This window comes from Spirosoma fluviale (assembly GCF_900230225.1).
Taxonomy (GTDB): domain Bacteria; phylum Bacteroidota; class Bacteroidia; order Cytophagales; family Spirosomataceae; genus Spirosoma; species Spirosoma fluviale.
In genome coordinates, this window is record NZ_OCNH01000002.1 from 1150793 (window position 1) to 1381478 (window position 230686).

159 protein-coding genes and 1 pseudogene (1 of these 160 only partly in view) are annotated in these 230686 nt (G+C 51.5%); 69 read left to right on the forward strand and 91 right to left on the reverse strand.

The genetic code is table 11. The features are described 5' to 3' along the window. Both CRO74_RS15300 and CRO74_RS15305 read left to right on the forward strand, forming a co-directional pair. Nucleotides 1-732, forward strand: a pseudogene (locus CRO74_RS15300) (SdrD B-like domain-containing protein); the annotation flags it as partial. Between the two features lie 120 nt (nt 733-852). Continuing rightward, complete coding sequence (locus CRO74_RS15305; RefSeq protein ID WP_097126895.1) at nt 853-1857, forward strand: YpdA family putative bacillithiol disulfide reductase; 1005 nt, start codon at nt 853-855, stop codon at nt 1855-1857. Between the two features lie 88 nt (nt 1858-1945). Here CRO74_RS15305 and CRO74_RS15310 read toward each other — a convergent pair whose 3' ends face one another. From CRO74_RS15310 to CRO74_RS15325, 4 genes are all read right to left on the reverse strand, one after another. Beyond that, entirely contained in the window at nt 1946-2281 is a 336-nt protein-coding gene (locus CRO74_RS15310) for a LytR/AlgR family response regulator transcription factor (RefSeq protein ID WP_245877855.1), read from the reverse strand. A 275-nt stretch (nt 2282-2556) separates the two neighbouring features. After that, nucleotides 2557-3924, reverse strand: a complete 1368-nt coding sequence (locus CRO74_RS15315; RefSeq protein ID WP_097126897.1) for a HAMP domain-containing sensor histidine kinase — start codon at nt 3922-3924, stop codon at nt 2557-2559. 133 nt (nt 3925-4057) lie between these two features. Then, entirely contained in the window at nt 4058-4237 is a 180-nt protein-coding gene (locus CRO74_RS15320; protein ID WP_097126898.1) for a hypothetical protein, read from the reverse strand. Nucleotides 4238-4358: 121 nt separating this feature from the next. Further along, complete coding sequence (locus CRO74_RS15325) at nt 4359-4805, reverse strand: cold-shock protein (protein WP_097127120.1); 447 nt, start codon at nt 4803-4805, stop codon at nt 4359-4361. Between the two features lie 688 nt (nt 4806-5493). Between CRO74_RS15325 and CRO74_RS15330 the strand changes: the two genes are divergently transcribed. Both CRO74_RS15330 and CRO74_RS15335 read left to right on the forward strand, forming a co-directional pair. After that, a complete protein-coding gene (locus tag CRO74_RS15330; RefSeq protein ID WP_097126899.1) occupies nt 5494-5886 on the forward strand; it encodes a hypothetical protein in 393 nt (130 codons plus the stop codon). A 316-nt stretch (nt 5887-6202) separates the two neighbouring features. Further along, nucleotides 6203-7744 carry a YifB family Mg chelatase-like AAA ATPase gene (locus tag CRO74_RS15335; RefSeq protein WP_097126900.1) on the forward strand — a complete coding sequence of 514 codons (1542 nt, stop codon included), beginning with the start codon at nt 6203-6205 and terminating at the stop codon, nt 7742-7744. A 17-nt stretch (nt 7745-7761) separates the two neighbouring features. Here CRO74_RS15335 and CRO74_RS15340 read toward each other — a convergent pair whose 3' ends face one another. After that, nucleotides 7762-8646, reverse strand: coding sequence for an AraC family transcriptional regulator (locus tag CRO74_RS15340; protein ID WP_097126901.1), 885 nt, complete (start codon nt 8644-8646; stop codon nt 7762-7764). A 248-nt stretch (nt 8647-8894) separates the two neighbouring features. Here CRO74_RS15340 and CRO74_RS15345 point away from each other — a divergent pair, with 248 nt between their 5' ends. The 4 genes from CRO74_RS15345 (at nt 8895) to CRO74_RS15360 (ending at nt 17077) form a co-directional block, all read left to right on the forward strand. Continuing rightward, entirely contained in the window at nt 8895-11975 is a 3081-nt protein-coding gene (locus CRO74_RS15345; protein WP_097126902.1) for a SusC/RagA family TonB-linked outer membrane protein, read from the forward strand. 24 nt (nt 11976-11999) lie between these two features. Beyond that, entirely contained in the window at nt 12000-13433 is a 1434-nt protein-coding gene (locus CRO74_RS15350) for a RagB/SusD family nutrient uptake outer membrane protein (protein WP_097126903.1), read from the forward strand. A gap of 104 nt (nt 13434-13537) precedes the next feature. Further along, on the forward strand, nt 13538-15973 hold the full coding sequence (locus CRO74_RS15355; protein WP_179830205.1) for a glycoside hydrolase family 2 TIM barrel-domain containing protein: 2436 nt from the start codon (nt 13538-13540) through the stop codon (nt 15971-15973). Between the two features lie 96 nt (nt 15974-16069). After that, a complete protein-coding gene (locus CRO74_RS15360) occupies nt 16070-17077 on the forward strand; it encodes an SDR family oxidoreductase (RefSeq protein ID WP_097126905.1) in 1008 nt (335 codons plus the stop codon). A gap of 207 nt (nt 17078-17284) precedes the next feature. Here CRO74_RS15360 and CRO74_RS15365 read toward each other — a convergent pair whose 3' ends face one another. Together CRO74_RS15365 and CRO74_RS15370 are read right to left on the reverse strand one after the other, a co-directional pair. Then, complete coding sequence (locus CRO74_RS15365) at nt 17285-20626, reverse strand: patatin-like phospholipase family protein (RefSeq protein WP_218840219.1); 3342 nt, start codon at nt 20624-20626, stop codon at nt 17285-17287. Between the two features lie 508 nt (nt 20627-21134). Further along, nucleotides 21135-24665, reverse strand: a complete 3531-nt coding sequence (locus CRO74_RS15370; protein ID WP_097126907.1) for a ThuA domain-containing protein — start codon at nt 24663-24665, stop codon at nt 21135-21137. Between the two features lie 226 nt (nt 24666-24891). Between CRO74_RS15370 and CRO74_RS15375 the strand changes: the two genes are divergently transcribed. The 4 genes from CRO74_RS15375 (at nt 24892) to CRO74_RS15390 (ending at nt 27863) form a co-directional block, all read left to right on the forward strand. Further along, entirely contained in the window at nt 24892-26334 is a 1443-nt protein-coding gene (locus CRO74_RS15375; protein ID WP_097127121.1) for a glycoside hydrolase family 125 protein, read from the forward strand. 101 nt (nt 26335-26435) lie between these two features. Continuing rightward, on the forward strand, nt 26436-26723 hold the full coding sequence (locus tag CRO74_RS15380; protein WP_245877875.1) for a type II toxin-antitoxin system HigB family toxin: 288 nt from the start codon (nt 26436-26438) through the stop codon (nt 26721-26723). Beyond that, complete coding sequence (locus CRO74_RS15385) at nt 26720-27076, forward strand: helix-turn-helix domain-containing protein (RefSeq protein WP_097126909.1); 357 nt, start codon at nt 26720-26722, stop codon at nt 27074-27076. Before CRO74_RS15380 ends, CRO74_RS15385 begins: the two co-directional genes overlap by 4 nt. A gap of 259 nt (nt 27077-27335) precedes the next feature. Next, entirely contained in the window at nt 27336-27863 is a 528-nt protein-coding gene (locus CRO74_RS15390; protein WP_097126910.1) for an ABC transporter permease, read from the forward strand. 7 nt (nt 27864-27870) lie between these two features. Here the strand turns inward: CRO74_RS15390 and CRO74_RS15395 are convergent, their stop codons facing one another. From CRO74_RS15395 to CRO74_RS15430, 8 genes are all read right to left on the reverse strand, one after another. Then, a complete protein-coding gene (locus CRO74_RS15395) occupies nt 27871-28272 on the reverse strand; it encodes a hypothetical protein (protein WP_097126911.1) in 402 nt (133 codons plus the stop codon). A 105-nt stretch (nt 28273-28377) separates the two neighbouring features. After that, nucleotides 28378-29313 carry a sugar phosphate isomerase/epimerase family protein gene (locus tag CRO74_RS15400; protein ID WP_097126912.1) on the reverse strand — a complete coding sequence of 312 codons (936 nt, stop codon included), beginning with the start codon at nt 29311-29313 and terminating at the stop codon, nt 28378-28380. An 83-nt stretch (nt 29314-29396) separates the two neighbouring features. Further along, complete coding sequence (locus CRO74_RS15405) at nt 29397-30500, reverse strand: 4-oxalomesaconate tautomerase (protein ID WP_097126913.1); 1104 nt, start codon at nt 30498-30500, stop codon at nt 29397-29399. A 3-nt stretch (nt 30501-30503) separates the two neighbouring features. Then, complete coding sequence (locus CRO74_RS15410; protein WP_097126914.1) at nt 30504-31277, reverse strand: NAD(P)-dependent oxidoreductase; 774 nt, start codon at nt 31275-31277, stop codon at nt 30504-30506. 4 nt (nt 31278-31281) lie between these two features. Further along, nucleotides 31282-31881, reverse strand: coding sequence for a 4-carboxy-4-hydroxy-2-oxoadipate aldolase/oxaloacetate decarboxylase (locus tag CRO74_RS15415; RefSeq protein WP_097126915.1), 600 nt, complete (start codon nt 31879-31881; stop codon nt 31282-31284). A 126-nt stretch (nt 31882-32007) separates the two neighbouring features. Continuing rightward, nucleotides 32008-32724, reverse strand: a complete 717-nt coding sequence (locus CRO74_RS15420; RefSeq protein WP_097126916.1) for a PIG-L deacetylase family protein — start codon at nt 32722-32724, stop codon at nt 32008-32010. 149 nt (nt 32725-32873) lie between these two features. Next, nucleotides 32874-33833 carry a VOC family protein gene (locus CRO74_RS15425; RefSeq protein WP_097126917.1) on the reverse strand — a complete coding sequence of 320 codons (960 nt, stop codon included), beginning with the start codon at nt 33831-33833 and terminating at the stop codon, nt 32874-32876. A gap of 16 nt (nt 33834-33849) precedes the next feature. Then, nucleotides 33850-34173, reverse strand: a complete 324-nt coding sequence (locus CRO74_RS15430; protein WP_097126918.1) for a hypothetical protein — start codon at nt 34171-34173, stop codon at nt 33850-33852. A 305-nt stretch (nt 34174-34478) separates the two neighbouring features. Here CRO74_RS15430 and CRO74_RS15435 point away from each other — a divergent pair, with 305 nt between their 5' ends. The 3 genes from CRO74_RS15435 to CRO74_RS31590 all read left to right on the forward strand — a co-directional run bounded on the left by CRO74_RS15435 (nt 34479) and on the right by CRO74_RS31590 (nt 37629). Next, a complete protein-coding gene (locus tag CRO74_RS15435; protein WP_097126919.1) occupies nt 34479-35357 on the forward strand; it encodes a helix-turn-helix domain-containing protein in 879 nt (292 codons plus the stop codon). 264 nt (nt 35358-35621) lie between these two features. Beyond that, the gene (locus CRO74_RS15440) at nt 35622-37280 is read left to right on the forward strand and encodes a carboxylesterase/lipase family protein (protein ID WP_097126920.1); all 1659 of its coding nucleotides are present in this window, start codon (nt 35622-35624) and stop codon (nt 37278-37280) included. Between the two features lie 193 nt (nt 37281-37473). Next, nucleotides 37474-37629 (forward strand): hypothetical protein, encoded by a 156-nt coding sequence (locus tag CRO74_RS31590; RefSeq protein ID WP_179830206.1) that lies wholly within the window; start codon nt 37474-37476, stop codon nt 37627-37629. A 44-nt stretch (nt 37630-37673) separates the two neighbouring features. Here CRO74_RS31590 and CRO74_RS15445 read toward each other — a convergent pair whose 3' ends face one another. Further along, nucleotides 37674-38273, reverse strand: a complete 600-nt coding sequence (locus tag CRO74_RS15445; protein ID WP_245877856.1) for a response regulator — start codon at nt 38271-38273, stop codon at nt 37674-37676. A gap of 159 nt (nt 38274-38432) precedes the next feature. Beyond that, nucleotides 38433-38699 carry a hypothetical protein gene (locus CRO74_RS31310; protein ID WP_179830207.1) on the reverse strand — a complete coding sequence of 89 codons (267 nt, stop codon included), beginning with the start codon at nt 38697-38699 and terminating at the stop codon, nt 38433-38435. A gap of 791 nt (nt 38700-39490) precedes the next feature. Between CRO74_RS31310 and CRO74_RS15450 the strand changes: the two genes are divergently transcribed. Then, nucleotides 39491-40300, forward strand: a complete 810-nt coding sequence (locus CRO74_RS15450) for a toxin-antitoxin system YwqK family antitoxin (protein ID WP_097126921.1) — start codon at nt 39491-39493, stop codon at nt 40298-40300. 225 nt (nt 40301-40525) lie between these two features. Here the strand turns inward: CRO74_RS15450 and CRO74_RS15455 are convergent, their stop codons facing one another. Then, entirely contained in the window at nt 40526-40948 is a 423-nt protein-coding gene (locus tag CRO74_RS15455; protein ID WP_097126922.1) for a response regulator, read from the reverse strand. A 564-nt stretch (nt 40949-41512) separates the two neighbouring features. Between CRO74_RS15455 and CRO74_RS15460 the strand changes: the two genes are divergently transcribed. From CRO74_RS15460 to CRO74_RS15490, 7 genes are all read left to right on the forward strand, one after another. Beyond that, nucleotides 41513-42235 (forward strand): DUF3891 family protein, encoded by a 723-nt coding sequence (locus tag CRO74_RS15460; protein ID WP_097127123.1) that lies wholly within the window; start codon nt 41513-41515, stop codon nt 42233-42235. A 212-nt stretch (nt 42236-42447) separates the two neighbouring features. Beyond that, the gene (locus CRO74_RS15465; protein ID WP_245877857.1) at nt 42448-43062 is read left to right on the forward strand and encodes an RNA polymerase sigma-70 factor; all 615 of its coding nucleotides are present in this window, start codon (nt 42448-42450) and stop codon (nt 43060-43062) included. Nucleotides 43063-43119: 57 nt separating this feature from the next. Further along, nucleotides 43120-44130 (forward strand): FecR family protein, encoded by a 1011-nt coding sequence (locus CRO74_RS15470; protein ID WP_097126924.1) that lies wholly within the window; start codon nt 43120-43122, stop codon nt 44128-44130. Nucleotides 44131-44141: 11 nt separating this feature from the next. Continuing rightward, complete coding sequence (locus CRO74_RS15475; RefSeq protein WP_097126925.1) at nt 44142-47498, forward strand: SusC/RagA family TonB-linked outer membrane protein; 3357 nt, start codon at nt 44142-44144, stop codon at nt 47496-47498. 12 nt (nt 47499-47510) lie between these two features. After that, nucleotides 47511-49088, forward strand: a complete 1578-nt coding sequence (locus tag CRO74_RS15480; RefSeq protein WP_097127124.1) for a RagB/SusD family nutrient uptake outer membrane protein — start codon at nt 47511-47513, stop codon at nt 49086-49088. A 315-nt stretch (nt 49089-49403) separates the two neighbouring features. After that, nucleotides 49404-51284, forward strand: coding sequence for a 3-keto-alpha-glucoside-1,2-lyase-like domain-containing protein (locus tag CRO74_RS15485; RefSeq protein ID WP_179830208.1), 1881 nt, complete (start codon nt 49404-49406; stop codon nt 51282-51284). Nucleotides 51285-51328: 44 nt separating this feature from the next. Further along, the gene (locus CRO74_RS15490) at nt 51329-53500 is read left to right on the forward strand and encodes a plastocyanin/azurin family copper-binding protein (RefSeq protein ID WP_245877858.1); all 2172 of its coding nucleotides are present in this window, start codon (nt 51329-51331) and stop codon (nt 53498-53500) included. Nucleotides 53501-53987: 487 nt separating this feature from the next. Here CRO74_RS15490 and CRO74_RS15495 read toward each other — a convergent pair whose 3' ends face one another. The 6 genes from CRO74_RS15495 to CRO74_RS15520 form a co-directional block, all read right to left on the reverse strand. Continuing rightward, nucleotides 53988-55505, reverse strand: a complete 1518-nt coding sequence (locus tag CRO74_RS15495; protein ID WP_097126927.1) for a glycoside hydrolase family 32 protein — start codon at nt 55503-55505, stop codon at nt 53988-53990. Nucleotides 55506-55611: 106 nt separating this feature from the next. Then, on the reverse strand, nt 55612-57333 hold the full coding sequence (locus CRO74_RS15500; protein ID WP_097126928.1) for a RagB/SusD family nutrient uptake outer membrane protein: 1722 nt from the start codon (nt 57331-57333) through the stop codon (nt 55612-55614). Between the two features lie 93 nt (nt 57334-57426). Next, nucleotides 57427-60534, reverse strand: a complete 3108-nt coding sequence (locus CRO74_RS15505) for a SusC/RagA family TonB-linked outer membrane protein (protein WP_097126929.1) — start codon at nt 60532-60534, stop codon at nt 57427-57429. Between the two features lie 18 nt (nt 60535-60552). Continuing rightward, nucleotides 60553-61452 carry a carbohydrate kinase family protein gene (locus tag CRO74_RS15510; RefSeq protein ID WP_097126930.1) on the reverse strand — a complete coding sequence of 300 codons (900 nt, stop codon included), beginning with the start codon at nt 61450-61452 and terminating at the stop codon, nt 60553-60555. A gap of 12 nt (nt 61453-61464) precedes the next feature. Beyond that, nucleotides 61465-62787: a sugar porter family MFS transporter gene (locus CRO74_RS15515; protein ID WP_097126931.1), complete on the reverse strand. Its 1323-nt coding sequence runs from the start codon at nt 62785-62787 to the stop codon at nt 61465-61467. A 190-nt stretch (nt 62788-62977) separates the two neighbouring features. Beyond that, complete coding sequence (locus tag CRO74_RS15520; protein ID WP_097126932.1) at nt 62978-65647, reverse strand: substrate-binding domain-containing protein; 2670 nt, start codon at nt 65645-65647, stop codon at nt 62978-62980. A gap of 506 nt (nt 65648-66153) precedes the next feature. On the opposite strand from CRO74_RS15520, the gene CRO74_RS15525 reads away from it, so the two are divergent. After that, a complete protein-coding gene (locus CRO74_RS15525; protein ID WP_097127126.1) occupies nt 66154-66498 on the forward strand; it encodes a response regulator in 345 nt (114 codons plus the stop codon). Nucleotides 66499-66511: 13 nt separating this feature from the next. On the opposite strand, the gene CRO74_RS15530 is transcribed toward CRO74_RS15525, so the two are convergent. From CRO74_RS15530 to CRO74_RS15590, 17 genes are all read right to left on the reverse strand, one after another. Next, nucleotides 66512-66937: a response regulator gene (locus CRO74_RS15530; RefSeq protein ID WP_097126933.1), complete on the reverse strand. Its 426-nt coding sequence runs from the start codon at nt 66935-66937 to the stop codon at nt 66512-66514. Nucleotides 66938-67343: 406 nt separating this feature from the next. Then, nucleotides 67344-67673, reverse strand: a complete 330-nt coding sequence (locus CRO74_RS15535) for a DUF4377 domain-containing protein (protein WP_097126934.1) — start codon at nt 67671-67673, stop codon at nt 67344-67346. Nucleotides 67674-67815: 142 nt separating this feature from the next. After that, a complete protein-coding gene (locus tag CRO74_RS15540; protein ID WP_097126935.1) occupies nt 67816-68262 on the reverse strand; it encodes a hypothetical protein in 447 nt (148 codons plus the stop codon). A 188-nt stretch (nt 68263-68450) separates the two neighbouring features. After that, on the reverse strand, nt 68451-68657 hold the full coding sequence (locus CRO74_RS15545) for a hypothetical protein (protein ID WP_144035924.1): 207 nt from the start codon (nt 68655-68657) through the stop codon (nt 68451-68453). Between the two features lie 319 nt (nt 68658-68976). Beyond that, nucleotides 68977-69459 (reverse strand): YdeI/OmpD-associated family protein, encoded by a 483-nt coding sequence (locus CRO74_RS15550; protein ID WP_097126937.1) that lies wholly within the window; start codon nt 69457-69459, stop codon nt 68977-68979. 583 nt (nt 69460-70042) lie between these two features. Next, the gene (locus CRO74_RS31595; protein ID WP_179830210.1) at nt 70043-70189 is read right to left on the reverse strand and encodes a hypothetical protein; all 147 of its coding nucleotides are present in this window, start codon (nt 70187-70189) and stop codon (nt 70043-70045) included. 37 nt (nt 70190-70226) lie between these two features. Then, nucleotides 70227-71459 (reverse strand): T9SS type A sorting domain-containing protein, encoded by a 1233-nt coding sequence (locus CRO74_RS15555; protein WP_144035925.1) that lies wholly within the window; start codon nt 71457-71459, stop codon nt 70227-70229. Between the two features lie 244 nt (nt 71460-71703). Continuing rightward, nucleotides 71704-73320: a beta strand repeat-containing protein gene (locus tag CRO74_RS32315; protein WP_097126939.1), complete on the reverse strand. Its 1617-nt coding sequence runs from the start codon at nt 73318-73320 to the stop codon at nt 71704-71706. Between the two features lie 568 nt (nt 73321-73888). After that, nucleotides 73889-74032, reverse strand: coding sequence for a hypothetical protein (locus tag CRO74_RS31600; protein ID WP_179830211.1), 144 nt, complete (start codon nt 74030-74032; stop codon nt 73889-73891). Between the two features lie 33 nt (nt 74033-74065). Then, nucleotides 74066-75931, reverse strand: coding sequence for a T9SS type A sorting domain-containing protein (locus CRO74_RS32000; RefSeq protein ID WP_245877860.1), 1866 nt, complete (start codon nt 75929-75931; stop codon nt 74066-74068). 205 nt (nt 75932-76136) lie between these two features. Continuing rightward, nucleotides 76137-76280: a hypothetical protein gene (locus CRO74_RS31605; protein WP_179830212.1), complete on the reverse strand. Its 144-nt coding sequence runs from the start codon at nt 76278-76280 to the stop codon at nt 76137-76139. Between the two features lie 33 nt (nt 76281-76313). Beyond that, on the reverse strand, nt 76314-77444 hold the full coding sequence (locus tag CRO74_RS15570; RefSeq protein WP_097126940.1) for a T9SS type A sorting domain-containing protein: 1131 nt from the start codon (nt 77442-77444) through the stop codon (nt 76314-76316). A gap of 177 nt (nt 77445-77621) precedes the next feature. Further along, entirely contained in the window at nt 77622-77765 is a 144-nt protein-coding gene (locus tag CRO74_RS31610) for a hypothetical protein (RefSeq protein WP_179830211.1), read from the reverse strand. Nucleotides 77766-77798: 33 nt separating this feature from the next. Continuing rightward, nucleotides 77799-78332 carry a T9SS type A sorting domain-containing protein gene (locus CRO74_RS32005; RefSeq protein WP_097126941.1) on the reverse strand — a complete coding sequence of 178 codons (534 nt, stop codon included), beginning with the start codon at nt 78330-78332 and terminating at the stop codon, nt 77799-77801. An 83-nt stretch (nt 78333-78415) separates the two neighbouring features. Next, entirely contained in the window at nt 78416-79309 is an 894-nt protein-coding gene (locus tag CRO74_RS32015) for a delta-60 repeat domain-containing protein (protein ID WP_144035926.1), read from the reverse strand. Between the two features lie 534 nt (nt 79310-79843). Beyond that, entirely contained in the window at nt 79844-81169 is a 1326-nt protein-coding gene (locus CRO74_RS15585; RefSeq protein WP_097126943.1) for a cupin domain-containing protein, read from the reverse strand. A gap of 144 nt (nt 81170-81313) precedes the next feature. Further along, the gene (locus tag CRO74_RS15590; protein ID WP_179830213.1) at nt 81314-81664 is read right to left on the reverse strand and encodes a helix-turn-helix transcriptional regulator; all 351 of its coding nucleotides are present in this window, start codon (nt 81662-81664) and stop codon (nt 81314-81316) included. 1164 nt (nt 81665-82828) lie between these two features. On the opposite strand from CRO74_RS15590, the gene CRO74_RS15595 reads away from it, so the two are divergent. Continuing rightward, complete coding sequence (locus CRO74_RS15595; protein ID WP_097126945.1) at nt 82829-83233, forward strand: hypothetical protein; 405 nt, start codon at nt 82829-82831, stop codon at nt 83231-83233. Between the two features lie 288 nt (nt 83234-83521). Here CRO74_RS15595 and CRO74_RS15600 read toward each other — a convergent pair whose 3' ends face one another. Beyond that, nucleotides 83522-83743: a hypothetical protein gene (locus CRO74_RS15600; protein ID WP_097126946.1), complete on the reverse strand. Its 222-nt coding sequence runs from the start codon at nt 83741-83743 to the stop codon at nt 83522-83524. 1021 nt (nt 83744-84764) lie between these two features. Here CRO74_RS15600 and CRO74_RS32405 point away from each other — a divergent pair. Continuing rightward, complete coding sequence (locus tag CRO74_RS32405) at nt 84765-86993, forward strand: PAS domain-containing sensor histidine kinase (protein WP_097126947.1); 2229 nt, start codon at nt 84765-84767, stop codon at nt 86991-86993. Between the two features lie 568 nt (nt 86994-87561). Here the strand turns inward: CRO74_RS32405 and CRO74_RS15615 are convergent. Next, nucleotides 87562-87885: a nuclear transport factor 2 family protein gene (locus CRO74_RS15615; RefSeq protein ID WP_097126948.1), complete on the reverse strand. Its 324-nt coding sequence runs from the start codon at nt 87883-87885 to the stop codon at nt 87562-87564. Between the two features lie 63 nt (nt 87886-87948). Then, nucleotides 87949-88737 carry an SDR family oxidoreductase gene (locus tag CRO74_RS15620; RefSeq protein WP_097126949.1) on the reverse strand — a complete coding sequence of 263 codons (789 nt, stop codon included), beginning with the start codon at nt 88735-88737 and terminating at the stop codon, nt 87949-87951. A 128-nt stretch (nt 88738-88865) separates the two neighbouring features. Between CRO74_RS15620 and CRO74_RS15625 the strand changes: the two genes are divergently transcribed. Then, a complete protein-coding gene (locus CRO74_RS15625) occupies nt 88866-89225 on the forward strand; it encodes a winged helix-turn-helix transcriptional regulator (protein ID WP_097126950.1) in 360 nt (119 codons plus the stop codon). A 26-nt stretch (nt 89226-89251) separates the two neighbouring features. On the opposite strand, the gene CRO74_RS15630 is transcribed toward CRO74_RS15625, so the two are convergent. After that, a complete protein-coding gene (locus CRO74_RS15630; protein WP_097126951.1) occupies nt 89252-89608 on the reverse strand; it encodes a winged helix-turn-helix transcriptional regulator in 357 nt (118 codons plus the stop codon). Nucleotides 89609-89772: 164 nt separating this feature from the next. On the opposite strand from CRO74_RS15630, the gene CRO74_RS15635 reads away from it, so the two are divergent. From CRO74_RS15635 to CRO74_RS32220, 3 genes are all read left to right on the forward strand, one after another. Next, a complete protein-coding gene (locus tag CRO74_RS15635) occupies nt 89773-90645 on the forward strand; it encodes a pirin family protein (protein ID WP_097126952.1) in 873 nt (290 codons plus the stop codon). A gap of 92 nt (nt 90646-90737) precedes the next feature. Continuing rightward, a complete protein-coding gene (locus CRO74_RS15640; RefSeq protein WP_097126953.1) occupies nt 90738-91286 on the forward strand; it encodes a YceI family protein in 549 nt (182 codons plus the stop codon). 509 nt (nt 91287-91795) lie between these two features. Then, the gene (locus CRO74_RS32220) at nt 91796-92056 is read left to right on the forward strand and encodes a helix-turn-helix domain-containing protein (protein ID WP_262508220.1); all 261 of its coding nucleotides are present in this window, start codon (nt 91796-91798) and stop codon (nt 92054-92056) included. A 196-nt stretch (nt 92057-92252) separates the two neighbouring features. Here CRO74_RS32220 and CRO74_RS15650 read toward each other — a convergent pair whose 3' ends face one another. The 5 genes from CRO74_RS15650 to CRO74_RS31820 form a co-directional block, all read right to left on the reverse strand. Further along, nucleotides 92253-93209 (reverse strand): DUF4249 domain-containing protein, encoded by a 957-nt coding sequence (locus CRO74_RS15650; RefSeq protein WP_097126955.1) that lies wholly within the window; start codon nt 93207-93209, stop codon nt 92253-92255. After that, nucleotides 93209-95632, reverse strand: a complete 2424-nt coding sequence (locus tag CRO74_RS15655) for a TonB-dependent receptor (RefSeq protein WP_097126956.1) — start codon at nt 95630-95632, stop codon at nt 93209-93211. The genes CRO74_RS15650 and CRO74_RS15655 overlap by 1 nt, the downstream gene beginning before the upstream one ends. A gap of 517 nt (nt 95633-96149) precedes the next feature. Then, on the reverse strand, nt 96150-98333 hold the full coding sequence (locus tag CRO74_RS15660; RefSeq protein ID WP_245877863.1) for a DUF5916 domain-containing protein: 2184 nt from the start codon (nt 98331-98333) through the stop codon (nt 96150-96152). A gap of 175 nt (nt 98334-98508) precedes the next feature. Further along, the gene (locus CRO74_RS15665) at nt 98509-99690 is read right to left on the reverse strand and encodes a hypothetical protein (RefSeq protein ID WP_097126957.1); all 1182 of its coding nucleotides are present in this window, start codon (nt 99688-99690) and stop codon (nt 98509-98511) included. 203 nt (nt 99691-99893) lie between these two features. Continuing rightward, a complete protein-coding gene (locus CRO74_RS31820) occupies nt 99894-100055 on the reverse strand; it encodes a hypothetical protein (RefSeq protein WP_218840220.1) in 162 nt (53 codons plus the stop codon). Nucleotides 100056-100454: 399 nt separating this feature from the next. Between CRO74_RS31820 and CRO74_RS15670 the strand changes: the two genes are divergently transcribed. After that, nucleotides 100455-102941, forward strand: coding sequence for a T9SS type A sorting domain-containing protein (locus CRO74_RS15670; protein ID WP_097126958.1), 2487 nt, complete (start codon nt 100455-100457; stop codon nt 102939-102941). Between the two features lie 481 nt (nt 102942-103422). Next, nucleotides 103423-105864, forward strand: coding sequence for a putative Ig domain-containing protein (locus CRO74_RS15675; RefSeq protein WP_097126959.1), 2442 nt, complete (start codon nt 103423-103425; stop codon nt 105862-105864). Nucleotides 105865-106048: 184 nt separating this feature from the next. Here the strand turns inward: CRO74_RS15675 and CRO74_RS15680 are convergent, their stop codons facing one another. Further along, nucleotides 106049-108352: a TonB-dependent receptor gene (locus CRO74_RS15680; RefSeq protein ID WP_097127128.1), complete on the reverse strand. Its 2304-nt coding sequence runs from the start codon at nt 108350-108352 to the stop codon at nt 106049-106051. A gap of 793 nt (nt 108353-109145) precedes the next feature. Between CRO74_RS15680 and CRO74_RS15690 the strand changes: the two genes are divergently transcribed. From CRO74_RS15690 to CRO74_RS31620, 4 genes are all read left to right on the forward strand, one after another. After that, complete coding sequence (locus CRO74_RS15690; protein WP_097126961.1) at nt 109146-110366, forward strand: BamB-related PQQ repeat family beta-propellar protein; 1221 nt, start codon at nt 109146-109148, stop codon at nt 110364-110366. Nucleotides 110367-110434: 68 nt separating this feature from the next. Then, on the forward strand, nt 110435-111634 hold the full coding sequence (locus CRO74_RS15695; protein ID WP_097126962.1) for a DUF4249 domain-containing protein: 1200 nt from the start codon (nt 110435-110437) through the stop codon (nt 111632-111634). A gap of 40 nt (nt 111635-111674) precedes the next feature. After that, nucleotides 111675-114317: a TonB-dependent receptor gene (locus CRO74_RS15700; RefSeq protein ID WP_245877864.1), complete on the forward strand. Its 2643-nt coding sequence runs from the start codon at nt 111675-111677 to the stop codon at nt 114315-114317. A 290-nt stretch (nt 114318-114607) separates the two neighbouring features. Continuing rightward, nucleotides 114608-114763 carry a hypothetical protein gene (locus CRO74_RS31620; RefSeq protein ID WP_179830214.1) on the forward strand — a complete coding sequence of 52 codons (156 nt, stop codon included), beginning with the start codon at nt 114608-114610 and terminating at the stop codon, nt 114761-114763. A gap of 251 nt (nt 114764-115014) precedes the next feature. Here the strand turns inward: CRO74_RS31620 and CRO74_RS15705 are convergent, their stop codons facing one another. The 3 genes from CRO74_RS15705 to CRO74_RS15715 all read right to left on the reverse strand — a co-directional run bounded on the left by CRO74_RS15705 (nt 115015) and on the right by CRO74_RS15715 (nt 119382). After that, nucleotides 115015-117015, reverse strand: a complete 2001-nt coding sequence (locus CRO74_RS15705) for a sensor histidine kinase (RefSeq protein ID WP_097126963.1) — start codon at nt 117013-117015, stop codon at nt 115015-115017. A gap of 584 nt (nt 117016-117599) precedes the next feature. After that, nucleotides 117600-118901, reverse strand: a complete 1302-nt coding sequence (locus tag CRO74_RS15710) for a sensor histidine kinase (RefSeq protein WP_097126964.1) — start codon at nt 118899-118901, stop codon at nt 117600-117602. Between the two features lie 49 nt (nt 118902-118950). Then, nucleotides 118951-119382: a response regulator gene (locus tag CRO74_RS15715; RefSeq protein ID WP_097126965.1), complete on the reverse strand. Its 432-nt coding sequence runs from the start codon at nt 119380-119382 to the stop codon at nt 118951-118953. Between the two features lie 353 nt (nt 119383-119735). On the opposite strand from CRO74_RS15715, the gene CRO74_RS15720 reads away from it, so the two are divergent. From CRO74_RS15720 to CRO74_RS15750, 7 genes are all read left to right on the forward strand, one after another. Further along, nucleotides 119736-120293, forward strand: coding sequence for an alpha/beta fold hydrolase (locus CRO74_RS15720; protein WP_097126966.1), 558 nt, complete (start codon nt 119736-119738; stop codon nt 120291-120293). 25 nt (nt 120294-120318) lie between these two features. Further along, on the forward strand, nt 120319-120870 hold the full coding sequence (locus CRO74_RS15725) for a dihydrofolate reductase family protein (protein WP_097126967.1): 552 nt from the start codon (nt 120319-120321) through the stop codon (nt 120868-120870). Between the two features lie 162 nt (nt 120871-121032). Continuing rightward, nucleotides 121033-121404 carry a DoxX family protein gene (locus CRO74_RS15730; protein WP_097126968.1) on the forward strand — a complete coding sequence of 124 codons (372 nt, stop codon included), beginning with the start codon at nt 121033-121035 and terminating at the stop codon, nt 121402-121404. Nucleotides 121405-121670: 266 nt separating this feature from the next. Continuing rightward, on the forward strand, nt 121671-123800 hold the full coding sequence (locus CRO74_RS15735) for a PAS domain S-box protein (RefSeq protein ID WP_097126969.1): 2130 nt from the start codon (nt 121671-121673) through the stop codon (nt 123798-123800). Nucleotides 123801-123926: 126 nt separating this feature from the next. Beyond that, nucleotides 123927-124205, forward strand: coding sequence for a hypothetical protein (locus tag CRO74_RS15740; RefSeq protein ID WP_097126970.1), 279 nt, complete (start codon nt 123927-123929; stop codon nt 124203-124205). Nucleotides 124206-124410: 205 nt separating this feature from the next. Then, nucleotides 124411-125730 (forward strand): WD40 repeat domain-containing protein, encoded by a 1320-nt coding sequence (locus CRO74_RS15745; RefSeq protein ID WP_097126971.1) that lies wholly within the window; start codon nt 124411-124413, stop codon nt 125728-125730. 432 nt (nt 125731-126162) lie between these two features. Then, the gene (locus tag CRO74_RS15750) at nt 126163-127032 is read left to right on the forward strand and encodes an alpha/beta hydrolase (RefSeq protein WP_097126972.1); all 870 of its coding nucleotides are present in this window, start codon (nt 126163-126165) and stop codon (nt 127030-127032) included. A gap of 164 nt (nt 127033-127196) precedes the next feature. Here the strand turns inward: CRO74_RS15750 and CRO74_RS15755 are convergent, their stop codons facing one another. The 5 genes from CRO74_RS15755 to CRO74_RS32225 all read right to left on the reverse strand — a co-directional run bounded on the left by CRO74_RS15755 (nt 127197) and on the right by CRO74_RS32225 (nt 129912). Continuing rightward, complete coding sequence (locus tag CRO74_RS15755; RefSeq protein ID WP_097126973.1) at nt 127197-127433, reverse strand: hypothetical protein; 237 nt, start codon at nt 127431-127433, stop codon at nt 127197-127199. Nucleotides 127434-127582: 149 nt separating this feature from the next. Continuing rightward, nucleotides 127583-127999, reverse strand: coding sequence for a response regulator (locus CRO74_RS15760; RefSeq protein WP_097126974.1), 417 nt, complete (start codon nt 127997-127999; stop codon nt 127583-127585). A gap of 451 nt (nt 128000-128450) precedes the next feature. Next, nucleotides 128451-129029: a hypothetical protein gene (locus CRO74_RS15765; RefSeq protein WP_097126975.1), complete on the reverse strand. Its 579-nt coding sequence runs from the start codon at nt 129027-129029 to the stop codon at nt 128451-128453. Between the two features lie 38 nt (nt 129030-129067). Continuing rightward, nucleotides 129068-129388 carry a hypothetical protein gene (locus CRO74_RS15770; RefSeq protein ID WP_144035927.1) on the reverse strand — a complete coding sequence of 107 codons (321 nt, stop codon included), beginning with the start codon at nt 129386-129388 and terminating at the stop codon, nt 129068-129070. 392 nt (nt 129389-129780) lie between these two features. Beyond that, nucleotides 129781-129912, reverse strand: coding sequence for a hypothetical protein (locus tag CRO74_RS32225; RefSeq protein ID WP_262508221.1), 132 nt, complete (start codon nt 129910-129912; stop codon nt 129781-129783). A 192-nt stretch (nt 129913-130104) separates the two neighbouring features. Here CRO74_RS32225 and CRO74_RS15775 point away from each other — a divergent pair, with 192 nt between their 5' ends. Beyond that, the gene (locus CRO74_RS15775) at nt 130105-130350 is read left to right on the forward strand and encodes a hypothetical protein (protein ID WP_097126977.1); all 246 of its coding nucleotides are present in this window, start codon (nt 130105-130107) and stop codon (nt 130348-130350) included. 112 nt (nt 130351-130462) lie between these two features. Here the strand turns inward: CRO74_RS15775 and CRO74_RS31320 are convergent, their stop codons facing one another. Then, nucleotides 130463-130651: a hypothetical protein gene (locus CRO74_RS31320; RefSeq protein WP_144035928.1), complete on the reverse strand. Its 189-nt coding sequence runs from the start codon at nt 130649-130651 to the stop codon at nt 130463-130465. A 272-nt stretch (nt 130652-130923) separates the two neighbouring features. On the opposite strand from CRO74_RS31320, the gene CRO74_RS15780 reads away from it, so the two are divergent. The 5 genes from CRO74_RS15780 to CRO74_RS15800 all read left to right on the forward strand — a co-directional run bounded on the left by CRO74_RS15780 (nt 130924) and on the right by CRO74_RS15800 (nt 135289). Next, complete coding sequence (locus CRO74_RS15780; RefSeq protein ID WP_097126978.1) at nt 130924-131307, forward strand: DUF4260 domain-containing protein; 384 nt, start codon at nt 130924-130926, stop codon at nt 131305-131307. Between the two features lie 56 nt (nt 131308-131363). Then, nucleotides 131364-132377 carry an AraC family transcriptional regulator gene (locus tag CRO74_RS15785; protein WP_097126979.1) on the forward strand — a complete coding sequence of 338 codons (1014 nt, stop codon included), beginning with the start codon at nt 131364-131366 and terminating at the stop codon, nt 132375-132377. A 287-nt stretch (nt 132378-132664) separates the two neighbouring features. Beyond that, nucleotides 132665-133315, forward strand: a complete 651-nt coding sequence (locus CRO74_RS15790; RefSeq protein ID WP_097126980.1) for a hypothetical protein — start codon at nt 132665-132667, stop codon at nt 133313-133315. A gap of 184 nt (nt 133316-133499) precedes the next feature. After that, nucleotides 133500-134099 carry a Crp/Fnr family transcriptional regulator gene (locus CRO74_RS15795; protein WP_097126981.1) on the forward strand — a complete coding sequence of 200 codons (600 nt, stop codon included), beginning with the start codon at nt 133500-133502 and terminating at the stop codon, nt 134097-134099. Nucleotides 134100-134230: 131 nt separating this feature from the next. Further along, nucleotides 134231-135289 (forward strand): medium chain dehydrogenase/reductase family protein, encoded by a 1059-nt coding sequence (locus CRO74_RS15800; protein ID WP_097126982.1) that lies wholly within the window; start codon nt 134231-134233, stop codon nt 135287-135289. Between the two features lie 224 nt (nt 135290-135513). Here CRO74_RS15800 and CRO74_RS15805 read toward each other — a convergent pair whose 3' ends face one another. Continuing rightward, the gene (locus tag CRO74_RS15805) at nt 135514-137208 is read right to left on the reverse strand and encodes a two-component regulator propeller domain-containing protein (RefSeq protein WP_245877866.1); all 1695 of its coding nucleotides are present in this window, start codon (nt 137206-137208) and stop codon (nt 135514-135516) included. Between the two features lie 300 nt (nt 137209-137508). On the opposite strand from CRO74_RS15805, the gene CRO74_RS15810 reads away from it, so the two are divergent. Next, nucleotides 137509-139248 carry an FG-GAP repeat domain-containing protein gene (locus CRO74_RS15810; protein ID WP_097126983.1) on the forward strand — a complete coding sequence of 580 codons (1740 nt, stop codon included), beginning with the start codon at nt 137509-137511 and terminating at the stop codon, nt 139246-139248. A 422-nt stretch (nt 139249-139670) separates the two neighbouring features. Here the strand turns inward: CRO74_RS15810 and CRO74_RS15815 are convergent, their stop codons facing one another. The 3 genes from CRO74_RS15815 to CRO74_RS15825 all read right to left on the reverse strand — a co-directional run bounded on the left by CRO74_RS15815 (nt 139671) and on the right by CRO74_RS15825 (nt 143319). Next, complete coding sequence (locus tag CRO74_RS15815; protein ID WP_097126984.1) at nt 139671-140075, reverse strand: LytR/AlgR family response regulator transcription factor; 405 nt, start codon at nt 140073-140075, stop codon at nt 139671-139673. A 197-nt stretch (nt 140076-140272) separates the two neighbouring features. Then, nucleotides 140273-141016 carry a LytR/AlgR family response regulator transcription factor gene (locus CRO74_RS15820; protein WP_097126985.1) on the reverse strand — a complete coding sequence of 248 codons (744 nt, stop codon included), beginning with the start codon at nt 141014-141016 and terminating at the stop codon, nt 140273-140275. A gap of 50 nt (nt 141017-141066) precedes the next feature. After that, nucleotides 141067-143319 (reverse strand): tetratricopeptide repeat protein, encoded by a 2253-nt coding sequence (locus tag CRO74_RS15825; protein WP_097126986.1) that lies wholly within the window; start codon nt 143317-143319, stop codon nt 141067-141069. Nucleotides 143320-143723: 404 nt separating this feature from the next. Between CRO74_RS15825 and CRO74_RS15830 the strand changes: the two genes are divergently transcribed. From CRO74_RS15830 to CRO74_RS15860, 6 genes are all read left to right on the forward strand, one after another. After that, nucleotides 143724-144314, forward strand: coding sequence for an RNA polymerase sigma factor (locus CRO74_RS15830; RefSeq protein ID WP_097126987.1), 591 nt, complete (start codon nt 143724-143726; stop codon nt 144312-144314). 591 nt (nt 144315-144905) lie between these two features. Continuing rightward, complete coding sequence (locus CRO74_RS15835) at nt 144906-146255, forward strand: S8 family serine peptidase (RefSeq protein WP_097126988.1); 1350 nt, start codon at nt 144906-144908, stop codon at nt 146253-146255. Nucleotides 146256-146542: 287 nt separating this feature from the next. After that, nucleotides 146543-147889: a S8 family serine peptidase gene (locus CRO74_RS15840; protein WP_218840221.1), complete on the forward strand. Its 1347-nt coding sequence runs from the start codon at nt 146543-146545 to the stop codon at nt 147887-147889. A gap of 27 nt (nt 147890-147916) precedes the next feature. Then, nucleotides 147917-148270 (forward strand): hypothetical protein, encoded by a 354-nt coding sequence (locus CRO74_RS15845; RefSeq protein ID WP_144035929.1) that lies wholly within the window; start codon nt 147917-147919, stop codon nt 148268-148270. A 68-nt stretch (nt 148271-148338) separates the two neighbouring features. After that, nucleotides 148339-149238, forward strand: a complete 900-nt coding sequence (locus CRO74_RS15850; RefSeq protein WP_097126990.1) for a hypothetical protein — start codon at nt 148339-148341, stop codon at nt 149236-149238. A gap of 1155 nt (nt 149239-150393) precedes the next feature. Continuing rightward, nucleotides 150394-150753, forward strand: coding sequence for a nuclear transport factor 2 family protein (locus CRO74_RS15860; protein WP_097126992.1), 360 nt, complete (start codon nt 150394-150396; stop codon nt 150751-150753). A gap of 172 nt (nt 150754-150925) precedes the next feature. Here CRO74_RS15860 and CRO74_RS15865 read toward each other — a convergent pair whose 3' ends face one another. Continuing rightward, nucleotides 150926-151513: a Crp/Fnr family transcriptional regulator gene (locus CRO74_RS15865; protein WP_097126993.1), complete on the reverse strand. Its 588-nt coding sequence runs from the start codon at nt 151511-151513 to the stop codon at nt 150926-150928. A 99-nt stretch (nt 151514-151612) separates the two neighbouring features. On the opposite strand from CRO74_RS15865, the gene CRO74_RS15870 reads away from it, so the two are divergent. The 3 genes from CRO74_RS15870 to CRO74_RS15880 all read left to right on the forward strand — a co-directional run bounded on the left by CRO74_RS15870 (nt 151613) and on the right by CRO74_RS15880 (nt 157411). Next, nucleotides 151613-151882 (forward strand): hypothetical protein, encoded by a 270-nt coding sequence (locus CRO74_RS15870; RefSeq protein WP_097126994.1) that lies wholly within the window; start codon nt 151613-151615, stop codon nt 151880-151882. 832 nt (nt 151883-152714) lie between these two features. Then, on the forward strand, nt 152715-156182 hold the full coding sequence (locus tag CRO74_RS15875) for a carboxypeptidase regulatory-like domain-containing protein (protein WP_179830215.1): 3468 nt from the start codon (nt 152715-152717) through the stop codon (nt 156180-156182). Between the two features lie 44 nt (nt 156183-156226). Further along, a complete protein-coding gene (locus CRO74_RS15880; protein ID WP_097126996.1) occupies nt 156227-157411 on the forward strand; it encodes a carboxypeptidase-like regulatory domain-containing protein in 1185 nt (394 codons plus the stop codon). 265 nt (nt 157412-157676) lie between these two features. Here the strand turns inward: CRO74_RS15880 and CRO74_RS15885 are convergent, their stop codons facing one another. Next, entirely contained in the window at nt 157677-158525 is an 849-nt protein-coding gene (locus CRO74_RS15885) for a DUF1206 domain-containing protein (protein WP_245877867.1), read from the reverse strand. A 515-nt stretch (nt 158526-159040) separates the two neighbouring features. Here CRO74_RS15885 and CRO74_RS15895 point away from each other — a divergent pair. Next, nucleotides 159041-159925 (forward strand): NmrA family NAD(P)-binding protein, encoded by an 885-nt coding sequence (locus tag CRO74_RS15895; protein ID WP_097126997.1) that lies wholly within the window; start codon nt 159041-159043, stop codon nt 159923-159925. 79 nt (nt 159926-160004) lie between these two features. After that, nucleotides 160005-160868, forward strand: coding sequence for an SDR family oxidoreductase (locus CRO74_RS15900; protein ID WP_097126998.1), 864 nt, complete (start codon nt 160005-160007; stop codon nt 160866-160868). A gap of 73 nt (nt 160869-160941) precedes the next feature. On the opposite strand, the gene solA is transcribed toward CRO74_RS15900, so the two are convergent. Further along, nucleotides 160942-162108: an N-methyl-L-tryptophan oxidase gene (gene solA, locus CRO74_RS15905; RefSeq protein ID WP_097126999.1), complete on the reverse strand. Its 1167-nt coding sequence runs from the start codon at nt 162106-162108 to the stop codon at nt 160942-160944. A gap of 9 nt (nt 162109-162117) precedes the next feature. After that, nucleotides 162118-164583: a TonB-dependent receptor gene (locus tag CRO74_RS15910; protein WP_097127000.1), complete on the reverse strand. Its 2466-nt coding sequence runs from the start codon at nt 164581-164583 to the stop codon at nt 162118-162120. 302 nt (nt 164584-164885) lie between these two features. On the opposite strand from CRO74_RS15910, the gene CRO74_RS15915 reads away from it, so the two are divergent. Next, a complete protein-coding gene (locus tag CRO74_RS15915) occupies nt 164886-165893 on the forward strand; it encodes a GRP family sugar transporter (protein ID WP_097127001.1) in 1008 nt (335 codons plus the stop codon). A gap of 31 nt (nt 165894-165924) precedes the next feature. Here the strand turns inward: CRO74_RS15915 and CRO74_RS15920 are convergent, their stop codons facing one another. Further along, nucleotides 165925-166494 carry a response regulator gene (locus CRO74_RS15920; protein ID WP_245877868.1) on the reverse strand — a complete coding sequence of 190 codons (570 nt, stop codon included), beginning with the start codon at nt 166492-166494 and terminating at the stop codon, nt 165925-165927. 819 nt (nt 166495-167313) lie between these two features. On the opposite strand from CRO74_RS15920, the gene CRO74_RS15925 reads away from it, so the two are divergent. Together CRO74_RS15925 and CRO74_RS15930 are read left to right on the forward strand one after the other, a co-directional pair. Beyond that, on the forward strand, nt 167314-170778 hold the full coding sequence (locus tag CRO74_RS15925; RefSeq protein WP_097127002.1) for an ATP-binding response regulator: 3465 nt from the start codon (nt 167314-167316) through the stop codon (nt 170776-170778). 61 nt (nt 170779-170839) lie between these two features. Beyond that, a complete protein-coding gene (locus tag CRO74_RS15930; protein WP_097127003.1) occupies nt 170840-171514 on the forward strand; it encodes an EboA domain-containing protein in 675 nt (224 codons plus the stop codon). 65 nt (nt 171515-171579) lie between these two features. Here CRO74_RS15930 and CRO74_RS15935 read toward each other — a convergent pair whose 3' ends face one another. Further along, nucleotides 171580-172242 (reverse strand): porin family protein, encoded by a 663-nt coding sequence (locus tag CRO74_RS15935; protein WP_097127004.1) that lies wholly within the window; start codon nt 172240-172242, stop codon nt 171580-171582. A 6-nt stretch (nt 172243-172248) separates the two neighbouring features. Beyond that, nucleotides 172249-172941 (reverse strand): DUF4136 domain-containing protein, encoded by a 693-nt coding sequence (locus CRO74_RS15940; RefSeq protein ID WP_097127005.1) that lies wholly within the window; start codon nt 172939-172941, stop codon nt 172249-172251. A gap of 165 nt (nt 172942-173106) precedes the next feature. On the opposite strand from CRO74_RS15940, the gene CRO74_RS15945 reads away from it, so the two are divergent. Both CRO74_RS15945 and eboC read left to right on the forward strand, forming a co-directional pair. After that, nucleotides 173107-174039 (forward strand): TatD family hydrolase, encoded by a 933-nt coding sequence (locus tag CRO74_RS15945; protein WP_097127006.1) that lies wholly within the window; start codon nt 173107-173109, stop codon nt 174037-174039. Nucleotides 174040-174129: 90 nt separating this feature from the next. Next, the gene (gene eboC, locus CRO74_RS15950) at nt 174130-175005 is read left to right on the forward strand and encodes a UbiA-like protein EboC (RefSeq protein ID WP_097127007.1); all 876 of its coding nucleotides are present in this window, start codon (nt 174130-174132) and stop codon (nt 175003-175005) included. 110 nt (nt 175006-175115) lie between these two features. On the opposite strand, the gene CRO74_RS15955 is transcribed toward eboC, so the two are convergent. The 12 genes from CRO74_RS15955 to CRO74_RS16005 all read right to left on the reverse strand — a co-directional run bounded on the left by CRO74_RS15955 (nt 175116) and on the right by CRO74_RS16005 (nt 207844). Beyond that, nucleotides 175116-175547 carry a BrxA/BrxB family bacilliredoxin gene (locus CRO74_RS15955; protein ID WP_097127008.1) on the reverse strand — a complete coding sequence of 144 codons (432 nt, stop codon included), beginning with the start codon at nt 175545-175547 and terminating at the stop codon, nt 175116-175118. 50 nt (nt 175548-175597) lie between these two features. Beyond that, nucleotides 175598-175909, reverse strand: coding sequence for a DUF59 domain-containing protein (locus tag CRO74_RS15960; RefSeq protein ID WP_097127009.1), 312 nt, complete (start codon nt 175907-175909; stop codon nt 175598-175600). An 81-nt stretch (nt 175910-175990) separates the two neighbouring features. Then, nucleotides 175991-176419 carry a SufE family protein gene (locus CRO74_RS15965; RefSeq protein WP_097127010.1) on the reverse strand — a complete coding sequence of 143 codons (429 nt, stop codon included), beginning with the start codon at nt 176417-176419 and terminating at the stop codon, nt 175991-175993. A gap of 5 nt (nt 176420-176424) precedes the next feature. Continuing rightward, nucleotides 176425-177663: a SufS family cysteine desulfurase gene (locus CRO74_RS15970; RefSeq protein ID WP_097127011.1), complete on the reverse strand. Its 1239-nt coding sequence runs from the start codon at nt 177661-177663 to the stop codon at nt 176425-176427. Nucleotides 177664-177759: 96 nt separating this feature from the next. Next, nucleotides 177760-178680, reverse strand: a complete 921-nt coding sequence (locus CRO74_RS15975) for an esterase-like activity of phytase family protein (protein ID WP_097127012.1) — start codon at nt 178678-178680, stop codon at nt 177760-177762. Between the two features lie 64 nt (nt 178681-178744). Next, entirely contained in the window at nt 178745-180070 is a 1326-nt protein-coding gene (sufD, locus tag CRO74_RS15980) for a Fe-S cluster assembly protein SufD (protein WP_097127013.1), read from the reverse strand. 84 nt (nt 180071-180154) lie between these two features. Beyond that, the gene (gene sufC, locus CRO74_RS15985) at nt 180155-180910 is read right to left on the reverse strand and encodes a Fe-S cluster assembly ATPase SufC (RefSeq protein WP_097127014.1); all 756 of its coding nucleotides are present in this window, start codon (nt 180908-180910) and stop codon (nt 180155-180157) included. Nucleotides 180911-181152: 242 nt separating this feature from the next. Next, entirely contained in the window at nt 181153-199500 is an 18348-nt protein-coding gene (locus CRO74_RS15990) for an SdrD B-like domain-containing protein (protein WP_097127015.1), read from the reverse strand. Nucleotides 199501-199602: 102 nt separating this feature from the next. Then, the gene (locus CRO74_RS31325) at nt 199603-199797 is read right to left on the reverse strand and encodes a hypothetical protein (RefSeq protein WP_144035930.1); all 195 of its coding nucleotides are present in this window, start codon (nt 199795-199797) and stop codon (nt 199603-199605) included. A gap of 488 nt (nt 199798-200285) precedes the next feature. Next, entirely contained in the window at nt 200286-202634 is a 2349-nt protein-coding gene (locus CRO74_RS15995) for an SdrD B-like domain-containing protein (RefSeq protein ID WP_097127016.1), read from the reverse strand. A gap of 352 nt (nt 202635-202986) precedes the next feature. Further along, on the reverse strand, nt 202987-204711 hold the full coding sequence (locus CRO74_RS16000; protein WP_097127017.1) for a DUF8696 domain-containing protein: 1725 nt from the start codon (nt 204709-204711) through the stop codon (nt 202987-202989). 532 nt (nt 204712-205243) lie between these two features. Next, nucleotides 205244-207844 carry an SdrD B-like domain-containing protein gene (locus CRO74_RS16005; protein WP_179830216.1) on the reverse strand — a complete coding sequence of 867 codons (2601 nt, stop codon included), beginning with the start codon at nt 207842-207844 and terminating at the stop codon, nt 205244-205246. A 784-nt stretch (nt 207845-208628) separates the two neighbouring features. Between CRO74_RS16005 and CRO74_RS16010 the strand changes: the two genes are divergently transcribed. Continuing rightward, complete coding sequence (locus CRO74_RS16010; RefSeq protein WP_097127019.1) at nt 208629-209495, forward strand: AraC family transcriptional regulator; 867 nt, start codon at nt 208629-208631, stop codon at nt 209493-209495. A gap of 124 nt (nt 209496-209619) precedes the next feature. Further along, nucleotides 209620-210387 (forward strand): nuclear transport factor 2 family protein, encoded by a 768-nt coding sequence (locus tag CRO74_RS16015; RefSeq protein WP_097127020.1) that lies wholly within the window; start codon nt 209620-209622, stop codon nt 210385-210387. A 9-nt stretch (nt 210388-210396) separates the two neighbouring features. Here the strand turns inward: CRO74_RS16015 and CRO74_RS16020 are convergent, their stop codons facing one another. The 8 genes from CRO74_RS16020 to CRO74_RS16055 form a co-directional block, all read right to left on the reverse strand. Then, nucleotides 210397-213207: an SdrD B-like domain-containing protein gene (locus tag CRO74_RS16020; protein ID WP_097127021.1), complete on the reverse strand. Its 2811-nt coding sequence runs from the start codon at nt 213205-213207 to the stop codon at nt 210397-210399. A 344-nt stretch (nt 213208-213551) separates the two neighbouring features. Continuing rightward, nucleotides 213552-216716 carry an SdrD B-like domain-containing protein gene (locus tag CRO74_RS16025; RefSeq protein ID WP_097127022.1) on the reverse strand — a complete coding sequence of 1055 codons (3165 nt, stop codon included), beginning with the start codon at nt 216714-216716 and terminating at the stop codon, nt 213552-213554. A 265-nt stretch (nt 216717-216981) separates the two neighbouring features. Further along, complete coding sequence (locus tag CRO74_RS16030) at nt 216982-218565, reverse strand: tetratricopeptide repeat protein (RefSeq protein WP_097127023.1); 1584 nt, start codon at nt 218563-218565, stop codon at nt 216982-216984. Between the two features lie 52 nt (nt 218566-218617). Beyond that, nucleotides 218618-220150, reverse strand: coding sequence for a polysaccharide lyase 6 family protein (locus tag CRO74_RS16035; protein ID WP_097127024.1), 1533 nt, complete (start codon nt 220148-220150; stop codon nt 218618-218620). Nucleotides 220151-220392: 242 nt separating this feature from the next. Continuing rightward, nucleotides 220393-222024 carry a vanadium-dependent haloperoxidase gene (locus CRO74_RS16040; RefSeq protein WP_144035931.1) on the reverse strand — a complete coding sequence of 544 codons (1632 nt, stop codon included), beginning with the start codon at nt 222022-222024 and terminating at the stop codon, nt 220393-220395. Nucleotides 222025-222331: 307 nt separating this feature from the next. Next, nucleotides 222332-225991 carry an SdrD B-like domain-containing protein gene (locus CRO74_RS16045; RefSeq protein WP_097127026.1) on the reverse strand — a complete coding sequence of 1220 codons (3660 nt, stop codon included), beginning with the start codon at nt 225989-225991 and terminating at the stop codon, nt 222332-222334. 372 nt (nt 225992-226363) lie between these two features. Further along, on the reverse strand, nt 226364-228655 hold the full coding sequence (locus CRO74_RS16050) for an immunoglobulin domain-containing protein (RefSeq protein WP_144035932.1): 2292 nt from the start codon (nt 228653-228655) through the stop codon (nt 226364-226366). A 722-nt stretch (nt 228656-229377) separates the two neighbouring features. Next, nucleotides 229378-230064, reverse strand: coding sequence for a LytR/AlgR family response regulator transcription factor (locus CRO74_RS16055; RefSeq protein WP_097127028.1), 687 nt, complete (start codon nt 230062-230064; stop codon nt 229378-229380). 216 nt (nt 230065-230280) lie between these two features. Here CRO74_RS16055 and CRO74_RS16060 point away from each other — a divergent pair, with 216 nt between their 5' ends. Further along, nucleotides 230281-230686, forward strand: partial view of an arginine deiminase family protein gene (locus CRO74_RS16060; protein ID WP_097127029.1) — the start only. Its footprint extends 1100 nt past the window's final position; 406 of the gene's 1506 nt are visible here — the first part of the coding sequence; the start codon lies at nt 230281-230283; its stop codon lies beyond the right edge, outside the window.

Sequence of the window (230686 nt, forward strand, 5' to 3'; positions counted from 1 at the left end):
TACGGGAGTGGGGGCGTGGTGCTGGGCACGGTCAGTCCGATGGGCAACCGGGCGGTGCTGGCTCAGCCCCGGCTCAACACAGTTAACGCCAGTGGGAGTCCTCTCAAGCAATACATTTATGCCTTGATTTACCCCACCCCCGCCAGCGCCGAGTGTCGGCAGTCGGCCGAGCAGGTGGTGAGTGTTTTGCCGTCTCTGAAGGCGGTAGCTACGGGTGGCACGTTGACGTGTTCAGTGAAGAGCCTGACCCTGACGGGGCAGGCCCAGTACGGCGATGGCAGCCCGGCCAGCTCGGCGGTGTACAGCTGGAAAGGGCCAGCCAGTCCAGGCGGGGCCAGCTTCAGCAGCGTGGTGGCGAACCCGACTGTATCGGTAGCGGGCAGCTACACCTTAACAGTGAGCGACCCGGCTTGTCCTTCTACGATGGCCACCATCACTACCAGCGTGATGGCTGATACAATCGCGCCCATTCTGCAAACCTCGATGGTAGCTAAATCATGTGTTACCTGCGCTGCTACGATCAGTGCCCAATCAGTGGGAGCTACGCTAACCTGGACCGGTCCTGATGGGTTTTTAGCCACTGGCTTCAGTCAGAACGTTACTACCAACGGTCTCTATACCGTAACGGCCACTGGATCCAATGGGTGTACTAGTCGCTCAACCGTAAACATAACGCCTTTTAACTGTCCGCCCGCCGTGTGTGTACCTTTCGTTATAAGACGAACCAGGTAAATCAACATCTAAAAAATAACAAGTAAAAAGTCCTCAAAGCGCAACCTTTGAGGACTTTTTACTTGTTAAGCAATAGCTCATAGACTAGTCTAGTGGACAATCGGGCAGACTTATTACGCTATGCAGATATACGATGTCATTATTGTTGGAGGAGGTCCTTGTGGATTAGCGGCTGGTATCGAAGCGGCTAAAGCGGGACTCAGCCATTTGATTCTGGAAATGGGTAGTTTGACGGAGTCAATCCGTCAGTATCCGCGCCGAATGCGGTTTTTCTCGACGGCCGAGAATATTGAGATAGGTGGTTTGCCGTTTGCCATATCGGATGTAAAAGCCGGTCGTGACGAAGCGCTCCAGTATTACCGAAAAGCAGCCGCCTACTATCACCTGAATTTTGAGTTGTTTCAGGAAGTCTGGCAGGTGCAAAAAGAAGGTGAACTCTTTACGGTGACCACAAAAGCCGGTGCTGCCTACCACGCCCACAAGGTGATTATGGCAACTGGGTACTTTACCCGGCCCCGCTGGCTCAACATACCGGGTGAGAACCTACCCCATGTCTCGCACTATTACGACGAGCCCTTCAAGTATTCGTTTACCAATGTCGTTATCATCGGAGGTTCTAATTCGACGGTCGAAGCGGCTTTGGAACTGTACCGCCATGATGTAAATATCACCGTTGTTCATCGGGGCGACGATTTCAGGAGTACGGTGAAGTACTGGCTCGTTCCCGATGTGAAAAATCGGGTGAAGGAAGGACGCATAAAGACCGCGTTTAACTCCTGCGTAACGCAGATCGATGCCAAATCGGTAACGATCAATAACCTGAAAACCGGCGAAGAAACACAATTACCGGCTGATTTTGTCTTTGTCCTGACGGGCTATATCCCCGATGCTGATCTGTTGCGCCGGTGTGGTATTGAACTGGATACCACCACGCAGGTACCGGTTTATAACAAAGAAACGTTTGAGACTACGATTCCCGGCTTATACGTTTGCGGAACCGTCATGGCGGGGATTTTTACCGAGAAAGTCTTTATTGAAAATGGTCGCGAACACGCTCAGGCCATCATCGACCACATCGTGGGTCGTGAAGTACATAAAGTCGCTGAGCTTATTCAGCGCATTTAGTGGAGTAAGTGAAATGGGTGGAGTAGGGGAAGTGAGGCTAACAACTCATTCCACCTACTCCACCCATTTCACTTACTCCACCCATTAACTAATTTGCAAGCTTATTTTGCTGGAAAAGCCGTTTAGCCGCAAACCAGCGCCGACGCGATACCGGCAAAACAACACCCGAACGTAAGTAAACAAGGCCGCCTTTGTCTGGGTCGTCCCGCTCCATTCGCTCGATGTAATTCAAGTTGACGATACAGTTCCGGTGTAGCCGAACGAACAATTTAGCCGGTAACTGGGGTACGTAATATTTTAACGTACGCGGCATTAACATGCGTTGCCCATCTTTCCAGTAGAGCCAGCTATAATTGCCAGTAGCTTGTAAATAGATTAAATCCGACACCGGAAAAATTAGCTGACCGGCTTCACGGACGTACATTTTGATGCCGTCTATAGGGATTGGCGTTCTTGCATGGGGAGGATAGGGTATCATGATTCGCTACTTTTAAAGTTGGATTGGATTAAGTCTATCATGCAAAAAGAGTAATGTCTTTTCTGTGATAGACCAAATCTAATCAGTCAGGCAGCTGAAATGTGATTTTTGTTGTCAACAACCGTGCATGGTAGCTGAATAGCGCTAAAAAGTAAGTGAATGAACAAGCTTACCTTAAGCCAGGCTCTTTAAAGATGCAGGCCGAACGGATATTCCGTTTTTTATCCCTTTCTTAAACTTATCTTAAAGGTACTGCCCTCGTTTACTACGCTTTCCACTTGAATTTGACCCTCATGTAAGTCGATTATGCGGGCACAAACGGCCAGGCCAACGCCAAAACCCGTGAAGTTAGAAGCGCCCGGCGCCCGGTAAAAGGGCTCAAAAATATGTAGTTTCTCTTCGGCGCTAAGGCCAATACCTGTATCGGTTACACTCAGCCACACACGGTTGTTGTGCGTCCCAATTCGCACCTGTGCGCGGTGATCCTGAGCGTATTTGCAGGCATTGTCGAGCAGGTTAAAAACAACTCTTACCAATAGTGCTTCGTTACCTATTACGGATGTGTCGGTATCCGAATCCGGAATTTGTTCGTATTGAACGTGTACGGCGTAGTCGGGGTGTGTGGTAAGCAGTTCATCCTGCGCCGTAAACAGCACATCGTCGAGCCGTACAATACTCATTGTAACGGCCTCCAGGTTTTCCAGTGTACGCGCTAGTACGAGTAGACTGTTGGATAGCGCAATGAGCCTGTCGGTATCGGTGAGCAGGTTCTGAAGAATTTCGGTGTGCCGTTCTGCAGAGAGGGGCCGCCGGAGACCGAGCTGAATTTCGGATTTAAGGGCTGCCAGGGGGGTGCGTAATTCGTGCGATGCGTGCGATACAAAACTACGCTGCTGCTCAAAGGCCTGTTCGAGTCGTTGCAGCACCGCGTTGAAGTTGATGGCGAGTTGATCAATTTCATCCTGCCGATTTCCTTCATCGAGCCGTTGACGAAGGTTGCGCGCTGTAATGGTTTGCACCTGCCGATTAATGTGGCCGATAGGCTGAAGTGACTGCCCGGCAAAGAAAAACCCCAGGCCTACGGTTAGTGCAATGCCGCCCAGAAGACCCCAGAAAAGAGTTAGCCGTAGATTAGCCAGTTTACTTTGTCCAAACTGATCGTAGGCCGATGCCAGCACAACCAGTCGTTGGCCGTTGGCTTCGTACAAAATACCGACCAGTTCATTCTCTCCATTTGTTGTTTCTACTTCATGGGTTTTGCGAATGGCATCGAGTAAACCAGATTGGTAGCGGACGGGGTGATCGTCTACACTGCTGTACACCAACTCATTCTTCTCATTGAGGATAAGTACTTTTTCATCGATTAAGGCCGTTAAGGTATTCCGGTCTATAATTCGTAGCAAATCGTTGTCTACTTCTTTTACTTCGACCAGAAACCGCACCGTGGTACGCGCTTTGCTTTTGAGCCGATCATAGAACTCCTCTCGCCGGTACGTAGCTGATACTAAGTAGATAAGCAACGAAAATCCGATCAGAATGGAGGCAACAATTAACGTAAACTGGCCCGAAATGCGGTTGCGTATGGTCATGGTTGGTCATTTGTTAGCTCTGGGCTGGTCAATGGGCATCGTCGGCGGGCCGGATTGTTTCTGTATATGCAAAAAGCCCGGCTGTAGGGCCGGGCCATGTTATTACAAACAAATAAGTCACGAACTCCGACCCCTACCGTTTACGCTTAGGCGATGTTCTGGCGGCAACCTCAGCTTGAAACTTAACTTTTAATCGCCGATCAAGCTCTTTATCCCGAGGCACAAAAATGCTGGTTTTCCCATCCGAAGATTTGAGCATCCAGTAGACGCTATCAGAGGTAGGGGGGATGGAGGTGTACGTTTGTTGGCTCATAACTTAGGGGATAATAATGAGTACATGCGCCCGCATGGCTCGATGTATAAAACACATAACCCCATTTTCTTCCGAATAGTGTCATGTTGTGGCGTGTAAGACCACATATTATTTTGTACAGTTAGGCAACCAGCTTTTTTACATCAACTGCATTGGGCCCTTTTGGGGTCATTTCAGTTGTAAACGTCACTTTATCCTGTTCGCCAATGGGTTCTTTTACTCCATTGATATGGACAAAAATACTTTCCTGACTTTGTAAATCTCTAATGAAACCGTAGCCTTTGGAGTCGTTGAAGAACGTAACTACACCCTGACGAACAAGGTCCTGTGGCTCGCCTGCCTGCTGTTTCGCTACACCAATCTGGATATCTTCCTGATCAATGCGCTTCTTCTTGCGGGGGTCGGGTGGGGTAGATGATATATTTCCGTTCTCATCCACATAGGCGAGCATATCATCCAGGCCAAGTCCTTTGGTGGCGTTGGCTTTTCTATCTTCTCTCTTTTCTTCTTTGTCTTTTCTCTTTTTCTGTCTTGCCTTCTCTTTTTCTTTTTTACTAAATGTCTCCATCCCTTGGTTTAATTCGTATGAGGTTAATATGCCCGGAAAGGCACGGTATTGGTAGAGGGCTTGTCCAGAAAGAGTGAAAACGTGACTGTCCATGCGGATTTAGCCGCCCCATCATCTAATGAACCCCAAATCACTAAAATAAGTTGATGATGATCAGATTGATTCGTAATCCATCTCACAAAGAGAGACCGAAAACGATAGTTATCACCCTGTAAATGAGGCTTACAGAAAGAATAATGCCCAACTGCAAGGCAATTGGGCATTATGTTACTATACCTAATTTTATTTTAATCTTTTAGAAATTCCGGGCAATATAGGTTAACCTGGTAAAATTATCAATGTGGCTGACTTGGCTACTTTAATGGTACAAACAACCTCCTGCTATTAAAGCAAACGCTGTCTGATTGCGTACATCTCATGTGTAGAGCTTTGCAGGTGAGTTTATGATAAATTGATATGCTTTACCTGCTAAAAAGTACTTTAATTATGCTGTATTCAGGTTAACAGGTTTGATTTGACTGCTACCAATTAAAATTTGATTAAAATTAAACCTCTGTCTATCTTCAAATTAAACTTATTGTATATAAATGTGCAAATTTGGGTACTTTTAAAATTAAATCCTTGGTGGGTTAAGTTTCGTTTAACTTTTTTACTTATTTAGGGATAAATTATTAGACAAAACTCTCAAATGAATAACCCATCACCCTATAACTATTCTCATAATGTAAGTACTGCGGAAATTGAAATCGTATTGGCTGAGTGGCTAAGTGCCATGTCTGACTTTCATACCTACTATAAGATATTAACCATTTGTATTAATAAGAGTACTAGTGAACAAATTCTTACCTCAGATGGTAACCTACGGGTTGGGCAGTGTTCAATCAATGAGTTGAGAGATCTAATGAGTATGATGAAGAGTGAACTGGGAAAGTTATTTCAGCATGTTGATCAAATAAATACTATTGGAGATGATTCATCCAGGGTGGATTACAAGACGATTGTTGGACACACTACTGTGTTACAACAATTGAATAAAGAAGTAAAAGAACACCTCTATCTGGTAGCTTTGCCCGCTTCATAACAGTTTATTAGCTTGCTCATAACTATAAAAGGATGGCCCCCATGATGTAAGGGGGAATAAAATCGTAAAGTCCAAAAATGTAGATAGGCCTATTGGTAAGCTGGTTAAGTTAATCCAGAAGGGATTGGTACGGTGTTTTATCAGTCATCGCCCAGGAGTTCAGTTTTGATCTTTGACCGCGTAGGTAAGGCCTGATGCCTGTTTTTCACTACCCTAAACGTGTCAATCATAAAAACTACAGCCTGTGTTTTTTTATTGAACTATTGCACTGTAGTTTTGAAACCCATCCCTGTTAATCGTTTACTTAAGTCGATTTATGTTAGCCAAAACGTTTGGTGCAGCCGTCTATGGCGTCAATGCCAGTCTTATTACCATTGAAGTTGTTGTTGCGCAGGGTTTGCATTTCCATTTAGTGGGCTTGCCCGACAGTGCGGTTAAAGAAAGTGAACAGCGGGTTGAAGCTTCCCTCAAGTTCTTTGGCTATCGAATGCCCCGTCAGAAGGTAGTGGTCAACCTTGCTCCGGCCGATATACGCAAAGAGGGGTCGGCTTACGATTTGCCCATTGGACTCTGCGTCTTGCAGGCTTCTGAGCAAATAACGACCACCCGCAATCTGGAAGAGTATGTCATCATGGGCGAACTGGCCCTCGACGGTACGCTTCGACCCATAAAAGGCGTATTACCCATTGCAATTGAAGCCCGAAAACGGGGTTATAAAGGGTTTGTGCTTCCCGTTGAAAACGCGCAGGAAGCGTCCATTGTGAATCAGCTGGATGTGATTGGCGTAACGACGATTCAGGAAGCCATTGAGTTTTTCGAAGGAAAAAAAGACATCACCCCGCTCGAAACCGATACCCGCGATTTATTCATGACGCAACTCAATGCCTACGATGCTGATTTTTCGCACGTGCAGGGGCAGGAGAATATTAAGCGGGCTATGGAAATTGCCGCAGCGGGCGGACATAACGTAATTATGATTGGGCCGCCGGGCGCTGGTAAAACCATGCTGGCCAAGCGTTTGCCCACCATCCTGCCACCGTTGACGTTGCAGGAAGCACTGGAAACAACAAAGATTCATTCGGTAGCGGGGAAGCTGGGAACCCGGGCAACCCTGATTGCGACCCGTCCATACCGGTCACCGCACCATACCATTTCCGATGCGGCTTTGGTAGGTGGCGGGAGCTTTCCGCAGCCCGGCGAAATATCACTTGCCCACAACGGGGTGCTTTTTTTGGATGAGTTACCGGAGTTTAAACGGTCGGCGCTGGAAGTGATGCGTCAGCCGCTCGAAGATCGTAAAGTAAGCATCTCGCGGGCCAAATGGGCTGTTGAGTTTCCTGCCAGCTTTATGCTCATTGCCAGCATGAATCCCTGCCCCTGCGGGTACTATAACCACCCCGAAAAAGAGTGCGTTTGCGGGCCGGGCGTTGTGCAGCGATACTTAGCCAAGATCAGCGGCCCTCTCCTCGACCGAATTGATCTCCACGTAGAAGTAACCCCGGTGTCGTTTGATCAGATGACGGCCAACCGGCCTGCCGAACCCAGCGAGGTTATTCGCGAACGGGTGATCCGGGCAAGAGAACGACAAACGGCCCGATTTACCGATCATCCGGGCGTCTACTCCAACGCCATGATGCCGTCGCAGCTGGTGAAAGAAATCTGCGTGATTAGTGACGCCGGTCGGGCGTTGCTCAAAACGGCCATGGAACGACTGGGCTTATCGGCCCGCGCCTACGACCGTATCCTGAAAGTGTCGCGCACCATCGCCGACCTAGCCGCCACTGATGATATCCGCATCGAACACCTCGCCGAAGCCATTCAGTACCGGAGCCTGGACCGGGAGAACTGGGCAGGGTAGGGGGTAATGGAGTAGTGTTATAGACTGCTGACAGAATGAGCACGCTGGTACATCAGCGGGCTTTTGCCCGTTATGAGCTTGAACTTCTTGTAGAAACAGGTAAAGTTGTTGAAGCCGCTTTCGTAGCAAATCTGCTTGATGCTCATTAGTTCGCTGATCAGAAGCTTACAGGCGTTACCAATCCGGATTTCCAGCAAAAACTGCGAGTATGACTTTCCCGTCCGGGATTTAAAGTACCGGCAAAAGGAATTGGGTACCAGACCTGCAATCGACGCTACGTCCTGTAACCTGATTTTGTCGTGGAAATGACTTAGGGTGTAAGCATAAATACGGTTGATCCGTTCGTTTTCCACTTCTGACGACTCGTACCGAAAGCCCAGGGAGGAGAGGTAACTGCGTTCGTCGGACTCATTCGCGATCAGCAAACACTCCATCAGGGCCATAAGTCTGAAGGTACCTTCTACCTGGCAGAGTATCTCCATTTGTTTGGCCACCCGCTGCCCGATCGACTCGGTGAGTATCAACCCACGCTTCGCCTTGTCAAGCGCGGCTTTGAGCGATTTGTTTTCGGGTAAGCAAAGAAACGAATCGCCCCAGAAGTTTTCCGTAAAATGAACGACTGTGGCGTACGGAAGCCGCTCCGATTTGTCCGCGTTACACGCATTTTCGTCCCGGTCGTAATGCCAGTAATGCGGTAGGTTGGCACCTACCAGTACCACATCCCCGGCTTTGAACCGGCGGATGCTGTCGCCCACAAACTGGGTGCCGCTGCCCCGGTGAAAATGAACCAGTTCAACCTCTTTGTGGCAGTGCCAGCGGTTGTTAATGTTGGGGATGGACTCCTGCCGAACGCTGAATGATCGGTTAGGGGCCGTTGCTACCTGCAAAAGATGTGCTTTCATGACGTGAGTTGACCAGCTATGTACATTGAATTGTAGAAAATTAAGTATAGTTGAATAGTCTACAAAAATATATGATTACTCCTACTGATGTTAAAATAGCTTAGTAATCAGATAAGATCAACGCATTATTGTTTTATAAATAATTTTCCTTTGTATTCTTCAAAAACTTAATCTATAGATAAAGACTAATAGTGTTTTTGCAAGCGCGTTTATGACCAGTTCTTTTCTTTTAAACTCATTCTTAGCGTATGAAAAACAGACGATTACGAACGGCCGATCTGGCTTTGTTACCCAACAGGGTTTGTCGGGCCTGTCGGGCAGGGGCAATACCTGCTCTAACAGCGATAGGTTTACTGATAATACCCGGCGTATCGGTGGCGCGTCATGCCGACGTTCTTAAAACGCGGCCGGGCCGTCTGGCTACTGTATGGGCAGACCGCCCCCTTAGCGGAAAAGTAACGGGCGATAACGGCGAGGTGTTGCCGGGAGTCAGTATTCAACTGAAAGGAACAAACCGCGGGACAACCACCGATGCTACCGGGAATTTTCGGTTAACACTACCCGACGAGGCCGGAGCGGTGCTGGTATTCTCCTTTATCGGGTACGTTTCTCAGGAAATTACGGTTGGCAATCAATCCACGATCAACGTTACGCTGGCATCGGACAATAAAGCTCTGGCCGAAGTTGTGGTGGTGGGGTACGGTACTCAGAAAAAAGCGGACCTGACGGGGGCCGTTTCCGCGATCTCCGCAAGCGATTTCGACAATACCATTAATACCAACGTCGGGCAGGCGCTTCAGGGCCGGGCGGCTGGGGTTCAGGTCACGCAAAACACCGGTAAACCGGGCGACAACGCCATTATTCGGGTGCGGGGCGTAGGAACGACCGGGAACAGCAACGCGCTTTATGTTATTGACGGCGTGATTACCGACGGCGGTATTGCCAACATCAACCCCGATGATATTGAGTCGATGACCGTTCTGAAAGATGCGGCTTCGTCGGCCATTTATGGGGCGCGGGCCGCCAATGGGGTGGTGCTGATTACCACTAAACGGGGCAAAACGGGTGTGGGTCGGGTGAGTTTTACCATGTACTACGGTACCCAGAAAGCCTGGCGATTGCCCCGAATGGCCAACGCCCGCGAATTTGCGACCCTGCAAAATGAGGCCAGAGCCAACGCCGGGTTAGCGCCTTACTGGAGCAATCCGGATTCGCTGGGGGTGGGTAATGACAAGATTGGTGAAATATTCCAGACCGCTCCCATTCAGAACTACCACCTGTCGGTATCGGGGGGTTCCGAGAAATCGCAGTACGCCGTTTCGCTCGGGTATTTCAATCAGGTGGGTATCGGCATTGGCGTTGGGTACGACCGGTACTCGCTCAATGTGACGTCCGACCATCAGGTGCTCAGGAAATTGAAGTTCGGCAATAGTCTGTCGCTCACGCGGGGTAAGCAAACCAGTGGGCAATGGAATGAAACGTTCGTGAACGCCATTCGCTTTTCGCCCACGATTCCCAAATACATGCCCGATGGCAACTACGGCTACGGCAGTCGTCCGGGGGAGCAAATAGGCTATCTGTCTTCTCTGGGAAGTGCCTACCTGTTCCAGAACGACATGACGCGTTACCGGCTATTGGGCAATATCTACGGCGAATACCAGTTTACGCCCGAACTCAAACTGCGGGCAACCATTGGTGCTGACTTTATTCTCGACAACGGGATCAACTTCGCGCCCACCTATGCCTTCGGTGGTCGGACAAACGTGGTCAACACCCTCGACCGCTCGAACGTGATCAGCACCACCTGGCTGAACGAAAACCTGCTTTCCTACGATAAAGTCTTTGGAAAACACAGCATATCCGCCCTGGTGGGTATTACGCAGCAGGCCAACCGCTACGACAATTTTGCGGCCCACCGGGAAAGCTTCCCCAATAACGACATCCGGGTGCTGGACGCCGGTGCGCTGAACGACCGGGCGCGGGGCAGTGCTTCGGAATGGTCGATTCGGTCGTTTCTGAGCCGGGTCAACTACAACTACGACGAAAAGTACCTGCTCTCAGCCAACCTTCGGGTCGATGGTTCGTCGCGCTTTGGAACGGGCAACCGGTATGGTATTTTCCCCTCCTTCGCGGCTGGATGGCGTATTTCGGGGGAGAAATTCATGGAGAACATCCGCGCCGTCAACGACCTGAAACTGCGGGCCAGCTGGGGGCAGTTGGGCAACCAGGAAATCGGTCTGTATTCCTTCACCACGGGGCTGAACCTGGCCCAGAACTACGTGCTCGGTAGCGGCCAGACGGTGGGTCCGGGCGTAGCACCAACGGCCCTCGGCAACCCGAATATCAAATGGGAAACAACCACCATGCAGGATGTGGGTATCGACCTGGCGCTGCTCAACAACCGGGTGTCGGTAACGGCCGATTACTTTATCAAAGATACCCGCGATATGCTGGTTCAGGTGCCCATTCCCGGAACAACGGGCGTAACGACGGCACCTTATCAGAACGTGGGGGCGGTGCGTAACTCCGGTTTCGAACTGGCCATCACCTACCGGAAAGCCAGTGGTGATTTTAAGTACGATATCAGCGCCAATATGGGAACGATCAAAAACCGGGTGACGGCTTTGGCCGGTTTGCCCATCATTTCGGGCGTGTTCAAAACCGCCGAAGGGCAGCCCATCAGTTCCATTTTTGGCTATGTGCAGGAAGGCGTATTTCAGAACCAGTCCGAAATCGACGCGCACGCTACCCAGCTCAATGCCAAACCCGGCGACATCAAATGGAAAGATTCCAACGGCGATGGCATTATCAACGACCTCGACCGCGATTACATTGGTAATACCATTCCCCGCCTGTCGTACGGGTTCACCGGCAATGCCAGCTACAAAGGGTTTGACCTGAGCGTTTTCATTCAGGGCATTCAGGGTCGTGACCTGTATCTGGATGGTACCGGCGGTCGGCGGTTGATGGATAACTTCGACAATACCACGGCCGACTACCTGAGTCGCTGGACGGGTCCCGGTACGAGTGATCGAGTACCTCGTCTGGTCTGGGGCGATCCCAGCAACAACCGGCGCACGTCGAGTTTCTGGGTCTATGACGCCAGCTACCTGCGCATCCGCAATGTGCAGTTGGGCTATACGCTGCCCAAAGGAACGCTGGGACTGGGTCGCCTGCGGGTCTATGCCAGTTGCCAGAATCTGCTGACGATCACGCCTTATCCGTGGTTCGATCCGGAAGTGGGCGCGGGCATTGATAACAACTTCACTGATCTGATGACATACCCGCAACCCCGGACAATTCTGGGCGGTATCAACATTGATTTTTAACGGTCATTCCTAAACGCATTGGTTATGAAAAAGATAGTGTTTGCGGTAGCCCTGCTGTTAGCCGGATGCCAGAGCGATTTTCTCGAAAAACAACCCCTCAACGCCGTTACGGCCGATAATTACTATAGAACCTCGGACGATGCCATCCGAGCGGTCAATGCGGCTTATAAGCCCCTGATGTACAACGGCATCGGTCAGTTCGGGATTGCCTATTACGGCAACAACCAGGCGGGCGATTCCAACACCTACGGGGACGATGCCAACTGGGTAGCCGTCGATAACTTTACCGTTACGTCCGACAATCCGGCCATTCGAAGCTCCTGGTCGTCGTTTTATCAGGTCATCTTTCGGGCTAATCTAGTGTTGGACCGGGTTCCGGGCATTACCATGGATGCTACCCTGAAAGGCCGTGTATTGGCCGAAGCCTCGTTTTTACGGGCCATTTCCTACCATTATCTGGTGCTGCTTTTTGGCGATGTGCCCCTGATTACGAAGCCCCAGTTCAATGCCAGTGAATTTCTGGTAGCGCGAACGCCCGTTGAACAGGTGTACGCGCAGATCATCACCGACCTGCAATCGGCCGAGAAAAGTCTGCCGCTTACCTACCCCGCGTCCGATCTGGGCCGGGTTACGCAGGGCGCGGCCAAGTCGTTTCTGGCCAAAGTCTACCTGTACCGGAAACAGTGGCCCGAAGCCGCTGCCAAAGCCAAAGAAGTGGTCGACTCGAAGGTGTACAGCCTCTTCGACCGCTATTACGACAATTTCGAACTGGCAACCGAAAACGGGAAAGAGTCCATTTTCGAGATTCAGTATGCGTCGTTTCTGGGCGGCCTTGGCAACCAGACCAACAACTACGACGCACCCCGCGGATCGGGCTTTACGCTGGACGGCGGCTACGGATGGGCACAGCCAACGCAGAATTTCGTGAACTCATTTGCTGCCACCGATCCGCGCAAAGGTTACACTATTTTTCAGGCAGGGGATGTCTTTCAGGGGATTACGTTCAATCCGGCAACGTCCTCAACGGGTTACGGCTCGCGCAAATATGTGGTTGGCAAAGGGACGAACATCGGCAAGAGCGACGATCCGAAAAACTTCATCCTCATGCGCTATGCCGATTTGCTGCTGATGTACGCCGAAGCCCTGAACGAGTCGGGGAAAACGGCCGAAGCCCTGGCACCCATCAACCAGGTACGGGCGCGTAAAGACGTGAACATGCCGCCCTTAGCCGCTACGCTCACGCAACCCCAACTCCGGCAGGCCATTAAAGATGAGCGCCGGGTGGAGCTGGGCATGGAGGGCCACCGCTGGTTCGACCTAGTTCGCTGGGGCGATGCGGCTGCGTTCGCAAAGTCGATCGGCAAAACCAGTTTCCGGGAGGGTATCAGCGAGCGTTTCCCTATCCCCCAGGCCGAGCGGGATATAAACCCGCAACTGACGCAGAATCCGGGGTATTGAGTAGAACATACCCAACGCTCGCGCCGACTCAGTATTTTTAGTGTGGAATGGCCTTGAAACAGATATACCTGTTTCAAGGCCATTTTTACGTGACGCTGATTGCAATGAAGATAAAGCTGCTGGCTTTAATTATACTGACCGCCAGTCAGGCGCTGGCTCAGTCCGGCCCGACCCGAACCCGACTTTTTGACGCCGATTGGTACTTCCTGAAAGACAGTACCGCCAACGGTCAGCAACCTGGTTTTAAGGAATCAGGCTGGCGGAAACTGCATCTGCCGCACGACTGGAGCATCGAAGATTTGCCCCATCAGTCGCCGGATCAGGTGATGGGGCCGTTCTCGCGGGCGAGTGTTGGCAACACCTCCACCGGCTACACCGTTGGCGGAACGGGCTGGTATCGTAAAGCCTTCGTTCTTAAGGCAGCCGAAGCCGGTAAAGTGGCCCGCATTCAGTTTGACGGCGTCTACATGGAGTCCGATGTGTGGCTCAACGGCCATCACCTCGGCTATCGGCCAACTGGTTACACCTCGTTCAGCTACGAGCTGACGCCCTGGTTACTACCCGCGGGGCAGACGAATACGCTGGTCGTTCGGGTGAAAAATAGCGGTCAAAATTCCCGCTGGTACACGGGCTCGGGCATCTACCGGCACGTGTGGCTAACTCTGACCGAAGCCGTACATATTGCGCCGATGGGTGTGACCGTCACGACCCCGAAAGTGTCGGCTCGGTTGGCTCAGATAGTGGTTAGAACCGCTATTGACAATACTAAAAAGACAACGTTACCCATTCGATTGATCACAACCCTGATTAAACCAAACGGACAACCCGCCGGGGCAGATCAGCAGGTATTTACCGTATCAGGTAACGGGAAAGTCGAACGCTCGCAAACCCTGACCGTAGCCAGCCCGGGCCTGTGGTCGCCCGAAACGCCAACGCTGTATCGGGCTAAAGCGGTGTTGGTGGCTGGTGCGAAACGGCTGGATAGTGTAACCACCTCGTTCGGTATTCGCTCCATTGAACTGGATGCCAGTCGGGGCTTTGTCCTGAACGGCAAGCGGCTCCTCCTGAAAGGCGGAAGTGTCCACCACGACAACGGCCCATTGGGTGCCCGCGCCTTCGACCGGGCCGAAGAACGAAAAGTCGAGCTGCTGAAAGCCAACGGATTTAACGCCGTTCGAACCAGTCATAATCCACCATCGCCCGCCTTTCTGGACGCCTGCGACCGGCTGGGGCTGCTGGTCGTTGAAGAAGCATTCGACATGTGGCAACGACCCAAAAAACCACAGGACTACCACCTCTTTTTCGATCAGTGGTGGCGTACTGACTTACAAGCCATGATCGAGCGCGACCGCAACCACCCGTCGGTATTTCTGTGGAGCATCGGCAATGAAATCAACGAGCGGGCCGATTCGTCGGGTTTGGTATTGACCAAACAACTCGCCGACGAAGCCCACCGACTGGACCCCAGTCGGCCCATTATGGAAGCGATGTGCGTGTTTTGGGAGCATCCCGGCAAGGTTTGGGAAGATGGCGATAAGGCCTTTGCCCTGCTCGATGTGGGTGGCTACAATTACGAGTGGAAACACTACGAATCCGATCACCAGCGCCACCCAACCCGGATTATGGTAGGCACGGAGTCGTTTGCCCGAGAAGCCTTCGAAAACTGGCAGCAGGTGGAAAAACACCCGTACGTACTTGGCGATTTCGTTTGGACGGCCATGGATTACATGGGCGAAACGGCCATTGGCCACGCGCTTCTGCAACCGAAGGCCGATAAGGATAGCGTGAAGGCGGTGTTGCCCTGGCCGTGGTTCAATGCCTGGTGTGGCGATCTGGATTTGATCGGTACGAAAAAGCCGCAGTCCTATTACCGCGATGTGGTCTGGCGCAACAGTCCCATCGAAATGGCCGTTCACAGCCCCATTCCCAATGGCATGAAAGAAACCGTTACCAACTGGGGCTGGCCCGATGAGCGGCAAAGCTGGTCGTGGCCGGGGCAGGAGGGAGTACCACTTCAGGTGCGGGTTTTCTCTCGGAGTCCGCTGGTGCGGCTGGAACTCAACGGCAAACTGGTGGGGGAGCAGCAATTGGCAGATACCACCATTACGGCTTCGTTTACTCTGCCGTACCAGCCGGGCGTGCTGAAAGCAACGAGCTTTGCCAACGGCAAGCCAACGGGATCGGTAACCTTTCGTACCGCCGGGAAACCCCACCATCTTCAACTCACCACCGACCGCCTAACCCTGCACGCTGACCATAATGACCTGGCTTATGTGACCGTTGACGTCGTGGATGAGCAGGGCCAGATTATTCCCTGGCTCGACACACCTGTAACGTTTGCGCTCACTGGAGCAGGCGAGTTGGCGGGCGTAGGCAACGGAAATCCCACGGATTTGAGCAGCTTTCAACGAACGCAGAAATCAACGTTTCGGGGGCGCTGTCTGGCTGTTATCCGGTCGGGAGGAAAGGCCGGTCAGATTAGCCTCAAGGCTACAGCACCAAGCCTGGGAACCCACGAAATAAGGATGGTAGTGAAGTGAGGGCTACCCCGGAGGTAAGCCCCGTTGCTGAACACGGCCAACTAATTTAGTGACAAAGTCATGGTTCAACTGTTATGCTAGAAACAACATACAACCATGAACGAAGAAAGTCACCTTAACAGACGCCAGGCCCTTCAGGGATTAGGTACCGGTATCGCCACCGTAGTCGCTACACCGGTATTAGCCGCTTCGGGCGTTGCTCCTACGAATGCCGCTGCGCCACCGGCCCTGGAAAATCCAACCAGTAAATACCCTAAACCACCGTTTAAAGAGCAGCCCCAACCCTGGCCGGGGCTGGCCAGTAAAATGGACCCTAAACCCGATCACGGCGAAACCAGCTATAAAGGATCGGGTCGGCTGGCGGGCCGGAAAGCCCTGATCACCGGAGGGGATTCGGGAATGGGTCGGGCTGCCGCCATTGCCTACGCCCGCGAAGGGGCCGATGTGGCCATCAATTATCTGCCCGCCGAGGAGCCGGACGCCCGTGAGGTAATTGCGCTCATTAAAGCCGAAGGACGTAAGGCCATCGCCATCCCCGGCGATATTCGCGACGAAGCCTTCTGCCAGCGGCTGGTAGCCGAGGCCGTTCGGGGTCTGGGTGGATTGGACATCGTGGTGAGCAATGCCGCCCGGCAACAAACTCATGCATCCATTCTGGATATATCGACCGAGCAATTCGACTGGACGATGAAGACCAATATCTACGCGCCTTTCTGGATCATTAAAGCCGCTCTGCCGCACCTGCAACCGGGGTCGGCCATTATTGGCACCACGTCTGAGCAGGCTTACGATCCTTCGGCAGAATTGTATGATTACGCCCAGACAAAGGCAGCTACTACGAGCTTTGTGAAGTCGCTGGCCAAGCAGCTTGGTCCGAAGGGTATTCGGGTCAACGGCGTGGCTCCCGGTCCGATCTGGACACCCTTGCAGCCCAGTGGTGGGGCCACGCAGGAAAAGCTCAAGACATTTGGTGGGCAAACGCCCCTGGGTCGTCCCGGTCAACCCGCCGAACTGGCGTCTATTTATGTGCAGCTTGCCGCCAGCGATGCCAGTTACGCAACGGGGCAGGTTTATGGAGCCGCTGGAGGCAGTGGACAGCCGTAAGGTGCATTCCTGATTGAGGTAACGTGAATAATGGGTTGACCAGATCAAAATTTAGCTCATACGCAACTGTTATTCGCGTTATAAAGGTGATCAACCAGTTAACCACAGAGCTACGAAGCGCACAGAGACTAAGTGGAAAAAATACCTCCATAAATCTCTGTGCGCCTTGTTGCAAGTCAAAATTAGTATTGGTCTTTAACGACATCCCTACGGAGTGGTGGGCTGACTTTTGGCGTTTATGTGTTCCCAATGTCTGGCAAGTCCATCTTTCGTGAATAGATCATCCAATTTTACACCGGTTTCCTTTTCAAAGCTGGAGTAAATGGTCTCAAAGGCATATCTGCCCAACGCCCGGTAGCTCTCGAACTGACTTTCTGAAAAGAATTGGTCGGAGGTCGATTCGTGGGGGAAGGCGCTTTTGGTGGAGCCATAATTGAATATGTCGCGGGGTTCATTACCGTAGAAAGCGGGTTTAATATAAAGCAACAGACCGTCTACATCGTTGGGAGGGGCACCAGCGGGTTTATCAACGGCCGAATAGCCAATACGGGCCAGCGCCCAGTATTTTCCATCGGTATTGAGTACAGTCGTTGACCGGGCCTGAATCTGGAATTTGCCCTGAAATTCAATCGGTATGCCCAGGTCGATCCGGATTTTACGGATGGCATTGCCCAGGTCCTCCAGCGTACAGCTTTCATCGCAGCCGGCATCGCTCACGACAATGAACCGGTTACGCCGTAACACCATTTCATACAGGCCTAAGTTCTCGAAGTGACCACCATCCGACAGGTATACGTATTCGTTGGTATCGTCGGTATTGGCCCGGAGTTCGTCCCAGATCGGTTTGACAGCCAGGGTAGGTGTCGACTTATCGAACGTCTTATCCCCCGCCGGGCCTGGATTACCCAGCCACCAGCCGAGCCGAACGTTGAACAGGGTCATCAGAAAAGCAACCAGGGTGGATGAATGATAGCCCATGTTCGGGCTGGCAGCCGCCCCGGATATGGTTATTGCCGTGCCCAGACTGATGCCTTTTTTACCTCCATAACAGCTATACTTCTGCGTTGGTACATTCGCTTCCTGATCCTGGTAATAGACATTGGCAGAACCGGCGTTGTCGCGCGTTCGTCGATACCCTAAATTCATGGCTCCGGCGTGCAGGGGCGAAATGGAAAACGCTTCTGCTTTTCGCTCCTGCCAGGCCAGATTCTGCCCATTTACCAGATTGAGAGCCAGATTTACAATGTGAAAAAGCGGTTTCCTGGGTGTCGTCGTGCCGGGTGACGGATAGGCATCCACCTTCAACTGGCCCATGGGTATGTTATCTCCTTCATCAAAGCCGGTGAACGGATCGGGCGAGCGGGTCTCTTGTGGGCGCGAGGCTCCCAAATAAGCCCGAATAAGCCGGGCTCTGTACATAGCATGAAGCGAAAAACGGTTTGTATCGATCATCAACGCCAGTAGCCAGCCCGCCAACAGGAAGAAGGTAAGCAGGAATAAGGGGGCAAAAACGGTCAGGACCCGGCCATATGTATTATCACCAAACCAGCCGTAAAATTGATCCGCCAGTAGTCTGGTGAGGGTTTGATTCAACAGCGAAAGCATGACGATCAGGATAAAAATAGTCAGTGTGGCCGCAATGGGCAGACTGTAACTGGACAATAAGCCAATAATACCTGATGCATTGCCTTTGCCCTGCCGCGATCCGGCCCCCTCGCCCCGCCCGGCACTCTGCGCACTTCCGCCGAGCAGGGCCGTTAAAATACCTGATCCCAGGCCAATACTGGCGATTTGCAGTTTTATGGTGTCAACAAGGCCAGGGCCGAACAGGACGACACTCGATAGAACGAGCCAGCCCAGCCCCGCAATCAATAGCCAGGCACTGTATCGGGCCGTCCATTCACGTCGGGCATCGTCGAGGTGGCGGCTTACAACGCCCTCAAAGAGATAACCAACCAGCAAAATGGCCAGCATGAAACAGGGAAAAGCCAGGCAGGTGTATAATTCCATAGAGGATGAACGCAGAAACTTGGCCGTCAGCAGCAGTAAAAAGCCTGCAATAGCCCCTACCAGGGCTATTACAAGAAACATCAGGACTTGCAGATAGAGCTTCTTTGGGGTTGGCTTGGCCAGCAGCCAGCCTATAACATGGGCCAGCATCGTGCCCCCCATGATCCAGTAGCCCCCCGCCGATAAGATGTTCAGTCCGGTTCGCTGGTCGAGTCCCAGCGATTTATAAATGTCGGATGCCCAGTGCGAACGGGTGGGGTCCAGTTTACTGAACCAGATCCATACCAGGATCAGTAGAAGAACAGCTACTGAGAACGGCAGCAGGCACTTATTAATAAACGCGATCTGATCCCGATCCGATTTCAGGGGCGTGTCGGAGAGTTTGTTTTCGGGTGGTTTTATCGTGTCAGGGGTTGGGATATAGGCATGGACAAACCGGACGGCCATGATGGATAACACACCCGCCATAACCAATAGCACCCCCATAATCCAGAACCCGGTTGTACCTGAATCAGCTACTTTGGCGGAGGCCAGTGTGACGCCTACCCAGGGAACGGCCGTCAGCGCTGCCAGAAAGGGCAAGATAACCAGCCAGATTAGCAGCAGGTTACGCATATAGGTAGCGACGAGTGTCCAGGTATCGGCGGAGAACAGACCCAGTTGCGGGCTGAGGTAGTTGCTGAACTGGCGTAGATGCCGGATTGGATCGGCTTCGCTGGCAATGGGTGTACTGCTGGTCGTTTTAAGTCTGGTGATTACTTTTTCCAGCCCTTCATGATGGCGCCAGGCACTAAGCCATCCGCCCACATACCCACCGCCCGATACGGTAGACAGGTAGGAGAAGCGTCCAAGCAGATTGTGCTGAGCCAGCCCCTGCATCACACCCAGCGCAAATGTAGCACTCCGAATACCCCCGCCCGACAGGCATAACGCACTCTGGTAGGTATCGCGCATTTTATTGAAAACAGCATCTAAAGACGATTTTTCTTTAGGTACAATGTGCTCCGCGAAGGCATCTTCCAGCAAAAGCTGGTTCAACTCAGCTGTTGAAAAATGGGATGCCTTTGGCTTGTGGCCATCTTTCCATTCCAAATAACGTTTAAGCAATCCACGGGTGTAGGGTCGTAAGGCCGCGTTCAGCAGCCAGGGTTCTTCAGTCAACAAATTAGGACGCTCTGCCTGCGCAATGAGGGTATTCCGGATGAGGTCTTCCGTTAGTATTTTTTCAGCAAGCCACTCGGCTAGCCGGGTGTAGGGCGTTTCGGTGTGCGTCTTTTCAGACGGCTCTGGATTTGACGTTGGAAGAAGATTATCATTTCTCCCGGCTTTAGCCTCCAGGTACCTGCGTTCGGCCTCCAGTTTTCCGATTAATTCCGTTGGGTCAATAAGCCTGAACAGGTCGGCATTTTCTGCCGTCGTCTTTCCTGCAGAGAAATCGGTACTTTCTGGGTTAATGAACGCATACTCTTCCCGGAGTACATCACTTAAGTGAAAGGAAGGGGAACTGGATTCATCGGAGTGGTTCAAGGGGTCGGGCATGGTTACGCTCATTTTATAGTGGAGACTAGGGGTGGATGTGTTGAGCCGAAGTTGGTTGCTGGAAGATTAAATAGGTTTCCGAGCCCTCAATGAGTACCCAGAACGCAGGTAAATGTGTTTAATGGTGTTTATGAACGCAGGTCTATAAACGTAAGCCGGAAAAGCAGGAATTGACTCTAGTGTAAAAGGCCGTCAATCTAAGCTGATTCGTTGACGACCGGTTGCTACTATCAGGCGATGAAGATATGAAAAACGAGAACCTCCTTATCGCCCATATTATTTAAAGGTAGATCAAGTTGTGAGCTGGGCGGTCGTTGTACAACGGACAGGGTCGCCCGCGTGGTGGTAATCCGTATGGCCAGAATGCCGGTGATAGATTTTACTTTTTCACCACAGCGCCACGAAGGGCACGAAGATCAATAGGCGTATTTTTTAGCCTATAAACCTCCGTGCCCTTCGTGGCATTATGGGTAATTTATTTCGGTCCGAAATAGGGTAACAGACAGAGCTACTGATTAAACCGGATGCTGTTCAGCTGAATAATGTCATTGTTAGGTTTGCTCCACTTTACCACAACCACGTACACATCATGCCGACCGGTAAAGGGTTTGTCGAGCTGGCCCGTTACCTGATTCGTTGCCTTCCAGTCGCCGGTAGCTTTGTAAGGAACGCGACTTACCACCGGCCCCGCGTAAGAATCGAGCCGGACTTCAATTTCACCGTCTTTGTTGAGCGATGAATAGTCGTACGTCAGCGATTTGATGGTCGTCATATCGATGTTTTTCAGAAGTACATACGCCTTGTTGCTTCCTGCCGACAGGCGACTGCCAAAGCGGGGGAAACCAACGTACGCATCAGCATTCAGGGTCTTAACGGTAGCATTCCGCAACGTGATCACCTCCGAACTGGTGAGCGGGTCCACGCTTTTTGACCCCTTGTCGGTATAGCTGGCCAGCAGAGTGTACTGCCCGCGGGCGTCTTCCGGCTTGTGTTCGTTGAGGGCGAGGGTTCCCTGTAACGGCACGGCTTTTTGTTTGCGGGCATCGGTTAGCGAGAAGATGTACTTCACCATTTCCTGCGCATCCTGTACCGGAACCTGCGGGTGGGCGCTCATCAAATGGTCTTTGCTCCAGTTGCCGCCCCCGCCTTCAATAATTTTCCGGGCCAGCCGTTCCACACTGCCCGCCTGCCCTTTGTAGCGGTCGGCAACGGCCAGAAACGTAGGGCCAACGGAAGGTTTATCAATCGTATGGCAGGCTTTGCAGTCACTACCGGCAACCAGCGTTTTTCCGAGCGAGCCACCGCCCAGTTGGGCTACTTCCTGGTGTCCCTGCTGCGGAGCCGCCAGCAGAGCGCCGTTGGGCTGGGCACTGTATTCGTAAAGCACCTTAATGCGTTTGGGGTCAATTTTTTTATCTTCCTGGTCGGCCACTTTCACCGCATAGGTGAAGGGTTTGTTCTCCCAAAAGAACGATTTGTTGTCTGGCGTGGTAATGGCTACCTCTGGTTTGGCATTACCAACTTTTACCGAAATGGTATCCATTCCTACCTGCCCTGCCAGATCGGTCACTTTCAGGATGGCGTTGTACACGCCGGGTTGCGTATAGGTGTAGGTGGCCATGGGTTTGGTTGAGCCTACCGTTTTGCCGTCAAACAGCCATTCGTACGTTACCTGATCGTCATCGTCCAGGTCGGTGCCGCGCCCGGCGAACTTCACCCGCAACGGAGCCAGACCAATGGCTTCGCGAAGAACGGGGGCATTCCGACCGTCGGAGGTGAGGTAGGAGCGGGCACTATGCTGGGCTGCTGCCACGGAATCGACCACACTGGCGCGGGCAATGGGCGGGCGGTTGCCGGTATTGTATTCGATTTTCACCAGCCGGGCGTCGTCATTATCGGCTCCATACACGGAACCGTACTCCAGCATATACATGACCCCATCCTTGCCGAAAGACAGGTCGATAGGTCGCCGAAAATCGCCCTGAGCGGCCATGAACGGCTCGGTACGGATGTAGTTGTCATCTTTATCGACACGCAGTGCCAACACCCAGTTGCGCATCCAGTCGAAGATGAACAGGGCGCCATCGTAGTAGTCCGGGAATTTGTTTTTCGACGGCGAGTTGCGATCGTAGGCGTAAAACTCACCGGCCATGGCACTGCGCCCCCCCTGTCCCAGCTCCGGAAATTCTTTCGAAGCTGCGTACGGATACCAGATCATAGCCGGGTTCGTTGGCGGCAGGTTCTTCAGCCCGGTACTCTTGGGCGAGTTATTGACTGGCGCTTTTGGGTCGAAGCGGGGGCCAACGGCATTGGTCGCAAAGTCCAGATCGCCATACGGCTGGCTATTGCCAATGAACAGTGGCCAGCCGAAGTTACCGGCTTTTTTAGCCTGATTAAATTCGTCGTAGCCGCGCGGGCCTAATGTGCTGCTGTCTTTTCCGGCATCGGGGCCAATTTCACCCCAGTACAAAACCGACGATTTCGGGTTGAGGGCAATGCGGTACGGATTCCGCAGTCCCATGGTGTAAATTTCGGGCTTGGTCTGGGCTGTTCCCTTCGGGAATAGATTGCCTTCCGGAATGGTGTAGGTACCGTCGGGCTGAGGGCGAATCCGCAGAATTTTACCCCGTAAGTCGTTGGTATTGGCGGCTGTACCTCGTGCATCGGCCGCCAGATGATCGGGGCGGGCGTCGATGGGCGCGTAGCCGTTGGAGGGAAAGGGGTTGGTATGGTCGCCGGTGGACAGGTACAGGTTTCCGGCTTTGTCGAACGCCAGCGAACCGCCGTGGTGCGATCCGGGCTGATCGATACTCGGCACCGTCAGCAGGATTTTCTCGGAAGCCAGATCGAGCGTATTGTCATCCTTCACCACAAAGCGGGACAGGTTATAGGACGGGTCCTGCGTAAACTGAGGGGAATAATAAATGTACAGAAAATGGTTGGTCGAAAAGTTAGGGTCAAGGGTAATACCCTGCACGCCATGCCCTGCTTTGGTAGGGACATCGAAGCGATGCACCAGCTGACTTTTGTTGGTCTGGCTATTGTAGACGGATAGGTTGCCACTCCGTTCGGTGAAAAATACGCGCCCGTCCGGTGCAACGGCCAGTTCCATCGGCTCGTTCAGGTCATTGACGAGCACCGTTTTCACAAACCGGTTCTCTTCTGGGGTAACCGTTGCATAGGCTTTGCTATAATCGAGTGGTTTGCCACTGCCCATCACCCAGTTCAGGGCTCCCAGCAGGTGCTGCACAAAGAGCGGTTCGCTGAAGCTGGCATCTTCATGACCGCCACCGGTATAGTAAGCGCGCCCTCCGTCGAACTCATGGTACCAGGCAATGGGGTGATTGCTGCCGTTAATGCCGCCATCGTAGGTGCTTTCGTCCAGATTGGCCACCACCGTCAGGTCGGAGTAGAGCGACCGGTAGTTGTACCATTCGTCGGTACGCTCCCAACGGTCGGGGAGGTGGGCGGTGGATGGGTGATTTTTGTCTGTTACATCCACCGTTGCTTTGCGCACGTTGGAATTGCTGGGGTGGCTGGCAAAATACCCACCGGCGAGTTTGTTGTACCACGGCCAGTCATACTCGGTATCGGCCGCTGCATGGATGCCCATGTACCCGCCACCGGCCTGGATGTACCGCTCAAAAGCCGCCTGTTGTTTCTGGTTCAGCACATTGCCGGTCGTACTCAGGAAAACAACGGCGGTATAGTGTTTGAGGCTGTCGTCATTGAAGTAATCGGCATTTTTGGTCGTGTCGACCCGAAACGCGTTCTCACGGCCCAGTTTCTGAAGGGCGGCAATCCCGAACGGAATGGACGTGTGTTTCCAGCCTTTGGTCTTCGAAAAGACAAGTACCCGTTTGGGGCCGACCGGAGCTGAAGGAGCTGTTGATGGTGCGGGTGCTGCCGACGAAACCGTCGATGGTGTGTTTTGTATCGTCGTTTTTTGATTGCTGACGCAGGCATAAATCGCCAGGCTAAGCCCGGCAATACCCAGAAAACGAATGGACGAATTGATTGAGCGTGGTAACCAGATCATGGAGAAAAGGGTTGGATGTCAGGCTGGTAAAAAGGGGTTTGAGTAGTCTTGCCGGAGGTATCTGCACCGGTGCAGATAGTTGCTTTTTATAAGGCGTACGAGCCGGTAAACTACCTGTTTAGCGAACGGTAAAATGGCATACGATGAAGAATACGGCGTTTTGATTTTTCTTTGTGTTTTTAGTGCCGCAACGGCAGACCGTCTCCGTGTTCACTATCTTTACTTCATGAATCGTCGTACGTTTATCAAGCAATCAGCCGGGGCAAGCGCTGGCCTGATGGTGGGTCAGTCCCTATGGGCAGCGCCAGCCGCCGACTTCCCCGTTGTGCGGACAGCCGCAGCCCAACGCAATTTCACCAGCTCGGCCGTTGAGCAGACCATCCAGCGAATGCACAAAACCATTCGCGACCCGGAACTGGCCTGGCTTTTCGAGAACTGCTTCCCCAACACCCTTGATACCACCGTGCAGGTGAGTACCGGCAATGGTCAGCCTGATACGTTTGTCATTACCGGCGACATCGACGCCATGTGGCTGCGCGATAGTACGGCGCAGGTGTGGCCTTATTTGCCACTCATTAAGCAGGATAAGCCCTTACAGCAGTTAATTGCGGGCGTTATTCGCCGGCAATCCCTGTGCATTCGGCGCGATCCGTACGCCAACGCCTTTTACGCCGATGCCAATAAAGAGGGCGAATGGAAGAAAGACGTAACGGCCATGAAACCCGGTCTGCACGAACGCAAGTGGGAACTCGATTCGCTTTGCTACGCCATCCGGCTGGGGTATCACTACTGGAAAACAACCGGCGATACCAGCCCATTCGATGCCGACTGGCTACAGGCCATGCAACTCGTTTTGCAAACCTGCCGGGAGCAGCAACGTAAAACCGGTCGCGGACCTTATAAATTCAGCCGCGAAACGTCCTGGTCGACGGATACCGTGCCGGGCGATGGCTACGGGAATCCAACGCGCCCCATTGGATTGATCAACAGCATCTTCCGTCCATCCGACGATGCAACGGTTTTTCCGTTTTATGTACCCTCGAACTGGTTTGCGGTAGTATCGCTTCGGCAACTGGCTACGATGGTCGAACAGATCAAACCGACTGCAACGGCTGCCGGGACCGCCTTATCGGCTGATTGCCGCGCCCTGGCCGATGAGGTGGAGCGGGCGCTGAAACAATACGCCATTTATACGCACCCTAAGTACGGGAAAATGTATGCTATGGAAGTGGACGGGTACGGCAATCACCTGCTTCAGGACGACGCTAACGTGCCGAACCTACTGGCTCTGCCGTATCTGGGTGCTATGCCTGCCAGCGATCCGATCTATAAAAATACCCGTCGCTTTGTGCTCAGTCCGGACAATCCTTATTTCTTCAAAGGAAAAGCGGCCGAAGGCGTCGGCAGTCCGCACACGCTGGTCAATAACATCTGGACCATGAGCCTGACCATGCGCGCTCTTACGTCTACCGACGATCAGGAGATTTTGGCGCAGCTTCGTCTGCTGAAGAAAACCCATGCCGGAACGGGCTTCATGCATGAATCATTCAACCAGGACGACCCGGCCAAGTTTACCCGAAAGTGGTTCGCCTGGGCCAACACCCTCTTCGGCGAACTGATCCTGAAAGTCGCCAACGAGCGCCCGCAATTGTTGAGCAAAGTTCTGTAAGAGAAGGGGCAAGTGTAATAGCTTGTTATTTACAGTTGAAACTGTTTACTATGAGTAAACTTTCTCTAGATTACTAAATGTTTAATATCATAGCACGCCGTATGTTACTTGACTATTGTCGGTTGTATCCTCAGGCGTCCAGTGCCTTAAAACAATGGTATGCTGAATTGTACGAGCAGGAGTTTGCGAATTTTAATGAACTAAAGGCAACTTACGGAAACGCGAGTGTTGTAGCTGATGATAGGGTTGTGTTTAATATAATGGGTAACAAGTATCGACTGGTTGTCCGGATGGTATTCGCGTTTAAGACAATTCAGATTAAATGGTTTGGTACTCATGCTGAATACGATAAAATTGATGTAGCGACTGTACAATACGAAAGACCATGACACTTAAGACGATAAAGAACGAACAGGAATACGAGGAGTTAATGGCGTGGGTTGACGAACAGTTTGACAAAAAAGTCCAGCCAGATAGCCCTGTAGGGGAGACCTTACAGGTAGCGCTCCTGCTGATAAAGTCGTACGAAGATGAACATTATCCTATTCCTGCTCCTGACCCCATTGACGCCATTCGTTTAAAAATGGCTGAAAATGGCTATAAGAATAAGGACTTTGTTGGTAAGCTAGGTAGCAAAAGTTACGTTTCTGCGGTATTAAACAAACGCAAGCCGCTGACGCTCGAAATGGCTAAATTCTTTCACAAAGAATTAGGGATACCCGCCGGGGTTCTGCTTGCCTAAATGAGTGAATAGGGCCAACACCCTCTTCGGCGAACTAGTCCTGAAAGTCGCCAACGAGCGCCCGCATCTGTTGAGCAAAGTGGTGTAAGTGAATACAGGCTGAGTAATTTCCGATGACAATGCGATTAAATTACTCATGGATGAATGAGTAGTATTGCATTAGTACGCAAGGAACGATATTTTTAGACGTTAACTAAAAGGGTTATGTATCGAACATACATAACCCTTATTTTTCTGCCCAAACCGCTACTTACTACTCATGAACCGATTAATTACCTGCTTTCTGCTTTTAACAGGCATTTGCTCCTCTCTTTTTGGCCAGCAGGCCTATGATGCACAGCCCGGCAAACCAGCTCAGTTCAATGGAATTGATTACGGCTTCGAAATACGAAACGAACGTCGTGTCGATATTGGCGGGGAGCGTTTCATGCGCTACGAACTGTCCGTTTATGCGACAAACAAGAGCAACTGTACCAAGATCATGTTCCCCCGTCAGGCGTTGCTGGATCAGAATGACCAAAATGAACTGGCCCATTTCGATTGTCTGAACGCCACCGGAAAACGCCTGACCTCTAAAAGCGCAAAGGTTCTGGCGCGGCCATTCACCGTGCCTTATCGGCAACGGGTAAAGAACGCCGAGGGAAAAGAAGTGGTAACGATAACCAACATTCAGGCCGGGCACATGCTGCGAAACGGCGAAACCGTGAGTAACTCCCTTATTGTCATCGTTCCCGATGGCGAACAACCGGTCATGAAGGTTCGGATCATGGAAATCCCTGACTTATAGGTTGCCGTTACCGACTCGCTTGCCAGGTTCCCGTTGCCTGACCACCATCCAGCTCCCAGGTTCCTTTGAGTACTGATTTAGCGTAATTTCCGGATAGGTTAATGTCTCCGCCTTCCGGATAGGCGTAGGTGATCGTTAATTTGCCGTTTTGCCAGACAACCGTTTTCAACTCAGCGGTATACTGGTCACCACTATTGTTGATCGCGGTAATCTTTCCTGTTATTTTTCGATTGCTGTCCTGACTAAGGACCAGTTCGAGTTTCCCGGTTGTCGGGCCATCAAATGTGCCCACCCATTTGCCGGTTAGGGTTGTTAGTGAATCGCTCGTGGCGGGCGCAGTTTGTGCTTTTACCGCCTGAAAGGTGAGCGTAAGTAGTACGACTACTGAGAGTAATGTTCTGATTGCCATTTTTTGTTAGGGAAAAAATTAAGTGATTGGAGCCACTGTCTGACGCCTTGATGCAAAAGAGAACAATTTAGGGCGAATACTCCGTACATGCTTGTTATCAATTCGTTACGCCAGCGGAACCTGAATCTCGGCCGCTTTCTTTATGACAAAGGTTCTGGCTTCGTCATACTCCTCGGCGGTACGTAAATGCTCCAGCATCAGCGGTACTTCCTGGGGTAAGGACGTGACGTTACGGATATAAGCGGCATAATCCAGCCGACCTCGGCCCGGCATGGTCTCCATAAAATGACCATCTTTCGGCGCAATGTCTTTGGCGTGAGCCGAAATAATCCAGCGTCCTAATTTCTGAAAGGTGTCATTGATGAGGGCCGTATTCGTGAAAAAACGCGCCGGACTGTTAATGATGTTAGCAATGTCTACGTGTGCGCCAAAGGCCGGACGGTCAATGGCTTTGATGAATTTGAGGTAGGCGTCGGGACCATCGGGCAGGCTCCACCCCATCATTTCGAGCGCAAATTTGGCCCGCTTTGGTTTCACGGCATCGATAACCTTCCGACAGTTCTCGACGGTAGCGTCAAAGTAGTCTTTGCTCAGGTCGCGCGCGTCGGGACCATCCCAGTTCGTGGGGCTGAACGACCCGCCAATGTTGACACAAACCCGCGCGCCAACGGCCTCCGCCAGCGCCAGCCGATCGGTGACGTACGCGAGGTTTTTGCGCCGTTTTTCAGCATCCTGATCCAGCATATTCACCCAGGCACCCACTTCGGCAATGAGCACATTCTGAGCAGCAAACGCCTTGCTTATGGCTTCAATTTTGTTTGTATCGGTCAGCTCGACCGCAGGAACATAGGCCGCACTGTACTGCAACCGCCGATGTTCGCGCGCCAGCTCGTCGGGGTCTGTGCTTTTCAGGAAGATAGGGCCGCCAAGTCGGAGCGGTTTCGGGGCTGCGCCGAAAATCGGCCGATAGGAGGGCAGTACGGCGCTGCTCGCCAATAGCGCCGACGACTGCAAAAAGGTGCGACGGGAGAAAGATTTCATTAGGGTAGGAGGGGAAAAAGTACAGAACTTAAAGCTAGCAAAAATCGCCCGATACAACAGTCCACTACTTCTTTTTCGTTGACTCAGCCCAGCAGTGGCACCAGTACCTCACCCCGGCTCAGCAGTCGTGCTGTTCGGATAACGCCCGACTTACCAATCTCCATCATCCCATTTTGAACGTTTTGCTCCAGCCGGACCGTAAACTCACCCGTGGGATGTTCCACAGAATAACCGGAATCGTCATTTTTAGGTAAAACGGCAATTCCGTCGGCCACGGAGCCGGGCAACAAACAGGCCGTAGCGGTAGAAACGGCTCCCAATACGCCAATAGCTTCGTGAACCCGGTGCGGAATGAACGTTCGTGTACTAATCATGCCGCCCGCTCGGGGTGGCGCAATTAAACACAGTTTCGGTACGGTTTTGTTAGTCACATCACCCAGGTTCATGAGCGGGCCAACGGCGAGCCGGATGCCTTCGAGGGTTCGTTTCAACGACTCATCGGCTTCGAGTTCGGCGGGGGATTCGTAGCCGGTAACGCCAAAATCGGCCGCCCGAAGAATCACCTCCGGCATCCCGTTGTCAATGCAGGTTACCTCAATGCCGTTTACCCGGTTCCGGATTTGGCCCGTGGGTAACAATGCACCGCAGGTCGACCCGGCAATGCCCAGATAGTTACAGAGAATCGGTGCGCCCGTTCCCGGTACGCCATCGACTTTGGCACTGCCTACGGCCGGGTTACTCGCATACTCAACAACCCCGCCGGGTGTTTGCACCGTTACTTCGCAGATGCCGCCCGTATTCACCATGTTGATGCGGGCTGTAGTCGTTGGACTACCGGCTGGAAACAGCCCCGATTCGATGGCGAAGGGCAGGACGGCCGCCAGTATGTTTCCGCAGTTTTGTCCGTCCGATACCCGCCCGGCTCCCACGACTACCTGTAAAAACAGGTAATCCAGATCGGTATCAGGTTTGTCGGATAAACTGACGACCGCCACTTTGCTGGTCAGGGATGTAGCGCCACCCAGCCCATCAATCTGCCTGGGATCACCACCGCCACCGCCCTCCATTGCGGCCAGAATCAGGCGGTGGCGTTCAGTTTCATCGGCGGGAAGGTCAGTTGCCTTGAAGAACAGCCCTTTGGACGAGCCTCCTCGAAACTGCATGACCGGAATGGCACGTTGTGGCATGGTTTATCGCTGAGTAGGATCAATTAGATTTTCAAGGCTGGTTAGGGTGGCCCGCGACATCACCGGCTCAATATGCTGTGCGCCGAGCATGGCGACAACGGCTTCGAGTTCATGGCTTCGGCGGAGGGCGTGGGTTTTGCTGCCTTCCAGAAACCGGTCGATCAGCGCGTCGTTGCCACCAACTACCGACAGAATCTGCGCTCGAATGTACGGTTCCAGCCCAAACGAGCGGCCCGCGTCTACAGCTTCGCCAATTACGGCGGCAATGCCCTTGTACACAATGGACCGGAGCAGCTTTCGCGTGGCAGCCTCGCCCGTCTGATCGCTCAGTACAGCAATATTCAGTCCCAATGGCAGTAGCAACTCCGCATACCGATCGGCACCGGGACCCGATACCAGAAACGGCGTTAAAATGCCTTTGGGCGGTACGGGTGCCATGATGGCAACATCCACGACCTGAGCGCCGGAAGGACTGATGATGGCTTCGACCCGGCGTTTGGTATCGGGTGAAGCCGTGTTCATTTCGGCGTATAACTGCCCCGGTCGAAGAATCGGCAATACCTCGGCAGCAACGGTTTCCGCCACTGCCGACAGGTTGACGCTTAGAATTACATCGGCGTTCAGGACCGCTTCGGCATTGCTGCCGACCAGGGTTACGGTCGGTAATAGATCTCGTTTAAGCGCCGGGTCATAGCCAACAACGGTTACGCCCAGGCTGGCTAAATCATTGGCGAAACGACTCCCCGCTTCACCCAGACCAAGTAGTGCGATTTTCATTTGTCTAGTTCCACCCGTAAATTTGAATGGATGTTTTGCCCTGCCGGAGTTGTTCGCGGATGGATTCTTCGCGGGCCTCGCGGGCGGTTGCTTTTTCGAATACGTCCTCAATACGGTCCTTGGGCACGACTACCACGCCATCGCGGTCCCCCACAATGATGTCGCCGGGGTGAACCACTACGCCACCAATGATGATGGGTTCGTTCAACGTGCCGCCTTCTATACTTGACGTACCCTTGATGCACAGTCCCCGGCTGAACACCGGAAAACCCATCGCTTCGATGTCGTCGGCATCGCGGACGCAGGCATCGATCACCAGCCCGGCAAGGCCTTTCGTTTTGGCACCCAGACTCATTAAATCACCCCAGTAGCCCGCTTCGTAATAGTCGGAGCAGTGGGCCACGAGTACATCACCCGGCTGAGCATAGGCATACGCCCGATGCAGGATCTTGTTGTCGCCCGGTATCGTCTGCACGGTATACGCTGGGCCACAGATCTTCATACCGGGCGCAATCGGTTTGATGGCCGAGGGTAGATTACCGGCCTTGCCGAGTGCTTCGTGCAGGGTGGCGGTAGAGAATGGTGCGAGGTTGGAGTGGTTCATTTTGTGAGTTGTTACACGGAGATGCACGGAGAAAAAAGAGATACACAGAGTTTTTTTGATATTTCTCTGTGTATCTCCCGCTCCGGCGTACCGGTGTTTTCTCTGCGAATCTCTGTGGCATAAAATTTAAAAAATACTCTCCGTCACTCTTGGCACCTGACGCTGATGCGCTTCGGCGAATTGAATGTGCTTTTGCCCGGAAATCCGGCGGGCGTGGTTGGCGCGTCGGGAGGCCAGTTCGGCGTAGTAATCACGCAGGTAGGTTTGCGCACCCATACAGGCCATAGCCGCTCGCTTCTTTTCCATCACCGACGTAATATCCACAAAGGTGTCTGGTACGAAACCACACAGTTCGGGCTGGTGCGGCTCAAACGAATACCAGACGGGTGGGTCGATGTTCTTGAAAGCGCTCGGAACCCCCGCACCCGACGACAGCAACCGCGCCCGTTGCACCGCCTGAAACGCCAGTGGGTGATCGGGATTGAATGGATCTTTTTCGCTGTGCGTCAGGATAACGGTCGGCTCGAAATCGCCGATGAGGTTGGTCAACTGCTCCACCCGCTGGTCGGTCAACAGCATTGGGTAGTCACCCCAGTCCAGGAATTGAATCGGTGTACCGAGAATGTCGGCGGCCTGTTGCGCCTGCTCGTGCCGTATCGCTTTCACGCTGTCGACACTGCGTTTGGGGTCTTCTTTCCAGAGTTCGCCCGACTCGCCCCGTTCGCCATACGACAGGGCAACGACCAGAGTTTCGGCCCCTTCTTCCAGAGCCTTGGCAATTGTGCCAGCCGCCCGCCAGACGAAATCGCCGGAGTGGGCACCGATAATGAGGAGTTTGTTCATGTTCAATGTAGAGACGCAATACCTTGCGTCTCATTTCCGGATGGTTTCTAACCTGTTAATGTATTGCTGACGCGTGAGGAGACGCCAATGGCTGACGCGTGAGGAGACGCCAATGGCTGACACGTGAGGAGACGCAAGGTATTGCGTCTCTACGGGGATGGCATGGGCGTGCCTTGTGTGTGAAAACTGGGGATGGTGGGCAAACCCCAGGCCTGCCCGCGTTTTCGTTCTTCCATGGTCCAGAAAACGGTTTTGTAATCGGGGTCGGTGATGAGCCGGGCGGTGGTGTTGGCAATCTCAATGCGGTTGCCGCCGGGCTCGTAGACGTACAGAAAAAACGTTTGCTGAATGATGTGCTTGTGCGGCCCCGTCTCGATCTGGATGCCGTTTTCAAGGCAAATGTCGGCAGCGATCAGCACCTCCTCCCGACTGTTCACGGCGTAGGTAAGGTGGTGAAACCGCCCCTGAAGAGCCAGATAGTCGAGCGTGACGGCCAGATCGTAGGATTTTGAATTGACCATAAACCACACGGCACGCGGGTTCATGTTTTCTAAATCATCCACAATACTTTCGCTCATAATGCCGCCCAGGGTTTCCAGCTGAAAATCGCGGTACGCCCGTACATCACTGGCAAACAGGTTGAGGTGGTCGATACGCCGGACGTTGATGCCCCGACCGGGAAAGCGGCTCGCCGTGTTTTTCAGCGCCGACTGATCCTGCGGGCCGCAGCGGTACTTTTCGGTTTCGAAGTAAATTTCGGTCAGGTGCCCATCGGGCGAGCGAAATTCAAATGCCGGACCGTGGCCCAGGTCGCCGTCATTCCAGCCGATGGCGTAGGGCGTTTGCCGAATAGCTTCTACCCGGCGCTGGAGGGCTTGCGGACTACGGGTACGCCAAGCAAAGTGACGCATACCGGCCTGTGGACTGGCCGTTAGCTTCAGGGTATGGTGCTCGTAATCATCGTAAGCCCGCAGGTAGATGGAATCACCGGCGGTAGCCGTGATCGACATACCCATGATCTCCGTAAAAAAGCGGGTACTTTGGTCGAGTTTGGGCGTTAGTAGTTCGACGTGGCCCAGGTGAGCCAGATCCCAGATAGTTTCGTTCATGGTTGGCACGAAAGGTTTATTTCAGGTGCTTGTCCAGGAAGATGAAAACCGTCTCCAGATTCTCCGGCGCTTCGAACTGTGGACCGCCATGCCCCGCGCCTTCAATGGGGGTGTAGGTCACCTTGCCTGTGGTACCGGCCAGTGCGGCCAGATTTCCTCCAGCGGAGCCGCCCCGGGTAGCCATTTTATCTGCGTTGTCCGTATTGGCTTTAGGCATTGGGCCACCTCGTTGTGTGCCACCGGGAGGAGGACCACCCGAAGGCATGCCCGGCGGCTGGGCAAATGTCAGGCTGTAACTCAGCAGGAAAACAGCGACGAGACTACAATGAGATATGGACATGGCGATGGGCGATTTGTTGTGCAACAAAGGTATCTGGCTTCCCTGGGGCCATGCCGAAACTCTTCATTGTTTTGTGGAAACAAATCGAACATATGAGTGGCTAAATAACTAGCCAGCAAAATATCTTCGCCCATTAAACGTAGTACCGGCATCATCAGTACCTTGCGTTTTTATCGAAATGAATCAGCACAGTAGCAATTATTTCACCTTTTATGTTCTTTTTTCGTGTGTATAAGAACGGTTAGCGCTACTTAATCGAGAGCAGATGGTAAAATAAGTGTGGAAACAAAGCAAACTTGAAGTCTATGCAGCGAATTACCCAATATGATGGACTTTATGGCGAGGCAAACACCCGGCCCGATGCGGAGTATCTGTTCTCCGAATTGCTGGAAACTCGTAGTCAAAGCTTCGACTGGGTTATTCAGCCGCATATCCATGCCCGGTTGTTTCAGGTATTTTTTGTAGAAACCGGTCAATTTAACTTTCAGGAAGCTACCCGTACCCGTCAACTCACCGGCCCGTGTTTGTTGCTCATTCCTCCTACGGCTCTGCATGGATTTGTGTATAATTCCGATGTGAGAGGGCGTATCCTGACCTTGTCCGACGCGCTCATCGATACGTTGTTTCCCGGTGGATCGCCCGTTGCGGCCATGCTGGGCAGCCTGCAATGTCTCTCAATAGTTCAGGAGCCCTACTCGGCCAGGCGGGTTAGCGAATTGATCAAAGCGATTCACGACGAATTATTTGACGACCAGCCCGAAAAACGGATGATGTTACAGAGTTGTCTGCAACAGTTTTTTTTGGTCGTCTACCGACTATGGCAGCAAAGCGAACAGACAAGTGCCGGAACAAACAATCTATCGCTCCACTATTTTCGGAAGTTTCAGCAGCGGGTCCGGCAGGTTGGTACAACGCACACTATTGCCCAACTCGCCGACGATCTGGCTATTACACCGGTCCACCTGAACCGGATTTGCCAGGCTGTTTCGGGTAAATCGGCCAGCCAACTGGTACAAGTGCATATTCTGGACGAAGCCCGCAAATACCTGACGTACACAACCTATTCCGTTTCAGAAATCGCGTACCTGCTCCACTTCGAATACCCAAACTATTTTGCCAAATTTTTTCGAAAGCATACGGGTCTGTCGCCGTCCGAATTTCGTGAGGGGCAAATGAAGGGGTAGAGTGGACTAGATTTGGTGAATTTTTTAAACCACCCAATCAATGAAAAAGCTGTCCATGTGGCTTCTGCTTACGGGAGCGTTATTGTTGAACGGGGCCAGGCTGTAGATTACCGGGTAAAAAGGTAAGGTTACGCCTTTACGAATTATTGATTCATTGATAGTCAGTCATAAATCTATCCGTCCGGAATAGTAAAAACGTCCCATTATGTCTCTTTTACGTAAAGTCATATGTGAAGTTCTCCTTTACCTTTTAACAGATAGATAATGAAACCGTCAAGACGAAATTTCTTACAGTCACTCGGCGTCGGCGTAGCCAGCCTGGGCGTGGCTGAACAATCCATGGCGGCTGGTGTGAAACCACCGAAAGTAGCTAAGCCAGTCGGCGACGAGCAGGCTTTGTTCGTGGGCGACAACATAGCCATTGCCAAAACAGAATACGGCAAGGTGAGGGGATTTATTCTGCGGGGTATTCATCAGTTTTTGGGCGTACCCTACGGAGCCGATACGTCGGGGAAAAATCGCTTCATGCCTCCGCAAAAGCCCGCAGCCTGGACCGAGATTCGGCCTGCTCTCTGGTGGGGGAACTCCGCTCCACAGATCATGGAAAAGCGGTACGCCAACCCCTATGCCTCGTTTGTCGACCACTGGAACTACGACGACGTATCGGAAGACTGTCTGAAACTAAATGTCTGGACCCCGGCGCTGGATACGCAGAAACGGCCCGTAATCGTGTGGTTGCACGGGGGCGGATTCGTCAATGGCAATGCGATTGAGCAGGACGGCTATCATGGCGAGAATATTTCCCGACTGGGTAATGTCGTGTTCTGCTCCATTAACCACCGGCTCGGCGCGTTGGGCTACACTCACCTGAAAGCGGCTGGCGGTCACGCGGCATCCGGCAACGTGGGGAATCTGGACATGGTGGCGGCTCTGGAATGGGTGAAAAACAACATCGCCAATTTCGGTGGCGATCCTAATAATGTGACCATCATCGGTCAGTCGGGGGGAGGAGCCAAGGTGACGACCCTGATGAATATGCCTTCGGCCAAAGGGCTATTTCATAAGGCGGTAGCCTTGAGCGGCAGCTCGCTGGCCGGAACTAACAAGGAGTATGCCGAAAAGCTGGGGCTGAAAGTGATGGAAGAAGCTGGTTTGAAACCTGGCGAAATCGACAAACTACAGCAGATTCCGTGGCGCGAATACATCGATATTGCCAACCGGGCCGTCGAAAAAATGTCCGACGAAGCTAAAAAGATGGGTCTGCTGCGCGGTGGTTATTCGCCCGTAGCGGATGGCGCGACCCTGAACGACGGCAAGTTCTTCTCGGATGCTAACCACTTCTCGGCCAATATCCCGCTGATGATCTGCTCGACTTTCCACGAGCAAAACCCCGACCGGACCGATGCTTCTCTGGAGAACATTTCACTCGCTGAAGTAAAAGAAAAGATCAAACCCCGCTTTGGCGACAAGACCAGCGACATCGTGGATGCCTACGCAAGAAATTTCCCAAAAGCGCGTCCTATTGAAATCTGGGCCTTAATTGTGTCGAACCGCAAGAACGTGGTAGCCGCTGCCGATGCGAAAGCATCGCAACAGAAATCACCCGTTTATGTGGCCTGGTTTGGCTGGCAGCCCCCGCTCTTCGACGGTCGGATGCGGGCGTTCCACTGCGACGATATCTGTTTCTGGTTTTACAATACCGACCTGATGCTGACCCACACGGGTGGCGGCAAACGCCCCCGTGCTTTGTCGGAGAAGATGGCTGGTTCGTTCCTCAATTTTGTGAAAACCGGCAATCCTAACGGGGGCGGCTTACCCAACTGGAAGCCCTACACAACGCAAAACGGCGAAACGATGATTCTGGACGATACCTCTGCACTGGCCAACGACCCCGACCGCGAGGCTAGAAAGACACTGGTTTAACGAGTAGCGTTCAGAAGCCAGCCGGTTTGTTGTACACCGAATTTCGGGAGTGACAGCAGACCGGCTGGCTTTACGTTAAGAACCGGAATAGGCTATACTGTTGTCGCAAAAACTCAGATGATGTGAAGAAAATGAGGTATTGTTAAGTGAGACGACGATTTGAGACATCATTTGCTTTAAATTGTTACTGATAATGAAGGCCTGGCATGAGTCCCACAAAACGGGCGAATACATAATCTGCCTCGCCGGGAGCCTAAGACAGGTCAGCCAGCCGTTCAGCCGTGCGGGTGTCGCCGAAAATCAGCTAGCCCTGGAATCTGCCAAAACGTACGAAAGCTGGTTGGCGTGAGCACGAGCCGACCCAAGCTGCGGACTAATCGAGTCGGTGGGCTTTCAGGCCTCATCGGGGGGGAAAGCCGGTAGGTACCGGAGCACGAGCTGGCTAAGTTGTTGGCTTAGCTGCTCCACACCCGCCACTTTTGACAGATACTCACTGGCTCCCTGAGCCAGGCAAGCCTGTTGGGCCTGAGCGCTCGCCTGGGCGGACCAAACCACCACCGGTACCTGTTCCCGACCCGCCTGGGCCCGGATCAAGGGGATTAACTCCCTGGACGTCGTAGGGGGTAGATGGTAATCCAGCAGGATCAAACTGACTAGTGGTTCGCCAGGGGCCAGATGGGCCAGAAAGTCGGCCTGGCTGGTGGTACAAACCAGCGACAGCCGCTCACCAAAGCGTGTTTTGATCAACTGGGTGAGCATCACGCAGTCATCGTCATCATCATCCAGCACCAGTAGCAAAGCACTTAACGTTTTTAGTTTACAAAGGAGGAGAAGACGAGCCATCAACCTATATTCGCGAATGGCCTGCCCGATGAAGAATGAGAAACGCGGGCCACTCACTGTAAGCCCACTGGATAGCCAGTCACAACCCTGTTCCCGGAACGCTGGCCGACCGATGAGACTGATCGCGTTTGACAGATAGTAACAAGTCACGGGATTGGAAACCCTCTCTTGCGACGCAGAAGTGGTCATCAACAGACCCCCTAATGGGGGCGTTTGATGGGTCGGCTTGTTTTACTGCCTGTCAACGACAATTCGTAGCCTGCGAAAAAGAATTTACGGGAGGGCTTCCTCTGCCGCTGTGACCAAACTTTAGTGCATAACTGAGTCTTCCAAAGCCTTCGCTGAAGATTGCCCTAGCTGAATGAAGCGGTTGCCGCAGGCATGACACTGGTAGCGGGCCGATGACAGCAGGAACTGCATGGATTTTAACCAGGCGGGTCGTTTGATTCGATCCGGATACGCATCCCCACAGATCGGGCATTGTCTTTGACTGGTCACACGACGGAGCACTTCACGAATGAAGACCACCAGGATTAATACAGAAAGAACAGCGCAAAAAACAGTAAACAAAGACATACGTCACGGTATATAAATAAGTCAACCAGGACAACGTGTATTCAGTATTTCGAGATGAACAGGCGATCGGATGGTTAGCCAGTCGACTCAAAATACCCCTTATCTCCCAGGCAGCGGCCTTACTGGATAGTAACGATAACCTATCCGTTAGTTAGTGGGGAGTTGTACCCATTCGTGCCACAGGCTCTACCAAAGACAATCCGGACCGATAATCAACATGTCACAAGTCTGGTAGCGGAAACATTCGCTTCCTTTTCCGGCTTACGACATAGAAAGTTAAAAACGTTCAAGCCTGTTTTCCGGAAAGGAACTGAGTAAACAAATCAACGTAAGGTTACAGTCAGCTTAATTGAGCTAGTTTAACGGTACAATTGACATGATGGAACAGTTCACCGGAATGGTAGCCCTCTAACTTATCTGTTGTAGGCTTCTTTTGCCTTACAGGAGAACTGGTGAGGTAATTTGCTCAATTTTAGGGTAAACTTATGGTCATACGCTTGTTGTGTGTGGTGAACTGACCAAAATTGGGTTTGAAATAACCATATTCTCAAGTAAGTATTAAATGATGAGGTACATTTTGACGGTCCCATTTAGTACACAGTCCACGTGGACTATGGTTACGCGAGACAGAGTTTTACAAAACGCTCAGTTTTGTTATACGTTTTGTTCACGCTTCTAAACCCTGTTTTGTTGTACATTTCATAGGGTATGCCTGACCACTACTAACTTGTTACCAACCCTTTAAAGTCATAGGGGGTCTTTGTCTAGTAAGTTATCTTTAACAAAACCTTATGCGCTATTTTTTTACGTTTATAAGCCTTTTACTGCTTAACGTTTGTTGCCGGGAGCAAAATAGAGTCGTCCCCTTAGGTGCTCCTGTTACATCCCTTGCCGACCTGCCTACTACGTACCAATCGTTTCAAGAGGGTAACTCTGCCGCCGGTCGTCTTAAGCGTGAAACCCAAAACGGCAAAACCAGTGGTGAATGGCGTTATAATGAGCGCGGCCAATTAATCGAGTGGCGACTTTTTCGTTTTGATGCCGTGGAATCAGCCGTTCAGTATCGTTACGACAAAGATGGCCGCTTACTTTATGTACAGCAATTCGCCAATAACTGCGGCTACTCAAGTGTGTATGATTGCACTGGCCCAGTGGACTGGACAAGTTACGACGAGTTATCAACTGATGCAGCCGGGCGTATTACTGAGAGCCGGACGTATCTTACCCTTAATGGAAGCTGGGATTTTCGCAGTAAAAGCGTGTATGCCTATAACGCACAGGGGAAAGTAATCAAAGTGCTACGGTACGATGCTAAGGGCGTATTGGCCGTTACTCAAACACTCACTTACGACACACGTGCCAATGTAATAGCGATTAGAGAACAAAGCAACGTAGCTTCGGCTGACCTCTCTGACCGCACGTTTACCTATGAATATGACACCGGCCGTAATCCCTATTTTAACACGGTTTACTATCCTGCTGCCCTGTTTCTGAGCCCTAATACGCAGTTATCTCCGGGTTTAACTTATGAATACCGCTCTGATGGCTTGCCGTTACGTATCCGTCAAAACGGAAGCATTACGGAGTTGGAGTACTATTAAGAGTAGGGGTACACAAACTGAGCGTATGCGGTGGATTGTATTGGACAGATATTAATAAATCAGTGTCTCGCATAAACGCTCCCTGGTGAGACGAATGGGCTTTCACGGGTTTGCCAATTCGTTTAGGTGATTATTTAGATGGCTTCTTTTAATAACTGTTTACTTCTGTCCGTTGCATACGACTGGTAGGTTGTCCCCAATTGATACCCTACTACCGGTTGTGAGCTAAAAATTGTTAGGGGCAGCGCATCGTTTCCAATACTCCATGATAAAATAGATGCTCTTCTCCAGCTCCTCCAGCGAGTTTTGCTTGACGAAAAAACCCTGGACTGATAAACTATAGGCATTGATCACCATCTCCTGGCTGGCGGCCGTGGAGAAAAACAAATATGGGATGCACTTTAGTTGCAGGGCGGCATCGCGGTGCAGTTTCTCCCGCAGTTCAATCCCGTTTAAGCGGGGCATGTTGATGTCCGACAGGATCAGAAACGGCAATTCGGTCGTCGACAACAAGTAATCCAGGGCTTCTTGTCCATCCGGGAAGTACCTGACTTGATTTGGATAGTTTAACTTCCTGAAGACTTGCTCAAACAGGAATTGATCATCGGCATCATCTTCAATGAGAATGACGGGTCCGTTTTTGTTCATGGGACAAGTTAAGTGAATGGAGAGCCCTATTATCGGACAAATATGCTCAAAACCATTGATCGGGCTGCATGGGTCGATTAGAGATTCTTTTCAGTCGGTTGAACAACCTCCTGGCCGGAACGTTTACCAACTATTACTTGATGGCACTGCCTGGGGCACGTAAGCTCAATGTGACACTACGAATCAAACCGAACCACAAGCTTACCGGTTGAATGAATTTTATACAACCGACTCGATGAACATCAACCAAACAAAACCTGCTCAGCCTACTCTGTCTCAACCCACTCAACCAAAACCCCCGGTTCGATCCAGACCGAAACGACCCCGTATTAAAAAAGGCAGTTGAGAGTTGTCTTGGTTGATAACCCAACCGATTTAAGCGGAGGGATAGCCCACGTTTTCAAACGTTGTCAGATGGACAGATTCCAAGTTCTGATCGAATTTTTAGCAGGGCCGTCTGAGCGGACGGCCGGTGCTGTATCGACCCGACTTTCTCAAACTCGTCCCGGTAAACACAACGCCTGATCCGCCGGTTAGATGGATCCAACCTCGACGCGAATTCCCATGATCGTTCACCCCACCAGCCAGGGCTGGGATATTATTCATCAGCAGGCCCATGGCTTGCTGGCCTACCAGATTGCCACCCATTGGAAAACCAGCCAACGGCCTCTTTTCTGGCATCAAACCTTAACGGCCCTCCTCGAACACGACGATGGGCAACAACCCTTTGCGGGCAACAACCACCTCTCTCAAGCCGGTGCGCCGTTGTCATTCGAACCCTACTCGGTGCCTCAGTGCCACCGCATGATTGACATTGCCCTGCGAAAAAGCCGCTGGAATGCGCTTATGGTCTCCCATCACAGCACGTTTCTTTACCAACCCACAGGCGGAAAGGACAAAGCCATGGATGAGTTTCTGGAGCAACAAAAGAGCAATCAAAAAAAGTGGCGAGCCGCTTATGGTGCCAGCCAGAAAGAAGTTGTCTATGCCTACGACCTGGTGCAGTGGTGCGATGCGCTCTCGCTCATTCTATGCCGCAACCAACTGCCCCCCGAAGCCCGACAACTTGAAATTAGTAAAGGTCCCGATGGTGTAGCCTACTTTATTCACCAACGTGCTGACAACTCCCTGAGCGTCGATCCCTGGCCCTTTGAGTCGGCCGAATTCAGGGTTGGTGTTGAGGTATATCCGGTCGCTCAACTCCAGTTTATCGACGATGAGCAACTCTACCAGGCCATCAATGAAGCACCCGTCGAGCTGCGCGAATGGGTTTTCAGGTGTAGGTAAGCGTACCGATAAAGGCTTTTTATGACAAAATCGCCAGATGATGAAAATTTTTACTGAAAATATCCTGTTTGTCTTAAGGGTATTGGATAGGTTAATGTGTCATTTAGTTGGAATGGTTATTAATGATCATATCATTAATCAGACAGAACATGCAACTAATCAGTACCTGGCAAACATACGACGCAGTGATTGATTCAGTACCTTTATCAACTATGGACGCATCAGCACCAGATGAGCTGGAGCCCTTAGCTACCGATAAAGAACTATTTATCCGCCGAACGTTCAAAACTGACGTCCGATTGGGGTGTGAATTACTTTTTCGACAGCATTATGTCTTCCTCTGCAGCCATGCTGTGCGTTTTGTGGGGTCAAAAGCTGTTGCTGAAGACCTGGTCGCGGATATGTTCTGTCAGTTTTATGAACAGCAGATTTTTAGTACCATTACCACTTCTTACCGGGCCTATCTCTACAAAACCATTCGAAACAGGGCCTATAATTACATTCGGCAAACATTTCAACGAGATGTATCTCTTGATGAAGCCCAGTATCAGGCGACAAAAGAGCATCAGCAACCAGACGCCATCACCCAGTATGATGAACTCTATCAGGATGTAGAAAAAGCGATCGAGTCTTTACCTGTACAGCGCCGACGCATTTACCTGATGTATCGCTTTGAAGGAAAGAAATACGGTGAAATTGCCGGTGAGCTTGGCCTTTCGGTTCGAACGATTGAAGTACATATCCGCCTGGCCAGTCATTCACTGCGGGAATTATTGAAAGATCGATGGTTTCTGCTGAGCATCGGTATCTTATTCGATTTTTTCTAAACTGTATTTAAGGGTTTTCCTGCACCAAATGTGTCATCCTACTAAATACACCTGGACATGAATCAACTCGTCAATAAACAACTCATTTTTGACTCTTTTGCGGGGAAGACAACATCCTTACAACGAAAGCTGATCGATGAATGGTGTGAAGATCCTCGCCATGAAGAACTATTTTATGAATGGCTGGAAGAATGGGAACAATCTCATTTGCAGTATGTAGCCGAAGAGCAAAATGCGCTAAAAAACTACACCAATTTTTTAACCAGTGATCGCCCGGCAGACGTGCAAGCTAGTGATGCTATAAGTATACCATTCCCCAAGTCAACTACTCGACACTGGCTGCTTTGGGCAGTAGCGGCCTCCATAACTATCCTTGTGGGCAGCTTTATATTTCGACAACAGTTACTGAATCAAACCTATGAAACAGCGTATGGTCAGACGCGCGTCGTTCAACTGGAAGATGGAAGCCAGGTGACGCTCAACGCTAACACCACGTTACGAGTACCCCGGTTTGGTTTCGGACGCGAAACCCGCCAGGTTTGGCTGGATGGCGAAGCGTTGTTTTCAGTCACACACATGGCTAACAATCAACGCTTTGTGGTTAAAACTGATAATGGGGCCGATGTTGTCGTGCTGGGTACAGAGTTCACCTTGTATGCCAGAGCCCGAGGTACACAGGTCGTACTGCAACGAGGGAAAGTTGAACTCCATTACCACCAGGCAGGCCAGAGCGAACGGCAGATTACCCTGAAACCGGGTGATCTGGTTAACCTGAAAAAAAATGGAGTTGCCCGTCTGAAACCAATCCCCCAACCGGCGAACTATGCGGCCTGGCGGGACCATCGGTACGTCTTTGAGGAGACTTCACTCAGGGAAATCACGTACATGTTCCAGGAAAATTTTGGCATAAGCCTGGAAATTTCAGACCCAGAAACGGCTGCGTTAACGCTGTCAGGTGCCTACCCTGCTCAAAGTGCCGATGAATTACTGTCTATTATTGCTGAAGCTTTAAACGTTCAAGTTACCCGGCAGAGCGATAAAGTGCTGCTGGCTCCTCAACCTATTTAACCCATCTCTTTATGCTTTCTAGTTTTACTGGCCTCCTGGGGCTGGTAGTTTGCCTGACCTTACCCGGTCAATCAGCTACTGCTTTGCCCTATTCAATCCCGCAGCCTGTTCATTCTACTGGTCGAACAACCGACAGTATGAACCGATTATTAACCGATGCGCTAAACGATCTGAAGCAACTTTACGGAGTGGATATTCTTTATGGCGATCAGTTGGTACGGGGCGTAATGGTTCCTGCAATCCTCATCGATCAGAAAGCTAACCTGGAAGACAACCTGAAGGTGCTGTTAAAAAACACGGGTCTTCAGTTTCGCAAAGTAAAAAATGGGGCTTATCTCATTACGGGGCAACGTGCTGATAAAAAGTTATCAGCCAGTATAAAATCAGTACCCGAGAGTCTGCCCCCAACTTCGTCTGCCGAGATCATCCTATCCGAAGCCGCAGAAAAGACCTATGCCGTCGCTGTTGACCGGGCGATAAATGGACAGGTTCTGGATGAGTTGGGCGTTGGATTGCCAGGGGTCTCGGTGGTTTTGAAAGGAACCCAGCGGGGTACGGTGACGGATAAAGATGGACTCTACCGATTATCCGTTCCGGATGGAGCCGCAACCTTAACCTTTAGCTTTGTGGGCTATATTAGCCAGGAAGTGCCATTCGCTAATCAATCGGCAATCAATGTCACCCTGAAACCTGAAGCAAAGTCACTGGAAGAAGTCGTTGTGGTGGGCTATGGAACGGTTCGAAAAAAAGATCTGACGGGTGCGATCACCTCGGTCACGGCCAAAGATTTTAACAAAGGTAATTTTACCTCCCCCGATCAACTCATTCAGGGCAAAGTTTCGGGTGTACAGATCATAAATAATAGTGGCCAGCCTGGCGGAGCGGCTACCGTAAAGATTCGGGGTAATTCGGCGATAACGGGTACAGGTCAGCCTTTATACGTTGTGGATGGAGTACCACTCGATAACCGCTCGGCCCGACCGGGACTTAATGCGAACGGACTAGGGAATACACCCGGTGGAAACCCACTGAATTTTTTAAATCCGGCGGATATTGCGAGTATCGACGTCTTAAAAGATGCCTCCGCCACGGCTATTTATGGTTCGCGGGCAGCCTACGGGGTTGTTATTATCAATACCAAACGTGGCCAGGCTGGACAGGCGAAAATTGACATCGGCATGAATACGGGCGTTGCGTCTATTTTCCGAAAAATAAACGTATTGAATGCCGAGCAGTACCGGGAAGCCATCAAATACTATGGCGTGAGTGCGGCCAATGACCGGGGTGGCAATGCGGATGGCTTTGGTTCCATTCTACGCAAGGGGGTGCAGCAGAATTACACCCTGGCTATTAGCGGAGGGAATGAAACGGGAAAATACCGCATTTCGGCTGGCTATCTAAACCAGGAGGGCATTATCAATAGAACAGGTTTTAAAAAATATACGGCAAATTTTTCGGGTAATCTCAAATTTTTAGAGAGCAAACGACTGGGCCTGGATATAACGGTTAATTCCAGCCAGTACATCGAAAATATTGCCCCTATTACCAACGATGCGGGTTCCAATGGGAGCCTGATTGGGCAAGCCTTGCAGTGGAATCCGACCGACTCACTCAGGAAAGCCAACGGTAGTCTGAACATCAAAGCCGGGGCCGTCATTAATCCGCTAGCCATGTCGGAACTATACAGTGACGTATCGAAAGTGACAACCATCCTGGCCAGCATTTCCCCCTATTACAAGTTCACGGATTGGCTGGAGTACCGGATGCTCTACAGTGTCAATTACAGTGCAGGCGGACGTCGGGCGTCCATTAATCAGGACATTAACAACTCGGCAACGCTGGGAAAAGGCTGGGCCAGTATCAGCAATAATGAGCTGAGCACCCAGCAGTTTACCCACACATTAAATTTTAATAAAGACATTGCACCAGACCTGAACCTGAATGCCTTAGTTGGGTTTGAGTACATGAGCTTTGCCAATAAAGGCGCTGCAATGAGCGCGCTGGGACCCGCTTCCGGCTTTGGTAATTATGGTTTGGACTACACGGATTATATCCAGTATTCCAACACCACAGGCCGCGTGCTTTCCTCGTTTGTTGATCCAAGCGCCGATCTTCAGTCGTATTTTGGTCGAGCCATTGTCAATTATAAAGATCGCTACCTGGTAACAGCTACCCTAAGGTCTGATGGGTCTAGCAAATTTGGGGCAAATAACAAATACGGCTACTTCCCCTCTTTTTCTGCGTCCTGGAACATTAGTAACGAGAAATTTTTTCAGCTGAATGCCATTACGTCTCTGAAATTACGGGGAGGTTGGGGCAAGACGGGCAACCAGGAATTTCCGTCGGGCTCCTCACAGGCTCGTTATTCGTTCACCGATAATGGCGGGCTGGGACAGACCAATAATCCCAATCCGGATTTAAAGTGGCAATCCGACAAACAGTATAATTTCGGTTTTGACCTGGCAGTACTGGGTAACCGAATTACGGCCACCGTCGATTATTTCAATAAAACCACCACAGACCTGTTGTTTCCAAGCCCCCCGATTCAGCCTGCTCCTCCTGGATCGGTTATTCGATGGATCAATCTGGATGGCCGCATTGAGAACAAGGGTCTGGAAGTAGCCATCGACGGAAACATTATCAAGAAATCGAACTTTAGCTGGGATTTAGGGGTCAACGCGACCTTCATTAAAAATAGCGTTTCCGGCTTAACCGCACCGATCTTGACGGGTGCACTGAATGGGCCAGGACTCAGCGGTGTTACGGTGGAAGTTATTCGAAATGGGTTGCCCATTAATGCCTTCTTTACCCGTAGGTACCTGGGCATGAATGAATCGACTGGACTGGCCAACTATGAAGACGCAGGCAACACCTTTTTCTACGTAGGCAATCCAAACCCCAAAGCCTTATTGGGCCTCAGTACGACGCTCCGTTATAAAAAGTTGTCCCTCATTGCTAACATGAACGGGGCGTTCGGAATGGATATTTACAACAACACCAACAATGCGGTCATCAGTGTCGGCTTGATTAACGGGGGACGGAACATCGGACTTTCTTTATACCAGCAACCGGTTAAAGAGTCGATTGCCAACCCGGTGACGCCCTCTTCCCGCTTTTTGGAACGGGGCGATTATCTGAAAATGAACAACGCTACGCTCTCCTATGCGCTGGGTAACATCGCCAGGGTTATCCGGGGAGCGAATGTTTATGTGACGGGTCAAAATCTGTTTGTGATCACGAAATACACCGGCTTCGATCCGGAAGTCAATGTCAATAAAGCGGTGAACAGCGTTCCATCGGTCGGCATCGATTATGCAGCTTATCCGTCGGCTCGGACCATTACGTTTGGGGTCAATTTCTCGCTATAAATCCTTATGATCATGTCTATTAAACATAAATTCCTTCAAATCGGCCTATCCGGACTTGTCTTAGGACTAGGTAGCTGTACCGACCTGGTCGAAAAATTTCAGGGCGATTTGACCGCCAATCAGATCAACTCGTCAACGTCGGCTAACACAGCGGCTTTGTTAACGGGTGTATACAATTCGGTACGCACTCCTTTCCAAGACCCGCAGCAAGTACATGCCCTGAGTGAAATGACTACCGATGCCTTGATGGGACCGACCCGTGGCCCGGACTGGGATGATAACGGCAACTGGCGCCAGCTGCACCAGCACAAATGGGATGCCAACCACATCCGTGTCATCAATACCTTTAATGGAATGGGCGGAGGCATTTATGCCGCAACGGATATGCTACGCTTCAATCCGACTCCGCAGCAGGCGGCCGAAGCTCGGTTTATCAGGGCCTGGTGTATGTATTGGTTACTGGATCTATACGATCAGGTGCCCTACCGCGAGCCGGGCGAAAGTGTGGTACAGGCGGCTAAGGTTCGTAAAGGCCTGGATGCGCTGAACTATATCCTCAGCGAAATAACGGCAGTGCAGGCGAATCTGCCGAATGGTCCGGCCGGTTTAGCCAACAAAGATGCCGCCAGGGTTTTCCTGATGAAAATCTACCTTAACAAAGGGGTTTATGCCAACCGGGCAGCTCCCACGTTTGCGGCCGAGGATATGAACAAGGTGATCAGTTTGGCCGATGAGATTATTAACAGCAATAAATACCAGTTTGCAGCCAATTATTACGACAATTTCGCGCCTGCCAATACGACGATTGGCAAGGAAAACATCTGGACGCAGGAGAATGTGGGTGGGGTATCGCCCAGCGCCAACCTGCGGAGCCGGTGGGTAACCTACCTGCACCCGAACCAAAATCCGACGGGTAACAATGGCTGGGTATCCCTCCCGGATTACTATAATAAGTATGAAGCAACAGATAAGCGGCTGGGCGATGCCTATAAAAGTGCGGGGGGGCTGCCCAATCCAGGCAATCGCATCAACGTGGGATACCTACTTGGCCAGCAGTATAATCTGACGACTGATGTCCCATTGAAAGACCGCGCCGGTAATGCGTTAATCTTTACCAAAGAGGTAAAAATTATCGAAACAGGAGCCAACCTGGAAGAGCCGGGCATTCGTCCGCTTAAATATCCGATCGATTATGCCAACGATGGTAGCCGCCTGATCGATAATGATTATGTGTATTTCCGAATGCCGGATGTGCTGCTGATGAAAGCGGAGGCCATTCTGCGGGGTGGAACCGCAACAAATGCAGGTGGTTACGGCAATACAGCGCTTTCACTGGTGAATGCAATTCGTACTCATCCTTCCCGGGGAGCTAGTGCCCTGCCCTCAATCAACCTGGACGTTTTGTTGGATGAGCGGGGCCGGGAATTGTTTCTGGAAAACTATAGACGACAGGATTTGATTCGCTTTGGCAAGTACCTACAACCGTTCTACGAGAAGAATTACGTAAGCGAGCCGAAGTACCTATTGTTTCCCATTCCTACTCAACAAATGGCCGTAAATGAAAATTACAGTCAGAATCCTGGCTATTAATCGACTCGAAATAAAACGATACGTCAATTAATCTGTGACCCCAGTGCGGCCTATTCCACTGGGGTCATGCTAACGTACCAAGACGATATATTTATCAGCGAGAAGCATGCTTTTGCCAGCCAACTTCGTCTACCCTGTTTAAGCTGCTGAAAAAAAATGAGTTAGACACTGTCGGTTGGTCGATGTATATATGCCACTGTACTTGTCAGAACGCTCATTTATTAAAGAAATCGACACCAGGAGGTCCTGCTTGATTCATGGATGATAATCAGGAAACGGTCAAATTTTATCATTCATAAACTACTTATAAAAGCGATGCGCATTACTGGTTGGCATAATCTTTGGCTCATCTTATTCACCGTCAGTAGGGGAGTAGCCCAACAAAGTGAATTAGCCTATACAGCCTTACCGCTTCAGAATCTGAATGAGTTTAGGCCGGTCGGTTCGAACTGGAAACTCGTTAGTGATGTCTTTTATGATGTCAATAAAACAGGTGGTGGGCAGACGAAATCGGGGGGCGGTATATTGGTAAATGATCCTTCCGGCAAAAGTAAAGAGCATCTGTTTACCAAACTGGAACACGGCGATCTTGACCTGGAATTGGATTTTATGATGGAAAAGGGCTCCAATTCAGGGGTTTACCTTCAGGGCCGTTACGAAGTGCAACTATTCGATAGCTGGGGCGTGAAAGAGCCGAAATCATCGGACTGCGGAGCGATTTACCAGCGCTGGGATGACAGCCGACCTGAGGGGCGTAAAGGCTACGAAGGCCATCCACCCGCTCAGAACGTTAGCCGGGCTCCTGGGTTGTGGCAGCATCTTAAGATTAGTTTCCGGGCCCCTCGCTTTAACCAGAAAGGCGAAAAAATAGCCAACGCGCGCTTTGTCAACGTCGTACTAAACGGTGTACCTGTCCAACAAACGATTGAAGTGACCGGCCCCACCCGATCGGCTGCCTTTCAGGATGAAAAACCAACCGGCCCATTGATGATCCAGGGCGATCATGGCCCGGTTGCCATTCGCACTATTCGCTATAAAGCCTACAGCCTGGAATCGGTTACGCTGAGCAAGCTCCGGCTAAGCGCGTATGACGGAACGGTCAAGTCCCTCGATGAAATCCATTCGCGTACGCCCAAACTGGAACAAGCCATTGATGGACTGGCCCACCAAACGCCGGGTAGCAAAGATAATTTTGCGGGTAAAATATCGGGAACGCTGCATATTCCGAGCCCGGGCGAATACCTGTTTAATCTGAACCTACGCTGGATTCTGCCAAACGTGAACACGGCGATTCCCAATGGGGCGGGTGAGCTGAAAATTGATGGGAAGAAAATCATCGAAGTCTCCAACAAAACGGATGGAGTTGCTTCATCAAAGTTGACTTTACAGACCGGGGATTATCCCGTTGAGATCACCTATTTTAAAAGCTTTGGCAAGCGATCAATGCCCAGTAATGATATTCTTTTAGCGGTCGAAGGGCCGGGTGTTCAGTATACGACACTCACCTCCGTCGTTGAAGCCGATGCCCCCGTTAGCCAGATCACAGTGCTGGCAAAAGAGGAACCGGTCATGCAACGGGGTTTTATAAATCATCACGGTCGCAAACATACGCACACGATATCGGTCGGGGAGCCGGATCATATCAACTATACGGTTGACCTTCAAAAAGGGGAGTTTCTGCAAATCTGGCGAGGTGATTTCCTGGAAACAACACCTATGTGGCGGGGACGGGGTGAATCCCAGCTTTCGGTTCCGCTGGGTAGTCTTGTTGAGTTATCAGGGAAACCATCGCTGGCTTTCCTAACCGATCAGAATACGGTTTGGCCTGATTCCAATGCTACGTATGATAATCTGGGCTATGATGTGGATGCGGCTGGTCGACCTGTTTTTAAATATGCACTCGGTACAGCCCAGGTGCGGGAGTCATTCGCATCGACCGATGAGGGTCGAAAACTGCTGCACTCCTTTACCGTTACATCCGCTCCGCAGGACATTTGGTGCCGGGTTGCGGAAGGTCATGCTATCAGCCAACTCCCTAACGGGCTCTACGCCATCAATGACAAGCAGTATTTCATTGAACTGCCCAAAAACGGGAAACCAATCATTCGCACGACGGCGACGAACACAAAAGAATTACTGCTACCTATAAAGTCAACCAGTGGAGCCAGCGCTGTCACGTATTCGATTATCTGGTAAGAACCACGATTCAACGATCTGTTAAGCTTACCTACCCCAAGCTCATGAACCTACTTCCTTCTACGATAAGCCACCTGGCTACAGCCGTCCTCATGGCATTAAGCCTTTCATGGATTGGTTCTCAGTCAGCTACGGCCCAAATTCAATCCCAAAGTGACCAGACCGTTAGTTTAAACAGCAAACAACCTGCTCCTAGACCCAAGAACCCGGTTAAAGCCGAACCAGATCCCGAGAAAGAAGACGATTTCTATCAACTAATTTCTCTGCCCGTACCCGAAGATATTATTCTGGAAGTAGGCGGTATGGCGACACTGCCGGATGGTAGTTTAGCTGTCTGTACCCGGCGGGGAGAAGTCTGGATTGTAACAAATCCGTCCATGAGTGGCTCTGTGCGTCCTACTTACAAGCGATTTGCCTCGGGCCTGCATGAGCCGTTGGGACTCGCTTACAAAGACGGTGATATTTATGTAACTCAGCGCAGCGAAGTGACTCGTCTGCGAGATGTGAACGGCGATGGCAAAGCCGATTCGTACGATAAAGTCTATTCCTGGCCTTTATCGGGCAACTACCATGAGTATTCGTATGGGCCTACGTTTTTGCCCAATGGGAATATGCTGGTTACGCTAAACGTAGGCTGGAGCAATAGTATGGGACATGGTGTTAGTCTGGCACCCTGGCGGGGTTGGACCCTGGAGCTCACCGCTGATGGTAAAATGACACCCTTTGCCGCTGGGATGCGATCACCGGCGGGCTATGGAATGAATGCAGCCGGTGATTTTTTTTATACCGAAAACCAGGGCGATTGGGTAGGTTCAGGGCGTATCTCCCAGGTGGAAAAGGGCGACTTTCTGGGGAACGCCGAGAGCCTTCGGTGGACTTCCTTGCCTGGCTCTCCGCTGTCCCTAAAACCGCAAGAAATCCCTAACACGGGAGAGCCACTTTATGAGGTGGCCAAACGGGTTCCGGCGCTGAAAGCACCCGCCGTCTGGTTGCCCCACGGGATTCTGGGTATATCAACGTCGGGATTCCTGAGCAACAATACGAGCGGCAAATTTGGACCATTTGCTAACCAGGTATTTGTCGGCGATCAGGGTCAGAGTATTGTTTCGCGCGTCGATTTTGAAAAGGTGAAAGGCGTCTACCAGGGTGTCGTTTTCCCATTCCGGGAAGGCTTCTCGTCGGGGGTGTTACGAATGGTGTGGGGACACGATGCCTCGATGTATGTAGGCATGACCAGCCGGGGCTGGTCGTCAACAGGCAAAGAACTGTTTAGTTTACAGCGGGTAGTATGGACAGGTCGAATGCCGTTCGAGATGAAGACAATCCACGCCATGCCAGATGGTTTCGAGATTGAGTTTACCACGCCAGTCAATCCCGAACTCGCCACTGATCCAGCCTCCTATAAAGTGACCGGGTTCACGTATAGATACCATGCAACGTATGGTAGTCCAGTGATCAATCGAGCGGGTTGCCTCATTCGGGGTGTTGTCGTATCGAAAGATGGCCTGAAAGCGAGGTTAGTGGTTGATGATTTGCGGTTAGGGTATATCCATGAGATTACGGCGAATGGCGTTCGTTCGGAAACGGGTCGGGCTTTGCTGCACAATGTGGGCTACTACACCCTTAATAACATTCCCGATGGTGAAAAACTGGCTATTGCGGCTACTGCTCCCAAGCCTGACCATGCCGGCATGGCCATGGCATCAACTTCATCAAACCCGCTGGTGTCGGCAAAATCGACGGCTTCTAAAGCAAAGGGTATCGTTACAAAAGCAGGTACGGCGAAGGAGCTAATCAGTCATGCCGCTAAACGGGTCACCCAACTGCCATCGGGTTGGGGTAAACCTGATTACACCATTACGATTGGAACAAAACCCGGCTTAAAATTCTCACCAGAGCAGTTTCAGGTAAAAGCAGGCAGTAAAGTACGAATAGACTTTAACAACGAAGATGATATGTTGCACAACTTCGTTTTGGTGCAGCCTGGTGCTGCGGTTCAGGTGGGTGAACTGGCGATGAAGCTAGGACTCGAAGGACAGGAGAAAAACTATATTCCAGCAACGGAAAAGGTGCTACATCATACGAATTTACTTCAACCGAACACCAATGAAGCAATCTACTTTATAGCTCCCGAAAAACCCGGCGATTACACCTACGAATGCTCGGTACCCGGACATTTTTATGTGATGCAGGGGACTATGAAAGTAATTAACTAACAGGTCGATATGGGAAGCAGAGTTGTGCAGCAGGTGGTGTTTTTATGTGAAGCGAATGATGAGGATTAGGCTTGTAGGTCCATTTTTAGTTCATTTAGCTAACAAGTAGGCTAGTCCATGATTGAGATGCATTCCACGATCTGCTTTTTTTGTTCTCAAGGCGTCTCACTATAACGCTCCTAAACGAGACGTATAGGCTTTTAAGAGCATTTAGCATTTAATTGCCTGGCTTGTTTTACTAACTGTCAACGACTGTCCGTAGAGTACGTACACGGAAAAATCTCTGTTGCCATCAACTATTACTGGCTCTTTACAAAGGGGCACCTGCTTCTGCAACCTTCTCTAGCGTATTCGAAAAGGCTGCAGAAGCAGGTGCCCCAAAACTGTCTCCTAAATAGGTATTTGAAAAACCAGGTACGGGATTTAGCCCTCAACAGGGTTTTCTATCGTTAGGCTAACGAGCTCAATCATGTGCTGATAATCACACTTAAAGCCCCTTTTTGCCAGAACCGTCCAGTGACGTATAGGTTAGATCTGTTATCAAAATCCCGGTAGCCGACTTTAGGTATAACTTAGTCAGTTCTGTATTCGGGAAAAAGATGTCCGTCATAACGGTAAGACCACTATCGGCAAACAATTCAACTGAAGCAACGTCGGCTAAGAGCGTGAGTGTAAGGTTAGGATTGACGGAAATCCGTGGGGCTGAATGTCGTTTACCAAAGCCTTTTTCAAAATTGACCTTACCCGAATGGCTCCGGTCTATGTAGTACTCATTCGCTTGTTTATCGTAACCGATTATCAATTCATCACCTTTTTTGTTGCCCAGTGTGATGGAAAAATCTGCCGTCGCCTGCGTGGCCAGCTCCAGTTTGAACAAGCCTGTTTTGTTATTGACTTTCGCCGTTAAATCGTAACCAGTATGAATGGATAAATTTTTCAGTGAAAGGCTTTGTCCTTTTAGCGCAGTCAATTCTTTAACGGGTTCAGACGTCAAGAACAGTTCCTGATTGATTTCTGTCAGGCCCAATTCACGAGCTATCGTATTGGCACTTCGCCAGGCATCAGTAGGCACTACTTCCGCATATTGCCAGTTGCTCATCCAACCCATCAGGATAACTCGATTGCCTGTATTAGAAAAGGTTACGCCAGCATAATTATCCGTTCCGTAATCCATCCACTTCGTCTTGGTTGAATAGGGCTTGAACGTTTTTCCGTCAAAATCACCCACAAAATATTGGGTAGCTGAACCACCGTTTGGACCACCGGGATTGATGCTAACCAGCAATACCCACGCCTTCTTGCCATTATACTCCAGCGGAAACAAATCCGGACACTCCCAAACGCCCCCGTGAGCCCCCACACTGTTACCGAAATCACTTTCCTTTGACCAGGTTTTTAAATCTGGTGACGAATAAAAGGTAACACGGTCTTTTGTCGCCAGGGTCATGATCCACTTTTGCTGGGGTTCGTACCAGCGTACTTTAGGGTCACGAAAATCACTGATACCCGGATTGGGTAATACTGGATTCCCTGCGTACTTGGTCCAGGTTTTACCTTCATCCAGACTATACGCCAGGCTCTGATATTGAAATTTGTCGGATTTTTTCTTTTCCAGATCTTGGTTATGGTGGGTGAAAATAGCCACGATAGGGGTCTGCCCATTTTTGCCAAAGCCGCTGGTGTTCTTGACATCGACGACGGCACTGCCCGAGAATATCCAGCCCAAACTATCGGGGTACAGGGCAATGGGATGTTCCTGCCAATGAACCAGGTCTTTGCTGGTAGCATGTCCCCAGTGCATGGGTCCCCACTTTGTACCAGTTGGAAAATGCTGGAAAAATAAATGATAGGTTCCCTTCAGATAGACCATCCCATTGGGATCATTCATCCAGCCCACTTTAGGGGAGAAATGAAACTGAGGACGGTGCGGCTCCAGTTGGGTCGTTTGGCCAAGTGTCTTTCCGATGGAAACCAGAACTGCCAGAAGAATAAGTATTTTTTTCATACAAGATAGAACGTTAAGTCAATGCCAGGATCAGGTAAGCTACCGTGGGGAGTCAGTCCATGAATGCTCCCCACGATAAAGCCGAACTACCAACCTATGTGATTGCTTAAAAACCAGGATTCTGTTTATAAAGGCCTTTGCTGAAGTTGATCTGGTTCAGTGGAATAGGTAAATACTCGTCGCGATTCTTAGTGAACTTCGCTTCTTTTAAGTACTCGCGCTTGGTTTTCTCGGCCGAGAAATAAGTAGTCAAATACTCAGCAGCAACACCCCAGCGGACCAGGTCGAAGAAGCGATTACCTTCCATAGCCAATTCCAGTCTGCGTTCCCAGCGCAGTGCCTGACGAGCCGTAGCCTGATTCCACACGATGTTGATACCTGGCTTGTAGGTGCCAATGGCATAGTTCGACGTCGCTTTCCCCAAAGCATCTTTTAACAGAGACGTGCTTTTGCCTGCCCGTTCGCGGAGTTGATTAATAAGGGGCAGTGCTTCGTCCTGACGGCCCAGTTCAATAAGCGCTTCGGCTTTCCAGAGCAGGATATCGGCATAGCGGATGAGCACCGAATTTTTCGAGCTGCCCATAAAGGGGGGTACTTTTCGAAAAGCCGGGCTATCGGGTGCCACGACTTCTTTCAGCGAAGCCGTAGCCCCATAAATTTCCGGTGCCCGCGCCCACTCCGCCTTGAAGATAAAGTTTGGTTTGTATTTGTAGGGATGCCCCGGAATAGCTACCGTATGATCGACGCGTGGGTCGACGGGGCTAGCATTAAAATCAGCAACTGTTTTAAGATCATTTGCATTGTAGGTATCAAACAAAGGCAAGCCATTTTTGTCCGTTTTAAACGCATTGATCAGATTCTGACTGGGCAGATGGAAACCACAACAGCCAAACTCCTGGTTCATCGGATAATTGAGCGCACTGCTCCAGTCAAGTCGACCTTTGGGCGTTCCATCGTCGAGCGAGCGTTGAATGGCAAAGACCGATTCAGCTCCATTGTCGTATTCGGGCAGGAAGTTTTTGGCGAAATCATCATACAGTGCGTACTTACCCGAGTTGATGATATCGTCGGTTACTTTAACGACCTCCTGCAATTTGGTCTGATCAATGCCCGTCACGTTGTAGCTGACATCCTGCTTATACGCCTGATACAGCAACGCTTTGGCCAGATACGCCTTCGCCGATAACTGATTGGCCCGGCCTATTTCCGGCTGCGTAACGGGCAGATCCTGCGCGCCAGCCCTGAAATCAGCGACAATTTTATCCCATAACTGATCGCTGGTCAACGCAACATTCGAAACGCCCGCATACTGGTCGTCAGCAACGGTCTCATCAATGTAGGGGATTAAATTGAACAGGATCTTTAATTCGAAATACGCATGGCCGCGCAGAAAACGCATTTCAGCCTGCCGGACTTTCTTATTGGGTAGGGCCGTTTCGCTAACGGCGTTCAACCGGCGTAAGGCGTCGTTGGCCCGTGAAATGGAGACGTAGTAACGAAACCAGAGTTCATCGGCCGGACCTAAATCAGGCCGGATATAGGCAAACGTTTCAAAAAAATGGAATTCGACAAGATCGGCCGTTCCACCACCGCCTTTGTAAGCATCGCCCGAACGCACATTGCCATAGGGCCAGAGCGTAAAGGGAGCCGTATAGTGATCATTACCCAGCGCCGAATAAGCCGCTACGCACATTTTATTAATATTTTCAGGGCTATTCAGATCATCCCCGCTGATCACGGCTTTGGGCGTAACATCCAGGGCATTCTGGCAGGAAAAGTTGACTGCCAGCAGCGCACCCGTTAGAATCCAGTGTTTTATCGATTTCATAAATAAGGTCTATCTATTGGATTATGTCTTTCCAGGCTTACCTGTTTATTGAGCAGGTGTTTGAGCTGGAATGAAAAAATGAAACGTCTTGGGTTAGAAAGAGAAGTTGATACCGGCGGTATACATGGCGGGCTGAGGATAGGCGCTATTAGGCGTTTCGGGGTCAACCCCGGTGTATTTGTTTGCCTTACTGGCGGGCTTTAGTGTCAATATATTTTGGCCTTGTACATACACGCGGGCCCGCTGCATTTTTAGCCGCTGAATCAATCCGTTCGGTAGCGTATAACCAATCTGAATGTTACGCAACTTCAGATACGAGCCATTCTCGACAAAGTAGGTAGAGGTGCGACCTTCGTTGTTCTTGTCGGTTAGCGTGACCGCCGGAATCGTCGAGCTGGTGTTGGTGGGTGACCAGGCATTCAGCGTCCGGGCGCCCCAGTTGGTACCGGCCCACAGGGACGAAAAATCGGTCAGGATTTTGTTGTCGTTATATACGTCGTTACCCTGTATACCCTGGAAGAAGAAGGCGATATCAATGCCTTTATACGACGCACCGGCGTTGAATCCATACAGGAATTTAGGGTCTCTGATACCAATCCAGGAACGATCGGTCTGGTCGATCTTACCATCGTTATTGAGGTCTTTGTAGCGAATTCGTCCGATCCCTTTGCCGATCTGCTGACTGGCCGCATCGACTTCACTTTGGTTCTGAAACAACCCGTCCGTTACGTAACCGTAAATTGAATTAATCGACCTTCCCAGAATGTTGTCGGTGGTGCCATTCCCGCCGTATGCATTGACCACTTCATCGGGCAGGCTAATCACTTTGTTGCGGTATGTCGATACATTTCCGGAGAGATTGTAACTAACATCCCCAATGCGGCTTTGATAACCCAGTTGGATTTCAATGCCTTTGTTCTGAAGCGATGCGCCGTTTACCCAGCGGCCGCCCCCGTCACCAACAACGGCCAGATACGGTGGCTGCACCAGAATATCCGTTGTCTTTTTTACAAAATAATCGACAGAGCCTGCCAGCTTTTGGTTGAAAAAGCCAAAGTCGATACCGTAGTTCGTCTGGGTCAGCGTTTCCCATTTCAGGTTGTTGTTGCCTAGTTGTGTGCGTCGAAATCCTGACGGCAGGCCGCCCGTGTTGGTACCGTTTAAGTCGTAGGCGGTTCCCGAATCTTCCGTCCAGGTGGGATCAATACCGTAGTCGGCTACGTACAGCGCATAGATGGCATTATTGGCAATGTTCTGGTTACCCGTTTGTCCCCAGCCGAAGCGCAGTTTCAAATCGGACAAGGCCGGAACCTGGTTTTTGATGAAAGCCTCTTCACTCAGGCGCCAGCCAAGTGACATGGCCGGAAATACACCATAGCGATTGGCTTCCCCAAAACGGGATGAACCATCCCGCCGGACCGTTACCGAAGCAAGGTAGCGGTCGTTATACGCATAGTTCAGCTTGCCAAAAAATGACATCAGGCTGTAGGCAGTACCGTTGCCCCCATTATCTTTATTGCCCGAGCCAGCATCCAGGTACATGTAGTCAGGCGTTTGCTGGGCAAAACTCTGTCGGCTAGCCGAAAACTGCTGGCTGGTGAATTTGATCTGTTCACTACCCGCCACCAGATCGAAGCGGCTTTTACCGGTCGTTACGGCATAATTCAGCGTATTCTGCCATACCCAGTTGCCGAAGAAATTATTGTTATTGGTAACCCGATTTGTTGGATCGGACAAAAAGCCTGATTTATACGATTTATACATCGACCGCAAACTGGTCATGGTGTAATCGACCCCCACGTTCGAGCGCAGGTGCAAATTCGGGATAACTTCCAGGTCGATAAACGCATTACCGAATAGCCGCCCACCGTAGGTTTTATTCTGTTTATTATCCTCAATGAGCCGTACCGGGTTGTGCCGATCCGTCATGCTGGGTGCCGGGCCGCCCCAACCTCCATCGACCGAATGAACCGGTACAATGGGCTGTTGAACCAGCGATAGGTACATGATATCACCCGTTGGGATCTCGGTCTGACGGGTCTTGGTAAACATCAGGTTTTCGCCCACTTTCAAGCGGCCGTTGAGAAAACTATAATCGGAATTCATCCGGGCAATGATCCGGTTCAGGTTCGACTCCCGAATGATGCCGTCATGGTTGAAGTAATTGAGCGAAAAGAGCATATTTCCCCGCTCACCCCCATTCGACAGATTCAGATTGTACGATTGAATGACCCCCGTTCGGGATACTTCGTCGAACCAGCGGGTATCAGCCGGACGCATGGTTTTTTCACCGTCAATGAATTCGGGAAGCGTGATTTTGTCCAGTACTGGCTGACCATTGGGACCAACTTTGGATTGAAACTGATAGAGCGGGCTGGTGGGCGTAACGCCATCGTTGGTAGCGGCCTGCCAGAAAACGCGTCCCCGTTGCTCGGTGTTTAGAACATTTAGCTTGGAAATGTAATTTTGAGCGGTTGCGTAAGCGGTGAATTCAACGCGGCTTACGCCTTTTTTGGCTCGTTTGGTCGTAACGATAATGACCCCGTTACCCGCCCTTGAGCCGTAGATACTGGCCGCCGAGGCATCTTTAAGAACCTGAATCGACTCAATATCGTTTTGATTGAGCGTTTGCAGCCCTTCTGTCGTAGGTACACCGTCGATTACGTAGAGGGGACCGGTGCCTCCACCGAGTGTTCCCACGCCCCGAATCTGCACATTGGCCCCGGCACCCGGATTGCCATCCGTCTGGATGTACACACCCGCTACCCGTCCCTGTAAATTCTGCATCACGTTGGCAGCAGGCATGTCTTTAATGTCGCTCACTTTAACCACGGCGACAGCCCCCGTTAAATCGGCTTTACGTTCTTCTTTATAGCCCGTTACAACAACCTCATTCAGATTTTGCAGATCATCTTCCAGGACTACATCGACCGTGCTGGCGTTACCAACCGGTACCTCTTTGATCTGCATCCCGACAAATGAGAAGGTTAACGTTGCCCCGTTCGATACCGAAATCTTATAGGTTCCGTCGGCATTGGTGGTCGTTCCGTTCTGGGTTCCTTTTTCAACAATTGTCACGCCGGGCATGACCATATTGTCGACTTTGGAACGCACGCTGCCCGTGATATTTAATCGGTTTTGCGAAAACGCTAAATGGGTGCTAATCAGCAAGAATAGCAATCCTAATACATGTTTGTTCATAGGGTATCAATGGTTAACTTAATGAATAGAAAGAGAGGTTTTTCTTAAAAAAGCCTGAACGGTGGCTTCTGAGAACGGGGACGTGGCGCCTGGTTGCGTAGCCATGTAAGCCCCCAGGGCACAGGCAAACTCCAGGATTTTCTGTGCGGATTCACCGGATAGTGTTTTGTAAAGAAAGCCTGCCAAAAAAGCGTCACCGCTGCCGATGGTATCCGTCACCTCGACGGGAAAGCCAACCTGTTGCACAAAGCCGGTGGTGTCCAGCATCGCAGCCCCTTTTTCGCCTAGTGTAACACAAACGGTCTCCAGGGCATATCGGTCGCGGAGCTGCTTCATGGCCTGATTCAGGTCAGGCTGATCGCCATACCAGCTTACTAACTCCGCTAGTTCATGCTCGTTGAGCTTGACGATATCAGCCTGGTAAAGAAGCTGTTCAACCGTATTTCGCTCGTAGTGGGGTGCCCGCAGGTTTACATCGAATACCTTCTTACGGGCGGCTCCCAACAGCGCCAGCAACGTTTCAAACGTCATCGGGCTGCGGGCCGCCAGGCTACCGTATACAAACAGATCGCTGGTTTGAACCACATCAATCAGGATTGGGTCCAGATGAATGTAGTCCCAGGCCACGGGCTGGACAATTTTATAGGTCACCTCGTTGGCATCCGAGATATTGGCTTTGGCTACGCCCGTCAGGTGAGTCTGGCCGATTTGGATCAAGTCGAGCGGCAACCCCTTGTCCTCCAGAAAGTCAAGCAGTTCCCGGCCTAACTCATCACTGCCAACGCGACTGATGATCTGAGCGTTGAGCCCCAGGTTTCGGAGATCTACGGCCACATTCATCGGTGCTCCACCAGGTTGTTTGCTGTTGGGGAGAACGTCCCACAGCACTTCCCCAAAACAGGTAATTTTAGGTGTCATGATTAAACGGGATTAGTGAGCGAAAACGGTTCTTTCTATTTTTTCCAGGCTTGACCCTTTTGTTTCGGGCATCAGCCGAACTACAAACAGCAGTTGGAGCACCATCATGAAAGAGAAAAACAGGAAGGTGTTGCCTCCGCCGAACTGCTCGGCCAGATACGGAAAGGTGAAGGTGATGATGGCGGCCATGAGCCAGTGCGTAAAGCTGCCAAGTGCCTGTCCGCTGGCACGTACTTCGTTGGGAAAGATCTCGGCAATAAATACCCAGATGACAGCGCCTTGTGAGAAACCGAAAAAGGCTATGTAGGCGAAGAGCAGAATGGGAACCGTCAGGCCGAAATCCTGAACATAAAAGGCGCGGGCAACCAGCCCCAACGTAATAATCAGCCCTACCGACCCGATTTTCATCAGCGTCCGGCGACCGTAGCGATCAATCAGGTTCATGGAGATCAGCGTGAAGATCAGGTTGATCAACCCAATTCCTGCCGAAGAGAGTAGAGACGAACTTTTACCAAGCCCCGTCATCTCAAAAATGCGGGGGGCGTAGTAGATAATGGCGTTGATTCCCGATACCTGATTGAACACCGCAAACAACACGGCCAGCATAACGGGGGTCTTATACGTTTTCGAAAACAGACGGGGGGAAATCGCCGAATCAACCTGACTCTGCTTAATAGCGCGGAAGGTTTGCTCGGCGGTGTCCGGATCAATCAGATTCAGCACCTCACGAGCCTGGGTCACATTCCCTCTTTTCAGCAACAGCCAGCGGGGACTTTCCGGAATGTAGAGTACCGCAAGCAGGAAAATAATGGAAGGCACTGCCTGAATGCCCAGCATCCAGCGCCAGGCTTCTGTTCCAATATCGGCGAGTAGAAAGTTGGACAGATACGCAATCAGGATGCCAAAAACGACATTGAACTGAAACATGCCCACCAGTTTTCCGCGCGATTTGGCTGGTGAAATCTCAGTGATATACATGGGTGCAGCCACCGACGATGCGCCTACGCCCAATCCTCCCAGCAGTCGAAAGAGCAGGAAAACGCCCCAACTGGGTGCCAGCGCTGTACCCAGTGACGCGATAAGGTAGAGAACGGCAATGCCAAACAGCGTTTTCTTGCGACCCAACTGTTCGGCTGGAATACCCCCCAGCATCGACCCAAGTACCGTACCGATGAGCGCAATGGATACGGTGAGGCCATGTTCCCAAACACTGAGATGCCATAGGGTCTGGAGTGACTGCTCAACCCCGGAAATAACGGCCGTATCAAAGCCAAAGAGGAAGCCGCCCAGCGCGGCAGTAACAGACCAGAAGAGGATGTTTGTTTTTCGATTCATCGAGTTGAAAATCGTTTATGACGTTTTCGATGAATCAAATCTCCAGAAACTATAATGCCTTCTCCTTCAAACTCCTTTCAAAAAACACTAAAGTTGATACATTAACTAATGTGCTGATTATCAGCAGTAATATAGGTGGAGCTTTGTCTATTTAATGTAATTTTGATACAACGCCTGTAAAATTGATACATTATGAATTTCGCCAGTCTGAAGGAGTTTGACCCACTTTCTGCCGAAAGAAGGTTGCAAAGTAAGCGGGGTCTTTAAATCCTAAGGCATAGGCGATTTCAGAGATATTCTTTGCCTGGTCACCCAGGAGTTGTTTGGCCTTCTTAATCCGGTAGTCCGCGATATAGTCGTTTACATTTTTGTTGGTCAGCGCCGTAATTTTCCGGTAAAGCTGTACTCTTGACATCCCCAGTTCACGGCTCAGGTTTTCGACCGATAACTGATTACTATTGATGTGTTTTTCGAGTAATAATTCAAAGTCGAGTAAAAATTTTCGCTCCTTCGACTGCACTTGCTGTGGGTTCGTGATTTCATTGGAAAACCGCCTTCTCATGCGATCCCGATTGCCAAGCAGATTCCTGACCTTTACTTCCAGCAGCTGCTGGTTAAACGGCTTGGGGATATAGGCATCGGCACCGGCTTCGGTACCTTCCAGCTGATTTTCCAACCCTCCCTTGGCCGTTATTAAAATCACGGGAATATGCGACGTCCGGAAATCCTCTTTTACCCGCTGCGTCAGCCAGATTCCACTCTGACCGGGTAGGGTGACATCACTTAAAATGATGTCCGGAATATTCTGCAAAATAAGCTCCCACCCTTTTTCGGCGGTTTCGGCGGGTAGAATACGGTAGCTTCCGGCGAACCGGCTTTGTAAAAAAGTCAATAACTCGCTATTGTCTTCAATGATCACCATCGACTGATCGGCACTCGACGCTGCGTCAACAACCCGAGTGTCTGTCTCGGTCTCCACGCTATGATCAAACGCCGGAGTGGCTGTTAGCTGTATTGGGTCCTGTGGCGGGCTGTAGGGTAAAGTGATTGTGAACGTGGTGCCTTTTCCCTGTTCTGACGTTAACGTTATTTCACCCTGATGGAGCAGCACAAACTCCTGCGATAAGGCCAGGCCTAACCCGGATCCTAAGGAAGCGGATTGACTGCCCCGGTAGTATAAATCAAAGGCATGGGCTTTGTCGATAGCATCCATGCCAACACCATTATCGGTTATGATCAGTTTTATACTGTCGGCTGAGCGCGTCAAAGACACATGGATCAGGCCGCCGGGAGCGGTGTACTTAAAGGCATTGGACAGCAGGTTAAATAGAACTTTATCGAGTTTTTCGGCGTCGAAGGTGTAGGGGAGTTCAGGCAATTGATGGATAAACTGTAAATCGATCTGCTGTTTTCGGGCTGTAAACGAAAAGTCATTCACAATTTCCTGAATGAATTTTACCAGATCGTGGGTAGCGGTAAGCAGCTCTATTTTTCCGGCATCAATTCGCCGTAAATCCAAAACCTGATCAACTAGCTTCAACAGGCGATTAGCATTTTTTCGAATAAGCTCCAGCACTCGTTTCCCTTCTTTACCATCATAGGTTTTTCGATTGAGTAAATCATCCGCCGGGGTTAGAATCAGGCTGAGTGGCGTTTTGAATTCATGAGAGATATAGGAGTAAAAGCGCATCTTATCTTCGGTAGCCTGCCTGGCCTGCGCCGATATTCGTTCAATTTCCTCTTTTTGTTGAGCCAGCACCTTATTGGATTGCTGTTTTTCACGCAATAGCGATAAAAGGACTGCGCCAAACAGGACGACAAGGGTTAATAATGCGAGGAGAACACCAACTGCTTTTTTTTGTGAAGAATAGATCCGACTCAGATCCAGTAATTTGTACGTCTGTCTCTCGATCGACTGCTGCTGTTCCCTTATTTTTTGGTACTGGGCCAACATTATCCCCACATTATCTGGGTTGATAACCGTCGTAAAAAGTTTGTTTTCCCGTTTGAAAGGCTTTTTGGTTAAGATGCTGACGGCGTTCTTGATGGCTTCTTCACCACCGGCCGGGTATAAGATTGTCGCGTCGATCAACCCTTTTTTTACTAAATCAAGTCCTTCATTTTTACCTGCCAAGCCATCAACACCAATTAGTTTAATCTTCTTTCTCAGGCCCAACGATTGGCAGATTTCCGACACAATTAAGGCTAAGCGATCATAGTGCGCGTAGATTAATTCGATTTGAGGGTGTGCTTTTAAATAGGCGGGTAAGGTTTGATCAAGCTGGTCGTTTTGCCAGATAATACCGGAATAGGTAATGGCCGGATACTTCTTCAAGGCCTGGACAAAGCCCAGGTGACGATCAATGGAGGGAGACGTATTCGGGGCCGCACTAATTTCCAGAACGGTTCCATGTCCTTTGAGCAGTGTATTCGCGTATATACCCGCGTTTTGGCCGACCAGGTAATTTTCGGCCCCTACGAAAGCGGTATACTTGGTGGAAGAAATGCGTCGATCTAAAATAATGACGGGTATACCAGACAGATACGCCTGGTTGATCGAAGACGTATTGGCATCTTTCTCATTGGGCGACACAATTAATAAATCGACTTTCTGCGTTACAAACTCCTGTATCTGTTCATTTTGTTTTTTGGAATCACCATTCGCTACCTTCATCTCCATCGACATATCCGGGTAAAATGAGAGCTCTCGTTTCATTCCCTGATACATGTCTTTTCGCCAATTATCACTCATCATGCATTGCGAAAAGCCAATGGTGTATTTAGGTTTTTCCTTCTGAGTACAAGAAATAAAGAACACGAACGCCAATATGCAGAATTTAGAATAGGTAGCCATGGCCATGATTAAACGAAATTAGCCATTCAGATGATTAGATATACTAATCAAATTTGTCAACTTATTGAGGCTATAGTACAAATTTAAGCCTTAATCTTTAATGTCTATTTAGATAAATTCATATTATAGTCTGAACAATCAGGGAGTCAGCATCAGACCACAGGAAAGTTTCGAACCAAAGGCGTATGCAGCTGATTGTGTTGGATAATGACTAAAAAATTAACGTCTCACTGAAACGCTCCCGCTTGAGACGAATACACTTTCATGTGTCTTCTTTTTGAATGGGACGTTTAATCGGGCTGCCTGGTAAAGTACTGTCAATGACTATCCGTTGCCTAGGAATGGACCAGTATCTTATCTTTACTCCGGTTTCAAACCACAAGCTTACGTGTTTATTCTTTGACTGGCCTATCCCGTTTGGGTAGACTAGTTTTTCGCCTGGCTGCCCTATTTGGACTTACTAACTCCGGAACGAACCGTACAGCCGGATGTTGGTCAGTAAACAGCCCCTTATGGCACTGCCTTCTTTTGAGTCGCTTCAATCGCCGTCCGATGTGGTCTGTCTCGTTGATGATGACGCTGATTATCGCCTGCTGGTTGAAATCGTCTTTAAGCGATACATGCCGTCCTATTCGTTACGTTTGTTCACGAGTGGCCAGAATTTCCTGGATGCCTTAAAGAAACAACCCCACTACCGCTCCCTTCCGGTTGTGATGATGAGTGCGGATGCTTCCCATTCGGAGATAACTAGTTTTTATGAAGCCGGGGCTATCAGCTATCTCTCCAAGCAGGCGGATGTCAACCGGCTTAAAGACACTCTACTACTGGCCTGCCAACACGCCAATAAACGTGGATAGGGCTTAATGTTGATTAACCGACAAAGTCAGGCGACGTACATTCCTGCCAGTAGTCGATTATTTTTCGCATCATCTGTTCGAGTTTGTCCAAACTGCTGGGCTTGACAAAAAAGCCCTGGACTGACTTGGAGTAGGCGTCAATGACGTGTTGCTGCTCGGCGCTGGTGGTAAAGAATAAGTAGGGAATGCATTTTAAGCGCAGGCTCTCATTGGCATGTACTTTCTCTCGGAGTTCGAGTCCGCTTAATTTGGGCATATTGATATCCGACAGAACGATGAATGGCTCAATATCGGTCGACAGTAAGTAGGTAAGCGCTTCTTCAGGATCCTGGAAAAAGATAATTTCATTTCGAATGGCTAGTTTTTTAATGGCCTGCGTTAACAGGATCTGGTCGTCCTCATCATCTTCAATAACAATGATGGGTCCTTTCTTATTCATAAGCGGTAGGGGAAATAAATTTTGCGTGTAGCCATGGGCTGCTGGTGTAACGACACTCGCCGACCATTCGTTGCAAACCCAACGGTAGCGTCATCCGTGCCCCCAGTGTTTATAGGCTCAGCTAGTTGCAGTATGTAAGACGCTATCTATCCTAAGTGACAAACCAATTGTAAAACAGGCGTATGCGACTAACTGAAGTTGACAAACATTAAAAAGTGATTGTCTCATAAAAAGCTTCCACTAGAGACGAAGAACCTTCATGAACCTGCTTCTTAAATGAGGGTAAAGAAAGGGTGTATGGGCAAGAATTTAATGGGAAAAGCATCTACGAAAGCCCCGAAGAGCACATGACTGGCATCTGGAAATGAAAACGGCCAGCCTCTGGGACTGACCGGTGAGAAGGCGTTTATCTTTTAGTCTTTTCAACCACCTTCACCAGCCTGTAACGTATGCTTGATCCATCCATCGGTGGGTTTTCAACCCGTTCCCGTTTGACGGTTAGTGTGTATTCGAAACCTTCTTCGTAGGCAAAGCCTTCAATGCCAGAGTAATGCAACGTCCAGGTAGGGTTTTCCTCCATTTTGACCCACAGGCACTTCTGTGGACCGACACCTGTACAATCTTTATAGTGATCAGCTACACGCATCGTAATGGTTTCGGGTTTTAAATCATTTTTGTCACAGGCCGAAAACAGAAGGAGAAGGCAAACCGAAAGTAAACGAATGCTGTAATTCATGGTTGTTTAACCGGGTGAATGGTGGATGAATTTTCTGGCAAGACTCCTTTTCGAGGAATTCGGTTGTATCCAGGTAAATAAACGCATCACAAGGATTTCATTTGGACGGTTTCAGCAGTTTTCACGGCTAACAGTCATGGCTTCATAGAACAATTGATACTTTACTGAATTCATAGGCTGGTAAGTCCTGAGCCCGGCCCAAATCCAAATACATTCGGTTCTGATTAATCAGTACGCCAGGATCACGCACATACCAGTTGTCTTCTCTGGGTTGTGCATTGGTTTTAATCAGTAGACCATAATCAGACTTTTCAATTGTATAATCAACCTGGTCGGTCTGAATACCGTCTTGGATAAGGCGGATCCAGTTCTCATCGATAATCAGTTCCACATTCGGTACAGAGGGGTTAGGAATCATCGTGGATACCTTAATCAGCTTCCACTTACCCGGTAACCACCGCCTGGCTTGCTGTAAATCCAGTGTATATTCTTTCAGGGGATAGGCCTGGGGGTCAACCGGGTCTGTTTTGTGACAACTGATGATGCCAAAAGTGACTAGTAGCCATAAGCTCAACACACTTGTTTTCATTGATCAAGGAGTTAGTTCGTCTTTCTATATGACCCCAGTTAAGGTAATATGGTTGGATTGCAGACTGTTGAGTAATCGGTACTATAGTAGCCGAAGGATGAAAAATAGTCAGATAACGGGTTTGTCTGTTTAAATCCTGGTTTTACTATCTGTCTGTCTAACTCAATTCGTAGCACACGCTTGATTAATTACTGATAAGTGATCGTGTAAAAGTAGGTGCCCATCACACCCACCGGGGCGCTGCGCTGAGTCGGAAAAGCACGTGAATTCGTGCCCGGCGTTTCATCAACTAACTTGCTGGTAGTGCAGCCAGCCAAGGCCGTACAATGCTGCACGGTTCGGTAGCGCAGGTTATTCCGGGTAAGGGCATTATCTAAGCCCACCAATCCCATCACGGCCCCTACACTGGGGTTAGCGCTAGCGGATAGCCGGCCTGATCCAATTGAAAGCTACTTCGGTTAACCACTTGATCAGCAATCACCAGCCGGGCATTCAGGGTGTGACCGACATACGTTAACTCAAAACAGGCGGGCCTTACTTGACTGGATCCAGCCGAATCCAGCTCGTTCGAAATGGCGCTCAGACTAACTTCAGTGAGCTGATCATGGGTGTGGAAGAATTGCGCCTGTGGCGGGCGGTGTAGACGGCGAGGGGCTATGAAAAGCCAGTTTTTTACTAGTTGTCTATTCTATTCCGTAGCATTCGGTCATGTTCTTAGGGCTTTGCTCTCCCAATAAATCGACCATTTCCCAGCAAGAAATTGATAGCTCTGCCAACGTTTCGGTCAATACTTTCCTGGCTTTTCAGCTTAGTTATGTAGCGCACGATCTCGTGTTGCAGCGAAGGGCGTAAGCTCTCAAATATTGCCTTGGCGGGTGGGTTGGCCTGCAGTGCTTCCCTTAACTGGGGGTGAAGTTTCAGGCGTCGGTCGGTGGGGTCAACCTCGATCATAATCTCAAGGGTCTCACCAATTCGTTTGGGCGAATTTTTCAGCATACTGGTGTTGATGTAAAGCCGCCAGTCGCCACTGTATTTGACTAAGGTCTGTTGGTAGGGCAGTTGGTTGATAGTGCCACGTACCGGAATTTTCCCTTTTTGGTTGCTGGCGTGGCTAAGAATCGGCTCTAAAATCTCTTGGGGTACAAACACAAAGGGGTTCACGCCGATTATGTTGAGGTCAGCAGTAAAGTTGTACATGGGATTTTTTTAGTAACTCGACAGGACGGCTGCCGCAAAGAGTTACCTCATTAACCAGTAAATTAGTTTGTAGAGTTCTCAACACTTACCCCCCTAAAATCAGGTAATTAGCGTATTGGTTGTCTTGTAGATCAATTCATGGACTAATAAGCGTTTTTTAAACATGTCCACTACTATCCATAGCATACGGTTTAACAGATCCTAGAAAAGGTCTCTACTCCTTTGTATCCTACCGATGGTCATTCAAACATCCTTACGAATTCATAACAGGATGTCCTATAAAAAATGGTGGCCCATAAAAAGGGCCACCAACTCTCTATTCAGGCAGCCCGGAAAAATACTGTTTACGCCTAAACCGACGTATAAATCTGAAGTCCAAAAACATAACTCAAAGCAATGACCGGTAACGAGAATGTTTCTAATCATACGCTGAGTTATAGGCAAGAACGATTAAAAATCAGGTGAGGGCTACTCGACTGTTGACCACAAAACACCTATCGCAGTCTGTGCCCAGGGGTCTATTCGTTTAAACTGACTATATAGACCAGTACCTGCCTCATGCAAAAGAAACATGGAGCCAAGCTCATCCCTCAGTACTGCCAAAGCCATCGACGGCTGAACCACCCTTAAGGGTGAGTTTTTTAACGTTGCCCAGCTTATTGAGCTTGGGCGATTTGTAGCTCCGTTTGGGCTGGGGTGTTACGAGGTTTATTTTTTTCGGGGGATTCATGAACTAGGTGATAAGTGAATAAAATAAATGAGACTACCTACGGCCTGACCATCCGCACCAACCAAGCCGGCCCATTGGTCGTTTCGACCCGCAGCAGGTAGCTCCCGGCCGGCAGCTCGCCCAGCCCTACCCCGTTGAGCACCCCCGGTTTATCGGTCTGCCGCACCACGCGCCCCAACCCGTCAATGATCTGATAGGCGGTGTAGGTGATGGCTGGCTCAATGGTGGCTTCGCCCCCGGAAGTCAACGGGTTGGGAAACAAAACGGACGGGTTGTTCTCCCGGCTGAGGGCAATGATCGAGCTACGGGTCTGAGTGCCGTTGCGGTCGGTCTGCACCAGCCGGTAGTAGTTGATACCGGCCAGGGGTTTCCCATCCAGATAGCTGTAGGTCAAGGCAAGATGCGAGTTTCCCCCGGTAGCCTGACTGGGTATGGTGGCGATGGACTCAAAGCTGCGGGCATCCCGGCTGCGCTCGATCTGGAAGTGGGCGTTTTCCACCTCCATGGCCGTTTGCCAGCCCAACAGTGCCCCCGCTTCGGTCATGCGCCCATTGAAATAAAGCAATGTGACGGGCAACGGGGTATTTAGACTCACTGACTCCGTAGGCTGACTGTAGGCGGTGTTGGTGGTGGTGAGCAGGCAACGGTAGAAAAGGGACGACGTTACATTGGTGGTGTAGGTGGCTCCCGTTGCGCCGGGTAGGTTAGTCCAGGCACTGTTGTTGGACGATGACTGCCACTGGTATTGCATCACCGACCCGCTGACGTTGACCGACAACGTGGTGGGGTAGTTGTAGCTGCCCGAGGTGGCACTGGCTCGCGTAATCAACCCCTGCACAGTGCCCGTCAGCAGTCCATTGTTGATCAGGTTGGCGCTGGCCGATAGATCGGAGCGGATATACAGCTGGCCGTTGGCGTTGAGGGCGGCATTGGCGTTGAGCGTGGCCGTGCCCGTCACCGATAGCAGGCTGTTGAGGGTGCTGGTTCCGGTATTGTGATTGAAAACCACTGTAGCTACGGTGGCCATGCCGGTGCCGCCGTAGGTGACAGGGCCGGTGAACTGACCGGCAGCAAGGCTGAGCGAACTGTTGTTAGTCAAGGCACCGCCCCCGTAGACGAGCTGCACGGCCCCGGTACCGCCCACGCGGGTATTGGGGCTAATGGTCAGAGTAGGCTGGGCCATTGTGCTGCCGACGATGGCCAGCAGCAGCCCGAGCGCCAGCATCCGGTTAGGCCGGAGAGCAACCGCTAAGCGTAAAGGATGATGCATATAAATGAAGGAAATATATGAATACCATAGAGAAAAGTACCGGGCTGACTGACAGTGGCCGTCAGCCCGGTTGTTGATGTTATTTTTCGATAACAAAGCGGTACAACGAGGTTCGGTTATGACCGGTGAAGGAGAACCCGAATGCCGCCAACAGGACAAGCGAATGAAAATTCACCTACTCTATCATCGGCTTTTTGGGTCCCGCCGTTACGGTTATACTGACTTGAAAGAAGGAGTTCACCCTCTACCGTATCCGCACAATTTGCACGTTGCTACTACCATCGGTGCTGGTGTAGGCAATGGTACTGTCGCCGAACGACTGGGCGCGGAAGCTCAGGTTATCACCTGCCGACAGATACACGACGGTTTGCAACAACGAGTGGTTTTTAAGGAATAAGCTGCTGCTCGAACTGTCGTATGTAGTGAAAGCAAGCGGATAAGTACCCGCGTTGGGCGACGTACCGAAACGGCTGTTCTTATCGAGTACCACTTGATAGCCAATATTGAAAGCCCCATTGGAGCCGGATGACACCCCCACGAAATTTCCCGTAATCTGATACCAACCGGCTCCCTCGCTCCCCACAGTGAAGGTGGTGCCGTTCCAGGTGTTGCTACCCGTAAGGACGGCATTCGCTCCATTGCTGGATGGAAAGTTGAGCGTCGTAAAAGTTGACCCGGTGCTTAGCGACGAAATTGCCTGCTGTGAAGTGAAAGCTGTGCTAACTTCCACATTGGGGTAAGCCGTCGGTATAGAGGGGGAACCCGCCAAAAAGCCCCAGCTTGTGCTGCCACTGCCATTGGTTATGAGCACTTGCCCGTTCGTGCCCCGGCTGGTGGGTAAACTGAAGCGGTTGCTGCCGCTGTTGACAAATACCCCGCTGCCGCTGAGATATACCCCGTTGCTGCTGCCGTTGATATCTACCCCGTTGCTGACATATACCCTGCTGCTGCTGCTGCCGTTGAGAAATACCCCGTTGCTGCTGCCGTCGATCAATACCCTGCTGCCGATGATATCTACCCCGCTGTTGCTCCAGCTTAGGGCCGTGTTGGTGCCGCCTGCGCCATAGCTCAGCTTACCACCCGTTAAGCCGGATAAATGGGGGCCGTCTGTGCTGGCATCATACTTCAGGAAATGGTTGCCGTTGCTGGCTGCGCGTAAACGCAGCGCATTGTCGTTCAGGCCGAGACTGCCGGTACCGGCAAAATCCAGCGTGTTGCCGCCCAATGTAATGGTGCGGTTGCCGGTTAGCGTTCCGTCGGTCGTGTAGAGACTGGCCCCACCGCCCGCGCTGGGCGTTGTCCACTGCGTGTTGTAGTTGGCGCCGTCAATTTTGCTCAACACCTGCCCGGTGGTGCCGCCCGTGGGTACGCCCTGTCCGGCGGGGCCGGTAGCACCTTCCGGGCCAGTTGCTCCTGTTAAGCCGGTATCACCTTTATTACCCTGTATGCCTGGCGCTCCTGTTGATCCAGCCGGGCCAGTTAGGCCAATGGGGCCGGTCGCTCCTTCGGGTCCTGTAGCACCAGGTAGACCAGTCGCGCCAGTGTCGCCTTTGTCCCCTTTCGGGCCGGTAGTTCCCGACGCACTCAGCGAGGTCCAGGCCGTGCCATTGTAGAAATAGAATCCGGCAGTGCCGTCAGTCTGGTACACCAACAGACCCGTAGCCGGGCTACTGATGAGTCCACGCTGCTGGGCGTTCATACGGGGCACGAGTATACCCTGGTTAGTACTCTTTACGTCGAGCAGGGCCGAGCCGTCGGCCGTTGAGCCATCGGTGTTGATCGACAGCGAGCCGGTCTGAGCCTTGGCTGAATAAAGACTGCTCAGGGTGAGCAGCGCAAAAAGTAAACGTGTACAGGACATAGAAGAGGGAGTAGATATGAAAAAGCGAGTAAACAGATAAGAACGGGAAATACGGTTGTCAGACTGGCATAGTGAATCCAGTACCACGTGCACGGGGTAGGAGATGACATAAAACCAGGTAAATGCTTAATGGAATCGTACAGACAAATTTTCTGTCAAAGAACACGCTTTAAAGACCAAGACTCCGTCATATTTGGGCCACCCTTCCAGAATAGATCAATTAAATGGCAAATAGTGTTGCATTACGTTCGGTTGGCCATGTACTCAGTGGGCGTTTGCTGGTAGCATTGCCAGAAAACAGTGATAAAATGTGAGGGTGTGCTAAACCTATTCGGAAAGTCGGGCCACGACGGGCCGGGGCATGATAGCTGGTAGAGGCAGGTACACGGTTACAGGAAAAGGTGATGTATTGGACAAGGTCAGCCCCTTACCGCTTGGGCAAAGGGCTGGCCTTAGTAATGACTGGGCTTGCCCCAACCGGACAGGCTCAATTTTTTAGTGATCTGGGCGTTCCAGCCCTGAGCAGGCCTCGTTGATACGCCCGGTCGACCAGGCACTCACCGCTCCCTCAACCAAACGAGCCAAAGCCATCGACGGATGAGCCACTCTTGAGGGTGAGTTTTTTGACGTTGCCCAGCTTATTGAGCTTGGGCGATTTGTAGCTCCGTTTGGGCTGGGGTGTTACGAGGGCTATTTTTTTCTGGGGATTCATACACTAGAAGAGGATTGGATAAAACAACTGAGACTACTGAACCACTAACCGGTGCTGGCGGGTTTGCCCCCGCTCCTCTACCGTCAGTACATACACGCCTGCAGCCAGAGAGCCACTGGCTTTCAAGAGCAGATTACCCGACTGGAGGCCCATTTTCTGGAGGGGGATGGCCCGTCCCTGGGGGCTAAAAAAGCCCAGAATGGCCGTCTGAGGTTCATCCAGCCGCAGCACAAAGCCGCCTTCATGGACGATGGGGTTCGGATACACCCCGTAGGCTTCATCCCGAATCACCACCGAAACGGCGGGATAGACCGTGGCCTTGCCCGACAAATCCGTTTGGGTGAGCCGGTAGTACGAGGTACCCATAAAAGGCGTCTGGTCGGTGAACTGGTAGTGTTTGATGGCCTGACTGTTGGTGGCCTCGGCGGGGATTTGGCCCACGGTCTCGAAGTGAACAAGGTCTTTGCTACGGTCGAGTTGAAAGCCTTTGTTATCGGTTTCCAGGGAGGTCGTCCAGGCTAGATCCACGCTGTGGTTGGGCTGGGCCTGGGCCGTAAAGGATACTAAAGCTACGGGTAAGGGAGCGGTTACACTGAGCGATGCGGTGGCTGTTGCCGTTGCCGAACAGCCCGGTGTGGTGCCCGTGACCGAGTAGGAGGTGGCCGTGGTCAGGTTGGTGACCACCAGGGGGTTGGCGCTTGTGCCATTGTTCCAGCTATAGTTGGTGGCACCTGTGGCGGTGAGGGTGACGTTGCCACCTGATGTGATGGTCAGGCTGGGCGTGGCGGTAATGCTCACCGAAAGGCTACCGGTTGCAGTCATCACTTGATTGGTACCCGATTGAGCCACAGCCACAAACGTCCCGTTGCCGTAGGTAACCGAGTTCCAATAATTAGCCTGTGCCGCCGTTTGGGCCGTCCAGGTGATACCATCCGGGGAGGTCATTATCTGGTTGGTGCCCGACCGAGCTACGGCCACAAACAGGCCATTGCCGTAGGTGACCGAGCGCCAAGGATTAGCCTCAACCGCCGTTTGGGCCGTCCAGGTGATACCATCCGGGGAGGTCATTACCTGATTGGTGCCCGATTGAGCCACAGCCACAAACAGGCCATTACCGTAGGTAACTGAAATCCATGTGTTAGCTTCAGCCGCCATTTGGGCAGTCCAGGTGATACCATCGGGGGAGGTCATCACCCGATTAGTTCCCGATTGAGCCACGGCCACAAACAGACCCTGGTTGTAGGTGACCGAAGACCATGCGTTAGCCTCAGCCGCCGTTTGACCTGTCCAGGTGATGCCATCGGGGGAGGTCATCACCCGATAGGTACCAGTACCAGCCACGGCCACAAACAGACCCTTGCCGTAGGTGACCGAGTTCCATGTATTTAACTCAGCCGAGGTTTGACCTGTCCAGGTGATGCCATCGGGGGAGGTCATCACTTGAAAGCCTGATCGAGCCACGGCCACAAACAGGCCGTTGCCGTAAGTGACCGAGAGCCATACAGCGCTCCCAGCCGCCGTTCGGGCTGTCCAGTTGATACCATCAGGGGAGGTCATCACCTGGTTGGTGAGGGGACCTTGCATACCCACAGCGACGAACAAGCCATTGCCATACGTGACCGAAGTCCAATTACCCTCAACCGCCGTTTGGGCTGTCCAGGTTGAGCCATCGGAGGCACAGGCCAGCGTCTGGCCAAATACGGCCAGTGGGGAGACCAACGTAATCCCAGCCCACAGCACCAGCCAGACTACCAAACGCAGACCGCTCAGGGGCCGTTGTCGATGCGGGGGGGGGCCAATGGGCTGGCAACCCAAAACCGGGTAGAGGGCTGAGTTAACATCGGCTCCTTGCCGAAACGCCGAGACTGATAAAGGCCGGGCCACGACGGGCCGGGGCATGATAGCTGGTAGAGGCAGGTACACGGTTACAGGAAAAGGTGATGTATTGGACAAGGCCAGCCCCTGACCGCTTGGGCAAAGGGCTGGCCTTAATAATGAATAGGCTTGCCCCAACCGGACAGGCTCAATCTTTTAGTGACCTGGGCGTTCCAGCCCTGAACAGGTCTCGTTGATACGCCCGGTCGACCAGGCACTCACCGCTCCCTCAACCAAACGAGCCAAAGCCATCGACGGATGAGCCACTCTTAAGGGTGAGTTTTTTGACGTTGCCCAGCTTATTGAGCTTGGGCGATTTGTAGCTCCGTTTGGGCTGGGGTGTTAGGAGGGCTATTTTTTTCTGGGAATTCATACACTAGAAGAGGATTGGATAAAACAACTGAGACTACTGAACCACCAACCGGTGCTGGCGGGTTTGGCCCCGCTCCTCCACCGTCAGTACATACACGCCTGTAGCTAGGGAGCCGCTGGCTTTCAAGAGGAGGTTGCCCGACTGGAGGCCCATTTTCTGGAGGGGGATGGCCCGTCCCTGGGGGCTAAAAAAGCCCAGAATGGCCGTCTGGGGTTCATCCAGACGTAGCACAAAGCCGCCCTCGCTAACCACCGGGTTCGGATACACCCCGTAAGCGTCCTCCCGAATCACCACCGAAACGGCGGGATAGACCGTGGCCTTGCCCGACAAATCCGTTTGGGTGAGCCGGTAGTACGAGGTGCCCGTGAAAGGCGTCTGGTCGGTGAACTGGTAGTGTTTGATGGCCTGACTGTTGGCGGCCTCGGCGGGGATTTGGCCAACTGTTTCGAAGTGGATAAGGTCTTTGCTGCGGTCGAGTTGAAAGCCTTTGTTATCGGTTTCCAGGGAAGTCGTCCAGTTGAGTTGGACGGAGTTTTGGGTTGTTGTTTTGGCTTGGAAGTTGATCAGCGTCACGGGCAGGGCCGAGGCCACGGACTTCATGACTTTGCTGTCTTGAGAAACGGCCACAAATACCCCATTGCCGTAGGTAACCGAATACCAGGCATCATTGGTGGCGGCTATTTGGTTGGTCCAAGTGATTCCATCGGGGCTGGTCATGACTTTGCCGCTGGACGAAACGGCCACAAATACCCCATTGCCGTAGGTGACTGAAGACCATTGATTATTGGATGCGGCTGTTCGGCTGGTCCAGGTGCTGCCATTTGGGCTGGTCATGACTTTGCCGTCGTACGAAACGGCCACAAATACCCCATTGCCGTAGGTGACTGAAGACCAGACACTAGTGGATGCGGCTGTTCGGCTGGTCCAGGTGACCCCATCGGGGCTGGTCATGACCGGGCCGTATTGGGAAATGGCCACAAATACCCCATTGCCGTAGGTAACCGACTGCCAGACATTAGTGGATGCGGCTGTTTGACTAGTCCAGGTGGTTTGGGCGTGAGTGGCTAAACAGCTCAGCAGCCAGAAGGCTAAGACCCAGCGGGTAGAGGTAAGCAAGTTCAACACGGTTTCTCGCTTGGGAGCGATACGTAAAAAATGAGCCATAGAAGGGAGAGAAGAAGTTGGCACCAAACGATTATTGGCCAATGCTTTGCGCAAACCGGTTTTAAACAGTAGTGTAATTAGTGTTAACCAATGAGCCCCCTGAGTATTGATTGAGTGCGCCTATCAAGGACAGAGGCACTCAATGAATACTCAGGGGGCTATTACAAAGCACATTCCTCAACCAAACGAGCCAAAGCCATCCACGGATGAACCACTCTTGAGGGTGAGTTTTTTAACGTTGCCCAGCTTATTGAGTTTGGGCGATTTGTAGCTCCGTTTGGGCTGGGGTGTTACGAGGGCTATTTTTTTCTGGGGATTCATACACTAGAAGAGGATTGGATAAAACAACTGAGACTACTGAACCACCAACCGGTGTTGGCGGGTTTGCCCCCGCTCCTCCACCGTCAGTACATACACGCCCGCAGCCAGAGAGCCACTGGCTTTCAAGAGCAGGTTACCCGACTGGAGGCCCATTTTCTGGAGGGGAATGGCCCTGCCCTGGGGGCTAAAAAAGCCCAGAATAGCTGTCTGAGGTTCATCCAGCCGAAGCACAAACCCGGTTTCGTTGGCCACCGGGTTGGGGTAAACTCCGTAGGCTTCATCTCGAATGACTACTGAAACGGCGGGATAAACCGTGGCCTTGCCCGACAAATCCGTTTGGGTGAGCCGGTAGTACGAGGTGCCCGTGAAAGGCGTCTGGTCGGTGAACTGGTAGTGTTTGATGGCCTGACTGTTGGCGGCCTCGGCGGGGATTTGGCCCACGGTCTCGAAGTGAACAAGGTCTTTGCTGCGGTCGAGTTGAAAGCCTTTGTTATTGGTTTCCAGGGAGGTCGTCCAGGCCAGATCGACGGTGTGCTGGGTGGTGGCCGTAGCGGAGAAGGAGACCATGCTGACGGGCAGGGCGCCACTAGTATTGAGTCGGGCGATGCGGTTACGGCCCGTGCCGTTGTAGCCGGTAAACTGCCCCCCAATCAGGATCTTGCTATCCCCTGCACCGCTACACTCTGAACACCACTATTGGCCCCCGTGCCGGGGTTGAAGCCCGTGTCCAGACTGCCATCGGCGTTCAGGCGGGCGATGCGGTTGCGGCTCGTGCCGTTGTAGGTGCTAAATTCTCCTCCAATAAGGATCTTGCCATCCCCCTGCACCGCCACACTAGCAACATTACTACTGGGGCCCGTGCCGGGGTTGAAGCCCGTGTCCAGACTGCCATCGGCGTTCAAGCGAGCGATATAGTTGCGCCCCGTGCCGTTGTAGGTGGTAAAGGTCCCTCCAATCAGGATCTTGCCATCCCCCTGCACCGCCATACTATAAACATTACTATTGGCTCCCGTGCCGGGGTTGAAGCCCGTGTCCAGACTGCCATCGGCGTTCAAGCGAGCGATATAGTTGCGCCCCGTGCCGTTGTAGGTGGTAAAGGTCCCTCCAATCAGGATCTTGCCATCCCCCTGCACCGCCACACTAGTAACAGTACTACTGGGGCCTGTGCCGGGATCGAAGCCCGTGTCCAGAGTGCCATCGGCGTTCAAGCGAGCGATATAGTTGCGGCCCGTGCCGTTGTAGGTGGTAAAGGTCCCTCCAATCAGGATCTTGCCGTTCCCCTGCACCACCATACTCTGAACAGTACTAGTGGTCCCATCCCCGTTGCCAAAGCCCACATCGGTGGGGTTAAAGGTGGGGTCGATACTGCCATCCTGGGCCTTAGACAGACCCGTGCCGATCAGCAACAGGGCCAGCCAGCAGGTCAACCGCCGGATAGTTCGTAGCCAGCCGGTGCCGCTCCCTGAGCGGGCCGGGGTTTGGGTGGTGAGTGGTTGGGGAGTGGATACTCCCCGCAAGCGGGCAGACTTTAGTGTTGGTTGCATATATGAGAGGTGAAGAAGAAATTGCCGATTCCCTTCTTTGTCGGATCATCGGGTATTCAGAATAACTGACCGGCTGCGACCGTCCGTAGCTGCGGTACAATACTATATTTTAAAGTAATTAAACCGATAAAAGTCAATGAGTTAAGGCCAAAATTTCCTTTTAACGCGGGGCCGCCCGGCGGTCGATTGACTGAAATGAAAAGGCTGCGTGATAATTTCACTTTTTCGACCTTTACAAACGTTCCATCCGGGGTGGCGAACCACTTGCCGTTCGCGTAATCAACTTGGATGCCGTCGGACAGCCGATGCTGAGCGTTTTCACGAAACCTGCTGATTTAATGAGTTTGTTCTTAGGGTCCAGGTAATGCCGTCGAGACTGGTCATGACCCCGTTGCCTACCAGGGGGTATTGGGGCTCATAGTCAAAGTAGGCAGAACCCGTGCGCTGCCGGTTATGGCGCTAGCAGCAATAGGAGAAAATGTGGTCTCCTAAAAAGTCGTAAGTCGTTCAATGAACACAGTACCGTGTGCCGCCTTAGACCATCTTGCCAGATTCATCCCACTCCTTCTTCATTGTCTCTTTAAACTGGATGAAATTCATGTCAGAGTTCGGTATAAACTGATCAATAGTGCCATCATCATACACAAAATCGAAGAACGGATAGTGACCACTATCTGCCTCATCATACATATAGCACTGGATGGTGATGCACGGTTTTCCGCCTATTGCTGCATTGTTTTGTAGCTTATGGGTTTGGTTCAGCAGCGGACTGATCCAGGTTACTTCGTCCTTCACAAACGAAGCTTTGGCAAAGGGCACTACGTTTACCGAACGATCTGTGGAGTTAGGAGTAACAGTCTCGTTTGCCAGAAAGGGGAACAGTAATACGTTAATCTCTCCTGACAAAACCCGGATAATGGCATTGGCACCGGCGTGCTGGTGTATTGGCGAATGGCATTGCGGGGGCCAAATTTCCATTACAAATGGAATACCCGGCGATTCTCCACCTGCGTTACCGAGAGTAATGCGGAGATAAACTGCTTTCGAATCTGACCCGAATTCGCCTGATTTATCCTTTAACGTCTTGTAGCACCAGCCAGTCTCCGTTTCAATACTGTGCTTTATAGCATCACTGAAAGCAGGAAAGTCGGGGGTATCTAAAACAAAATTTTGGCCTGCCACAATATCATACAGCTTTTGGCCTTCCGTCGAAAGCGCAGCCTTAGGCATTACCCTGTTAGCAGCCACATCTTCCATCGTAAGCGTGTCCGTATTCTTGACCACAAGCGGAACTTCACCGACAACAGGATCGCGAAGCAGGCGCATCGGCTGCACAGAATGACTCACTAAAACTTGTGAAATATGCCAAAAACCCTTGGTTTTGGGCATATTTTTCTGATAGCAGAATACTTGGGTCTCGAACCTTGCCTCCCCACGGCCAAAACGGATACTTACATAATTATTTTCTTTGTCAACGTTGCGGACATCAAGACTAATCCAGTAGAATGCATAATCACTTTGCACTATACCGAAAGTATTGCTCTCCACAATCGCCCCTTCCACGTTCAGCCGTGTGGTTTCGCTGTCAATGTCAAGGTAAAAAAGCTCCCCGTTACTATCGGGGTCCGTTTCCTGATTTGTTGATAAGTCGGAAGTACGGAACGCGATACGAAGTGGCTGGATGGGCAGTACCGGTTCTCCAACGCAGTCAGAAAAGCGTTGACTGGCTTTAAAGATGTACGTGCCCTGTCCCTCAATCAGTAAAGGAGTGGGCTCTGCAACATCGCCCTGCTCGCTGGTTTCCTGGACCTTAAAGACCTTTTCGCGGGGAATCTTGTACTGCGCGTTATAAGAAGACATGTAGGAATGGAAAAAAATAGATAAACACTACTTAGAAGCACCTAGGTAAATGTTTCCCCAAAGAACAGGCTTTAAAAACAAAGACTCCGTCATATTTGGGCCACCTTTCCAGAATAGATAAATTAAATGGCAAATAGTGTTGCGTTAGGTTCGGGTGGCCATGTACTCAGTAGGCGTTTGCTGGTAGTACTGCCGGAAAACAGTAGTGAGATGTGAGGGTGAGCTGAAGCCCGTCCGGTAAGCCGTTTCGGTTATGGTATGGCCTGCACGCAGCAACTCGACGACTTTCCGCAGGCGACACTGCCGGATCAATTCAACAGGCGTTAGCTGAATGTGGCTCTTCACCCGTCGGTACAGCGTTCTCCGGGGCATACCCAGTTGGACTGCCAGCCAGTCGACATTGACCACGGCTACGGAGTGATCCAGGTACTTGTCCAGCAGACAATAAATCTGGTCGATAAAGGCAGACTGGTTTCGGTGCAACTTTGTGGACACAGCAAGCCAATTATTCCGCTTCCCAGACGGAATATCTGTATGGTGTAAACTCGTCATTAACTAGAGAGGTGTGGTAGTAAATCGCCTTTCGCTGAACGTTGATACTAAATACCCAAGTAGGAAAGGGAGCCAACACGAGCTGAGAACAGCCAGCAGGCGGACTACTTAACTTTTAGATGGTTCAAAGGTAGCTTATTGTCACTCGTTTAGTCTGTCATATTTGAGACAGATCATATCAAGTTTAAGCCACTTATTTGATTTTAGTGATAATTATATAGCATATTATTAATTTATCGTTTACTTATTATAAAGTAGGTAGGTGTTTAGTAGTAAAATCTTTAAAGACGGGTTTGAAATGAAGTACCATCTTAAACCTGTTTCACGAACTATTTAAGATAACGATAGGCTATATACGCAATGCCTTGCTGCAATGGGCCGCTTGCCGTGGACCGATACGAGTGAAGCACCTTTACTAACTGAAAGGCTAAATGATTAATACCATAATGGAAGGTGCGAGCAAATAACCCCAGCATTACCAACGTCCCTCCCCAGCCTGCCCAAGCCGGTTCTCGTTGCCCAACCAATTTCGCTAAAGGACTATCGCTGGACACAAGAGGATATTACCAGCCAGAAAAAGACTATAAGCCGTCGTCACTTGAGTAAGTAATTGGTCAAACGCTTTAAGTTGTTGGGAAAGAAGAACTCAAATTGGACCAGTAAGACTTGGGCAAGAAGTAGGAGCAGTGGCGCGATAATCATGGAAGTACCTACGATCCAACGACCAGGAAACCAAAATGGAGTGGCTTCGATGGAAGCGAGGCATTAGCCTACAAATGCGCTACAATGACCTTCTATTTTTAAACCCACAGATTACATAGGTCATTAACCTAATAGCCTGGCGGTTGTAAAACTCGACATGAGGAATCTATCATACAATAATTTTTCATAGCTGTATAGCTCAATCAGCTGCATATGGATGAGGGGTAGCTAAAACTAATTGATAGTAAGTTGGTTCATCTCTTCGTGTGTGAGGGTTCAGTGTAGGGCGGAAGGGACGGTACCCACCAACCAATGCCATTTTAGGATGCTGACCTTAGTAGGTTCTTTATCCCTTTTCCAGAACGGCTGCTGTCCTCATTTAAAGCAAGAAAACGACTACGATCGATGAAGAGACGCCGTCCTGACTCTCCAAAAACTCAGCCGTCCCTATCCGGAAAGGAACGTGAGCCGTCCCACCAATTGGATTTACTCGTTCATGACCTGCGCAACTGCATCAGCGCCATTCGTTTTGCTCAGTACTTTCTCGATGACAAGCTTAGTTTAAGTCCCCATCAACTAGCGGCCTACCAGGCGGTCTTAAGGAGTAACCTGAGCCAGGCCACCGGATTGATGGACCAGTTCCTGCAGGCAGCGCCCGTCCCCAGCAAACAAGCGATTGCTACGGCTCCATCCCGGACAGCGTTACTAAAGCATCTGTCTGGCCAGTTGCCTCAAGTAGTTGATTCGGAGAGTGCCGATCAGTTAGCCCACCTCAAAAAGTTGGTCGAAATTGGTCTTCAAGGTGGCTGAGCCGAGGGATCAACTGATTGCCTGGCGTTTATGCCTCTGACAAGGCGGTTGCTTCCGGGGTTATGTCGAAACCCATATGGGCTTGCTCCCACTTTTTCTAGGGTGTCGTGAAACCAATTGAGCGTTAGGTTGTGTGGGACTACTTAAGCCGCGCTGGCGGGTACAGCCACTGGTCCCGGCACAGCCTGCCGCTGCGGGGGAACCGGGCTTAATGGTACGGGTAAGATAATCGTCCCACAAAACGCTCTTTTAGGAATCGTCTGAAAGCCAAAAAATTAAGCTGAAGACCTATATATCCAGCAAGCCTCGTTCGCTATATACATTCTCTTCTTTCAATAGCGCATCGACTTGCCTGTCAAGTTTGGGCAAGTACAGGGCCTGGATATAAACAACATCCACCGGATTGAAGGAGACCCCCCCGGCTAACTCGTAGCCACTCGACAACCGATCCACGACTTGCGATTCGAGCAGTTCCAGAGTCTCGGCGGCTTCAACGACATATAACTTCATAGTAGTAAGAATTTGGTCAATAGGCTGGCCCTGCTAAGAGCTGACCTGTATGTACTACTAACTACTTGACTTATTAGTTTTCAATTGCGCTGTAATCACATCTTTATTACCCTTCACGTACCCCTCTGCATACAGTGATCGCCTGCCTGAAAATCTCAACATACCCTTCTGAGTGAGCCATATCAGACTCCTAAATGTTTAACTTAAAGGGCATTTATTTGAAAAGCTTGTTTTAATAACTTTCAACGATTATCCCTGGCATACACCCTACTAGCACCTCGGTCTTGACAGTTCGAAGCTAAGTGGGTACTTTTTAGTAGGGCTGCTATTAAAAAGCGAACCCGCCAGACGTGATGTCAGTAATGACAGGCTTATCAGCCATAAGGCGTCCCTATACCTAATAAGGTAGCTGAGAACCAAAATCGACAGTGCCGGAAAAAGACAACGTGACCATTGGAAAACTAGTAGTCTATTGAGTGATATTGTCGTACGGTGTAAATTCAAAGACTGATTTCTCTGGCCGGAAATAAACAAAACGGTTGATCAGGAGGGGTGACCTTCAATGTATAGTCGATTGAATGTCGATTGAAAATCAGCTGTATGGCTTACCGTAAATGAGAACGCTCCCTTATAAAGACTTGCAAAAAAAGTAAGTTTACTTTCGCTATCTGGTACATTGGCCGGGCCGCCCCGTTGGTAGTGGGAAACCTCTGAACAGTGATAAAAAACCCGTGTCTCTTTAGATTATATATTTTTGATCATATGTGATACAGTGACTGAAAAGAATTCGTATATACTGCCCAGGGCGGATCTTTAGACCTGGTGGGGTGACTTGCGGATGATTATATATAGTTAGATTATGAGCCGCTTACTAACCAACTCAAGGCAGCGCACCAGCAGAGCCAGGGCCAGTTTGTTACAGGACTAGATACCTTCACCCTAAGGCAACCCCGGTTGGTCAACTTGGGGCCCAGGACTGGCCCAGCTAGTGTATGCTCACCAAACCTGATTTTTAAACCCTATGATCCACTTACAGCAGGAATTTTACCAAGCTCAACGGGCCAGTGAACCCCTCTTCGATTTCATCCAGCGCTATGCCCTGGAAGGCGCATGGTACTGGGATCTGGAAAACCCCAACCACCGCTGGCTCAATGCCAAGTGCTACGCCCTGCTGGGCTACGGACCCGATGAGCGGCCCGACTGGCGCGAACTGATTCATCCCGACGATCGCCGAGCGGCAACCCAGCCTATCCCGGACAAATTCGATCCCGCCAACCAGGCACCGGAGGTGTCCCTGCGCTACCTCCACCGGGATCAGCGCGTGGTGCTGGTCACCTACCGCCCCTGGATCGTGCGCAACCGGCAGGGGGCACCCACTCGACTCGTCGGCGCGCAGACTTTGGTTACCTACGCGGTCGCTCCAAGACTGCTGACCCCTGAGCAACACAGTATATTCCAGGGGATTCTGGCGAACCAGTCGGTATACATAATGAAAACGAATCTGGCGGGTCAGTACACTTTCATGAATGAGTACTTCAGCCAGGTATTCGAAGGCCAGCCGCGGGAGCTGCTGGGCACCCTGGCTCTGGATTCCATCTACGCCGATGATCACGGGGCCTGTATCGAAGCGGTTACCCGGTGCCTCTACCAGCCCGGCCAGGTCTGCCAGGTGCGGCTCCGCAAACCCCTCCCCCAGGGGGGACTCCGCCATACCCAATGGGAATTTATCGCCCAGACCTCGGCCCTGAGTCAGGCCACCGAACTGCTCTGTATTGGCTACGACGTGACCGAAAAAGTCCAGCTCCGAAACGATCTGAGCCGGGTGATGAGCACCACCCGGGAGGCCCTGGTGAGCCTGGCCCCGGACGGACGGCTGCGCTACGTGGCCCCCAGCTGGGCCAGGCTCTACGGGTACAGCTCCGACGAAATGGCCGGCCAGGCTTTCGCGGCCTTGGTCCATGCCGAGGACCGGGGGCACTGGGCGTCGGCCCTGGGGGCGGTGATCGAGGGGGGCACCGGGCTTACCCTGGATTTACGGATCCACCACCAGAACGGCAGCTGGGTCTGGAGTGCGGCCCAAATCAGCATCGATGGGCTGGGGGAGGAGCTCTTTATCACCTGCTCTGACATTACCGAGCGCAAGCGGGCCCAGCAGGCCGAGCTGGAGAGTGAACTGCGCTTTCGGGACCTGGCCGACAATGTGCAGGAGATCTACTGGATTCGCCATCTGCACGAGCCCCGGTTTTTGTACCTGAACCCGGCCTACGAGACCTTCAGCGGGTTGAGCTTGCAAAGCGTCTACGAGGACCCCCTTTCTTTCCTGGATTGTGTCGTCGAGGAGGATCGCCCCCTGGTAGGGCAGGCCTTAATGGGTCCGGCCCCCCACGGCAGCATTCGCTTCCGGATCCGCCACCGGGCGGGCCGCCTGTACTGGATGGAGACCCGGCTCTTTTTGCTCGAAAATGAGCAGGGCATCCCCCTCCGGCGCATCGGAGTGGCGACCGATATCACCACCCTGATCGAAAAGGAGCAGCTGCTGACTCAATCGCTGGCCAACGAGAAAACCTTGAATCGGCTGAAGTCGCAGTTTATCTCGACGGCCTCCCACGAATTCCGCACGCCCCTAATGGTGATCAGTTCGAGTGCGGAGCTGGTGAAACACTACGCGAGCCTGGAGGCTGCCCCTCCGGCCACCACCCTGATTCGTAAGCATGCCGATACGATTTATCAGCAGTCGTTATCCCTCAGTGAGCTGATCGACGATACCTTGACGCTGAGTAAAATCGAGGAAGGTCAACTGGTGGTTCATCTGGAAGCGACTGACCTGGTGGTCCTGAGTGAGTCGTTGATCAGCCTGAGCTTTGCGGATCGGGCTGATCGTCGGCAGGTAACGGTGCGGGTGGTAGGCTCTGCGGTGGGCGTTTTTGTGGATAAAAAGCTGCTGGGTCATGTGCTGACCAATTTGCTCTCGAATGCCTTCAAGTTCTCGTCGACCAATCCGGTCCTGACCCTGCGGTATGAGCCGTCGGTGGTTACGCTGTCGGTCAGCGACGAGGGAATCGGCATCCCCGAAGCGGACCGGCCCTTTCTATTCGGTAAATTCTTCCGGGCCAGTAATGCGGGTCACATTCCGGGAACGGGTCTTGGCTTGTCAATCTGTCGGGAGTACATGCGCCTGCAGGGGGGAGAGCTGGAACTGGAGAGCAGAGTGGGGCGGGGCAGCGTTTTTACCGTCAGCCTGTCGCTCTAGTAAGGTCATTGGGCCCACGGGGGCTTTCTTTGAGAACTCGCGTTTACTCGTTGCTCATATTCACTCAAGTAACGGCATTCGGATGTATGACGAGGGGGGCGGGTAAGCAACCATCGACTGAGTTCAAAAAGCTAAATTTATCTATAGCTAAACAACCGGCATTCAGTGCTCGTCGATAAGAAATGTCAATGTAGGGGGGCAAGTAGATGCGCGAGCTTGTTCCAAACGAGTTTCCGTTTTCCGGGCAACGTATAGACTCAATAGTTCCTAAATGCGGGCGTCAACTCGTGGTTAGCGGACTTCATGCCAGCCTCACGAAACATCCTGAAAACGCTTTCAGGAGCAATCCTTATCCGCTGAGCGGGGTCATTTTCGTACGTGGTGTCTACGGTTTGCGCGAGGGTGAGCCCTGAGCATACCAGCGTTATCAAAGCCGAAGTTGCCAATAGAAAAACCGATTTTCCATTCATCGTGTCGTCATTCGTTAAGCTTGTAGGATGTTGCGGGAGGCTACGTCATAAGCATACATCTTCCCGGAGCAAGTTGGGCAAATTTCTACCGGAAGCGTTTACCCTGAAATCCGTAAGGAGCGGATAAGGGAACCATCCAGTTCAAGGTGGTAGTGCATAACCGCCGGGCTACCGGGGAACGTGCCGCTTACGTCGACGGTCAACTCGGCTATGGAGCCGGTTTGATTGAAATCGATAGGTTTTAGCTGCATATGGTACTTTTCGGTCGCCTGCTGTATCCATTGCTTAATTTCGTCTCGGCCCGAATAGGACGATCCTTCGTCGGAAACAGTGGCTTCTGCGGTAAAAAACGCAGCAAAGGCGGTGCTGTCCAGCTCGTTCTGTGCCTTAATGAGGCCTTGTATGTTGTCAGGGAGTTTCATAGCTGTAAAGTTTATAGTTGATTAAGATGGCTGTGTGTCAATACCCGTTTGACAAATCCTGGCCTATACCGTGGGTATGGTGCCGCCGTCAATGACAAATTCGGTGCCGGTCAGATAGGCCGCCCGGGGCGAAACCAGGAATCCGACCAGCTCAGCTACTTCCTGTGGCCAGGCGGGTCGGCCGAAGGGAATGCCGCCCAGGGCATCCATCACCCCCCTGGCAGCCTGTTCGGCAGTTCCCTCTGAGCTTTCGGCGATACGCTCCATCATCCGGCTCGATGCGGTGGTCATAATCCAGCCCGGCGATACGGTGAGCACGCGCACCCCTTTCGGAGCCACTTCGTTGGAAAGGCTTTTGCTGTAATTGACCAGGGCCGCTTTTGCCGCGGCATAGGGCAGTGTGGAGTCGTATAAAGGCAACTTCGCCTGGATAGACGCGATATGGATAATAACCCCTTCCCCCCGCCTGATCATGCCCGGCAATAACCCGCGGTCCAATCGCACGGGCGCCAGCAGATTGGTCTGGAAGGATGATTCCCAATCCTCGTCGGACAGTGCGGCAAATCCACCAGCCGGTGTTTCTGAGCCACCCATATTATTGACCAGGATGTCCAGATAGCCAAATGTAGCGAGTATTTCCTCGATCACTTTCCGGGTGCCGTCGGGTTTGCTTAAATCGGCAGCGATGAAATGGATGCCATTCGTTTCATCTTCCGGCTTGTTGCGGGCGGTAATGATCACCGTGGCACCCGCTGTCAACAGCCGATCGGCGATGGCCTTACCCGTTCCTTTGCTACCGCCGGTAACCAGGGCAATTTTGCCCGCCAGTTCGTTTTCAATGTTAGCCTCCATAACGGTCTTGATTTGTTCAGGACAAAATTCGGTAGTACGACAGGCGCTGACAAGTACGGACTTACGAATCAGGTAGGGATAAATTTATCCCTATTGAGCTGCCCCGCGCATATGGTTATCTTTGTCGTATGTACGAACGAAAGACACTGCCCGAGCTGAACTGCGGGCTCGACCTGGTTGGCGAAGTTCTTTACGGAAAATGGAAGATGCGGCTTTTGTGGTTTATCCACGAAGGCTTTCAGCGCCCCAGCGAGCTACAGCGGAAAATTCCGGGGGCGTCCCGGCGCGTGCTGAACGTACAGTTGAAGGAACTGGAAAGCCACGAATTGGTGGGGAAAGTGATTTACCCGGTTGTCCCGCCCAAAGTGGAGTATTATCTCACCGATTTCGGGAAATCACTCATCCCCGTTATTGACGCCATCGGGCAGTGGGGCGATCAGCATGATGACCATTTGCGCACACTTATTCTTAAGAATACGAAGCCTTAGAAGCTATTTAAGTTAATCGCTCTCGTTCACACTTCCCCCGAGAGGATTTTTTTCCGGTGTAATTCACCCCAGCTACGCAGTGATTCAATGACCTCGCCAAGGGTTTCACTATGCGGGGTTAACATGTACGTGACTTTGACGGGATAGGTATCGTACACCGTTCGTTTGACCAACCCGTTTACCTCCATATCGCGTAACTCCTTAGAGAGCATTCGGTCCGTGATCCCGTGGACTTCTTTGGAAATTTCGCCAAACCGCTTCTCTCCAAAGGTTAGGGCCACAATAATTGGCAGCTTCCATTTGCCATTCAACACGTCCAACGCATCCCGGATAGGCCGCAATATACTGATACACTCTGCGTGCTTAAGTTCTGTCGTTTCCATTTCAGATAGATGTCATAGTGAGCTGGATAACAGCCCTGTTCTGTTTACTATACTCAAGTATAGGGCTATACATGAGTATAGTACTTACAAAAGTATAGCTTACTGTGTAAATTTGCATCATCAATGACGAGCGAAATTTTCCGCCGTTTTAAAAAGACAGGAGCATGAATAGTCATCGAAAAATCGTCCAAACATATACTCCGCCTACTCAACAGGGGTTTTTAGGGCCTGGTCATTTGGCCAGACCGGTTATTCAGGTCGACTTCATCCAAAGTGATCCGTTCATTATGTTGATGGATGATCGACTCAACAAGCAGGATGAGCAGCCCGTGGGCGGTCCGCACCCCCATGCCGGTTTTGAAACCGTATCCCTGCTATTGGAAGGCGATGTAGGTGACGAAGCCCACCGGATGAAGGGGGGTGATCTACAACTCATGACGGCAGGGAGTGGTATCGTCCATACCGAAACCATCGAAGGAAAAGCGTCGATGCGCCTGTTGCAGTTATGGCTGAATCTACCCAAAAAAGACCGCTGGGCTACGCCACGGGTACAGGATCTGCCTTTGGAGAAGGTGCCTATTATAACCCACGACGGCACAACTATAAAGGTCTACAGCGGTTCGCTGGCAGGCCTGACTTCACCGATCCGGAATTATACACCCCTTATTATTGCCGATATCCACTTGCAGCCCGGCACGACCACCGTGCAACACCTCCCTGCCTCCTTTACCACGTTTCTCTATGTCCTTGAGGGGAGTTTGCAGGTGGGCGACGAAGCCAAAGAAATCCATCAGGATCAAGTCGGTTGGCTGGATAGACAGGCCGAGGAGACCCTGAGCGAACTCAAGCTGACAAGCGGGGAAACCGGAGCCCGGGTCATTCTTTACGCCGGAGAGCCGCAAGGGGATGCCATCGTGTCGCACGGTCCCTTCATCGGCGATACACAGGAGGACATTCAACGACTCTATCGGGAATACCGGCAGGGTAAATTAGACCACATCGCAACCGTGGAGGCTTCGCAACGGATTCTCTGGTGAGGCCAATCCCGGTTTCTCTTTTAAAAATGGCGTTGCTTACGGCAGGGTCTCCAGACGTACTAAGTAAAAACAGAACAATAATTTAAAATCATATGTCAACGACAAAATGGGTCCTTGACCCCACGCACAGCGAATTAGGCTTTAAGATCAGACATTTAATGATCAGCAATGTCTCGGGTTCTTTCCAACAGTTTCAGGTAGCCGTTGAAACCCAGGATGACGACTTTAGTACCGCTCAAATACGGGCGACCGCCGAGATTGCTTCCATCCATACCAACAATGAGCAACGCGACCATCATCTGCGTAACTCCGATTTTTTTGAAGCCGAAATCTATCCCCAGTTAAGCTTCCAATCGACAAAAGTTGAGAAGCTATCCGATGATACCTTCACCGTCTATGGGGAGTTAACCATGAAAGGCGTTAGCAAACCGGTTAAATTATCGGTCGAGTACAGTGGCGTAACGAAAGACCCCTGGGGGGGCGTTCGGGCGGGCTATACCATCAGCGGAAAAATCAACCGCAGCGATTGGGGCATTACCTTCAATGGCGTACTGGAAACTGGCGGGGTAGCACTGGGTGAAGAAGTAAAGATTAACAGTGAAATTCAACTGGTCAAACAGCTTGAAACGGTAGTCGCCTAACCATAGGTATCGTAGTAAGCAGTCGTTTAAATTCCGGGCCAGATAGTGACCCGGGTATTTAAACGACTGCTTAGTCGTTTCCATGCTAGCCGAGCACTACCGAAAGGGTTAGATTGGGTACTTCCCCCAGCCTCGACAAGGTCAGCCGATAGCAGAGCCGAACTACAGCTAATTTGCTGCCAGTTGAGGACGCTTCAATGAAGGTGCTGATCGAGACTACGTCTGGCTTAATGTAGTTAATTAAAAAAAGGGAAGGGTCAAGAGACTATTCTCATGCGTTTCTTTCCATATGCGACAGAAAGTCGTTGACAGTTAATTAAGAAAAAATGTCTCGAAAAAACGCTCTAGTTGTTGAAAAACTAATTATTAATACCTCTTCTCCCTATTTCGCAGCATACGGATGCAATCAACTGACAACTGACTATTAGGCGAATCTTCTCGAAAATGATCTTTATCAGTACACATTTTCGAGACCGTTTCGGCTATTTTTATGTTATTTGGCTACGCACGTGTATCAATCGCACGGCACCGGCCGCCCGTCGGCGGACCGGCAAGATTTGATCCGCGAGCATACTAAAGCGGGCTTGGCCGCAGCACGTGCCCGGGTAGGAGGCCGTCCTAAGGGGCTGACTCCGGAAGCGCAAGTAAAAGCACGAGCGGTCAAGACGATGTATGCCAATAAACTGAACACGATTACTGAGATTGGCCTGTTATTTCACATAAGTCGAGCGACGGTTTACCGGTACTTAGCCTGGCAAGAGGTAAAATAAACGTTGATTTATGTTAGACATTGCTTCTTAAAAAGGGCGTTTAATTGGACGTCTTGTTTTACGAACTGTCAACTACAGTTTGTAGCATACGGTTGCAACCGCAACAGCGGTGATGCGCGGTTCCCCGCCGGGACATTCCGACCGTAACCGTTCAGATTATAGCAATACCGTCAATTGTAAGTATAAGATCAACTTTTTAATTGACTTGTAGGGCCAGGGTTGAACGGTTATACGCCCCAAAGCAGCCAAGCCCCCCCTGAACAGTTGTTGGAACCAGCACTGGTTCAGCGAAAGGGTTGTCGCCGACTGAACGCTGACGGTCTATGGCTTCATGATAGCGATAATAATTCTCATCCACGTTGAGCAGGTACGCATATAGAGGCCCCCGGGCTAAGCTGGATTGCTGTTGCCCATTGATCCATAAGTAATTAATAGCCAGACGGCCCCGTCCTGAACGCATTGCCTGGCCGTCGCGGCCCACATCAGTCAGCATGGCAGCTGAACTAAAGGTCCAATCACCCCATAGTAGCCCCGTTGAATCCCGGACTGGCGTGTTAGGGCCTGGCTGGAACCGAAAGTTGTATGTATACGCGTTATTCCCCGCCACCCGGTAGTAGTTGGTCTGCCGAGCGGGGTCTTGCCAGTGCAGCCGCGCATAATAATCTTTACGGATCAGACCATACTCGTTGATGGTCGATGAATCCAATTCGACCTGATCCAGCTGTACGGGCTCAGGAACGGTGCAGCTGGCCCTGATTTGCCGTCCGTCGGGTACCTGCACGGTCAGCGTATAGCGTTTACCCGCCACAATGGCCAACTCACTGGCCAGAGCCCGGTACAGAATGGACATCGTTCCGTAATTATAGGGATCAGCTCTGCGTTGCAGGCGCAGGATCACCGATTGGCTTCCGTCGGATAAGGTAACGGTCGCATTGGGGATGTCTAGGTCGTTTTGATTGCCTAGGCCTAAAATGGGTAAGCTGCGGCTGACCCGGGCCGCCAGGACCGTATCCTGAGGAGATATAAAGCAGGTGACCACGACTTGTTCCCCTTCGCCTACCACCCCTTTGGGATCAACTTCTTGACGTAGGCTGCCACAACCCATCAGCAGTAGAAGGGGTAATCCGAACAACAGGTATGCAGGGTTCATCATCAAAATTTGAAATTATAGCTGAAGGCCGGCACTACAGGAAATACCGAATAACGGAACAGGCCAGTCCGGCTAGGCTGGTTGCCACCACCTACCGATTCCAGTTGATAGAAGAACGGATTCCGACGGTTGTACGCATTGTAAAGGCTGAACTCCCAGGTCCGCTCGTGATGCTTCTTTCGCTTATGAAATTGAATGCCCACATCAAACCGGTGGTAGGCCTCCGCCCGGAAACTGTTCTTTTGTTGGCTATAATCACTGGTGAGCGGGCCGTAATCAAAGAGGGGAGCCACCAGGGCGGGGATATTATTCTGTCCATATATGGAGCGAAGTCCGGGCAAATGGCGATAACCGCGATAGTTGGCAACTGGCAGGGTCAGGGCATTGCCTGTCCCATATACCCACGTTCCCGACAGGGTGATTCGTTTACTCAACTCGTATATGCCCACCAGGGAAATATCGTGGCGTCGATCATAGCGGGGGAAGAAGGGCCGTCCGCCGTTGAGGTCCGCGAATTGCCATTGGGTCCAGGAAAGGGTATAACCGGCCCAGCCGGACAATCGTCCCGTTTTACGCTGGAAAAGTACCTCGGCTCCGTAACTCCAGCCTTTGCCCGCCGTCACATTGTCTTCCCAACGCACCCGTTCGGCCGAGGTGGGATCATCGATAAGCAAAAAACTAGCCCCTTCTTTATAGTTGATTATGTTTTGCATGTTTTTGTAGTATCCTTCTACGGTTAGGGCAAAGCCAGACCCCAGCGCGAAATTATCCGGTAGATCTTTGGCTACTCCGACGGCTACTTGACGCGACTGCTGAGGGGCTACCCGATCCGTAGTAGGTACCCATAAATCCGTAGGCAGACCAATCCCCGTGTTACTGAGTAAATGGATGTATTGATTCATGGTGGCGTAGGAGGCTTTTACCGATAGACCCGGACGGAGTTGATAGGCGGCCGACAGGCGAGGCTCGGGGCGGACATACTGGCTGGACCCTTGCGAAAACAGGCTCAGTCGTACCCCCCCGTTGATCCGCCAGCGTTCGCCTGGTCGCCAGGTATCTTCCGCGTAAAGACCCGACTCCAGGGCGTAAATAGCCTCCACATCCCGTCTGTACTCATTGGCCGAGGCATTTTGTACCACTAACGCACTGGGCGTAAAGCGGTGGAAAATGGCTTGCGTACCGAAACGTAGGGTATGTTTAGTAGAGAGAAAGTAGTCAAAATCCAGCTTGGCCGACACATCCCGAATGCCCGAAGTGTAACGAAGAGACGTCGTGGCCGTATCCGAACTGCGCGTATCGGATGAAATGGTAAACTGGTAATTACTGTAGATCAAGGATAAATTCGAGAAGAGCTTTTGATTCACCACGTGGTTCCAGCGGAGCGTACCCGTGGCATTGCCCCAGCCAATGCCCACGTCGGTCTGCTCCTGGCCATCCCGGGCGTAAAACCGATCCCGCCCGAAATAGCCACTCAGGTAGAGCTTGTCTTTGGGACTAAGCTCGTAATTGGCTTTGGCGTTGAAATCGTAAAAATAGTAACCCGCTTTCGTCTGTCCATTACTGGCCGCGTTGATGAGCGGAGCGGCAATCACGTCCAGATAGGTCCGCCGACCGGACAGCAGAAAGGAGCCCTTCTTATTGCTGGTCAGCGGCCCTTCGAGCGTGAGCCGACTGGCAATTAGTCCAATTCCGCCCTCCCCGTGGAGTTTATCTTTGTTGCCATCTTTCATCGTTAAGTCGATCACCGATGAAAGCCGCCCCCCATACCGGGCCGGGAAGCCGCCTTTGGTCAATTCGACGCTTTTCAAAGCATCCCCGTTAAAGACGGAAAAGAAGCCAAACAGGTGGTTGGCATTGTAGACGGTGGCTTCGTCAAGAATAATTAAATTTTGGTCCGGTCCTCCGCCCCGCACATAAAGGCCCGTTTGGCCTTCTGACCCTTTTTGAATCCCCGGCATCAGTTGCAGCACCTTCAGGACGTCTTTTTCTCCTAAGAAGGCAGGAATCTTTTTGATTTGAGCAATGGGCACATCAATGCGGCTCATCTGGACCGTTTCGCTAACCGGGTCCTGGCTGGTAGCTGCCTTTACCTGAACCTCCGATAAAGCTTGTCCGGGTTGGAGAAACACCGTCAGGGTTTTGTTTTGCTGAAGCGCCACGACTTGCAAATTGGTTTGGTAACCAACAAAGGAAAAGGCGAGCTGCAGGTGTTCGCTGGGGGGGAGTGTCAAGGAATAAAAGCCGTAGGTATTGGTGGTGGTACCGATGGCGGTACCGGGCAGGTAAACATTTACGCCGGTCAAGGCTTCCTGACTGCCCACTTCCCGAACGTAGCCACTAATGGTTAATCGGTTTGCCGGATGTTGCGCCTGTACGTTTCGATAGGAGAGATAACAAGAAAGGAAAACAAGTAGAAGTAGGCGCATATTCCGGATGGATCATTGTCAAAAACGTTAACGCTGAATAGCCATCGATTATATGAAGATATTAATGTATTTTTAATCTACCTGATGGTTGTCGTTAGTGGGTCTTTAGCGTTAAGATGTCTGCATAAACAGTGCAGCCCATCCAGTAAACCCCTATGAATGAGACCTACTTTGAGATGAGTAATTTCAGGTGTTCTGAAGGGACCACTTGGAAAAGCCCGAGTACTTTATAGTTCCTGTGCAGGAACGGTTATTCAATGGGTTGAGTCCCCGGCTAGTCAGGGAATCGAATGGCTTTGGTATACCAACCTGAGTGGTCCTTTTAAGGAAGCTCCTGTGCCAAATTAATCACCCGGTTGCTACTTGGGTGGTGCTACCTACGTTTTCCGGTAAAACACCAGGCCGTAAACTGGAGAGAAAATTAGTGGCAGCCCCCACGTTTTTCGAGTGCAGACTAACGGCATGTCTTCGAAGTAGGTAAAGGAGTCGAACCAGCTTATCAAGCAAGAGGCACACCCTACACATTCAGCCAGTAGGACAGCTTAACGACGAAAGCCCGGTTTTTGCTGGCCAGGGAGCCAGGGAGGTAATTCTCCTGATACACAATAAACAGGTCGGAAACGGGTGCGTAACGCCATTGCAGCCGGGCATTCAGGTTGACGTTGTTCGTCTGGTTGTTGAACTGCATAAAGGTGGTCAAAAACAGCTTCCGACTGAAGGTCAGCTCGGCACGGGGTCCCAGCAGTAGGTAACGTACAGATTTGTAAGGCTCCGGTAATCGGATGTCATTGTATTCTGCCGATAAGCTCAAGGTACCGTAAGGCTGAAACCGGTACTGCGTCGTAGCCACCAGGTTGGTGTTGGTGCCATTAAAATAGCGACCCGTGTTCCCGTCAATCTGAGCGTTCAGCCGCTTGCGCTGGTCAGAGCCATAGTGACCGAAAAACCCCCTGACCCGGTAGCTGGTGTTTTCGCCTAGTTCGAGGCCGTTGGAGTTGGTGGGATCGTAGGGGAAAAACAGGTAGGTATACCCGGTAAAATACCCAACATAGGCATCGGAGGTGTTTCTGAACTGGACCGAATAGCCATAGTTTGCTTCCCGGTCCGTAATCCGGCCATCCGCATTTTGGATTAGATTACTACTTAGGTAGGTGCCGTGCGAAATGACCATGCGGGTTCCCGGAACATAAAACGTCGTTGTGGTTTCCCCTTCATAGCGCCAGTAGCCCAGGCGGGGTACGTAGCCGATGTCATTCACCAGATAGTTCGTTCCGATATATTCATAGGAGCCAATGGCCGAAAAATTCCGACTGGTGTAACCCAGATTGGCCCCGTAGGTACGGGCATCGGTGAGTTTATAGGGCTTAATGGCCTGGTGATAAAAGAGCTTGCCTGTCCACTTATTGTTGGCCGTCTGGAGGTTGTAGTCCAGTCCGCCAATCCGCGTAAATCGGCTACTGTCCGATGGCTGGCTCACGCTCTGTCGGTTCACTAAGATCGCGGCTAAGTTCGATCGGCCCAACACTTGACGTTGTACGACACCTACCGTATAATTTTCGCCCGAAATGCCTTTGTCGGATTGTGACGCCGTTTGGGTGTTAAGCAACCCAACGCGCCAGCTTTTGCCTACTTTTCCGCTGAGCCTGACGCCGTAAGAAAGCGGGTTCTGAACGATAACGCCCGTGCTGGTGTCGCGTCCGATGCCAATCCGCCGACTGAAAAAAGGCTGTGATCGCGACGAGCCGAAGTTGGCAAACAAGTCCTGGTTCTCGATAAAGAACTGTCTCCGTTCGGGATAAAAAAGCTCGAATCGACTCAGATTTGTTACTTGTTGATCCGCTTCCACCTGCGAGAAATCAGGGTTTACGGTTAGATCCAGGTTCAGGGAAGGCGTAATGCCGATTTTAGCGTCGAAGCCAATACCATTAGTTAACGTCTGTTTCCCTCCCTCATTACGGGCATCGATGAAACGGCCACTGAGGTAGGGAATAATGGATAGGTTAGGACCCGGAGCTGGAAGCGGTGTGGCGAAACGGATGGTATCGGCAAAAGCCAGCGACGAAGGCGATTGGGCAACGGGTACCCGTCTCCAGGCCGATCGCTGGTTATTTTTGACATCATTTCGCACAAAGTTGGCCAGCATGTACCGCGCCCCGCTACGGTAGCGAATGCTTTTGAGGGGAATCATCATTTCGCCCTGCCACCGGTCGGCAAACACTTTGACGGCTGAGCGCCATTTGTTGTCCCATTCGGGGGCCACCTGTTCGCCATTATAGATCTGCCCTTCTCGTTCCACGCCCAAAGGGGTCAACTGAAAGGTAAAGCCATTAAGGCGGTCACCAAAGGGGTCGATGTAGGCCGAAAAGTTGTCGTTGGTATCCCATATGAAATCCCGCTTGAGCGAAGTGACAACAAAGGGTTTATCCCGGTTTTTATCGTAACAGACCACGGCCAGATAAAGAAAATGGGTATCGTAGCTCATCCGGACTTCCGTGCGGTTATAAGCCGGCAGGGTATCGTTGGGGAAATTCTGGGTGAAATCAGTGGCGATACCAGCCCGTTGCCAGACCCCTTCCGAGAGGTCTCCGTCGATGCGGATTAATGAATCGGTGGATGTGACAGGCAGCGATTGGGCTAAGCTCTTAATGGGCACGATCAGTCCCATTAACAGGATGAAAAGCCGACCAAAATAGGGAAGCATAATGTAGTGTTCGTAATGCAGACAAAGCTACGGCACCTACCGCCATTCGCAAACCACTCCTGATGGTTATAGGGTCTGATTCAATTAATTTACCGAACTCGATCATGGGTCACTTTGCCGTTTTATACGGTGGCCTTAGCATTATCCTATCTGCTTTATCCCGTATAAAGCCCAGCTATCTGTTCTTTTTTTGGTTTAGTTCTTTCTCAAGATCGCTTTCCTCGTTCTGGTTAGTAATGCTGTCCGGGGCTAACCGAAAGACACGTGGCTTTCTCTTCCGGACTGAATGAGAAACTTTAGCCAGATCGTGACCACTCCCTTTCCTCATCTCGGTAACCGATTTCTGTTCACTGTCTTGAGGTGTTGGCCGTCTGGTCAAATCCGTACGCTGGTCGGCCTGCTGCTGCGTTCTGTTCCGCTCAGTCGGGGTGTGAAGGTGCCCCCCGGGAGGAACACGGGAAGCAGATACGCTATCACTGACCGTGCGGGAAGCAGATGAAGCAATCTCTGAATCCACTGCGCTTGGTAGAGGCTGCCGACTGGCTCCCAACGGGTTCCAATAGAGGTAAGCTATACCGGCTAATCCAGCCAGTGTAAACAATAGTAACAGCCCTAGCTTTTGACTAACTCTGCTTGACGATTGACCAACGGATGAGTCATTTAGTATCCGTCTGCCAGGCCATTCAGACAAGCCCACCCAGCCTAACCAGCCACTCGCCTGGCCTCGTAAAGGCAGCGTCCGAGTCGTGTAGGGCGTTTGGATCAACAAGCGGGCCGTATGTTGACCAGCACGGCCAGGTGTATAACGAACGCAGATAGTGCTCCCTTCGAAAGCGGGTATAAGTGTTAGGTTAGCTGTGTGGTGAGGATTTTTACCAGCCGTAGCCAGTGAAAACTGTTGGGGATTGTCAATTGAGAGAACAATCGGTGTGTGTGCCCCTTGCTGGATAATCGTCAAATTAATAGAACCAGACTCCTGCGGTTCGGTTTGAGGGAAAGTTATCGCTGAGTGACTCGTAAAGAGTTGGGTTTCAATCGCCACGTTCAGAATGAGAACTTCATTAGTTGGGTCGCGTAGTGTAACGCGACCATTGATGAGCCCGGATCCTGTAGCCACCAGCGTAAGCGTTGCCCGAGCTAGATAGCTGCCGTCAGACTGTAGAACATAGTGGAGCGTTTGGCTTGACTTAGGCGTGGTTTCAGCTGAAGTAACCAATAAATAACCCGGTGAGACATCGATAAGCAGTTGGCCGGCTCCTTCTTCCGGTCCTACCGTAGACTCCACCGGAAATGTATATTCACGATCTCGAAAGTGATAGCTGCGAATGATTGTTGCGGAAGGGTATCTAAAAGGCATAATGGTTACATGTTACATAGTTACAACCAGGACTTTAGCTAAACGAGGGGCCGCTGTGTGGTCGATTTAATGAATAGAGGAAAGGGTGAATATGAAGTAATTATATTTTATCGATTGAATATACAGTATAAGTAGGAATAAGATTTCATCTGCCTATTTGAAGTGAGATCCAACTTATTAGAGGACAATCTATTGGAGTGAAATTATTTTGAAAAAGTGCGGAGCCCGTAGGCTACTAACTGGCTTTGAGAACTATTCTCCAGGAATTTGTAGTCAAGTGGCAAACCCGGATTATACTGCTTATAGAGTTGTTCGACACCGGATAAGGCCTGGCTTTCCTTTCCGGCGGCAATACGGATGATCAACTCACCATGGTTAACATAGTAGGAACTGAATGGGATAGTGCGGTAAAATGACCATTCATGACATACGCTTCCTCTATCCTGGTGATGATTAGTTATATATATCTATTATATCTATAGAATAATTATTGTATTGCCAGTAAAACATTGGCAGTAAGCTCTTTGGGTGATAATTACTCAATCTGTCTACACCACCCCTTAGCCCAATTAGTCCCGACAATCAAAAAATCAACCCTTTATTACCCCCGCCTGCTTCGACCAGGCGCCCCCCTTCAATCGAGGCCAGCGGCTGCTCCGTAGCCCCGCCTGCGATGCGCTCTGTTTCCCCCTGTTTCGGCTCTGCCCGAGTCGGTAACCGCTGCACCAGCTAACGATCATCCAATCTATCTACCCCTTTTTCGTATGCCACTCTTCTTTACCCTCCGCTCTGGCTCGGTCCACTCTGGCCTGAGTCAACTTCTGGCTTTTTTAGCCTGCTGCGGCCTCAGTCTACTCACGGGCTGGGCCCAAACAAGTTATGTAACCCCCGCAGGCGCCGGCCAGCAGACCGGCACCGACTGGGCCAATGCCCTGCCCGGTACGGCCCTGCAAGCCCGTCTGGCCAGTGCGACCCCGGGCGCGGTGTTTCGCCTGGGGGCTGGTCTCTACAAGCCCGCCCAAGCCGGGCTGCGGGCCCTATCCTTCCTGATTCCCTCGGGTGTTCAGGTCTACGGCGGCTACCAGGGTAGCGGGCCCGCCCCGGATCAGCGCGTCAACTTCGCCATCGCCGACCAACCCAGCAGCACCACCCTGTCGGGCGATATTGATAACAATAACCAACTGGACGGTGGCAACAGCGAGCACGTCGTTGTCTTTTCCCACGCTTCCGAGCAGACCCGCCTGGACGGCGTGGTCATTACGGGCGGTAACGCCTGGAGCCAACCCTACCGCAATCCCTCCCAACTCAGTTCCCATATTGGCGGAGGGGGCGTCTACAATGATGCCTACGGGGGCGATAGCAGTCCCACCCTGGAGAACTGCCTGCTGGTGAACAACAAGACGAGTGGTAGTGGCGGGGCTTTGTTCAATGATCTCCAGAACGGTTCCAGCCGACTCAAGCTGATCAACACCGACTTCATCAACAATTCGGCCGAGCTGGGGGGCGCCTGGTATCAGTATGCCGATAACAGCAGTGGGCTGAGCAGTCTGGCTACCAACTGCCGTTTTCTCAACAACACGGCCCAGGCCGGGGGAGCGGTGTACACGGCCGTCTCCTTCGAATTTAGTTCAGGTGGCGGATCCATCGCCCCCCGGTACATAAATTGTAGTTTCAGGGCCAATACCGCTACCGACCGGGGGGGCGCTTTCTACACCACGTCCCGGGGCACCAACTCCTTCACCGCCCTGATCACCTTGCTTAACTGTACCCTGAGCGGTAATGCCGCACCCAGGGGAGGAGCCGTATACAATACGGCTGTACCGTTGTTTGTCCGGGCCGTACTGGTCATAAGCCAGGTTGACCTGCTCAACTGCATTGTCTGGAATAATGGAGGCAGCAATGCCCTGGTAAATGACGATTATGTTCGGCCCCCGGGGGTGACCAGTGGGGGGCTAGGCTTTTGCAGCTCGACCAATGGCCTGTTGGAAGCGGGTGCCGTGCTGACTTCAGGAACGGATAACCGGTTCATCACCAGTTCGCCCTTCGCCAGTGAGGAGAGCCTGCAACTGGACGCCTGTTCGCCGGCCATCAACGCCGGATCGACGGCGTTGTACACGAGTCTAAACGGCCCGGCTACCGATCTGGCGGGCAATGCCCGGATTTTCCCTACCGGGGGCAAACTGGATCTGGGTGCCTATGAATACCAGCAGGCCAGCGCCTGTCCCACCGCTTTGCGGGTGACGCAGTACCGGCTCATCAATGCCGATACCGATCAGCCAATCGGTGAACTCACCCCGGGTGCCGTACTGAATCTAACCAGTCTGCCCACACGTCATATCAACATCCAGGCGGTGACCGAACCGGCCACGACGGGCTCGGTGGTGTTTTCTCTGAGTGGTCAGCAGACCAATCAAAACACGGAGACGGTAGCGCCGTACGCCCTGTTTAGCGACAACCAGGGCGATTATCAAGCCTGGACCCCAGCCGCGGGGAGTTACAGCCTAACGGCCACTCCTTATGCGGGCCCGGGGGGTACAGGTGCCATCGGAACGCCCTTAACGGTGTCCTTTACGGTGTTGGATCCGCCCAGTGGTCAGCAACTGAGCCAGTTTTGGCTCATCAATGCCGAAACCGATCAGCCCATCCGGGAGTTGACCGATGGCCAGGAACTGGACCTGTCCAAGTTACCGACTCGGCAGCTCAACATCCGGGCCCTGACCGAACCGGCAGACCTGGGCTCGGTGGTGTTTTCGCTGAGTGGCCGCCAAAGCTACCAGCAGGTGGAAAACGTAGCTCCCTTCGCTTTATTCACCGATAACGGTGGAGATTATGCCGGCTGGACACCGGAGTTGGGCAGCTACAGCCTGACAGCAACACCCTACAGCGGGTTTGGTGGTACGGGGGCGACGGGCACATCCCTGACGGTACACTTCACGGTGATTAACTCAGGAGCTGCTCGCCTGGCGTCCGATGGAATTGGGAAGCCTCTGACGGAAGGCTGGCAGGTTCGGGTGCTGGGCAACCCGGTAACCGGCAACGAGGTGGTGGTTGAAGTCCGCGGAGCCCAGGGAGAGTCCCTACGCTATGAGCTTCTTGATGGAAGTGGTCGGTCGGTGCAGACCCATCCCATTAAGCAGGCAGGCTGGTTGGAGCACCAGACGTTGAACCTCGGCAGTCAGGGGGCTGGTTTACTTTTTCTGCGGGTAAGCACGCCGACCCACAGCCAAACGGTGAAAATCCTGAAGCAGTAAGCCATTGTTCTCCATACATTCAATGCTAAAGCGCCCACCTGCAATTGCAGGTGGGCGCTTTAGCATTGGCGACTCAGTGAATCAGACTGAAATTAAAAAAGTGGGTATCTCGAAGAACGCTGGTATTACGTCATAAAATTGTTTAAAAACTGTTCCATTAACGGTGATCGAAACTCCAAATTTTTTCGTCACCGGAATCGGTTGAAGAGTCGTATCGATCAGTATGATGACCTGCTGACTAGTAGTAGCTTCTTGTATGGCGTAAGGCCGAAGCGGCCAAATGCCTGAGCAATAGCCAACTGTTTTCAGCCTGCTTCACTGAGTTCGACACAGCGCCGTCGAAGGGCTTCGTAATCATTTTTTTTATAGCTTGCATTAAAAGTAAGTCTATATTCATTATAGGCTTATTGGCGAGCCAATAAGTCGGTTGCTTGTTGGCGCTTAAAACTCTATTTTATTCACTTTTATTAGCATAGTGCGTATGACTCATCGCTTTATTTATTCAATTCTTTTTACCCTGTTTGGTGCCTGGTTAACCGTTACGGCCCAAACGGCTATTTTCAGTGCCAGCTCATCGGCCCTGCTAAGCAGTTCGCAACTGGCAGACTGCCCGGCTCCGTATGAAGAGAGGAATGGCCTGGTCGTCATTGAAGCCGAAAACCTCAACCTGCCCTCAGGCTGGCAGAAAAAAACGACCGCCCCCCGCTACACCGGTAGCGGCTATATCGACTGGGGCAACGCCGAAAACTTTTCCCAACCCGGCATCGGCCTCATCGAAACCACCATCAAGATCAATATGGCTGGCAAGTATACCTTCCAGTGGCGTAACCAGGTGGGTAGAGGCACGGTGCTCACCGATCATAACGACACCTGGCTGCGCTTCCCCGACGCCAGTAACTTCTACGGGGAACAAGGCACCCGCAAAGTGTACCCCTACGGCAGCGGTAAGACGCCCAACCCGAACGGGGCAGGGGCCGACGGCTGGTTCAAAGTGTACTTCAACGCGGGTATTCAGGACTGGGCCTGGAACAGCTTCGTCAGCGACAACGACCCGCACTCGGTGATCGTCGAGTTCAACACACCGGGCGTATACAAGCTACAGCTATCGGCCCGGTCGGCGAATCACCTGATCGATCGCATGGTGCTCTACCATTCGTCGGTAAGTGCCTCAACGGCTCAGTCGCTGTCGACGGGGGAAACGACCTGTTCGGGCACCACGCCGGTTGCCAACCGTCCGCCGGTGGTTGCCAGCCCGCTAGCCGATCAGACGGCTCAGGTGGGTACGGGTTTCAACTACACCTTTCCCGCAACTGCCTTCAGCGATCCGGACGGTGACGGCTTGAGCTACTCGGCGAGTTTGTCGGGTGGGGGGGCACTACCCTCATGGCTCCAGTTCAACGGGGGCAGCCGGACCTTCAGCGGTACCCCGCCCAGCGCCACCTCACTAGCCATCCGGGTAACGGCCAGCGACGGTCGGGGTGGTCAGGTTTCGGACGAGCTGACGCTGACGGTCAATCCGGCGACGGACAACCCGCAGTCGGTGGTAAGTTTCAGTCTGATGAACGCCGACACCGAGCAGGAGATTAAGGTGCTGACCCCTGGGGAGCAACTTAACCTGGCCACGTTGCCCACGCGCAACCTGAACATCCGGGCCAACACGAATCCTGCCACGGTGGGCTCGGTGGTCTCCGTTTTGAGCGGGCCGCAAAACCAAACGCAGACCGAGACCGCAGCTCCCTATGCCCTGTTTGGGGACAACGCTGGTAATTATAATGCCTGGACACCTGCTCTGGGTAGCTATTCCCTGACGGCTACTCCTTACTCACAAGCAGGCGGCACCGGCACGGCTGGTACGGCCCTGACGGTGAATTTTACCGTGATCGACCAGGCGAGTACCTCACAGCGGCTGACCCAATTATGGCTCATCAATGCTGATACGGACCAGCCCATTCAGGAGTTAACCGCCGGTACACAACTCAACCTCTCGACGCTGCCCACTCGTAATCTCAACATCCAGGCTATTACCGAGCCCGCCACGGTTGGTTCGGTCGCCTTCAGCCTGAGTGGTCAGCAGAGTTACCAAGTCGTCGAAGGGGTGGCCCCTTATGCCCTCTTTGGAGACAACGCTGGTAATTATAATGTCTGGACACCTGCTCTGGGTAGCTATTCCCTGACGGCTACTCCTTACTCGGCAGCAGGCGGCACCGGCACCGCTGGTACGGCCCTGACGGTGAACTTTACCGTGATCGACCAGGCGAGTACCTCACAACGGCTGACCCAATTATGGCTCATCAACGCCGATACCGATCAACCCATCCGGGAACTGACCGATGGGCAGGAGCTGGACCTCTCCAGTCTGCCCACCCGTAATCTGAACATTCAGGCCGTTACCGAGCCCGCCGTGGTTGGCTCGGTGGTCTTTGAGCTGAGCGGTCGGCAGACCCGTCGGCATGTGGAAACGGTGGCACCTTATGCCTTGTTCACCGATAATCAGGGCAATTATGCCAACTGGACGCCTGAGCTGGGCTCTTACACGTTGGTGGCCACGCCCTACTCGGGAGCGGGTGGCACCGAAACGGCCGGTACGCCCAAGCGCGTCTCCTTCCTGGTGACCAATCCGGGGGCGGCCCGACTGGCCGCCGGGCGAGTGGAGGGTCCTGTGGAGACCCCCTGGCAGGTGCGCGTGCTGGGCAACCCGGTGCTGGGCAGCGAGGTGGTGGTTGAAGTTAGCGGAGCCCAGGGGAAGTCCCTACGCTATGAGCTTCTTGATGGAAGCGGGCGAGCAGTGCAGACTCAACAGATTGAGCAGCCGGGCTCACTGGAGCACCAGACGATGCGCATCGGCAGTCAGGGGGCTGGTTTACTTCTTCTGCGGGTGAGCACGCCGAGCCACAGCCAAACGGTGAAGATCCTGAAGCAGTAAGCCATTGTTCTCCATACATTCAATGCCAAAGCGCCCATCTGGAATACCAGGTGGGCGCTTTGACTTAGGCGACTAACTAAGTCTGATAGATCGGAAAAACACAGTCTTAACAAATGCTCCCACCTGAGACGATAGAGTGTTCATGTATTATCTCAGATAATCGGGCATTTTGCGAGATGAGATTTTACCAAAAGTAGGTTAGGCTAAGCCGAGCAAAAAAAGGTGTTCCGGGAGTAAAATGAATCTCCTCGACCGGAGCCGCTTCCCCTTTTAGGCGGCTTTCGGTAGCAAACTGGGTTTCTTTCCAGCGGGTATTCAGTAGATTCTGCACCGACAGTCCTACTGTATAATTTCTCTTTGCACCTCCATGCCGGGCATAATTCACTTGCATATCGGTTACAAAGTACCCCTTGGCGACAATCGTATTGTCCTCATTCGCTGGTCGGTTGGCCATATACCGGTAGCGTAGCGAACCGCTCAACCCATAGGGTGTTTGTAATGATAGGCCGCCTGTTGAGGTAAACACAGGGGCTAGAGGAAGGCGGTTTTGACCCGCTTCGGCATCCAGAGAACGAGGGTTAGCGGTGTTCAAATCAATATCCGCATAGAGGGTTTTAGTGAGTTGATAGCGAACAGACAGATCAATACCCGCTCGACGAGATCGGCCACTGGGCTCTACTACACCTTCGTCACCTACATAGACAAACTCTTGAGCTAGCCACAAATACCAGGCAGCCGCGTTGAAAAGTAGTTTAGGGAATGGTTTAATGATAATGCCTAAATCAGAGCCGTAGCCACCCGGCAAAATCTCACCGGTACGCCGGAGCGGCCCGTTTTGGGCCGTAACAACACGGGCATCATTGGAATGGAATCCTTTGCCGGTATTCAGATAAAGCTGGAATTGAGGATTAAACGTGTAATAGAAATTCAGTTTGGGCGAGACAACCGCTTGCGTCGCGCGCTTTATCGTACCGGCCGGGGTCGCGCTCGACACGGCTAACAAATCTTCGTACTGGCTACGAAAATAATCAACTCGTACTCCCGCATTCACCGTAAACCGACTAGAAATCTGAACCAATTCATCCGCGTAAAGAGCCGCATTGATTTCGTTGACGTTCCCCAGTTGAATCTGATTCAAGATTTCAACCCGATTTCTGGTGTGTGACAGTTCGGTACCATGCGTGATATCCTGCCGGTATTGGGCACCCAAGGTCGTGGTCCAACTGGTTTGTCCTAGATTAGCCTGAGTAGCGTAACTACCATTGTAACCAAACAGATTCCGATGCTCTTTTTGCCGAATCTGATCACCATTGATGCTGTCTTTTAAGAAAAAAGTGAAATTGGAATACAGTTCAAAATTGTAGTTGGCGTAAAAGAACTGATTCTTAATGATATGGTTTCGTGGAGTCACCGTTACCAGTTGCGCGTTAAAATTAGTCCGGCTGGTTTCTCCGCCTTCGGTGGGGTCGATAGAGCCGAACCAATCCGTTACCCCCGATTCAATGGCACGGTCAGGAATCTGGCCGGAGTGATTCCACTTACTCCAGAAAGTAGAGCCTGTTAGCGTTAGGTTCGTATGGTCGGAAACATGGCCGTGATATTTGCCGACAACGTTTAATCGCTTAAAATGCTGGGGATTATCGAAATAGGAATTCGAGTAAGAATATTCAGATGCCAGATAAGCCGATTGGTTTTTGGCCCGTCCTTTTTGCCCTAATAAATCCAGTCCGGCTACCGCCCGATACGTATTAAATTGACCTATTTCCAGTTTGGCAAAAGAACGATCCAACCCCGTACGCGTTCGAAAATCTACCCAACCCGCTGTGGCTAGATTACCTTTGTCCGTAGTGTAAGGGCCTTTTTTAAAGTCCACTCCTTCGACTAGCTCAGGAATTACAAAGTGTAGATCGGCATATCCCTGTCCGTGGGCATGCGAGACCATGTTAACGGGCATACCATCCACGGTCAGGCGAATGTCTGTACCATGGTCCAGGTCGAACCCCCGCAGGAAAATCTGCTCCGCTTTTCCCCCTCCAGCATGCTGCCCAATAAACAACCCCGGAACCAACCTCAGGATTTCCTGTGAATTGACAATAGGTCGTAACTTAATATCTAAACTACTGATCAACTGCTGATCATGGGGCCGCTGAGAGGATACGACCACTTCGCTCAAGTCAACTGATGACGTGGCTAATAGCGTTTTAACCGTGGTAATCTGGTCGTCAATGATCGAAGCGTTAATAACCTGGCTTTTATAGCCTACATGGGATAGCTCGACCTTATAAGGTGACGCTACCAGCCCATCAAAGCGATACTGGCCCAATTCGTTGGTTAACATGGCCTTACCCGATCCCGTTAGTTGGACGGTGACACCCCGAAGAGGTAAGTTAGTAGACTGGTCATAGACGGTGCCGACTAACGTACCTAAATGGGCATATGCAGAGACGCTGATTAGCAGCGAAACTATACAGTAAATGAGTTTTTGCATGGAATTGACGAGCTTCATTCGATTATCGACAGGCCAAACGTTAGACTACCCCAGTAGCGTTGCCAGTCAGCCTCTTTAGTGTTGGCACCTTAATAATAGGATCTAACCCATCTTCTTGCAGGTATAGCAGGAAACTATCAACTCGCATGGACAGGTATTTATTTGTATTGGCAAACGCCACTAAATGAGTACCGGGCCTGGTTACTTTGAGGGTACCAACCAATGAAAGCAAGAAGCAGGTAGATTCGTTTCATTTCTCAAAGGTAGAGCTTGTTGCAAAAAACACGCGGTCTAATTGACTCGCTTACTGGCTAAAATGAATATGTCCTTTCCACTGTGTTTGTTGTCGAAAATGGCGTATTTGTGACTAACGTACCAACTAATGTGGTGAAAGCCCCTTTGTTTCTATCACATTAGTTGATCTCAGTAACTCCTCCCCAACATGAGAAGATCAGTTACAAATGACTCAGCTCCTAAATAGGGATTTTTTTGAAACACTGCTTCTCTCAATTGCTTAGATGCCTTTAGATTCTGATGCACAGAAGTTCTGCATCAATAGCGATAGTAAAAAGGGAGCTTTAATGTCTTACTACACAACCATTCAACGGCTTACTCATTAGGCTGTTCTGAATCTTTGTATAGTTGTAATTAATTAACCTAGTTAATCGTAAGATTTAGTCGTATTATTCTCTTCAAGTTAACTAGTCGACTCACCGCTAGTGGTTTTAACGGAAATGGATTAAACGCAGAACTTGAGAAGCAGGCGATTCCAGGTACCCCATAAGGCTCTTTTATGACTACTCTCTTCAAACTTGCCTCCCTAATCAAGTCGTTGAGTCGATTGAAACATCCTTTTCCAATAGTTGCCATGGGGTACATCCTGATTGGGTTTGGCCTTGCCTTAACCGCCTGTACGCCCAAGTCCACCCTCCTCGTTAAACCGGTGGCTACGCCCCCCGCAGCGGTGACAGCGACAACACCCCCCACGGTGATCGTTACGGCTCCGCTTTTGTACGTTGCCGGTTTTGACAGTAAGCTATACGCGCTGGATACTACAACGGGTACCCAGCGTTGGGTATTTCGGGCCGATACGTCCTTCGAGTCAAGTCCGGTAGTCGCCTATGGAATGATCTATGTTGGTTCTAATGACAGCAAACTCTACGCTATCGATGCGACAACGGGACAACAACGGTGGGCGTTTAAAACGGGCGACTTCGTCCACTCCAGCCCGGTAATTGCCGATGGGATCGTTTATGTAGGCAGTCAGGACGGTAAACTCTATGCCATCGACGCAACAATTGGCAGCCTGCTCTGGGTGTTTACGGTTGGCTTTGGACTTTATTCGAGTCCGGCGGTAGCTAACGGACTGGTCTATATCGGCGGACAGGATAATCAGGTTTACGCGATCGACGCTGGTAATGGCCTGTTACGCTGGAAATTTACGGCCGATGGTTATTTTTTGTCCAGCCCGGTGGTGTCAAACGGACTCGTGTACATTGGCTGCAGCAACAGTAAGCTCTATGCCATCGACGCAGCCACGGGCCGTCAACGTTGGTTATTTCTGGCGGCTGCGGGTATCGATGCCAGTCCGGTAGTGGCCAATGGGCTGGTCTTTGTAGGCAGTTATGATTATAACCTGTATGCGCTTAATGCAGCATCGGGTCAGTTGACATGGAAGTTTCCTACCCAGGGCATACTTTATGGCAGTCCGGTGGTAGCCGATAACGTGGTGTATGTCGGTAGCCGCGATCATAAGCTTTATGCGATTGACGCCCTTACGGGTAAACAACGCTGGTCATTTGCCACCAACTTCGATATTTATTCCACGCCGGTCGTGGCAAACGGGACCGTGTACATTGGCAGTAACGACTTTAATCTATATGCCGTGGATGCCGCTCTGGGCCGTCAGCGGTGGGTGTTTAGAACCGGAGATGTGGTGGTGTCCAGTCCCGTTTTTGCGCAGAAAAATGCCGTCAAAGGGGCTTATCCAACCGTTAGCGGAGCGGGTAAATGACGCCTTGAGTCGGGTAGCAGAATGCTCTTTAGTCCAGTAAGGTAGATCGTATTTCACTCAACGCAGGTATGCTTTTTTTCTCACGGTTCAGTCGGTGGATCAGTTTAAGTTGGGTACTGCTCAGTCTACACGGGTGCATCAATGCGTATGATCCGGACCTGGCGCTCAATGCCAATCTGGTGGTGGTCAGCGGCATTATCACCGACCTTGATGAAGCGCAAACCATTCGTCTGAGCCGGTCCCGTTCCAACGCCGACAGCAGCAACGTAAGTATCCCAATTCAGCGGGCCAACGTTACCGTAACCGCAAACGGCACAACGCCCATAACCCTGATTGAAGTATTGCCCGGTACCTATCGGCTTCCGGCTGATTTTCGGGGAAAGGTAGGGAATACCTATCAACTCCGTTTTCAAACGACCCAAGGGGCTGTTTATGAATCATCGGTAGAAACCATGGTATCCGTTCCACCCATTCTGCGCGTTTACGATCAGTTCAATCCGCAGGGACCCCGAAAAACGGCCGATGGCCTGCCAGTACCCGCCAACGATATTTACCTCGACCTGCAGGATCCCGCCAATGACCGTAACTTTTACCTCTGGCGGTGGCGGCTCTATGAGCTACAGACCTGGTGCGCTACCTGTCAGCAGGGGCGCTACGTGGTGCGCGATATTGGCCCGGTGGGAGCGGGGCCAATTGATATTATCGGCTGCATTCGGGATACAACCCTGGGAACAACCAACCGCTTCGATTATCCCTGCCGGGGTTTGTGCTGGGACATTTTTTATAACATCGACATCGACGCTTTTTCGGACGTGTACACCAACGGGCAACCACAGGCGGGTCATAAGGTGGCTAGTATTCCCATCTACCAGCGCGACCCGGCATTGATTGTTGTTGAGCAGCTTTCCATCTCACCCAATGCGTACCGCTACTATCGGCTGTTTGCCGAGCAGGTTCAGAACACCGGAACGCTGGCCGATTCGCCCCCGGCACCCATTTCGGGAAATATCCGGAACGTCAATAATTCGTCAGAAAATGTAGTGGGTTATTTTTCGGCATCTTCGGTGGCCGTCGGTCGACACAAGATCAAACGGCAGGACGTCAACACGGGCTTGTTTCAGGGTCTTTTTTACGCCATCAACGGCCGAGCCCCCCGGCTGGAAACATCGCAGCCGGGTAGTAGTCCATTTGGCAGCAGTGCTTCCTCGGCCCTTTGTATTTCCAGTGACAGCCGCACGAGCCAGTTACCACCCGGCTGGAATGAATAAACATTGTCCACATTCAGTGCCTGAAGGCCGCCTGTTTATAATGACCAGATTTATCCTCTTTCTGTGTTTATCCCTGTTCGCGGGAACCTGGGCATTGGCGCAGGCCACGTTCCGGCTTTATAACGGCAAAGCTCCCGGTTCCGAACACTGGACATGGACCGAGCAGACCGAACCGGACAGTCTGTCGAAGACCTCTATGGTTACGAACATTGTCAACCCCTCCATCACGGCTTTTCTGCCTGAAAAATCGGTGGCTACCAGCACCGCGATTCTGATTTTTCCGGGTGGGAAAAGACCGAATCAGGCCCCCCGCGTAAGAACGAGTGTTCAGGCCGCACTCACTCGGCCCAATGCGTTTCGGGTTAGTGGAACGGTGCGCGACTCGGCAACAGGGCTTCCGCTGTCGGGCGTTGCCATTGTCATCGACTATCGGAAGCACCTTTCGGGCACCAACACCAATGCGGAGGGGCACTATACCATTGAGGTGCCGTCGGGCAATCATATCCTGATTGCCCGGCTGGTTGGCTACACGCCCGTTCGGAAGGAAATTCATCTGGTCGACGATTCACTCATGGTCGATGTAGCCCTGATTAGCGTGGCAAGTCAGCTGGAAGAGGTCGTTGTCACGACCAAAGGCTTTGATCAGACCTTACGCCAGCCTATGCTCGGGGCCAATCAATTAAACATCAATACCTTAAAGAAACTGCCCTCGGCATTGGGCGAAGTTGATCTGCTGCGTGGGCTGCAAATGCTGCCGGGTGTGACGAGCGTGGGGGAGGCCTCCAATGGGGTCAATATTCGGGGAGGCACTACCGACCAGAATCTGATTCTGCTGGATGAAACGCCTATTTTTAACCCGACGCATATGTTTGGGCTGTTCTCGGTATTTCCGCCCGATGTTATGAGTACGGTCGATTTATACAAAGGGAATGTTCCGGCCCGGTTCGGAGGTCGGGCCGCGTCGGTGCTCGATGTGTCCCTACGGAATCCTACTCTGGATCAGTTCAGCCTGTCCGGAGGGGTCAGTGTGGTGTCGAATAAACTCACCGCCGATCTACCCATCGTGCCGGGGAAATTCGGCCTGCTGATTTCCGGACGAGGGGCTTTCAACGATTTTTTGCTCCCCATCGTGTCCGACAGGCTGGCTAATATCCGGGCAAAGTTCGGCGATGGGGTACTGAAGGCATTCTGGCGAATCGATAACCGAAACACGCTGACCGTGACGGGTTACACCAGCCTGGATTTGTTCAGGACGGACTTACTGGCCAATCTGCCCAATGTAACCGGTACATCGACCCGTTACAATCATCAGACAATCAACGTGATGGCCCGCTGGTTTCGAACGCTTTCGTCCCGACTAAACTGGCAAACGACGGGTGTGTATGGGTATTATATACCCAAAATTTTATCGTCGGAACTAAGCGGTAACCTGGTCACCTTACGCTCCTCGGTGCTACAGCGTCAACTGAAATCAAACCTGAATTACCAGCTAACCAATCAGAAGCTTGAATTTGGTATCAGCGGAACGCATTACCAGCTTGAACCGGGAACACTCCTGCCCGGCCAGAGTGATCAGGTTAACTACGTGACAACCCCCACTGAAAAGGCCCTCGAACTAGCTCTGTACGCTGACTATGAACGAAGTCTAGGGACACGACTGGCCATATCGGCCGGGCTGCGTTTCTCTCAGTTTCTCGCCTTGGGGCCATCGCTGGTGCGACACTATAGGGTGGGGGAGCCCCGCGACGATTTCTCGGTCACCGACTCCACTCGTTACGCGGCCGGGCAGATTACCCAACGCTATGGCGGGCCTGAACCCCGGCTGGGTATTCGCTATACACTGGGGGCTAATTCATCGGTTAAGTTCGGCTACAACCTGATGCGGCAGTACCTGCAAGTGGTCACCAACACCACCACACCCCTGCCCACCTCCCGCTGGAAAACGTCCGATCCCAACGTACGGCCCCAGGTTAGTCAATTAGTGACAGCAGGGCTGGTTCATTCCTTTAAAAATAATATTTACGAGCTAACCCTGGAAGGCTACTACCGGTTTACGCAACATATCATCGATTACCGTCCGGGAGCGGACTTTTTATTACAGCCTTACCCCGAAACGCAATTGTTGCAGGGGCGCAGCAAGGCGTATGGCGTTGAGTCGATGATTTCTAAAAAGAAAGGAGAGCTGACGGGGTGGTTGAGTTACACCTATGCCCGGACGCTCAATCAGGTAAACGAAGGCCCCACGGTGCAGGAGAGCGTCAATAATGGCAACTGGTACCGGGCTAACTACGACCGGCCGCACGCCGTAAATGCCAATATGACAATCGACGTAGATCGCCACAATAGCTTCAGTTTCACCTTTGCCTATAGTACGGGTCGCCCTTATTCGACGCCGACCGGTTTCGTGACGATCGATGGAGCGCAGTATCCATACTATGGCGTTCGTAACAACAGCCGATTGCCTGATTATCACCGGCTGGATTTCAGCTGGAATATTTATAACCCAGGTATGAAGGCCAGGCGATGGGAGGGCCGTTGGGCCTTCACGGTGTATAATCTGTATGGCAAAAAAAATGCTTACTCTATTTTCTTCAAGGCAGAGAATGGTAAAACCAACGCCTATCAGTTACAGATTTTTGCCGCGCCCATAGCCTCCCTGTCGTATAATTTTGTGTTTAAGTAGGCGTATGCTAGATCCTAGAGCTGACAATCCTATCATCGAAGAAGTAATTAAAGAATAAAGTCTGCTAAAAACGCTCCCGCGTGAGACTAAGAGACGTTCGTATATCCGCTTCTCAAATGGGGCGTATTTTTAATAACTGTTAACTACTATCCGTCGCATACGCAACTGCATAAAGTGCCAGTGGTGGCCTATTACCTAGTTACTACAATTTTGTATTTACCGATTAACCTGGTATATAATTGTATTAACTTGTTTTAATTTATTCAATTAGGTACGAAAATTTTATAGCTATGTCTGACAATGACGGAAAAGAAGAAACGATGCAAGCGGATCAGAAAGACCTGTTCCGTGAACTCTCACGGGAGCAGGCAGAAGCCGAGAAAGCACTAGAGGAAGAGCAGGAACGATCAGGAAGCGCAAAGCCGCAGGATGAGAGCGATGATTAACAAAGTACAAAAAAGCCAGTAATGCTGTAATAGGTCACTACTGGCTTTTTTCAAGACCCGTCTGTTACGGACTGTATTGGCCAGATATTAAAATGTCATTGTCTTATAAAAACGCTCCCATGCGAGACACTTGAGCTTACATGCGTCTGCTTCTTAATTGGGGCGTTTAACTGGACGGTTTGTTTTAATACCAGTCAACCACTATTCGTAGCATACGGCATACGTTCTTTATAATAATAGCGCTGCTACTATCAACCTTTCAAGGGAAAGGTGATGGTGAACGTCGTCCCAATACCTTCGGTACTGTCGACCTCCAGATAACCCTGCATGAGTTCCACATATTCTTTACAGATAGCTAACCCTAAACCAGTCCCCCTGATCTGGTGCACATTGCTGGCCCGAAAGAATTTGCCGAATAAGTACGTCAGATCTTTTTCCGGGATACCGATTCCCTGATCAGTCACGGCTAGCCGTACCGTGTGTTCAGAAAATTCAATAGCCAGTCTGGGGTTAGTAGAGGAAAACTTAAAGGCATTGGATAAGAGATTGGTCAGGACGTGACTCATTAGCTTGGCATCAATAGATACCTCTATCGGATCACCCAGTACACTTACCGCAACTTGTGAGCTATCCTCCCGGTTTGTAAAATCAGATACGATAACCTGTCGCACGAGTGCCACTAAATCGATCTTCTGTAATAACACGTGAATTTTACCCTCATCTAGTTTGCTCAGGGTCAGCGTGTCCATAATTAACGCATCGAGCCCTGTTGTCCGCTCGAAAATGACATTCAGGTGCTTTGTCAGTAAGGCTGTGAACGGCGTTTGTGGCTCCCGACTTAAGTAATACCGGACTAACTCCACACTGGAGCTAATGGTCGTCAGGGGTGTTTTGAATTCGTGAGAAGCGGTGGTAATGAACTGCGATTTTAAGGCATTAAGATCCTGTTCTTTCTTGAGGGTTTCTTCAAGAGTATGTTCTTTTTCCAGGATTGACGTAATGTCAGTGCTGATGCCAATTCGGCGCGATGGCCTACCACCCTCCTCATGAATGCCAAAAGCACGGACCCGGAGCCATCGCCAGCTGCCGTCCCGATGACGGGCTCTGAACTGGTAACTGAGTGACTGCTCAACTTCTTGAAAAGCCCTCAACACCGTATTCCGATCCTGCTCAAAGACAAATTCTAAAAATGCGGTCTCATCGGAAAACAACGGCTGAGGGGATAACCCGCTAAAGGCTTCATAAGCGGAATTGATGTAGAGGAACTTGCATTCCCTCAGATCGCGAATCCAGAATATCTCCTCCATGTTATCGGCTATCTGCCGAAAGCGCTCTTCACTTTCCCGTAGTGCCGCTTCCGCCTGCCTCCGGTCAGTAATATCAGTCAAAGTACCACTCAGACCATCTGCCTCCTGGTGTTTGTTAAGCGTCTGTCGGATAAAGACTTCCACATAGCGAATCGAACCCGTTTTATGGCTTAAACGAACCACGGGTTGGTCTAAAGGTTGTTGACCGATCCTGACCTGTTCCAGATACGTCTGAATACGTGGCCGGTCGTCCTCAATAACAAAGTCCAGCAGCAGGCGACCCTGAGATTCCGCAACGGAGTAGCCCGTAATGGTTTCCCAGGCCAGATTCAGAAAGAGCCAGTTTCCATCCAGTCTAGCCTGAAAAACAACCTCTTTCATGGTATTGATCAGAAGCGAACGCAGGCTATGCTCCCTGCGTTCGTTCTCCTGTGTTCGCTCCAACTCCCCGGTTTTTTTTCGCAGGCTAAGCAGCGTAACAACCTGTCGGGCCAGTATGGTTAAGCTTTTTGCCTGAGCAGACGTGAGCTGGTTTGGTTTATTATCAATAACACACAGGGTGCCCAGCGCCCAGCCCTCTTCGGTAACGAGGGGTACACCGGCGTAAAAAATAACTCCGGGTTTCTGGTAGACAAGGGGGTTCTCCGAAAATCGTCTATCCTGGGTAGCATCCGAAACCACCATCATTTTATCGGGCTGCTGAATGGCATGGGTACAAAAAGAGAGGTGCCGGTCGGTTTGTAAAGGAAGAAACCCATGTCGGGACTTAAACCACTGTCGATCCCGGTCAATAAACGAAATCAATGAAATTGGCATACCACAAATCTGGGCGGCCAGATGCGTAATATCATCATATTCCAGTTCGGGCAGCGTATCAATGATGGTGTAGGTATCTAAGTTGGCCAAGCGGTCAAGTTCGGGTTGCTGGAATGTAAGCGTGTGCATTTCGAGGAAAGATGTTGAATGTGTCTAAAAATGATGATTGTCGATGACCGTCTGCTTTGGACAAGGAATGGAGAAGCAGCAGTTACCCAGCGCCTTTTTCTAAACGGCCGCTTTACATTGCGTATAGACTGAAACAGTCTCGCCCTCGGGTATTTAATTTTATGATAAGGACAACCGGAGCAAGCTGCCTAGGACAAAGAGCCACTGACTATAAAAGCTTATTTTAGTTGCAAGCCTTAACTAGTCATATTCTAGATACAAGGTGTTACAAGTTTTCTTTTCTTAAAATTAATCACTTAAATATTAACAAATGCTGATATGTATTCAATAAAATGAATTTATTCGTCACCGAGTAGATTTCGGCTCGTTGGGAAGCACCTACTGTCTCAACCGAGATACCGGAAAGGAACCGTATGTGATTGATTGAGCTGCGGTGACCGGTTCAGCGGCTGGTCTTGGCGGGGACCCGCACATAGGGGTGCGGGACTATCTGACTACTATTATAAATAACTGTCTCACTAAAGGCACCCCCATGAAACGCAGAAGCGTTCATGCGTCTGCTTCTTAAACGGGGCATTTAATGATTAGGTTGAAACGGACTCGGGTGATTCCTGATTGTTCAAAAAGCGAATTCGAATCAAGGTGCCGTGGCCAACGGTGGTTTCAATATCCATACTCGCTTTTAAAAACTCACACAGGCGCTTGACGACAAAGAGGCCAATCCCTTCACTATCCGAGGATTGACCATTATTCTTTTGTTTGAACTGCGTGTCGGGTACTTCACTACTGGGGTAGCTCTTGGGGCCATCGGGTTGCTGAATGCTGGTGGGTTCAGATAGGGGCTTGAGTTGGGTAGCCAGTAACCCGACGGGGCCGCTACTCAGGCCCGGCCCCGTATCCTGCACACTCACCAGCCAGCGCGTTTCGTTCTCGGCTGACCAGGAGACACTAACCGACCCTTTGTGCGTATACTTCAAGGCGTTTACCAGTAGATTCTGTACGATTCGTTGCACCTTGACCGGGTCACTCACGACGGGTAAATGGTCAGGACCGTCGGCCCTCAGAATCAACTTCCGGGTATGGGCAAATCCCTGAGCGCTATCTACAATATCGCGTAGTAGCTTGGCGGCATCAAACGACTTAATATCAACCGTCTCCAGACCGGCTTCCAGACGGGCATGATCCGTCATTTGGTGTAACATGTGCTGAATCGTCCCTAAGTTCCGGTTGAGCATATCGACGTACTGATCCCGCTCGTCCGCTTCCGCAGGCATCTTCAGTAACGTGGCGGCACCGAAGAGAACGCCGAAACTGGCGCGTAAGTCATGGGACGTTTGGCGCAGATGCTCCCCCCGTTGCCGACTTAATTCGTTGACCTGGTCCAGGGTGTGCTGAAGCGTTTGCGCTTGCTCGGCTGCGCTGGTCTGCCGGAGTTGATCATAGTACAGGACGCTGCCGGTAGTAGCCTCCTTGACTAATCGGAGTAGTTGGCCATGAACCTGAATAATCACCTGGGGTCTTGTGTCAGGATAAAGATCAACGTACTGCTTTATCTCTTCGGCCAGAATGTCGTAGAAGTTAGCTAACTCATGGGTCAATTCTTTGAGGGAATACCCGCGTTGCCAGCGGTGTAGGCCATGCTGACCCGCTCGTTCGACGGGGTCTGTTTCTGGATCCTTTCCCATGAGCCATTGCCCCAGAATATTGAGCAGCACGGGCATCTGATCATAAAACTCCTCCCGGCCAAAGCTGTTACGGGTATCCATTCCCGCATCGTTAGCACATCGAAGGCGCCATTGGTTCAGGATAGCTTCCCGACGGGAGTAGAGTATATACTCGGCTATCTGCTTGAGTTGGTCGTTGTCTTCTTTATCTTTCTTAGCCATCAGTCAACTCAATAATTTTACGATTACCTATACGCTTTAGGCACCAGAATTAATAAAATGGTTTAGGAGGTAGGGTAGATATTTGCCACCAGAAATTGTGTAGAACTGTGAAATAATCCAGCCATTGCCGGGGGTCGGATGACTTAACCAGGTAGGACGAACACCCCAAGTCGTATGATCCTTTAACATCTTCCTTTAAGTCGGAATGGCTAAAAATAACGATAGGCAATAAATGAGACACCTTACTTTGTTTGATCGCTTCCAGGCATTGCCACCCATCATCCCGCCCAGGCAGATACAAATCCAGTAAAATCAGGTTGGGTAATTGGCGCTCGCTTTGCGCATGCAGATAGTCTAATGCCTGGTTCGGGTTTCTGACCCAAACGGCTTCGGTGTCCGGCATACTACTTGCCATAGCGGCTCGAATTAATGTCCATTGATCATCACGGTCATCAACGACAAGAATCTTTTTTTTACGCATCAGCTTAAGAAGTTAGACGGATTAATATAAAAGTAGTCAAACAATTGATGATAAAACCGTAATATGTTTTCAGGCATGATAGAAACGTATGCTGCGAGTAACATTGGACAGTTATTAAAAAGTAGATGTCTCGCAAAAACGCTCCCATGTGATACGAAGCATCATCTTAGCCCATTGACGGGGCTGCAGATCCTGCCAATCGATCGTTTCCCTGGCATTGGTTAGCTGGGAATAAGATCGATGGAGGTCAGGTAATCCGTCGCAAACCACCTCTCAAATTGGCGCAAACGCCCACGACACGACAAACAAGGCTGCTTTACCTTTGTTGGATACTACTTGACTGGTAAACAACCATGAGCTGGATCAATAAGCAAGTGCTCTTTATTCAAGGGGGAGGAAGTCAGGAAGACTATGAGGCCGATAAACACCTCGTTGCTTCGCTGAAAGCGCTTTTAGGCGATGCGTATCGTGTGCATTATCCGCGCTTAGCTACCGATGAGTCGGTTCCGGATTTAGGCAGGATCAAGCAGATTGGCCACCAAATTTCGCGGATTGAGGGCGAGCTTATTCTGGTCGGACACTCTTTAGGGGCTTCCATGTTATTGAAATACGTTTCCGAAAGCGAAGTCAAGATAAAGCCCATAGCTATTTTTCTGATGGCTACCCCGTTTTGGAGCGGTGATGAAGACTGGAAAGAAGGCTTTAAGTTGGCAGATAATTTTGCGGATAAGGTGGCCAGGGAGCTGCCTGTCTTTTTTTACCACAGCCAGGATGATGACGAGGTGCCCTTTGCTCACCTCGCCCTTTATCGGCAAAAAATGCCTTGGGCAACTTTCCGCGAACTACCCAGCGGAGGTCATCAACTGGGTAATGACCTCACTCGTGTAGCCAATGATATTAAATCCTTATGAACAGGAAAGCACTTAACTCAATACCATGAGAACGGTGACATTTGGAATAAATATCAGCCTGGATGGCTATTGTGACCACACGCTGTTCAAGCCCAGTGAAGAGGTGCATGCGTATTTCACCAGCCTGCTGAACGAGGTTGATCTGCTCTTTATGGGTCGGATCATGTACCAGCTCATGTTTCCCTTTTGGGCCGATGTAGCCAAAAACCAATCCGGCTTAGCCGATGAAAATAGGTTTGCCCAACGACTGACGGCTATCGATAAAGTGGTTCTTTCACAATCACTGGACAAGGTGGAGGATAACACGCGAATCGTTCGTAGCAACCCGGTCGAAGAACTCCTCAAACTGAAACAGCAACCCGGCCGAAAAATTTCTGTAGACAGTGTAAGTCTGCTTCCGGAATTGATCGCAGCAGGCCTGATCGATGAATTTCATCTGGTTGTCCATCCGGTGCTGGTGGGAAGAGGTAGACAATTGCTCGATGGGGGCAGCCTTCCGGAAAATTTAGATTTAAAACTGGTTGACACGATCGTTTTCAACTCTGGCTGTGTGGCGCTTCAGTACTTGACCCAATGAGAACAAGCTTTACGGCAAGCGCAATAGCTCTCTAGTTACGGCGGCTCAATGAATAGCCTACGTACAGGCTATTTCAATATTCACTATACAACATATGAATTATTATTATTTTAGTATCTTTCACCTCAATAAACAACCTTTATCTCCTTAATCGCTTTAGCTATGTCTGCCTCTCTTCGCAACACAATTGCTTGGATTCTACAAGTAGTACTAGGGTTATTTTTCATGTTTTCGGGCTTCAATAAACTACGCGACATGTCCTCTACGGTAACCATGTTTGGTAACCTGGGGCTACCGGGCCTATTGGCTTATGTGGTGGGGGGAGCCGAATTGCTGGGCGGTATTGGCCTGCTGGTACCGCGTCTAACCCGTTTTGCCGCCATGGGTTTACTGATCATCATGATTGGAGCGGTCTTTATGCATGCCACGAAGATTCCCGGCGGTCTCGCTGGTGGTATACCGGCCCTGGTCTCCTTAATTCTGTTAGGCGTACTGGTGTGGCTGCGGCAACCCATAACACCTACTACAACCTAAAGCGAGTAAAATAACCGTCTCTTCAATCGCTCCTGCTTGAGACGAAAGAGCTTTTATGTTAGGCATCAGTATGTAGCCCTTTAGAGAAACGTTTAAGTAAACGGGTCTGAGAAGGGGAATACACTTTCCTGTCATCCTTATTTTCAACAGTCGTTTGCCGTTACCTCCAGGTAATCAAAAAAGAAGCAGCAAAGGTCTTTTAATATAAAGTAATAATATATAGTTTAGCTACTAACTATACTAGTTGTTACTTTTTACACCTGTACATGCTGCCTAACATATACTTGTTTACTAAACGGCGTCTAATTGATCTTACCTTCCTGGGGGCGGCTTTGTTACTACTAGGGGGCCTTGGGATGTTAGCGACTCTGCTTTACCGACAGCAACAAGATCAGGAATGGGTGATACATACCGACCAGGTCATTGATCAGCTCAAGGCACTGGAAGCCAGGGTAGTGGATGCCGAAGCCAGCACTCGGGGCTACGTAGCGACGGGCGATACAATGTTTCTCCAACCTTACCATCAGGCCCTTCCTCAGATAGCCACCAGGCTGAAGACACTAACCCGACTGGTGGCCGATAATCCCGGCCAAATACGAAAAGTGCAGCAGCTGGAGCGAGTAGTAAGCAATAAGATAGCCATCCTTTCCGAGCTTAAGCGGCCCAATGGATCGGCTAAGGCCTTATTGCCGATTGGTAAACAACGCATGGATACGGTCCGTAAGCACATAGCTACCCTCATCCAGGTGGAACAGCAGCTCCTGCGTACTCGCCAGCAGGAGCTACAGGCCGATTACGGGGCGACCAGTCGGTTGATTTGGCTGTTGTTGGTGCTGGCCCTGGTAAATGGCGGGTGGTCTTACTGGCTGGTTGGCCATGAGTTCAACCGTCGGAAAGAGGTCGAGCAACGCCTTGAAAGCAGTCAGCAACGCTACCGCTCTCTGGTTGAGCACCTGAAAGTAGTGGTCTTTCAAACCGATTCCCGTGGGCGATGGACTTATTTAAATCCTGGCTGGGAGAACCTCACCGGCTTTCCGGTGGAGGCCTCCCTGGGGGACTATCTGGTGAATGCCGTGCTGGATGAAGACCGCTTATCTACTCAGCAACTGTTGGAGCAGATTCAGGCGGGAAGCTGGCCACCGGATGGCTCCCTGTTGATTCGCTTTCGTCATCGAACCGGTGGCTATCGCTGGCTTGAGGTGTTGATGGCTGGTACATTCGATGACCAGCAGCAATTTGTGGGTCTGACGGGTACATTACTCGATCGAACCGAAGCCAAGCAGGCCCAGCAGGCTCTCGTAGAAAGCGAACAACGCTTTCGGGCGATTGCCGAAAATGTGGATGAAATCTTTTGGGTGCGCGACATCCACAGCCCAACGTTTCTGTACATGAACCCGAGCTTTGAACGCTATACCGGCATCAGCCTGGAAACGGTTTATGCCCATCCGCTGGCTTTTACCCAGGCGATCGTTGAGGAAGATCGACCGCTGGTGCTGGAAGCGTTTATGAGCCAGCAGCCCCGCCATGCTTTTCGCTTCCGGGTACACCACCCCAACGGTACGATTCGCTGGCTAAGTACGCGCATATTCACCAAAAAAAACGAAGCCGGCCAACTCACGCGACGAATGGGCATGGCCACCGACATAACAGCGGCCCTGGAAAAAGAACGGCGGCTGGAAGAGTCCCTGGCGACCGAACGGTCATTTAATGCCTTAAAGTCCCAGTTTATTGCAACGGCCTCTCATCAGTTTCGGACTCCCTTGACGGCCATCAAACTGAGTGCCAGTCTCATCCAGCGGTATCTTCATTCCGGTGCGGGCAGTGTGCTGACGTCTAAAATTCACAAGCAGCTCGCTACGATTAACCATCAAGTCATGACCCTAACGGAGTTAATCAATGATACACTCACGCTGAGTAAGATTGAAGCCGGTCAACAACGGGTCGAGCTAGCGGCCATCGATTTACTTAAGTTAAGTGAAGAAGTGGTCAGCTTGTTTGAGAATCGGGAAGATGGGCGTCAGGTAGAGCTAGCCGTGCAGGGAGAGCCAGTTCGAGTGAGTGCGGATAAAACGTTGTTGAGCCATGTGCTGACCAATCTGCTCTCGAACGCCTTTAAGTTTTCCTCAAGCAACCCACAGCTATCGATTGTCTATGAGTGTCATCAGGTACGGGTATTGGTCCGTGATCAGGGCATAGGTATTCCCCAGGCTGATTTGGCTCACTTATTTGGTAAATTCTTCAGAGCCAGTAACGCCGGGGGCATTTCGGGGACGGGTCTTGGTTTAACCATTTGTCAGGAGTATATGACCCTGCAACACGGTCGGATTGAGGTAGCCAGCACCGAAGGGGAAGGCACTGTGTTTACGGTTATGTTAAGTTTGGCGGCTACTGAGTGAATTAGACAAGTCGTTCTTTACATTGTGTCCTGTCTGTCATCCTCCTCAAGTGGGACAGGGTGAACCCGGAATATGTAATTTGGGCTTGTCGGTAACTTTCTTATAAAATTTCAACCCTCATCAAGTATGAAAACTTTTCATGTTGCTATTGACCTCCGCTCGTTTTTGCTAGGCGCGCTTGCTCTGGGCGGCCTACTGACGCTAACCAACTTCAAGCCCGCCCACGATGGCCAGCCCGACCCGACGGTTCTGGATACACGCCGGTTTCAGGTTGTGGCTAGCGATCGACAAATGATTATTCTGGACACGAAAACGGGACGATTCATTCTCGATCCATTTAGCACCACCAAACCCAAATGGGTGGTTGGCGATTTTGAGGAGCTACAAAAGCCGGGAGGTAAATAAAAGACCTAATAAAAAAAGCATGATCGTAAAAGTTACAATTCCACCAGGACCAACCGTGTTTAAACTAATCGATAAGACAAGGCTCCAAAAAGGTGTTTTAGATTTGTCTTGGCAGATCTAAAACACAAGCTAACCCATTATTGGATGAGGACACGTTGGACTGATCGCTTCACCGCTCCTGATCGCTTTAGGTTTAGTGACCCACATGGCGTTTATGCTCTATGCGTATTCAACTGGCTATTTCCAGCGACTTGAGGCCTGGGTCTACGATATTGATGGCAATCCCAAAGGACTCCTGGTTAGTGCCAGTGATAACAAGATTAGACTCTGGCAGCAACGGCGTTGTATCACTACGCTAGTCAGCCCTCAGGATATAGTACGGTGCCTGAGCCTTTCAACTGATGGCGCGGTTTTAGCGTCGGGAGCAGTAGATCATTCGATTTTACTATGGTCGGTTTCCCAGGCCCGGCCCATTCGGCGGCTATTGGGGCATCGTGGGATCGTCACTCAGGTCTACATTAGTCCTGATCGACAGTGGCTTCTTAGCCAAAGTATGGATAGCACCCTTTGTATCTGGCAGTTACCGACGGCAAAACTCATTAAGCGCCTGCCTGCCTGGAACACGGGTTTTTCGGTAAGTCCATCGGGCCAGTTGGCTTATTGTGATCGGCAGGCCAATCTTACGGTAATTGATCTGAAGACTCAGGCCGTTTTGTGGCAGGTGCCCCAAGTACCAGGCAAACCACAGTTTTCGCCAGCTGGTGATCAGGTAGCCTGGATCGACACGGCAAGTCACTGCTCCGTTTTTAACTCCCTTACGCACCAACGAATCGTTACCTTCGCATTGGGAGCTCACACGAACTGGAACATTAGCTTTACCCCCGACAGCAAACAACTGTTGACAAGTAAATGGGGCGGAGCGATTGAGTTATGGAACTGGAGGCAGGCCAAGCGACTGACGCAGTTTTACGCTTATACACTAGCGGGCGTTGAGGACTTACGCTTTGACGAGTTGGGTCGACTCCAAACAGCGGGTAATGGCTCGATTAGATACTGGGATTTATCTTCTCAGCGACTGCTATTCTCCATCGGGGACGGTGCTTACCGTAAAGTTCTGTTGAATTGGTTTACCGTTTGGCTGGTGTTAACCTTAACCGTTAGCTATGTTGTTTTGGGATCGGCCCACGACCCTACCTATGCGCAATACACTATCTTGGGAATACTAACGCTATGGAGCCTGGGCCTGCTTCTTGTGGTGGATCAAGTACGTTCATGGCTAGAGCGTTGGGCGCTTGGCGGATTATGGGTTATGGTTGGCCTTACCTTGCTTTCCTTCTTGTTGTATTACGTTGCGTTCATCTCATTGGTGACCCTCCCGATTGGCTTCTATTTTGGGTATGTCTATCTACTTAAGCCATCGCCTACCCGTTGGTCCAACAGCTTACTGCCTCTAGGGTTATTGTTGGCCAGTACATTCTTTGTATTTAGCTCACTGGACGACGTCGTGTTCTATCTATCTTTTTAAGTCGAAGAATAGCCAACTCTTTTGGGGTCAAGGTGATTGGAACCCAGCATTATGTGCTGCACTTGTCTGATTCTCAAAAAACTATTGATTCCCGGTATACACTCCAACTAGAGACTGCTCCTTAATTAGTATGTTTAAACAAATTGTATTGCCAAACGATAAACGCTCAAAATTATAGCCCTTTACCAGTGCGTAATTCATTCGGGCGACACGTCACAAAAAATAGACGCCTTTGGCTACAACAAACACGGCCCACAACCGCAGCTTTGCTACTAAAGTGGCTGACCGATCTCCGTCGGCAGTCATACTGCTATCGAGCTTTTAGGGCTATATTTGAGCTGAAACCACTCCGAATACCGCCACACCAGCAAGCCCTAATCCGGTAGCGGTCAGGCAAAAAATTCGAGGCCATCATTCGTTAAATTTTACCAAATGAAATTATTGCTGTATACCGTTCGATGGCTATCGATTCTGCTTATGGTTGTCGCTTCACCGGCAAAGTCCCAGCCTACGCAGCCGTATAGTTATCCATCTAGTGAGGTGGTGAGGATCCACTCCCAGCTTCTGAACGAAGAGCGTAAGGTGTATGTGCATTGCCCCAAAGTAGACTCCACCGATAAAAATAAGCGATTTGCCGTCTTATACGTACTGGATGGTGACAATCATTTTGAACTGCTGGCTCAGTATGTCGAGTATCTGAGTCGGCCCGATGTGTTGGCCATGCCCAAGGTTATCGTCATCGGTATCCCAAATACCAAACGAACCCGAGACCTTACCCCAAGCAATAGCCTACTGAACTATGAGGGCAAACCCGATAGTAGCTCGTATCAAGGCAGTGGGGGAAACGAAAAGTTTTTACAATTCATGGCGACCGAATTGATGCCCATGATCGAGAAAACGTACCCAACCGCGCCTTATAAAATTTTGGCCGGGCACTCTTTTGGGGGCCTTGCCTCGCTCAATTGTCTGTTGACCCATCCCGATCTGTTTCATGCGTATATAGCCGTAAGCCCCTCGCTTTGGTGGGACAGGGAGTATCTGTTGAGACTGGCTGCTGAGAAGGTAAAGAACGGTTCAGCCTTACACAAAACGCTTTTTTTTAGTGACGGAAATGAAGGTGGCCGTAACTCATTTTTTCATAAACATTTAGTAAAACTGGAGGCAACACTCGCTAAAAAAAAGCTAAAAGGACTTGATTATCTCTATAAACATTACCCCACCGAAACCCACATGACCGAACCCGTTGTGGCCTATTTTGATGCCCTGCGCTTTATTTTTAAGGACTGGGAAAAGCATCGTTAAGGATTCGTACAAATTCCTCGATTCGGACCAGCGACAACGGACCATTTAGTCGCTGTCAACTCCAATCAGCCGCATACGTCCCTCGTTAAAGGACAAAGTTTACCTACTTCGACTAATCGGCAGGCTTTGTCCTTTAACGAGCCCTGATTGACTCTGCTTTGACATTACCCGCGTAAGCGTAGCTCCGCCTTTATCTTTTTTAATTTGTCGAAACTAGTTAGCGCTAACGGCAGAAAGAAGACGGGAAGCATAGTAAGCACACTAAACCCCTTCTGAAAAGTCAAAAAGAGGCTAACCGCTGCCATACTTACCAGTAAGCCAATCATGGCACCAGCCACACGCCTGGTTGACTTTTGTTGTTGATGGAGTTCGTCGACACTCAGCTCGGATAGTTGTTTCATCAGTAGCGACTTGTTTAATTTCAGTTCCAGAGATGATGTGATTCAGAATGTTTACCACCTAATCTTTAGAGGGTAATACACCTGGTTAGCCGGTGTAAAAGACAAAAAATACTTCATTATCGGCAGAGCCCAACATTGAATGTAAATGATCAGAAATTTGGGTGTTGGGATTCACTCCAGTAGGTTATCATACTATGTAGTATGCTCTTCAATTTTTCTATTGAGTTAGGCTTTATAAAGTAGCCTTGCACCCCATAGCTATACGCTTTCATCACCGAACTCGATGAATCGCTGGTCGACATAAAGATGAAGGGAACACATTTTATCCGCAACGCTTCATCATCATAGATCATTTTTTTGAGTTCAAGACCGGATATCTTGTGCATGTTGATGTCGCACAGAATAAAAAATGTTCTTTCTTCGGTTGATCGGATGTGGTCCAGAAATTTTAACCCATCGTTGAAAACGATGATTTCATTCTCCATAGCCAATTCCGAGAAGGCTAGTAATATCAATTCTAAATCCTCATCATCATCGTCAATCACGATAATTGGTTTTTTGTCCATTTCGGTCTGCTTTATGGTCTGGATTTTTAAACTATGGTGTTCTGAAGTGGCACAAAAGCCGTCGATTGACGCGCTTTCACTAACAGCAGAGCGATTGTTGTCTCGGTATCGTAGCGGTTGCCAACGTCGATACCAACTTAGCTTAGCACTGCAAATAGCTGATTTTCAGTTATTGAATGACCGCTGATTGGCGGTTAAACCTGGCTTCCTGGGCTAATTTCAGCCGTCGTAAATTTTAGCCCTACACCACTAGAGACGGACTAGATCCCTGTGATTGAGCGTGTCAAGGGTTTCGTCCACCAAAAGGCTTCGATCCGTGAACTCGTGCTTTCTGACGAACGGACCGCCATCATCCCCCGCCTACGCTGCTGAAAAAGCCCCAAAAATAAGCCCCTTCTTCCTCCTCGTCCCCTTCTATTGAACCACGTGGAAGAGTGGGAAAAGTACGTACTCAGTAGCGATGCTCTAGCCCTAAAAGGTCATCCAGCCGGTATGTAAGTTGCGCATGATAGACCCTGGACTGACGGATTTGCTCCTTTAGAGAAGCGATTTGATGCGCATAACACACCAGCAGACCAGCTCGACTGGGTAGGGACTCGATCATGGCCCACTGATGAAACTCATCGAGTTGATTCAACCATTGGCTTTGTTGATCCATCCGGGTCTGACTGGATTGAAGTTGCTCGATGAGTTGATCAATCGACTCCTGAGCTAGCGGCAGCCTTGGCAAGGGAGCGGCCTTGGGATACAACCGATGGATTCCCCGTTTGCCTGACTTGGCTTTGGGTAAAAGAGCCTGCCAAACTTGGGCCAACTCGTGGATAGGCTGGGAAAACGATTGCCCATCGAAAGCAGCCACCGGTAGGGAGGTCGCTCCATCCTCGTCAATCACATGAGCGCTAAGCAGCTGATCGTCTGGCTCGATACACAGGTAATTGATGAAATCTAACCCGGCTTCGAGTGAATACTGGCGAAAGGAAAAACTGTTGATTCCTTTTTGGGGATGCGACACGGTGAAGAGAAAGATCATAGTTTGAGTATGTAAAGGTCCGTGTGAGAAGAAGAATATTAGATCCGGGTATCCGACGACTGGCTTACCGCTTGATACCAGCCTTGAGCGCGCTCATGGCCTGCCCGTTTATAGCGTTTAAACACCCGTTCGAACTGCTGCCGCTGTAGGATTGGCTGAGCCTCCAGGTTGAGCGCGGTTCGGTCATCCAGGGATAGCCCCTGCCAGAATAGCCAATCGGCCGGAGTTAGATGCTGTTCCAGATAAACCGCCAGCCGCTGCTGGTTGACCAGAGCCTGCCGGGTCATCAATTGGCGGCAGTACAAGGTAATCGTCAGGCGGATACGCCTAATCATCAGACGGTCGAAAGCAGGTAGCATACAGGCGTCGGGCGAAGGGAGTGGCTCTACCCACCGGTTAAGATGCCGGGGAGAGGAAGAGTCTCACTATGAAATGTTTATCATAAAGATAGACTAAGTAGATTAACTTGTTGTGAATACTTGTATAAAAGGGTTGACATAATATCATTTATATCCAATAGTATATCAGTTTGGGTAAATTGTAGACAAGATTCGGGTGTTTTGTACAAAGCCAGGCCAAGTCATTAAGTTTATAAGCTGCTTGGAAACAGGCGGTTAAGGGATATTGGCTATACGGCTTCACGTTGCACGGTCCACCGGTCCTATCGTTCGTTTAAGGGCGTATAGGCCAGATTAAATGGATAACTCAGTGTCCATGAAAACGCTGCGTTTAATTTGCAGCAGAAAAGAGGTTACTGTTCAATCTGTTTACCGGCGGGGAAACTATTGAGTTGTAAGGTGCTGCTTGGGCTAGAAGCAAAGACCTTTACTTCACTTAACAGAACACGATCACCAAGTAAGTCGATATCCTTGGGGTAAGACATTCCCGCAAAGCCGGTTTGACCGGATACTGAATGCGATGGGTAACGACTTGAGAAAAGACAGGATCCTGATTTAAGGCGGTAGAGGCAATCTTGAATCTGACCCATTCGTTAGCCACCAGTCTGTGAGGGCCAACCAAACAAAGCGTATTGTCAAGCAGTTTCTAACTGGTCAACTAACAAACCGCATTAGTTATGGAAAATCAAACTGCCGCTTATTTGCCTAATCCCAGTCCGGTTATCCTGATTGTTTATCAGCAAGAATCGTATCAATACTGTGCCGTTTTTGTTAATCAAACCCGCCAGCAAGCTGAGGAAACGTTCAAGCAAAAGTACCCCTTTCAGCCAGGGGAAGCCTATTCAGTGAAAGAATATGAAAACGTTGAGAGTTACTCGGTCACGGTAGATGGTAATTTGTTGATTAATGGCAGTTACAAATAGGAAAAGCCATCTCTTGCACATGCGTTCTCCTGGGCTGTATGCGACCGATTAGAGGTGGTTACCCCCTGTCTGGGCCAGGAGTAATGAAAACTAAATAAACCGTTCGATCCCTTTAAGTAGCTTGGTGGACAGACAAACTCTGATCTTTAGTGCTTACCGTGTCGGCTACAGTTGCCTTCAACCAATCCAGTTCTTCTAACGGTTTTGATACGTTATAAGATGGAGGAACATCTGACTGGCGATAATTGACTACCAGCGCGTAAAGAAGTAAGCAAAGGGTAGTCATGAAGAGGATTTTCATGTGAAAGCGATTTAGTCTTATGGCCTAACTTTCAAGGTACGGGCTGGAATATGATACTATTCTCCGAACCCATCCTAATGTTTCCCAGGATGGGTTCTGCCGTATGAGAATGATAGCGCTTGTAGATAGTCAAAAATTACCTGTCTCCTAAAAGGCCCGTATTTGTGCATTATCCCCGTGTCTCTGAGTCTATTTCGTTATCTTTTGTTAAGGAGTCTGTCCCGAACACGGCCGTACCTTTGGCCTATAGGTAAAACAAACGCCTTACACGTATGAAAACGCTCATCAAATTAGAAGAAGCTGCCCAATTCGCCCTCTCGATCTTTCTGTTCGCCAAACTGCCATTCGTTTGGTGGGTATACCCTGCTTTGTTGCTGGTTCCCGATGTGAGTATGCTGGGGTATCTGCTGAATGCTAAAGTGGGTGCGTTTAGCTACAACCTGGTCCACCACAAGGCATTGGCCATTGCGGTTGGCGTAGCTGGGTTAGTGCTACAAAACAATGAGTTGACGCTGGCGGGTATACTGCTCTTTGGCCACTCCTCAATGGATAGACTGATAGGAGCCGGATTGAAATACACGACGGGTTTTGCCGATACGCACCTGAGTGAGGCAGCCGCTCAGACGAAGCCAACTACTGAATTAGCGGTTGCCTGATAGTCAACGAACCAACTACCAGATGCTGGTAGCCTTAGACAACTTAAGGTAAACAAATGCCTACCGACGCTACCATTTCTTCCGCTTCCGTAAAGGGGCTGCTCTATGCCGTCTCGCAATGCGGGGCCGATGCCGGGGCGTTGAGCCAGGCAGTTGGGTTGGATAGTACCCAGTTGGAAGATCCCGACGGCCGGGTGCCCATGGCGACCATGCAACGCCTGTGGGGCCTGGCTGTAGAGGCCACAGGCGACCCGCACCTCGATCTGCATATGGCCCAGCATGTCCACCACAGCAGCTACGGCGTGCTGGCGTACGTACTCATGCATAGCCCCACCCTGGGCGTTGCCATCCAAAAGTTGTGCCGCTATCAGGACATCGTTTGCAGCGGAACGCGCATCAGCCTGCGCCACCTGGGCGACAGCGTGGAACTGGTCGTCGACCTAATCAGCCCCGCTATCGTGTACCCGCACTTTGTGCTCAACTCCGAGCTATCCATTTACCTGCACATGCTGCGGCTGCTGAGTGGCCAGTCTCTAGCTCCCGAAGCGTTATACCTGGCCTACCCTGCACCAGCCGATACCCGCGAACACGTTCGTGTTTTTGCGCCTGCCCAAGTGCAGTTTGGTACCTCCTATTCGGCCCTGCGCCTGCCAGCCACCGTCTTAGCGCTACCCATCCCTACCGCCGACCCGCGACTATTGGCCCTGCTCGAACCGCACGCTGCCGCCCTGCTGGACCGACTGCACGAACTGCCCGCTCTTGCCGATCGCGTACGCCACGAATTGTTGCGCCTGTTGGTTCAATCCGAACCCACTCTGGAAGCCGTGGCCGAGGCCCTGAGCCTTAGCCCCCGCATCCTCCAGCGGCAACTGCATCAGGACGGCTACAGCTACCAGCAACTGCTCGATGAAGTACGCCGTGAGCTGGCTGAACGCCACCTGCGCGACCACATCCTTAGCATAAAAGACATCGCGTTACTGCTGGGTTTCGCCGAGCCGAGTGTGTTTATCCGGGCGTTTCGTCGCTGGACCGGCCAAACACCCGGTACGTTCCGCCGGACGGCGAAATAGCCGTTTTAAACGCCTGGGCTACCATCGAACTGCTTGGCTAGCCCATCCCGAAGCGTAGAAGGAGCATTTTTACCGTAGAGCCCTACGCCATATTGACCTTAAAAGGCACCGGGTCGTTGGTCGCATCGTGGCATTATGTAAGGGCCATTAATTACCGAATGACGTTCATTTCGATGCTTTTTTAACGCCTTGCGCGAAAAGTCAATCCGATTTTCGGAATCGGTCAACAAGCCAGCCATCGGCACATAATAACTTTGACACATACTAACGCCCACTGGGTTACTTCCATGTTTTTAGGTCATTTTGGGGTCGGTCTGGCGACCAAGCCCCTGCAACCGCGCGTGTCACTGGGCACCTTGTTTCTGGCGACACAGCTGGCTGATTTACTTTGGCCCACCCTGCTGCTGCTAGGCGTAGAGCGCGTCGAAATCCGTCCCGGTCTGCTGGCAGCCTCGCCCCTTGACTTCGTGTATTATCCCTTCTCGCACAGTCTGCTGGCGGAAGTGGTACTCGGGCTAGCCCTGGGCCTCGCTTACGGCCTGTTCCGGCGCAATTGGCGGGAAGCCCTGCTGGTGGGCTTGCTGGTGCCCAGTCACTGGCTGCTCGACCTGATCATGCACCGTCCTGACCTGCCCCTTTACTTCGGCCAATCCCCTAAAGCAGGACTCGGTCTTTGGCAAAATCTGCCCGCAACGCTGGTACTCGAACTGGGCTCGCTGGCGGTCGGTCTATGGGTATATATGCGCCACACCCGGGCGCGTAACCGCACCGGTCGCTTCGCCCTCTGGGGTATGATCGCCTTTTTAGTGCTCGTTTATGTGGGCGCTGCCCTCGGTCCGGCCCCGGCCAGTGTCGCAGCCCTAGCCTGGAGCGCTCAGATACTATGGCTGGTCGTGGGTCTTGGCTATTGGGTCGATGCGAATCGGGAGCCGGTATAGGGAAGTGCAGGCGGAGCTTGTCTGTAGGCTACCGATGGAATTGAACACGCGGTTTAAGCGATCGGCTTTTGCTTAACAGTATAAACCATTGGGTAGCCTCAACAAGGGAATACTATTGAGCTTCTTCTCGTTGATCAATTCGTTGAATGACCCATTTTAGGGTTTTTGTGTACCAACATAACCTATGAACGATTCGCTACACCAGGCAGCCCGACAACTGCGGCAGCATATTCACCAGTTTGTGGCGTTGTCGGATGAAGAATGGCATGGCCTGGAGCCACACCTGTCGATCATCCACCTGAAAAAAAACCAATTCATGGTCACGCAGGGGGTTGTTGCCAGTCAGATAGGCTTTGTCCTGGAGGGCATATTCCGGCAGTTTTATACCAAAGAGGGCGAAGAACGCACCACCTATTTCTTCTTTGACCAGCAGTTGATAGCGGCTTATATGAGCTGCATCACCGCCCGGCCATCGCCCGTTAGTATCGAGGCCCTCAGTGACGCTACCTGTCTGGTCTTTCCTTACCCCGTCCTGAAAGCCCTCTTCAGTCAGTATACGGGCTGGCAGGAATTTGGTCGATTATTTGCCGAATATGTGATGGTGGCGTTGGAAGAGCGGATGGCAGGCCTGTTGATGCTTAGCCCCGAAGAACGCTATCTGGCCCTGCTGGAAGGCGATCAGCGTCACCTTCTTCAGCGCGTTCCCCAGCACTACATTGCCACCTACCTGGGCATTACCCCCGTCAGCATGAGTCGAATTCGTAACCGAATCATACCTAAATAAAGTATAGCCGAACCGGTTGCCGGATGATCCGACTACGGGTGAGGCAAGGCAGCTTAATCTGTTCTTATCTTTTGTTATCGTTTTGGTCCGGGGTGGTCCGGTAGCTTTGTTGCAGACAAACAGACAAAGCGATGCAACCCATAAAAGAAGCCAATTCGATCCCATTCGTTAGCCAGGAGGTCGTGCTACCGGCCCCGGTGGAACCCAGTGGATTCGTCATGCACAACAACGAACTCAGCCAGCCAGCGACGGGCCAGGTGATCGTTCGGGTAGAAGCCAGTGGCATCTCCTTTGCCGAGCAGGCCATGCGCCGTGACCGCTATCCGGGCCAGCCAGCGTTTCCTTTTGTGCCGGGTTACGATCTGGTCGGCACGGTAGTGGCCATTGGTCCGGGCGTTGATGCCTCGTGGATGGGCAAACGGGTGGCCGCCCTGACCAAAACCGGGGGCTGGGCCAGCTATTCCCTGCGCTCTGCCAGCGAGTTGTTGCTTGTTCCGGATGGGATTGATCCGGCCGAAGCCGAAGCCCTGGTCGTTAATGGGCTCACGGCTTGGCAGATGCTGCATCGGAAAGCCCACATTCGCGCGGGTCAAACCATCGTCGTGCATGGCGCCAATGGTGGTGTCGGCACAACATTGGTCCAACTGGCCCGGCACGCTGGCGTACGGGTCATCGGACTGGCGTCGCATCGGCACCACGCCACCCTGAAAGAACAGGGCGTTGAGCCCATCGATTATAACGACTCAAATTGGGCCGAGCAGATACGGCAACTGGTGCCGGAGGGGGTCGATGCCGTTTTTGATAATGTGGGTGGTGCCGGTATTACGCAGTCTTTTCGCTTACTCAAACGAGGTGGCACCCTGGTCAGCTACGCCATTGCTTCGGCCATGCTGAGTGAAAAATCGATGCTACTTAACTTCATCGACCTGATCGCCCACCTAACCTGGTGGAACCTGCTGCCGAATGGTCGAAAGGCCTTGTTCTATGACGTCATGGCGGGTCGGGGTAGTCAGGCGTTTCAAACCCGCTCACAGGACGATTTTGCCCAGATCATGAGTCTGCTGGCCAGTGGTGTGCTAAGCCCCCGCATTGCCGCCCGTTTTCCCCTTGACCACATTCGGCAGGCCATGGAACTGGCCGAATCCCGAACGGCATACGGCAAGGTAATCCTCACCCCAACCCATTCCTAATTCGCCTGGGACCGCATACGCCATGAAAAACACGTCAAAGCACCATATCTTAATTGCCGTCGGTAATGGCCTGGTCGACAAGTCATTAACGTAGGCCAGCGGCCGTATGCGACTGATGGCGTTGGATAGATGTTAAAAAGTCATTGTCTCTCAAAAGGCTCCCCCATAAGACGACGACGTCTTCATGCATTTGCTCATTAATTCGGGCTTTTTGAGAAACAGCACTACCTATTTATTTTTTTTGCTACGATTTTCATAAAGAGTTTAACGTTGTCCGAAATAGTTCCATCACCAGACTTATAAAAGTGCTTTTCCGATCCAGAATCGATACCCCAATCGGTTCGATCAATGACCAGCGTACCATTCATCTCGATAGTTCCGTCCATGCCGTCCTTAAAATGTATCTTGGCTGGAAAAGTAACTGCCTTCGTGATACCTTCCATGGTCAGGTTCCCTGTAACTTTTATATTTCCTTCATTAACTCTTATACTTCCATCATTCGGAACTTTTGTATTTCCATCATTCCCTGTTTCAACCTTCGAAATGGCGAACGTAGAAACAGGGAATTTTTTGACATCAAAAAATGCAGGTAATTTATTGTATGAAGGTTGATCATCAAATTTTTCAATGGTAGTCATGTCGACTTCAACGGCACCGCCTACCAGATGACGGTTGTCGATCAACAATTCTCCTTTTACTAGATCGACGTCCCCTGTATGGGAACCATCACCAAGAAACTTGGAACCTTCCCATCCACCAAGTAGCATAGAGCCTTTCCAGATGATAACACTTTGCTTCGTATCTATACTATATTTTTTCTGACCCTCTTTATTATAAAAGTCCGTGATGGTCTTTCCATCATACCGATACACGCCGGTCGCATCGCCAAACCAAATACTGCCATCGTTCGCTTCCAAGAGCCCCAGAAAAGCTTTTCCTGACCTGATTTCGGTTACAGTGGGCTTCTCACTATACAGGGACTTTGCCTCATAACGGGAAAGTGCCTGGACCGTCCAGTTAGCAGGGTTTACCGGACCAGTAGTCCAGATGTTTCCTTGTTTATCCTGGATTATAGCATAAGCACCTCGCTCCGATACCTTCGTAAAGGTACTGCCGTCATAGCGATAGAGGCCACCGCTATTGCCATTAAAGCCATTGTAACCGCTGAGCCAAATAGTACCTTTTCTATCTTCGATTATGCTCCAAACGTCGAGAAAAGGTTCGCCTTTATGCGTTAACGTGGTAAATTTTTTTCCATCATAAACAAAGGCGTCGCCCCTTGTGCCAACCCACAATTTCCCTGTTTTATCTTCAAGGATTGTATGAATATCATTATTCCAATGCCCTTCTTTATAAAAAAGCGGGGCGTTCGGAGAGGTGAAATTTCGAAACGATTTCCCGACTGCCCCTCTGGGATCGTACCGACTTAGTCCACCTCCAGTGCCGAACCAAATAATGCCGGCTTTATCTTCATAAACAGACGTAACTCGATTACTGGCAAGTCCCTCGGTGGTAGTGAAATGTTGAATGTCTGCCTGTCCGGTAGGCAGGGATTTTCCGTTGTAATAATAAACGCCTGAATCCGTGGAAGCGAACCAAAGATTTCCTCGTCGATCTTCCAGAACATCCTGGAATTTGTGCTGACCTAGTTTACTGGTAAGATTAGTAAACGATTTTCTCTGTTCGTCCGGCAGGCGGGAATCGTATCGAAAAACATCGCCAAATGATTCGTTGTTTGGGCCAGCAATCAAGATGGTGCCATTGCTGCCTTTTCTAATAGTACGAACCATCATGTTTGGCCCTATGTCTTTAATTTCGGACTTGATGGTATCTTTTGGTACGGTTGTTTGGTTTTGTCTGCAGGAACTGAGGAAAACAGATAGTAAGAGCAAAGCATATTGGCGGGAGTAGTTCATCATTTTTCTTTTTTGATACCAACTAATTTTAACCACTGCGGTGGGCCGCAAACCTACCAGTCTTTGTGTTGAAATGTGTTGGAGGGATAGTAAAAGAATGTTAACGAAACGTAAAAGCTGCCTGATTATATTTGTTAGCCTACTTGTCAACACGTCCTAAGTTTTCTAGTTGTTATTGATAGTATCGGCCAAGCCTATAAGTTACCTGTACGGCTATCCAAAGAGTTGCTCACGCCAGGTTCCTTTAGTGACTTTACGATTGGTATTGCTCTTGTTTATCTTTCCTAAACTTACTCATATCGTATGACTTCTTCTTTTCCGATCCCTTCCTCAACTCTTCAGGACCTTGGCTCTCCCAAGACAGGTCGCTCTAACTGGCTTAGCCGGGCGGGGCTAGTCGCTTTGCTATTGACCAGTCTCAGCCGTGTGGGCTGGGGGCAGTGTTTCAAGGCGACAACGGTTTCGCTCAGCCACGCTACACTACCCGCTGGCGTTAATCCCTTTTCCATAGCGGTGGGCGACTTTAATGGCGATGGCAAGCTCGACCTGGCCACGGCAAACGCCGGTTCTGACAACGTCTCTGTGCTACTGGGTAATGGCAGCGGGGGCTTTGAAACGGTGGGCAACTTTGCCGTCGGTGAGGCTCCCTTTTCTGTAGCGGTGGGCGACTTCAACGGCGATGGCCGAGCAGATATCGCCACGGCAAACAGCCATTCTCAAAACGTCTCGGTGCTGCTCAGTAAGGGTAGTGGGGGATTTAGTATGGCGCCAAGTGTGCCCCTGGGTGGTAGTCCCAGTGCCGTAGCGGTGGGCGACTTCAACGGCGATGGCCGAATCGATCTGGCCGTAGCAAACTTTTCGTTTAACATTGTCTCGGTGTTGCTGGGCAATGGCCGTGGAGATTTTAGCAGGGCTCCGGATGCGACCCTGGGGGGTAGTCCCCTTGCCGTAGCCGTGGGCGACTTTAACGGCGACGGCCGAGCCGACATCGCCACAACAAGCGGGCGTGCTGGTAATGTCTCGGTGTTGCTGAGCCAGGGTAACGGGGAATTTGAGCCGGTGAGCAACTTTGCCGTTGGTAATGGTCCTGAGTCCGTAGCGGTGGGCGACTTTAATGGCGATGGTAAGCCTGACCTGGTTACCGCAAACGCCAATTCTAATACGGTTTCGGTGTTGCTGGGCACTGGCCGCGGAGACTTTAGCCTGGCTTCGGACGTGGCCGTCGGTGATGTTCCCAATTCGGTAGCGGTGGGCGACTTCAACGGCGACGGCCGAACCGATTTGGCCACCGCAAATCTAGCTTCTAACAACGTCTCGGTGTTGCTGGGCCAGGGTCGCGGAGACTTTAGTAGGGGTCCGAGCGTGGCCGTCGGTGAGGCTCCCAATTCAGTAGTCGTGGGCGACTTTAATGGCGATGGTAAGCCTGATCTGGCTACTGCAAACTTTTCTTCCAACAACGTCTCGGTGCTGACTAGCTGCGCCATACCGAGCCCGCCCTTCAGCATCACTGGCGTGACGACGGTAAGCTGTGAAACGGTGACGGCTGGTGAGCGCCGGCTGACCTTCACTCCCCAGTACGCGGGTCTCAACGGGCAACCTATCCGCTTCGCGGTGGTTAACCAGTTGGTGCCCACTACTGGGCCGGGGCCTTACACGTTACAGGTATACACCGACAACCCCATCATCATCCTGAGCGCTCAGCAAGGGGGTACCGTAGCCACTTACCGCTACAACTGGCTGGTGGGTTGCCAGGCGTCGGGCCGATTGGGTGCCCCCGAAGCAGGTACGGGCTTGCAGGTGCGGGTTTTGGGCAACCCCGTGATGGGGGACGTTCTCCAGATCGAGGTGCGGGGCGCTGCCGACCAGCCCCTGCGGTTGCAGCTGAGCGACCCGGCCGGTCGCCCGGTGAGTGAGCGGTGGGTGGAGCAGGCTGGCGGGGTCGAGTACCAAGTCTTACCCGTGAGCACCCAACCGGCCGGTCTCCTCTTACTTCGGGTGAGCACCTCAACTCAGAGCCAAACGCTGAAGGTGCTTAAGCGCTAACCAGCCTTTGCCCGGAAATAAAGCGGCCGCATCCAGTCAGATGATGGGGTGTTTTTTGCATTTAAACTACATGTTGTTTAGAATCCGCTTACCTTTACTCCGGTGGGCTTGATTGGTAACCTTGTCCACGCGTCCCCTACGTAGCGGTTCTCCAACCTGACGCGTAGGGGTTTTTGTTTTTTAAACGTTGAATCCCAGTTTCCCTGCCGGGTTCTTTAGATCACTCAAACGTACTCAGTTTCCCGGTTAGTGGCATCGACGGATTGTATTGGACACTAGGAAAAGATTACCGTCTTAAAAAAAGGCTTCTTTGAGTAGACGATCCGTTTCACGAACTGTCCAATGTAAAACGTCGCTTCCGGTTAATCCACTGTTGGTGTTACGCCCCCAACGTTTTTAGGGAAACAAAATCAGCTTGGTGCTCAGGGAGCGGGACGTTGGGCAAAACCCAACCAGGATATACCGCTCGCCGTTTGGGCTTCCATCAACTGGTGACGAAGCTGACTTCTCCGGCGTCGGGAAACAGGCAAACAGACATCGCCCGTGGTTAAACGCACGCGACCGATGTCCGAAAGGCTTTGAGATTGATCAATAAACCGTTGGTTTACCGCATACCGCCGGTGCAAACGAATAAACTGGGCAGCGGGTAAGCTGGCTAGTACAGTCTTCATCGTATAGGGAAGAAGTAAACGGCAGTCATCGGTCCATACCAGCCAGGTATAATTGGCGGACCCTTCTAAAAAGACTAACTCCTTTACATCTCGCCATTCAACGGCCGAGCGATGATGAACACGCAGTAAAGGCCAACCAGCACTATTTCGATCCATAAGGTTTAGACAACCCCTGCCCGGCTTGGTTTAATCGCTGGTATCTATGAAATGAAGAACTACCCGTAGGCGACTGATTGAGTTAGACGAATATGAAAAACCTACTGCCTTGCAAAAACTCCTATGCGAGACGCCGATGCTTTCATGCATCTGCCTGCTTCTTAATTTAGGCGTTAGTTGAACCACGGCTTCCTTGTTTATAACCAGCCAAAGCGCTGTATTAACTTTTCTTTCTGCTGGCGGGCCACCGGAATGCTTACCTCATTATTCATAATCAGGTACTGGCCTTCTCCTTTCATAAACATTTTTATCTGGTCCAGATTGATTAAAAACTGCCGATGAACCCGCATGAAGTTACGCTCTTCCAGAAAGTGCTGCACTTCCCGTAAGGTGCGGGTCAGCAGAAAATGTCGATTCTGCGTGGCAATAACGCGCGTGTAATTGTTATCGGCTTCGCAGTAGAGAATATCCTTCAGAGCTAGAAAAACGATGCCATTCTGGTAAGGGACCGCTATCTTATCCGCTAGCTGACGTTCCTGTAATTGCCGTTGCAGCATCGCTACCTGACGTCCGTCGATGCGTTGCTGTCGGGTGGCCTTACTTACGGCAGCTTTTAACTCCTCAACATCAATCGGTTTGAGTAGGTAATCAAGGGCACTATAGCGAAACGCTTTCACCGCATACTCGTTATAAGCCGTTACAAAGACAAGTTGAAAAAAGAGTTCACCCACCTTTTCCAGCAGCTGAAACCCGTTCAGACGCGGCATCTCAATGTCCAGAAATACCAGGTCTGGTTGTTGCTGTTGGATGAGTCGTAAGCCCTCTGGACTACTGGTTGTCTGGCCAATAATTTCTATCTGAGGACAGTGAAGGGTTAATTCACGAGCCAGCAAATTCACACAATCCTGTTCATCGTCAATCAGTATCGTCCTTAACATCATTAACTTTTTTTAAAGGGTAAGCCTAGCTTGGTGTTGACCGATCAACGGCATCAGATGGGTATGTGGAGAACGACTCGGGTGCCCGAAGGCTGGTGATGAGCATCCATTAAATCCTCGATCACAACGGTAGTATCGGTCTGATAGACCTGATTAATGAGGTCTAATCGTTCACTGGTCATTTTCATGCCGAACGATTTCCTCTTGTCGGCCGACTTGCTGGCTAGCCGGGCGGCTTGAGACCGGCCCACGCCATCATCGGTGATGGTAACCTGCAATTGATCGGATGGGGCCTGTGCAACCCGTATCCAGACCGTTCCTCCGTTTTCTTTGTGCATTAAGCCATGCCAGATGGCATTCTCAACGTAGGGCTGAATGAGCAAAGGGGGAATTTCGACAAATTCCGCATCAAGGCCCTCTTCCACCGTAATCTGACAGATCAGCTTGTCTTTAAAGCGCATGATCTCCATATCACAATACAGCCGCAAAGCTTCCAGTTCATTTTGTAGGCTCACCCGCTCCGAGCGGGAGTTCTCCAGCACCAGCCGTATCAGGCGGGCAAACTTCGTTAAGTAAACCGAAGCTTTGGCCGCTTCATTATCGGAGGCATAGAGCTTAATGGAGTTTAAGCAGTTGAAAATAAAATGAGGGTTCATCTGAGCGCGCAGAGCGGCCAGTTCCGATTCGGCTTGCCGGTGTTCGAAGCTTTGCTCCAGTTCCCGAAGCCGCTGGGCCTCCAGTTGCCGGTCTTGCTCAGCAATCAACCGAGTGGTTTGCTGATTATGCCGGTATTGTCGGATGATCACGCCGATCAGGATAACAAACAGCAATAGCGAGGCCAGTAAGGCGTAATTACGCTGTTTTAAGCTTTTCATTTCCCCATTCTGTTGCTGGGTCTGTTGCCAAAGCAGACTAACCTGATTCTCCTTTTGGTGGATGGCTAAATTGTTCTTAAGGATGGCGGCTGTATTAATCTCTTCAAGCAGCCTGGATTCTCGAAGGGCCGTATATTGCAGGTGATGCCGGTAGGCCTGGGCAGTATCTCCCTGCCCGGCATATATCCTGGCCAAGGTGAGATGAGCATCTTGTACTCCAGAAGAGGACCGCTGCTTTTGCGCTCCTTGCAGACTAAGTAGCCCCTGTTGCTTAGCCAGGGCGTACTTACCCCAGTGGAGGTAAAGCTGGCTCATGCGGTTATAAACCGGAAGTATCCGGGCATCAATCCATAGGGGATTACCTGCCCGGATCAGCCGCATCGCTTGTTGAAGTTGGGTCAGAGCCTGTGCATACTTACCCTGTTGTTGATACAGATCGGCTATCTCCTGATAAAGCTCTACGGACAGATAGGAGGTGGTTTGTCCATGCCGGGTTTGTGGGGCCTGTAGACTTTGTTGATAGTACTTTAAAGCCAACTCGAATTGCTGTTGTTGTTTATACAAATCAGCCATCTGTTTGTAGTACCAGGGATTTTTATAGCCCGTAAAAGTTTCATCTGCCCGGGCACTGCGCTGATAAGCAGTTAAGGCGTGAGCATAACGGCCCTGGCGCTGAAAGACCATGCCCATACCCAAACAGGCCTGGGCAATAACCAACTGATTGCGTTGGTGAGTAGCCAGGTCAAGTGCTTTTTGAAAGTAGCTTAGGGCAATGGTGCGCTGATCAGTATATGCATACAAATGACCGAGTTGCACTAAAGTGAGCACGCTATTGAAGTCATCGCCAAGGGATTGCCGAAGCGTGAGCGATTGCTGATAATGAGTTATAGCGGCTACGTAATTATGTTGCTTATAGGCCAGATCGCCAAATAGATGCATCACCTCACTAATGCCCAGCCCATCATTAACCTCCTTATAGAGCCGGTGAGCCTTCTCCAGCACACTACTGGCCTGCCTAAACTCATTATAGCGGATGTGACAAGTGCCTAGATTAGACAGGGTGGCGGCTTGGCCTGCTTTGTCATCCAGTTGTTGAAAGCGCTTCTGGGCATACTGTAGATAAGGACGGGCATGGTAGGTGTCTTGCTTATTGAGCAGAATAACGCCTAAGCAGCGGTAAGCTTCAGCCTGCCCGGTTGGATCGTTGAGCCTTAAAGCAAGCCGCAAGGCTTGCTGATTATACCGGGAGGCTTCCCGAATGCTGCTGTACCACACGGTGCGGCATTGTTCATTGAGCCGGTTTACATAAGCTCGATTGGGGACTTGCTGCGTATACACGCGCTTATCCCAAACCAGGTTCAGCCATCGAGTGAGTGGATAGATGACCAGGGCGATTAAAGTCAGCATGAGATACGGTAGTAATTTCTTCATGGCTTTGAGATGCTGATTGGAGAGGTGATCGCTCGCTGGCACGGTTCTCTTTCTTCTTTTAATCGAACTTGTCCTATTTAAGTAACTAAAGTTCCGTTGCTTGATCCAGCCATCCAAAGCTTCTTGGGTGAACGGTAACTTCTGGATTGTGAACCGACAAACGGTTGAGGGAGCAAGCGGCCTACCTCATAAAATTGACTATTCACCCCGCTCAATGAACCGTTCACGAGAGACTAATAGACAGGCGCTTATTCCATTTCTAACTTCGTTTCTGGTAACTCTTCTAAGACGTGCGGTCGCTGAGAAGGCCTGACCCTCATCAAGGTCCGTGTACTCACCGGCTCGAATCAAAAAAGGGAAAGCCGCTAGCCTAGTGATCAATATAACTCAATCAACTACCTGCTATGAATTCCTTATCCACATCAAAACGTTTAGTCGACGAACAGCTAATTACCGGTATTCAAGCCGATGGGCCCAAACAGACCTTTTTTGAGTCGCTGCTTTTTAAGCGCTATTACTATCTGATCAAAATTGGGATGCGGAAGCACCGGCTCAGTCAGGATGCGTCCCAAAGTGCCTACTCCGACGCCCTGCTGGCCGTTATCCGTCAGGTGCACGCGGGTTGCTTCACCGGACGATCCACGTTGAAGACCTATATCTACCGGATATTCACCTATAAATGTATCGACCAGGTGCGGACTCGGTTAACCTATCGACATCATATCAACCAGACGAGCCAGATCGATGCTACGCTGCTAAGCTTACCCGATAACGGGCGCTCGGCGCTTGAACAGTTAATGACGAAATACGATGTCGACCGGTTACAGCGATTACTTCAAGGGCTTAATGCCAAGAGTCAGGCTATTCTACAGGCTTGGGGGGAAGGTTACTCGGATCAGGAAATTGCCCGGCAGTTGGGTTACCGCTCGGCAGAAGTGGTCAAAGCAACACGGCTACGCAGTATCAAACGATTACGCGAGCGCTACGACCTGTGAAATTAAGGGGGGGCAAATTCGGCTTACGTTAAGTCATTGCTAACTAGTGCTACCGTACTCTTCAGCTAGTTTTAAAGCTTCCTTAGTGCAAAATAGTATTCCAATTAAGTAGCTGACAAGTCAAGGGCTTTACTTCTCTTTTAGGTCAATTGTCGAAAGAACCCCTTGAAGAACAGTGAAACATTTGCGTAGATATAGATAACCGCTAAAAGCACATTAGCCATTCTAATACATCTCAATGTGGTTGTGTCAGTTTTGATAAGAATCAAAAGTGGGCCTGAATTTTTTACTGTTGCCTGTTTCCTTTTTTTCGATTCAAACGACTAATCCTATGTATTCACTTAGTGTATTAACCAGAGTAGGTTCGTCTTTTGTTTTTACGGGAAGATCCGTTGTCATCTAGGCTTTTTTTGCCAGCTATGACATTAGTAGCCAAGATCTTGTGGCGTGTATAAACTCAGTTTTACTTACAATCTTATAGAGGTTGCCCCTATATGCCGTATTACAAAACCTATTAATTAGGTCATAATTTTTTGTGCTTTTTTACAAATAACAGTTAATCAAATTTTACATCTAAACCCTTACCCAATCATGGCAAAGAAAGAAAATAACAACTCATCCAATGGGGCTAATCACGTGTCTTCACCCGTTGAGGAACTATTGCTCGCTGCCCTTGAGCGTAATGACAATACATTTGAAACAGGTCGATACCTGGCTACTTTCAAAGAAGGTGTTGGTGAAGACGGAACACAGTCCTTAGCGACTCAGGGAATGCGCGTCGCTGACGCCCGTGACTTTAGTGACCAGGCGGCTATACTGGAAAATATTGGTGATGCCGACGCAGTTGTTTTTCCGGAAATCGGTGTAGCCCTGCTTAGTGGCAATGCCGCTCAGGAGCGTAACATGAGCACTTTTGCAGAGATTGCCTCTGATAGCCCAATCCTGTCAATAGATCCTGAGTATTTTGTCTTCGCAGATAATACGTACGCCGAGTTTTTACAAAGTGGTACTGCTCAAACAGACCAGAGTGCTTCGAGCGAATTTTTGCGTGGTTTTCTGCAAGCAACCGAGACGATTACTAAGGAAATGCGGGGGAACGGGCATTCTCAATCAGAAATAGAAGAAGAAGTGCAGGTACTTGGGGCGACCTGGGGGGTAAGAGCCTGTCGGGTACCGGCCAGTATACGGAGTGGGATGGGTATCAAAGTAGCGGTGCTTGACACGGGCTTTGATTTGGGTCATCCTGATTTTTTAGGGCGTCCGGTTGTGGGTGCCACCTTCGTGGGCCAACCTGTGCAGGACTTGCACAGTCATGGAACGCATTGCATTGGCACGGCCTGTGGTCCCAGAACGCCAGCCGGTACTACTCCCCGCTATGGCATCGGGTTTCGCTCCTCAATCTTTGTGGGTAAAGTCTTGTCTAACTCGGGTTCAAGCGTCGGAGGTAGTGTGTTAGCAGGCATGAACTGGGCCATCGCTAACCGATGTCAAGTGATTTCAATGTCTCTGGGTGGTCCCGGAGGTCCGCATCCGGCTTACACTGCTGCTGGTCAAGCGGCCCTCACGAATGGATGCTTAATTATTGCCGCAGCAGGCAATAATGGACCTGGTCCGACAGGTGCACCAGCTAATTCACCAACCATCATGTCGGTGGCTTCGCTGGATTCCAATTTGCAACCTTCTTCGTTCTCCGCCAGAGGCAAAATTGATATTGCGGCTCCAGGTCGAGACATTTTCTCGTCTGTGCCCCGTCCTGTTCGATATGGTAATAAAAATGGCACCAGTATGGCCACGCCACACGTAGCTGGTTGTGCGGCCCTCTGGGCAGAGACTTCTCCCAACATGCGCGGCCGGGCTTTATGGCAAAGGCTACAGGCAACAGCCAGGCGTTTACCGTTCCCCGCTTCTCAGGTTGGTGCCGGGCTGGTTCAGGCTCCCTAGAAGCGTGTACACTTCGTTTAATCGGCCTGCTGGTAGTTTTCAGCAGGCCGATTACGCCACGGTAAAACAACTGTTTCGCCTGATACCCTTTATTGACCTTGGAGCACTCTCCCAGCTGTAAGCAGGCCGAACGTTCAGCGTGTTTGATTCGTGCTGGCCTAGCTGTTGATAAACTTGTTTGACCCAGCGGAAAGAATCCACATCTCAAAAGGCCAACGTTAACTCAGACCGTAAACATGCCGATCAAATGAACCGGTTAATCACCCAATAAATGGACGTATACAGTCATGGTTACCAAGAAAGACAAACCTAATTCTCGTAAGGGGGGACTTGTGAATAGCGCTTCCTCTCCTGTTGAAGAACTGCTGATGGCTGCCCTGGAACGGGGTGATGACAGCGCTCAAACTGGTCGGTACCTGATTACTTACAAAAACGGCTCAGGTGAAGCTGCTCTAAAGTCCCTACAGACAACCCAGGGCATGCGGGTGGCTGATGCTCGGGATTTCGATGGTCAGGCTATCACCCTGGAAAGTGCAGGCGATGCCGATGCAGTTTTTTTACCCGAGATCGGTGTTGCCCTAGTTGGGAGTAATGCCGCACAGGAACGCGGTATGGGAATACAATCTGATACTGCTACAAATAGCTTAATTGAGTCCATCGACCCCGAATATTTTACCTTCACTGATTATTCAAACCAAAACTTTGCCGAAAGGACCCAGGGCAGTACCAATGAGTTTCTGCGTGGTTTTCAGCGGGCCGCCCAGATGATTTCCCAGAATTGGCAGCCAGGTGCTAGCAATCAGCAAGTGGAAACCGAAGAGGACGCGCAGGTAGTGGGGGCAACCTGGGGGTTAATTGCTTGCAAGGTGCCGCCTAGTGTGCGTAGTGGGATGGGTATCAAAGTAGCGGTGCTTGACACCGGCTTTGATCTGGGTCATCCCGATTTTGTGGGCCGTCCGGTTGTGAGTGCCACCTTCGTGGGCCAACCTGTGCAGGACCTTAACGGTCACGGAACGCATATGATCGGCACGGCTTGTGGTCCCAAGGCACCAGCCGGTACTATCCCACGTTATGGCATCGGGTTTCGCTCCTCAATCTTTGTGGCTAAAATCTTGTCTAACTCGGGTTCAAGCGTCGGAGGTAGTGTGTTAGCAGGCATGAACTGGGCCATTGCTAACCGATGCCCCGTAATCCTCGCGGCTGTGGGTGGTCCCGGAGGTCCGCAGCCGGCTTACACTGCCGCTGGCCAAGCGGCCCTCACGAATGGATGCTTAATTATTGCTGCGGCAGGTAGTTCAGGCTCCTCAGTAGGTGCGCCAGCCAACTCACCCACAATCATGTCGGTAGGGGCAGTGGGTAAAACCCTGCAACCCACTCCGTTTTCACCAATTGGTAAAATTGAGCTTGTAGGTCCCGGAGTGGATATCCTTTCTTCCTATCCAAGACCACGCCTGTATCAAACCTGGAGCGGTAGTGCCTCGGCCACGGCTCACATAGCCGGTTGTGCGGCCCTTTGGGCAGAGACGTCCCCCGATCTGCGCGGCCAAAAGCTGTGGCGAAAGTTACTGGCAACTGCTAAACCGCTGCCTTTCCCCAGAACGCGAGTCGGGGCGGGGCTGGTTCAGGCTCCCTAAGGTCCTAAACATATACTCAATATACGGATGCCTGCCCACTGGAACCATCATCCACACAGGTACAACCGTTGGATTGTCGTTTTATGCTTGCCGGTAGTATTTGCCGCCGATAATCAATTACTAAATCATTCCAGTACCACTATGGCTAATGACAAAAAATGGGTTATCACTTTGTCTAACCAACGACCAATAAGCGACGTTTCAAAGGATTTGACCAAGGTTGGTTTAACTGTTGATCAGGTACTTGCCGAAATTGGGTGTGTCACTGGAACTGCCAGCGACGATGTTGCCAAGAAGCTTCGGTCAGTTCCTGGCGTTGCTGACGTGTCTCCAGAGCACAACATTGACATCGGTCCGCCGGATGCCGAGATAACCTGGTGAATTGGTATTTCTCCAGTAGGACAAAAATTAATTCAGTTCTCAATTTTTCACATCTAAACCTTACACTCATGATTGTTACACTTGATGTATTCTCGGGCAGGCCTAACCCCTCCTGGAGACTTAGTGAAAAAAACACCCAGCAATTATTGGAACGGGTAGCCAATAAAGCCTTGGCTCCCTTGGATGCCGTGGAGAACACCCTAGGCTTTCGAGGCCTAACGGTTACGGCTACCTCAGATGAAAAACTGCCGGACAATGTGACGGATAGCTTTCGTTTGGGTGGTTCGCTTGCGGCAGATTACGCCGGGACGAAGTCAAAGCTGTCAACCCTTAGTGGGGAAGAAACCGACAATGCGGTTCGCTGGCTTCTGTCTACGGGTCAGCACGCGGTAGATCAGGATGTGCTGGCTTACATCCAGGACACGCTCCAGCTAAGTCAACAGGGCACCGAAACATTTCCGGCTGAACCCATTGAAGAGAAGGAAGCATTGGAAGATATCGAGTCGCTATCGGCAGCTGCGGCATGCATCATTCAAAATACGGCTTACAACCCCGGCTTCTGGAATGTTCCGGCCGTTCAATCTTTTAATAATTGTTATAATTATGCGATGAACTACAAATCCAACACGTTCGCTCAGCCCGGGCGTATTTCTGGTCATCCGTATGCTGGTGCTCCAGCTTGTAATAATGTAGGTACAGCGGCCAATTGGGACGGCTGCAAAACAACGTGTTCGGGTTCAAACAAAAATGTAGCCTTAGTGATATGGCCTGGGGTAGATTACCATTGGTATCGTAGGCATTCTGCAGGTTTCTGGGCACACAAACCCGGCCAAACAGCGGTACGAAACACCGATAACTTGGGTAGAATTATCAATGGCACTACTCTAACACCTCAAAACTGCAGTCGTGGCCCATACACGATCTTTTGTGGATATCGATTTTCGCCCACGGGCATGAAGGTGCGATGAAGAATGGCAGGAATTTAGCCATAGGGTTGGTAGTTTTGTGTCTAAGTTGTTCCTTGGAAAAACAACAGCAGCCAACAGCCATGAAAGTAGAACTGGATGTGTTTAGTGGTAGGCCTAATCCAACGTGGACCTTATCGGAGGAAGAAAGTACCGAGTTGGTAGCTTTATTAAAGTCGCTGCCTATTGCGGAGGAGTCATCGGAGGAAGGGGGCCTTGGTTACCGGGGTTTCGTGTTGTCAAATTTTAAGGAGACGGAAGGATTACCATCCCCAATTCGTGTCTATCGGAAAACGATCAGGATGCAATTGGATCGCCCCCAATCCTTTCAAGACATCCATGGGGTTGAGCGTCAGCTCTTACAGCAGGCGTCGCAACGAGGTTACGGAGCAATTGTAGATAGTTTGTGATTGAACGGTAATAATCAGGTTAACACGGAATCTTATTGATTCTGTATCAGGTGTATGGCCCTAGCTCACTCTGGGACCATACACCTATTAGTTTACACTATTTTTACTATTCTCTACGCAGTCTCTACACGTAAAGTCCATTGAATAACTGAGTGCTGACTACCGATGACCTCCAACGAAACGAAGGTTCACCGTAACAGATTTTGATACAAAACGCTTACCGGTCGAAACAGTTATTGCGCCGGATGGCTCCGACGTTAGTGTACTTTGGAGACTTAAGAGAGGTGCAATGGCTCATTACGAGCTTTCTCTGTTAATCAACTATCGAAGGCGACTGAAATGGCGTCTGGTAGCTCGATGCTCATCCGTACAAACGGCGGCAAATCGCGCACGGGTGTACCATCTAAGTGTACCAGCGTTTCCAGCAAGGGCCAACTCCGGCGTCATCGACGTGTAGACTAAGGGAGCGTAGGCTACTAACTATGTTGGACGGGTATTAAAACGGAGACGAATGGCCTTTCAGAGGTTTGCCTGTTAAATGGGGCGTTTAATTGGACGGCCTCTTTTAATCACTGTCAACTACTATCCGTAGCTTACGCAATGTTCATTTGTTGCCTGGCTTGACGGGCAGCGACTGGCTGATGTGCCTATCTTTATTGATATACATCAACGTTTGGCACCCAGGGCAACACTTACTTTTGAGCAGCCAAACCACATCGTTTTGGGAGACCAATCAGCCAGTCTACTTATGGATGCCCAATTAATGAATACTCTCCAGCAAACCCATACGGCTGTCTGGAACGAAAAAGACCGGACAACGCGTGATGCCCTGATGCAGACGATCTACGCCGACGACATAAGCATGTACGACAAGGATTTTATCCTTACCGGTACTGCCGCCGTTTCTGATTTTATTGATAAGCTATTCGTGGGTGATGCCAATTTCACGTTTACGGTAGCAAAACCCATGGAAAGTACGCAAAACGGAGCCCGGTTATACTGGGATATTCGTACCGGCCCCCAGCCGAATGTGTTAACCGGTATGGATTTTTTTGTGCTGGAAAATGGAAAAGTAGCGCATCTGTTTGTTTTTATGGATGCTCAATAAGGGCCTATAGCAGTCTAGGGAACAGGCGGGTGAAGAAACAGCCCGTATGTTTACCTGGTTTGAAACCGTTGGCTACGCGGCCAATTTAACGGAGCAGGAAACAATGTTCTTCCCGCTCTACTCGGTTGATGCGTATTCGAGCCGACATTGGGATAATAAATGATCGGTAGGACTATTTTTTTGTTGATTGATGGCGGATACGGCTAAGTGTTTCTTTGGTTATACCTAAGTAAGACGCTATCAGATGTTGAGGAAACCGTTGCAAAAATTCAGGATATAGTTTGGTCAATTCCTCATAGCGGTAATCAGCCGTGTAGTTTTTGGACATGTTCAGGCGTTTCTGAGCAGCCATATGCTGATTATCATCAAGCTTTATGCGCATTTCGGTGAAGGCAGTAATGGCGTTTACTCGTTCATAATACCCATTTGCCTTGGGTAGTAACAGCAACTCGGTTTCTTCCCAGGCATCTATATTGTAAATAGAGGGTGTTTCTTTATGAAAGCTCTCGCGGTCAGACGTCCACCAGTTTTCGATGCATAAATTGAGTACATGCTCAAGTCCTTTCTCATCGACGGTGTATTGTCGGGTAGCTCCTTTCACAATAAAGGCGATGTATTTACAGACTTCGCCTTCCTGTAGCAAAAATTGTCTTTTTCTTAATTTTTTAGGAATGAACGCTTCCTCAAGCAGGCTAAGATCTGCCTCGGAAAGGGGGCTGGATGACCGTTCTTGTATATAACTTACGAGCGAAGTGAGCATCAAAAAGAGGACAGCTTGAAAGTCTAAGACAACGTTTCAAGCGTTAAAGATAATAACCGGCAAAATAGAGTTTGCAGTGATTTTTCAAGATCCTCAAGTATGAAAACTTTTTATGTTGCTATTGACCTCCGCTCGTTTTTACTAGGCGCGTTTGCTCTGGGCGGCCTACTGACGCTAACCAACTTCAAGCCCGCCCACGACGGCCCGCCCCTTCTGGATATACGCCGGTTTCAGGTTGTGGCTAGCGATCGACAAACGATTATTCTGGACACTAAAACGGGACGATTCATTCTCGATCCATTTAGCACCACCAAACCCAAATGGGTGGTTGGCGATTTTGAGGAGCTACAAAAGCCGGGAGGTAAATAAAATACCTACTCTTCTACGTCTGAACCCCGTCACGTTCTTGTAAAGAGTACCGTCACCCGATGAAAAGGTTGTTTAAATTCCGCCCGAGCAGGTTACCAACTTTAGCCGGAAACGACTGCGTTCAATAATCCTTATTTCCTGGTTTTTTTCAAAAACGAGAACCAGCCGCTGGAACAGCCTGAACTAGTATAAAAAAACACGTTTATCAACTGTTCTTTTTGTAATTTTGATAGTATTACTACTATATTTGAGTGTTTTACTTTCTCAACCCTTCACTCAGGTAAGTTTTCCCTTTCCGTTCTCTGAATGCCGTATCCTAAGCGCCAACGACATGAAATTTGGATCCTTGATACGCAGGCAACGCGAGGCCCAACCCCTGCTTCAGGAACTTCGCCAGTATAAACTTCTAATGAGATCTGGAACACTGTTAACAGCGAACGAAAGAATTGCTTGAACTAAATCAGCAACTCCGCAACGAACGCCCATAGTATCAGTCGGTTCAGCGAGGGGGATATTACTTAATTGATTAAGTTTATTACTTTTCTGCTTGGCTATGACTTAAAATGCGCCCAATTTTAGTCGGTAATTGGGCTTGAACGCCAGAACGTGAGTATGAGATGATAAAAAGCTAGCGTTGTTAACCTATAGAGGTAACCGGTTGACGACCGTTGCTTTAAAGGAGACCAGTACAACCAGACCGTAGGGTGGGGGGCGGTAAACCCCGGATTGCGGGTAGGGGCTAGTCGTACCCCTGATTTGAGACTCAGCGGGCGAATTTTCGGGAATGAGGCCCCACAAAGTGATTGACAACTTCGCTATTCACAAGGTACGTATGAAATGGACCTGCTTATGGGGGCTACTCCTCAACGGGCTGCTCCTACAGGGGTTGGTTGCCCAAACACCATCGGCTAGCCTCACCGGTCACGTCATCGACGCCAGGACGGGTCAACCCCTGGCCTTTGCCAGCATCTACCTCAACAACAGTACTCGTGGCACGACCGCCGATGAGAACGGCCTGTATCGGCTGGCCAACCTGCCTCTGGGCACCCACCAACTGGTGGGCTCCGCGCTAGGCTATACAACCGCTCATCAGACGCTGAAGCTGGGTGAAGCCCGCCCTTACCAGATCGACCTGAAGCTAGAGCCCTCGGGCAAGGATCTGTCAGCCATCACCGTCACGGCCCGCCGGAGTGGCGCCTGGCAGCGGCAGTTTCGGACCTTCAGCCGGGAGTTACTGGGCAACCGCCCCCCCGCCCGGCTTACCAGTATCACTAATCCCGGTGTGCTTCAATTTACCGAGCAGAACGGTCATTTACAGGCCGAGGCCAGCGAGCCCCTGCTGATCGATAACCTGGCCCTGGGCTACCGGCTGCACTACACGCTGCGGCACTTCGACCTTTACAGGGGCCGGATGGATTTTGCCGGTGACTGCCGCTTTGAAAACCTGACGCCCACCAGCGCCCGGCAGGGAGCCAGCTGGCAGGCCAATCGACTCAAAGCCTATCGCGGTTCGCTGCATCATCTGCTGGCTAGTCTGCTTACGGGCACCCACGTCCAGGAGGGTTTCACCGTATACCGCAGTCCGCTGGTGACCGATGGCGGAAGCGGTGGTAACCAGGCCCTACCCCTGATCCGCCTGGCCGAGCGGGAGCCCATCGGAGCCCAACAGGCACTGGCCCTGTTCCGGCCCGGCGACCTGCCCTTCGAGCGCCGGTTGGTATCCACCCAGCCGCTGGAGGTCTACTATAACCGGATTTATGCCCGAAACTCGCCCTACCAGGACTCGCCCTACGCGTATTCGATGCTGCTGCTGCCCCGGCAAGGCTTCGAGTTGACGACCGACGGGTGGGTTACCCAGGGTCAGGGTCTGGATGCCCGGGGTTACCTGGGGCAGGACCGGCTGGCTACACTGTTGCCCGCCGACTGGGTTCCAGCGGACCGCCGGGCTGTAACCCCGACTGAAATACTGGCGGGGCGAACCCTGCGCCCCGATGGGCGGCTCGACTCGCTCCAGAGTAGGCAGCAGCGGCAGTTGAGCCGCATGCCTCCGTTGATATTTATTCATACCGACAAGGCCCTCTACAGCACGGGCGATCCTGTCTGGTTCAGCGCCTACGTGCTTGATCCCACCCGCCAGTTGCCCCTAACGGCTTCCGGCGGGCCAAGCTTGCAGGTAGAGCTTGTCGATCCGCTCGGTCGGCCCGTCGATCATCAATGGTTACCCCTCGCCGAAGGTCGGGCCGGGGGACGCTTTCAGTTATCTGATTCCCTCACCAGCGGGAACTACCGCCTGCGGGCCTACACCGACACCGATCCCCTGTCCAGTGGCCCCGGCTTTGAGCGTATATTGACGGTGTATAACAGTCGGCTTCCCCACACCAATGGTTCGGCGGTCGCGCCAGTGGTGAACCCAATGACCACCGATTCGCTGGATGTGCAGTTCCTGCCCGAAGGGGGGCGCTGGCTGGTGGGCGTAGCCGGGCGGCTGGGGGTGAAGGTTGTGCAACCTAACGGGCGGGGCCGGGCCGTGGAGGGATACATCGTCGATGAGGATGGACAGAAAGTGGGCTCATTTACCACCAACGCCCTGGGCATGGGGCAGGTCACCTTGACGCCAGTGATGGGCAAACGCTACACCGCGCTCGTTGCTACCCACCCTGGCGGCCGGGAACAGGCGATTATCTTACCCGCAGCCGAGCCTGAAGGCTGGGCGTTGGGGGCGGATGCGCTCTCCGACAGTGCCCGGTTACTGGTCAGGGTGCGGGCAACGGGACGCTACCAGAACCAGCCGGTCTATATCACGCTGCAAAACCAGGGGCAATTGGTTTACAGCCAGGCCTGGCAACTAAGCCGGGGCGAAGCCCGGTTTGGTTTACCCACCGGTAACCTCCGGCCGGGCGTGTTTCGGCTGACGCTGTGGGATAGCACCGGCCGGGCCCGGGCCGAGCGGCTGGTGTTCGTGCCCGAGCGAACCGGGGCCGTTCAGATGCGGGTGCTGATGGGCCAGGTCCGCTACGCCCCCCGTGAACCGGTGGCCATCAGTCTGCAGTTTCGTGATCCCGAAAACTACCCCGTAGTAGCTACCTGGTCGGCGGCCGTGACGGACGCCGATCAACTGCCCGCCGATACGAGCGGGGCTGACCTGCGCACGTGGCTACTGCTAACAGCAGGATTATGGGGCCCGATTGAGTCCCCGGCCCACTACCTGGTGCCCGAGCACGCGGGTGATCTGGACAACCTGCTGCTTACCCAGGGCTGGCGTCGGCTACCGGCGGTGGATCCGGTTGACACAACGGGTGGGTGGCAGTTGAGCGGGCGGGTATGGAATAGCCGGGGTAGGCCCCTGAAGAACGAAGTGGTGAGTCTGTCGCTGGAATACCAGGGCGTGAAACTGGTACGTCGGTTAACGACCGATGCACAGGGTGCTTTCCGAATCACGGGGCTGCTGCTTGCCGACACCGTACAGGTGCGGGCGGCCACGCCCAACACAACCGGATCGGTCATCCGCTTCGATCCACCCGGAAAACCCTTTGCCGCTCCGAAGCTACCCTCTCCCGATTGGTCAGCACTGGCTCGCTGGACACAGGAAGCCGCTAGTCGGCAAGCCGAGTGGCCGGCTCTGTACCGGGATTCGACGGCCCGCCAACTGGCGGAGGTGATGGTGCGGGCAGCCAGGCTCCAAGTGAGCGAACGCCCCCCTGATGTTGTGCGAGCCAGCCTGCATGGAGAGGCCGATAACACCCTGGTCGTTGAAGGGAACAGCTCGGCCTTATCGGCCCCGAACATGGGTGAGCTCTTGAAAAGGGTACCGGGCATCTATCAACTGAAACGAGGGCCTGTCAATGGCGACCCAACCCCTCTTTATATACTGGATGGGGTCTACACGGACGCGGCAACGGTAGCAGAGCTTGACCCTCGTCAGGTCAGTCGGATCGAACTACTGAAAAATGTGGGCACGGCGGCCATCTACGGAGCGCGGAGTGCCAATGGCGTGATTGCTATTTATACCCTCAAGGGGAGAAACGAAGTGGAGAAATCAACCGGACCGGTTACCCTGGTCAGGGGGCTGGCTCCACCCAGACAGTATTATACCCCCCGTTACGAACTGCCCGAGCAAGCCGCCCACATCGACCGGCGCGACGTATTATTCTGGCAGCCGCTGGGGCAAAGTGACCAAGACGGGCAGGCCCGGTTAAATTTTCCCCTCAGTGATCAGGCACGGCGGCTCCGGCTTGTTGTGCAAGGCTTAACCAGCGAAGGCGTACCGATTAATTATACGTTCGAGCTGCCCCTGCGGTAAACTTGATTCAGACCATACGACCACCCCAAATCCTTTATCAACATATGGTTTTTAGAGCAATTTTGATCTGTTTCGCTACGTCGTTGGTGACTCATTTTAACTGGGCTCAAACGACGATTCAAGGGCGAGTTCAGAATGGTAAAAATCAGGAAGCTTTACCCTTTGCCAACGTTTTTCTCTCTGGGACAACCAAGGGTACCGTGACGGATGAAAACGGCTCATTTACCCTGCCTGACGCACCCGTTGGTAAATTTGACTTGATTGTCTCGTACGTTGGGTTTACTACCCTCAAGACAACCATTCAAACACAGGATCAGAAGACATACCGATTTTTGCTTAAGCCACTTGATAATCAGTTGGACGCTGTTACCGTAAAAGCCCGTCGGCGGGGAAGTCCTGAACGGGCTAAGCAACTGGAACTCTTCACTGCGTTCTTTATTGGAAGAAGCCAAAACGCCCGGCTATGCCGCTTGCTCAACCCCCAGGCGCTGTTATTTAATCAGGTCACCGATACACTCCATGCTACCGCTCAGGAACCTTTACTCATTGAAAACAAAGCCTTAGGCTACCGGATAAAATTTCAGTTAGACCATTTTTCGTATACCGAGGCATCTAATTTAATAGCGTATCAGGGTGATCCTGTTTTTGAGCCGCTAACACCCGGCGATGAGCAGGAAGCTAAACGTTGGCAGGCGAATCGCCGACGTGCTTACCTGGGATCTCTCATGCATTTCGGACGAGCTCTCTATCGTCGTCAATTAGCTCAGGAAGGTTTCAGCGTTCAGCAAGTTGTTGAGCGAAAAAACAAGCGAGGGGAGGTAACGCTGGTTGGTTTACCGGCCGACACCGCCGTATCGGTCAACTCATTAACCAACCCGAAGCGGTTAGTATCGTTACCCATGGCGGCTTACAGGCACTTTTTAGACACGGTTCGGTCAACGGCCCTGCAGCCCGTGGTTACTTTTACGGACTTGATTCAAGTGATCTATACCAAAGAAAGGGAACCGTATGAGTACCAGCGAACGCAGCGTTCGTCGCCTTACACCAATAGTGACGCGTTTCAAAAGACCCTCATTCGGATGCTGGAGCCCAGTGTCACGGTGGAGGCAAGTGGGCAGTTTTGGCCTCCTCGTAGTATTCGTAGTCAGGGGTATTGGGCGTGGGAATTAATGGCGGATGATCTACCAGTTGATTACAACCCTGAAGAAAGTATTACCACTATAAAGTAGGCCTATTTTGAGCTTTCAAATTTATCAGCAGGACAATCGTATCTTATGTAAACGTAGGCTACTAACTGGACTGCGGTGGCGACTGGCAGACGCGGGTCGGCGCACCGACCACTGGGCACTTGACAATTGTTAACAATAATCGTCTCACAAATCGCTTCTATGCGAGACGAACAAGCATTCATGTATATGCTGCTTATATGAGCTTGTTTTGAAGGCTTGTTTTGATAACTGTCAACTACTATCCGTAGCCTACGGTCTGGGTGATCTAGCTACTCGTGTTGATAACTTCGTACCGGGCGCGTACAAACATGAATATACCGTAGCAAAACAAGCCCAGCGCGACGGCGCCAAGCAGAAACGAGCCGTAACTGACTTTCTCCAGAAAGACAAAAGCACTGCTACTGCCTCCTGCTTCGCTGGCATTAGCCTCCAGGGCCGCTTTTATAAATAAGTATCCGATCAGCCCCCAGACGATTCCCCGCGCAATATAACCAATCTTCCCGGACCGGATAATCATCTCCTTCAGTTCCGTTTTGATGGACGAGGTCTGGACATTTTTCAGGTATTTACCCGACAAAGCCCGGTAGATCTGGTACAACCCGATGCCAATGATCGATACGCCAATCAGGCCGACGAGCCACTGGCCAAACGGTTTCTGTAGTATTTCCCGAACGACGGTCTGGCGCGAACTATCCCCGCTCTGGCTACTCTGGCTTCCCATTACCATCCGGAAACAACCATAAGCCAGAGACCCATAGACCAACCCGCTGAAGCCATAAGCTAACCGACGACCGATGCCTTTGGCGTCGGTCCCTTTGTGCTCATTATCGAGAAAAGCCTGCGTTAGCCGCCAGAGGGCGTAGCAGACCAGACCTGCGGCCACCAGTGCCAGCAAAATCTGGCCAAACGGTTGAGCCAGTATGAATCGAAAGACTCCCTGTTTAGTGACATTACGTTCCGAACTGCCGCCAATTTCAAAAGCAGCCATAAACGCTAATATACCAACCAGGCAGTAAACAACTCCTTTGGCCGCCAGGCCAAGCTTGGCAAAACGCTTTACCCATTGAGGCTGGGTAGAGGGTAGGTTGGAGGAGATGCTGGATAAATTTATCATCTAAATCGGTTTGTGTAGGTTGCTTTCCGCATAATCGGTCTTCTGTAAAGAACAGAATCGATTTAGAATAGTAAATGTTTTATGTTTCGCTACGGAACAAGCCGTTGATGGTAGAAGTACGGTATACGCAACTTAAAATAGGCATGAAGATACCTGAGTTAATTCCTGTTGTGCGCATTGAAGATTATCATACGCCATTACATGCCTGCAGACGGATATAGTTAAACGGCTACATCCCTAAATCCCGGCGGGCTTGCCTGATGTGAAATATTTTGCTTCGCGGGTGCATCTGTCGCCTAATTATCTGTCGGATGTGTTGAGTACCTATACCGGCAAAACCACCCAGGAATATAGTCACGTTAATTAATCCCGGCTACGGATTGGTGCGAACAATGCTGAATGGATCGGCGTCTTCCGCTCGGTTAAGCTGAAATGCTGGTTTTGACTACAACAACCATAGATTCGATTACAGCGGGGTTCAGGTAGCTGCGGACCTTTGTAAAAAAATCAGAACTATGAACATTGTAGTAACCGGTTCGTTAGGACACATCAGCCAGCCACTAGCCATTGACCTGATCAAACAGGGGCATACCATTACGGTGATTAGCAGCAAGCCCGAAAAGCAAACGGATATCGAAGCACTGGGCGCCAGAGCGGCTATCGGTACTCTGGAAGACGTCGACTTCCTGACCGCCACCTTTGCCGGGGCCGATGCTGTGTATGCGATGGTGCCGCCTAACTTTCCTGACGCCGATGTGCGGGCGTATTATGGCCGGATAGGCCGCAACTACGCGCAGGCCATCATGCAGGCGGGCGTCCGGCGGGTGGTGTACCTGAGCAGCTACGGCGCGGATCTGGACGAGGGTACCGGGCTCATCCTCGGTGCGCATGATGTAGAAGGCATCCTGGGCCAGCTGACAGATGTGGCCATTACGTATCTACGGCCGACGTATTTCTATTACAATCTGTACGCTTTTGTCGGTATGATAAAAGGAGCGGGGAGCATCGCGGCCAACTACGGGGGAACCGACAAGCTGGTTATGGTGGCCCCGATCGATATTGCCGCTGTGGCTGCGGAAGAACTTACAACAGAAACGACCGGCCATACCGTGCGCTATATTGCCAGTGATGAACGGACGGGGACGGACATCGCCCGTATGTTGGGCGAGGCCATTGGCAAGCCGGACCTGGCATGGACGGTTATCTCGGATGAGCAGATGCAAAGCGGTCTGGAAGCGAACGGGGTACCGCCCCAACTGGCGACTAATTTTGTGGATATGTTTGCCAGCGTTCGTAACGGGGCTTTGTCGCGGGATTATTACCTGAATCCACCAACAACGCTGGGTGCCACGAAGCTGGACGATTTTGCCCGGGAATTTGCGACTGTTTACAAGGGCTGACCGTCTGCGTGTCAACAGTGACTACGTCAGATAATGCCTGGCCGTTAAGCACAATCTTTCTCCATCAACCCAAACGAACATGATTCTTGTAACCGGCGCAACGGGCCAGCTCGGCTCCGCCACTATTGATTTTCTGCTCAAAAAACTGCCTTCATCCCAGATTGCCGCCCTGGTACGTGACAAGAGTAAAGCCGCTTCGTTAACAGCAAGCGGAGTTACCATCCGGGTTGGTAGTTACGATGATACGGCCTCGCTCGACCGGGCGATGAAGGGTGTAGAAAAGGTCCTGCTGATTGCCGGGACGGATGAGGACAAACGCGTTCAGCAACACACCAACGTTGTTGATGCCGCCAAAAGAGCCGGTGTTCCGTTTATCGCCTACACCAGTCGAACGTTGAAAGATCGAAGCACGATGGCTAATCAGCTTATGGAAGGGCATTTTCGGACGGAAGACTACATCAGGACGAGCGGCCTGACCTATGCGCTGTTTCGCAATGTGCTGTATATGGATGCCATTCCGCAGTTTGTGGGGCCTAACGTTTTCGACGGGGGTATTCATCTGCCCGCCGGTCAGGGGAAAGTACCCTTCGCCCTAAGAGCCGAAATGGGCGAAGCGATGGCGAATGCACTGGCAGCCAATGATAGTGGTAGCAGGATTTACCAACTCACCGGAAGCGAGGCTTATTCGTTCGCCGATGTGGCCGCTGCCTTAACGGACTTATCCGGTAAAACTGTACAGTATGCACCGGCTGAGCCATCGGTCTTCGAAGCGCAACTGGCGGGGCGTGGTGTACCTGCTGTAGTTGTTCAGCGGGTTATCGGTTTTCTGACCGACATTAAAAACGGTCAGGAAGACGAGGTGAGCCCGGATCTGGAAAACCTGCTCGGTCGAAAACCGACATCGCTTCGGGAAGGGTTGAAGACGTTGTATAAACTGGGGTGAGATTTTTTTGTCATACAAACGAAGGACGTATTAACGGGAATAATGAAGTTAAGCGCAGTGTCATGTCCTAAGATTACAGCGAATCACCGAAACGGCGCAGTTGAAAAGGCTGAATTGAAAATTCAGTTCGGTTTTGTAAGGCTAATTCGGCCAGAATCTGGCCAACGGCCGCCGAGTGTTTGAAGCCATGCCCCGAACAGGCCGAAGCCAACAATACATCGGGATGGTCCGGATGCTGGTCGATGATAAAATCGCCGTTTGGGGTCATCGTGTATAGACATACAACCGACTTAACACACCCAGGCCCAATATCGACAAAGTTGGGGGCAATGTGCTGTTCGTACATGCGTCGTGTTTCGGTTTCGCTGACGGTGCGGTTTACGACCTGTGGATTTGTAGCCTGGGCGTAGGTTTCGGTCGCAATTTTCAATCCGCCAGCGGGGCCGCCCACGGCCGGGAAGCCATAAAGGTCTCGCTCGCACAGAATGAAAACCGGGAGCTTATCCGGCATATACTGGGTGTAATCGCCGTTGATATCAAACCAGTAAAGCACCTGCCGGTAAACCGTAAGCACATCCTGGTAGGGGGTGTCGTGCAGGGATTCCGTAATCCAGGAACCGGTGGTTAAAATCAGCTTGCGAGTCTGGTAAACGCCCTGCTCCGTCCGAACGGTAATACCCGCCTTTTTGGCGTCGAAAGCAACCATTCGTTCGTTGGTTCGGATCGACGCTCCGTGCTGACGGGCCTGTTCGAGTTGAACCGAGATACACCGTTCAGGTTTCAGAAAGCCAGCTTCTTCTTCAAAATAACCAATGTCGTTGGGCTTGTATCTGAACTGAGGGAACTCCCGCCGAAGGACGGTATTGTCGAGCAACCGATGGGCGATACCAAACTGTTCGGCTGCCCGGATGGTGGTGGTGAGCCAGCCGGGTTTGTTGTGCATCTGGATAGGCGAGTGTTCCTGCCCGATAAACAGCCCGCCCGTAATGGTCAGCAGCTCTTCGCCGGTGCGTTGTTCGAGTTCGCGCCAGATGTCGTAGGAGCGCAGGGCTAGGGGTACGAAGTGAGCCCCTTCGCCAATGGCCTGCCGGGTAATGCGGGTGTCGCCGTGCGTAGAGCCCAGCGTGTGCGGGGGCGCAAACTGATCGAGCCCGAGCACGTTGGGGGTCTGTTGGGCAAGCTGGTAGAGGGCGGCACTGCCCATCGCGCCCAGTCCAACAACAATCGCATCAAAAATCATACGGACTAATCAGAAGTTTACGCGGTAGTAAAATACGGGCAGAAAACCGAGTTGGTATTCCTGCTTCACAAAGGTACCATCGGGCTGGGGCGCGTAGCTTAGGGACAGCAGATTTTTAATGCCCAGCACATTCACGAAATCGACGGCGATGGTATGCGTGAGCCGCTGCCGGTTGATTTTGTAGTCGATCTTGATGTCGAACCGGCGGTAGGGCGCAAACTGAAGGCTGTTGCGGGTAGCACTGGCAAAGACAATTTCCTGATTTCGGCGGGAAGCGGCTTCATCGACGGGACCGTACCAGCGTCCGCCGGTGGACGTAAACTTGGCTCCTACGCTCAGGCTGGATCGTTTGAAAGGGATTTCTTTGGCAAACAGGGCGTTATAAGCGTACCGGCCGTTGAAGTCAGTATTGCGCCAGACGTTGTCCGACCCTTTGTATTTGGCATCGAACAGCGAGCCCGTAACCAGAAAGTAGTAGTTATCGCTGAAGAATTTTTCCAGGGTTAGCTCCACCCCATAGTTTTGCCCAACCCCTGTGTTAACCAGCGCACCGGGGAATATGCGGGAAAAAGCCGCGCCGGTGTTCAGCATGGAGAACGACGATGCGAGCCGCTCAACGGGTACATTAAACAACCGCTGGTAGTACGTTTCGAGCAGCAGACGCATAGTCTGCCCCAGCAGGCGGTTGTAACTCGCCACATAATGCCAGCTTTTGGTGAGTCCTACCGTTCGGTTTTCCTCCACCAGCGGGGGCGGGTACGACGACGAGACCAGGTTCGGTGTTTTCAGGAAATAAGTGTACGTCGGCTGCATCTGGCTGTGGAGGCCAGCGGCTATGCTCAGTTTCTGGCGGTTAGGCAGGTCGTAACTCAGGCCCAGCCGGGGTTCAACGGGCGATGAACTTTTGGCGTTCAGCGTCAGGAAGAGGGCGTTCAATCCGGCGGTGAGCGTCAGGTTGCTGGTCAGGCGGGTACGGTAACTGGCGTAGGGTTGCAGCAGCGCAAAGGTTTCGTTGGCGTCCCAGCGCGTCTGCCAGCCCGTAAAGCGCGTGGATGTTGGCGGCTCGAAGGTCCGCACACTATCAAAGGCCGTAAAGTTGTAGACATCGGTATTCAGACCGATTTTAAGCGTACTGCGAGCCCCGGTTTTGTGGTTCACAAAAGACGAAAGCGTATAGCGAACTTCCTTGAAACGGTAGTCGAGAATGGGACGGAGGGAGTCGATCACAAACCGGCTGTTCTGCACAATGGGATTGCCGCTGCCGTCTTTTCGTAAAAACAGATAATCGTGATTGGCATCCTGCACGTTACCCGATACGGCCAGGGTGGTTTTCCAGAACGTTCGTTTACTGACCGGGCGGGTATAGGTCAGCCCGGCTACGCCCATGCGCGAGGTATAATACTGGTCGCGGTCGTTCTGCCCGAAAATATTCCGGTCGTCGGCTTTTTGCTGGCTCACCAGAATATCTACCGTGCTGGTGCCGCCCAGCGCCCAGAGTGCAATACTCCCGGCGGGGGCTCCGGTGCGGGTTTTCAGCGGGAAATTCAACCGGAAAAAACCGTCCTGATAGGAAGGTACCGCCTGCGTACCAATGTCCAGCCCGATCTTGTTGAACAACCCCAGGTTGGCGTACCGAAACGAGGCCATGTAAGAAGCACCCGACCTAGACTTGCCGGACTTGCGGGACAAAGGCCCCTCTACCATGGCTTCGGTGCCCAGAAAGCCAAACTGTACCGTTTTCTCGTGCTTTTCATTGTTGCCGTTACGGAGCTTGAGGTCAAACACCCCGGCTACGGTATTGCCGAACTCGGCGGGGAAGGCCCCCGTGAAAAAGTCGGAGTTGGCCAGATAGCGGTTGTTGATGATGCTCACCGGGCCGCCCGATGTACCGGCAATGGCGAAGTGGTTGGGGTTGGGAATGCTGACGCCCTCCAGCCGCCAGAGAACGCCCTGCGGAGAGTTGCCCCGGATCACGATGTCGTTTCGTGAATCGTCGGCTCCCTGCACCCCGGCAAAGTTAGAGGCCATACGGGCCGGTTCGCCCCGGCTTCCGGCGTATCGGTCGGCTTCATCGACGGTAAACTGCCGGGCAGATACCACAGCCATGTCGTTGCGGGCCTCACCCGTGCGCTGCGCCCTGACCGTAACGGAACTCAACTGCTGAATGTTCTCTTCCAGTTCGACGTCCAGAATCGTTTCCCGACCGGCGTCGATAATGATGTTGTTGAGCAGCACATCTTTGTAGCCCACCAGCGTAACCCTAACCGTCCGCCGACCAACGGGAACCTTCGGAATACGGTACGTTCCGGCGGTATCGCTGATGCTACCCACCGACTGATCGACCACCTGTACAGTGGCGCCAACGAGGGGGTATTTGGATTCTTTGTCGACCACCCTGCCCCGAAGTGTTTGGGCGAGCTGCGCATGGGCAAAGATGGGGACGAACAGGCTAAGGAAGAGGAGACGTAGATGCATGGACTGGATGATGGGGATATTGGAAGGTGGAAGTTATAAAAATGGAAGGTGTTTCATTCGTTTGTTGAATCAAAATTGTGGGTTTTAGGCTCCACAAGCCAGTTGCAGTTAAATAACGGAGTGCCTGAGTTGATGAACGGAGGCATTTGGCCAAAGATGGGCGTGTGAAAGCCCGCTTATTGCCATTGAATGAGGAAGCGTATTCCGAATAATGGCAACTTAAACAAAGTAACGTCCGGCCTTGTCTATGCAGAAGCTGGTGCTTCTCATCCGGTTCGGCTCAGTCACTTAATCTACTGCCTATGTTTGTCACCAACCATCCAACGGTAGCCATTGGGCTCTGTCTGTTTACCATGTTCTGCTGGGGTTCCTGGGCCAACGCCCAGAAGTACGTTACCAAGTCGTCGCCCCTGTATGTCTTTTACCGGGACTATGTCTATGGTATTCTCCTGGCATCGCTGGCGATCGGGTTTACGCTGGGCAGCTTTGGCGAAGAGGGTCGCTCACTGGTCGCCGATTTACAACAGGCGCAGGTAAGCAGTTTGTTAATTGCTCTGGTGGCCGGTGTGGTGTTCAATATCGGCAATATGCTGCTTACGGTTGGCATTGGTATAGCCGGTATTTCCATTGCCATGCCCGTGGGCACAGGCTTATCCCTCGCTATTGGTTTAGTTGTCAATTACCTGGCCGAACCAAAAGGAAGCATTCCATTGCTGGTGGCAGGAGCGGGAGCTATTCTGTTGGCTATGGTCTTCAGCGCACTGGCCTATCGAACCAAACAGGGGCAGGACGATACCGATACCTCATCGTCTACTAACCGAGGCATCTGGATTGCGCTGGCCGGTGGGCTGGTGGCAGGTTTTTTCTTTCGCATCACGGCTGAGTCGCTGGTTACCGATCTGGAAAACCCCGAGTCGGGTCTGTTGACTCCTTATACGAGTCTGGTGCTGTTTGCGCTGGGCGTTAACCTGGGCAATCCACTCGTGGAGTACCTTGTCCGGCGATTTTTGCAAACCGATGAACAGGGTCAGCCCACGTATCGGCAAACTCCGCTCAAGGCACACCTGGCTGGTATGGGTGGGGGCGTAATCTGGGGGCTGGGCATGATCACGCTGCTACTGGGTGCCGGGCAGGCGGGCGATGCCGTATCGTATGGCCTTAGCCAGGGCGCTACGATTGTATCCGTCCTTTGGGGACTGTTTGTCTGGCATGAGTTTAAAGATGCACCTCCCAAAGCCAGCCGCTACCTGTGGTTAATGGGTACGGCTTATGGGGTAGGTCTGGTACTTATTGTTCTGGCGCGGGTTTAGGGCAATTGTCCCGGCAGAACCATACGCTTTTCTACTCCGTCCAGTACGTACGAAGCATGGAAAAGCGTTCCCGCCATTCGTTGTACGTAAAGGGTTTAACAATGTATGAATTGCTGGAATAGGTAAACGCGCTCCTGATATCTTCGGGGTTATTGGAGCGGCTAACGATAACCGTAGGAATTTTCCCGTATGTCGGATGTTGCTTAATCTTTTTCAGCGTGTTCAGTCCGGATTGTGGAGTAGGTAAGTATAAATCGACCAGGATCAGGCGGGGCAAGTCGATTTCACGCTGAACACATTTGTTGAGGTAAGGCATCACCCGGCTGGACTCGGCAATCCAGATCACCTGTGAGACGGGAAACTGCTGGAGTAAGGCCCACCGAATCAGGAACCACTCATCTGCATTATCCTCGATGACCAGAATAGTCGGTTTATTCGGTTTGGTCTTCGTTAGTCCCTGTGGGGTATCAGGCTGGGGCTCGGGGGTTGATCTGGACAGATAGGTTTCATACACTCGGCTCCGATACAGGGCCAGCCAGCTCTCAAAGTTTTGTAGTGTTGTCTGATCCTCGTCTGTATTCGATTCGTTATCTGAAGCCATACGTTACGCTAATTACAGGTTTTGTATATTATCCGTTCAAACACTACTTGTATAAACACGATTCACCTCACTAAACTTAGTACATGCCAAAAACTCATAAGTTTGCAAATTAGTATTATTGGTAAATTAAATAAGTATTTAACCTGGAAATTAAGGCAATTTAAATTATCTGTGCCTAATGTAGGCAATGATTTTTTAATATTATTAAGCTAATTAGTAAATTGGTTGCTTAACTATAATTCCATGTATCGTTTCGGAAGAATTGGCTAATGATTACTCTTTGTATTGTTTACAAGTAATAACGAAACGATCTACAGTAGTTTAAGTAATGCGTATATACTATTTGTTTGTGTCTAAATAGCGCATTTTGTTAAATAAAATCGACTTTGGTATTCTGGTTAAATTTTCACCAAAGAAATCAGGAAGTCAGGAGAGAGGGCTCCATAAGTCAATAGTATCTGGTAATTAGATTCGAGAGATTGATGATCGTCAGGAGGCTGCCATAACGTTATCGATGCTGCCAAAATTGAATGGACATTAGCTAGACACCTATTACAGTTACCAGAGGATACATCCGGATGAGCTTGTTCGGATGATGCCAAACCTAATGAGATTAGACAGGTTGAGCTAGTGTTTGTTGTTATTTATTGGGTTATGCTAAGATTATATTCAGATTTACTAAACTATTCCAACGTTTTCTAATTCTGATATGTAACCATAGAGGACAAGAATCAAGAAGAGTATGTCTCTGGTATACAGGCCAGATGAACAACCCACTTTGTTCTACCTTTTTTTCATGTGTGTGGTTTACTTAATACTATGATTGAGCCTGAATCGTCAGAGCCGTTTTTAGCTGGGGGGGGAGAGATGGGCCAATTGATCCGCTCTATGGATTGGGCAAAAACACCACTTGGGCCTATTTCTTCATGGCCCCAAAGTTTACGGACATCGGTTAGTTTATGCCTCTCGTCAACATTTCCTATTCTTATTGCCTGGGGCCCCGAAACCATTCAGCTATATAACGATAGTTACCGGCCTATCTGCGGGGCCAAACATCCGGAATCGATGGGCCAGAATTTCCGGATTTGCTGGGAAACGGCGCTTCCCGTTGTAGGGGATGCATTTACGCGGGGGCAGCAGGGCGAAGGGACATACATTAAAGATCAGCGGATGTTTCTGGATCGGTATGGCTACCTCGAAGAAGCGTTCATGACTTTTTCCTTCGCACCCATTCGGGATGAATCCGGCGGGGTAGGCGGAATTTTTCACCCCATCACCGAAACGACCGATAAAATGCTCAGTGCCCGCCGAACGCAGGTACTGCGGGATGTGGCGGCCCTTGTTGGACAGGCAAAGACTAACCAGGACATCTACACGAGTTTGGTGAAGGCACAGAGCGGATTTGACCTGGATTTACCTTTTTTATTGTTCTACGACCTTCTGGAGGATGGAAAACAGGCAAAGCTGGTCAGCACGGCTGGCCTGGATGTCGATTCTCCTCTACCGTCCGGTCTTGACCAAGTGACCATAGCCGAAACCGACTGGCTCACCACCCTGCCGGAGACGCGGGTAGTTGACCAACTGGCCGAGCGGGTTGGAACAATTGCTGGCGGCCCCTATCCGGAGCCTCCGCACACCGCCGTTCGGCTGCCTATTCTGTTGTCGAACCGCGAGCAGCCCATTGGGTTTCTGCTGGCCGGCGTTAGTCCGCGCCGGGCACTCGACCAGGACTACCTTAACTTCTACGCGCTTCTGGCCAATACCATCAGCACCGCTTTCTCGAATGTTTATGCGTATCAGGAAGAACAAAAACGAGCCGAAGCGCTGGCCGCTATTGACCAGGCCAAAACGGCGTTCTTCAATAATATCAGCCACGAATTTCGGACACCGCTGACCCTGATGCTCGGGCCGCTGGAGGAACTGCTACAGGACAATGCCTTCCAGTCATCGGCGTATAAACAGCCGGTAGAAGCCACTCACCGCAATGCCCTGCGCCTGCTGAAACTGGTCAATAACCTGCTCGATTTCAGTCGTATAGAAGCAGGCCGGACAAAAGCCAGCTTTCGGCCCATCGATTTGGTTGGCCTGACCGTTGACCTGACCAGCAGTTTTCGCTCCCTGATTGAGCGGGCCGGACTGCACCTGACCGTTGACTGTGAGCCGCTGCCCGCCGTCGTTTATGCCGATGCGGAAATGTGGGAGAAGATTGTACTTAACCTACTTTCGAATGCTTTCAAGTATACGTTACAGGGCCGCATTGGGGTACAACTAACCGGCGAAGACGAAAGCGCTGTTCTTCGCGTGTCGGATACGGGTGTAGGCATCCCTGCGGCAGAAATCCCCCACATGTTCGAGCGCTTTCACCGGGTTGCCAATGCGGGCGGGCGTACCTACGAGGGCAGCGGCATTGGCCTTTCGCTGGTGCATGAACTGGTGAATCTGCACGGTGGTACGATTACGGTAACCAGTGTAGAAGGCCAGGGGAGTACATTTACAGTGCGATTGCCCTTGGGTAAAGGCCATCTGCCCGAATATCAACTAGTGGAAGGCGACTATCGAAGTAAGCGGAGCCCGCTGGCCGATACCTTTTTGCAGGAAGCCCGGACAATGCTTTCGGAAGAAATGATGCCCGTTGATACGGCCGGAATGCCACTGGAAGCAGTTGAGGATGACCGGACAACGAAAATTCTGGTGGTCGACGATAATGCCGATATGCGGGCCTACCTGACCCGCTTACTGGCTCCTTATTTCACCATCCAGACGGCCGTGAATGGAGCCGATGCTATCCGGCAGCTAAACACAGACCTGCCCCAGCTCATCCTGAGCGACATGATGATGCCGGTCATGGACGGAAAAGAACTGCTGCGCCGGGTGAAGCATAACCCGGTAATGGCTCACATCCCGCTTATCTTTTTATCCGCCCGAGCCGGTCAGGAAGCTCGCATCGACGGCCTGGAGGCCGGAGCGGATGATTACCTGGTAAAGCCGTTTTCGAGTCTGGAACTCCTGACCAAAGTTCGGGCGCAGATAAACCTGAACCGGACCCGCCGACAGGCCGAAACCCGTCTGCGAAATCTGGTAGAACAGGCTCCGGTGGCTATGCTCCTGATGAAAGGCCCTGATCTGGTCATTGATCTGATCAACCAGGCCATGCTGGAGCTTATCCAGCGCGAAAAGGATATACTGGGTAAACCGCTTGTTGGTGCGCTGCCGGAATTGAGCGGACAGGAGTTTGTGGATCGGTGCCTGACGGTGTACCAGACGGGCGTTACCGATCAGAGCTGGTCCATTGCCATACCCGTAAACCGAAATGGCGAGGTCGAAACGGGGTATTTCAACATTCTCCTCACGCCTTACCACGAGGGCAATACCATTACGGGCGTACTGGAAGTGTGTACCGAGATCACTGAACTTGTTGAGGTTAACAAGGCACTGGCAGCCAGCGAAGATCGGTACCGCCAGCTGTCAACGGATCTGGATGAGCAGGTGCAGCAGCGTACGGCGGAACTGCAGGCGTCGATCCACGATTTACAGCGATCCAACGATAACCTTCAGCAGTTCGCCTATGTGGCGTCGCACGACTTGCAGGAGCCGCTACGCAAGATACAGTCGTTCGGTGACCTCCTGAAAAACCAGTATGCCGATAATCTGGGGGATGGAGTCGACTATCTGAAACGAATGCAGACGGCGGCTAACCGGATGTCGACGCTCATCCGGGATTTGCTGAGCTTCTCCCGAATTACCACCCGCCAGGAAGTAACAGAGACCGTTTCACTGGCCGAGACGCTCAATCTGGTACTTTTGGATCTGGATGTGATGATTCAGGAAACCGGTGCTACGGTACAAATCCATCCGTTGCCAACGATACTGGGCGACCGCTCGCAACTGATACAGCTCTTTCAGAATTTACTGTCAAATGCGCTTAAGTTTCGTCGGAAGAGTTCAACAGGGGGGGCGGTGCCGCCGGTTATTACCGTAATTGCTCAACTGGTAGAAGCATCGGAGTTGCCCCTGTCTGCAAAACCCACTCGATCCCTTAACCTGTATTACCGCATCGATGTGACAGACAATGGTATTGGATTTAATGAGAAATACCTGGATCGGATTTTTCAGGTGTTCCAGCGGCTGCATGGCAAAAGCGAGTTTCAGGGTACAGGGATTGGACTGGCCATTTGCGAGAAAGTCGTTGCCAATCATGGGGGCGCAATTACGGCGCAAAGTCAGCCCGGCGAAGGAGCTACCTTTAGTGTCTATCTACCGGCAGGGCAGCTTCAGAGCCAGTAATTCTGCCGACTCCTCTTTACTTTTACACCAACAAAACCTACCGAACGTCTACTTTTGTGCTATGAATATTCTGTCAATGAGCCAGACGCTGTTCTACCTGATCGAACAGCAACCGAATTCCGAAAAAGCCGTAACCTACCTGCGCCAACAGGCCGATGCATTTTCGTCTAATCCGCAGGTCGCTGTCTTTTACCGCGTCTTTACGGCTTTGCCCCGCTTTGTAGGGAAGCAGCCCGTTGTCGTTCCGGCGGATATACAATTTGCCTTGCAGCGGGTACGGCCCGGTCTCACCGTTCAGGACTGGACCCTCGACCGGCTGGCGCGGGTGTGGTGGCTTCTCCAACTCCCCGCCGATGACCAGATTACGTACGTCAAAACCATCAGCGAACTCTTCAAAGCGGGCGAACTGAACGAACTGGTTGCGTTGTATTCTGCCCTGCCGGTGCTGGCCTATCCCGAAGCGTGGAAGTTTCAGGCCACGGAAGGCATTCGGAACAACATTGCCGATGTGCAGTCGGCCATTATGCTCCACAATCCATACCCTGCCGATTACTTTGATGAACCTGCCTGGAATCAGTTGATTATGAAAGCGTTCTTCACGGATAAAGACGTTACGCAGATCATCGGCCTGAATGAGCGCAACAACGCCCGACTCGCCAAAACGCTGACAGATTTCGCTGCCGAACGCCGGGCGGCCGGGCGTAGTTTACCGGCTCATATGGAGGAATTGATGTAACGCGGGTGGAAACCCGCAATTTTAAGTTTGCAATCAGTAAATCGCGGGTTTCCACCCGCGTTACGTTAATAAAACCGGTACGAAATACCAGCCGATAGCATCAGCGAAGGGGCACTGTTCTTCAGTAAATCATAGTTGAAGAAGATATTCTGGTATTGCGCCTGAATCTCAGCACCCAGTCCCTGTTCGCGTTTACCATAGTATTTCACACCAATGGCGGGTGCTATTGCCCCTTTAAACCCATTCGACTGGTCGGCCAGTGTGCCGAAATAGTTGGTGTAGTCGACGTAGGCACCCCCACCGGCAAACTGAACATACGGCCGAAGCGCTGCGGCATTATCGGCGAAATAATACGAAAGCGAAACCATGGCCGGAATAACCGAAAGCGTTCGGGTTTGGACGGCTGAAATAGACTGATCGCCGTACTCATACACCTGCCGGTCGAGTCGCTGCTTGTTATACTGGTAGCCCGTTTTTATACCAATGGCAAACCGTTTGGGGAACAGCCATTCGCCTTCCAGCGCAAAGTTGGTCGGCGATACGTTGTCGATGTACCCCTTCGTTCCACCCAGCGGAAAGACAACGCCATAGCGGGCGGCAATGTTGAACGTAACATACTCCTGATAGGGCGACGGAAAGCCATTATTGCCCGAGTTATCATTCCGGTACTGTGCCCAGGTCGTTGTCGTTAACGTTATCAGGGTAATGAATGCGATGATCGATTTCATAATGTCTTATTCAGCAGCCTTTAGATAAGGCGATTGGTTGAAAATAGCGGTAATGGCGTTGTCGACGGATTGCTGATCCGCAATATCAGCCCCCCGAATGGTCGCGTTGTAGATAACTGTTAACTGAGGTGGTGCTGAACCGGTACCCGTTCCTGTGCCCGTAGCTGGACGGTTTTTCAGATCGACAATCTGAATTTCCCAGTATTGGTCAGTTACCTGATAGGTATAGTAGCTTTGGTAGTATGGAGAATATCCCACCCCCCCCAGGCCACCGAACCCTCCTCCCCAGTAATTGGAGTAATACGAATACGGATTGGAGGCTATCCCGGTATACTGATTGTTGACCCGGATAATAGCCACGCCTAAGTCGGCACTATCGCCCCGGCTAACCCGTTGAAACCCTCTGCCCGTCAGCGCATTCGCCACATTCGTAACAAACCGGCTCGAAAGGGGCGTTTGATCAGCCGTATACGAGTCATTCGATTCTACAATGACGGAGTCGGGAAGGCTAAAGGTTTTATACTGGCTGAAATTGGCCGAGCGGTCGTAATTGGTTATATATACCGGGCTATCGGCTGGACTCAGGTCGTTGATGGCGTTTTCGCGGCAGGAGAGTAATCCACCACCCACCAGAAGCAGTAAAACCGCCCCTAGTTTCCACTTTCCTGCTTTGCGTTGTTGCTGCATGTTCATATTCATGGTTGCATTTGTTGTAGGACTATCTATCTATAAAACGAATAGACTAGTGCGAAGTTTGTGGAACCTGGATTAAATGTTGCTAAACAACATGCAGAACGGGGGTAATTTTTACGGAACTTTGCTGCCCAATTAACGAGTACTTAATGCCTCTAACGTAGAACTATTATGGATTTTATGGATTCAATTCGTGGCATGTCGTTTTTCGATATGCACGTTCACATGACGTCCCGTACCACAGACGACTATCAGGCAATGGCCGATGCGGGCGTTGTAGCCCTGATCGAACCGGCTTTCTGGTTGGGACAACCCCGCACCGGCGTCGACTCATTTCGGGATTATTTTGCCAGTCTGGTTGGTTGGGAGCGTTTTCGGGCGTCACAGTTCGGTATTCGACACTATTGTACCATCGGATTGAACTCCAAAGAGGCAAATCAGGAGGAATTAGCCGAGCAGGTTATGGAAATTCTGCCGTTATTCATCTACAAAGAAGGTGTGGTTGGGGTAGGTGAAATTGGTTTCGACGACCAGACGCCCGCCGAGGATAAATACTACCGGGCGCAACTGGAACTAGCCAGAGAAGCCGGCTTACCTGTGCAGATTCACACGCCCCACCGCGACAAAAAACAAGGTACCAGTCGGAGCATGGATATTGCCATCGAGCACGGTATAGACCCCGGCATGGTAATCGTTGACCATAATAATGAGGAAACGGTGCGCGAGGTTCTGGACCGGGGATTCTGGGCTGGCTTCACCATTTATCCGTTTACCAAGATGGGAAATGAGCGAATGGTCGAGGTCGTAAAACAGTACGGACCAGAGCGCATCATGATCAACTCGGCTGCCGACTGGGGAATCAGCGACCCGCTGGCTGTACCCAAAACAGCCGCATTGATGAAGCAGCGCGGTATTTCGGACGAGGCTATCAAGCTGGTAACGTTTACCAATGCCGTAACGGCCTTTGCCCAAAGTGGTCAGCTCAGTCTGGAAGAACTTACCCAGCCGATGGGTATCGACCAGAGCCAGCGATACAACGGCAGTTCGGTATTACGGGGCGGGCAGGCACCACGAGTGGATAAGGATTCAACGATAATTAAATAAAGACTGAAAGAGTGAAAGAGTGAAAAGTTGGCACAAGCCATTTTCGCTCTTTCACTCTTTCACCGCGCTGGCGGCCCCGTCTCTCACTCTATGCTAAAAGCACTTCTCTCCCTTACCCGACCGGCGAATCTGGTTACAGCCATTGCCGATGTGTTGGCGGGTATGGCCATTGCAGGATATTTTGGGGTTTACGACCCGGCCCCGGTTCCGGTGGGCTGGCTTTGTCTGGCCACGGTCGGGCTGTATGGTGGGGGCGTCGTGTTTAACGACGTGTTCGATGCCGAACTGGATGCCGTTGAACGGCCTGAGCGCCCCATTCCCAGTGGGGTAATTCCTAAATCGACCGCTATATTGCTGGGAACAGTGTTGTTTCTAATTGGTATAAGTGCCTCATTTGCCGTCAATCAAACGGCGGGGCTGTTAGCCATCGGAATTACGGTAGCGTCGCTGGTCTACGATAAATTTGGAAAGCATCATAACCTGCTTGGTCCCGTCAATATGGGTCTTTGCCGGGGATTAAACCTCCTGCTGGGCATCAGCATTATTCCCGATCAAGTGATGCCGTGGGCGTGGGTAGGGGTAGTGCCCATCGCTTATATTGCGGCCATCACCATGATTAGTCGGGGAGAAGTTCACGGTGGGAGCCCGACGACACTTCGATTTGCGGGAATTCTCTATGCGCTGGTCATTGGCTGCCTGGCGGCTCTGGCGCAGCAGCAGCAACAGTTAGGTACGGCCCTGCCGTTTCTGTTGCTGTTTGGGTATTATATTTTCCCTCCCCTTTGGCGGGCTGTCAAGGAGCCCGTTGGCCAAAATATCGGGCTGGCGGTACGGGCGGGGGTGCTTTCGCTTATTGTTATGAACGCGGCCTGGGTAGCGGCTTTCGCGTCGTTCCCGCTGGCTTTGCTGGTCTTTTGCTTACTGCCGCTATCGAGATTGCTGGCGAAGGTTTTTGCGGTGACCTAGTGTAATACCGACCGTCCCGGTCGGGGGTGAAGTAGACGTTAAGAAGGCAGACAAAATTTGATCTGCCTTTATCTTATACTTCACACCCGACCGGGACGGTCGGTACTACATTACGCGTTTGCTGGTGTGCAGAACTCTTCCAGTGCCATTTCCAGGTGCTGGGCGATCATCTGCGCCGAACGGCCTTCAATGTGGTGCCGCTCGATGAAATGAACGAGGTCACCATCTTTGAAAATGCCAATGGCTGGCGATGATGGAGGATACGGCAGCAGATACTCTCGCATCTTGGCCGTTGCTTCCAGGTCACCACCCGCAAAGACACTCACCATCTTGTCGGGCTTAACGGGACTAGCTGCTAAAGCCGCTTTCACACCTGGGCGGGCCGCGCCGGCCGCGCAACCACAAACCGAATTTACCACGACCAGCATAGTACCCTGGGTGTTTTCTACTGCGTTCACTACGTCGTCGGCGGTGGTCAATTCTTCAAACCCAACGCTGGTCAGGTCTTCCCGCATCGGGATAAGCAAATGAGGAGGATACATAATAGTTTGTTAGTTAATAAGTTGAGTCGGTAAGCTTTACCGACTATTTTTTACATAAATCCAAGTTCCAGTTTCGCTACTTCCGACATGAGCTCGGTGGAGTAGGGGGGATCGAAGGTCAATTCCACGCTTACGTCGCTTACGCCTTCGATGGCCCGGACTTTCTGTTCGATTTCGGCTGGAATCTCCCCGGCCGACGGGCAGGAGGGCGACGTCAGCGTCATCAGGATATACACGTTGTTGACCGGAAATATCTTGATGTCGTAGATGAGGCCCAGCTCATACACATCCACCGGAATTTCGGGGTCATAAACACCCTTGAGGGCTAGTACAACTTGTTCTTTTAGATCTTCGTCTGTCATTACTTTAAGTCATGTTGTGGTCAAAAATGGTCAGGATTTGTCAGAATTGCTGCCGAGCGACAAAACCTACTCAACTTCTAACTATTGTTTGACGGTTGAGTAGGCTTTTCCGAATGCTTTCATCCGCTCGATCATGGAGGCCAGACCACCGGCACGTAGGGACGTAATCAGATTTCCCATGCCCACGCGGGGGATAAAGTATAAATCGGCGTTGGCAATATCTTCGGGTTTTTCGCCCGATAGCACCCGAATCAGCAACCCAACCAGACCTTTGGAAATCTGGGCTGTCGGTTCGCTGTCTCCGTAAAAATAAAGTTGACTGTCTTTCAATTCGGCATCGACCCATACTTTCGACTGGCACCCCATGATCCGGTTCTCGTCGGTCTTGAGCGATTCGGGCATGGGGGGCAGTTTTTTGCCCAAGTCAATAATGTATTGCGTCTTGTCGAGTTGATCATCGAACAAGTCAAACTCCTCGATAATCTCGTCCTGTTTTTCGTTAATAGTCATGCTGCTTATAACATCATTTTCTGAACCCGGCGAAGGCCAGTTACGAGTCGGTCGATTTCGTCTCTGGTGTTATAAACCGCAAACGACGCCCGCGTAGTTCCGGCAATGCCAAAGCGTTGCATGAGCGGCTGGGTACAGTGGTGCCCCGTCCGAACGGCAATGCCCTGCTGGTCCAGAATAACGCCCGTATCCTGATGGTGAATGCCATCGAGCACGAATGAAACGACACCGATTTTATGTTTGGCCTGCCCAATGATACGGAGCCCGTCCAACTCGCTCAGTTGCTCGGTGGCGTACTGAAGCAGGTCGTTTTCGTGAGCCGCAATATTTTCTTTGCCCAGGCCTGCCATGTACTCAAGGGCCGTTTTGACGGCAACGACATCGGCAATGTTGGGCGTACCCGCTTCAAACTTATAAGGGATCTCGTTGTAGGTCGTTTTGGCGAACGTCACTTCCTTTATCATTTCGCCACCACCCCGGTACGGAGGCATCGCATCGAGCAACTCTTTTTTGCCGTACAACACACCCATGCCCGTTGGGCCGTATAGCTTGTGGGCCGATAGTACATAAAAATCAGCGTCGAGTTCCTGTACATCAAGCTCAAGGTGCGAGCTGGCCTGCGCCCCGTCGATCAGGACAACCGCGCCAACCGCGTGGGCTTTGTCTATGATGGTTTTAACGGGGTTGATGGTGCCCAGCGAGTTCGATACGTGAACGCAGGAAACGAATTTAGTCCGCTCCGTCAGGAGTTTTTCATACTCGTCGATAAGCAACTCGCCTTCGTCGTTGACGGGAATAACTTTCAGAATGCAGCCTTTCTCTTCGCAAAGCATCTGCCAGGGCACAATGTTGGAATGGTGCTCCATGGTCGAGATAATGATCTCGTCGCCTTCTTTCAGAAATTGGCGTCCGTAGGTCTGGGCCACCAGATTGATACCATCGGTCGTGCCGTAGGTGAAAATAATCTCCTGCCAGTGTTTGGCGTTGAGAAACTCCTGCATGGCCCGGCGCGATGCTTCAAAAGCCGCCGTCGCCTTTTCGGCCAGGTGGTGAATACCCCGGTGAATATTGGCGTTGTACCCTTCGTAATAGCCCGTCAGCGCATTAATGACTGCCGTAGGTTTCTGATTCGTAGCGGCATTATCCAAATAAACCAGCGGACGACCGTTCACCTGTTGATGGAGGATGGGGAAATCCCGGCGTATTTGCTGTATATCCAAGGTTGTTTCTATCGCTGATTGCATATCGTGTTCGTATCGAAAAGAGGGCAAATGACGATAACGGTAAGCCCTAAGTCATCTTCAAAACGTAAATCGAGGGTGGTTAGGTTCGTGTAAACACTACCGTCTTTTCAAAACGATGACCTGATTTCGAAGGGTTTTATTGACGCGGAAGTTGTCATCGGCCATGAGTACCAGCGTCTGATGCGATTCATCAGCCCAGGCCATCGCTTCCAGATTGCAGACCGATCCGGGAAACTGGCTATTAAAATTGAAAGCCAGCTCTTTTCGCAGGGTATGCGTTGCCTGGTCGGGCGTGGCCAGATACAGGTTGGCCGTCACACGCTTCTGCTCATTATCATAACACCGTTCCAGCACAAGGAGCCTTGTATCGTCAACGGCCAGTATTTCCGAGATGCCGCCTGTTCGTTCTTCACCCTGTGCAAATGGGCAGCGGTCGATGGGGTATCTATATCGCTCTACGACCGGGTCGGTAGCCAGCGGATTCGGATACCGGAAAAACGTAATGGTGTCCTGCGTCAACCGGGTTTCGCCTTCCCAACCGGCTTCGGGAGCCAACCAAAGCGCACCGGATGGCATAACAGCCAGTCCTTCGAGTCCTTTGTTGGGGGAGGGGAGGGGGAGTTTCAGGAGTACCTGCGCGACACTATCTCGCATGACTTTACCATATTGAACGGAGGTCACATGCTCGTGCTCATCGGTCCAGAAGTACGTTCCGGTTCGGGCGTCATACCGGGTGCTTTCAAACCAGTATGGAGTTTTCTGAGCTGCTTTCAGGCGCGTTTTATCCCCCAGGTCGCGGATGGTTCTGATGTTGGTAAAAGTGAAATGCCAGCCCCGGTCGCTCACCAGATGCCACTCGCCCGTTGTTGGTACGATCTCCAGCCCCGAAATGCCCCGTAAACTATCCCGAACGAACGGCATGGTAATGGAATCGCCTTCGAAGGTGAACGAAACCCCTTGGCCGTGAACGGTGGAGTAGGCGAGGAGGAGATAGGTAAGCCGGTAAAGTAGGCGCATGGAGGAATAAAAAAAGTGTCGGGTTTGAGAACCCGACACCACAAAATTACGATACTAATCTTTTTTACTTCGTCAGCTTTTCCCGAACAACCCCTTCAAGGTATTCGCGGATGGGCTTAATTTTGATCTGGCTCAGTACGTCCTGCGAGAAGGCGTACAGCAACAGCGTCCGGGCTTCATCTTTAGGAATACCGCGCGAACGCATGTAGAACAGGGCTTCGTCGTTTAACTGGCCCGTGGTTGTTCCGTGTGAGCACTTCACATCGTCGGCGTAGATTTCCAACTGCGGCTTGGTGTTCATGGATGCCCCCGGCGACATGACTACGTTCTTACACGACTGGTACGCATTGGTTTTCTGCGCGTCGGGCCGAACGAAGATTTTGCCGTTGAAAACGCCCGTGCTGTTATCGTCCAGAATCCCTTTGTAGAGTTCATTGCTGTACGAGTTGGGCATGGCGTGGTCAACCAGTGTATGGTTATCCACGTGCTGACGACCGTTTGGCATGTACAGCCCGTACATGAACGCTTCGGCATGTTGACCGTTGAGCACAATATTCAGGTTGTTCCGGACGAATTGGCCGTTGAGGGTAATCGACGCGGAATAGAAATGGCTGTTGTCGGCCTGGTGAACCTGAGTCGTGCCGATGTGGTATGCTTTCGCCGTTTCGTTCAGTACTTTGTAGTATTGCATCCGGGCGTCGCGGTCGAGCACGATTTCCGTCACGACGTTCACAAAGCTTGAATTTTCGCCCAATGTCCGGTACGATTCGGCCATCATCACCTCGGCATTTTTGCCGATAACGACGAGGTTACGAGGCTGCGAGGTAATGTTGCTAATGCGGGCATCGGTAATGAAGCGCAGAATGATTGGCTGATCGACGGTCGTATTAGCCGGTACCCGAACCACCACCCCATCGCTGGCCATGGCCGTATTCAGCGCCGTAAAGGCACTGTCCTGATAATCGGCATACCGGGCAAAATGCGCACCCATAAACTCGGTGTCTGCTTTGATCGAGTCGGCGAAACTGGTAATCTGTACCTGTTCAGACGGGCTGACAATCCGCGACAGTTCGGGATGGTAGATGCCGTTGACAAAGTACAGGATATTGCCTTCCAGATTCGGAATTTCGAGCGGCACCAGGTCTTCGGCCGTTAATGACGAAGCGGTATCGAGTGCAAAGTTTTCTTTGATGAGACTGTTGACATTCGAGTACTTCCATTCTTCATGCCGAATCGTGGGGAAGCCCAACTGCTCGAACTGTTTCAGGGCAGACCGACGAAGCTGGTGCAGGGGCGATTTTCGTTCGCCGTTCATGCGCTCTTCGTTGTCCCGAAAAGACGCCAGCAACTGCTCCTTAAAATCGTTATAGGATGCGTAAGAGGGAGTCATTTTTTTATGTATGATGTATAAGGGTGTATGATGTATGATGTATGGTATAGACTATATCATACATCATATATAATATATCATACATCAGATGGCTTCAGCTTCGGCTTTGATCCAGTCGTATCCTTTTTCTTCCAGTTCGAGGGCCAGTTCTTTGGGTCCCGACTTCACGATACGACCTTTGTACAGCACGTGTACGTAATCGGGCACGATGTAATCCAGTAAGCGCTGGTAGTGCGTTACCACAATGGTAGCCCGCTCCGGCGAACGAAGTTTATTGACCCCGTCGGCCACGATGCGGAGGGCATCAATGTCCAGGCCAGAATCAGTTTCGTCCAGAATAGCCAGTTTGGGTTCGAGCATGGCCATCTGAAAAATTTCATTTCGTTTTTTCTCACCACCCGAGAAGCCTTCGTTCAATGACCGGCTCAGCAGCGACTGGTCGATGTTAACGAGTTTCATCTTCTCTTTCATCAGTTTCAGGAACTGTACCGCATCGAGCGAGTCCTGTCCGCGATATTTACGGATTTCGTTCAAGGCAGTCTTTAAGAAGTTTGTCGTGCTGACGCCCGGAATCTCGATTGGATACTGGAAGGCCAGAAAAATACCTTCGGCAGCCCGTTCTTCGGGTGCCATATCCAACAGGTCTTTTCCGTCGAAAACTACGCTGCCACTTGTTACATCATAGTCCTCACGACCTGCTAATACTGACGCCAGCGTGCTTTTGCCCGCACCATTGGGCCCCATAATGGCGTGAACCTCACCCGCATTAATCTCCAGGTTAAGGCCTCTTAATATTTCTTTCTCGCCAATGGAGGCATGTAAATTACTGATGGATAACATAATAGGTTCTATCGTGACACCTCTAAATAAAGCCGCAAAGTTAGCACATGAAATGGCTTCTACGTAGCTAGGTAACAAAATCGGCTGTTTAAAAGTTGACCCAGCCTTCGCTTATTCACTGATTATCAAAAAACTCATTCCATAAAGGGGACAAAACCTCGTAAAGCCAACGGGCCGGATCCAAAAAAATACGGCCCGCAACAGGGTTGCGGGCCGTAGATCAATCAAATCCGTTAATCAGACTAGCGAGGGTCGCCGATGCGCTTAACCCGCTTGGTTTGTTTAACTACAAATGGTACACAGATCTTGACAGGACAGCAGTTTGTACTGGCAATGACCTCCAGTGGGCAGCACTGGTTGTTCGGACAGGCACCGGCTACGGTTTGCACCGTATACATGCCTGGCTCCGTAATCACCAGTTGAGCACCACTACCTACCAGCACACCGTTGCGATACCATTTCAAGTCCGTACGGCCACCAGGTGCCGTCGCCATGATCTGTTCACCGGCACACAGTTCCATCGGAATGGTTGTGCATACCCGCTTCGTATCACCTGGAATACTCGCTACGTTGTAGATCACACCACCGGTCATTACCCGGGCACTTAGCGTCAGTGTTGCACTGCTGCCAGGAGATACCTGAGGAATTGTCCAGCGACCACCGAAGTTGGTCGGAGCGAAGCTACCTGCCGACGTCGTAGCTGAACCTGCTACGTACTGTAGACCCGAATCCAGCGAATCCAGAACGACCACGTCGTTGGCTGCACCCGTACCGGTGTTCCGAATGATCACCTTGTAGGTAAGTACATCGTTGATCTGCGCTCTGGAGCGATCGACATATTTCTCCAGTACCAGTTTAGGCTGCGGCACATCCACACGGTAGATCGTAATCGAACCTTGTGACACACATCCCGAAGCCGCTGTGCAGCTAACCGAGTAGAGCGTGGTTGCCTGCGTAGGCTGTACCATGATCACAGACGATGTCTGACCACCTTCTGACCACTTGAGGCTGCCATTCGTGCAACCCGTAGCCGTTAGCGTTACCGCACTGGCTGCCGTTACCGTCAGGCTGGAAGCCGTTACCGTTACCGGCGATACAGGCAGAACCGTTACCGTGCCCACCGCCGAAGCTGTGCTGCCGGTCGAGGTTGTACACGTTGCCGTGTAGCTCGTTGTAGCTGTGAGTACCGGCGTTACTAACGTGCTGCCGGTTGCACCGGTATTCCAGCTTATCTCACCAACACAACCACTGGCGAACAACGTACCCGTGTTACCGGCGCAGATCGTAGTAGAAGTGACAACGATGTTAACCGGAGTCGACTGGGTCACGATCACTACCGAAGCCGTTGCCGAACAGCCTGGGGCTGAAGAGCAGGTTACGGAGTAGACGTTGGTCGCGTTCATTGGCGTGACAGTGATGTTGGCACTCGTCGCACCCGTTGACCAGGTCAGGTTACCTACACAACCCAGTGCAGAGAGCGTTACCGGTGTGCCCGCCGTTACCAGCGTGCTGCTAGCCTGTAGGCTAACCACAGGTTTCGGCGTCACGGTCACTGTACCGGTAGCCGATACGAAGCTGCCTGCCGTTGTTACGCAGATGGCCGTGTAGCTGGTGCTGGCCGTCAGAGCAGGGGTTACCAGGCTGGTGCCCGTTGCGCCCGTACTCCAAGTCACTGTACCCACACAACCACTGGCTGTCAGCGTAGCGCTGGTGCCCGAGCAAACCGTTGCTGATGTTACCACCAGACTTACTGGAGGTTGCGTCGTAACGATAGTCACCGAAGCCGTTGCTGAACAGCCTGGGGCTGAAGAGCAGGTTACGGAGTAGACGTTAGTCGCGTTCATCGGCATGACGGTGATGTTGGCGCTCGTCGCCCCTGTCGACCAGCTTAAGTTGCCTACGCAACCCAGCGCAGATAGCGTTACCGGTGTGCCCGCCGTTACCAGCGTGCTGCTGGCTTGTAGGCTAACCACAGGTTGTGACACGACGGTTACTGTACCGGTGGCCGACGCGAAGCTGCCTGCCGTTGTTGTACAGATAGCGGTGTACGTGGTGCTGGCCGTCAGAACTGGGGTTACCAGGCTGGTGCCGGTTGCACCCGTATTCCAACTTACCGTACCCACACAACCACTGGCTGTCAGCGTAGCGCTGGTGCCCGAGCAAATCGTTGCCGAAGTGACGACCAGATTTCCTGGAGTCTGCTGGGTCACGATCACTACAGAAGCCGTTGCGATACAGCCTGGAGCTGAAGAGCAGGTTACGGAGTAGACGTTGGTCGCGTTCATCGGCGTGACGGTGATATTCGCACTCGTCGCACCCGTTGACCAGGTCAGGTTACCCACACAACCCAGTGCAGATAGCGTTACCGGTGTGCCCGCCGTTACCAGCGTACTGCTGGCTTGCAGGCTCACCACAGGTTGTGACACGACGGTCACTGTACCGGTGGCCGATACGAAGCTGCCTGCCGTTGTTACGCAGATGGCCGTGTAGCTGGTGCTAGCGGTCAGAGCAGGGGTTACCAGGCTGGTGCCCGTTGCGCCCGTACTCCAGGTCACTGTACCCGTACAACCACTGGCTGTCAGCGTAGCGCTGTTGCCCGAGCAAACCGTTGCCGAGGTTACCACCAGATTGCCTGGCGTCTGCTGGGTCACGATCACTACCGAAGCTGTTGCGATACAGCCTGAAGCCGACGCACACGTTGCGGAGTAGACATTGGTCACGTTCATCGGCGTTACGGTGATGGTGGCACCCGTTGCACCCGTTGACCAGGTCAGGTTACCCACACAACCCAGCGCAGAGAGCGTTACCGGTGTGCCCGCCGTTACCAGCGTGTTGCTGGCTTGCAGGCTTACCACAGGCGGTGACGTTACGGTCACTGTACCGGTGGCCGACACAGAGCTGCCTCCTGTTGTTGCGCAGATGGCGGTGTATGTGGTGCTGGCCGTCAGGATTGGGGTTACCAGGCTGGTGCCCGTTGTACCCGTATTCCAGGTCACTGTACCCACACAACCACTGGCTGTCAGCGTAGCGCTGTTGCCTGAGCAAATCGTTGCCGACGTTACCACCAGACTTACCGAAGGCTGCGTTGTTACAATTACCGAAGCCGTTGCCGAGCAACTCGTTCCTACGGTACAGGTAGCACTGTAGGTGTTTGTGGCGTTGGCTGGCTGTACGATGATAGACATGGTGCTTGCACCCGTCGACCAGCGAATCGTTTCCGAACAACCTAAAGCGGTCAGTGTTACAGAACTTCCGGCGGTTACCAGCGTGCTGCTAACATTCAACGTCAGTACTGGCTGCTCCTTCACGATCAGCGTTACGGCTGCCCGTGTGGTGCTCTTACAACCTGTCGATGGATCGACCGCTTCCGCGTAGTAGGTTCCAGCTACCGTTGGCTGATAGCTCAGCCCGGTTGCCAGTAGCGTACCACCAGTCGGGGTTGCATACCAGTTGGCTGTCATACCCGGCAGAACCGTTACCGTCAGTGCGGGAATAGCCGCGCCCTGGCAGATCGTTTTGTTGCTGCCGCTAATTGGCGGAACCATCGTTGCGCAATTGAAGTACAAGCCTGCATCAATCGTCAGGTTATCCTTCAGGATACCACCAACGGCCGGATCAATAATGATCTCCTGCGTCAGACCTGTATTGAAGTCCGCATCGCTATCGATCTCATCGTTGGTGCCTGTGTTTGGTTTCAGGCTCAACGCGCAACCCGATGGGAAGGAGCTTGACACAAACTTGACAAGGTACGTGCCTTTCGATATGCCTCCGAAGAGGTAGTAACCGAGGGAGTCTGTCTTCGTCGTTGCCAGAGCAGTTCCAACCGGCTGACCAGCCGAAGCAGCAAACAGTTGAACTGTTACGTTGCCAACACCTTTTTCGCTCACATCCTGCAAGCCGTTGTTGTTGGCATCTTTCCAGACATAGTTTCCGATAGATCCCAACTGGCAGGAGCTAACCGTTACCGGAGCACCGGCGGCATCGAGAGCCGCACACAGTTTGCGGGTAGCAATCAGATTCAGTACATCAGCACCCGTGGTGGTACCCGGTACAATTACGGACAGATCCAGGTAATTCGGATTGGCCGCGTTGTCGGTGTAAACCAGCGTGTGAATCGTATACAGACCCGTTGCGTTCACAACAAACTTAGGCTGCGTACTCGTTGACCGGATCACCAGGTTCGAACCGGATGTCAGTACATACAGTACCTTGTAACCGGCAGGAACAGATGGGGCTGTGGTCATCGTTGCCGAGATCGTCAGTGAACCACCCGTGGTCAAACAACCAGGCGCATTGGCCAGCAAGGTACCGGCATCCGCCGTACAAGGCAGTAAACCAATGTCAACCGTCGTGATGTCCTTCCGGGTTGGGTCATTTGGATCAATGACTACATCATCCGTAAAGCCAGTCGTTGGGTCGACGTCGCTGTCTTTGCTATCGTCAGAACCAGTATTCTGTTTTGGCGAGATCGCACATTCAGCAGGCAGACTGCTTGCCACGACCTTCACCCGGTAGCTACCCTTCGACAAGTTGTTGAAGATGTATTTACCCGAAGCATCGGTCGTTGTCGAAGCAACCAGTGAAACGCTGCCTGTCGACGAAACCGTATACAGTTCAACTTTCACATCCTTCGCACCTGGCTCACCAGCATCCTGCAAGCCGTTGTTGTTCGCATCCTTCCAGACAAAGTCACCCAGTGAGCCGCTGTTGGTCGTATACAGACCCGCGTCGACCGTCAGGTTATCTTTCTTGGATGGTACATCCGGATCGATGCTGATCACTGGCGTAAAGCCGGTAGTCGGGTTGGCATCACTATCCTTCGTTGTATCCGTACCCGAACGCGGCTTGGTGCTGAGGGCACAGTTGGCCGGTAAGGTGCTGGTTACGAAGCGTACGACGTAATCTCCTTTTGGAAGCTTATCGAACAGGTACTTGCCGGCAGCATCCGTCGTGGTGGTTTTAATAGCCGAGCCGGAAGGCTGACCATTTACCGCAGCGTACAGTTCAACCTGTACATCTTTCACGCCCACTTCAGAAGCATCCTGAACACCGTTGTTGTTCGCATCTTTCCAGACGAAGTCACCAATCGAGCCTGTTGGTTTGTTTACCAGACCGGCGTCGACCGTGCGGTTATCCTGGAAGTTTCCTCCGAGGATCGGATCGATATTTACATCACCTGTGTACCCTGTAACTGGGTCCGCATCGCTGTCTTTGTTGTCGTCGCCCAATACATTCGCCTTGCTTGACAACAGGCAGTTGGCAGGAAGCGAGGTCGGAACAAAGCGTACACGATAGGTATTCTTGGCCAGGTTCGTGAACAGATACAGACCATTTACGTCCGTAATCGTTGAGGCTACCTTCGTCAGCGTACCCGTTGAGGCCACTGTATACAATTCGACGGTAACACCCTGCACACCTGTTTCAGCTACATCCTGGATGCCGTTATCATTGGTATCCTTCCAGACATAATCACCCAGTGTACCCAGTGGCACCTGCGGATTATACAAGCCAGCGTCAATCGTTGGGTTGTTCTGGAGAATGCCGCCTTTTACGGGGTCCAGCGTAATCACCTGCGAGAAACCGGTAGCCGGGTTGGCATCGCTATCCTTCGTATTGTCCGTGCCTACGTTCGGCTTGGTGCTGATGGCACAGTTAGCCGGGAACGAGCTGGCTACGAACTTCACGAGGTAGTCGCCTTTCGGTAGTTTATCGAACAGGTAGCGTCCGAGCGTATCGGTCGTTACTGTGCGGATGGCACTGCCCTGAGGCTGACCATTCACCGCAGCATACAACTCGATCAGTACATTCTTCACGCCAATCTCACCTGCATCCTGCAAGCCGTTGTTGTTGATATCTTTCCAGACTAAGTCGCCGATCGAACCCGTGGCCGTGTTGTACAGACCGGCGTCGATGGTGAGGTTGTCTTTCAAAATACCGCCCTGAATTGGGTCCAGCGTGATGACCTGCGAGAGACCCGAGGTCGGATCAGCATCGCTGTCTTTGCCCGTATCGGTACCTGACCGTGGCCGGGTGCTGATCGAACAGTTAGCCGGGAACGAGCTACCGATGAAGCGTACCAGATAATCACCTTTCGGTAATTTATCGAACAGGTACTTACCGTTCACGTCGGTCGAGGCCACCCGCAAGGCACTGCCCTGTGGTTGTCCACCAACGGCCGCGTAAAGTTCAACCTGTACGTTGGCTACACCCGCTTCAGTAGCATCCTGGATGCCGTTGTCGTTAGTGTCCTTCCAGACGTAGTCGCCAATCGAACCTGTGGCTGTGTTATACAGACCGGCGTCGATGGTTGGGTTGTCTTTCAGGATACCACCCTGTACGGGGTCCAGCGTGATGACTTGAGACAGACCCGAGGTTGGATCAGCATCGCTGTCTTTGCTGGTATCGGTACCCGACCGTGGCCGGGTGCTGATGGCACAGTTGGCCGGGAACGAGCTACCAATGAAGCGTACCAGATAGTCACCCTTGTTCAACTTGTCGAAGAGGTACTTACCGCTTGCGTCGGTTGAGACAACCTTGATGGCTGCACCCTGTGGCAGACCGTTCACGGCTGCATAGAGTTCAACCTGTACGTTAGCTACACCTACCTCGGTGGCATCCTGGATGCCGTTGTCGTTGGTGTCCTTCCAGACGTAGTCGCCAATCGAACCGATGGCTGTGTTATACAGACCGGCGTCGATGGTGAGGTTGTCCTTGAGAATACCACCCTGGATTGGGTCGAGCACGATCACCCGCGAGAGACCCGAGGTTGGATCGGCATCGCTGTCTTTGCTGGTATCGGTACCTGACCGTGGTCGGGTGCTGATCGCGCAGTTAGCCGGGAAGGTGGTGCTGATGAACTTCACCAGGTAGTCACCCTTAGGCAGTTTGTCGAAGAGGTACTTACCGTTGATGTCGGTGGTCGCGGTGCGGATGGCGCTGCCGGAAGGCTGGCCGTTCACCGAGGCATACAACTCAACGAGTACATCTTTCACACCCGCTTCGGTAGCATCCTGGATGCCGTTGTCGTTGGTGTCCTTCCAGACATAGTCACCAATCGAACCCGTGGCTGTGTTGTACAGACCGGCGTCGATGGTTGGGTTGTCTTTCAGGATACCGCCCTGCACTGGGTCCAGCGTGATGACTTGAGACAGACCCGAGGTCGGATCGGCATCGCTGTCTTTGCTGGTATCGGTACCTGACCGTGGCCGGGTGCTGATGGCACAGTTGGCCGGGAACGAGCTACCAATGAAACGTACCAGATAATCACCCTTGTTCAACTTGTCGAAGAGGTACTTACCGCTTGCGTCGGTTGAGACAACCTTGAGAGCCGCGCCCGAAGGCTGACCGTTCACGGCTGCGTAGAGTTCAACCTGTACGTTGGCTACACCTGCTTCACCGGCATCCTGGATACCGTTGTCGTTGGTGTCTTTCCAGACGTAGTCGCCAATCGAACCGATGGCTGTGTTATACAGACCCGCGTCGATGGTGAGGATGTCCTTCTTGGCCGGATCCAGCGGATCCAGGCTGATCACCCGCGAGAGACCCGTGGTCGGATCGGCGTCGCTGTCTTTGCTGGTATCGGTACCTGACCGTGGCCGGGTGCTGATCGCGCAGTTAGCCGGGAAGGTGGTGCTGATGAACTTCACCAGGTAGTCACCCTTAGGCAGTTTGTCGAAGAGGTACTTACCGTTGATGTCGGTGGTCGCGGTGCGGATGGCGCTGCCGGAAGGCTGGCCGTTCACCGAGGCATACAACTCAACGAGTACATCTTTCACACCCGCTTCGGTAGCATCCTGGATGCCGTTGTCGTTGGTGTCTTTCCAGACATAGTCGCCAATCGAACCCGTGGCTGTGTTGTACAGACCGGCGTCGATGGTTGGGTTGTTCTGGAGAATGCCGCCCTGCACTGGATCCAGCGTGATGACCTGCGAGAGACCCGTGATTGGATCAGCATCGCTGTCTTTGCTGGTATCGGTACCTGACCGTGGCCGGGTGCTGATGGCGCAGTTGGCCGGGAACGAGCTACCAATGAAGCGTACCAGATAGGTGCCCTTCGGTAGTTTGTCGAACAGGTACTTACCGTTCACGTCGGTTGACACGGTGCGGATGGCGCTGCCCTGAGGCTGACCATTCACCGCAGCGAACAACTCGACCTGTACGTTAGCTACACCTACCTCGGTAGCATCCTGGATGCCGTTGTCGTTGGTGTCCTTCCAGACGTAGTCGCCAATCGAACCTGTGGCTGTGTTGTACAGACCGGCGTCGATGGTGAGGATGTCCTTCTTGGCCGGATCCAGCGGATCCAGGTTGATCACCCGCGAGAGACCCGAGGTCGGATCGGCATCGCTGTCCTTGCTGGTATCGGTACCTGACCGTGGCCGGGTGCTGATGGCGCAGTTGGCGGGGAAACTGGTGCTCACAAACTTCACCAGATAGTCACCCTTGGGCAGTTTGTCGAAGAGGTACTTACCGTTGATGTCGGTGGTCACGGTGCGGATGGCGCTGCCCTGAGGCTGGCCGTTCACCGAGGCATACAACTCAACGAGGACATCTTTCACGCCCGCTTCAGTAGCATCCTGGATGCCGTTGTCGTTAGTGTCCTTCCAGACGTAGTCGCCAATCGAACCGATGGCTGTGTTGTACAGACCGGCGTCGATGGTTGGGTTGTCTTTCAGGATACCGCCCTGTACGGGGTCCAGCGTGATGACTTGAGACAGACCCGAGATTGGATCAGCATCGCTGTCTTTGCTGGTATCGGTACCTGACCGTGGCCGGGTGCTGATAGCGCAGTTGGCCGGGAACGAGCTACCAACGAAGCGTACTAAATACGTACCCTTGCTTAGTTGATCGAACAGATACTTACCGTTCACGTCGGTTGAAACAACCTTGAGAGCCGCGCCCGAAGGCTGACCGTTCACGGCTGCGTAGAGTTCAACCTGTACGTTGGCTACACCTACTTCGGTAGCATCCTGGATGCCGTTGTCGTTGGTGTCCTTCCAGACGTAGTCGCCAATCGAACCGATGGCTGTGTTGTACAGACCGGCGTCGATAGTTGGATTGTTCTGGAGCAGACCACCTTGCTCGGGATCCAGCGTCACGACCTGAGACAGGCCCGTGATTGGGTCGGCATCGCTGTCTTTCGCGTCGTCGGTACCCGCATTTGGCCGAGTGCTGATCGAACAGTTGGCTGGGAAGCTGGTGCTCACAAATTTCACCAGGTAATCCCCTTTCGGTAACAGATCAAACAGGTACTTACCGCTGATATCCGTCGACGCAATCCGCAATGCACTGCCCTGTGGCTGACCATTTACGGCTTTGTAGAGTTCAACCTGTACATCTTTTACACCGACTTCACCGGCATCCTGGATGCCATTGTCGTTGGTGTCTTTCCAGACGTAATCGCCGATAGACCCTAGTTTTGGCGTATACAGACCCGCATCAACGGTCAGGTTATCGCGCAACAGGCCCGGACCCTGGTAAGGATTGATCGGGATAATTGGGCTCAGACCCGAGATTGGATCGGCATCGCTGTCAATCGTATCATCGTTGCCGGTGTTTGGCTTGAGGCTAGGCTGGCAGTCCGATGGGAATGTGCTGGCCACAAACTTAACCTGGTAATCGCCCGTGTCGAGGTTCGGGAACAGGTACTTACCGTTCACATCCGTCGACATAGTCGCGAAGGCTGGTGCAACCAGTTGACCACGAACTACTTTGTAGAGTTCGACGACCACATTCTTCACGCCGACTTCGTTCAAGTCCTGTAGACCATTGTTATTGGCATCTTTCCAGACATAATCACCAATCGAACCTTTGGCATACACCAGAGCGGCATCAACGGTGAGGTTGTCTTTCAACAGACCCGTTTGGTAAGGGTCCAGACTAACCACCTGCGATACGCCCGTGATTGGGTTGGCATCCGAATCGAAATCATCGGCAACACCCGTCCAGTTATCTTTCTTCGAGATAACACAGCTATCGGGCAGGCTCGATGGTACGAACTGTACCAGATAATCGCCTTTGTTCAATTTCGTGAACAGGTACTTACCCGTCAGGTCAGTTGTGGTCGAGTCCAGTTTAGCGTTCGGTGCACCGCTGGCCGTTGCCGACCACAGAATCACTTTCACGTCTTTCACACCGGGCTCACCCGAATCCTGCCGTCCGTTGTCGTTTTTATCTTTCCAGACAAAATCACCCAGCGTACTGGTCGGGATGTAGAGCGCCATATCAATCGTTGGGTTGTTTTTCAACAAGCCGCCTTTGATTGGGTCCAGAGCTACCACTGGGCTAAGGCCCGAGGTGGGGTCAGCATCCGAGTTTAAGCTATCGAGTACACCTGCCTGTTTGTATTTTGGGCTGATCAGACAGCTGTCTGGCCAGGTTCCTTTCACAAACTTCACGATGTAGCTGTCCTTGAGCAGATCCGTGAACAGGTATTTACCCGCTGCACTGGTCGTTGTGGAGCTGACTTTCGTTGTGGGCGCACCACCAACGGCTTTCCACAGTTCGACGGTTACACCCGGTACACCCGGCTCACCCGAATCCTGCTTACCATTATCATTCTTGTCTTTCCAGACGAAGTCACCAATGCTACCGTAGCAAAGCTGCTTACGCAGGTCGGCCACCGTGAAGGGGAACTGCGTCAGACAGCCATTGGCGTCTTTCACTTCGGCCACATAGTCGCCACCCGCCAGCGCATTGAACGTAACGGGACCGGCAGCAAATGCCGTAGCCGTTGGCGATACCAGACGAATCTGGAAAGGAGCTTTACCACCACTCACCACTTTAATCGTAGCCGTACCGTTGTTGATGTCGCAATCATTGACCGCCGTTGTCTGGATGTCGATGATGGGCACCTCCGGTTTCAGCACCGTCACCATCGCTTTCGATACACAACCGTTGAAGCCAATGACCTCAATTTCGTAATCACCGGCAGCCAGGTTAGCGATAACCTCGTTGGTGATACTCGTTGGATACGGAGCGGTGTACGGTTTCGACAGAACGCCTTTCACGATATAGCCAATGATGGCCTGACCGTTACCACTGGCATTCAGGGTAATCGAACCGTTGTTGGTGCCGATACAGGCTACCAGACCGGTTTGGGTAACGGATAGCGTTGGACCATCCGCATTGTTGAGGATGATTTCTTTTGTTTCCGAACAACCGTTGCTGTAGCTAACCGTTACGTTGTAGATACCCGCTGGTAACATCGTTGCCTTCTCCGGAATAGCGGGTGTAAAGACACCGTTTGGTCCCGACCATACATAGGTTGGCGTACCACCCGGCGCTGTTTGACCCGCTAAGGGGCTCAGGCTGATGGCGATTTCGCCCAGTACCGACCCGTCGCAACTTGGTTTCTTCAGCGTCGAGCTGATCACCATTGGGAACGTAGCCGACCGGATGTCAACCAGTGTGGTCGTTACACAGCCTTTGCTATCCTTCACTTTCAGCACGTACGAAGCCGCCAGCAGGTTACCCAGCGTAATGGCGTTTGGTACGTTGATGATGCTGCCCGTAGCCAGCTCCACCGAACTGCCCACTTTGGTGAGCGTGTAAGTGAAGGGCTTGTTGCCCGTTACCGAGAAGCGAATAGCACCCGTAGAAGCGCCACAAGCCGATGCTGTGGTGCTGTTGATCACCACCGTTGGACCACCCGATTGACCGATGGCGACAGAAATTTTCTGTTTGCCGCCGTCAGATCCACCAATGGTACAGCTGTTCGCATCAACAACCGAGATGTAATACACACCCGCAACCAGCTTGTCGATGGTATTCACCGAATCAGCCGAGGTGACCTGCGAAACTACCTGACCCAGCGAGTTATACCAGGTATACTTGAACGGTGCTTTACCGCCCGTTACCCGGATCCGTGCTTTGCCCGTGTTCGTGCTGTCGCAGGACATATCGTATCCTTCCACATCTTTCGAGCAGAACTTATCGCAATCGAAACATACCGCAGGCTGCGTCAGGCTAACCGGGAAGTTAACGAAGCAATTCTGTGCATCGCGGATGGTTACGATATACTCTTTGTTCGCGTCCATGCCAAACAGACAGTTGGTCACATTCCGCGTAAACGGCGTTGGATCAATGACTGTTGGCGATACGCTCACCGTGTAGTTCTGGCCGGTACCACCGTTGATGGTCAGGCATACTTTGCCGTCTTTGGCATCACATACGACCAGGTTATTGCGGTCAACCAGCACTTCGAAATGCTCAGGGTCCGTTACCTGGAAGGTTTGATAACCAACGCACAGGTTACGATCCGTAATGGTGAGCAGATAGGTGCCTTTCGCCAGACCCGTAACCGTCAGGTTCGTGTTGTCGACAACGGTGCCGCTACGAACCAGGCCATCCTGCGAGTCAGTATTGCGCAGCGTATAGCTATACGGCCCAATGTTTGTCAGCGGGAAGCGGTTTTTGTCCGGTGTTCCGGGATCCACATTCTTATTGACAATGAAGGTTACACTGCCATTGTCGAGGTCAGGACAAGTTGGGTTCTTCACCGTCACCAGTTCGGGTTTGGGCCCTTCCGATGGGTTTAGAATCAGTATTGTACTGTCGGTACAAATGCCACCACCGGCCGTATTCGTGGAAACCTTCAGCTTGTAAACACCCGTCGCTAATCCGGTTGGATTGGTTGGGCTCGTTGGCGTGAAGGGTTTTCCATCGATGCCATACCAGGTATAGGTATACTGCGCACCGATTGGGCTGGTTACCTGGAAAGCACCCGTTTTTGGGTTCTCGCTGCCATTTGGATTGTAGGGGCAGGCGCCAGGCGTTGTGGTTACGGCAATGCTAAAGTTAGGTGCCAGAGCGCCTACCGTAAATCGTTTCACGGTTACGCAACCATTGGCATCCCGTACCGTCAGGACATAATCGCCCGCTTCGAGGAATTCCAGCGTAACCGGAATACCTGCCTGCGTGATGGTACCACCTGGGTAAGGGTTAGCCGATGCAACCGAGTAGCTGAACGGTGCTGCCCCAAAGATGGTAAACTGTACTTTACCCGTATTATCGCCACAAGGGGTCGGGGTGATCTGAGCGATCTCTACCCGTGGGCCACCGGCGTTATCCAGAACGATATCGCCTTCGGTGCTACACTTGTTGGCGTCCACCACTTTAACATGGTATTTGCCTTCGGGTAAGCCCCACTTATAATCGAGGGTATCGTTTACGGTGTTCTGGCTCAGTAACGCGCCAGCCGCATCGTAATAGAAGAACGTGTACGGAGCCGTACCACCCACCACTTCGGTGTGGATACCGCCGTCGGTCTTGCCGCAGGTTGCTTTATAGCCAACCAGTGCATTCAATCCCAGATTTTTAGGACGAAGAATGTTCAGGTCATACTCATAAGCGCAACCACCAATGCTGTTGTCGACCCGTACATGGTACGTGCCCGGTGCCAGATTGGTCAGGTTAGCGCCCTGTGGAGCAGCCGCCACCAGGGTAAAGCCATTCGGTCCGGTCCAGGTAAAGACCAGCGTGTTGGTTACATCCCGGTTGGTTACTTTCTCTAAAGCAGTTACCAGCGTGATTTTGCCATCCGTTCCATTACAAACCGATGTGTTGGTCGTATTCCAGACCACATCGTAGCCACGCTCAATGCGGATGTCTTTCCGACGTGTGTCGGTACAGCCACCATCATTGACCGTCAGCGATACCACATAGGTGTTGCCAAAGCCAGGGTATTTGTCCCACTGAATATCGTGGGGACCAGGACCTTCGGCAATGCCATCGTATGGGTTGCTGTCGTTCGAGTAGATTACTTTGGCACCCGCAAAATCCCAGGTATAAACGGCACCTGGTTTCGCGTTGCCATTGAACAGTACCTGCGCCTTGCTGCCCAGACAGACATAGCTGTCCATCGTAAATTCAACAATGGGGCGTGGGTTCTCGTAGCCGAAGAACTTCGTGCTGGCATAGCAGGTTTCGGCGCTGTTCAGCGTAACGGTGTATTCAACGATCTCGTTGGATGGCATCACATCGAACGATAACGTGGCTCCATTGACCACTATGTTCGTGATACCCACCATCGGCTCAATTTTATACTGAGCGATGTTGACCGGTGCTCCACTCACCAGCTCGCGCAGCGTTGTGCTGCGTTGCTGCTTAACGGCAATGTATTCGTTACAAACCGTAACATCGGCAATGGCATCCACTTTCAGTACGGGATTAACGATGATCGTTACCGTAGCCGTTGTTGGACACTGGATGTTATTGTCGCCCGTAACAATAGCCGTTGCGGTATAGGTGATCGTATTGCCGGTATAACCAGCGGGTACGGTCAGTGTTGGGTTGGCACAAACGGAACAGCTCAGGAACTTCGCCGTTGGATCGTCGGTCGATGTCCAGTAGATGGTAGCCGCTGCGGGCGTACCACCGCTCAGGTTAGCGGCCAGCGTAATTGTCTCCTGGCTCAGCGGACAAATGTTTGGCTGAGTAGGTACAATCGTCATTATTGGATTACGGGTTACTGTAACCTGTACCCAGTCGGTATTGATACAATTGGTCAACCCGTTCGGGCTCACCTGCGTTACCGTAGCCCAGAACTTATACACACCCGGAGCTAATGCTCTGGTGTTTACATTGTAGCCCGCCGTAGCCGCCAGGTTCGAACCTACATTCAGGTTCGCAGGGTCTTCGGTCCAGGCAACCGTGATCGTACCGTTGGTGGCACTGGTTTGCAGGTTGGTCGTGGCCGACAGCGGGGTCGTTGTCCGCTCGCAGATGGTAACATCTTCACCCGCATACACCCGAATGCTCGGGGTAACCGTTACCGTGGTGGTTGCCGAAGCAAAACAGCCATCGGTATCGGTCACTTTTACCGTGTACAGATTGACTTTGTTTTCCTGTAGCGAACCAGCCGGAGCCGCGATTGGGCTCTTGATGGTCAGGCTCGACAGGGCGGAACCGGTCCATTCATAAGAAGCTACTGCCTTATCTGAATCAACATTCAGTTGAACCGACGACCCATCGCAGATAATTTTCGGCGGGTTGATCGTCAGAACCGGTGCTTTCTTGATCGTGATCGTCACCTGAGCCGAAGCCGTACACTGTTGGTTGTTATCCGTCGTGACAATGGCGTTGGCCGTGTAGGTGATGGTCGCTTTGTTATAGCTTACGGGTACCGTCAGCACCGGATTGGCGCAATTGGTACAGCTTAAGTAAGCCAGCGTTGGATCATCGACCGACGACCAGAATACACTCGCCGGAGCCGGTGTGGCGTTGTCGAGCGTAGCCGCCAGCGTTACCGTCATCGTATTATCACTACAGATGTCGGTGCGGGTTGGCTTGATCGTCAGAACAGGTGCGGTAGTTACCGTAATCTGTACCTCATCGGTTTTAACGCAGTTGGTAATGCCGTTAGGGCTTACCTGGGTAGCGGTGGCGATGAACTTGTACACACCCGGAGCCAGTGCTTTGGTATTTACCGTGTAGCCGGTTGTTGCCGCCAGATTGTTCCCACTGCTGGGGTTCGTAGCAGCTTCACTCCAGGTAACGGTAACCGTACCATTGGTTGCACTATTCATCAGGTTCGTCGTAGCCGTTAAAGGCGTAGTCGAACGTTCGCAAATCGTTATATCGCTGCCCGCGAAAACCGTCAGGCTTGGCGTCACGGTAATACGGGTCGATGCTTCGGTGAAGCAGCCATCCGAATCCGTCACTTTTACTGTGTAGATATAGTCTTTGTTCTCTTGCAGCGAACCGGCGGGAGCCGCAATCGGATTGGCGATTACCAAACTCGACAGAGCCGAGCCCGTCCAGGCATAAGTAGCCGTAGGCTTGTTCGACGTTACGGTCAGTTGCACCGACGAACCATCGCAGATAATTCTCGGTGGGGTGATCGTCAACACCGGCGACTGCTTGACGGTGATGGTCACCGTTTGGGTCGATGTACATTCGATGTTGTTGTCGCCCGTTACCGTAGCTTTAGCCGTATACGTGATCGTTGCGTTGCCATAAGTTGGCGGAATCGTCAACGTTGGGTTGGTACAGGACGAGCAACTCAGGAACGCCAGCGTTGGATCATCCGTCGACGACCAGGAGAACGTAGCCGCTGCCGGAGTAGATGCATCAAGTGTAGCAGCCAGCGTCACGGTCTGTGTACTGTTGTTACAGATCTGGGTCGATGTTGGCCGGATCGTGAAGCTTGGTGTTTTGATCACCGTAATCTGTACTTCATCGGTCTTAACACAGTTGCTGATGCCGTTCGGGCTTACCTGCGTAGCGGTAGCAATGAATTTGTAGACACCCGGAGCCAGGGCTCTGGTGTTTACCGTGTAGCCGGTTGTTGCCGCCAGATTGTTCCCACTGCTGGGGTTCGTAGCAGCTTCACTCCAGGTAACGGTAACCGTACCATTGGTTGCACTATTCATCAGGTTCGTCGTAGCCGTTAAAGGCGTAGCCGAACTTTCGCAAATCGTTATATCGCTGCCCGCGAAAACCGTCAGACTTGGCGTTACGGTAATCTGGGTCGATGCTTCGGTCGAACAACCATCGGCATCGGTCACTTTCACCGTATAGACATAGTCTTTGTTTCCCTGAGCGGAACCCGCTGGAGAAGCAACCGGGCTCTTGATGGTCAGGCTCGATAGAGCTGAACCTGTCCACTCATAGGAGGCTACTGGCTTATTCGAATCGACATTCAGCTGCACCGACGAGCCATCGCAGATAATCTTCGGCGTGATGATGGTCAGAACAGGTGCCTGCTTGATCGTAATCGTTACCGTTTGCGTCGAGCTACATTCGATGTTGTTGTCGCCGGTTACGCTGGCCTTCACTGAGTAGGTCAACGTTGCCCCCGTATAGGTGGCAGGTACCTTCAGTGTTGGGTTGGCGCAGGACGAGCAGCTCAGGAACGCCAGGGTTGGATCGTCCGTCGATGTCCAGGTGAAGGTAGCAGCCGCCGGGGTTGCGGGGTCCAGTGTAGCCGCCAGGCTCAGGGTCTGTGTATTGTTGTTACAGATCTGACCAGCGGTTCCACCGGCAACGGGCGTTGTCCTGATGGTAAAGACGGGCGCTCTCAGAACAGTGATCTGAACAACATCCGTAATTACGCAGGGTGTAGCGCCATCGGGGCTCACCTGGGTAGCGGTGGCGATGAACTTGTAGACACCCGGAGCCAGGGCTCTGGTCGAAACCGAGTTGCCGGTTGTTGCCGCCAGGTTGTTCCCACTGCTGGGGTTACCTGCGTCTTCACTCCAGGTTATCGAGACCGTACCGTTGGCCCCACCGCTTGTCAGGTTCGCGGTAGCCGCCAGTGTAGCGGTTGTGTTCTGGCAGATCGTTTGATCTTTGCCAGCGTCGACCCGCAGACTCGGTGTTACCGTAATCTGAGCGACCGCCGTAGCCGAGCAACCACTGGTACTGGTAACCAGCACGACGTAGTTGTACAGCTTATTCTCCTGTAGCGAACCGGCTGGTGTCGCGATCGGGTTGGCGATGTTCAGGTTACTAAGTGGTCCGCCACTCCAGGTATACGTAGAAACCGGAAGACTGGATGTTACATTGAGTTGTACCGATGTACCATCGCAAATCGTTTTGGGCGGAGTAACCGTAAGCACCGGTAATGGGTTAACCGTTACGGTAGCCGTAACGGGAGGGACCACGCAAACGGGGTCAGCGCAGGTAGCGACGTAGGACGTGGTCGCGGTTGGGCTTACTGAGAGTGTAACCCCAGTGGCACCGGTATTCCAGCTAACCACCCCGTTGCAACCCGTTGCCAGTAGCTGAGCTGTTTCGCCCACGCAGATGGTTGCGTTGGTTACAGCAAAGTTTGGTTTGGGTTGAACCGTTACCAACTGGTAGGCTTGCCCTTTACAGGTAGCGTCGAGCGGGTTGGTGCAGGTGACGGTGTACAGTGTCGTTACGGCAGGCGTAACGGTGATGGAAGTCCCCGTTTCGTTGATGCTGGTGCTCCAAGTGATGAATCCGGGTGTACAACCCGATACACTAAGGTTACTACTGCTGCCTGCGCAAATGATTGCCGGTGATACGGTAATGGTTGGCGTTGGTGGAGTACAGTTACCCTGGATAAAGTCAATCGGGCAGCATTCCGTGGCGGCACATCCGGCGGCATCTTTTGCCGTCCAGGTGTAGGTACCGACCGAGTTGACGATGTATGCGGCCGATACCGCCCCACCAATAGGCGCCCCATTCTTAAACCACTGGTAGTTAGTTAGTCCAGGCGAGGCAGTTACCGTATAGGTTTCGCCCGTGAGCAGCGTGTAGGTAATTGGGGACGTACAAAGTGTACCCTGTCCGTTCGCGGTATACAGTCCACTCGCCAGCAGCACCGTCAGGATACCCATCACCAACCGTTTTGCGTTGTTGACAGGGGTATTGATAAATCCTTGACCGAAAAGCTGTGTTCGTGGTTTATCCGAACCTGAGGGGCCTCTTGTTTCCTGCGAGTTTTCACCCCATTTCTGTCGCACCGGCCAGTAGCCTCGCTTTGGAAATGAAGGAGCCTCCGCATGAGTTTTCAGCGGTTGCAGCGTCGGCAAACTGGGCTCGACGCGATAGAGAGCCGCCAAAAACCACCTGAGGTAGTTGATTACTGGCGGCCAGCAGGTTTGTAGGAGTTGCTTCATAATGGTTGATCTAAAAATCGTTGCAGGGAGAATGATGAAGGCCTCTGCGGGGCTGAAAAATAAAAGCGGGATACTGCGTTGTGCATGGTCTGGCAATAAGCCTTAAGGGGTAGTTGATGGGTTAAACGTGGATGATGTATCGCCAGATGGCAAACAATGACGTGCATCCCACACCCAACCATGCCGCAGTAGCCGGTAAACGGCCCGCTGACTGGTGAACGACTGAAACCAGGGCGAATACAAGGGTGCCGGATAGCCTTTTTGGAGCGACCCTGACGGATGATAGGAAGTAGTCATTGAGAGCATAATCTGCTAGGAATTTGTACTGTCTGGTGAATACGTATGCACACGAGTTGAGAAAGCCATTTCAGGCTTTGGCAATTGCGTACACGCGACAGTGAATCCTTTGGCAAATGCTATGCTAGATGATACATGTGACGTGGAGATGGGGACAATCAACCGATATATGGAAATAAACGACAATGTCACCTTTACCGATTAGAGGTTAAATAGTGTGTAAAATAATTGGTTGGCAACGTTTACAAAAAACGCACCAACTTAAACGCAGTCTTTCCGGCAGGGTTGATAAGGGACTATTTGCACTCGATTTCTTCAAATTCAGCGGAGAAATAAGACAAATTCTCGTTAGTCGGGCCGGACCGCTAACAAACGCTTTTCAGCCTCGTAGAAGGTAGATAATTACCCCAATGGGAGAGGCTTGACAGAAAAAAGCCCGGCCTCTGAATAGAGGCCGGGCGGATGCAAAACGTACTGATAACGTTAGTTTAGTTCTTTCGCACTATCGATGGGAAGCAGTTCCCATTGGGGCAGGCAAAATTAAATCCAAAATCGTAGGTGTGGTTGTTTGCCCCTGCTTCTTTAGTCGTGATGGTGATCTCTGCATTGGTAGCCACCAGTGTAGCATCGCTGTCGCGGTTATCTTCACCATCCGAAGCTATGTTCGCTGTTGTCAAGCCCAGGCCTGCCAGGGGCGTTTGAGCTGCGGCATTATCAATTGTAACCTTGTAGCTGCTTAACGGACTCAGCCCGGCTATGCTGTAAATCCTGCTGCCCGAGCTTGTTCCTGATCCACTCGAAAAAATGTAGTTCCCGTTGTTATCAGTTGTTGCGGTAGCGAGTGTGGTTCCCGAACCGTCTTTTAACGTTACCGTAACCCCCTCCAGTGCTGGTTCGTCGGGGTCCTGGCGGCCATTGAGATTGGTATCTTTCCAAACAAGGTTGCCAATTTCAATCGATGCCGTTTCACAAACGGCATCCACACCCGTCAGGGCAAATTGCTTTACTTTCGTCAGCGAAATGCCATACGTGGTAACGCCGTCATCGTACCCGATATAGCGGGCTCCGGCCGTAACAATTCCATCCAGCGGATCCGCAAAGCCCGATACCAGTTCTTTGGTACCCGGTAAGATAAAGATGCCACCCGTGTGCAGAAAGGGGTGCGAGGTGGTACGGGCAATCTCCAGAAACCAGTCTCCGCCGGGGCCGCTGGAAATCATTTCCATGTTAGCGTCTGATCCGGCATTTAAACCCGGCATCTTACTCGGCGAATCCTTCGCATTGGATGTTAGCGGACCAGCCACGCCATTGTTTTCCATCGCCATCGTGCCATCTGCTTTCCGGAACGTCCGCAGCATATAGCCCATCTCGACATCACTATCCGTAGAGAAGACTTTCCGATTGGATACACCAATAATTACGGAGCCGTAATCGTCAATGGCAATATCGTTCACGAAGGGTTGTATCTCCCCCGGCCCTCTTCTGTCACCTACGAAGTTATCTTTCCATTTTACATTGGGCCACTTGTTGTAGAACAGTGTACCTCCTTCAATCTGCGATAAGTCGTAGTCCAGCAAGCTTGTCCAGGTACTGGTTGTCAAATCCATTTTAAGGATTTTCAGCCGTAAGTTCGATGCTGTCGATGATCCTGAGGCATCACAAACGCCACCAACGTAGAGCGAACCGGCGTAGACTTCCAGGGCTGATGGGCGAAACCGGCCGTTGGTACAGGTGGCTATATCGGTAGGAATCGTGATTTCGCTAACCGTTAAATTTGTATAGCCACCACCGGGGATGCTGCCAAAAGTAACACCGCTAACATCGAGTTTAACGATTTTACCATTTCCCATATTAACTACATACAGGGTTTTTCCATCATCGGTCAGGTCAACACCGCCTAAGCCATATTCCCCAACATTGTCATTCGAACCAACTGGAGACTGGTTGCCTACGTTGATGGACGGGCTTAAGGAACTCAGTTTAGTCAACAATTTGGAGCCCACATAGGAGTTGCCACTACCGGAATAGTTGGCTACGTAAATAGCTGAAGCCCCATCGGGTGCCGGGGGGAATATGGCAGCCAGGGGGGCCGATACGGTTGAGAAAAACATCAGTTTGTCCCGGCTCCGGGCACCCATGCCCATTGGAATGCCCACGTCAGCATTTTTAATGTCGTCGTTGTGGGGATCAATCGTCTCATCTTCGATGGTTGTTTTACGATCGTCGAAGTAATTCCAGGAAGCTACGGAGTACTCTCCTCCATCTACCACGGCGCAACCCGCTACCACACGAACCGTTTTGTCTCTATCGCAAAGGCCGGTGGTATAGACCCCCAAATTAGCGGTTGAACCTGCTTTTATGAATTGAACGGAGGAGAGAGAGCCCGACCCTTGTGCGCCATCATTGTAGCCACTGGGCAGTGTGAACTCCACCCGATAGGTTGTGCCGGTGGTTAGGCCGGAGAGCGTGTAACTACCCAGCGAACTCGATAGCGTTGTTACCGTACTTGCCACGGCTGTGTTAGTTGCATCGTACGCCTTCACCGTAACGCCCCCAAACCCTACCTCATTGCTCGACTCAAACGCGCCATTGTTGTTTCCATCGAAGAAGACTTTTCCGGTAATGGATTGTCCATACGCACAAAGACTGCTGAAGGTTATGGCCAAGAAAAGCATTAGTTGGTACATAAATCGTTGAACCGGCGGCCTGTGTAACCAGGAAGTTGTCCGGAAGGTCTGCCTGACAGGCTTGTCCGAAAGCTTAGAAGAAACATCACTGCCGGGTTCATTAACGTAGCCAAGCATGGGTGGCCAGCCGATTAGTAAAATTTGCTTCATAATGGTTGATTTAAAAAGACTATCACAGTCACTGTGACAGGCTCCGGTTTTGTGAAAAAGATAAGTACAGGTAATTGTTGATGACTAACCTAAAGGTTAGAATTGAAAGTCAATTTATATGAATATTTTTTCATGTAAATTGACTGGCAATATCCTGATACAGAAAAACTAACAAAGACTATGCTAAATCATCACGTAAATGATTTGCGAGGCTCAATCGGCCTATATTGGTGTATAAACGACAGGTAGAGGCTAAGCCTGACTAGTTGACTAGCGCTTGAGCTTGCCTCTAAATATATATTATGCCTAAAGCTGACGCGTTCAAAATAGCTTAGTTAACAACCTGTTTCGCTTAATTCTTCACGACCGATGTAGGGTAGCAATTGATTGGGGGAGGGATGGACGCGGTAACCGTTACGCAGTTACTGTTTTCTGAACAGGTACCTGTACTACAGATTCCCTTGGCAGTGGCCACGATCCGGTAATAAGTCGTTTGGCTGATAGCAGGCGGGTCGTAGCTCGCGCCTGTTGCCCCGACGATATCCGTAAACCCATCGGTGCAGGAGGTGGTGCTTTTTTGCCATTGTAACGTTATCGGCCCATTGGTCGGGGTCGTGGCCGGGCTAACGACGGTTATGGGCGTTGGGTCACCCTGATTGGCACACACGGTTTGGTCGCCTGTAATAACCGCAGCAGTAACCAGCACGTTGCTGACGTTCACGTTAATGGTGAAATCGCCACAGGTACCCCCCACATTTTTCAGAATAAACTTACCGCAGGCATTCGTTGAGGTGAGTTTAATGGATTTAGAACACTCATCATAGGCCAGACCAACGTTGTCCGGGTCGGCCGACCAGCTACCTTCGCCAATAATACCCTCGCATTTCAGGAGTTCCTGAAGAAATATCTGTTGGTTCAGGTTGTTGCCGCAAAAGGTCTGGTCGATGTTAACCACCGCCGGGCTGGGGCAGCATTCTTTGATAATGGCCAGCGCCTTGGAGCCGCCCGTGCCGCTGGCCGGGTTGGGTACGGCGGTTCCGGTATAGGCCAGCGTGTTGGCATCAAAGGCAGAAATACAATCCTGCGTTGGGTCGCCGGTCAGGTTTGACATGTACAGTTTGTTTGTATCTTCTGACCATATAATACCAATTCCTTGTGAACCGGCACCTGTTATGTTGCTGGGTTGGGATTGGGTAATAAACCCGCCCTGTGCATCATATTTCAGAATATAAGAAAAAGTGCCACCATCGATGGCACTTTTTACCACATAAATGTTCTTTTGATTGTCGCCAACAACACCAAAAACACCCCCATCTGAGTTTGGTGTGAATTTCTCGCCGACATTGATCGTTGCCGATGGTCCTTCTTTAATAATGGGATTGATACAGGTACCATTAGCCAGCGCGGCCTCTAACTGGGCTTTGGTAAAGGCCCATACATTACCTGCGGCTGAAACACCAGGTCCTCTACCCCGGGCGCTGGCATACACCATTTCCGTTTTAGCGTTGTAGGTTAGTCCCCAGAGATTTTGACCGGTTACCGGGACCCCATCCGAACTGTTCAGGCAAACCTGTCCAATTAATTGACCTGTACAAAGGTCGTAGGCCTTTGGCCCTCCATTAGCGTTGATGTAGAAGGTGTTACCAATACTAAATGTATTCTGATTCGTATCATCAACATACAGGTTGAAGGTACTGGTAGGCGTAATGGTGCCATTGGTGCTGAATTGACGGATAAATGATCCGCCAACGCCGGTTTCGCCGATATAGAGCCGCCCATTAATGTCTGTTCCCAGGCCGTGCGGGCTGGGTAGCTCGCTGGCCGGGTAGTTGCCCGGATACCAGGGGTTGCCGCCAACTAAAATTTCTGTCAGGTTACCATTACTTTCTACTTTAAACTTATGCACCTGCTGGGAGCCGGGTTCATTCAGGTAAATGTATTCGTTACAGTTACAAGTAAGGCCAGTACTGGTTACTTGTCCAACGGATTGATACGAAACCAGCAGCGACAGGCCCAGTAACAGAACAAAGGCAGTCACTCCACGTAACCCACTTGTAAGATACACCAGAACGGCCATAAACCTGCTTAGGTAGTTGCGTAGAGCCAGCCAGTCGGATTGGTGTAGAGTAGGGAAAAGTCCTGACCTGTAGGTAGTTGAGTGTTGGTCTACGGAAGGCCTCTGTGACGTTAACAGTCGAAATCGGGATAATACGTTTCGCATGGTTTTGAACGTAATAGTGTACTTGAAGAGGTTTCTGCCAGCAACAGTGTGCAGCACAATTCTTAAAGCAAATGCTATGCTAAATCCTACAGATAAAGTGGAGAAGGGGATAATCAACCGGATTTGGGGATAATCAACGTTTGTGTCTGGTGGTAATCGATATCAAAAGCGTAAAAAAAATCGCCGGTAGCGAATCAATTATCTGTAGTAGTATACAACGGGTTAGCGTTAATAGGACAATATTATCCTATCAGAATAGCTAAGTAGTATGAATGTTCGTAGTTCTGACTAAGCTACACAGTACCAGTTTGTTTAGTACGTTCATTTAAAAGGTACGGCCTTTACAAAAGACCGTACTTGAACAAATAAGAAAAAGGGGCTGACTCGGTTAGTTCTTACTCACCAGGGTCGGGTAGCAGTTGATCAGGGGGCAGGCGATGTGAAAGCCCGCGTCGATGCTGTGATTGACCGAACCTGCCGCTCCCGTAGTGACACTGGCCGAGAGGTAGCCCCCGCTTTTCTGGGCGTTGGAGTCATTGAAGACGTTGGCCGTAGCCGCCGTCGAGAAGGCGATGGTAGCGTTGTAGCGTTCCCCATTGACGGTCAGCACATCGGTGTTGCTGTCGAACTGGTCGCTGGCTCCATCGGTACCGAATCGGACCGAGTAGGTGGTGTTGGGCAGCATAGTGGGGGCGTTTGTGGTGTTGAAGTAGTACTCCCCACTGGCACTGGTGGTGGTCGTAGCTACCAGCGTATTCCCCCTGAAGAGGGCGACCTTGACGTTGGGCAGTGCCCCTTCGTTGGGGTCCTGGATACCGTCTTTGTCGCTATCGATCCATACGCGGTTGCCAATTTCCAGGAAAGTGGGCGTACCACAGGTCAGCTCCACATCACCAATACCGGCAGCTTTTGCAAAAAGGCCGTTGAAAATATTGCCGGAGTAGACCCGGAACGCTGCCGTGAAGTTTCCTGTGAGATTATCTACTTTACGTATTCCTCCGGAGTTACCTACGTCGTTCTCCGGGTCCATTGCCGAGTACACCGTCTCTCCTGAACCGGGCCTGATGGCTAACCCCCCGTTGGAATTCTCAGCATGAACCAATCCACCGCCAGCCAGAAAATTGTCGTCGTAAAACTCGCCAAACCCCGGTCCCTGATTGTTGCCGGGGCCATTGCCTGCAATAGGGCCTACGTTAGCGTTATTTTCCAGTACATAACTTGTTCCGTTGAAAAAGGCACGCAGAATATCGCCCCCGGCCAGATTGGAAAAACCTTTGCCTGTTGCACTTATTTCTCCAGCAGGGCCATAGTTCCTATGGCCTGTTTGTAGGCCAAAACGGTCGGCAAACCCCAGAATCATCGAGCCATCAACATCGAACTCAATATCAGAGAAGATCGGTTCCGGATGAATAACTATATCTCCGTAATCGTCAGGCAGTAGTAGCTGGGCCGGGTTTGTTATGGCGGCTGCTACGGCCCAGTTATCGGTCCAGGGATACCAGCCGGTAATTTCAGGAGTACCAATCCAGGGGAAGCCTTTGGGGTGGGTAAGGGGGAAGTCAAAAACGGGTGTGTTATCAAACGTATTATCGTTCAGGTCATATTGATACACGTAGGCGCGTAGATGGGATTTGTTGCCGTTCGAAGCATCGCAAACAAGGCCTACGTAGGCCTTGTCTTTGTAAAGTTTAAGCGCAAACGGACGGGCATCACCGCCCAAACAACTGGGGTTAGGAATAAGCACCCCCGGAGCTGATGTTGGATTGTTGACGTCAAGCCGGTGCAGTTTTTTCTCCGTCAGGTTAATCACGTACAGCTTTTTTCCATCGGTCGACAGGTCCATACCACCCAAACCAACTTTGCCAACGTTGTTCCAGCCATAGTTGTCGTTACTGGGTTCGGTAAATGCTCCCAGGCCACGAGTCGCATTGCTGGGTGCCGTGCCCAGGTTCACGCCCGGCAACGTAGCCAAGTCAACGAGTTGGGTGGTTGTATTAGTGGTGATGTCGGTTTTGAAAATAGCACCCAGCCCGGCTTTCAGACCCGCATGACGACGCAGAAAAGAGGCTGAATAGATGACATCCGTATAGCGGTCGAAGGCAATGGCCCATACGGATCCTACATCCGGAATTTTAGCCACTGCTGTTTTGCCCGACAGACCATAAGGCATGCTGACAATGGCTGCTTCGTTACTGCTGCCGGGATGATTCGGATCTCCGTTGAGGTAGCAGGGGACCAGAATTTGCGGATTAGCCTGACAGTAGTCGTTGGGGTAGAGTATACCAAAGTCCACGTTGCAACTCGGCGTATTGGCAAACTGTATGCTGGTACGACCGTTGCTGCCGTTGCGCGTCCCCTGTCCGGCATAGGTGGGTAAGGCGGTGAACTCCACCCGCAGGGGATAGCTGCCGGCCTGAAGCGAGGAGATCGAGTAAAGCCCAAAGACATCGGTCGTGGCTGTTCCAACCAATGCCCCCGTGCGGTCGTAGGCATTAACAACAACCCCTGGTACCCCCGAGGTTTCTCCGCTATCTTTCACTCCATCGGCATTGAAGTCGTTAAAGACCATACCGCCCAGGTTATTTCCCCCACAGGCTGTTGGCGGGCAGGCCGCTGGCAGAGGAACGCCCGCGCTCACAGCCGAGCAGCCGTTGTTGGCGCTGAAAGCAGCAGACACCGTTAGGCCCGAGACTGTAGTGGCCAGATTGACCTCAAAGGCTACCACCTGGGGCGAAACAATGGTGCCATTTCCTCCCACACTGGAGTAAGCGCCCGGATCGATGGTACGGGTCTGACCCGCATAGGTCACCGTCATGGCATCGGAGGGATCGTTAGCGGTTGGGCTGACAGTGGCGTTGCTCCAGGTAACTTCCACGCTAACGGTAGCTTTGGATCCGCTGTTCTGGTAGCAACCCGACACGGTAGGTTTGAGGGTGATTGAACAGCTTTGGGCATGAGCCTGCCCACCCAGCCCCCAGGATGACAGCAAGAGAAGCCCCAATAGAGGACCGCCCCATCCTACCAACCCAATCGTGCTAATTGGCCGTTGGTGGGACGGAAGTTGTTGATGGGGGAGCGCATGCGTAGAAGTCTGTCTTTGACCGGGTCCTGAACCAGAACGTATCGATTGCATCATGTTTATAAACGTATCGTTGACTATTGGTTGATTGCTATCCGTTTATAGTGCCGAAAAAATGAAACACAAAAAATCATACGTTCTCCTGTGGCCTGGTAGCCGGAGAAATTATGATTTAACAGGTCAACAAATTTCCCTATTGGCTTACTCAATGGGAACCGGGAAGGTAGGTGGGGCTGGATGAAGATCTACCAGCAAAGACTATGCAAAAGGTAGGGATACTAGGCGTCTGGGTGACAATCGACTTACATTGATTGACAATCGACAAGTATGCATAATGGTAATATGTATATATATAATACAATAAGGATACTATAGTTTTACCACAAATACTATGCCGTAGTTATTAGTACTGCTAGAGTGAAATTAGTAGCCAATTCTTTGAAAAAGGTAATAACATACTTGGCTCTATTCATAAGTAAGCCTTAAAACAGACCTGTGCTTTTTTGCTTTTCAGGCTAAGGCCTCCCGAAAAGGTTGCTTACCACAAGGCACCTGGTAGTATCGCTCAGGCCTCTTATCCAATCTCTGTTCTCAGGTGGCGTTCATCGCCCTTTAAGGAGGTAATTAGTCTATAGTTCCCGCTTATAGATAGACCCCATTTTGGAAGCATCCCAAGCCGTTTTTAGGCGTAGTCATGAAAGCAGACATCAAGCAATACCCATTCAAAAAAAGCCTCACGCAGGAGTTTGAGATTGTTGACCTAAGCGAACTGCGTCGTACGTCCGGGCCTATTATATCCGTACCGCACCGAGCCGAATTTTACCATATCATTTGGTTTCAAAGCGGTACACCCACCCATCTGGTTGACTTTAATCCGGTTGCGATAAAGCCCGATTCTATTCTCTTTCTGAATAAAAACGTGGTACATTGTTTCGACCCTGACGCTTCTTTTTCCGGAAAGGCAATTCTGTTTACTGACCGTTTTTACTATCAGTCGGATGCAGATTTTAAGTATTTACGCAACAGTATCTTATTCAATGATCTGTTTTCGATTTCGCTGGTAGAGGCATCCGGCAGCACGCAATTACTTGCGGATTTGCTCACGCTACTGCACATTGAATACGAGACCGTCCGGGATTCGTTTCAGGCCCCGATCCTGAAAAACTACCTCCACAATTTTCTGATGCTGACCGAGCGTCAACGACGCAAACAAAACTTTACGGAAATAAAGCCGTCTCCTGATCTTGATTACGTTCTGCTATTCAGGGATTTGCTGGACGAGCAGTTCAGAGAGCAAAAACAGGTAGGGTATTATACACGTCAGTTGAGTGTTGCAGAAAAACGGCTGAACACGGCTACTAAACATGTACTGGGAAAAACAGCCAAAGAACTAATCAATGACCGCGTACTGCTTGAAGCCAAACGCCTGCTTGTCAATTCATTCATGTCCATCAAAGAAATAGCCTACGAGCTAGGGTTTGATGAACCCGGCAATTTCATTAAGTACTTCAGGAAGTATACGTCGCTTACCCCTACTGAATTTAAAGAGAACGTACTGTAGAGGCAACTACCATCTCCCTGGATCAACAGCCCGTCGGCGTGAAATTACCCTAGAAAGGAGCTTTTTTACATTTCCCGACTTTGCCGGTCGCTCTACTTTTGTATCCACTCATAACCCCAATGCCATGGAACTTACAAACAAACAAAAAGCAGTTGCCGTGATCGAGAGCCTTCAGACGGGGGCACAGGAACCGGTAGGATACATCAATCCGTATAAATACATACAGCACAACCTGGGGGTTGGCGATGGGCTGGCAGGCTTTGGTGACGTGTTGGCCAATGCACCCGCCGAAGGATTTAAAGCTGACGTACTCAGGGCTTTTCAGGATGGCGAATACGTTTTTTTACATACCCGATACGACTTCTTCGGGCCTAAAGCGGGGTTTGATGTGTTTCGTTTTGAAGCGGGTAAAATCGTTGAACACTGGGATAATCTCGCCGAAATTACCCCGCCCAATCCAAGCGGACGAACGCAGTTTGACGGAGAAACGCAACTCGCCGATACCGACAAAACCGAAGAAAACAAGCAGATTGTATCCGGGTTTGTAAACGACGTTTTAAAGGACGGGAAAACAGAAAAACTCACTGCCTATATCAATCCTGACAAGTACCTGCAGCACAATTTCGGAGTAGCCGATGGATTGGATGGTTTGGGTGCTGCGCTGGACTATTTTGCCAGCAACGGGCTGGTGATGAATTACGACAAAGTACACAACGTACTTGGCGAAGGTAATTTCGTATTGACCCTAAGTGAAGGTAAATTCGGAAAGGGCGAACACGTAGCCTTTTATGATTTGTTCCGTCTGGAAAGTGGCCAAATCGTCGAACATTGGGATATAATAGAACCCATTCCGCCCGTAGAGAACCATAAAAATAGCAACGGCAAATTCTGAAGGTAAAGCCTAATTCCTGCTCACCAGCGTCGGGTAGCAGTTGATCAGGGGGCAGGCTACATAAAAGCCCGCGTCGATGCTGTGATTGACCGACCCTGCCGCTCCCGTAGTGACACTGGCCGAGAGGTAGCCCCCGCTTTTCTGGGCGTTGGAGTCGTTGAGGGTGCTGGCCGTGGGAGCCGACGAAAAGGCTTTTGTGGCGTTGTAGCGTTCCCCATTGACGGTCAGCACATCGGTGTTGCTGTCGAATTGGTCGCTGGCTCCATCGGTACCGAATCGGACCGAGTAGGTGGTGTTGGGCAGCAGGGTGGGGGCATTGGTAGTGTTGAAGTAGTACTCCCCACTGGCACTGGAGGTGGTATTAGCTACCAGTGTATTCCCCCTGAATAAGGCTACTTTAACGTTGGCCAGGGGCAGCTCGCAGGGGTCCTGGATACCGTCTTTATCAGAGTCGATCCAAAGCCGGTTGCCAATTTCCAGGTAGGTGGGTATGTCGCAGGTGAGTACGGCATCGCCCAGACCAGCGGCTTTGCCAAATGTGATTCTATTATCAGAAATAGTGTTGTAGATCATGAACGAACTGCTTAACTGCCCTGTCGCGTTGCTCAATCGCCGGACACCTCCAGCCCAGATGTAATCATTGAACACCCCACCTGGTGGTACATCAATGGGGTCCATAGCGGGTACAACCACCTCGCCACTGCCCGGCAATAGGGCCAAACCACCCGTTGAATTCTCAGCGTGCGCGAGTGAACCTGCCACAAAAAGATTGTCATTGTAAAATTCGCCGAACCCAGGACCCTGGTTATTATTCAGACCGAAGCCTGTTGTTGGGCCTGCCTTGGCATTGTTTTCCAGTAGAAAAGAGCCACCTACAGAGTAGGCCCGCAACACATCACCGCCAACAAAGTTATAATGAGAACCCGTGCCGGATGGGGATGGATCAAGCCAACCTACCTGCATGGATGTTCTATCTACAAATGAGAGAACCATCGAGCCATCAATATCAAATTCAACGGCCGATAGAATTGGTTCAGGATAAATGATGTCTGAAGCTAAATTGCCGAGTTTGGTAGCCCAGTCATCGGTCCATGGGTACCAGCCGGTTCGGGAATTGTATGCCGGGTCGCCACTAGGCGTAGGAGACCCTTTGGGATAGGTCAGGGGAAAATCAAAAATGGTGGTTACCTGATTGGTCGTTTCATTTCGTTCTTTAATGTAGGCTCGCAGATCCGATTTAGACTGCGATGTACTGGCATCACAAACAAAACCCGCGTAGAGTTTACGTTTGTAGACTTTCACGGCCCAAATGTGCAGGTTACCGCCGGTACAGGAGATGTCTGATCCAAGATCATAACTTTTTACATTGGCCGCAGTGGGCAGCGTTCCACTGGTGTTATAAGCCGTAATATCAATGGCATATACCTTATTGTCGAAAAGGTTGGCCAAAAACAGTACGTTGCCATCCTCCGATACGTCAATCCCTCCAATGCCGCGTCGACCAATGGCTGCATAGCCCTCAGCATCAGTGCTGGGTTGCGAGGGGTCTACGTTGAGACCACGGGTCGCATTGGTCGCCACACTGCCAACATTGATGCCCAATGTACTTACATCAACGAAATTGGTAAATGTAAATGAGCTTCCCCCGGCAGGTGGGGTTGTGAAGTCAGCCACATAGATACCGCCTATACCCAGTGGCCCCAGTCCCGCGTGCCGTCGAATTGTTGCGGACGTAAATACCTTTTTGGTGAATTTGTTATAGGCTGTCCCCCAGGTGGCACCAATCTGACTTGCTGGCGCATGGGCCATGAGGGCCGGGTTCTTCAGGCCACTAGCGGTATAATCGAATGAAACAATGCCATCCATCTGCCCTGCTGGTGAGTTAACGGGTAGGGGGTCGCCATGCACATAACAGGGAATGATGAGTTTAGGATTGCTCTGGCAGTAGTCGCTGTTATCCAGAATACCTAAATCTACGTTACAAGTAGCGGTATTGACAAACTGCACGGTTGTACGGCCATTCGTGCCATTGGGCGTACCCATTCCGGCATAGGAAGGTAGATTGGTAAATTCCACCCGAATCGGGTAACTCAGGGACCCCGTAAACGCGTAGATACCGAAGGCATCGGTGATAGTGGTGCCCACCCTATTGCCGTTGCAGTCGTAGGCCTTGACCTCCACACCCGACACCCCCGTCGTTTCACCGGGGTCCTTGAGGCCATCGGCGTCGAAGTCGTTGAAGACTGTGCCGCCGGTCTGGCCTGTGGCACAAACCGTGGGTGGGCAGGCGGGCGGTAAGTTTATTCCACTACTCACGCCCGTGCAGGTGGGAACGGCCGTAGAAGTAGCCGTAATGAGTTGGCCCGATGCTGTGGCAGAAAGGTCTACTTCAAAGGATACAACTTGTGGACTCACGATAGTACCGTCGCTGCCAAAGCTGGTGTAAGGCCCTGGATTAATGATACGGGTCAAGCCCGCATAGGAGACGGTGATGGCATCGGAGGCATCGTTGGCGGTTGGGCTGACAGTAGCGTTGCTCCAGGTAACTTCCACGCTAACGGTAGCTTTGGAGCCACTATTCTGGTAACAACCCGACACGGTGGGTTTGAGGGTGATCGAACAGCTTTGAGCGTAGGCCTGCCCGCCGGGTCCCCATAAGGGCAGCACCAGCAGTAGAAACAGGGCGGCTGTCAGCCCGGCGTGCCGAATGGGGCCGAGTAGAGGGTTAACCCGCCACTGAAGGGAAAGAATCTCTTGGTGCAAAGAGCTGATAGCGTGTTTTTGTGCTACTAGCGAATCAGGTTGTCGGCGTGGCTCCATAGACAAAGAGGGTAAGCAATCGGTGGCGTTCAGGTTAACCGGCAGGTGTATGTACTGCTTGTCAAGTAACTAAAATTATGATTTAGTATGTTTGTGGCGTCTGGTTAGTAACTTTTATCAAATACTGTGCTAGAAATAAGAGAACGGTCGCTTAAGTGATAATCGACTTGTATAAGTGTATGATCGACGGAGTTTTGGAGGTATTCGTCCGTTTGTCGCTACTGGTTGATCGTTGCTACTGTAGGTCTTATTTAAACAAGCCACCTATAATCAGTCAGCCCGGCGACCTTTGGTTAAAGGGTGCCGGGCTGACTGATTATATCAAATGTGATTATCCTGTAATTCTAGTTTTTACTGATCGTGGTAGGAAAGCAGTTTGGCGACGGACATGCGCAACTCACTGGAGCGGTATACTGCGCATCATCGCTGCCGCAACCGGGCAGGGTGACCGTCAGCGTATGCACCGTTCCGTCCGAGGTTAAGCCCGGTAGGGTGAATGGTACATCTGTATCCGTCGCTTTAATGGTTATCGTTGTCGCTATCGTACCATCCGTAATGGTCGCCGTACCAGCTACCGCGTTCGACAAGGTGATCGTACCCGTTACGGTATACAGGTTAGTGGCCTGTACGCATTCACCACGTGTGGCTGAAACGCCGATGGTACATGCAGGAGGTGGTGGCGTACAGGAATTTGGCGCATTGTAGGTTGTGTTGTCCGTATCGCAACCGGGCAAATCAACGCTGATCGTATGCTGCGCCCCGTTGGAGGTTAAGCCCGCCAGGGTAAACGGAACCGACGTGGCTCCGGGAGCGATGGTGACGGTTGTCGTTATCGTACCATCTGTAATGGTAGCGTTACCACCGGCGGTTGCATTGACCAGCGTAAGGGTGCCCGTTACGTCATATTTGTTAGTAGATGGATCGCAGTCTAAGGGGTTAGCATCGATTGTAATGCTACATACACCCGGTTGTGCGCAGGATGGCGGTGCCTGATAGGTCGCGTTGTCTGTTGCACAACCCGCCAGCGTGGCAATAACCGTGTGCGTAGCTCCATCGGAGGCTAATCCGGTTAAGGTGAAATTAGCCGATGTGGCTCCCGCAGCTACGACCACCGTTGTGGTTTTCGTACCATCCGAAATGGTCATGGTACCAGGCGAGACGGTGGTAAAGTTTACCGTACCCGTAATTGAATATTTATTCGTGGCAGGGTCGCAATTACCCCTTTGGACGGTAATATCCATTAAGCAGGTAGCGGCATTAAAACCAATATCGAAAGAGTGATTGTTGGCACCGGCCGCTCCGGTAGTGACCGCTATTTCGGCATTGGACCCAACCAGGCCGGCATCGCTGTCGCGAAGGTCTTCCGTGTTTGTGGTCAAATCCTTCGTTGTCAGGCTCAGTCCTTTCAGAGGTGTTTGCCCCGTTGGATTATCCACCGTTACCTTGTATGTCGTTAAAGGCTGTAAGTTAACTCCGTATTTAAAGTTAGCGGTAGATGTACCCGTAGCGTTCGAGAAGATGTAGTTCCCATTAGCATCCGTTACAGCTGTAGTTATAAGGGTACCCGTACTACTTTTCAAGGAAACCGTTACCCCGGCTATGCCTGGCTCATTAGGATCCTGACGGCCATCGCTGTTGAGATCCTTCCAGACAAGGTTACCAATCTCCAGACTGGACACTTCACATACCGATTCCGCGCCCGTTAAAGCAAAGGCTTTGGCATCTGTCAGCGAAATACCGCCGGTTGTAACGCCATCATCATAGCCGATGTAGCGGGCCCCTGCGTTACCATTGCCATCGAGTGGATCCGAAAAGCCGGCCACCAATTCTTTTGTACCGGGCAAAATATACACCCCACCGGTGTGCAGATATGGGTGCGACGTGGTACGGCCAATCTCCAGGAACCAGTCCCCACCAGGGCCATCGGCAAGCATGGGTAAATCGTTGTCATTCAGACCGGGCGATTTTGATGGAGAGGTTTTGGCCGCCGATGTTAAAGGGCCTGCCTTGCCCGCGCTTTCCATGGCCATGGTACCGTCTGCCTTACGGAAGGTTCGGAGCATATACCCCATGTCGCGTTTCGTTTCGGTTGAGAAAACTTTCCGGTTGGATATACCAATAATGACCGAGCCATAATCGTCGATGGCAATATCATTCACGAATGGCTGTATCTCGCCCGCCGATGATTCGTCCCCTGTAAACGAATTGCTCCATTTTACGTTAGGCCAGCCGGTTTCCCGCAGGGTTCCGCCTTTATTACCCGACATGGCATAGTCCAGTATGGTAGTCCAGGCATTGGTTGTCAGATTCATTTTCAGAATTTTCAGCCGTACGTTTGCATTGGTCGACGTAGCGGCATCGCAAACCCCGCCGAGGTAAAGCGAACCGCCATAGACTTCCAGCGCTGAGGGGCGGAATCGGCCACCGGTACAACTGGCACCCGCCGGCATAGCGATCTCACTGGTTGTTAAACTTGGGTATCCACCGGCGGGTATGCTGGCGTACACCACTGAGCTTATATCTACTTTTACGATGGTTCCTTTACCCATATTAACCACATACAGCGTCTTGCCATCTTCGGTCAGGTCCAGACCACCTAACCCCAGCTCACCTATGTTATTGCCACCACCAGCTATTGGAAACTGGTTGGTTACGTTGATTGAACTGAGTTTGGTTAATAGTTTAAACCCTTTGTATGTATTACCGGCACCTGAATAGTCTGCTACGTAAATAGCCGATTTTCCGTCCGGAGCTGGTGGATAGATGGTGGTTTCGGGTGCCGAAACGGTCGAGAAAAACATCAGCTTATCTTTCGCCCGTGCCCCCATACCCATTGGAATCCCCGATTTCGTATTGTCTTTGATGTCATCGGCGTGTGGGTTAACCTCTTCATCCTCTACCGTTGTTTTACGATCTGCTGTATAATCCCAGGAAGCCACTGAAACGATGCTCCCGTTAACGGCCGCGCAACCCGCTACCACCCGAACGGTTTTATCGGGATCGCAGACCCCCGGAACATATACCCCCAGATCCGCTGTGGAGCCGGGTTTTACAAACTGAATGGAGGTACTCGACTTCGAACCCTTGGCACCGTCGTTATAGCCACTCGGTAGGGTAAACTCAATCCGATAGGTGGTACCGGAGGTCAGACCACTGAGGGTATAGCCACCAAGACCACCGGTAAGGTTGGTTGTAGCGGTCGACTTTACCGTGTTCGTGGCATCGTATGCCTTAACGGTGACGCCCCCGAAGCCTACTTCTTTCGAAGACGTATAAGCACCATCATTGTTACCGTCGAAATAAACAACACTGGTAATGGTTGTTTGGGCGCTGGCACTGAGGCTAAACAGGAGTAGAGACAGCACAAGCAGAGCCAGCGTTATGGGCTGGCTGCTGTTTCTGTTGGTTGCCTGTTGAGCAGACCGGAGCCGCAAACTCTGTCTAGGCAACAGTTGTATGGACCGCTTTGACAATAGCCTCGCCATACTAAGGTGTACAAGTTGCTTCATAATGAATGATTCGAAAAACGATCTGGAGGATTCTATCAAAAGCCACTTGGCATTCTGTAAGCCGCACAAGATGGCGTCACACAAAAAGTTTCAGTAACCGCATATGCGTGACATAAGGCTTGAGTGCAAATGCCGTGCTAAAATGATAGTCGAGTAATGGATTTGGGGATAATCTGCTTAGAAAAGGAGATGAATGATTAATGTTAGAAATCGGCGGGTGGGTTTTGAGGGCAAATGAGGCCGCTCACTGATCAGTTAAAATCAATTACAACTGACGGGCGATTCTGATTTTGTCTAGAATGACGGGGCTATTGGGCCGTTTCTGAAGAGCCTTCTCCAATACCTGTAACGCATTACCTCCGTCGCGACGGCGTAGGAAAAAGTCGCCTATGTGCTCAAAAACCGGGCAGACCAGGCGTGGCGGTTCCTGATAGCCAATGGACTTTTCGAGCCGTAAGGCCTGAAAAAAAGCGGTCTGATCGAGTGGTTTGGCCGGGTCGATGTTACTGATCCAGCCCGCCAGTTCGGCCTGGGCAATCGTCAGGATTTCCTGTGCCCGTTTAACGCGTTCCTGCTCCGGCGACTGGTTGAGCTGCTGTTGCCGGGTATACAATACCTGCCGTGCATTTTCCAGAATGTCCAGTTGAGCGTCGATCCCCGTTGGCTGAGATTCGCTGAGTTGGAGCATGGCGAGGCAATACGCCCGCAGCCCTTCCTGAAACTGGCGGGCTGTGGCGTTGGTAAAGGGGCGGGCCGCCAGGTAATCGACCGCTTCCTGCCACTGGCCAAACCGCATATACACCAGCGCGGGCATCACCTGCCCTTCATACATAATCATGAGCATCCCGGACGACTGGCTGCGTTCGGGGTCGGTGGTTACGCCGGCATACAAATTAGCTACTTCCAGTGCTTTTTTCTGGTTGCCCGTCTCGGCCAGGGCTACGGCCCAGTAGTGCAGGTTGTGCAGGTAATTGTCGTTATTGAGATACGGGATTTTCTGGCTCTTGTGGTAGGTTTCGTCCTGCTTGTGGGCCTGTTCAAACACACTGGCCGCCTTTTGGTATTGCCCTTGCAGGAAGTACAGATGCCCCGGCATGTGCACCGTATGCGATACCCCTCCCGCCAGTTGGCTCAGCGTAGTCGCGTAGGGTATAGCCTCGGCAAAGGCGGGACTAAGCTCCATAATGTGGATGTAATAGTGCATCAGGCCAGTATGGGTCGGAAATTGCCGAAGGGCTGTTTCGGTAATTGTCCGGCTCTCGGCCCAGTCGCTGTCGGAGCCGAAACGCAGCATAATGGCCGCAAAGGCGATGGCTTCGGGGTCGTCCGGGTAGGTCTGGTACAGTTTTCGAAACAGGGGTAAGGATGCCTGTAAACCGTTATCTGCCAGTGATTGGGCGGTCTGAATAAATTGTTTTTCTTTCGGTGAGGCCGGTAAGCGGAGGGCTTTGTTGAGGGCTGTCTGACGCTGGCGCAGGGCTTCGGTGCGAGTGCCGGGCAAAGCCATTACCATACCCCAGTACGACATCGCACAGGTACTATCCTGCTTACTTGCCTGCACAAAGGCCCGGTAGGCCTCGAAGTACATGAAATCATGGAGCAGGTTTAGTCCCTGATTGAACCAGCGTTGCGCTTCTTTGCTCGTGGTGGTAATGCGCATCTGGCTATTGCCAACGTTGGTGATCCACTGTGGGGGCGGCAGTGTGGCTATATAGTCGGCTTCGACCGATACATTCCCGGTACAAAGCGGAACCTGCGTTGGGCCTTCGGCCGTCTGCGCTGGTTTTTTAGCCGTGCAGGCTACCAGCAGAAAAACGATCCAGAGGGTAGAAGCTATAACTCGTTTCACGACGGGCGGGGTGGTTGAAAAATGGGTAATGCCAGCATGCCAGCGTTGGTCTTTATTTGACGAGGCAGGAGCACGAAAGATTCATCCAATTGGGGCCTACATCCATTGGCGACAACCGAAATGATCGTTGCGCCTGCGCCGTGGTGTGTTCAAAAGCACCCACATCTGGAAGGGCGTCGCGCGTGCGCCCTTCCAGATCAACGGCCGTTGTTGCCAGGTAAGCCGATGTTCCCTGGCTGAGAATGGGACTGGTGGCCGCTGGCCGATAGAGGGTACCCGTTCCCGTTAAGGCATCCGTGGTTGTCTGGGTAAACCCGCTCATGGTCGTCGTTGACCCAACGTAAAAATTGGTCAGGTACGATTTACCAATGGGGGCATCTTCTTCATATACCGCGAGGGTATTTGGCGAACCGGCACCTTTAATGTTATAAATGAGGTTGTTGGCCAGGGTCAGGTTAAGGGGCTGCGCATAGGGCGTTGAGCGCTTGGCTCCCACCCAGATGCCAGGCCCATTGCAGTTGACAATGGTGTTGAAGGCAATGAGCGCGTTCTTAACCTGGTAATACCCGTTCAGAGCGGTACCCACCTGCCCATCCATGACCACAATGGGGGCACGCAGGTTGCTGTTGGTGCCGCCTTCCAGCTCTTCCATGTAATTGTTAATGACCACATGATCTTCGCCAATGACCCGAATGCCGCCCGACAGACCCCGCCCGGTCTTGCCATAAAAGTAATTGCCTTCAACCCGGCACCGATTTCCATGCCGTAAGCACATGTGTCCATCGTTGCCGATGAACGTATTGTACCGATAGATGTTGTCGCAGGATTTGTTGGTAACCACTTCTACTTCCCGCTCGTTGTTCTGAAACAGGTTGTATTCAACGACATTGAAGCCCGGTGAAAAGGAACTGCCGCTGTCGCCCACCCGAATACTCTCGCCATCGTTGGAGCCGGGCATGGTTCGATAGTCGAACTGATTGTGATGAATCCGGTGGTAGCTGGACGGAGAGGGGTCGCCTGGGGAAAGGCCCGTTTTGTTATAAATAACCACTATCGTACTGCCCGAATTCGTCTTGCCCTTGAAGAAACAGTTACGGACCTCATTATACGTGCCATAGAGCGTTACCCATTTGTAATCGGTGAGGGGATCGGCCGGGTTATAGTTTTGAATAAAGCAATTGGTTAGTATGGAGTGGTTTGTGTTATGGTCGGTTCCGCTCGTTGTTTTGCGAAACTGAATAAGATCCTTTCCATCGGCAAGCGTGCTCGGCCCTTCAAAACGAAGGCCATCAACCACCAGATAGGTGCCGCCAATAAAAAGCTGCGATGCGCCCGTCAGCATGACGTTGCCAGGGATTTGGGCGGTCAGGACAATGGGTTTGGTGGCTGTGCCAAGCGCTGCTGGGGCAAATACCAGCACAGCATCGGTCCAGACGCCATTTTGCAGTTTGATCGTGTCGCCCGGTTGAACCTTGGGCATCTGTTGGTTAAACTGAGCAACCGTTCTGACAAGGACCGATGTTCCTTGGGCAACTAGTGTTGCAACCATACAGCCTGCCAGAAAAACCACCTTAATGTATTTCATAAATAATGCCCTTTGGTTGTCGGTACCTGCAAACCAGCAGGCTATCGGATCGCATACGCGTCATGGAAACGGGGCAAGCCTTTGCCATGTCATATAACCTGACCTGTGATTTATGGAGCAATAGGTATGCCAGACTATAAAATTGACCAGTCCTGAATCCATACTCCGCCCACTATCCTGTAGCCAATACCAGCAAACACTCGGTTAGCGCGATAAGCGAACGTTGACCAATCTGGGATGGCTCATTTCCAGTGTAACCTGTTGATGTGTTGCCCGATTTTGCGGCCTTCGACCAGCCCCACTTCATTGTCGTAGCGGGTATGAATGCCGCCCATCAGCCGGGATTCGGCACATTCGTGGGCGGCTTCCCAAAATGAGGTATACGAGCGGGGTGTAAACAGGGCCTGCTTATACTCGTCTTGCTGCGAGGTGTACCATTTGGGAGCACGACCGGCATGGGTGTTGTCAGTAAATGAAAAGTGGTCGCCGTAGAGGTCGGTCAGCACAGTAGCCATAGCGGCCGATTGAGTGGCGTGTCCCGAAAAAAACGACGGAAACGGCGGCTCCGGAAAAAACGGAAGCCACCACCCGCCCTCCTCGAAAGACGGGGTATCCGGATGCTGAATAACGGCCCGAATGAACGTCGATGGGCGTTCGACCAGGTAAGCAAATTTGGTTTTCCAGCAAACAATAAAGGCATCGGCTACGGCCATGCCCACCCGGCAATAGGTCAGGGCCGCTTTTATCAGGCTGGCATCAGTTTTCCGAATCGCTGCCGTGGCCAGGTTGTACGAATGGCCCGGTGGCGAGCAGGTTTCGTTGGGGTCGTCGCCCCACCACAACACCGTTTCCCGCTCGGCTTCGGTCAGGGTTCGGCTGCGCAACCACACCAATTTATATTCCTGGTAATACGCGCTGGCCGAGTCGGTTGAGTACGGTAGTGGCCTGACCAGGGGCAGTTGGCCATTGAGCGGGGCAAAGGTGCGGTTCTGGCCCCAGGTGGGGTGCATCGGAATTTTTGTCTTCGTTTGCCCAATCAGCGGGGGAGTCCATAAGCCAGTACCCGCAGGCAGTATGTAGTCTTTCGGGAATATTTGGGTATGGCCATCATAGCCTCCGTCGGACAGCGACCATCGATAGATCTTCTCGGCCACTGCCCGCCCATAAGCCTCCGAGCGTTTAACGACATCGGGCGGGTTTTGCGCTGCATACACATTGTGGATAGCCGTGGCCAGCGAATCAATACGCTGCAATTTATTGGTGTAGCCATATAATGCCCTGAGCATATAGGCCTGTCCGGCGTTCAGGGCCAGTTCGGGGCAATAGCGTTGGCTTGCAACAGGGGTTGGCAGCACCAGCGTATCGCAGAGTTGCCGCGCAATAGACCGGTAGCCCGGCGTGCATCTCACCACGGTTTCATACATGGTAATGCCCAGGTACCCCAACGCCCGCGACCCATAGGTAGGTGTATTTTTAGGAGCCGTTTTCATGGTTTGCACGGTAAGGTCTGCCCAGGCGGTGGCAACGGCGGCACTCGGCGAGCCACCTTTCTGAGTGCGTGTTCCATTGGTAGCACCTTGCGCCGGGGCTGTACAGAGTATTCCCTGTCCCATAACCAGGAACAACACCCACCCTACCGCCCGCCGGTTGGCCGGGTTTGAGTGGGATGGAACGATAGGCCTGCCCTCATAAACCCGGTTTCTGATTGGCAGCACCGCGAGTACCCGCCGGCACAGGTGCGAAAGGGCCAGCGCGAGCCAGACCGTTACACGACGAAAGCCGATCCACGTTTTTTGGTAAAAAGGCTGATTTGGGTTGGTAGCGTGGCCCGTGGCGGGCTGGCTTCTACCTAAAGCTGAATACAGGCGTTTCATAGCGGGTTCTTTACCGGCTGTGTCTGTAGCATCTTCAGAAAAAACTGCTGTGATAACCCAGTCATCTGATGCTGTAGCCAGCAATTATTGAGATCGAAGCAAAAACTGTGAAAGAAAGGTAACTATTAGGCTAATAGGGGGATAAACTCATTTTAATAGTACACAAACGACCATTTTTCTTGCAATCCGGGCGAGCGCTGGTCGGCCAATTGCCTGAACAATCCAGTGTAGCCACAAACCGCTCCGCCCAATGTTCGTTACTGAACGTCGGGCAGAGCGGTTTGTGGCTACACGGTACTGGTGGCTTCTAGTTTTTCTTCACGATAGTCAGGTAGCAATTTCCCGTTGGGCACAGGCAATTGGCTGTAGATAGGTAAGTCGTCGTTGCTGTACCGCAACCCGGTAGGCTCACCGTAACGGTATGGGTAAGCCCATCGGAACTGATGCCGGGCAGTGAATACGGTACCGACGTTGCGCCCGGACTAATGGCTACCGTGGTGGTGATGCTCCCATCGCTAATGGTGGCATTGCCGCCCGTCGTATTGACCAGGTTGATAAAGCCCGTCACAGTAAACAACCCCGTCGCCTGCACACAAGGCCCATTCATGGCAACGATACTCAGCGAGCAGACTGGAGCCGCTACTGTCACGCTGGCAGTAGCCGTGGCCGTACAGCCCGGTCCGTTGCTCACAAGTACGGTGTACGTATAGATGCCCGGCGTGGTGGGGGCAGTGGCAGTGGCCCCTTGGGTAGTAGCCGCAAACCCGTTTGGTCCCGACCAGCTGTAGGTGGTTGAGCCCGTGGTGCCACTGGCCGTCACGTTGAGGTTAATCGACGCACCCGGCAGCACGTTGCTGGGTGTCGCCGTGGCAACGGCATTGGTGGGGGTCACACAGGCGCAATCCTTGTAGGGTAACTGAGTCGTCACCACCGTATAACAGCAGGGACCATTGTAGACTACCACGCTGTAGCTCTGACCGGCAGCCGTAGCCGGGTTGGCCAGGCCGCTGAAGGTCACCGCTCCGCCCGAGACGGTCTGTCCACCTGCAGCCGTATAGGAAGGAATCGTTCCTCCCGCAGCCACCAGAAAGGCTTTGTCGGCATTGGTGATCCCCGAAAGGCTAATGCTGGCATCGCTGTTGACGGTGGTTCCCGTACAGGTAACGGGGGTAGGGGTAACGGTGGCGACGGTGGTTGTCAGGCAGACAAAGCCCGCATCAATGGTGTGGTTCACCGAACCATAGGCACTGGTGGTGACATTGGCTGATAGGAAGCCGCCCGAAAGCTGGGCATTGCTGTCGTTGAGCGTACTGGCCGTGGGTGCCGTCGAAAAGGCGGTAGTAACGTTATACTTACCGCCATCGACGGTCAATACACCCGTGGCGTTATCGAACTGACTGTTTGTGCCGTCGGTACCGAAGCGTACCGTGTAAGTCGTGTTGGGCAGGAGAAGCCGGGAAACCGCATTTACATCCGAGCCGTTCGAGAAGTAGTATTCTCCATTGGCATCGGTGGTGGTGTTGGCAATGAGCGTATTGCCCTGATACAGGGCCACTTTTACGTTGGCCAGTGCTTTTTCGCAGGGGTCCTGGATGCCATCTTTGTCGGTGTCCAGCCAGACCCGGTTGCCAATTTCGAGGTACGTAGGTGTGGCGCAGGCAATTTCCAGGTCCCCTAATGAGGCCGCTTTGGCAAATAACCCGCTCGTGATAAAGCCCGTTGTAATGGTGATTGCCCCGGTTGGCTGGCCCGACGTATTACTTACTTTCCGCAACCCGCCTGAGTCCGGAACTCCATTCTCGGGATCCATGGCCACGTAGATGGTTTCGGCTGAGCCGGGCCGAAGCGCTAAGCCACCGTTGGCGTTTTCCGCATGAGCCAGACGATCACCAAAGATAAGGAAGTTGTCGTTGTAGAATTCACCAAAACCGGGACCCTGGTTGTTAGCCTGACCAGCCCCTACTGACGGACCCGCTTTAGCATTGTTTTCCAGCACATAGGTGGTCCCGTTCGAGTAAGCCCGCAGGATATCACCGGCCACAACGCTACTGTATCCCATATTTGTTGAACCCGTTATGGTATAGGTAGCCGAGCTGTTGGGCGCATAATTTCTGTTGCCCGTCTGGAACGAGAAGCGGTCACCGAAGCCAAGTACCATACTCCCGTCGATGTCAAACTCAATATCTGCCAGGATCGGTTGCGGATACACTAACACATCGCCATAGTTACCATCACCACGCATAGCGGGTTTCTGAACAGCAATGGGGTCACTGAAGTTATCTGACCAGGGGAACCAGCCTGTAAGAGTTGGGTCACCATCCGAGGGGAATCCTTTGGGATAGGTCAGTGGGAAGTCAAGTACCGGAGTTGTGTTGAATGTATTTGTACTGATATCATACTTGTAGATGTACGCCCGCAGGTTAGACTTGCTGCCCGTTGCGGCATCACAAACCACGCCCACATACACAAAGCCTTTATAGATTTTCAGTGCCCAGGGACGATAGTCGCCACTCGTACCACAGCCCGGATTTGGAATCGCTACGCCGGGAGCCGCCGTTGGATTGGTGGTAGACAGACTATGGAGTTTTTTCTCGAACAGGTTCACAAAATAGAGCGTGCTGCCGTCGCCCGAGATATCCAGATCGCCCATACCCGTCTTGCCCACTTTACTGTAGGCCTCTTCGTCCTGGCTGGGTAAGTCTTTTGCCCCCAGTCCCCGTGCCGCATTGGAAGAAATGCTACCCAGATTTACCCCCAGCGTTTCCACATCCACAAATAGGGTAGTGGTGTTGTCTGTCAATTTAGTTTTAAAGATACCCCCAAGACCGGCATCGGTTAAACCCGTATGCCGACGCAGCACGGCTGCGGTATACACACTGTTATCTTTTTTAGCATAGGCCGTTCCCCATACTGCACCTATTTCGGGAATCTTGGCGATACCTGTTTTGGAAGCAACATCAAGCGTGTAATCAAACGACACAATAGCTGCGTCGGTAGCACTGCCGGGGGCGTAGGGGTCTCCGTTCAAATAACAGGGTACAACTATTTTGGGATTGGTCTGGCAATAATCCACAGGGTCCAGCACACCCAGATCAATGGTACAGTTGGCGCTTTGTACAAACTGTACCGTTGTGCGGCCATCGGTGCCATTAAGGGTTCCCTGTCCGGCATAAGCGGGCAGGTTGGTGAACTCAACCCGCACGGGGTAGTTAATTGCCGGGATCGTCAGGTTATAATCGCCAAAGGCATCGGTTGTTGCCGTATAGATTGTACCGTCGCAGGCGATGGCCGTAACGGTGACGCCGGGAATACCCGCGCTTTCTCCAGCCTGCCGGATACCGTCGGCGTTAAAGTCATTGAATACCGTGCCGGCCAGTTCGCCATTATCGCATTTGCGTCGGGGGCAGGCGGCCGGTAAAACAATCGGCGCACTGGTGGCCGTACACGTTGGGCTAGTATCAAAGGTCGCCGTTGCTGTTTGCGCCGTGCCGGGTAAGTCTACTTCAAAAGCCACTACCTGGGGCGACACGATGGTTTGGGGTTGGTTGCCCACGGTGAATCCATAATTGACGGTGATCAAACCCGGCGTAATGGTCTTGGTCTGGCCCATGTAGCTCACCGTAATAGTACCCGCTGGAGCGTTAATCCAGCCTACTTCAATGCTCACCGTGGCTTTACTGGCTACGCCGTCTGGTGAATAACAGCCCGATACGGTGGGTTTGAGGGTGATGTCGCAGGTTTGTGCCTGGGTACTAAACGAGAAAGCAAGCAGCCCCAGCAGGAAAGACATCACCCACCAACTCCGAAGCGTAGTTCGTAGCTGGTGAAAAACGAAGGCCCGGCTCAACGTTGCGCCCGTCAACAGCCTCGGTCTTGACGGGCGCAACGTCGAGCCGGGGCGGGTTATGTTGCCGCAGAGAACCTGATCAAGGGAAGACTGGTCGGTGAGCGTAAACCGTGTTCTCATAGCATTTTCAGGAATAAAATAATGATAGTGCAATTTCCGGGGGAGGAAGGTATTGGCTTTGGAATTGCTAGCACACCTATTGTTTAGTTAAAAGAGCACGTTCAACAATTATGCATTAATTGTAAAAATTTTGTATTCTGGGGATAAATGAGAAAATTAAGTGGACAAACGACATATTCCGGTAGATGAATTGCTTAAGTCAGGGGATGAACGACGTAGTTGTCCCATTATCATGTGTGCCAACGTGAGACAGCCGCAAACCAGGCGGGGTAATTGAATGTAAAGCATGAGTCCATAAAAAACGCCCGGCCTTCCTTTACAGAAAGCCGGGCGCACGGTCGGTTATATGGCAACTAAACAGGATGGTCGTCGCTAATTCTTCCGAATAATCGTTTCAAAGCAATTGCCTGTTGGGCAAACCTTTTTACATTCCGCTGGAGCGGTGTAGGACTTGGCGTCTGTACCACAATTTGGCAGATTAACACTAATCGTATGAACTGCACCATTTGAGTTTAGTCCCGTTAGTGTATACGGTACGGAGGTAGCCCCGGCCGCTATTGTAACCGTTGTCGTGACCGATCCATCCGTAATGGTTGCCGTACCCCCGGCGGTATTCGTCAGGCTGATTACGCCCGTAACCGTGTACTGGTTAGTCGTTGCATCACAGTCACCGCGTGTCGCTGTGATGCTAATATCGCAGTCGCAGGTTTGTATCGTAGCCACGGCCGCAGCGCGGGTACTTTGGCAACTGGCGCTGGAAACACAGTTAACGTAATAGGTTGTCGTAGCTGCCAGGCTGGGTGTTGTAAAGCTTGATCCTGTACCCAGCGATGCGCCACCGCTTGGTCCTGCATACCAGGATAGCGTTCCTGTACAGCCCGTTGCGGTTAGCGTTACCGCACCTGGACCACAGCGGGAAGCACCAACGCCCGTAGGTTTAGCGGGAATGGCGTTGACGATTGCCCTGGCGACATCACGACCACTTTCGCACAGCCCATCCACACAACTCACATAATAGTCTTCGGTAGCGGTTAGGCTAGGCGTCGTAAAAGTGGGGCCAGTTCCCAGAATGGTCGTGCTGGTACTCGTAGCATACCAGTGAAGCGTACCGGTCGTGCAGCCGGTAGCCTTCAGGTTCACGGAACCTGGTCCGCAACGGGGAACGTCTACGGCAGAGGGTTTGGCCGGTGTTACACAAGCGTCATCGCAGCAGCCAAATACCTTAAGCTCGTCAAGATCCCAGATTTCCTGACTTTTGTCACTGTCTGAACTTTGGTAAGCCGTGATCTCAAACTCAAAGACTGCCTCTGCCGAACCACTGGTCGTTTGAGTCGGGAAACCATCGCTACTTGAGTTGTAATTACCCCAGCCGGTAGGTGCCGGATCGCTCGAACTGGACCAAGTTGTTTTGGTGGTCGATTTAACTGATCCCGTCCAAATGATGGTACCATTCTTTTTTAACCGAACCTTGTAATATTCAGGCTGATTGTTGGTAACAAACCCTCCGCCCGACTTTGTTTTGTTCATCGCCATCTCGCAGAAAGAGAGGCCATACAACCGACCGGCCTTTCCGGCAGGGAAGGTTATTCTTAAGATGAGTTTCCGCTCAAAGGGTGTAGAGCTATCCCAGGTACCGGTGCAAATCGAACGGTCACTAGCACAAACCGGACCATAGTCCCCACTGTTTTCGTCAGCTTTATACACCGAGTTGGAGCCACCATCTGTACGTTTGAATACGACAGAAGCGCAACCAGAATAAGAGCCACCCGAAGCCGGAATACCCGACGAGTTGTCGATTTGATTATCACTGGCGTTGTCGAAATCCCACTCAACTAATTTATTGGTTGGTGAGCAAACGGCCGGATCGCAGCAACCCTCTATGTCGACTTCATCGATTTCCCATATCTCCTGGGAGGAATTACTATCGGAGTTCTGATAAGCCGAAAGCTGGAACTCAAATTCTACCTCGGCGGTACCGTCGGTGGATTGTGTCGTAAACCCATCTGAATCTGAATTATAGCTACCCCAACCGGTGGGTGGTACTGGGTTGCTCGACGAACCCGTCCAGTCTGTTTTAGTGGTTGGTCTGGCCGATCCCGTCCAGACAACGCTCCAGGAGCCACCATTAACGCGTTTTCTCAGCCGGACGCGGTAGTTCTCGGGTCGGTTATTGTTACCAAATCCACCACTTGCTTTGGTCCGTGCCATGGCCATCTCGCAGAAGGTAATACCCGATAGTTTACCCTTCACCCCCTTTGGGTAGGTTATGTAAACCGAAATGTACCGCTCAAAAACGGCAGCTTTGTCCCATGTGCCGGTACAGATCGACTTTTTACTCTTACAAACCGGACCATAATCCGAATCGACATCACCAGGGGTGTTGTTATACACTGAGTTGGAGCCGCCGTCAACGCGCTTGAGCACTTTACCGACGCATCCGCTACCGCCAGAGGGAGGAATACCCGATGAGTTGTCAATCTCGTTATCGTTGGCATTGTCGAAGTTCCAGTGGGCAAAGCCAGCTGTGGACGTACAGGTTTGTGCCTGAACGCTGGTGTTGCCTACTATCAGGAGAGCAGTCAGTAGAGAGCCGCTTATCGCCAACAGGTAGTTGCTTCTCAATCGCCTGATGGCTCGGTTTAGGGGATGAATCACTCGATTCATCGCAGGAAAGTTACTCGTGGTAGATGTCGGCATTGGTCGATCGTGTTTTAAATGGTAGGAACTCCGGTAATGAGTAGAGTTCGTGTTACGCCTAGAGGTTAAGTAGTGGTGGTTGTGTAAGTTCCTTTTAGTCAGTTGTTTGTGCGTTCGGTGGTAATGCTGTTTTCTGTAACTGGTAGAGAAAGAATAAAAAAATGCCTAATTAAAGGGTGCTTCCATAAAAACTGGCCTGGAAATTGTAAACACACTTATTGGTCGTTTACCTGAAAAGCATGTTACGTCATTGATCATAGACAGACGTGCATACAGGTGGTTGATGCCGCAAATGGATACGCCTGGGTACTTCGCAAACGTGCGCGATTAGGTGAAGCCGGAGGTAAGCTGTTGTTGATTGCATAGGGCTCAGAAATTAACGTTTCGCTTATAACCCGGATGGATGCGTGTAAACGAAACGGTAATTATTGGTACAGCAATCACCATGCGAAATGTAGACTTGCCGAAACCTGTTGATGACAAACGACATGACAAGTATGTGAACAACAACTTGTGCCTGGGCCCGGCTCTATATTAATTGGCTTTTTCGTTTACCGGAGCATTCTTACAAAAGCCTAGCCAATTATGCCAACGCGATGAAGTCCATTGACTCGCTTTAGGATGACCCTCCACTCGGGTGGTTTAGCGCGTAGATTACGAACAACTAAATCAATAAAAATCAGACCTGCTCAAATACGGCTCAGTACCTCCTGCCGGTATTTACGGCCGATGGGGATTTTCTGCCCATTCAGATTAATATACTTTTCGGTTAGATTAACTCGGTTTACAAAGCCGAAATTTATGATAAACGACTTGTGTACCCGGCCAAAGCTCATATCCAGCTCCGGTACAATTGTATGAAGTGCCCGTTTAACGGAGTGCTTCGTATTATCCTGATAAATAATAGCGTAATTTCCTTCTGCTTCAATGTAAATGATCTTCGACAAGGGCAGTTGTAACGTTTGCCGGTGCTTCCCGATAACAGACAGCGTTTTTGATGACTCATTTTTGAAGACGCTGGCTTTATTCTGATTTAACCGTGTTTCGAGAGCAGACACCAGCGTATAAGCATGAAATGGCTTGACCAGCAGCCCCGCGTTACTGAGTGACAGCGATTGCCGAAGGTGGCTATCGTCGGGCTGTCCGGTAATGAAAATGATTGGGTACGTACGGGACACATCCGCGAAAAGTTGAAACGAAAGCAGCCCATCAAGTTCTACGTTAGCGATAACGGCATCGGGCGTAGAGTGATTGAGAAAATCGCTGGCTTCCTGAAGGGTAGTTACCAGAACAATGGCCGTATCGGTAAACTCCTCCAGTATCATTCGAAGTTTTAGTTGCCAGATTGGGTCAGCTTCAAGAAGTAAAATAGTCATTGATGGATATAAATCGTTTCTTAGTTGGATCGACTATACTGATTCCTAAACACGGTACTTAGTATAGATGCTATCGATAGCTCTTTGCAAAAACCACACCATAGTAGCCGGAGAGGCCGCTTAACGACCTACTAATAAAGCCTCAGTTTTATTTCCTTTACCAAAACTGTACCTTGCAGAATCGGTACGACCACTAACAGGGTGCCGAACTCAGGTATGAAGAATGGAGAAAATACAGCTGTTGCCGACTTGACAGCGGCAGAAAACGCTACACAAGCCCGCTCAAAGCCACAAATTAATGTTTCCTCAGAAATTGGTACACTTAGGCGTTTACTGATTCATAGCCCCGACCGGGGGCTGGGTAAGGTAGTCCCCTCAAAAGCGCAGGACTGGCTTTTTGAAGACATTGTGCATCTGGATATGATGCGCCGGGATGAATACGATTACTACGTTAAGATTCTGCTATATTTCCTGGACCCCGATAAAGTCCGGGGTAAAATAGCCGAACTCGGCCCCGACTCCGACCGGTCGTTTTTTAAACCCGATCACGATGATTATTTCAAGTCGGATAAAGTTATCGATATTCAAAATCTGCTTTCCGATATCCTGGCCGATGAGGTAA

Coding starts and splice junctions, on each gene's coding strand:
- CRO74_RS15305 (WP_097126895.1), top strand. CDS start 853: ATGCAGATATACGATGTCATTATTGTTGGAGGAGGTCCTTGTGGATTA.
- CRO74_RS15310 (WP_245877855.1), bottom strand. CDS start 2,281: ATGTACGTCCGTGAAGCCGGTCAGCTAATTTTTCCGGTGTCGGATTTA.
- CRO74_RS15315 (WP_097126897.1), bottom strand. CDS start 3,924: ATGACCATACGCAACCGCATTTCGGGCCAGTTTACGTTAATTGTTGCC.
- CRO74_RS15320 (WP_097126898.1), bottom strand. CDS start 4,237: ATGAGCCAACAAACGTACACCTCCATCCCCCCTACCTCTGATAGCGTC.
- CRO74_RS15325 (WP_097127120.1), bottom strand. CDS start 4,805: ATGGAGACATTTAGTAAAAAAGAAAAAGAGAAGGCAAGACAGAAAAAG.
- CRO74_RS15330 (WP_097126899.1), top strand. CDS start 5,494: ATGAATAACCCATCACCCTATAACTATTCTCATAATGTAAGTACTGCG.
- CRO74_RS15335 (WP_097126900.1), top strand. CDS start 6,203: ATGTTAGCCAAAACGTTTGGTGCAGCCGTCTATGGCGTCAATGCCAGT.
- CRO74_RS15340 (WP_097126901.1), bottom strand. CDS start 8,646: ATGAAAGCACATCTTTTGCAGGTAGCAACGGCCCCTAACCGATCATTC.
- CRO74_RS15345 (WP_097126902.1), top strand. CDS start 8,895: ATGAAAAACAGACGATTACGAACGGCCGATCTGGCTTTGTTACCCAAC.
- CRO74_RS15350 (WP_097126903.1), top strand. CDS start 12,000: ATGAAAAAGATAGTGTTTGCGGTAGCCCTGCTGTTAGCCGGATGCCAG.
- CRO74_RS15355 (WP_179830205.1), top strand. CDS start 13,538: ATGAAGATAAAGCTGCTGGCTTTAATTATACTGACCGCCAGTCAGGCG.
- CRO74_RS15360 (WP_097126905.1), top strand. CDS start 16,070: ATGAACGAAGAAAGTCACCTTAACAGACGCCAGGCCCTTCAGGGATTA.
- CRO74_RS15365 (WP_218840219.1), bottom strand. CDS start 20,626: ATGCCCGACCCCTTGAACCACTCCGATGAATCCAGTTCCCCTTCCTTT.
- CRO74_RS15370 (WP_097126907.1), bottom strand. CDS start 24,665: ATGATCTGGTTACCACGCTCAATCAATTCGTCCATTCGTTTTCTGGGT.
- CRO74_RS15375 (WP_097127121.1), top strand. CDS start 24,892: ATGAATCGTCGTACGTTTATCAAGCAATCAGCCGGGGCAAGCGCTGGC.
- CRO74_RS15380 (WP_245877875.1), top strand. CDS start 26,436: ATGTTACTTGACTATTGTCGGTTGTATCCTCAGGCGTCCAGTGCCTTA.
- CRO74_RS15385 (WP_097126909.1), top strand. CDS start 26,720: ATGACACTTAAGACGATAAAGAACGAACAGGAATACGAGGAGTTAATG.
- CRO74_RS15390 (WP_097126910.1), top strand. CDS start 27,336: ATGAACCGATTAATTACCTGCTTTCTGCTTTTAACAGGCATTTGCTCC.
- CRO74_RS15395 (WP_097126911.1), bottom strand. CDS start 28,272: ATGGCAATCAGAACATTACTCTCAGTAGTCGTACTACTTACGCTCACC.
- CRO74_RS15400 (WP_097126912.1), bottom strand. CDS start 29,313: ATGAAATCTTTCTCCCGTCGCACCTTTTTGCAGTCGTCGGCGCTATTG.
- CRO74_RS15405 (WP_097126913.1), bottom strand. CDS start 30,500: ATGCCACAACGTGCCATTCCGGTCATGCAGTTTCGAGGAGGCTCGTCC.
- CRO74_RS15410 (WP_097126914.1), bottom strand. CDS start 31,277: ATGAAAATCGCACTACTTGGTCTGGGTGAAGCGGGGAGTCGTTTCGCC.
- CRO74_RS15415 (WP_097126915.1), bottom strand. CDS start 31,881: ATGAACCACTCCAACCTCGCACCATTCTCTACCGCCACCCTGCACGAA.
- CRO74_RS15420 (WP_097126916.1), bottom strand. CDS start 32,724: ATGAACAAACTCCTCATTATCGGTGCCCACTCCGGCGATTTCGTCTGG.
- CRO74_RS15425 (WP_097126917.1), bottom strand. CDS start 33,833: ATGAACGAAACTATCTGGGATCTGGCTCACCTGGGCCACGTCGAACTA.
- CRO74_RS15430 (WP_097126918.1), bottom strand. CDS start 34,173: ATGTCCATATCTCATTGTAGTCTCGTCGCTGTTTTCCTGCTGAGTTAC.
- CRO74_RS15435 (WP_097126919.1), top strand. CDS start 34,479: ATGCAGCGAATTACCCAATATGATGGACTTTATGGCGAGGCAAACACC.
- CRO74_RS15440 (WP_097126920.1), top strand. CDS start 35,622: ATGAAACCGTCAAGACGAAATTTCTTACAGTCACTCGGCGTCGGCGTA.
- CRO74_RS31590 (WP_179830206.1), top strand. CDS start 37,474: ATGAAGGCCTGGCATGAGTCCCACAAAACGGGCGAATACATAATCTGC.
- CRO74_RS31310 (WP_179830207.1), bottom strand. CDS start 38,699: ATGTCTTTGTTTACTGTTTTTTGCGCTGTTCTTTCTGTATTAATCCTG.
- CRO74_RS15450 (WP_097126921.1), top strand. CDS start 39,491: ATGCGCTATTTTTTTACGTTTATAAGCCTTTTACTGCTTAACGTTTGT.
- CRO74_RS15455 (WP_097126922.1), bottom strand. CDS start 40,948: ATGAACAAAAACGGACCCGTCATTCTCATTGAAGATGATGCCGATGAT.
- CRO74_RS15460 (WP_097127123.1), top strand. CDS start 41,513: ATGATCGTTCACCCCACCAGCCAGGGCTGGGATATTATTCATCAGCAG.
- CRO74_RS15465 (WP_245877857.1), top strand. CDS start 42,448: ATGGACGCATCAGCACCAGATGAGCTGGAGCCCTTAGCTACCGATAAA.
- CRO74_RS15470 (WP_097126924.1), top strand. CDS start 43,120: ATGAATCAACTCGTCAATAAACAACTCATTTTTGACTCTTTTGCGGGG.
- CRO74_RS15475 (WP_097126925.1), top strand. CDS start 44,142: ATGCTTTCTAGTTTTACTGGCCTCCTGGGGCTGGTAGTTTGCCTGACC.
- CRO74_RS15480 (WP_097127124.1), top strand. CDS start 47,511: ATGTCTATTAAACATAAATTCCTTCAAATCGGCCTATCCGGACTTGTC.
- CRO74_RS15485 (WP_179830208.1), top strand. CDS start 49,404: ATGCGCATTACTGGTTGGCATAATCTTTGGCTCATCTTATTCACCGTC.
- CRO74_RS15490 (WP_245877858.1), top strand. CDS start 51,329: ATGAACCTACTTCCTTCTACGATAAGCCACCTGGCTACAGCCGTCCTC.
- CRO74_RS15495 (WP_097126927.1), bottom strand. CDS start 55,505: ATGAAAAAAATACTTATTCTTCTGGCAGTTCTGGTTTCCATCGGAAAG.
- CRO74_RS15500 (WP_097126928.1), bottom strand. CDS start 57,333: ATGAAATCGATAAAACACTGGATTCTAACGGGTGCGCTGCTGGCAGTC.
- CRO74_RS15505 (WP_097126929.1), bottom strand. CDS start 60,534: ATGAACAAACATGTATTAGGATTGCTATTCTTGCTGATTAGCACCCAT.
- CRO74_RS15510 (WP_097126930.1), bottom strand. CDS start 61,452: ATGACACCTAAAATTACCTGTTTTGGGGAAGTGCTGTGGGACGTTCTC.
- CRO74_RS15515 (WP_097126931.1), bottom strand. CDS start 62,787: ATGAATCGAAAAACAAACATCCTCTTCTGGTCTGTTACTGCCGCGCTG.
- CRO74_RS15520 (WP_097126932.1), bottom strand. CDS start 65,647: ATGGCCATGGCTACCTATTCTAAATTCTGCATATTGGCGTTCGTGTTC.
- CRO74_RS15525 (WP_097127126.1), top strand. CDS start 66,154: ATGGCACTGCCTTCTTTTGAGTCGCTTCAATCGCCGTCCGATGTGGTC.
- CRO74_RS15530 (WP_097126933.1), bottom strand. CDS start 66,937: ATGAATAAGAAAGGACCCATCATTGTTATTGAAGATGATGAGGACGAC.
- CRO74_RS15535 (WP_097126934.1), bottom strand. CDS start 67,673: ATGAATTACAGCATTCGTTTACTTTCGGTTTGCCTTCTCCTTCTGTTT.
- CRO74_RS15540 (WP_097126935.1), bottom strand. CDS start 68,262: ATGAAAACAAGTGTGTTGAGCTTATGGCTACTAGTCACTTTTGGCATC.
- CRO74_RS15550 (WP_097126937.1), bottom strand. CDS start 69,459: ATGTACAACTTTACTGCTGACCTCAACATAATCGGCGTGAACCCCTTT.
- CRO74_RS31595 (WP_179830210.1), bottom strand. CDS start 70,189: ATGAATCCCCCGAAAAAAATAAACCTCGTAACACCCCAGCCCAAACGG.
- CRO74_RS15555 (WP_144035925.1), bottom strand. CDS start 71,459: ATGCATCATCCTTTACGCTTAGCGGTTGCTCTCCGGCCTAACCGGATG.
- CRO74_RS32315 (WP_097126939.1), bottom strand. CDS start 73,320: ATGTCCTGTACACGTTTACTTTTTGCGCTGCTCACCCTGAGCAGTCTT.
- CRO74_RS31600 (WP_179830211.1), bottom strand. CDS start 74,032: ATGAATCCCCAGAAAAAAATAGCCCTCGTAACACCCCAGCCCAAACGG.
- CRO74_RS32000 (WP_245877860.1), bottom strand. CDS start 75,931: ATGCCCCGGCCCGTCGTGGCCCGGCCTTTATCAGTCTCGGCGTTTCGG.
- CRO74_RS31605 (WP_179830212.1), bottom strand. CDS start 76,280: ATGAATTCCCAGAAAAAAATAGCCCTCCTAACACCCCAGCCCAAACGG.
- CRO74_RS15570 (WP_097126940.1), bottom strand. CDS start 77,444: ATGGCTCATTTTTTACGTATCGCTCCCAAGCGAGAAACCGTGTTGAAC.
- CRO74_RS31610 (WP_179830211.1), bottom strand. CDS start 77,765: ATGAATCCCCAGAAAAAAATAGCCCTCGTAACACCCCAGCCCAAACGG.
- CRO74_RS32005 (WP_097126941.1), bottom strand. CDS start 78,332: ATGGTCTCCTTCTCCGCTACGGCCACCACCCAGCACACCGTCGATCTG.
- CRO74_RS32015 (WP_144035926.1), bottom strand. CDS start 79,309: ATGCAACCAACACTAAAGTCTGCCCGCTTGCGGGGAGTATCCACTCCC.
- CRO74_RS15585 (WP_097126943.1), bottom strand. CDS start 81,169: ATGTCTTCTTATAACGCGCAGTACAAGATTCCCCGCGAAAAGGTCTTT.
- CRO74_RS15595 (WP_097126945.1), top strand. CDS start 82,829: ATGAAGAGACGCCGTCCTGACTCTCCAAAAACTCAGCCGTCCCTATCC.
- CRO74_RS15600 (WP_097126946.1), bottom strand. CDS start 83,743: ATGAAGTTATATGTCGTTGAAGCCGCCGAGACTCTGGAACTGCTCGAA.
- CRO74_RS32405 (WP_097126947.1), top strand. CDS start 84,765: ATGATCCACTTACAGCAGGAATTTTACCAAGCTCAACGGGCCAGTGAA.
- CRO74_RS15615 (WP_097126948.1), bottom strand. CDS start 87,885: ATGAAACTCCCTGACAACATACAAGGCCTCATTAAGGCACAGAACGAG.
- CRO74_RS15620 (WP_097126949.1), bottom strand. CDS start 88,737: ATGGAGGCTAACATTGAAAACGAACTGGCGGGCAAAATTGCCCTGGTT.
- CRO74_RS15625 (WP_097126950.1), top strand. CDS start 88,866: ATGTACGAACGAAAGACACTGCCCGAGCTGAACTGCGGGCTCGACCTG.
- CRO74_RS15630 (WP_097126951.1), bottom strand. CDS start 89,608: ATGGAAACGACAGAACTTAAGCACGCAGAGTGTATCAGTATATTGCGG.
- CRO74_RS15635 (WP_097126952.1), top strand. CDS start 89,773: ATGAATAGTCATCGAAAAATCGTCCAAACATATACTCCGCCTACTCAA.
- CRO74_RS15640 (WP_097126953.1), top strand. CDS start 90,738: ATGTCAACGACAAAATGGGTCCTTGACCCCACGCACAGCGAATTAGGC.
- CRO74_RS15650 (WP_097126955.1), bottom strand. CDS start 93,209: ATGATGAACCCTGCATACCTGTTGTTCGGATTACCCCTTCTACTGCTG.
- CRO74_RS15655 (WP_097126956.1), bottom strand. CDS start 95,632: ATGCGCCTACTTCTACTTGTTTTCCTTTCTTGTTATCTCTCCTATCGA.
- CRO74_RS15660 (WP_245877863.1), bottom strand. CDS start 98,333: ATGCTTCCCTATTTTGGTCGGCTTTTCATCCTGTTAATGGGACTGATC.
- CRO74_RS15665 (WP_097126957.1), bottom strand. CDS start 99,690: ATGCCTTTTAGATACCCTTCCGCAACAATCATTCGCAGCTATCACTTT.
- CRO74_RS15670 (WP_097126958.1), top strand. CDS start 100,455: ATGCCACTCTTCTTTACCCTCCGCTCTGGCTCGGTCCACTCTGGCCTG.
- CRO74_RS15675 (WP_097126959.1), top strand. CDS start 103,423: ATGACTCATCGCTTTATTTATTCAATTCTTTTTACCCTGTTTGGTGCC.
- CRO74_RS15680 (WP_097127128.1), bottom strand. CDS start 108,352: ATGCAAAAACTCATTTACTGTATAGTTTCGCTGCTAATCAGCGTCTCT.
- CRO74_RS15690 (WP_097126961.1), top strand. CDS start 109,146: ATGACTACTCTCTTCAAACTTGCCTCCCTAATCAAGTCGTTGAGTCGA.
- CRO74_RS15695 (WP_097126962.1), top strand. CDS start 110,435: ATGCTTTTTTTCTCACGGTTCAGTCGGTGGATCAGTTTAAGTTGGGTA.
- CRO74_RS15700 (WP_245877864.1), top strand. CDS start 111,675: ATGACCAGATTTATCCTCTTTCTGTGTTTATCCCTGTTCGCGGGAACC.
- CRO74_RS31620 (WP_179830214.1), top strand. CDS start 114,608: ATGTCTGACAATGACGGAAAAGAAGAAACGATGCAAGCGGATCAGAAA.
- CRO74_RS15705 (WP_097126963.1), bottom strand. CDS start 117,015: ATGCACACGCTTACATTCCAGCAACCCGAACTTGACCGCTTGGCCAAC.
- CRO74_RS15710 (WP_097126964.1), bottom strand. CDS start 118,901: ATGGCTAAGAAAGATAAAGAAGACAACGACCAACTCAAGCAGATAGCC.
- CRO74_RS15715 (WP_097126965.1), bottom strand. CDS start 119,382: ATGCGTAAAAAAAAGATTCTTGTCGTTGATGACCGTGATGATCAATGG.
- CRO74_RS15720 (WP_097126966.1), top strand. CDS start 119,736: ATGAGCTGGATCAATAAGCAAGTGCTCTTTATTCAAGGGGGAGGAAGT.
- CRO74_RS15725 (WP_097126967.1), top strand. CDS start 120,319: ATGAGAACGGTGACATTTGGAATAAATATCAGCCTGGATGGCTATTGT.
- CRO74_RS15730 (WP_097126968.1), top strand. CDS start 121,033: ATGTCTGCCTCTCTTCGCAACACAATTGCTTGGATTCTACAAGTAGTA.
- CRO74_RS15735 (WP_097126969.1), top strand. CDS start 121,671: ATGCTGCCTAACATATACTTGTTTACTAAACGGCGTCTAATTGATCTT.
- CRO74_RS15740 (WP_097126970.1), top strand. CDS start 123,927: ATGAAAACTTTTCATGTTGCTATTGACCTCCGCTCGTTTTTGCTAGGC.
- CRO74_RS15745 (WP_097126971.1), top strand. CDS start 124,411: ATGGCGTTTATGCTCTATGCGTATTCAACTGGCTATTTCCAGCGACTT.
- CRO74_RS15750 (WP_097126972.1), top strand. CDS start 126,163: ATGAAATTATTGCTGTATACCGTTCGATGGCTATCGATTCTGCTTATG.
- CRO74_RS15755 (WP_097126973.1), bottom strand. CDS start 127,433: ATGAAACAACTATCCGAGCTGAGTGTCGACGAACTCCATCAACAACAA.
- CRO74_RS15760 (WP_097126974.1), bottom strand. CDS start 127,999: ATGGACAAAAAACCAATTATCGTGATTGACGATGATGATGAGGATTTA.
- CRO74_RS15765 (WP_097126975.1), bottom strand. CDS start 129,029: ATGATCTTTCTCTTCACCGTGTCGCATCCCCAAAAAGGAATCAACAGT.
- CRO74_RS15770 (WP_144035927.1), bottom strand. CDS start 129,388: ATGCTACCTGCTTTCGACCGTCTGATGATTAGGCGTATCCGCCTGACG.
- CRO74_RS32225 (WP_262508221.1), bottom strand. CDS start 129,912: ATGTCTTACCCCAAGGATATCGACTTACTTGGTGATCGTGTTCTGTTA.
- CRO74_RS15775 (WP_097126977.1), top strand. CDS start 130,105: ATGGAAAATCAAACTGCCGCTTATTTGCCTAATCCCAGTCCGGTTATC.
- CRO74_RS31320 (WP_144035928.1), bottom strand. CDS start 130,651: ATGAAAATCCTCTTCATGACTACCCTTTGCTTACTTCTTTACGCGCTG.
- CRO74_RS15780 (WP_097126978.1), top strand. CDS start 130,924: ATGAAAACGCTCATCAAATTAGAAGAAGCTGCCCAATTCGCCCTCTCG.
- CRO74_RS15785 (WP_097126979.1), top strand. CDS start 131,364: ATGCCTACCGACGCTACCATTTCTTCCGCTTCCGTAAAGGGGCTGCTC.
- CRO74_RS15790 (WP_097126980.1), top strand. CDS start 132,665: ATGTTTTTAGGTCATTTTGGGGTCGGTCTGGCGACCAAGCCCCTGCAA.
- CRO74_RS15795 (WP_097126981.1), top strand. CDS start 133,500: ATGAACGATTCGCTACACCAGGCAGCCCGACAACTGCGGCAGCATATT.
- CRO74_RS15800 (WP_097126982.1), top strand. CDS start 134,231: ATGCAACCCATAAAAGAAGCCAATTCGATCCCATTCGTTAGCCAGGAG.
- CRO74_RS15805 (WP_245877866.1), bottom strand. CDS start 137,208: ATGATGAACTACTCCCGCCAATATGCTTTGCTCTTACTATCTGTTTTC.
- CRO74_RS15810 (WP_097126983.1), top strand. CDS start 137,509: ATGACTTCTTCTTTTCCGATCCCTTCCTCAACTCTTCAGGACCTTGGC.
- CRO74_RS15815 (WP_097126984.1), bottom strand. CDS start 140,075: ATGGATCGAAATAGTGCTGGTTGGCCTTTACTGCGTGTTCATCATCGC.
- CRO74_RS15820 (WP_097126985.1), bottom strand. CDS start 141,016: ATGATGTTAAGGACGATACTGATTGACGATGAACAGGATTGTGTGAAT.
- CRO74_RS15825 (WP_097126986.1), bottom strand. CDS start 143,319: ATGAAGAAATTACTACCGTATCTCATGCTGACTTTAATCGCCCTGGTC.
- CRO74_RS15830 (WP_097126987.1), top strand. CDS start 143,724: ATGAATTCCTTATCCACATCAAAACGTTTAGTCGACGAACAGCTAATT.
- CRO74_RS15835 (WP_097126988.1), top strand. CDS start 144,906: ATGGCAAAGAAAGAAAATAACAACTCATCCAATGGGGCTAATCACGTG.
- CRO74_RS15840 (WP_218840221.1), top strand. CDS start 146,543: ATGGTTACCAAGAAAGACAAACCTAATTCTCGTAAGGGGGGACTTGTG.
- CRO74_RS15845 (WP_144035929.1), top strand. CDS start 147,917: ATGCCTGCCCACTGGAACCATCATCCACACAGGTACAACCGTTGGATT.
- CRO74_RS15850 (WP_097126990.1), top strand. CDS start 148,339: ATGATTGTTACACTTGATGTATTCTCGGGCAGGCCTAACCCCTCCTGG.
- CRO74_RS15860 (WP_097126992.1), top strand. CDS start 150,394: ATGGATGCCCAATTAATGAATACTCTCCAGCAAACCCATACGGCTGTC.
- CRO74_RS15865 (WP_097126993.1), bottom strand. CDS start 151,513: ATGCTCACTTCGCTCGTAAGTTATATACAAGAACGGTCATCCAGCCCC.
- CRO74_RS15870 (WP_097126994.1), top strand. CDS start 151,613: ATGAAAACTTTTTATGTTGCTATTGACCTCCGCTCGTTTTTACTAGGC.
- CRO74_RS15875 (WP_179830215.1), top strand. CDS start 152,715: ATGAAATGGACCTGCTTATGGGGGCTACTCCTCAACGGGCTGCTCCTA.
- CRO74_RS15880 (WP_097126996.1), top strand. CDS start 156,227: ATGGTTTTTAGAGCAATTTTGATCTGTTTCGCTACGTCGTTGGTGACT.
- CRO74_RS15885 (WP_245877867.1), bottom strand. CDS start 158,525: ATGATAAATTTATCCAGCATCTCCTCCAACCTACCCTCTACCCAGCCT.
- CRO74_RS15895 (WP_097126997.1), top strand. CDS start 159,041: ATGAACATTGTAGTAACCGGTTCGTTAGGACACATCAGCCAGCCACTA.
- CRO74_RS15900 (WP_097126998.1), top strand. CDS start 160,005: ATGATTCTTGTAACCGGCGCAACGGGCCAGCTCGGCTCCGCCACTATT.
- solA (WP_097126999.1), bottom strand. CDS start 162,108: ATGATTTTTGATGCGATTGTTGTTGGACTGGGCGCGATGGGCAGTGCC.
- CRO74_RS15910 (WP_097127000.1), bottom strand. CDS start 164,583: ATGCATCTACGTCTCCTCTTCCTTAGCCTGTTCGTCCCCATCTTTGCC.
- CRO74_RS15915 (WP_097127001.1), top strand. CDS start 164,886: ATGTTTGTCACCAACCATCCAACGGTAGCCATTGGGCTCTGTCTGTTT.
- CRO74_RS15920 (WP_245877868.1), bottom strand. CDS start 166,494: ATGGCTTCAGATAACGAATCGAATACAGACGAGGATCAGACAACACTA.
- CRO74_RS15925 (WP_097127002.1), top strand. CDS start 167,314: ATGATTGAGCCTGAATCGTCAGAGCCGTTTTTAGCTGGGGGGGGAGAG.
- CRO74_RS15930 (WP_097127003.1), top strand. CDS start 170,840: ATGAATATTCTGTCAATGAGCCAGACGCTGTTCTACCTGATCGAACAG.
- CRO74_RS15935 (WP_097127004.1), bottom strand. CDS start 172,242: ATGAAATCGATCATCGCATTCATTACCCTGATAACGTTAACGACAACG.
- CRO74_RS15940 (WP_097127005.1), bottom strand. CDS start 172,941: ATGAATATGAACATGCAGCAACAACGCAAAGCAGGAAAGTGGAAACTA.
- CRO74_RS15945 (WP_097127006.1), top strand. CDS start 173,107: ATGGATTTTATGGATTCAATTCGTGGCATGTCGTTTTTCGATATGCAC.
- eboC (WP_097127007.1), top strand. CDS start 174,130: ATGCTAAAAGCACTTCTCTCCCTTACCCGACCGGCGAATCTGGTTACA.
- CRO74_RS15955 (WP_097127008.1), bottom strand. CDS start 175,547: ATGTATCCTCCTCATTTGCTTATCCCGATGCGGGAAGACCTGACCAGC.
- CRO74_RS15960 (WP_097127009.1), bottom strand. CDS start 175,909: ATGACAGACGAAGATCTAAAAGAACAAGTTGTACTAGCCCTCAAGGGT.
- CRO74_RS15965 (WP_097127010.1), bottom strand. CDS start 176,419: ATGACTATTAACGAAAAACAGGACGAGATTATCGAGGAGTTTGACTTG.
- CRO74_RS15970 (WP_097127011.1), bottom strand. CDS start 177,663: ATGCAATCAGCGATAGAAACAACCTTGGATATACAGCAAATACGCCGG.
- CRO74_RS15975 (WP_097127012.1), bottom strand. CDS start 178,680: ATGCGCCTACTTTACCGGCTTACCTATCTCCTCCTCGCCTACTCCACC.
- sufD (WP_097127013.1), bottom strand. CDS start 180,070: ATGACTCCCTCTTACGCATCCTATAACGATTTTAAGGAGCAGTTGCTG.
- sufC (WP_097127014.1), bottom strand. CDS start 180,910: ATGTTATCCATCAGTAATTTACATGCCTCCATTGGCGAGAAAGAAATA.
- CRO74_RS15990 (WP_097127015.1), bottom strand. CDS start 199,500: ATGAAGCAACTCCTACAAACCTGCTGGCCGCCAGTAATCAACTACCTC.
- CRO74_RS31325 (WP_144035930.1), bottom strand. CDS start 199,797: ATGACTACTTCCTATCATCCGTCAGGGTCGCTCCAAAAAGGCTATCCG.
- CRO74_RS15995 (WP_097127016.1), bottom strand. CDS start 202,634: ATGAAGCAAATTTTACTAATCGGCTGGCCACCCATGCTTGGCTACGTT.
- CRO74_RS16000 (WP_097127017.1), bottom strand. CDS start 204,711: ATGGCCGTTCTGGTGTATCTTACAAGTGGGTTACGTGGAGTGACTGCC.
- CRO74_RS16010 (WP_097127019.1), top strand. CDS start 208,629: ATGAAAGCAGACATCAAGCAATACCCATTCAAAAAAAGCCTCACGCAG.
- CRO74_RS16015 (WP_097127020.1), top strand. CDS start 209,620: ATGGAACTTACAAACAAACAAAAAGCAGTTGCCGTGATCGAGAGCCTT.
- CRO74_RS16020 (WP_097127021.1), bottom strand. CDS start 213,207: ATGGAGCCACGCCGACAACCTGATTCGCTAGTAGCACAAAAACACGCT.
- CRO74_RS16025 (WP_097127022.1), bottom strand. CDS start 216,716: ATGAAGCAACTTGTACACCTTAGTATGGCGAGGCTATTGTCAAAGCGG.
- CRO74_RS16035 (WP_097127024.1), bottom strand. CDS start 220,150: ATGAAATACATTAAGGTGGTTTTTCTGGCAGGCTGTATGGTTGCAACA.
- CRO74_RS16040 (WP_144035931.1), bottom strand. CDS start 222,024: ATGAAACGCCTGTATTCAGCTTTAGGTAGAAGCCAGCCCGCCACGGGC.
- CRO74_RS16045 (WP_097127026.1), bottom strand. CDS start 225,991: ATGAGAACACGGTTTACGCTCACCGACCAGTCTTCCCTTGATCAGGTT.
- CRO74_RS16050 (WP_144035932.1), bottom strand. CDS start 228,655: ATGAATCGAGTGATTCATCCCCTAAACCGAGCCATCAGGCGATTGAGA.
- CRO74_RS16055 (WP_097127028.1), bottom strand. CDS start 230,064: ATGACTATTTTACTTCTTGAAGCTGACCCAATCTGGCAACTAAAACTT.